This window comes from Micromonospora sp. PLK6-60, assembly GCF_019890675.1.
GTDB lineage: Bacteria > Actinomycetota > Actinomycetes > Mycobacteriales > Micromonosporaceae > Micromonospora.
On record NZ_JAIOAA010000001.1, the window covers coordinates 459761 to 688522 of the forward strand.

Consider the following 228762-nt stretch of genomic DNA (forward strand, 5'->3'; position numbering starts at 1 on the left):
CAGGGGCGGTCGACGTTCCGGGCCTGGCTGTACCGGATCGCCACCAACGCCTGCCTGGACCTGCTCGCCAAGTGCCGACCCGAGCCCGCGACGGGCGGTGAGGCGCGGTGGCTGCAGCCCTACCCGGACCGGCTGCTCGACGAGCTGCCCGCGGCCGACGCGGACGAACCGGAGACCGTCGCCGTCGCGCGAGAGACGATCGAGCTGGCGTACCTGGTCGCGGTGCAGCACCTCGCGCCGCGCCCCCGGGCCGTGCTGATCCTGCGCGACGTGCTCGGCTGGCCGGCGAAGGACGTCGCGGAACTGCTCGGGGACTCCGTCAACTCCGTGAACAGCGCGCTGCAACGGGCCCGCGCCGGCATGCGGGAGCACCTGCCCGCCGAGCGGCAGGACTGGACCGGCGGCGAGGAGGACGCCGAGACCCGCGAGCTGGTGCGCCGCTTCACCGACGCCAGCGTCGCCACGGACATCCCGGCGCTCACCGCGCTGCTGCGCGACGACGTCCGGTGCTCGATGCCGCCCACCCCGGGCCTGTACCTCGGCCGCGACGCGGTGGTGAAGAACTGGGTCGAGGACGGCTTCGCGGGTATGACGGGTCTGCGCGCCGTGCCCACCGCCGTGAACCGGCAGCCCGCCGTCGCCTTCTATCACTGGCGCGCGCGGGAGGGCGCGTACCTGCCGCTGACCATCGACGTCCTGCGGATCACCGGCGGGGCGATCACCGAGATCGTCACGTTCCACGACGACCAGTTCCCGCGGCTGGGGCTGCCGGAGCGCCTGCCGGCCGACGGCACGGAGTAGTCCCGGTGCGGACGCTCACGCTGCGCGCAGGCGCGCGCGTGGCGGTGGTCGCGGCGCAGTGGCGCGACGCGTTCGGCGTCGTCACCCGCGGGCGGGTGCAACTGGAACTGCGCGGCGGCGAGCCGGGGCCGGTCCTCGACCGCGACGCCGGGTTCTGGCTGCGCGGCACCGGCGTCCGCGCCCTGCGCAATCCCGCCCGCCGCACGGCGACGGTACGCATCGTCACGCCCAGGGCCGTCACCTGCCCGGGTCACCGAATCATGGAGGAAGACATGGACAGCATGCACGACACCGCAGTCGTCGCGGGCCCGGCGCCGGGCCAGCCCAGCCGCCGATTCCGCCGGCTCGCCGGCACCGGCCTCCTCGCCACGCTCGCGGCGATGGCGGCCACCACCCTCGCCGCCGCGCTCGCCCGGGCCGTCGGCGTCGACTTCGCGATCCCCGAGGGCGGCGAGACGATCCCGTTGGGCGGATTCGCCGTGGTGACCGGCTTCTTCTCGGTCGTCGGCGTCGTCATCGCCGGCGCTCTGCTGCGGTGGAGCGCCCGCCCCGCCGAGCGTTTCGTGTGGACGGCGGTGGCGCTGACCGCGCTCTCGATGGTCCCGCCCCTGCTCTCCGGGGCGAACACCGCCACCGTCGCCGCCCTCCTCGGGCTGCACCTCGTCCCCGCGGCGGTGCTGATCCCCACCCTGGCACGGAGCCTGCGCACCCGGGCCGGTTGACGGATGTCCGTCGGCCGGGCCGGAGCGGTCAGCCGGCGAGCCGGGTGAGCGCGGCGACCGAGCGGTCCACATCCGCCTCGGTGGTGGTGGCGTTCGACACCGCGATCCGCATCAGCCGCCGGCCGCGCCAGGTCGTGCCGCCCACCCAGCAGGTGCCGTCGGCCTGCGCCGCCGCGATCACCCGGTCGGTGCGCGCGTCGTCGCCGAAGCCGACCAGCACCTGGTTGAGGACCACCTCGTTGGCCACCTCGAAACCGGCCGCGGTCAGGCCGTCGGCGAACCGCCGGGCCAGCGCGCAGCAGCGGTCGACAAGCGCGGCGACCCCGTCGGAGCCCAGCTCGCGCAGCCCGGACCAGACGGCGAAGCCGCGGGCCCGCCGGGACGACTCCGCGGTGAGGTCCGCGCCGGTGGGCACCCCACCGGACCCGACCAGGTACGCCGCGGCGTACGACATGGCCGCGGCGTGCACGTCGGGTCGGGAGCAGAAGGCGAAGGCGGTGTCGTACGGCAGGTTCAGCCACTTGTGGCCGTCACACGCCCAGGAGTCCGCCAACTCCAGCCCGTCGACCAGGTGTCGGGTGGTCGGGCTGGCCCCGGCCCACAGGCCGAACGCGCCGTCCACGTGCACCCAGGCGCCGCGCCGGTGGGCCAGCTCGCAGGCGTCCCGCAGTTCGTCGCAGGCGCCGGTGTTCACGTTGCCGGCCTGCAGACACACGATGGTCGGGCCGGTGGGGGCGGCGCGCAGCGCGTCCCGCAGGGCGGCGGGGTCGACGGCGCCGTTCGGCCCGGCCGGCACCGGCCGCACCGCGTCCTCGCCGAGGCCGAGCAGCCGCAGCGACCGGTCGATGGTGGCGTGCCGTTCCACCCCGGCGATCACCCGGATCGGCGGGGCGCCGAGCAGGCCGCGCCGTTCCACGTCCCAGCCGGCGTCGGCCAGCACCTGGAGCCGGGCGGCGGCGAGACCGGCGGTGTTGGCGGCCTGGCCGCCGGTGACGAAGCCGACCGACGCCGACGCCGGGATGCCCAGCAGGTCCTTGAGCCAGCCACCGGCGGCGGCCTCGGCGGCGAGGGCGGCCGGCGAGGTGACCGGGTTGAACGCGAGCTGGTCCCAACCGGCGGCGAGGATGTCGGCCGCCGTGGCGGCCGGCAGCGCCCCGCCGACGACGAAGCCGAAGTACCGCGGGCCGGCGGTGGCGACCAGGCCCGGTTCCGCGGCGGCGACCAGGTCGGCCAGCACCTGCGCGGGCGGGGTGGGCGCGGCGGGCAGCGGACCGGCGAACGCGGCGGCGATCGCGGCCTGGTCGACGGGTACGCCGACCGGCCGGTCGGGCAGCGACCGCCGGTAGCCGGCGGCGTGGTCGGCGGCGGCGCGGAACAGGCTGCTGAAGTCCTCCACGGAGCGCACCTTAGCGTCCGCCCCCGACCTGGACAGCCGGCCGGGGACGGGGCAGGCGTGCCCCGTCCCCGGCCGCGGTGGTGCCTACGGGAAGAAGTCCACGCCGGCGGAGCTGATCTCCATGGTGTTCTGCTGGTCGGTGGTGCCGGTGAACCGGACGCCGAGGGTCAACCCGACGCCCCAGAGCACCTCGGGCCGGCCCGGCACGGCGAAGCGTTGCATCCCGAAGGTCGACGGGGCCAGGGACAGATTGTCGTGCGCGGCGATCCGCTTCTCGCCGTCGAAGACGTGCACGTTGGTGACCGCGGCCTGGTTGGTCTCGCAGCGGAAGCGGATCAACGCCGAGTCGATCGCGAGCCGGTTGTCGTTGACGATCACCGGGGTGGGGATGCCGAAGTGCAGCCAGTTGGTGGTGCCGGGCCTGCCGACGAGCCGGATGAAGAAGCCCGCCCGCCATTCGCTGCGGATGCGGTCGGGGAACTCCACCGCCAGGCTGTGCCCGTGCGCCCACATCGCTTGTTCCAGAGCCATTGCCGTCCCTCTCGTCGCGTCGTGGGTGGTCAGCGATCGGTCAGCTTGGCGCGGGACAGATCGCGGATGGTCTGTGAGTTGCTGTTGTCGGCCAGCCGGCCCAGGGACTGTTCGAGTTTCGGGGTGAGTGAGGGCCCGAGCGAGCGGATGACGAGCTTCTCCACGGCGACGTCCCCGGCGTCGATGAGCCGCTCGGCGACTCGGTTGCGGGCGTCCTCGGGCAGGTTGGTCAGCGCCGACGCCGACGCGATCCGCAGCAGCGGCTCGTCGCTGGCGGCGGCCTCGTCCACGACGTGCTGCGCGTCGGCCAGCAGGCTGGCCGCGTAGACGGCCTTGCTGGCCAGCATCACGTTGTCGTCGCGGGCCAGGACCCGCAGGTGCTCGGCCGCCTCCGGCCCGGCCGCCGCGGTGATGGCCCGGTAGTCGGGCTCGTCGCTGCTGAGCAGCCGGCGCAGCTCGTCCAGGGAAATCGGCATGTCTGCTCTCCCCCTCACGGATTGACCGTCAGTGCGCTGTTGCGCATGGTCGTGATCTCGGAGTTGATGAGGTCCGGGGGCGGATTGGTGATGTTGTCGGTGCCGTTGCCGGTCATCAGCCGGTTGTTGTCGTTGACGTGGTTGAGGCCGAGGACGTGGCCGATCTCGTGGCCGAGGGTCCAGCGGCTCGCGCCGCTGGCCACCACCGCGCCCGGCCGGCCGTCCGGATGCGCGGCGCAGCCGTTCAACGGCGGGTTGGTCGCCTGTACGAAGTAGGCGACGACGTCGTTGGTGCCGACGTTGTTGCGGTTGCCGAACAGGGTGCGCTGCTCCTCGGTCGTCTGGCCACGGGTGCAGGTGCCCACGTCGACCACGTTGAGCGCGGGCAGGTTCAGGTTCTCGTCGCTGGCGCGGACCACCCGGAAGCCGGCCGGCTCGTAGGATTCGCGCATCCCGGCGATCATCTGGTCGATGGTGAACCGGGTCGGCGCGGTCAGCACCTTCACGTGCAGGCGTACGGTCTCCAGCAGCTTGAAGTCGCAGCCGGCGGCGGCGAACTCGAGGGTGTTCTGCGCGTCGGTGCTGCCGGAGAAGCGCACGCCGATGGAGATGCCGATCCCCCACAGCACGTCGGGCTTGCCCGGCACGTCGAACCGGTTCAGGCCGAACGCGGTGGGCGACAGGTTCAGCCCGTCGTGGTTGACGATGCGGCGCTCACCGTCGTACACGTGCACGGCGGTGACCGCCGCGGCGGTGGAATTCGCGCGGAACCGCAGCATGACCGAATCGGTCATCTGCCTCTTGTCCTTCACGATGACCGAGGTCGGCACCGCGAAGTGGAACCAGTTGGTGGTGTTGGGTCTGCCGACGACGCGGATGAAGAAGCCCGCGCGCCAGACACTGGCCAGACCAGCGGGGTTTTCCACCCGCATGGTGTGCCCGTGGGTCCACATCGCCTGAGTGATCACAACGGCACCACGCCCTCTGTCGTGCGGTTGACGAAACTGGGGTGAGAAGAAGGGGCGCCCCGAAGAATTGAGCCGACCGGTTCGGCACCGCAAATGTTACGCAGCGTGGCGGATGACGCTATCCGGTGGATGACAGATCGGTCGCCGACAGGCGACGGCCCGGCGGGTGACCGCCGGGCCGACGCCGGTACGGGTGCGGAGGTCCCGTGCTCACCGTCCGAGTCGCGTACGCCTCCGTGCTTCAGTCGACCGTCGGGCGCCGGTCCCGGCCGCGCTTCAGCTCGAAGAACCCGTCGGTCCCGGTCACCTGGAGCACCCCGTCCCACAGCCGGCCGGCCGCCTCGCCACGCGGCACGGGGCTGACCACGGGCCCGAAGAACGCGTTGACCCGCCCGTCCGGTCCCGGTACGTGGATGGTGGGCGTCCCGAGGTCCTCCCCCACCGGCTTCAACCCGGCTTCGTGGCTGGCGAGCAGGGCCTTGTCGTAGTCCGTCGAGTCGGCGGCGTCGGCGAGGTCGGTGGGCAGGCCGACGTCGGTGAGGGCGTCGAGGTAGAGCTGGCGGCCGATCGGCGCCGCCTGGTGGTGGATGCGGTTGCCGAGCGCGGTGTAGAGGTGGCGCAGCACGTCGTTGCCGTGGCGCAGCTCGGCGGCGACACACACCCGCACCGGTCCCTGGCCGTGGGTGAGCCATTCCCGGTACCACTCCTCCAGGCCCTCGCGTCCGTCGTTGAGGATGCCCAGGCTCATCACGTGGAACCGCGCGTGTACGTCGCGGACCTGCTCGACCTCCAGCAGCCAGCGGGAGGCGTTCCAGGCCCAGGGGCAGCGGGGGTCGAACCACATGTCCACGGTCGTCATTACCTACCTCTTCCTTCCGGGTGCGGTTCAGCCTAGGAAGAGGATTGGCCCACGATAAGCACCAATCATGCCGGCATCATCTGGGCCAATGTAGGCTCCGGCGGGTGGACATCCAGGTGAACCTGGCCGGGCGGGGCGACCTCGCCGCCCGGATCTACCGGCAGCTGCGCGACGCCGTCGTCGACGGCCGGCTGGCCGCCGGGGAACGACTGCCGCCGACCCGCGAGCTGGCGCTGCGGCTCGCCGTCTCCCGCAACACCGTGGCCGCCGCGTACGACCGGCTGACCGCCGAGGGTTTCCTGGTCGGCCGGGTCGGCGCCGGCACGTTCGTGGCGGCCGCCGCCCTCGCCCCGGCCCACGACCGCCGGCAGGCGCCGGCCGGGCGGGACGTGGCGCCGCGACCGCTGTGGCGTACCGCGCCGCCCACCACCGCCCGGCGGTCACCGCCGGCACCGTACGACTTCGCGGTCGGCGTGCCCGACGGCCGGCTCTTCCCGCTGGACACCTGGCGGCGGCTGGTGGCGCAGCAACTGCGGGCCGCGACGGTACGCGAGGGCGACTACGGCGACCCCGCCGGACATCCCGGGCTGCGCGCGGCGATCGCCCGGTACGTCGGGGTGGCCCGCTCGGTGCGGGCGAGCGCCGACGACGTGCTGGTGACCAGCGGCGCGCAGCAGGCCCTGGACCTGATCGGCCGGGTGCTGATCTCGCCGGGCGACCGGGTGGCGGTGGAGGACCCGGGATACCCGCCGGCGCGGCTGCTGTTCCGGTCCCTGGGCGCGGCGGTGGTCGGCGTGCCCGTCGACGCCGAGGGGCTGGTCGTCGACCGGATCCCGGCGGGCGTGCGGCTGGTCTACGCCACGCCCTCGCACCAGTTCCCCCTCGGCACACCGATGTCGCTGCCCCGCCGCGCGGCGCTGCTGGCCTGGGCGAAACGCCACGGCGCGGTGGTGGTCGAGGACGACTACGACAGCGAGTTCCGGTTCTCCGACCGGCCGCTGGAACCGTTGCAGAGCCTCGACCGCGACGGCCGGGTGGTCTACGTCGGCTCGTTCTCCAAGACGATGCTGCCGATGCTGCGGCTGGGCTTCCTGGTGGCGCCGACGTCGCTGCAACCGGCGTTGCTGGCCGCGAAGCGGCTCACCGACTGGCACGGCGACCCGACCACGCAGGGCGCGATGGCCCAGTTCATGGACGAGGGGCTGCTCGCCCGGCACATCCGCCGCGCCACCCGCGAGTACGCCGCCCGGCACGAGCAGATCACCGCCCGCCTGGACCAGGACTTCGCCGACTGGCTGGTGCGGGTGCCCTCGGCGGCCGGGCTGCACCTGGCCGCCCGCCTCGCGCCCGGTGCGGCGGTGGACACCGCCCGGGTGCTGGCCGCGGCCCGGGCGCGCGGGGTGGCCGCCGACGGCCTCGACCACTACCGGCTCGACGCGGACGTGGCGGGGGTGGTGCTCGGGTTCGGCCGGATCGACCGCGACCGGATCGGCCGGGGCCTCGACCGGCTCGCCGCGGCGTTCCGGGCCACCGGCGCCGGTTGAGGGCCGCTACTCACTCGTCCTACGGGGTCAGCCGCACCCGGCGCAGGGTCTGCGCGTTGAGGGCCACCACGCTCGTGGCGGCGGACATGAGCACGGAGACGCCACGCGGGTCGGAGGAGGCCAGCACCACGCCGGCCGACTCGATGGCGACGTCCGTGCCGGCCCCGATGGCCAGCCCGACGTCGGCGCGGGCCAGGGGCGGGGGCGTCGTTGACCCCGTCGCTGGCGTAGGTTGCCCTTCTCAGCCAGGATCCGTACCACCTCGACGAGTGGGGGCGGTTCACGCCGCGGCGGTCACCGGCTGCTCCTCGGGTGCGGTCGGCCCGGATTGCCGGCGACCGCGCGGGAGGATCAGGTAGGTCAGGGCGAGCCCGATGAGGCTCAGCGCCGCCCCGACGAGGCCGGTCCAGCGCACCGCGCCGGCGGCGAGGATCAGGCCCCCGCCGACGGACCCGGCGGCGGCGCCGAGGTTGAACGCGCCCACGTTGACGGCGACGGCGAACGTGGGCGCCTTGCCGGCGTGGTGCAGGACGACCGCCTGCAGCGGGGCGATGATGGCGGTGCCGAGCAGGCCCAGCAGCAGCACGGCGAGCACGGCGGTCGGCTGCCAGACGACCGCGAACGGGATGAGGGCCAGCACGCCGGTGAGGCCGCCGAGCACGCCGCGTACCGTCGCGCTCATCGACCGGTCGGTGAGCCGTCCGGCGGCGATGTTGCCGATCAGGCTGCCCGCGCCGTAGGCCAGCAGCAGCCCGGAGACGGTCGCCGGCGAGAAGCGGGCGACCCGGGTCAGCAGCGGCGCGATGTAGGTGAAGACGACGGTGACACCGGCGAAGGCGACGGCGGTGGTGACGACCGCGAGCAGCACCGGCTTGCGGGTCACCACGTGCAGCTCGTCGCGGATGCGGGTGGTGGGCGCGTCCCGGCGCGGCAGGAAGACCGCCAGCAGGACGGTGGCGACCAGGGCGAGCACGGTCAACGCGAGGAACGGCGCCCGCCAGCCGGCCGCCTGACCGAGCATCGCACCGAGCGGCACGCCCAGCAGGGTGGCCACGGTGAAACCGGACGCGACGACCGCGATCGCCGTGCCGACCTTCTCGGCCGGGACCAGGGTGGTCGCCATCACCACCGCGATGGCCAGGAAGGCGGCGTGGCTCAGCGCGGAGACGACCCGCCCCACCAGCAGCATCTCGTACGATCCGGCGAACGCGCACAGGGCACTGCCCACGGCGAACACGAGCACCATCGCCAGTGCAAGGCCCTTGCGCGGCATGCGGGACGTGGCCATGGCGACGAGTGGCCCGCCGATCACCACGCCGAGGGCGTACGCGGTCACCGCCTGCCCGGCGGTCGGCTCCGACACCCGCAGGTCCCCTGCCACCTGCGGCAGCAGGCCGGCGATCAGATACTCCGCGGTGCCGATGATGAAGACGCTGGCAGTGAGCGCGGCCAACGACAGCACATTCCTCTTCATGTCGGCGACGCTAAACTTTGACATCGGTGTGAAGGTCCAGCCTTGTCACGGTGAGCCGCCACACACCCGCGCGCGTCCAAGGGGGGAAGATCATGCGGATCGGCGAATTGTCGCGGCGGACCGGCGTCAGCGAGCGGCTGCTGCGCTACTACGAGGAGCAGCACCTGCTGACGCCGGCGCGCCGCCCGAGCGGCTACCGCGAGTACACCGAGGCCGATGTCAGTACGGTGCGCCGCATTCGCAGCCTGCTCGCCGCGGGCCTGAACACCACCACCATCGCCACCGTCCTGCCGTGCGTGCGGGAAGAGGGTGAGCGGCTCGTCCCGACCTGCTCGGTCATGCTCGCCGACCTCATCCAGGAGCGCCGGCGGATCATCCAGGCCATCAACGACCTGCACGCCTCGCGGGACGCGCTCGACAGCGTCATCGCCGCCGCACCCGCCGACATCGACGTCCCCGGGCAAGGAGCGGCGTGAAGTGCTGGACGCGTTGTGGACCATCGCTGCGCCACTGGTCGGCCTCGCCGTGGTGATCGCCTCGGCACTCGGCGCCCGTAAGCGACACCTTGCCCGGGCCGCTGCCGACACCCGACCCTGGCCAACGCTGCCCGACGGTGCAACGGCAGTCGAGATGCCTGCGTTGGGCGAGGGAGTCACAGGCGCGACCGTTGTCCGGCTCATGACGCACGCAGGCGACCAGGTGCAGGTCGGTGACGTGGTGGCGGAGGTGTCAACTGACAAGGTCGACACCGAGATCCCAGCGACCAGCTCGGGAACTGTCTCGGCTGTGTTCGTGCACGAAGGCGACGAGGTTCCGGTGGGATTTCCGCTACTCGCCGTGAGTCCGTCAGCCGCGCTGCCATAACCAGCCGACGACCCACCTTCACCGAACCCGGCGGATCACCGCACGCAGGGGCACCAGCACGAGTCGGAAGCGCTCGCTCGCCCGGCCTGCGCGTTTCCCGGTAGCGGCTGAGCCGTTGTACCGGATGTGCCGGGCACGACGAGAGTCGAAAATCCCTCGGGGACCCACCCGCGCTGGCGCGTCGCCTGGGCGCGGCACGAGACGCTGCGGCGCCGGCAGGCGTACGACGCCGCCACCGCCGACTGGCACCGACGCCAGGAGCAGCTGACCTGGCAGCGGTCCGAGGCCGCCGGCTTCCTCGGGTGCACCCGACCGCGTACCGGCCTGCCGGTGGACCTCGACCACGACGAGGTGGTCTACCGGGTGCTGCCCGTCGCCGAGCTGGTCGAGGCGGCCGGCCGTCACCTCGCCGGACTCCCCCGCCCCGGTCTGACCGTCGCCCCGGCCGGCGACGGCACGACCGGCCGGCCGCTACCCGCCGGGATCCGGGTGGTCGACACCGGCCTGGCCGTGGTGACCGACCGTCGGGTCGCGTTCGCCGGCGCCCACCACCGGCGGGAGTGGACGTACGCGGAGCTGACCGGCCCGGCGCACCACCCCGACGCGCCGCTCACCCTGCTGCCCACCGCCGTCGGGGGTCCCCTCGCCGGTCTGCGGGTACCGGCCGCCGCCGAGGCGAACTTCCGGTTCTACCTGACCCTTGCCTTCGCCGCCGCGACCGGACGGCGCGCCGCCGTCGTCGCGCACCTCGACAGCCTGCTGGCCGGCCACCGGGACGTGCGGCCGGTGCCACCGCCACCGGTGACGCCGGCCGACGCGCCGGTGCCGATGCTGCGCTCGGAGCGGCTCGCGGTCGCCGCCGCGGTCCTCGTCGTGACCGTGCTCGCGGCGCTGCCCGCGGGAAACGCCGGACCGGGTGCGGCGGAGCCGCCGTACCGTCCGGCGCCCGGGGCGAGCGCCGTCGCCACCCCGCAGGTCAGCCCGGTGCCGCAACCGCCGGTCGTGCCGCCGCCGGCCGGCGACCCGGCGACGACGCCGGCAGGTCCGGACGGCGGCGAGGTGGACGCGGTCGAGCGCCGGCCGGCCACGGCACCGCACGACTCGGCGGCCACCGCTGCGCCGGGGCCGACCCGCACCGTCGCGGCCAGCCAGACGCGCCGGACCGCGACGACGCCGGCAACCGGCGGCCCCGCCGAGCCGGCGGCCTCAGCGCCGGAGCCGGTCGCCCCCGCCACACCGGAACCGACCGGTCCCGCGCCCGACCCGACCGCGCCGGAGCCGACCACTCCCGCACCGGAGCCGACCTCCCCGGAGCCGTCGCCGGCCCTGCGCCTCTGCCTGGATCCGTTGCCGTTGCCGCTGCCGGATCCACTGACGGATCCGCTGCCGTGCCCGTCAGGCCCGCCGTCGGTGAGCAGGTAGGCCACCGCACCGAGCCCGCCGCCGCTCACACCTGCCCGGCGTAGAAGCCGTACCGTGCCAGGGGCTCGACGATCTGCTGCTCCTCGTAGGACAGGTGGGACAGCAGGGTGTCGGTGAGCACGTCGACGGCGTGGCGCAGCGCGGTGAAGTCGTCCGGGTTGCCGATCAGCGCGACCAGCGCCCGGTCCACGCCCTCCACCACGTCGTGGATGACGACGTGCTCCTGCTCCAGCCGGTCGAGGACCGGTGCCAGCCCCGCGTCGGCGCGGCGCAGGTATGGGAAGACCGAGTTGTCCTCCAGCCCGTGGTGCTGGGTGACCAGCGTGCAGTACGCGGCGCAGTAGGCGCCCAGCGTCCAGTTGTTCTGCCGCATGGTCATCCGGTTCAGCACACCCCGGGCCTCCCCGGCGGAGACCACCCCCCGCTCGACCTGTTCCAGCAGGTCACGCACCTGGGCGAGTTCCTGGCGCAGGTGGTCGTGCACGTCGACCAGGTGCGCGCCGACGGCCTGCTGGTGCGGGGTGTACGTCTGCCCGGCGGGAGCGGGCGGGGCGACCGGGCGGGTGGACTCGTCCCAGCGGCCGTGGTCGGTGAGGCGTACCCCCGGGTCGGGGGTGGGGCGGACCGCGAGCGCGGGGGCGGCGCCCGCCTCGACCACCTCGCGCTGCTGTTGGACGGCGGCGGCGCGGGTGCCGGGTTCGGCGCGTTCGGCGGCGACCAGCTCGCGCACGGCGGGCGCGACCTCCTGGGCGAAGAGCTGGATGGCGGTCGGGTCGTCGGCGCCGAGGACGAACCCGGAGACGCCGTGGTCCAGGGCCAGCCCGGCGATCTCCTCGACCCACTGCGCGGGCGGGCCGACGAGGAAGTCGCCACCGGTGGCGGTGAACCGGCCGTTGACGTTGAGCAGCCGGCGCACCGCCCGCGGGTCCCGGCCGGCTTCCTCGGCACCCTCGTCGACAAGCGCGTTGAGGGCGGGCAGCTCGGCGGCGCCCTTCGGCAGGTAGGCAAGCGACGGCAGCCAGCCGTCCGCGGCCCGGCCGACCAGGCGCAGCATCCGCGGCTTGTACGCGCCGACCCAGATCCCCACCTGGTGCGCCGGGGCGGGCCCGCGCTTCGCGCCGTGCACCCGGTAGTGCTCGCCGTCGACCCGCACCCCGCCGCGCTGGTCGGCGGCCCAGACCTCGCGGATGATCCGGATCGCCTCGGCCAGGGCGTCCACGGCCTGCCCGGCGGCCAGCCGCCGGCCGCCGTTGGCCTCGATCGCCTCCCAGAACGCGCCCGCGCCGAGGCCCAGCTCGACCCGGCCGCCGCTGAGCCGGTCCAGGCTGGCCACGCTGCGGGCCAGCACCACCGGCTGGCGCAGCGGCAGGTTCAGCACGTTGCCGCTGAGCCGGATCCGGCTGGTCGCCGCCGCCAGGTACGACATCAGCGTCCAGGTGTCGAGGAAGTTCGGCTGGTACGGGTGGTCCTGGAAGGTGGCCAGGTCCAGGCCGACCTGCTCGCAGAGCTTGGTCAGGGCGACCACCTGCTCGGGGTGCCGGGCGTCGGGGGTGAGGAAGCTACCGAAGATCAGTTCGTGTCCGTAGTCGGTCATGCCCCGCCTGCCTTCTCGTCACGTCGACCCCGGTCGCGGGCGACCGGCCCCACGGTAGTCCGGGCCGTGGCGGCGCAGCCGGGAACCGCCGACCGGGCTCAGCGGGCGCAGCCGACGCAGGTACGGGCGGACGGGCGCACCGCCAGGCGTTCCGCCGGGATCGGCGACCCGCACCGCTCACAGGTGCCGTAGGTGCCCGCGTCCAGCCGGTCCAGCGCCGCGTCCAGTTCGGCGAGGCGGCGCCGCGCGTCGGCCAGCAGCGCGGTGACCTGGGCGCGCTCGAAGGCGATGGTCGCGCCCTCCGGATCGTGTTCGTCGTCGGCGTTGGAATCCAGCGAGGCGTCGATCACCCCGTCCAGGTCCCGGCTCAGCGCGGCGATCTGGGACCGCGTCTCGGCGCGGGCCCGCCGCAGCGCGGCGCGCGCGTCCCCCGGCTCGTGCACGGCTCACGCCCCTCGGTGCTGCTCCTGGCTGCCGAGCTCACCGTACCCCGCCCGGCCGGGGTCGCCGGCCGGTGCGGGCAGTTGCCGGTCGTGCGGCCGGCTGAGCAGCACCAGCGCGGTGATCGCGCCGACCAGGGCGAGGAACATGTCCCACTGGGTGTCCCACACGTCGCCCTGGGTGGCCAGGAAGTCGTCGGCGGCGGAGCCGGCGGCCACCGCCGCCCACCACTCGATCATCTCGAAGAACGCGCTGAAGGCCAGGCAGGCGCAGACGGTCAGCGGGGCCAGCCACCGGCTGCCGCGCAGCGGCGAGCGGCGCACCAGGATCTCCCGGACCAGGATGGCCGGGACGAATCCCTGGGCGAAGTGGCCGAGCCGGTCGTACGGGTTGCGGGACAGCTCCAGCAGGTCCCGCAGCCAGTCCCCGGGCGGGGTGCGGGCGTAGGTCCAGTGCCCGCCGACGATCAGGATCAGCGCGTGCACGGTGAGCAGGCAGCACAGCAGCGTGGTCAGCGGGAACCGGCGCCAGGTCAGCAGCACCAGCGACACGCCGATCATCACCCAGACCGTCTCCAGCAGCCAGGTGAGCCGGTCGTACGGGCGGATGCCGGAGACGACAAGCGCCAGCAGGACCACGCCCAGCAGGACCTTCGGGACAACCGCGCGTGCTCGGGTCACCGTGGACCGCCCATCCGTGCGTCGCGTCGCCGGCCCACCGCCGACCGGTCGCGACCATACTCGACCGGACACCGGGCCGAGGGCCCGGACGAGGCGGCCCTATCGGCGCATGGCGGGCCGCGTGCGGTGCGTCCACGCGCGCAACACCCATTCGGCCGGGCCGTACCGGAACCGTCGCAGCCACCACGCGCTGGCCGCCACCTGCACTCCGAAGATCGCCAGGGCGATGAGCAGCGTCTGCGCCGGGGAGGTGCGGCCGGCCAGCCCCAGCCCGACGCCGGTGAACACGAGCAGGCAGCCGAGCGACTGGCCGAGATAGTTGGTCAGCGCCAGCCGTCCGGCGGGGGCCACCGCGTCGGCGACGCGGGGCAGTCGGGTGAACAGGCGCAGCAGGGTCGCGGCGTAGGCCGCGGCGAGCAGCGGCGCGGTCACGATGCTGACCATCAGTCCGGTCAGGTTCGCGGTGCCGCCGCCGACGGCGAACACGGTGGCGCCGGCCAGACCGACCGGGTAGCCGACCTGCTCGCACCGGCGCAGCAGGTGTTCGTGGGCGGGCACCGAGGCGAGCATCCGGTGCTTGCCGGCGGCGAGTCCGACGAGGAACGCGGCGAAGGCCAACGGTCCCTGCACGGCGAGCCCGCCGAGCATCGCCGGCAACGAGCGCAGGTGTTCCAGCACGACGGCACCGATTCCGCCGCGCAGGGCCTGCGTCGACTGCGCGCCGGCGGCGAGCGCGGCGGCCTGGTCCGGGACCAGCGTGGCGCCGAGGACCGCGGCCACCCCGACCGCGAACGCGACCACGCCCACGATGGCCGCCGCCACCACCAGGGCGGTGCGCGGCGCGATCCGCGCGACGGCGAGCAGCACCAGCCCGAGCAGCGCGTACGTGGTGAGGATGTCGCCGTGGAACAGCAGCACCGCGTGCACCGCCCCGATCGCGAACAACCCGGCCATCCGGCGCCGGAACGACCGGCCGAAGGCCGCCCCACGCCGGGCCGCCGAGTCGATCTGCAGGGTGAAGCTGTAGCCGAACAGGAATGCGAACAGCAGGTACGCTTTCATCGCGAACAGCAGCTCCACCGCGCCGGCGACCAGCCGGTCGAGCACACCGTCGGCCGGGTCGTCGACCAGGTGGAACGCGAATCCGGAGCGGAAGAACGCCACGTTCACCAGCAGGATGAGCAGCAGCGCGGTGCCGCGCAACGCGTCCACCACGTTGATCCGGGCATCGTCGCCGGTGGGGTTGTCGCCGGACGACGGTCGCGGACGGCCGTGGTCCCGCCGGTCAGATCGGAGCACATTCATGGCATCGAGCCTGGCGAACCGTGCCGGTGGCGGTGAACCGCTTTCGTCACACGATCCGGCGTGACGAAAAGCGCCCGGGAGGTGTCCACCGTCAGCTGCGCCGAGTGCGGGACCGGCCTGCCGGCGGCGGGCCGGGGACGACCGCGTCGGTACTGCTCACGTCGCTGCCAGGCCCGCGCGTACCGCAGACGCCGGGACCACGGCCCGACGTCACGGCGGGCCGCCGCGCCGCCGGTGCCCGGTGGCCGCGACCCGGTGGCCCTCGCGATCGAACTCGCCGACGAGCTCGGGCTCGACAGCGTCTCCATGCGGCTGCTCGCCGACCGCGCCGGTCTGCCCGCCCACCTGCTGTACCGCCAGGTACGCAACCGAGGTGACCTGCTCGGCATGATGGCCGAGCGGGTCATCGACGCGCGCCGGGCGCGCACCGCCGCGGCGCACGACGGTCCCCGGGCGCGGCTGGCCCACCTGGCCCGCGACGAGTGGGCCATGTACCGCCGGCACCCGTGGCTGCTGACCGTCCTGGCCAGCGACCGGCCGCCGACCGGCCCCGCGGTACTCGCCATGGTCGACCGCGTCGTGTCGGTCCTGACCGACGCCGGCTTCGATCCCGCATCGGCGTACCGGGCATATCTCGTCCTCAGTGGTTACATCCAGGGCATGGCTCTTCTCATCGCCCGCCCGCCGGCCGACCCCGACTACCGCAGCTGGCGTTCGGCGACCCATCTCCGGCTCGAACACACCGGGCGCCTGCGGCAACGGCCGTGGCTGACGGCAGCCAGCCGGACCGATCCCGACGAAGACCTCGACAGCTGGTTCGACTTCGGGCTGGATCGCATGCTCGACGGCCTGCTGATGCCGCACGGGTCGCACTGATGCGGCCGGCTCCGGTCGACCGGAACAGCGTCATCGCGTTCCGGCTGCGGGCCCAGCACCTGCACCACCGGTTGCCCGGGACATCGCTGCACCGGGCGGTGCTCTGCGGGTTGCCGGACGGCGCGCCCCGCTCGGCGCTGCTGTCCCTGCACGCCCGGGCCGCCGGGGTGCACGCCGACACCTGGGCCGACAGCGCGTTCACCCAGGTGTGGGGGCCGCGGGGCGCGGTCTACCTGGTGCCCGTCGCGGACGTCGCCGTCTTCACCCTCGGGCTGCTGCCCCGCGACGAACGCAAGCAGCGCGCCGCGCAGGAGGCGGCCGACGCGGTGCGGGCGGCGGTCGGCCGCCGCCAGGTCCGCAAGCGTGACGTCCTGGCCGCGGTCGGCGACCGGGTGGACCGGCTCATCCTCGCCTGCGCCACCGGGCGGATCCGGATCCGCTGGGACGGCCGCGACACGCTCGTATCGGCGGCCACACCACCCCGGACCGACCCCGAGCGGGCCCGCGTCGAACTGCTGCGGCGCTTCCTCGGCGCACTGGGACCGTCCACCGCCGAGGGCTTCGCCGCCTGGACCGGGCTCTCCGTCACCGACGCCCGCGCCACCGTCGCGGCGCTGTCCGCCGAACTCACCGAGGTCACCGTGGCGCACGGCACCCGCCTGGTGCTCCGCGCCGACCACGACCGGCTGGTCGGGGCGAGGGAGGTCGCCGGGGTACGGCTGCTGCCACCCGGCGACCCCTTTCTGCTCGGCGCCGACCGGGAGCTGCTGGTGCCGGCGGCGGCGCACCGCCGGGCCGTCTGGCCGGCCGGCACCGTCCAGCCCGGGGCGCTGCTCGCCGACGGTGAACTGCTCGGCACCTGGCGTCGGCGCGGGCACCGGGTCGAGATCAGCCCCTGGGCCGAGGTAGACGAGCGGGTCCGTACGGCCGCGGAGCGGGAGGCCGCCGGTTTCCCGCTGGACCTGGCCCGCGACGTCACCGTCAGCTGGGCGCGCGTCTAGTCCTCGGCGCGCCAGCGGTAGAACTCCTTGGCCACGGCGTCCTCCGGGCCGCGCCAGGTGTCCGGGGCGTACGCGTCGATGTACGGGCTCAGATCCTCCATGATCTTGGCGAAGGCCGGGGTGTCGTGGTTCTCCCGGACGGCGGCGAACGAGGCGTCGGTCTGCTCCAGCACGTGCAGGTAGACATCGTCGATCGAGTACAACCAGCGGCCGGTGACCCCGAGGCGGGCCGGCAGCTCACCGGCGTCGGACTCGCCGAAGATGCGCGCCACGTCCGGTTCGGCGCCGGGCTTGATCCGGGCGACGATGATGGTCCGGTTCGGGCCGGTCGACTCCCCGGCCGGCGGTTCGGCCGGCGCCCAGTGATAGAACTGCTTCGCCACCGAGTCCGACGGGTTCTTCCAGTACCTCGGGTACGGCGTCACGTACGGCGCGATGGCCTCGGCGATCTGCTGGAAGGCGGGCAGCCCCCGGGTCTGACCGGTCACCGCGGGGTCGGCGACCCGCTCGATGACGTGGATGTAGAGGTCGTGGAAGGACAGCAGGGTGCGGCCGATGACGCCGAGATCCTGCGGGCGGGTGGTCCGGTCGTAGTAGCCGAAGGTGTCGGCGACGACACGCTCGCTCTCCTCGCCGGGCACCATCCGACAGACGATCACGTTGCGGAAGGTCATGACTGGGACTCCTCGGGTGAGTGGGGTCGGTTGTGGACGCCGGGTCGCCGTCACGCGGCGAAGTGGACGGGTAGTTCCAGCAGGCCCCGGAAGGGCGACGCGGCCGGCAGCCGGCGCAGCTCGCCGACCGGCACGCCGAGCCGCAGCCCGGGGAGGCGGCGCAGCAGCGTCCCGATGCCGATCCGCGCCTCCATCCGGGCCAGCGAGACACCCAGGCAGTAGTGGACGCCGTGGCCGAACCCGAGGTGCGGGCCGCGGACCCGGCGCAGGTCCAGCCGGTCCGGGTCGACGAAGTGCTTCGGGTCGTGGTTGGCCGCGTTGAGCACCACGCCGACGATCGACCCGGCCGGGATGCGGACGCCCTGGTACTCGATGTCCTCGGTGGCGATGCGCGGGCTGGCCACCGGCAGCGGGCCGTCGAAGCGCAGCAGCTCCTCGATGGCCGAGGGCAGCAGCGCCGGCTGCCGCAGCAGCAGGTCGAGCTGGTCGGGGTGGGTCAGCAGCGCCACCACCGCGTTGCCGATGAAGTCGGCGGTGGTCTGGTGGCCGGCGAACAGCAGCAGGAACGTGGTGGTGACCAGCTCCGGCTCGGAGAGCGTCCCCTCCTGGTCGCAGGCGGCGATCAGCGCGCTGATCAGGTCGTCGGCGGGGCGGGCCCGCTTCGCCTGCACCAGCTCGGTGAGGTACTCGTGCAGCCGCGCCTGGGCCTCCTGCACGGCCGCCCGCTCCTGCTCCGGGCTGCGGCGCGACGACCCGGAGGTCCGGATCACCTGGGTCCAGTCGAGCACCCGGTCGTGGTCGGTCGGCGGGATCCCGAGCAGGTCCGAGATCACCAGCATCGGCAGCGGGATGGCGAAGTCGCGCATCAGCTCGGCCTCGCCGTGCGGCACGATCTTGTCGAGCAGGTCGTCCACGAGCTGCGCCACCCGGGGGCGCATCGCCTCGATCCGGCGCGGGGCGAACGCCTGGGACACCAGCCGGCGCAGCCGGGTGTGCTCCGGCGGGTCGGCGTTGAGCATGTTCTTGTTCAGGCCCGCCGAGTTCGGGCCGAAGATGCGCAGGTAGTGCTCCTGTGGGCCGTACAGGTCCTTGGACAGCCGGGGGTCGGTCAGCGCGGTGCGCGCGTCGTCGAAGCGGCTGATCAGGTACGAGTCGAACCGCGGCGAGCTGACCGGGCAGACCGGCTGCTCGGCGCGCAGCCGGGCGAACGCCGGGTACGGGTCGGCGGCGAACTCGTCGGTGTAGAGCTCGGACGCGGGGATCGGGCACTCGGTCATCGGGTCTCCTCCGGCCGGCCGCGCATGCTGTGCAGCACCTGGTAGGTGTGGCGTTGCGCGGACTCGCGCAGGTCGCGGATCACTCGCAGCAGCTCGTCGCGTTGGGCGCTGCGGCCGAAGGCGTCCAGCCGGTCGCGGTCCGCCCAGTCGCTGATGATCAGATAGCTGCGCGGGTCGTCGGCGTCGCGGACCAGGTCCTGGCGCAGGCAGCCGTCCAGCGCGCCGATCTTCTCCGCCGCCGCGAGCCACTCGGCCTCGAACCGTTCCTCGCAGCCGGGCCGGGTCCGCATCGCCAGCACCGTGCGCACCGTGCTCACTTCGCACCGCCGAAGACCAGGTGCAGGTTCTTGCGCAGCCCGTCGGCGTCGATCGGCTGGCTGCGGAAGCCCACGTGCCCGTCCGGGCGGATCAGGTACAGGGCGGTGCCGGTGACGCCGTAGCGGGCGCGGAACTCGCCGGCGGCGTCGCGCAGCACCGGTGGGGCGAGCAGCCGCGGCTGCGGGGCGTCCGGGTCGAGCAGCAGGTACGCGTCGAGCTCCCCCGCCGCCAGGGCGCGCAGGTCGGCGCAGATCTTCTCCACCGCGGCGACCGCCGCCTCGTCGGCCGAGCCGTCCGCGTACAGCAGGAGGGTGTGCCGGGTGCCGCGGGTGAGGTCACGCAGCCGCAGCGGGTGGCCGACGCCGCGGCGGCGCAGGCCGCCCACGTCCGGCGCCCGGTCGCCGGGGCGCGGGCCGGCCCGCAGGGCGTCGGGGTCGGTGACGGTCTCCCCGACCAGCGGGCTGTCGGCGTAGCTGAGCAGCATCGACATCTCCTGGAGGAACTGCCGCTTCAGGTCCTCGCGGTCCAGTTCGTCGGTGAACGCCATCCGCACCGCCCGGCCGACGATCTCCTCACCCTCCGGGCGCCGTTCGGTCTCATAGCTGTCCAGCAGCCCCGGCGCGGCCTTCCCGCGCACCGCCAGGGCCACCTTCCAGGCGAGGTTCCAGGCGTCCTGGATGCCGGTGTTCATGCCCTGCCCGCCGGCCGGCGGGTGCAGGTGGGCGGCGTCGCCGGCGACGAAGACCCGGCCGTCGCGGTAGCGGTCGACGATGCCGTGGCTGATCCGGAACACCGACGACCAGCGCAGGTTCGACGCGCGGGTGCCGGGCGGGGCCAGCCGGTCGATGGCGGCCTGCACGTCGGCGAGGGTCGGCTCGGCCAGTTCCTCGCTGAAGCCGGGCGGGGCGTCCTGGCCGCCGGTCTGGGCGAAGAACCTCGGTGGCGCGAGGGTGGCGATCCGGTAGCGGTTCTCGCCGCGCAGCGGCACGCAGACCAGCATGCCGTCCATCCGGCCGTCGGTTTCGTGCATGAACCGCAGCAGGTGCCCGTCGGGCATGTCCCAGTCCACGTCGACGTCGCCGAGCATGAACAGCTGCGGGAACCGGCCCAGCCCGCCGGTGAAGGTGAGCCCGAGCAGGTCGCGGACGGTGCTGTGCGCGCCGTCGCAGCCGAGCAGGTACTTCGCGCGTACCGTCTCCTGCCCGGCGGGGGTGTCGAGGGTGGCGGTGACGCCGTCGTCGTCCTGGGTGAAGGCGGTCAGCGCGGCGCCCCGGCGCGGACGTACGCCGAGGGTGGCCAGGCGTTCGGTGAGGATCCGCTCGGTCTCGTACTGGGGCAGGCCGAGGTGCGCGTACGGCAGCTCGGGCAGCTCCCAGCTCATCCGGTGCGTCTCGTGGCCGTTGACGAACACCATGTTGCCGGTCAGCCAGATGCCGGCGTCCATCGCCTCGCGGACGACGCCCTGCTCCTCCCAGAGCTCCATGGTGCGGCAGTGCACCCCGATCGCCTTGTCGGCGTGCGCGGGCGGGGTGGCCCGCTGCTCCACCAGCCGGCAGTCGACGCCGCGCCGGGCCAGCTCGATGGCGGCGGTCAGCCCGGTGGGCCCCGCCCCGACGATGAGTACGTCCGTTGTCGTGTGCACGTCGCTCTCCTTGCCCGGTGTGCGGCCACGGTCGGGGAGGCCCACGCCGGCGGGGTCCGCCACGCCGTGGAACAGGCGGCGGCGGATCCGGAGCAGGAACGGGGCGATCGGCCCGGCCTCCTCCCGCGCGTGGGCCGGGTTGGCGATCCAGCGGTGGAACTCGGCGGCGCCGGTCCACTCGGCGAAGATGTGGAAGGTGTCGGAGTCGGGCTCGCGCAGCAGGTCCTCACGCAGATAGCCGGGCACGCCGGCCATCCGGTCCAGCACCTGCGGGTAGCCGTGGTCGAACTCGGCGCGCCGGGCCGCCGGCACGGTCAGCTCGACGTCCACGAAGACGGTCGAGCCGCCACCGGGCACGTCGCGCATCACCCGGCGGTCGCCGTCGGCGGGCGGTTCGCACAGCGGGCGGACGGCCTCGGCGAACCGCGCGGCGACCGGCCCCCGCTCGTAGTCGCGCAGGGCGGCCTCGTCGGTCCACTCGGTGACGACGACCCAGCAGCGCGGTGCGATGGCGTCGACGAGCAGGTCCCGCAGCAGGTTGCCGGGCAGCTCGCCGATCGCCGCGCGGGCCGCGTCCCAGGCGGAGGCCACGGCCGGTTCGCAGCCGGGGCGGGCCCGCAGCCGGACCATCGTCCTGATCATGTGGTTCTCCTTCGACGGCGCGTGCTGCGACCCTGCCGAAGGTCGCGTCATCCCGCCGTCACCGCGGACCGGCGATCAGTCCGCCGCCGGTGACGCCCCGGGGACGCAGCCGGTGTCCCCGCGCGGACGGGCCCGCCCGCCGCGGTCGGCGGCGGACGGGCCCGGGGTGCCGGCGATCCGGCCGGCCGGTCAGCGGCCGGCGCCCCCGCCGGGTGCGACGCCCTCGGTCGGCGCGGCGTCCACGGTGGGCGCGGCGTCGGTCGGCACGGTCTCGGCGCTGGGCGCGGCGTCGGTCGGCACGGTCTCCGCGCCGGGCGCGGCGTCGGTCGGCATGGCGTCCACGGTGGGCGCGGCGGTCCGGCCGGGCCGGGCCTGGTCGGCCCGGCCGGTGGCCCGCAGGTACGCGTGGCGCAGCAGCGGCCGGTAGACCCGGGCCGAGTCGGCCAGCGCGCTGAAGTGCGACGACGAGTTGCCGGCCAGGTACCGGGTGGCCACGGTGGCCTGCTCGACCCGGTCGCCGGCCTGCACCGCCGCCAGCAGCACGGCCATCTCGTAGTCGAACCGGTCACCCGGCACGCCGAGCAGCCAGTCCAGCCGGGCGGCCGGGAAGCCGCGCAGCCCGGTCTGGGTGTCGCGCACGTCGTGGCCGGTGACCGCGCGGAACAGCAGCCGGGTGGCGCCGTTGCCGAGCCGGCTGCGCAGCGGCACCCGCCCGGTGAACCGGCGGACGCCCAGCACGACCGCGCCGGTCGCCCGGACCCGCTCGGCCACCCGCAGGATGTCCTCGGTGCGGTGCTGCCCGTCGGCGTCGGCGCACACCACGTCCTGACCGGGGAGGGTGCGCAGCGCGTACCGGAACCCGGTGCGCAGGGCCACGCCCTTGCCCAGGTTCCGGCGGTGGCGCAGCACGGTGGCGCCCCGGTCGCGGGCCGCGCGCAGCGCGTCGACCGGCGCCGGGCCGGTGCTGCCGTCGTCGACCACCACCACGGTCAGGTCGGGGGCGGCGGCGCGCAGGTCGGCGACCAGCGTGGGCAGCGCATCGCCGGGCTGGCACACGGGCAGCAGGATGATCATCGTGGTCCTCTCCACACCGGAGGGGCCGTGGTGACGGCCCGGCCGGCGCACGGGCGGGGGCGGACGTCGCCCGTCATCGACGGGTGCCGCTGGGCGACGGCGCTCACATACCCAGTTCGGCCCGTCGCCTCGCATCCGGCCCGTGGTCGATCGCGGCGGCGCCGGCCGGGGCGCGCCGGACGACGCCCCACCGCCGCGCCCGGCGCAGGGCGGCCACCATGGCCCGCTCGCGGCGGATCAGGGCCGCGTGGTCGCCGACCCCGAGGTACGCCAGCCGGCAGGCGAGCCGGGCGACCCGCTCCGCCCCGGCCGCACCCGGTGGTTCTCCCCCGGTGGCCGGCACGTCGAGCAGGGCGGGCCCGCGCAGGCCCAGCACCCGGCCGGCGAGCAGCCGGATGCGGGGCAGGTGCCCGGCGTGCGAGACGATGCCCAGCGGTCGCGCCGCGTCGAACTGCCACCCGGCCAGCAGGCCGTCCCCGGCGGTGTGCACCAGGTTCTCCAGTGTGCTGCGCGACCGGTTCTCCACCCGCAGGTCGGCGTAGCGGTGCAGGCCGGCGGCGCGGGCGGCGCGCCACATCAGGTCGGCCTCCCGGCTGCCGGGCGGTGGCGCCGGCGCACCCTCGCCCGCCTCGCTCCACCCGCCGGTGAACACGATGCGCGGCGGCCGGCCGTGCCGGGCCGCGTGCCGGAACGCGGCCTCGTGGGCGGCGATGTGGGCGGCGGCGGCGTCGACCCGGGCCAGGCTGGCGGGGGTGAGCGCGTAGCGGTCGCCGGCGCGGTGCACGCCCCGCCCGAAGACGACGAGGACCAGAGCGGTCGGCGGTGTCATGGGCCTCCCGGGACGGCTGCCCGTCGAGGGTACTCCGGCCGTGCGTCAGGCCGGCGCGGCCAGGCCGGCCAGCCCGACGAGACCGGGCACCGGGGCGCGGCCGAGTTCCCCGCCGCTGGTGGTGTCGTGCCAGCTCACCGCCGCCGCCTGGCCGACGTGCAGGCGGCGGCCGTCGGGGCTGAGCACCAACCCGGTGGCGGGCTGGGGCAGCGGCCAGGCGCCGACCGGGCGCAGGGTGGCGAGGTCCACCACGCGTACGGTCGGGCCGGCGCCGACGAAGAGCCGGTCCCGGCCGGCGACCGCGTACCCGGTCGCGGTGGGGCCGGGGGCGAGCGTGGCGGTCCGGCGTACGGCCAGCTCCTCGGTGGAGATCTCGGCGAGGGCGCCCGACGTGACCTCGGCGACGAGCAGCCGGGTGCCGTCCGGGGTGAGCGCCATCGTGTGGCCGGCCGCGGCGGCCGCCCCGAACGGGTGCGGCAGGTCGACGCAGTACGCCCACCGCTCGGCGAGGTTCAGGGTGTGCACGAAGGCGTGCACGTTGCCCGGTCGGCCGCTGACCAGGTCCCGGGTGTGCCGGTGGTCGGCCTGGTGGGTGTAGAGCGTGTAGAGCACCCGCCGGTCCGGGGCGAGCACGGCGTGCCGGCCGTCGCCGCGCATCTCCTCCTCCGCGCCGGGCGGCACCGGTGTCTTGTTGCGGGTGCTGAGCGGGCCGGGTGTGCCGGTGGCGAGGTCGACGACGCGGACCCGGTAGCGGTCCGGCGCGGCCGCCGGCAGCCATTCCAGCACGAACAGCCCGGTCTGGTCGGCGCTGAACGCCTCGGGCACGTGGTTGCCGGCCAGGCGCAGCCGGTGCCGGATCCCGGTGGCGTCGACGACCAGCACCGGGCTGGCGGTGCGCCCCGCCGGCCGGTCGGTGGCCGCCCGGGCGTCCGGGGTGAGCGCCACCGTCGTGCCGTCGGTGGAGACGGCCTGCGGCAGCCAGCGTCCGGCGAGGGTGATCGGTGCGGAGCGGCGGCCGGTGCCGGTGTCGATCCGGGTGAGGGTGGTGTCGGTGCCGGCGGTGGTGGTCGCCCACAGCGCCGACCCGTCGGCGGTGGCCAGGGCGTTCGGCACGGTCCGCCGGTCCGCGCCGCGCAGCACGGCCACCCCGCCGTCCACCTCGGCCAGCAGCGGGTCGGGCACCGCGACGGCGGGCTGCGCGGTGGCGGTGCGCTCGGGTCCGCAGCCGGCCACCGTGGCGAGGCCGGCGCCGGCGAGCACGGTCAGCAGGGTACGGCGGTGCAGCGGTGTCGTGGCCATCATGTCCGGACGACACCGGCCGGCCCGCCCGGGTTCCACCGGTCGAGGGTGGAACCCGGGCGGCGCGAGCGGTGTCATGAGGGTGCACGACGGAGGTGCCCACTGGACGACGCAGAGTTCGTCAGCCGCGCGCGGACCGGTGACCTGGAGGCGTACGAAGCCCTGGTCGCCCGGCACAGCGCGGCCGCGTACCGGACGGCGGTGCTGCTCGGCGCGGGTTCCGACGCCGAGGACGTCATCCAGGAGGCGTTCGTGAAGGGGTACCGCAGCCTCTCCCGCTACCGGGGGGCGTCGTCGTTCCGCTCCTGGCTGCTGGCGATCGTCGCCAACGAGACCCGCAACCTGCACCGCTCCCGCAGCCGCCGCGACGGCCTCGCCCTGCGGATGGCCGCGGTGAGTTCCGGGTCGGCGCAGGTCGCCGACGGCGGGGTGGACGCCGTCCTCGCCGGGGAGCGCCGGGCCGCGCTGGTCCGGGCGCTGCGCCTGCTGCCGGTACGCGACCGCGAGGTGATCGTCTGCCGGTTCTTCCTCGACCTGTCCGAGGACGAGACGGTGGCGATGCTGGGCTGGCCCCGGGGCACGGTGAAGTCGCGGACCTCCCGGGCGCTGGCCAAGCTGCGCGACCTGCTCGACCGCGAGGAGGTCCGCAGTGGCTGAACTCGAACGGGAGCTGCGGGAGCTGGCCGCCTGGCTGGAGACACCCCCCACGCCGGACGTGACCGCCCGGGTACACGCCCGGCTGGCCGCCCCGCCGCCGCCCCGCCGCCGGTGGCGCTACTGGGTCGCCGCTGGGCTGGCCGCGCTGCTGGTGGCGGTGCTGCCGCCCGGCCGGGCCGCCCTCGCCGACGCCGTGGCGGGCCTGCTGCGCTTCGCCGGGGTCACCATCGTCAGCTCGGCGCCGCCGCCGACGGCCGACCCGTCGCCGTTGCCGTCGCAGCGGACCGCCGGCCGCACCGAGGCGCAGCGGCAGGTCCGGTTCCCGATCCGGTTGCCGGCCCGGCTCGGCCCGCCCGAACGGGTGCTGGTCGCCGACCCGGACGGGACGGGCGCGTACCGGGTGGCCACGCTGCTCTACCGCGGCGGGACGCTGCGGCTCGACGCGTACGACGGGCGCCTGGACCCGGTGTTCCTCAAGGGGGCCGCCGGTCCGGACGTGATCCCGGTCGAGGTCGGTGGCGACTTCGCGGTGTGGGTGGCCGGCCCGCACACCCTCACGTACGTGGACCGGGGCGGCACGACGCGGGTGGAGACCGCCCGGCTGGCCGCCTCGACGCTGATCTGGCAGGACGCCGGGGTGTGCTACCGGCTGGAGGGTGAACTGTCCCGGGACGAGGCGATCGCGATCGCCCAGTCACTAGGTTGAGGAAGGTCGGCATGGACACAGGTGAACCGAGGCGCTCGCGGTGCCGGCGGCTGGCGGCGTTCGCGCTGGTCGGCGCGGCGACGCTGGCCGGCTGCCGGGCCGCCCCCGCCGAACCGGCGTCGTCCGGCACACCGGCGGGCGACCGGCCGGCGGTCGTCGCCGGCGGCGGGGCGGGCTGCCCGGCGACGGCCCGGCTGCCCGAGCCGGGCGGGTCGCTGGAGCGGCAGGGCAGCGGGGACGGCGCGACGCTGTGGGCGCTGTTCTTCCCCCGCACGCCGGTGCTCAGCCCGGGCACCGAGGTCAAGGTGGCCTGGCGGATGACCGGCAGCGGTGACCTCGCCATCAGCGCCACCGGGCCGGACGGGACCACCGTCGCGCCCGCCTGGGGCCCCGAGTCACACGGTGCCAGCAGTTGGCAGCGTCCCGGCCAGGAGTGGGGCACCGGCTGGTCCTTCCCCACCGCCGGCTGCTGGACGATCACCGCGCGACGCGGCGACGTGTCCGGGGCGCTGGTGGTGCGGGTGGCGGACGCCTGAGGGATGGCGGCCGGGCCGTCCGGTGCGGCCGGGGCTGCGCTCCGGGTGCGCCGGCATCGGCCGGACGGCTCAGGAACACGATCCCGGGCCGGCGGACGCTTGACGGATCCGCCTCCGGTGCGGGTGGATGGAGGTCGATCATCCGATCCCCCTCGCTACCAGGCAAAATCCCTCGGAGGATGCACATGACGATCCCCCGCCTGCGCGGCGCCGCGCTGGCCACGGTCGCGCTCATGGCCACCGGCTCGGCGGTCGTGCCGGGCCCGGCCGCCGCCGCACCCGGCGCACCCGGCACCCCCCGCTACACGGCCGGCGCGCCGACCGTCGGCGACCCCTACTTCCCCGACCAGGGCAACGGCGGATACGACGTCCAGCACTACGACCTGGTCTTCTCCTACGACCCGGCGACCCGCTTCATGGACGCCACCGCGACGATCACCGCGGTCGCCACCCAGGATCTCGACCAGTTCAACCTGGACTTCCGCGGCCCCGAGGTCTCCTCGGTCACCGTCAACGGGCACGCCCACGCCTTCACCCGCGACGGCCAGGAACTGATCGTCACGCCGCGGCCGAAGCTGAAGGCCGGGCAGCGGTTCACCGTGGTGGTCCGCTACGCCGGCGTGCCCGGCCCGGTGACCGACCCGGACGGGTCGATCGAGGGGTGGGTGCCCACCGACGACGGCGCGTTCGTCGTCGGCGAACCGCAGGGCACCCCCGCCTGGCTGCCCACCAACGACCACCCGACCGACAAGGCCACCTTCCGGTTCACCGCCACCGTGCCCGAGGGGCTCACCGCCGTCGGCAACGGCCAGCTGCTGTCCCAGCAGACCCGCGACGGCTGGACCACCTTCGTCTGGGACAACACCGAGCCGATGGCCACCTACCTGGCGACCATCACCATCGGCAAGTTCGAGGTCACCCAGACGGTCACCCCCGGCGGGATCCCGTCGTACGTGGCCATCGACCCGCGGCTGGTGGCCGGGTCCGCCGACGCGGTGTCGCAGATCCCCAAGATGCTGGAGTTCTTCACCGGGAAGTTCGGGCCGTACCCGTTCGCCTCCACCGGGGCGATCATCGACTACGCCCCGAACGTCGGCTACGCCCTGGAGACCCAGACCAAGCCGATCTTCTCCAGCCGGGCGAGCGTCGGCACCATGGCCCACGAGCTGGCTCACCAGTGGTACGGCGACAGCGTCTCGCCGGAGCGCTGGTCGGACATCTGGCTCAACGAGGGCTTCGCCACCTACGCCCAGTGGATGTACACCGAGTACAACGGCGGTGCCTCGGTGCAGCAGACCTTCAACAGCTCCAGCAACTACGGGCGGGCCGCGTCGTCGTCGTTCTGGCAGATCGTGCTGGCCGACCCGGGCCCGGAGGACATGTTCAGCAACATCCCGTACAACCGGGGGGCGATGACCCTGCACGCGCTGCGCGGCAAGGTCGGCGACGACGCCTTCTTCCGCATCCTGCGGCAGTGGGCGGCGATCCACCGGCACAGCGACGCCGGCACGGCGGACTTCATCGCCCTGGCCGAGCGGGAGTCGGGGCAGAACCTCGGCGCGTTCTTCGACGTGTGGCTCTACCAGAAGGGCAAGCCGACCACCTGGTGACCCGGCGGCGGGGCCCCGCGATCGCTGGCGGTCGCGGGGCCCGTCACACCGTCGGCGGCGGCATCAGGCATGCTCCGCATCGTCGCCGCGCCCGACGCCCGGCGGGGTGATTCCGACGGCGGCCAGGTTCCGCGCCTCCTGACTGGCCGGATCGAACGACTTCCCGGCGGTGAAGACGATCCGGGCGTTCTCCGGCGTGATCACCTCCACGTCCCGGGTGTTCCAGGAGGTGTCCCGTGGGCCGTCGACGGAATCCGGGTCCACCGCACGGCACGCCTCGGCGATGGCCTCGATCTGGTGCAGCACGCAGGCGAAGTTGACGCTCATCGCCGGCGCCCGCTCCGGAACGCTCTCCGCCGTGACGAGAAGTACGTCCTGGAACGCCCACCGGCGCAGGTGCACCAGCTGGCCGGGGATGCCGAACAGCTCGAAGAACCCGAGCCCCCGGACCCAGTAGTCCACCGACGCCGCCAGATCGCTGGTGGGGATCTTCACGAACGCAGGCATGCCGTAGATGCCTCGGAACGGCTCCGGCGCGACCGCATCCGGACCGGGGACAGGCACGGGACTCATCTCGAAAGCGTCATAGTGGTCACTCATGTGCCCACCCTCCGCCCTGACGCGGCGGGAGAGTCAAGCCGTCCTGGAAGCCGGTCCCACCGCCGCTACCTGACCGAGGTCGTGGCCGGCCACCGCCCACGCGGGGCTCACTCCTCGATCGCGCCGCCCACCGCCCGCAGGTGCTCCCGGAAGGTCAGCGCCGGGTTCCGCGCCCGGCCGGTCAGGTACGCCCCGAACCCGACCTGCGCCCGCAGCGACTCGCCGGCCCGGATCCGGTCGGCCTGCCGCCGCTCGGTGTCCCGGATCGACTCCGCCAGGTCGCACAGCTCCCCCACCCGGCCGGCCGGCACGAACAGCACCCCGTCCTCGTCGGCCAGCACGACGTCGGCGCCGTCGAGGGTCCACGGGCCGACCCGCGCCGAGGTCAACGCCGCGGCCGGCCGGGGGTCGAGCCGCTGCGGGCCGGTGGGCGTCGCCCCGAGGCTGAACACCGGCAGACCGACCGCGCGGATGTCGATGGTGTCCCGGTGCAGGCCCCACACCACCAGGCCGGCCAGACCGGCGGCCTGCGCCTCCAGCACCACCAGGTCACCGACGCACGCCTCGTCGCCGCGCCCGTCGTTGTCGACCACCAGCACGTCACCGGGCTCGGCGCGGTCGATCGCCTCCAGGAAGATGTCGACGCTGCCGACGTGCCGGGCCGGCAGCACCCGCCCGGCCAACCGGCCGCCGGCCACCACGGGCCGCAGCGCGGGCGGGGCGCAGCGCACCGGCACGCCGGCCCGCAGGCAGGCGTCGGCGACGTGGGCGGTGGTCAGGTCGGCGAAGCGTCGCGGCAGCCGCGGATCGATGGTCATGGCCCGACGCTAACCAGCCGGGGACGCGCTGACAGGGACCAGTTCCCGGTCCGTGGCCTGCCCCCGGGTCAGCGGCGGAAGGTGCGGTCGAGCAGGTCGAACAGGGCGGCCCAGTGCCGCTCGGTGGCCTGCTCGTCGTACATCGGGGTGTCCGCCTGGGTGTAGCCGTGCCGGGCACCGGGATACACCTCGGAGCGGTAGCGGACCCCGGCGGCGTCCAGCGCCCGCTCCAGGGTGGCGATCTGCTCCGCCGTCATCGACGGGTCCTGGTCGGCGTGGCCGAAGTACAGCTCGCCGGTGACCGCAGCCACGCCCAGGTGCGGGCTGTCCGGCGCGTCGGTGACCACCCGCCCCGCGTGGAAGGCCGCCGCCGCGGCGAGCCGGTCCGGGTGCGCCTCGATGGCGCGCAGCGCGTTCATGCCGCCCATGCAGTATCCGGTGATCGCCGCCCGGCCGGCCGCGACCTGCGGCTGCGCGGCCAGGAAGTCCAGGTAGGCGGCGGTGTCCCGGGCCACCACGTCCGGGGTCAGCCTGGCCATCATCGGCCCGAGCTGCTGGAACAGCTCCGCACGGCGGCGCTCGTCGGCGAGGCCGGACAGGTCGGTCAGCGGCGCCCGGCCGGAGCGGTGGAACAGGTTGGGCACCAGGACGACGTAGCCGCGTGCCGCGATCGTGGCGGCCATCTCGGCCAGCCGCGGCCGTAGCCCGAACGCGTCCATGAAGACCAGCACGGCCGGGAACGGTCCGTCCCCGTCGGGCCGGACGAGGTACGCGTCGGCCACCCCGTCGCCGGTCGGCACGTCCACGGTCGTCGTCTGCACTGCGACGTCCTCCTCCAGCCGGGTTCCGACTCCGCACGCTACTCCCGGCCGGGCGGGCCGGCAGGTCGGCGTGTCAGGATGCGGCGCATGCGTGCGGTGATCTACGACGAGTTCGGCGTCCGGCCCGAGGTGCGCGACGTGCCCGATCCCGACCCGACGCCCGACGGGGTGGTCGTCCGGGTCGAGGCGACCGGGCTATGCCGCAGCGACTGGCACGGCTGGCGGGGCCACGACCCGGACGTCCGCCCGCCGCACGTGCCCGGGCACGAGTTCGCCGGCGTGGTGGCGGCGGTCGGCGCCGGCGTACGCGACTGGCGGCCCGGCGACCGGGTCACCGCGCCCTTCGTCTGCGCGTGCGGCCGGTGCCCGGCCTGCCTCGCCGGGGACCAGCAGGTCTGCGAGCGGCAGACGCAGCCGGGCTTCACCCACTGGGGTTCGTTCGCACAGTTCGTGGCGGTACGCGACGCGGACGTCAACCTGGTCCGGCTCCCCGACGAGCTGGACCACCCGGTCGCGGCGGCGCTCGGTTGCCGGTTCGCGACCGCGTTCCGGGCGGTGGTGCACCAGGGGCGGGTCGCCGCCGGTGAGTGGGTGGCGGTGCACGGCTGCGGCGGGGTCGGCCTGTCCGCGGTGATGATCGCCGCGGCGTGCGGCGCCCGGGTGGTGGCCGTCGACGTCTCGCCCGGCGCGCTGGCGCTGGCCCGGGCCGCCGGGGCGGAGGTCTGCCTGGACGGGAGCGCGTTGGCCGGGCCCGGCGAGGTGGCGGCGGCGGTGCGGGAGGCGACCGGCGGCGGGGCGCACCTGTCGGTGGACGCGTTGGGCAGCCACCCGACGTGCGTCGCCTCGATCGAGGGGCTGCGCCGGCGCGGGCGTCACGTCCAGGTCGGCCTGCTGCCCGCCGTCCAGGGCCGGCCGGCGCTGCCGATGGAGTTGGTGGTGGCGTACGAGTTGGAGCTGCGGGGCAGCCACGGGATGGCCGCGCACGCGTATCCGCAGCTGTTGCGGCTGGTCACCGCCGGGGTGCTGCGCCCGGGCGAGCTGATCACCCGCACCATCGGCCTCGGCGAGGCGCCCGCCGCGCTGGTCGCGATGGATCGGGCCGCGCCGGGCGGGATGTGCATGATCCGGCCGGGAGCCGAGGGGCCCGCTGTGGCGTAGGTCACGCCACTTCACGGTGGGCCGGGCCCGCGCCGTCTCGTGGTCGTCAGCTCGTACCGACCCGAGGAGCAGGGCACATGTCCACCGCGTACACCGTCGTCACCGTCGCCGCCGCCCTCTGGGTGGGGTTCTCCGCCGCCTGTGTCTTCTTCCGCGCGCCGTGGGTGGTCGGGCCGCTCGCCGAGTACGGCGTTCCCCGCTCGTGGTGGCCGTGGCTCGGCGCGGCCAAGGCCGCCGGGGCGCTCGGCCTGCTGGTGGGGTTGTTCGTGCCGGTTGTCGGGGTGCTGGCCGGCGTCGGCCTCGTGATCTACTTCGTGGGGGCCGTCGTCACCGTCGTCCGGGCCCGCGCCTACTCGCACGTGCCGTTCCCGCTGCTGTACCTGGCGCCGGTCGTCGGCGCGCTGGCCCTCGGGTTCGCGGCCTGACCGCCACCGACGACACAGACCGCGCTGGCCCTCGGGTTCGCGGCCTGACCGCCACCGACGGCCCGACGACGGGAGCACCGGATGCACGCCGACCAGCAGCCGCAGGAGACGTTCCAGGCGCATCGGGACCTGCTGTTCTCGGTGGCGTACCGGATCCTCGGCACCGCCGCCGACGCGGAGGACGTGGTGCAGGACGCCTGGTTGAAGTGGTCGGGGGTCGACCGGTCGCGGGTGGCCGACCACCGGGCGTACCTGGTGCGGATCGTGTCGAATCTGGCGCTGGACCGGCTGCGGTCGGCCCGGGTCCGGCGGGAGACCTATGTCGGGCCGTGGCTGCCCGAGCCGATCCTCACCAGCAGCGACGCGGCCGACGACGTGGCCACGGCGGAATCGGTGTCGATGGCGCTGCTGGTGGTGCTGGAGACGCTGAGTCCGCTGGAGCGCGCGGTGTTCGTGTTGCGGGAGGTCTTCGGGTTCGGCCACGCGGAGGTCGCCGATGCGGTCGGGCGGTCCGAGGAGAGCGTGCGGCAGGCGGCGCACCGGGCCCGCGAGCACGTGCGGGCCCGGCGGCCCCGGTTTCACGCCGACCGGGCCCGCCAGCGGCAGGTGACCGAGCGGTTCCTCGCCGCCGCCTCGGGTGGCGACCTGAACACCCTGCTGGAACTGCTCGCCCCGGACGTGACGGTGTGGACCGACGGCGGTGGCAAGGTGCGCCAGGCGATGCGGCCGGTGACCGGAGCGGCGCCGGTGGCGGCCTGGTTCGCGACCCTCGGCCGGCACCCCTACCAGGGGGTGGAGTTCGAGGCCATGACGATCGAGTTCGTCGAGGTCAACGGCGGGCCGGGCATCGTGTTCACCGGGGCCGGGCGGGTCATCGCCGCGATGGTCCTCGACGTCGACGAGCAGGGCCGGATCGCCGTCATCCGCACCATCGCCAACCCGGACAAGCTCGGCGCCGTGGCCGCCCGCACGGTCCACCCCATCGAGCCGACCTAGCGGGGCCAGTTGCGCAGCAGGGCGTCGAGGGCGTCCATGGTCCGCGCCCAGGTCTGCTCGGTGTCGGGGGCGCTGTGGCTGAACCCGCCGCCCAGTTCCAGGCTGACGTAGCCGTGGAAGACGCTGCCGAGCAGCCGCACCGCGTGCGTCTGGTCCGGCTCGGCCAGGTCGTAGCCGCGCAGGATCGCCCGGGTGAGCTGGGCGTGCCGGCCGCCGGCGCTGGCGGCGGCGGTCGCCGGATCGAGCCGGAGCTGGGTGGCCGCGTACCGCCCGGGATGGTCGCGGGCGTAGTCGCGGTAGACGTTCGCGAGCGCGGTCAGGGCGTCCTTGCCGGCCCGGCCGGCCACCGCGTCGGCGGCGCGGTCGGCGAGTTCGGCCAGGGCGAGCAGGGCGATCCCGGTGCGCAGGTCCTGGGAGCCGCGCAGGTGCGCGTAGAGGCTGGCGACCTTGACGTCGAAGCGGCGGGCGAGCGCGGAGACGGTCACCTGGTCGAAGCCGACCTCGTCGGCCAGCTCCGCTCCCGCCTGGATCAGCCGTTCGGTGCTCAGTCCCGCGCGTGCCATGCCCCTCCCCCGGTCGTCACCTTAGGTGATTATGCATTTGCCTAATACCTTTAGGCAAATTACCGTGGGGTTCATGAAGCCGCTGACCGAGCAGGAGATCCGTGCCGCCTTCGTCAACTGCACCAAGGGCCAGACGAAGCGGCTCTTCGTCCCCCGCGACCTGAGCGACCGCCCCTGGGACGACCTGGACTACCTCGGCTGGCGGGATCCGCAGTCCCCGGACCGCGCCTACCTCGTCGCCGAACTGGACGGCCACCCTCGGGCCATCGCGCTGCGCCGGCCCAGCCCCGCCGCCGGGCAGCTGCAACGCGGCATGTGCTCGATGTGCCTGACCACCCACACCGGCAACGTCAGCCTGATGGTCGCCCCGAAGGCCGGCAAGGCCGGGCAGCAGGGCAACACCGTGGGCACCTACCTCTGCGCCGACCTCGACTGCTCGCTCTACGTGCGGGGCCGCAAGAACGCGGGCGCCGGCGCGCGGTTGCAGGAGTCACTGTCGGTGGAGGAGAAGATCGAGCGGACGGTGGCGAACGTGGCCGCGTTCGTCGCCCGGGTGATGGCCTGACGGTGCGCCGGACCGGCTCAGCGGCGGGGCGCCGATCCCACCGGGGACCGACCGGCCCGCTCACCCGGTGCCGAGCGGTCCTGTCGCGCGCGGCGCACGGCCACCGCGACGGCCGCCGCGATGATCAGCCCGGCCCCGGTCCACAGCAGCGGGTTGCCGCGCAGCCCGTCGGGCAGTTGCTGGCCGAGGACGAACACGCCCATCACCACCACGAACCAGCCGAACGCCTGGCGTAGCAGGTCGGCGGGGATCCTGCCGGCCAGCCGCCCGCCGAGCAGGCTGCCGACGACGGCGGCGGCGGTGACCGCGACCGCGAGGCCCCAGTTGATCTGCACGCTGGACAGGTAACCGGCCAGGCCGGCGAAGGACTTCATCGCGATGACCACCAGTGAGGTGCCGACCGCGACGGGCATCGGCAGGCCGCCGAGCAGGGCCAGCGCGGGCACCACCAGGAACCCGCCGCCGGCGCCGACGAGTCCGGTGACCAGGCCGACGACGACGCCGTCGGTGATCACCCGCAGCACCGGCAGCTCGTGCGGCACCGGGCGACCCTCGGCCGCCCGCCGGCCCCGGATCATGGCGGTCGCGGTGGCCAGCATCATGATCGCGAAGCCGGTGAGCAGGACCGCCGCCGGGACGAACGCGGCCAGCCGGCCGCCGGCGTACGCGCCGGTCATGCCGGCGACGCCGAAGAGCAGGCCGGTGCGCCAGCGCACCCGGTGGGCGCGGGCGTGCGGGAGTACGCCGACGGCGCTGGTGGCGCCGACGACCAGCAGCGAGGTGGCGATCGCCTCCTTGGCGGGCAGGTCGGCGACGTACACCAGCAGCGGTACGGCGAGGATGGAACCGCCGCCGCCGAGCAGGCCGAGGCTGATCCCGATCAGCACGGCCAGCCCGACGGTCAGCAGCAGCGTGCCGGTCATGCCCGCTGCCCGGTCTGGCGCAGTTGGCCGGCCACGCTGTCCAGGTCGCAGCTGGCGCCCCGGTTGTACGGCAGCCTGCTCAGCAGCATGCCCATCGCACAGGTGTTGCTCAGCGCGGCGAAGGTGAGCCCGGCGCCGATGAACCCGGCGACCCACTTCAGCCCGGGTACGACCACCGAGCCCAGGACGGCGAGCAGGACGATCGACCCGGCGACCAGCCGGACCTGGCGTTCCAGGTCCCAGCGCTGCCGGCCCCGCGCGATCGGGGCGTCGGTGGCCTGCCAGGCGAGCATGCCGCCGTCGAGGACGTGCAGGTTCGGCAGGCCGATCTCGGCGAGCGCCTGCCGGGCCTGCCCGGCGCGGGCACCGGAGCGGCAGATCAGCACCACGTCCTCGTCGAGGTGCTGGCGCAGTTCGGCGCGGTGTTCCTTGAGCAGGTCCAGCGGGACGTTGTAGGCGCCGGGGATGTGCAGGGTCTCGAACTCGGCCGGGGTGCGCACGTCGAGCAGTCGGGGGGCGCGGCCGGAGTCGATCAGCTCGCGCAGGGTGGTGGCGTCCACGGTGGCCGGGCGGGTGGTCTCGGTCATGTTTTCCTCGCTCGGGGTGAGTCGGGGGCAGGGCAGGGTGCGGCGCCGGCGGGCGCGCGGTCGCGCCCGCCGGTGGATCGGTACGGGGTCAGTCGGCCATGGCGACGCCGGCCGCCTCGGCCCGGTCGAACCTGTCGTCGATGACGACCACCTCGCGGCCGGCGTTGGCCAGCAGCGACGCCGCGGCGGTGGCCCGGTAGCCGGAGCCGCAGTGCACCCAGACGACGCCGGCCGGTACGTCGCCGAGGCGCTCGGGCAGGTCGGGCAGCGGGACGTGCACGGCCCCCTCGACGTGGCTCGCCCGCCACTCGTTTGTCATCCGCACGTCGAGCACGACGTCCGGGGCGGGCAGGCCGGCCGGGGTGTCGCCGGCGCGGGCCGCCGCGAGGGCGGCGAAGTCCGCCAGTCGCAGTTCGCGCAGCTGCTCCGGTGCGGTGGCCCACTGCTCGGGGCCGCCGGTGGCCTGCGCGGCCGGCCGGTCGATGCCGATGCGGACCAGTTCCCGCTGGGCGTCGGCGACCTGTTCGGGGGTCTCGGCGAGCAGGGTGATCGGGACGCCCCAGTCGATCAGCCAGCCGAGCCAGGTGGACATCGGCCCGTCCAGGCCGAGGCTGACCGTGCCGGCCAGGTGCGCGGCGGCGTACGCCTTGCGGTGGCGCAGGTCGACCACCCACTCGCCGGCGGCGATCCGCTCGCGCAGCCTGGCGGCGTCGGCCCGGGCGGCCGGGGTGAGGTCGACGGCGGCCGGCCCGGCGGCGTTCGCCACGCCCATGTGCGCGTAGTACGCCGGGTAGGCGTCGAGGCCGGCCAGGGTCTCGGTGACGAACGCGTCGGCGGCCAGCCGCAGCACCGGGTTGGCCTGCTTCTCCCGCCCGATGGTGGAGTCGGGGGCGTCGGCCTGGCTGGCCGAGCAGAAGCTGCCGAAGCCGTGCGTGGGCCAGACCTGGGCGCCGTCGGGCAGCAGGTCGGCCAGCCGCTGCGCCGAGGCGTGCTGGTGGTGGGCCAGTTCGTGGGCGTGTTCCTGGCCGAGCAGGTCGGTGCGTCCGGTGGTGCCGAACAGCAGCGACCCGCCGGTGAACACGCCGACCGGCTGCCAGTCGCCGGCGGTGGCCTCGTCGAGGACGTACGACAGGTGGTGGAAGGTGTGGCCGGGGGTGGCGACCACCCGCAGCCGCAGCGAGTCGGAGACGGCGACGACGTCGCCGTCGGTGACCGCCGTACGGTCGAAGCCGACGGTGTCGGCGGCGGCCACCAGGTAGTGGGCGCCGGTCACCCGGGCCAGTTCCAGCCCACCGGAGACGTAGTCGTTGTGCAGGTGCGTCTCCACCACGTGGGTGATGCGCACCCGCTGCTCGCCGGCCAGGTAAAGAACTCGGTCGATGTCGCGCTGGGGGTCGACCACGATCGCCGTCCGGCCGTCGCTGGCCAGGTAGCTGCGGTCGCCGAGCGAGGACGTCGCAATGACGGACACCTCTGCTGCCATGTTGTCGATCTCCCTTCCATACCTTGTCTTCATACCCGGGGGGGTATCCAGGAAACAGACCTCTGCCCGGCCCGACGGCGCGCAGGGGTTACCCCCTCGCGCCGCACCTACGCGGCGCGCGGGGGCGACACTCAGGCCAGGGCGAGGAAGAGCTTCTCCAGCTCCGCCTCGGTCATCTCCGGCTCCTCGCCCCGGTCGCGGGCGGCGCCGCAGTGCCGCATGCCGGAGGCGATGATCTTGAAGCCGGCGCGGTCGATCGCCTTAGAGACCGCCGCGAGCTGGGTCAGCGCCTCCCGGCAGTCCTCGCCGTTCTCCATCATCTCGATCACGGCGTTGAGCTGGCCCCGCGCTCGCTTGAGCCGGTTGAGCGCCTCGCCGGTCATCTCTGGTTGCAGCTTCACCACCCCAACATACCCCCGGGGGTTCCCGATCCGCAAATACCCCGTCGGGTATCAACGCGCCGGCACCGGTAAGGCGGCGTAGGCCGGCCGCAAGCGCACCTGAAGCGGATCGTAAGCAGCCGCCGGCAGTGTGGTGGGTGTCAGCGAGAAACGGACACCAACCCCCAGGGAGCACACGATGCGCAGGATCATCAACTCGACCTACCTCACCCTCGACGGCGTCATCGAGGGCCCGGCGTGGACCAGCCCGTACTTCGACGAGGAGGCGATGGCCTTCGCCGGCGAGCAGACCGACGCCGCCGACGCCCTGCTGATGGGCCGACGCACCTACGAGGGCTTCGCCGCCGCCTGGCCGAAGATGGACGAGAACGACCCGACCACCGGCGCGGCCTACTTCAACAACGTCAAGAAGTACGTCGCCTCCACCACCCTGACCAACCCGCAGTGGAAGAACAGCGAGGTGCTCCAGGGCGACCTGATCGAGGAGGTCACCAAGCTCAAGGCCGCCGAGGGCCGGGACATCCTGATGTACGGCTACGGCACGGTCACCCACGCCCTGGTCCGGGCCGGGCTGGTCGACGAGGTCCGGTTCTGGATCCACCCGGTGCTGCAGGGCGGCGCGTCGGTCAGCGCCCCGCTGGGCGACCTGCCGACCACGCTCTCCCTCGCCGGCAGCCGGGTGATGAAGAGCGGCGTCATCATCGCCACCTACACCCCGGTCACCGGCTGACCAGGAACGGCTGGACCAGGGCCCGGGCCTGTCCCGGGCCCAGGTCGTGCCCGGCCCGGTAGGCCGCCGCGAACCCCGCCCCGCCCAGCCCGGCGACCAGCCGCCCGGTCACCCGCTCGACCTCGGCCCGCTCCGCCGGCGCCGCCGGCACCTCGGCCGCCGCCCGCGCGGCCGCCGCCGCGCCGAGCAGCCGCGCCGCCACCCGCGGATCGGGCGTCGCCCCGGCCAGCCCCTCCAGCGCGCCCATCGCGTCCCGCGGCGCGCCGAGCGCCACCGCGACGTCGAACGCCCGCACGTGCAGGTCCAGGGCCCGACCGGGGTCGGCGTCCACGACGGCGTGACCCAGCTCGGTCAGCACCATCGGCAGGAACAAAGCGTCGTCGCCACCCACCGCCAACAGGTGCTCCAGATGGCCGATCGCCACGTCCACCTTCCCGCCCCGGCGCGCCGCGATGCCCAGGCACAGCTCGGCGAACACCTCGGCGGCCGGCGAAGCCTGCTCGACGGCCAGCCGGTGGGCCCGTTCGGCCAGCTCCCACGCCTGCTGGTGATCCCCGGTCTGGGAGGCGAGCCAGGACAGCCAGGACAGCTTGCTGCCGACCTCGGGCCAGAGCGCCAGCTCCTGTGCCCAGCGCAGGCCCTCCCGGTGCAGGGCGGCGGCCCGCTCGTGGTCGCCGGTCAGCTCGGCCAGGCCACCCACCCAGTCGGTGGCCTGCAACCGGCCCCACGCGTCGCCCAGCTCCGCGAAGAGCGCCGCGGCCCGGCTGCCCTCCCGTTCCAACGCGGCCACGTCGCTGGCGGCGTGCGCGAGCGTCGCCCGGGTCACCGCGACGGCCGCCGCCACCCACCGGTCGTCGGGGTCGGCCGCCCGCGCCCGCTCCAGCAGGTCGACCGCCCGACCCAGCTCGCTGCGCGCGAACAGCGCGGACGCCACGAACCAGCCGGCCCGCCCGTCCGGGTGCCCGGAGAGCGCGGCCTCGATCTCGTCCGGCGGCACGTCCTCCCCCCGCAGCAGCGCGAACCCGACCCGCCAGACGGCGGCCACCGCGCGCTGCCCGGCGTCCCCGTCGAGGGTCAATGCCCGGCGCGCCTCGGTCAGCCGGCCGCGCAGGAACCAGTACCAGGTCAACGCGTTCGCCAGGCGCAGCCCGCCGCCGTGGGCGAGCGCCGCGCGTAGGTTGGCGGTCTCGGCGTCGAGTCGGGCCAGCCACTCCCGCTGGCCGGGGCCGCGCAGCAGCGGATCGGCGTGCTCGGCCAACTCGGTGTAGTACGCCACGTGCCGGGCGCGGACCGTCTCGGCGTCGTCGAGCCGGTCCAGGCAGAAGGCGGCCACCGACTCCAGCAGCCGGTAGCGCGCGGCCGCACCACTCTCGTCGAGCACCACCAGCGACCGGTCGACCAGGCGGGCCAGGGTGTCCACGTCGGCGTCGCAGACCGCCTCGGCCGCCGCCAGCGTGCAGCCGTCGGCGTGCACCGCCAGCCGGGCGAGCACCGCGCGCTCGTCGTCGGCCAGCAGGTCCCAGCTCCAGCCGATCACCGCGGTGAGGGTGCGCTGCCGCGCCGGCAGGTCCCGCTGCGCGGTGCTGAGCAGCCGGAACCGGTCGTCCAACCGCTCCACCACCCCGGGCAGGCCGAGCGCCCGGACCCGGGTCGCGGCCAGCTCCAACGCCAGCGGCAGGCCGTCGAGCCGGCGGCACAGCCGGGCCACCGCCGGGCCGGTGCGCTCGTCGAGCCGGAAGCCGCGCTGCTGGGCGGCGGCCCGGGCCGCGAACAGCCGGGCCGCGGCCGAGCGCCGGACCCCGTCCAGGTCCCGCTCGTCCGCCGGTACGGGCAGCGGCGGCACCTCCCACAGCACCTCACCGGCCAGGCCCAGCGGCTCCCGGCTGGTGGCCAGCACGCTCACCTCGGCGGCCTCGCGCAGCAACCGGGCGACCAACGCGGCGGCCGGCTCGATCACGTGCTCGCAGTTGTCCAGCACCAGCAGCGCCCGCCGGTGCCGCAGCGCGGCGACCAGCCGGTCCTCGGGTGTGGCCGCCGCGCCGGTGCTCTCCCGCACCTCGAGCGCGGTCAGCACCAGCTCGGCGACGGCGCTCTCCCCCGGCCGCAACGCGGCCAGCTCCACCAGGTGCACCCCGTCCGGGTACGACTGCTCGCGGGCGACCTCGGTGGCCAGCCGGGTCTTGCCCACCCCACCCGGCCCGATCAGGGTGACCAGCCGCTGCCGGGGCACCAGTGCGCGCAACTCGGCCAGCGCGGCGGCCCGGCCGACCAGCTCGTCGAGCTGCGCCGGCAGGCTGTTGCGGATCAGCGCCGCCTTCGGCGGGGCGGCCAGCCCGGTGTCCTGCTCCAGGATCCGCCGGTGCAGGGCGACCAGCTCCGGGCCGGGATCCAACCCCAGCTCGTCGGCGAGCCGGCGGCGCAGGTCGGCGTAGCTGTCCAGCGCCTCCGACTGGCGGCCCGCCGCGTACAGGGCGCGCAGCTGCAACGCGCGCAGGCCCTCGCGCAGCGGGTGGCTGGCCACCAGCTCGGCCAGCTCGGCGGCGACCAGCGCGTGCTCACCCCGGTCGAGCCGGGCCGCGGCCAGCTTCTCCAGCACCACCAGCCGGGCCTCGGTCAGTCGGGTCGCCTCGGCGCGGACCCACTCGGCGTCCGCCACGTCCGCGTACGGCTCGCCCCGCCACAGCCGCAGCGCCTCGGTCAGGCTCGCCGCGTCGTCGGCGGCGGCCAGCGCGGTGAACCGGTCGGCGTCGACGTCACCGGCCCGCAGCACGTACCCCGGCGGGCGCGACTCGACCAGGTCACGGCCGCCCGGTTCGGCGTCGTTGAGCGCCTTGCGCAGCTGGGAGACGCGCACCTGCAACGCCCCGGCGGCGTTGGCCGGCGGGTCGTCGCCCCACAGGTCGTCGATCAGCCGGTCCGCGGAGACCACCTGCCGGCGGTGGGCGATCAGGTCGGCGAGCAGCGCCCGCACCTTCACCCCCGGCACGGTGACCGGCTCGCCGCGGTCGGTGCTGACGGCGAGCGGCCCGAGGACCCCGAAGCGCATGCCGGCCACCCTACAAGCGGTAAGCGCACCAGAAGGGAACCGTAAGCGCCGTGCCGCACCGTCACGGCATGACCTACGCCCACGTCAACGGACTGTCCCTCTGGTACGAGTCGCACGGGACCGGCGGCGACCGGCCCCTGGTGCTGGTGCACGGCGCCCTCTCCGGCATCGGCACGTCGTTCGGCACGCTCCTGCCGCTGCTGGCGAAGACCCGCCGGGTGATCGCGGTCGAGTTGCAGGCCCACGGCCACACCGCCGACGTGGACCGCCCGCTCACCGTCGAGCACTGCGCCGAGGACGTCGTCGCCCTCCTCGACCACCTGGGCGTGCCGGCCGCCGACGTGCTCGGCTGGAGCCTGGGCGCCGCGGTGGCGCTGCGGCTCGGCACCGACCACGCCGCGCGGGTCGGCCGGCTGGTGCTGCTCTCGGTCAGCTTCCACCACGGCGGCATCCACCCCGGCCTGCTCGACGGCATCCAGGACCTGCGACCGGAGCACCTGCACGGCTCCGAGTTCCACGAGGAGTACCTGCGCAGCGCGCCCGACCCGGCCGGCTGGCCGGCCCTGGTCGCCCGGGTCACGCGCCTGGACGCGGACCTGCCGCAGTGGCCGGCCGCGGCGATCCGGGGCCTCGCCGCCCCGACGATGATCGTGGTCGCCGACTCCGACATCGTCCGGCCCGAGCACGCGGTGGAGATGTTCCGGCTGCTCGGCGGCGGGGTGCCCGGCGACCTGGCCGGGCTGCCCGCCTGCCGGCTGGCGGTCCTGCCCGGCACCAGTCACGCCTCGGTGCCGCAGCGGGCGGGCTGGCTCGCCCCGATGATCGAGGATTTCCTGGACGCCTGAGCGGGCGGCGCTATCCGGCGATCTCCCGCAGCAGCGTCGGCCCGTCGTCGCTCCAGAGTTCCAGCTCGAAGCGCCACCCCAGGCCGGCGAGGACCGCGCCGAGGTCGTCCAGCCGGGACGGCTCGACGACACCGCTCAGCAGCAGGCCACCCGCCGCCGGCTGGAGCAGGTCGAACTCCGCCCACTCGTGCTCGATCCGGCATTCGGTCCAGGACGTGGCCACGGCCCGCCAGCCGGCGCGGACGAACACCTCGGCCGTGGACCTCGCGTTGGACCTCTCCGGCAGTCGCCCGTAGAGGTTGTTGTCCATCTCCCAGAGGTGCCCGGCCAACCTCGGGCCGGGCGTGCCACCAGAGGTGATTTCCATGAGGGCCATCCTGCGCGGATCTCGGCCCCTTCGACACCCCGGCCCGGGCGGAGCGGGCCCACCTGCGGCGCAGACTGGCCGCGATGCAACGCCCGGACTGAATCCGCATCGGTGCGGTACTCACTCGCGGCCCACGGACCCCCGCAAGGGTCACAGCCAGGTCTCCGTTGTACGTAGGGTGCGGAAATGACAAGAAGCGAGCGGCTCGCGGAGCAGCTGGACTGGTACTGGCAGAAAAGCCTGCGGCCGCGGCTGGACGGTCTCACCGATGAGGAGTATTTCTGGGAGCCGGTGCGCGGCTGCTGGAGCATCCGCCCACGTGGCACGTCGGCCGCACCGATGTCGGTTGGCTCGGGAGAGTGGACGGTGGACTCCGCGTCCCCTGACCCGGTGCCCGCGCCGGTGACCACGATTGCCTGGCGGCTGGCGCACATCATCGTCTCGTGCCTGGGCTATCGGGTCGGATGGCACTTCGGCGGCCAGGACGTCGACTCCCAGACATTCGCCTACGCGGGGACCGCCGACGAGGCGCTGGAACAGCTCGATGACATGTACGGGAGATGGAACGCGGGGGTCCGCGCACTGTCGGACGCCGACCTGGAGAACCCGCCCACGGTGGGTCCCGAGCGACGTCCGATGGAGGGCATCGTCCTGCACGTCAACAGAGAGCTGATCCATCACGGCGCCGAGATTTCCCTACTGCGCGACCTCTACGTCTGGCAGGACGGAGCCGGCCCGCCCTCGGCGGATCGCACCCCACGCGGGCCGGCTTCGTCCTTCGTGCGCGCCGAAGAACCGCTCAGCGACGGCGCTGCGGCAGGACGAGCAGCGTCACCGAGTTAGCCGGGTACGTGGCGCTGACTACCGTCCGTCTATGTCTGGTCACTCGGCCAGCGGTGGGCTCGCCGAGGGAAGGCGAGCCCACCGCCGGCCGGCGGCTTGGGCCGCCGGTCACCCACCCACGCAGTCCCGATGACGGTACGCAGCCGGGGAGAGATCCGTTTCGTCCGTCACCAGGTGCGGAGCCCGCCGCCGTAGTAGCGCTGGATGGTTGAGTACTTCTCGGCGAACTGGGTCCGGCCCCCCGAGAAGGTGCCGCTTCCGATGTGCATCCCGTGGACCTGAGCGTTTCCGGCGTTCAGCGAGTAGACGGCGGCCCCGGAGTCCCCCCCGACGGTCACCCTGACCCCGTCGTCGCGACGGTACTCCATCAGGTTCGCCGTACATCCCGCGGTGTCGCAGAATACCGCGCTGAGCGAAACCACTCGCAGGTCGCAGAATTCTTGTCGCGTCTCTTGACCGCTGACGCACGCCCCATTGTTACCCGGCTTGCCGAGTCCCGGGTCGAAGGCAGTCACCTGCGCCCGGAAGACCCACTGTCCGGTATAGATGTTCTTCCCGTACTGCTGCCCGCAGCAGGTGATCTTTCCCAAATCAAAGGTCGGGTAGGGCGCCCTCTGCAACTCCCCGTAGAAATGCTCTCCCGAATAGAAGTCGTCGAAGGAGTTCCCGCAGTGCCCCGCCGTCACCGAATAGCCACCGGAATTGTTGGGACCGTTCATCGTGAATCCGCTCGAACAGCTCCCACCGTGGCGATAGTTGCGGATCCACGCGTTACCGTAGTGCCACGGGCCGGAGTCGGCGTATCGCTCCCCCTGGTCCCTGGTGAACTCGGCGGACGAATCCACCTCCACCCGAACGTGACCGATTTCCTTGAGGCGCGCAACGAGTGACGGTGAGAGCTTGCCCTTCACGACGACGACGTCCTTGGCGGCGTCGAAGGAATAGCTCATGCCGTCGCCCGGGCTCGCGTACTTCTCATACAGCTCGGCCAGTCGAACCTTCGTGGCGGAAAGTTCCGCCCTGGTCATGCTGCTGCGGACGACCGCGGTGGCGACCCGTCCTCGGGCCGCCGTCACCGACCTCTTGGCCGCCTCGAACGCACTCGGCGACGCCGTACGCGAAATCGCCGCGGTGACCACACCGTCGTACCCCGACATCTCCACCAGGTCGCCCGCGGCCACCAGTGCGGCCTGCCGGGCCTGCGATCCCTCGGGAGCCGCCGCGTCGGGCTGCACGGACGCGAATCGCTCCTTCACGGCGAACAACTCCGCGGTGGTCTCGGCGTTCTCCAACGCCGACGAAAGCTCCGTGTCGGGTTGGACTCCTGCCGGCTGCGGACGCCGCGGGGCTCCCTCGTCCGGCGCACCCGCGGCCGGGGCGCCGGAAACCAGCAGGATGGAGATCAAGCCACCCGCCAGGATTGCTGTTCTGCGAGCAGCCGATCGCTGCCGCGCTCGTGGACCCGATGCTGTCAGCAAGTGTTTGATCGCCTCGCTCCTCACCCGTGGACCGGCAGGACGACAGGTCGGCGCAGTGCCTGAACCGACGCGTCCGCATCCGGCAAGGGCGATCTGTTCGCCCTCTCCTCAAAAGACGGAGAAAGCGGGATCGAGTTCAGCTCACAGTGGACTCTTCCGGGCGCCCGCCCGGATCGGTGCGGCCGGTGCCCCCACCCGCGGCCCCGGCCGCACCGCACCCGCTTCAGGTGACCCGGCGGCGGATCCGCCACAGGCCGAACAGGGTCAGCACCCCGGCGGCGAGCAGGTACAGCCCGGACTCCAGCAGCTGGAACGGCCAGTACCGGTGGTTCGGCTGGTAGGCCAGCTCGACGTGCAGGTCCAGCGCGCCGAGGCAGCGCGCCGCCGCGCCGTACTGCCCGGTGGCGGGGGCGGCCGGGTCGTCGCGGGCGGAGAAGCAGTCGTCGAAGGCGCGGCGGTCGAGGGTACGCCCGTCGCGGGTGCGCAGCTCGCTGACGTCGGTCACCCAGGCACCGGGGACGCCGAGGCCGCGTACGGTGGCGCTGTTGGTGATGCTGCCCAGGCCGCGGGCCTCGTTGATGGCCTGCTCGGTCATCGCCCGGTCGGCCCGCACCGGCGGCATCAGGTGCGGGCGGACCAGGTTCGGCACCGCGAACTGGAGCAGCACCACGGCCAGCCCGGTGAGCGCCATCGCCGGCAGCGTACGCCGGGTGAGCAGGCCGATGACGGTGCCGAGGACGAGCGCGAACCCGGCGGCGGCGACCGGCGCGACGTCGCGGGCGCCGAACACGACGGTGCTGAACCGGTTGCCGGCCACCGCGTCGACCGGGGCCGCCGCCCAGGTGAGCAGCAGGCTCGCCGCGCCGGCCACCAGCACGGCGCCCAGCCCGACCACCAGCAGCTTGACCAGCAGCCAGCGGCGGCGGGTGACGCTCTGGTTCCACACCAGCCGGTGCGTGCCGCTCTCCAGTTCCCGGGCGATCAGCGGCGCGCCCCAGAACATCCCGACCACGGCGGGCAGCAGGGCCAGCAGCGCGGCCAGGTAGAGCAGGGTGTTCTCGTAGTCCCGGGCGAACCGGGCCAGCGCCTCGGCGCAGTCGCCCTGCGGCCGGCACTGCGCCAGGTAGCCGGCGTGGGCGTCGCGGACGTCGAAACCCAACCAGAGCAGGTACCCGGCGAGCACCGCGAGCGCGGCGGCGCCCACCACCGCCTGGGCGCGGAACTGCCGCCAGCTCATCCAGATCATCGCAGCGCCTCCCGGGCGGGGGTCGGGACACCGCCGGCCGGTGCGCCGGCCGCGCGGGTCAGGTAGGCCAGGACGAGTTCCTTCAGGTCGACGGGCTCGACCGTCCAGGACGGCTCGGCCAGCGGCCGGTCGGCCCGCACCACCGCCCGGTCGTACCGGCCGTCCGGCCGCACCCCGACCAGCTCGACCCCGGCGGGCAGCCGGGCCAGGCCGCCGCGCGGGGCGAGCACCCGGCGGTGGGCGGCGAGCAGGTCGGCCACCGCGCCGGTGAGCCGCACCCGCGAGCCGGCCAGCACGATCAGGTGGTCGCAGACCCGCGCCACGTCGCCCAGCAGGTGGGAGGAGAGCACGGCGCTGGCGTCCAGTTCGGCGACGAACTCCATCAGGCTCGCCAGGAACCCGTCGCGGGCCAGCGGGTCCAGCGCGGCGGCCGGCTCGTCGAGGATGAGCAGCTCGGGCCGCTTCGCCGCGGCGACGGTCAGGGCGAGTTGGGCACGCTGGCCGCCGGAGAGACCGCCGGCCCGCTGCCCCGGGTGCAGGCCGACCTGCGCGATCCGCCGCTCGGCGAGACGCTGGTCCCAGCCGGGGTTGAGCCGGGCGCCCATCCGCAGGTGCTCGGCGACGGTGAAGGTGGGATAGACCGGGGTGTCCTGGGCGACGAAGCCGACCCGGGCCAGGTGCGCCGCGTCGGCGGCCGGCGGTGCGCCGAGCACCCGCAGCGTGCCCGAGGTCGGGGCGATCAGCCCGCAGGCCAGCTGCAGCAGGGTCGACTTGCCGGCGCCGTTCGGGCCGACCAGGCCGACCACCCGGCCACGCGGGACGGTGAGGTCGCAGTCGGTCAGCGCGGCACGGCGGCCGTAGCGTTTGGTCAGGCCCTCGGCGAGCAGGACCGGTGGAGTGTCGTCGGATGGCATGCGCCCATCCTGCGAACCGGGCCCGGCCGGATCATCGGCCCACGGCACGGTTCAGCGCCGTCGGCGCCGTACTTTCGGCCGGTTTCGGGGCCGGCCACCGCGCCTCAGCCGAGGCGCTTGGTGAGGGCCTCGAACACCAGGTCCGGGCGCAGCGGCGTGCCGAACCGCTCGTCGCCGTACGGGAACGGGGTCAGCTCGCCGGTGCGGACGTAGCCGCGGCGCTCGTACCAGGCGACCAGGTCGGCCCGCTGCCGGATGACGGTCATCCGCAGCTCACCGGCGGCCCACTCGGCGCGGGCGAACCGCTCGGCCTCGGCCAGCATCGCCCGGCCCAGGCCGCCGCCCTGCCGGCCCGGCGACACCGCGAACATCCCGAAGTACGCGTAACCGTCCCGGCGTTCCAGCTGGCAGCAGGCGGCGATCCCGGTCCCGTCCTCGACGACCAGCACGACCCCGCCCGGGTCGGTCACCGCCGCGGCAACCATCGTCGCGTCGGTGCGCTGGCCGGCGATCAGGTCCGCCTCGGTGGTCCAGCCGGCCCGGCTGCGCTCCCCCCGGTACGCCGACTGGACCAGGTCGACGAGGGCGGGCACATCGGCCGGGCCGGCGGTCCGCACGGTGGGCAGGCGCATGTCGGTCATCGGCGGTCTCCGGAGGTGCGAAGGTTCACCAGGTCAGCCTACGATTCGGCGCGCGGGGACTCGCCGGCCCGGGCGGGCGTTTCCCCCGGCGGGTCCGTCGGCTGCGCCCGCGGGTCGGGCACCGCCCGGCCGCCGCGGCGGGCCCGGCGCAGCACCCCGTGCCAGGACGGTGTCTCGCGGGACTCGTCGAAGGCCCGGGCGACCACCACGTCGGTGGAGGAGTGCGCCAGGATCGACACGACGATCGTCAGCGCGACCAGGTGGAAGACCTCGTCGGCGGCGACGATGCCGGATTCGAGGACGAGCAGCCCGTACACGACGGAGGCGAAGCCCTTCGGCCCGAACCACATGGCCGCGGCCTGCTCGCGCAGGTTCAGCCCGGAGCGGAGGAAGGAGATCCACAACGCGATCGGCCGCGCGACCACGATGGCCAGCACCGCGAAGAGCCAGCCGGTCCACGGGATCTCCGCGAGGAACGCCGGCGAGATCAGCGCGCCGAACACCAGCAACGCGGCGAGCTTCAGCAGCTCGGCGACGTTCTCACCGAAGTGTTCGAAGGCGGCCCGCTCCCGGGCCCCGAACGTGGCCACGGTGATGCCGGCGGCGAAGGCGGCCAGGAACAGGTTGCCGTGCGTCACCTTGCCCAGCGCCAGCACCAGCAGCCCGATCGCCACCCCGTTCAGCGGCGCGTACGCCGCCGAGGCGGCGAAGAACCGGGTGCGTTCCAGCGCGATCGCCGCGAGCGGCACCAGGACGCCGATGGCCAGCCCGACGGCGAGCTCGGTGGTCAGCTCCCCCAGGTGCAGGTCCGAGGAGCCGGCGGCGACGGCGAGCAGCACCACCACGAACGGCAGCGCCAGGCCGTCGTTGACGCCGGACTCCACGTTGAGCAGATGCCGCAGCCGGGCGGGCACCTTGTCGTTGCCGACCAGCGCTGCCGCGAACACCGGGTCGGTCGGGGCCAGCACCGCCCCGATCAGCAGCGCCTGGGGCCAGTCGAGCCCGGCCACGTAGTGCCCGAGCAGGGCGGTCACCACCAGCGTCAGCGGCAGCCCCCAGCCCAGCGCGCGGCCCGGCAGCCGCCACGCGCTGCGCAGGTCCGCCCAGCCCACCCGCATGCCGTCGGTGAACAGCACCGCGAACAGGGCCAACTCGGCCAGTTCCGCCACGATCGGCGACTCGGCGTCCAGGTGCAGCACCCCGGTCGTGCCCTCGCCGAGGGCGAACCCGGCGAGCAGGAACAGCGCCGCCGTGGACAGGATCGTACGGTTCGCCAGGGCCGAGACGAGCACCGCCAGCAGCAGCACGGCGGCGAAGGACAGCAGCAGCACGGTCGGCCCTCCGGGGCGACTAACGGTCAGGTCCGCCACCGGGCCGCCGCCGCCTGGTCGGCGGCGGAGCAGTTCCGGTGCGGTGGTGTCCAGCGGCACCGCCGCGCCGGGCACCAGCCCGAGTTGCGGCGGCGGTCGCGAACCGACCGCGGCGTACAGCCGTTCGGCGGCCGTCCGGGCGGGGTCGGCCGGCAGCGACAGCAGATGGTAGCCGCGGGCCACCACTCGCGCCAGCGGGCCGGACGCGGCACCCACACCCCCGACCTGTCACCTGACCGTCATCAAGTCGTGGGGTGACCGCCACACCGGTTCGCCATGGTGGGCCGAAGCGGTCCGCGAAGGAGGAGGCAGGGGCGAGCCGCAACCCGCCCGCGCCCGAGTGGCGACGCCTCCCGTACCCCGGAAAGGACACCCCGATGACCGCCGTCCCGGACGAGCACGTGCTGACCCTGATCTGCGACAGCTGCGGCGACACCATCACGGACTCCGCCTCGCCGCTCACCGACGCCGAGGTGGTCTGGCCGCTGCTGGCCGAGCAGGGATGGACCGGCTCGCCGCTCGCCGCCGGCCCGCACCACTGCCCGCACTGCAGTCGCCAACCCCGCTCCGGCGGCGGGCACCACGCCCGGTGCGCGGGGCACGGCCCGGGTGGCATCGCCGGCATCGACCACCGGGCCGGCGTGACCGTGGTCGCCGCCACCGGTGACATCGACCTGGACAGCGGCGACACGCTGCGCGGGGCGCTGCGCCACGCCGCCGACATGGGCGGCGACGTGGTGGTCGACCTGAGCGAGGTGCACGTCATCGACTCGACGGGGCTGAGCGTGCTGGTCCGCGCGCACCGCGACGCCCGCGACCGGGAGGCCACGCTGGCCCTGGCGGCGGTGCCGCCGTTCGTGCGTACGGTGCTGCACACCATGCGGTTGGAGGCGGTCTTCCCGCTCTTCGACGGCGCCGACGAGGCCGTCGCGGCGCTGACCCACGACCGCAACCGGCCGGTTCCCGCCGCCGGTCGGTGAGGCCGGTCAGTGCCGCCGCCAGGCGACCGTCCCGGCGGTCGCGGCGGCCAGACCGGCGGCCGTCACGAGCCGGTGCCGGGACAGCCAGGCCTGCGCGCTGTGCGCACGTGACCGGCCGCTGAACTCGCCCCGCGCGCCGTGGTCGTGGCCCTGGGGTCCGTCCGCCGGCTGCCACAGGTTCCCGGGCCGCCGCGGGTCGGCGGGCTGGTCGGTCTGCTGCGAGTCGTAGCCGGTACGGGCCAGGTACCGGTCGAGCAGCCCCGGCACCAGCCGGTTGCCGAGGATGGTCAGCGCGGTGGAGGCGCCGACCCAGTACGCCCGCCGGCCGGGCCGGTCGGCGGCGGCCACGATGGCGCGGGCCGCGACCACCGGCTGGTAGATCGGCGGTACGGGTTGGGCGTGCCGGGGCAGCCGGGACGCCAGCCAGTCGAACTGCGGGGTGTTGAGCGCGGGCAGGTGCACCATGGTCACCTTGACGTTGCTGCGCTCGTGCATCAGCTCGCAGCGCAACGCCTCGGTGAAGCCGACGATGGCGTGCTTGGACGCGCAGTAGGTGGCCTGCAACGGGATGCCCCGGTACGCCAGCGCCGAACCGACCTGGACGATGGCGCCCCGGTCGCGGGGCGCCATGTGGTCGAGCGCCACCCGGGTGCCGTGCACGTAGCCGAGGTAGGTGACCTCCATGGCGCGGCGGAACTCCTCCGGCTGGGTCTGCCGGAACGGGGCGAAGATGGAACTGAAGGCGTTGTTGATCCACAGGTCGATCGGGCCGAGCTCGGACTCGACGCGCCGCCCGGCGGCGGCGACCTGGTCGTGGTCGGCCATGTCCACCTCGATCGGCAGCGCCCGGCTGCCGGCGGCGCGTACCTCCTCGGCGGCCGCGTCGAGCCCCTTGCGGCCCCGCGCCAGCAGGGCGATGGCGATGCCCCGCCGGGCCAGCAGACGGGCGGTGGCCCGGCCCACCCCGGCGCTGGCGCCGGTGATCACCGCCACCTGCGCGTGCTGTCGGTTCCGACCCATCCCGCCCTCCCGGTCACCTCGCTGCCGTCCCGGCGTCTACCCGGTGCCGACCGGGCCATTCCGGGCCGCCGGTCGCGTGTGCGGCGGTACGGAGGGGGTAGGCGGCGCCGGTGGGGCGCGACGACCACCCGCCCGGGGCGCAGCCGGCGACGCACACGCCGAGCGTGCTGCGCGAGTACGCGCTGCTCGCCGACGGCCGGCGCGGCGCGCTCGTCGGCCCGGACGGCAACATCAGCTGGCTGTGCGCGCCCGGCTGGGCCGACCCGCCGGTGTTCAGCCGGCTGCTCGGCGGTCGCGGCGACTATCTGGTGACCCCGGCGAACCCCCGCTTCGTCTGGGGCGGGCACTACGAGCCGGCCTCGTTGGTGTGGCGGAGCCGGTGGGTCACCACCGACGGGATCATCGAGTCCCGGGAGGCCCTGTGCTACCCGGGTGAGCAGCGACGGGTGGTGCTGCTGCGCCAGATCCGCGCGGTGGACCGGGACGCGGTGGTCCGGGTCCGGCTCGATCCGCGGGCCGACTTCGGCCGCGAGCCGGTGCGCGACGCGCGGCGGCAGGGATCGCACTGGCTGGCCCGCTCGGGCACCCTGTACCTGCGGCACAGTGGCGGTGAGCGGCTGCGACCCACCGGCGACGGGGCGCTCTGCGGCGAGCTCACCGTGCCCGCCGGCGGCCGGCACGACCTGGTGCTCGAGATAGCCGACCGGCCGATCGACGACGAACCGCCGCAGCCGTCCGAGCTGTGGCGCACCACCGAGCACACCTGGCGGCAGGCGCTGCCGCCGCTGGCCGGCGGCCCCGCGCAGCGGGACGCGGTGTTCGCCTACGCGGTGCTGCGCGGGCTGACCCGCCCCGGCGGCGGGATGGTCGCGGCGGCCACCACGGCGCTGCCGGAGCGGGCGCTCGCCGGCCGCAACTTCGACTACCGCTACGCCTGGTTGCGGGACCAGTCGTTCGCCGGGCACGCCGCCGCCCGGATCGGGCGCTACGACCTGCTGGACGACGCGGTCTCCTTCCTCTCCGCGCGGGTGCTCGCCGACGGGGACCGGCTGGCCCCGGCGTACACCGTCGACGGGGGCCCGATGCCGGCACCGCACGGGCTGGAGTTCCTGGCGGGCTATCCGGGGGCGCCACCGCGCGCCGGGAACTGGGTGAGCGGGCAGTTCCAGCTGGACAGCCTGGGCGAGGTCCTGCTGCTGCTGGCGACCGCCGGGCGGCTCGACCGGCTGACCGACGACGGGTGGCGGGCGCTGGAGTCGACCGCGCGGATCGTCGCGCAGTGCTGGCGGCAGCCGGACTCGGGGATCTGGGAGCTGCCGGCCCGGCAGTGGACGCACTCGAAGCTCACCTGCGTGGCCGGCCTGCGCTCGGCCGCCCGGATCGCGCCGCGCGGCCTGGCCGGACGGTGGGCGGCGCTGGCCGACGCGATCCTCGCCGACGCGGCGGCACACGGGCTGCACCCGTCCGGTCGCTGGCAGCGGGCGTACGACGACGGGCGGGTCGACGCGGCGCTGCTGTTTCCCGCGATCCGTGGCGCGCTGCCGCCGGACGACCCGCGTACCGAGGCGACCCGGCGGGCGGTCCTGGCCGAGCTGGAGTGCGACGGGTACCTGTACCGGTTCCGCCCGGACCGCCGCCCGCTGGGCGACGCCGAGGGCGCCTTCCTGCTCTGCGGGTTCGCCGCGGCGCTGGCGGCGGGGCAGGCCGGCGACGCGGTCGAGGCGCAACGCTGGTTCGAGCGCAACCGGGCCGCCTGCGGCCCGCCGGGGTTGTTCACCGAGGAGTACGACGTGCAGCAGCGGCAGCTGCGGGCGAACCTGCCGCAGGCGTTCGTGCACGCGTTGATGCTGGAGACGGCGGTGACGCTGGGCCAGGCCACGCCGTGCCGGCCGGCCGGCTGACCGGCGGTCACGACCCGGAGATGAGCGCCAGCCCGGTCTCCGGATCGACCCGCTTGGCCAGTTCCGGCGCCACCTCGGAGACGATCACCTCCAGCGTCGGCCAGACCCGGCCGCGCAGCAGGTGCCCGCCGACCGTGCTGCCGTCGCGGCGGCCGAGGACCGCGTGCACGTGCAGCGCCGGCTCACCGTCGCGGGCCGCGACGTCGCCGAGCAGCGAGAGCACCTCCACCTGCTCGGTCACCGGGATCCGCCGGTAGTCGCCGGCGTCGCGGTCGAACCAGCCGACCTCGGCGTCGGCGAACCCGCCGACGGCGGTCACCCGCGCGGCGCGGATCCCCTGCTCGCGCAGGGCCGCCCCGACGGCGGCGACCGCCTCCTCCCCCTTGTCGCAGACCACCACCAGCACCCGGCCGGTCTGCTGGCGCACCTCACGTGCCCGCATCGTCGCACCTCCCGCGCTCAGGCCACCCGGTACCGGTCCGCCTCGCCGGCCCGCAGCGTCAACCCCACGCCCGGCCGGTCCAGCGGGACGACCGCCGCGCCGCCGGTGGCCGGCACCGCGCCGTCGAAGAGCATCGACTCGATCCGGACGTGGTCGTGGAACCACTCGATATGCCGCAGGTTGGGGGTGGCGGCGGCGACCGCGAGGTGCTGGTGGGGGGCGCAGTGCGCGGAGACCTCCAGCCCGGCCGCGGCGGCCACCGCCGCCGCCCGCAGGAACTCGGTGATCCCGCCGCACCGGGTGACGTCGATCTGGAGGCAGTCGACGTACGGCGCCATCCGGTGGAAGTAGACCAGGTCGAAGCCGTACTCGCCGGCGGCGACGTCCGGCAGCACCTGGTCGCGGACCTGGCCGAGGCCGACCAGGTCGTCGGAGCTGACCGGTTCCTCGTACCAGCGCACGTCGAGGTCGGCGGCGGCCCGCATCACCCGGACGGCCTGTTTGCGCTGGTAGCCGCCGTTGGCGTCGACGTACAGCTCGGTCTGGTCGCCGACGGTGCGCCGGGCGGCGGCCATCCGGGCCAGGTCGCGGGTGACCTCGGTCCCCCCGGACTCGCCGATCTTGATCTTCACCCGGGGGATGCCCTGCTCGTGCGCCCAGGTGGCGAGCTGCCGGTGCTGGCGGGCGGCGTCGTAGGTGGTGAAGCCGCCGCTGCCGTACACCGGGACCTGCCGGCGGGCGGTGCCCAGCAGTCGGGCCAGCGGCAGGCCCAGCCGGCGGGCCTTGAGGTCCCAGACCGCGCAGTCGGCGGCGGACAGGGCGAGCCCGGCGACGCCCGGCCGGCCGGCGTTGCGCAGCCGCCGGCGCATCGCCGCCCAGGCGGCCGGCACGTCGTCCGGGTCCAGCTCGGCGACCACCGGGGCGAGCAGGTCGGCCACCACGGGCAGCACGGCCGGCGGACCGTAGGTCCAGCCCAGCCCGGTGTGCCCGTCGGCGGTCGCGGAGACCAGCACCAGCGTGGTGGCGTCCCAGGCCAGCGTGCCGTCGCCCTCCGGGGCGTCGGTGGGCACCCGGTACGCGGCCGCGCTCAGCCGCACCCCGTCACCGCCCCCGCCGGGCGGCCCGCGCGGCCAGGGCGGCCACCGGCGCCAGCGCGGCCACGGCGAGGGTCGCGGCGGCGGCCCAGCGGGCCGCCCGCGGTGGGGGGCTGGGCCGCTCGGTCCAGCTCCACTCCGGCCGGCCCGGCACCGCGCCGCCGCGCAGGCCGGCGCGCAGCAGCTCGGCGAGGTGGATCGCCCGGCGGCCGGCCGCGGCGCTCTGCGCGACCTGGGTACGGCAGCTGAAGCCGTCGGCGAGGATCACGTCGGTGTCGGCGGCGTCCCGCACGGCGGGCAGCAGCACCCGTTCGGCGCACGCCTCGGAGACCTCGTAGTGCCCCTGCTCGAAGCCGAAGTTGCCGGCCAGGCCGCAGCAGCCGGAGTCGAGGAACTCGGCGCGGACCCCGGCGGCGGTGAGCACCGCCTGGTCGGCGGCGGTGCCGAGGATGGCGTGCTGGTGGCAGTGGGTCTGGATCAGCGCGTGCGCCGGCAGCCGCGGTGGCCGCCACCCGGGGGTGTGCTCGTGCAGCAGCTCCGCCAGGGTCACCGTCTGCTGGCGCAGCCGGGTCACGTCCTCGTCGGCGGGGAACAGCTCGTGGGCGTCGCTGCGGAACACCGCCGTGCAGCTCGGCTCCAGGCCGACCACCCGGGTCCCGGCCCGCAGGTGCGGGCGCAGCACGTCCACGGTCCGTCGCAGCACCCGCTTGGCGACGTCGAGCTGGCCGGTGGAGATCCAGGTCAGACCGCAGCAGACCGGCCGGTCGGGCACCCGGACCCGCCAGCCGGCGGCCTCCAGCACCTCGACCGCCGCCCGGGCGACGCCGGGGTGGAAGTGGTTGGTGAAGGTGTCCGGCCAGAGCAGCACCTCACCGCGCGAGCCGTCCCCGCCCGGGGTGCGGCGGGCGAACCAGCGTTGGAAGGACTCGGTGGCGAACAGCGGGATGTCGCGGCGCTTGTCGATGCCGCCGAGCGTCTTGGCGAGCCGGCCCACCCCGGGGGCCTGGGCCAGTGCGTTGACCACCCGCGGCGCCCGGCCGGCGAGGGCGGCGGCCAGCGGCAGCCAGCCCATCGAGTAGTGCGACCGGGGGCGCACCCGGCCCGCGTAGTGGTGGGACAGGAACTCCGCCTTGTAGGTGGCCATGTCCACGTTGACCGGGCAGTCCGCCTTGCAGCCCTTGCAGGCCAGGCAGAGGTCGAGGGCGTCGCGGACGGCCGCCGAGCGCCAGCCGTCGCCGATCGGCCCGCCCCGGGCGGTGCCGTCGAGCATCTCGAACAGCAGCCGGGCGCGGCCCCGGGTGGAGTGTTCCTCCTCCCGGGTGACCATGTAGGACGGGCACATCACCCCGCCGTGTTCCCGCCGGCACTGGCCGACGCCGACGCAGCGCAGCACGGCGCGGCTGAAGCTGCCGGAGTCGTCGGGATAGCGGAAGGTGGTGGCCACGTCGCCGTGGTTGAAGTCGACGCCGAGGCGCAGGTGGCTGTCCAGCGGGTAGGGCGCGACCGCCTTGCCGGGGTTCATCCGGTCGTCGGCGTCGAAGATCGCCTTGAGCTGGCCGAACGCCCGGATCAGCCGGTCGCCGAACATCTTCACCAGCAGCTCGCCGCGGGACTGCCCGTCGCCGTGCTCGCCGGAGAAGGAGCCGCCGTAGGAGACCACCAGGTCGGCGGCCCGTTCGACGAAGGAGCGGAACTGGCCCACCCCGTCGGCCGTGGTCAGCACGAACGGGATGCGGGTGTGCACGCAGCCCTGCCCGAAGTGCCCGTACAGCGACGCCTGTTCGAAGCCGTACTCGCGGAAGAGGCGGTCCAGGTCCCGCAGGTAGTCCCCCAGCCGCTCCGGCGGGACCGCCGAGTCCTCCCAGCCCTCCCAGGTGTCCCGCTCCCCCGGCACCCGGGCGGTCGCGCCGAGCCCGGACTCGCGGACCCCCCACATCTGTTCCTCGTCGGCCGGGTCGTCGAACCGGTGCACGCCCGGCCCGCCGTCGCCGCTGAGGTCGTCGATCATCCGCTGGGCGGCGGCCTCCGCCTCCTCGACGGTGTCGCCGCCCAACTGCACCATCAGCCAGCCACCGCCGGGCGGGAGCTTGTGCAGGGCGGCCGGGTGCAGGTGCTTGCGCTTCTCGAAGTTGATCAGCTTGTCGTCGAGCCCTTCCAGCGCGATCGGCTGGTGCGGCAGCACCCGCGGTACGGCGTCACCCGCGGCGCCGATGTCCGGGTAGGACAGAAACACCATCGCCTTGGCCGGCACCACCGGCACCAGCTTCAGCCGGGCCCGCAGCACGGTGACCAGGGTGCCCTCGGAGCCGACCAGCGCCTGCGCGACGTGGAAGTTCTGCTCCGGCAGCAGGCTGTCGACGTTGTATCCGGAGACCCGGCGCGGGATGTGCGGGTAGCGGGCGCGGATCTCGGTCTGGTGTTCGTCGCGCAGCTCCCGCAGGGCCCGGTAGATCTCGGCCTGCCGGCCGCCCCGGCGCTGGATCTCGGCGTACCGCTCGTCGCTGGTCTCGCCGACCCACATCCGGGTGCCGTCGTAGAGCAGCACCTCCAGCTCCACGACGTTGTCGACGGTCTTGCCGGCGCGCTGGGCGGTGGCGCCGCAGGAGTTGTTGCCGATCATGCCGCCGATCGTGCAGTGGTTGTGGGTGGACGGGCGGGGGCCGAACTCCAGGCCGTCGGGCGCCAGCAGTTCGTTGAGGGTGTCGAGCACGATGCCCGGCTCGACCAGGCAGGTCCGCGCCTGCCGGTCGACCGCCAGCAGCCGGTTGCAGTACTTCGACCAGTCGATCACCACCGCCACGTTGGTGACCTGGCCGGCCAGGCTGGTGCCGCCGCCCCGGGAGAGCACGGGCACGCCGTGCCGCCGGCACACGGCCACGGCCGCCACCGCCGCCTCGACGGTACGGGGCAGCACCAGGCCCAGCGGCACCTGCCGGTAGTTGGAACCGCCGGTGGCGTAGGCGGCCCGGGACCCGTCGTCGAACCGCACCTCCCCGTCGACCTCGGCGGACAGGTCGGCGGCGAGGGCGGCCAGGTCGACGTCGTGCGCCGGCGCTGGTGGCCGCAGGACGGGGTCGGGCAGCGGCACGCCCGCGGTCGGCGCCGGCCGGGCAACGGTCCGCCGGATCACGACCGCAACTCGTTGATCTTGTCGCGGGCCACCGTGGCGAGGGTGGCGACCTTGTGCGGCTGGCCGCGCAGGAACGCCTCGGTGAAGTGCTTGGCCTGGTCGTACTTGACCTTGCCCGGCATCGGCGGCTCGTCGGGGTTGACGTCGCAGTCGACAAGCGCCGGGCCGGGGTGGGACAGCGCGTCGCGGATCACCCCGGGCAGCGCCCGGGGATCGGTGACCTTGGCGCCGTACCCGCCGCAGGCGCGCGCCCAGGCGGCGAAGTCCGCCTCCGGCTCCCGGTGCCGCACCTCGTACTCCGGGTAGCCGAGGACGATCTGCTCCCAGAGGATCTGCCCGTACGCGTTGTTGTTGTTGATGATCACCTTGATCGGCAGCTCGTGCCGCGCCGCGGTCAGGAACTCGGCCATCAACATCGCGAACCCGCCGTCCCCGACGAACGCGATCACCTGCCGGTCGGGGAACGCGTGCTGCATGGCGATCGCGTACGGCAGGCCGGGCGCCATGGTGGCCAGGTTGCCGGAGAGGTAGAACTCCCGGCCGCCGCGGATGGTCCAGTGCCGGGCCGACCAGGTGGCGATGGTGCCCGAGTCGCAGGTGAGGATCGCGTCGTCGGTGGCCGCCTCGTCCACGCAGGAGATCAGGTACTGCGGCGCGATGGGGTCACGGGTCGGGTCCTGCAGGGCGACCATCTCCGCCCGCCAGGCGTCGTGTTCCCGCTGGTACTTCGTCAGGAAGGACCGGTCGGTACGGGGCCGCAGCAGCGGCAGCAGCTGCCGCAGCGCGACCCCGGCGTCGGCGGTGACCGGGGCGTCCACCGGCAGCCGCATCCCGATCAGGCTGGCGTCGAGGTCGATCTGCGCCACCCGGGCCTGCCCCGGCGCGGGCAGGAACTTCGCGTACGGGAAGGAGGTGCCGACCATCAGCAGGGTGTCGCACTCCTCCATCAGCTCCTCGCTCGGGCGGGTGCCGAGCAGGCCGAGGCCGCCGGTGGTCAGCGGGTGGTCGTCGGGGACGACCATCTTGCCGGAGAGCGTCTTGACGATCGGGCTGCCCAGCGCCTCGGCGACCGCGAGCACCTCGTCGCGGGCGTGCCGGGCGCCGACGCCGACCAGCATGGCGATCTTCGTCCCGGCGTTGAGCAGTTCCGCCGCCCGGGCCAGGTCGGCCGGCTCGGCCGGCACCGTGGGCCGCGACACCACCGGGCTGCTGGCCGGCGGCTCCCCCGGGCTGACGTGCCGGTACGGGTCCTCGTCCACCGCGGCGACCTGCACGTCGTTGGGGAAGCTCAGGTGGGCGACGGTGCGCTTGGCCAGCGCGTTGCGGACGGCGATGTCGACCAGCCCGGGCAGCTGCCGAGGGTTGGTGACCATCATGTTGTAGACGGCCACGTCCTGGTACAGCAGCGGCGTGTGCACCTCCTGCTGGTAGTTCTGCCCGAGCACCGAGGTCTCCTGCATGCCGGTGATCGCCAGCACCGGCACGTGGTCGAGCTTGGCGTCGTACAGCCCGTTGAGCAGGTGGATGGCGCCCGGGCCGGAGGTGGCCACGCAGACCCCGAGCCGCCCGGTGGCCTTGGCGTAGCCGGTGGCCATGAAGGCCGCCGCCTCCTCGTGGTGCACCAGCACGAACCGCAGCTTCTCCCGCTGCCGGCGGAAGCCCTCCATCAGCCCGTTGATGCCGTCGCCGGGCAGGCCGAAGACGGTGTCGACGCCCCACTCCACCAACCGCCGGGCCAGGCTCTCGCCCACGATCTCCTGCACGTCACGCCTCCCGGTATCGCACCGGCCCGGTGGGGCCGCCGGCCGGTTGCCGGGTCACCCGTCCCCGTTCGCGTTGACCGTCCGGTTGCCCGGCCTACCCGCACCGAATACCGGTAAACGCCCGGATCCGGCGGTTTTCCCGCCCGGCCGTTCGGCGCTCCTCGCCGCGCCGGAACGGCCCCGCTCAGCCGCGCCGGAACAGCCCCGCTCAGCCGCGCCGGCGGGCGCGGGCCACCAGGAAGCCGAGCACCAGGCCCGCCCCCAGCGCCACGCCCCGGCGGCCGAGGCCACCGCGCAGCCGGCGCAGCCCCTCGCGGGGATCGACGACCGCGCCCGCGGCATCACCGACCGCGCCGACCGCCACGTCATCCATCCGGCCCCTGCCCATCCCGCACCGCCCTCCACTCGACCGACGGCTGGCCCTACCCGCCCGACGGCCGGACAAACCGGGCGGGCAGGGCGACGCGGCGACCGGTCACTCGCCCTCGGCGACCCCCACCCGGGCCGGACCGCCGCCACTTCCCCGGTCGTCGAGCACCAGCGGCACGCGACCCCCGACGGCGTAGCGGATATGGGTGACCTGCGGGGTGGGCACCACCCGGGTCGGGGTGAGCTCGATCCCCTCCCACCCGTCCAGGCCGAGCCCCTCGTCCAGCAACCGCATCCCGGTGCCCAGCACCACCGGGACGATGTGCAGCTCCAACTCGTCCAGCAGGCCGGCCTTCAGCACCTGCCGGACCAACTCCCCACCGCCGGCCACGGCCACGTTCCGGCCGTTCGTTACCGCCCGGGCCCGCTCGACCGCGGCGGCCACGCCGTCGGTGACGTACGTGAAGCTCGTCCCGCCCTGGCGGACCAGGGTCTCGCGGGGCCGGTGCGTGACGACGAAGACCGGCGCCCGGAACGGCGGCTCGTCGCCCCACGGCACCTCACCGCCGTCGGCCATCCGCCGACCCATCACGTACGCCCCGGCGGCCTCGAACGTCTCCGCCACGATCCGCGAGTTGGTGTCCTGCTCGCCGCCGGCGAAGCCCAACCGCTCCCGCCAGGCCATCGCGTCGATCACCCAGCGGGTCACCCGGAAGAACCCGCGGCTCTCCGCCGACCCCATCCAGTCGCCGGCGCCGTCGTGCCGTGGTCCGGCGTAGCACCCGTCGAGGGAGACCGACAGCTGGGCGGTCACCTTGGTCATGGTCGCGCTCCGTTCTCTCCAGCCCCCGGCCGGGGCCGTCCCGGAGAGGTCGGAGCCGAACGCCGGTTCCCGACAGCCGTCGGCGAGAAAGGTCGCCGCGCCGCGCCGACGGCCGCCGGTGGGCTCAGCCGGCGTCCTCCGGCCGGGCGATCCGCGCGATCTCGTCGCCGAAGCCGTCGGCGATCCGGCGGGCGGTCATCCCGGTCACCGCGGCCGGGTCGTACTCGACCACCCCGTGCAACGGCCCGCCCGGGACGCGGGGAAAGACCTCGACCGTCAGGTCGTACTGGGCCGCCAGCGGGCGCACCCGGATCTCCTCGACCGTCACCCCGGGCACCGACCACCGCGGCTCCGGCCAGTTCGACCAGGCGAACTGCACCCGCAGCAACGCCGCCCGGCGCCGGCGCAGGCTGCGCAGGATGGCCGGCAGCGTGACGTCCTGGTGCCGCATCGCCTCGACCACGGTGCCGTGCAACGCGGTCAGCTCGGCGTCGTCCGGCTCGGCCGGCACGTGGACCGGCACCGGCAGGGCGACCACGAAGAAGCCGACCGTCGCGTCGTACCGGCGGTCCTCCCGGGCCGAGTGCGGCACCGCGACCGCGAAGGACCGGTCCCCGGTCACCCCGGCCACGGCCCGGCCGAACGCGGCCAACCCGAGCACGAACGGGGTCACCCCCAGCCCGCCGGCCCGCCGCCGCAGCCGGTCGACGAGCTCACCCGGCACGGACAGCGGCTCCTCCCCCAGCGCCGGCCCCGGCGCCGCGTCGGGGGTGTCGGGCCAGGTCACCGGCGCGAGGTCACGGAACCGTTCCGCCCAGCGCCGGGTCCGATCGGGCAGGTCCGGGGCCTGGCGGGCGGTCGCCTCCGCCGCGGCGAACGCGGCGTACGGCACCGGCGCCACGGGGTGCGGCCGCCCGGCCAGCTGCGCGGAGATCTCCTCGGCGAGGATCGCCACGCTGTCCCCGTCGACGGCGGCGTGGTGCACCGCCAGCACGAACAGCTGACCGCCGGCGCACGGTTGCAGGCCCGCGACGACGAGCGGCCCGTGCTCCAGGCTGACCTCGGCGGTCAGCTCGTCGGCGAGGTGTTGCGCGGCGACGGCGACCGGCTCCCCGGCCGGCGCGGGCCGGCGGCGCACGGCGAGCGCCTCCTCGACCCGCAGGGGTCGGGCCGTCGGCAGGCCGTCCTCGTCACCGTGCACGGCCGTGCGCAGGGCGTCGTGTCGCGCCACGACCGTGGCCAGCGCACCGGCGACCGCGTCCGGGTCGACCTCGCCGACCAGCCGGAAGGCGACCCGGAGCACGTTGCCCAGCGCCTGCTCCGGGCGGACGTTGTCGTCGAGCCAGAGCCGCACCTGGCCCTCGCTGAGCCGCCCGTCGCCGGCCACGGGCGGCGGGTCCGCCGGCCCGGCCGCCGCCCGCTGCGCCAGCCAGGCCGCCAGCGCGGCCACCGAACGGTGCGCGAAGACGTCCGTGACCCGCACGTTCGCCCCGGTCACCAGGTGCAGCCGGGTGGCCAGGCGGGCGATGTCCAGCGAGTCCAGGCCGACGGTCACCAGGTCGTCGTCGTCGGTCCAGCCCGGCCGGCCCACCAGCGCGGCCACCTCGTCGCGCACGGCGTCGCGCAGCCGGCCGCCGGCCGGGGCACCGGGCCCGGCGCTCATCGGGCCAACCGCCGGGCGGTGTCGGCCAGCAGGCCGACCACCGAGTCGACCAGGGCGCGCACGGTCTCCCGGTCGTAGTGGTCGGTGCTGTACTTCACGCCGACGAGCAACCGGCCGTCCACGATGTCGCCCTCGAACATCAACTGGTACCGCTCGCGCTGCCGGGGCGACCGGTTGAGTCCGGGATCCTCGTCGGCGTCGGCCAGGGCGGACCCGGCGGGCCGACGCTCGATCCGGTCGAGCTGCCCGCGGTAGTTGAGCCGGACCGGGCACGCCGGCAGCGCGGCGAGGGTCGCCCGCTCGGCGTCGTCGGGCGACCGGAACCGCAGCCCGTCGAAGCCGTAGCGGCGCTCGGGGGCGGTCGGCTCGGCCGCCAGCCGCACCACCTCCGCCGCGTCCGCGCCCCGCACCGTGCACACGTGCGGGTAGGTGGCCTGGACGTACCCGATGGTGCGCGACAGGTCCAGCCCGCCGACCGGCACGTCCCGGCTGTGGGTGTAGACGTCGACCGCCTGGGTCGGCCGGCCGCTCCACCCGGCCAGGGCCACGCAGATCGCGGCCAGCAGCAGCTCGTGTGCCCGGGGCACGCCCCGGTCGAGCCGGAACAGCAGCCGGTCGGTGTCCTCCGCGCCGAGCCAGGCGGTCTCGGTGCGCACCGTCGTCAACAGCCCCGGACCGTGCCGGTCGTACGGCAGCGGCCCGACCTCGTCCCACGGCCGGTCCCGCCACACCTTCGCGTCGCGCCGCGCCTCGTCGCCGCCGACGTACCCGGCGAACGCGGCGGCGACCTCCCGGACCCCGGCCGTGCTGGCCGGGAGGGTGACCTCGCCGCGCCGGCCGGAGGTGACGGCCGCGTCCAGGTCGTCGACGAGCAGCGACATCGACCACCCGTCCAGCAGCAGGTGGTGCACCACCAGGAACAGTCGCCCCGGCGCGTCGGGCACCCGCAGGTGCACCAGCCGCCAGACCGGGCCGTCGGTCAACGACAGGCTGCGCTGGATCTCCGCCAGCCGGGCCTCGACCCGGGCGGACACGTCCGCCGCAGGGCCGCCGTCGAGGTCGACCACGTCCACCACGGACTCCGGCCGCACCTCGACCTGCCGGGCGTCGACCCGGTCGTCGTGGAACGCGAACCGGCTGCGCAGCACCGCGTGCCGGTCCAGCAGCACGCGCGCGGTGTCCATCAGCACCTGCCGGTCCAGGTCGGCCGGCACGGTGAACAGCGCACAGAGCACGAAGGCGTCCACGTCCGGGATCGGGCCGTCGTGCAGCCACCGCAGCTGCGCCGGCAGCAGCTCCACCGGGCCGGTGGCGTCCACCGCCGCCGTCGGCGACGAGCCGCGCATCGGCCGGGCCCGCGCCGCGGTGGCGCGTACGGTGGCCGCCGCGAGCAGGTCGGCGGGCGCGACGGTCCAGCCGGCCGCCCGGGCCCGCGCGGTGATCTGCATGGCCAGCAGCGAGTCCCCGCCCGCCTCGAAGAAGTCCTCGTCCGGGTCGAGGTCGTCGACGCCGAGCACCGTGCGCCAGATCGGCAGCAGCGCGGCCAGCGCGTCTCCGCCGGACGGCGCGTCCCCGGCGGCCGGCGCGTCAGCGGCGGGCGGTGGCCCGGTCTGTTCCCGCCGCTCGGCGTAGCGCCGCTCCAGCTCGGCGGCCACGGCCCGCCGGTCCAGCTTGCCGTTGCGGTTGACCGGCACCTCGGCGACGACGGTGCCGAACGCCGGCACCATGTACGGCGGCAGCACCCCCGCCGCGGTGCGCAGCACCTCGGCCGGGTCGGGTCGCCGGTCGCCCCGGGCGGTCAGCAGCGCACCCAGCACCGGCTCGCCCCGACCACGGTCGACCAGGCCCACGGCGGCCGCCAGCACCCCGTCGTGTCGGCGCAGCGCCGCCTCGACCTCCTCGGCCTCGATCCGGTAGCCGCGCAGCTTGAGCTGCCCGTCGGCGCGGCCGACGAACTCCAGGACGCCACCGGCGAGCTCCCGCACCAGGTCGCCGGTGCGGTAGCGCCGGTCCCCGCCGGGTGCGTGGACGAACCGCTCCCGGGTCGCGTCGGGACGGCCGACGTACCCCTCGGCCAGCAGCCCGCCGAGGTACAGCTCGCCGACCTCGCCGGCCGGCACCGGCGCGCCGTCGGCGTCGAGGACGTGCGCGCTGCGCCCCGGGAACGCGGGACCGATCGGCAGGCCGCCGCCGGTCGCGGGCACCGCCGCGCCCGGCGCGATGCGGTAGGCGGTGGCGGTGACCACCGCCTCCGTCGGACCGTACGCGTTGACCAGCTCGGCGTGGGCCAGCGGGGAGGCCCGCCACGGGGCCAGGTCGTCGATCCGGGCCGCCTCACTGCCGATGATCACCAGGCGTACCGACCGGAACGCGGCCGGGTCCAGGCCGTCGACCGAGGCCAGCAGGCTGCGCCAGTATGCCGTCGGCAGTTGCAGCACGGTGATCCCGTGCCCGGCGACGATGCCCGCCAGCTCCGGCGCGGCCGGCAGACCGGCCGGGTTCAGCACCAGCGCCGCGCCCGCCGCCCAGGCGGACCAGATCTCCTCCTGCGCGACGTCGAAGCCCAGCGAGGCGAACTGGAGCAGCCGGTCGGCGGGCCCCAGACCGAAGTAGCCGGCGGCCAGCCGGGCGTGCTCGGCCGCCGCCCCGGCGGCGACGGCCACCCCCTTCGGCTCGCCGGTGGAGCCGGAGGTGTGGATCACGTACGCCAGCCGCGCCGGGTCGTCCGGTTCGGCCACGGCGCCGGTCGCCTCGGCCAGCGTCTCCAGCGGCACGACCCGTGCCGACAGGCCGGCCAGCCGGTCGGCGAGGGCGCGCGGCGCCACCACGGCGATGCAGCCGGCGTCGGCCAGCACGTAGCCGATCCGGGAATCCGGTGCGGCCGGGTCGACCGGCACGAAGCACGCGCCGCGCCGGTACAGCGCGGCCAGGGCGATCAGCTCCGCCGTGCCCCGGCCGAGGACCAGGCCGACCCGGTCGCCGGGGGCCACCCCGGCGTCGCGCAGCCCGGCGGCGGCCCGGGTGACCGCCTGGTCGAGTTCGGCGTACGACAGGGTCCGCTCGCCCTCGACCAGCGCCGGGCGCTGCGGCCAGCGGGCGGCCGAGGAGGCCAGCAGCCCGGCCGGGCCGGTCCGCTGGGTGGTGGTGCCGGAGGTCCGGTCCATGGGGTTCTCCTTTCCTGCCCGCGCTCAGGCCGGCGTGCCGGACTCGACCACGACCGGCCCGCCGGCGACGAGTTGCCGGCTCTTGGCCAGGTGCCGTGGGGACAGGCCCTCGAGGGTGGTCGACCGGACCCGGGCGTAGCACCAGCGGCGGGCCACGGTGGCCGCGCGGGCGTCGCCGTCGGCGAGCCGCCGGGCGGCGTGGGCGACGAGCAGCGCGCCGGTGTGGCAGGCGCTGAGCGGGTCGAGCAGGTAGGCCAGCCCGGCGTCGACACCCTCGTCGTCGAGGCGGTAGTCCTCCTCGACGACGTCACGCAGCACCGGCACCAGCTCCCGGACGGCGGTCGCCGCGGGCGCCAGGTAGTCGGGGGTGCGGGCGGGCGTGCTCGCCTCGATCTCGGCCAGCACCGCGTCGAGGCCCGGCCGGTCCAGCACCTCCCGGCGGGCGTCGCGCGCCAGCCGTACGGTGTCGCCCGGGTGGCGGCGCACCTCGTCGGCCAGCGCCGCCACCGCGCCCCGGTCCTCGGGGCCGAGCAGCGCGAGCACGCCGCCGACCGCGCCGGCCGCGTCGCGGTGCACCCGCCAGGCGGTGAGGGCGCGGACCGCGGGGGTGGTGTCCGGGGCGGCGGCGGTCGCGGCGGCGACGAGCGCGGCCTCGACGACGACCAGCAGGTCGGCGGCGAGTTCGACGCCCAGCGGGTCGGCCGTGATGGCGGCCTCCCGCACCGGGCGCACGGCGGTCAGCATGGCCCGGGCGAGCCGCAGGGCCGGGTCGGTCGGTGCGGTCCCGCCGGCCGGCAGGTGCGCCGCGACGGCCGGGTGTTCCAGAAGGACCTGGGCGAAGGGGTCGGTGGGGTTCATGCCGCCGGCACCGCCGGGGTGCGCAGCACGACGGAGACCAGCGCGGCGGCCGCGCGGGCGCGGTCGAGCGCCTCCTCGGGCGAGGCGCCCACCGCCTGCACCCCGACGGTGCGCACCGGCGGGCCGTCCGGCCGGGCGAGTTCGTCGCCCGGCTCGCAGAGCACCTCGACGTCGACGACGCCGTCCCGGGCCCGGGCCTCGTCGGCCCCGGCCACCTCCACCACCTGGCCGACGGCGCCGGTGACGCCGTACCAGATCGCGGCGTACCGGTCGTCGGGGGCGGCGACGAGCCGCTCCCGCACCTCGTCGAGCACCCGCAGCCCCACGCTCTGCCGGGCGAGCGCGTCGACCAGGTCGACGTCCCGGACCCGCCGCAGCAGGTACGGGATCTCGTCGCCGGCCGGGCGCAGGTGCGTCTCCACCACGCGCACGCCCGCGTCGGTCAGGATGACCTCGGTGTGGGTCACCCCGTCGCGGACCCCGAGGGCGTCCAGCACGGCGTGCACGGTCTTGTCGATCGACGCCTCGTCGGCGGCGTCGAGCCGGGCCGGGAGGGTGTGCCCGAGCTCGCCGAAGTGCCGGGGCTCGGTGACCTTCGCGGTGATGCACGCGCGCAGGTGCACCCCGTTCTCGCTTAGGCACTCGACACTGTATTCGCGCCCTTCGTGCAGGGGCTCCAGCAGCGCCTCGGCGGAGTCGAGCTCGCCGGCCTGCCGGTCGAGGAAGGCCAGCGCGACGGCCAGGTCGCGCGGCCCGTCCACCCGGGACACCCCGCAACTGCCCACCCCGCGAACGGGCTTGCAGACCAGCGGGAAGCCGAGCGTGTCGGCCGCCGCGCTGGCCTCCGCCAGGTCGCGCACGCGGATCGCCCGGGTGTCGTCGACCCCGGTGGCCGCCAGCCGTTCCCGCATGGCGACCTTGTCGTGCACCCACCGGACCGTCTCCGGCCGGTGCGCGGGCAGGCCGAGCGCGGCGCCGATGGCGGCCAACTTGTCCTGGTCCTTCTCGCTGTAGGTGGCGAGGGCGTCGAACGGGTCGCGGGCGTGGATCGCCCGGGCCTCCGCCACCCACTCCTCCTCGGGCCCGTCGTCGGGGAAGACCACCACCCGGGCGTTGCGGCCGACGTCGCGGACCCGGGGCAGCACCTCGGCCCGGCAGAACACCGAGGTCCGTAGGCCGGGCGCGGCCGCCCGGGCCAGGGCCGGGGTCTCCCGCCCGCCACCGACGATGAGCAGGTGCGTAGCGAGGCTGCCCTCTCTCATCCGGTCTCCTCCCACGAGTACGCGACGCGGCGGGCGACCAGGTCGCATTCCGGCGCTGACCACCGCATCGTCCGACGCAATTCCTACTTGTTCGGCATGGTTGCCGGCGAAATGGGTCGACGCGACCGGGCGAGCCTCATACCGGAGCCACCGAAGGATGTCCGCGAAATGACACCGAAACGATCGCAGCCCCCATTTCGCCCCCATTTCGCGTCGCTCGTCGACACCCGGCACACCGTTTGTCGACACGCATCGTCCGCAGCGTCGACGCCCGCGAACCCGCACATGGTAGCCCATGGTCACGACATCCGCCCGGCCGTCCGTCCACAACGAACGGTCGATGACAAACACCATCCAAAGCGGACAATCTGCGGCTTGTTACAGTCGTTGACGTTCATCATCGTCATCTGTATTATCGCTCGGACCACGGCCGGGTAATTCCACCGACCATGGTCAGCTCAAATCCTGCGCGCACCGCTGCGCGCAATTCCGATTCGGGGGGTTCGGACGGTGGATTTGGTCGTCGTCGGCTATGGCCGGGCCGGTCAACAACACATTGCGGCACTGTCCCGTTCGGACACCGCGCGGCTGCATTCCATCCTCGAAACGGATGTGACAGTCACCACAGGAGACACCCCCCGCGCCGCGTCGTGGGAATCGGTGCTGACCGATCCCGCCGTGGACGCGGTGTCGCTGTGCCTCCCGCCGGGCGGCCGCGCCGACCTCGCCTGCGCGGCGCTCGCCGCCGGCAAGGCGGTGCTGCTGGAGAAGCCGCCGGCGACCACGCTCGCCGAGCTGTCCCAGGTCGAAGCGGCGGCGGTCGCCGCCGGCCGGCCGGCGGCGGTGATGCTCCAGCACCGGCACGTCCTGCCCGCGGCGGCCCTGCGGACCTCCTGGGGCCCGACCGCCGCGGCGACCCTGCTGGTCAGCCGCCCGCGGACCGCCGCGCACTTCTCCGGCTGGCGGGCCGACCCCGGCCGCGCGCTCGGCGGAATCGTCGCGCACCTCGGCGTCCACTACCTCGACATCGCCTGCCAACTGCTCGGCATGCCGGTCTCGGTGACGATCACCGACCGCGCCGAGTGCCACCCCGGGATCGACCTCCAGTGCACCGGGGTCATCACCTTCGACTCGCAGGCCACCCTGGCCTTCACCGTCACGGCCCGGGCCGGCGCCCGCGGCGAGCGCCTCAGCGTCGTCGGCGATCCGGGGCACCTGGACATCGCCGACGGCGCCGTGGACGCCCAGATCGACGGCCAGCGGATCCGGACCGAGCCGGTCCCCGGGCCGGAGCTGCGCCGACGGGTCATCGACGAACTCGCCGCCGACACCCCGCCCGATCGCAGCAGCCTGCGCCGCAGCCGGGGGGTCACCCGCCTCCTCGAGCTCACCGCCGCGGTCCCGGCCCGATGAGCGCCGGCTTCGGTCTCTCCTCCGGTTCGGCCCCCGCCCTGGCCGGCGCCGCCCTCGCCGACCTGGTCCGCGAGTGCGGCGGCGACACGGTGGACCTGCGCGCCGGCAAGGGCCACGGCTGGGAGGCGGACGGCCTGACCCCCTTCACCGAGCGGGGCGTCCGCGTCGCGTTCGTCGGCATCTCCGTCGCCCTCGGCGACCCCCGGCACACCCCGGAGGACGTCGCCCGCCTCGCCGGGGCCTGGCCGGGGCGCCCGGTCAAGGTGTTCGCCGACGTCGGGGCGGCCGCCGCCGGCGGGCTGGTCGCGGCGCAGGTGGCCGCACTGGCCACGGGCCGCAACGCGGCCGACGTCCTGGTCGAGACCCACCACGGCCGCGCCCTGCCGGCGGAGCTGCGCGAGCTGCACGACCGGTACGGGCTCCGCGTCGTGCTCGACACCGCCGGCCTGGCCGCCACCACCGACGATCCGGCGGCCGCGCTCGGGCTGCTCCGGCCGGCGGTCGCCGCCGTCCAGGTCAAGGGCTTCCGACTACGGCCCGCAGGCGGCTCCGACCACCATCCACTCGGACCCGACGACCTGGCCGAGCTGACCGCGCTGTTCCGGGCACTACCCCCGGACGGGCTGCCCGTGACGGTCGAGTCCCGGGCCGGGACACCCCGATCCGACCTGCGGCACACCGTCGCCGCCTGGTCCCGCGCGCACCACGGGAGGTGATCGTGCGTCTCGCCATCATCAACGACGAGGTGCACCAGGACCTGGGCACCGTCATCGACAGCATCCGGCGGACCGGCCTCGACGGTGTCGAGCTGCGGTCCTGCGCGGGCGTGCCGCCGCACCACCTGGACGACGCGCAGCTCGACGCCATCCGCCGGGATGTCCGGCAGGCCGGACTGGAGATCGCCGGATTCTGCCCGCCGGCGCTCAAGTGCCCGCTGCCGGAGACGGACGAGGACCTGGCCCGGACCGCCGAGCTGCTGGCCCGCGCCGTCGCGCAGGCCCGCCTGCTCGGCGCCCCGCACATCCGGATCTTCAGCTTCTACCGCACCGGGGACCCGGCGCCGGAACGCGCCGCCCGCGCCGCCGAACGCGTCCTGGCCGCCGTCGACCTCACCGGCGTCGAGCTGCTGCTGGAGACCGGCACCCGCACCAACACCCCGACGATCGCGCACTCGCTGCGGTTCCTCGACGCGTTGGGCCGCGACGAGCTGGGCATCCTGTGGGACCCCGGCAACAGCGTGTTCAGCGGATGGCACGCGGACCCCTACCCGGCCGACTACGAACTCGGCCGGCAGCTGATCCGGCACGTGCACGTCAAGGACCCGGACGGCCGCAACGGATACGTCCGGCTCGGCGACGGTGACCTGCCCTGGCCGGCCATCGTCCGCCGCCTCGCCGACGACGGATACGACGGCTGGCTGTCGCTGGAGACGCACTGGCGGCACGGGCGGGTCCTCACCCAGGCCCAACGCGACGAACCGTGGGGCGAGCCGTTCAGCGCGGACGGCTACCACGCCAGCGTCGAGTGCATGCGGATCCTGCGGCAGATGGTCGAGGCGACGCGTTGACCGACCCGCTGATCCTGCTCGGCTGCCAGCGTTCCGGCACCACGGCCCTGGCCTGGGCACTCAGCGAGGCGTACGGCGCGGCTGGCGGCCACTTCACCGTCAACGGCAAGCTGCCCTACCTGCTGGACCGGTGGTGCCGGCAGGACGACGTGGACGCCCGGCACCTGCGCGCGGACGAGATCCTGCACGCCCTGCGGCGTCGCCCGCCCGGCGGGGCCGGGGTCGAGCGGTGGCTGTGCCAGGTCGAGACGTCGCTGCGCCGGGCCGCCGCCGACACCGCCGCCGGCCGGGCCCGCGACGCCGACGAGCTGGCCCGCCGGATCCTGGCGGAGAGCTACGCCGGCTTCCCCCGGTGGGGCGACAAGTACAACGAATACCTGCTCCACCTGCCGTCGCTGTTGCGCATGCTCCCCCGGGCCCGGCTGCTGCTGCTGGTGCGGCACCCCACCGAGGTCGCCGAGTCCATGCTCGGCTGGTCCGGTGACCGCCCGTGGCGTCCGGAGCGGCCCGCCGACGCGGTCGCGAAGTGGGTCGCCTGGCACCGGCAGTGGCCGCTCGCCTGCCGCACCGTGCCGGCGCACCGGCGGCTCGTCGTCGACTACCACGACCTCTGCGCCGGCGCCGTCGACGACCTGCTCAGCGAGTTCGTCGAGGTGGATCTGGGCGCCGCGCTCCGCACCATCACGCCGCGCCGGCGGGCCACCACCGGCGTGCCGCTGTCCGCGGCGGCGGGACAGCTGTGGGCCGAGCTGAGCGACCAGGCGGCCCTGACGTCCAGGTCCCGGGGCGAGACCACCGGGACGTCGAGAAAGGCAGAGAGATGACCGACACCACCACGTCGACCTTCGGGTACGGCCCGGAGCACGACTCGAACTACGGCTACGGCCTGCACCACGTCCAACTGGCCATCCCGCCGGGCAGCGAGGACCAGTGCCGCGCCTTCTACGTGGGTGTACTGGGGCTCACCGAGGTGCAGAAGCCGCCGGTGCTGGCCGCCCGGGGCGGGCTCTGGGTGCGCGGCGACCGACTGGAGATCCACCTCGGGGTGGAGCAGGACTTCCAGCCGGCCCGCAAGGCGCACCCCGGCATCCTGGTCGGTGACCTCGACGCGCTGGCCGCCCGGCTCACCGCCAACGACGTCGAGGTGACCTGGGACGACAACTTCCCCGGCCACCGGCGCTTCTACGCCTTCGACAACCTGGGCAACCGCCTGGAGTTCCTCCAGCCCGACCCGGAGAACCCGGCACGATGGTGACCGCGGCGTCCGCGCTGTCCGTACACGACCTGGTCGTGGCCACCGGCCCGCGCGGCCGGGAACGGGTGGTCCTGCGCGGCGGGCACCTCGAGGTCGCCGCCGGCGAGGTGCTGCTCGTGCTGGGCGACGCCGGCAGCGGCAAGACCCTCACCGCGTCGGTGCTGGCCGGGCACTACCCGGCCCGCTTCGGGCGGATCGACGGCACGGCGGCCACCCAGCGTCGCGGCCTGCTGCGCCGGGGCGGCCGGCCGGCCGTACCCGGCATGCGGCGCCGGCCGGTGTGGTCCTCGGTGGACGCGGCGGCGGCCGCCCGGCCGGCCCTGCTCGTGATCGACGACGCCGACGAGCTGCCGGCGCCCGACATCGCGGCGCTGCTGCGCCGGCGCCGGGCGGACGGGCTGCCCACCGTGCTGTTCGCCGCGCACGCCGTCGCCGGCGCCGACCGGGTGATCCGCCTCGACCGTGGTGCGCTGCTGCCCGGGCCGGCGGCCCGGGCGGCGGCGCGCACCGTCGTGCTGCCCCCCGACGAGCTGCGCACCCGCACCGCGGCGGCGCTGCACGCGGCCGGCACCCCGCGCGAGGTCGCCGACCGGGTGGCGGACGTGCTGGTCGACGCCGACGTCCGGGGGCACCGCTCACACGGCGTCGGGCTGCTGCCGATGTACCTCGACCGGATCCGGGCCGGCGGGATCGACCCCCGGGCCACCCCGGAGCTGACCGTCCGGGACGGCACGGCCGCCGTGCACGCCGGTGGCGGATTCGGCCAGCCGGCGGCGGACCTGGCGGCGCGGTGGTGCGCGCGGACGGCGGCGAGCCACGGGGTCGCCGCCGTCTCCGTCCACCACAACAACCACATCGGGATGCTGGCCGCCTACCGGCGGCCGTTCCAGGAGCACGGGGCCGTCGGCCTGCTGCTGAACATCTCCGGCCCGTCGGTCGCCGCGCCGGGGGCCCGCCGGCCGACCCTGGGCAGCAACGCGATCTGCCTGGTCACGGCGCGTGCCGACGGCGAACCGTTCGTCATCGACCTCGCCACCGGGGTGGTCGCGGCCGGAAAGATCCGCAACGCCGAGCACCACGGCCGGCCCGTCCCGCCCGGGTGGCTGCTGGACCGGCAGGGCCGGCCCAGCACCGACGCCCGCGAGCTGGACCTCGGCGGCTCGATCCCGGTCTTCGGGGACTACAAGGGACTCTGCATCACCCTGATGGCGGAGATCCTCGCCGGGGTGCTCGGCGGCCAGACGGTCAGCCCGCTGGTCTCCAAGCAGCGCAAATACCCGGACCGGTCGATGGACTGCAGTCAACTGTTCGTCGGCTTCGGCCTGGCCGCGTTCGGGTCGCCGCCGGTGGACGACCTCGTCGACCGGCTGCACGACGCGGTGCTGGCCGGCCACGACACACCGCCACCCCGGCCGTACTTCCCGGACCAGTTGGAGGCCGACGCCACGTCGACCGCGCAGCGCGACGGCATCGAGGTGCCCGCCGCGGTCGCCGCCGCCCTGGAGGTTGCCGCATGACCGACGCCCACCTGCACCCGTGGCTCGGCTCCGCGCCGGGCTGGCCGCTGGTGCTCTACTTCCACCACGTGCACCCCACGCTCGACCACTACACCTCGCTCACCCCGGACTCGTTCGCCCGGGGCGTCGAGACGGTGCTCAAGACGGTCGGCCCGGCCCTGGCGCCGCCGGACGTGAGCACCGATCCGGCCTCCCGACCGGAGCAGCCGACGGTGCTGTTCACCTTCGACGACGGCTACCGCGACACCATCGAGCACGCCCTGCCGGTCCTCGACGCGTTCGGGGTGCGTGCCCTGTTCTTCCTGATCACCGACCGGGTGCCGGAGGTCGGCGGGGCGCGGGCGGTCGACGACCCGTGGCAGGCGTACCTGGGGTGGGACGACGCCCGCCACCTCGAGCGGGCCGGTCACCGGATCGGCGCGCACACCCGTAACCACGTCAAGCTGACCGAGGTCGACGCCGAGACCCGCCGCCGCGAGGTCGACGGGTCGATCGAGGCGGTCAGCGCCGCGCGGCACCGGACCGGCCCGGTGCCGTTCGCCTACCCGTACGGCCTGGTGCCGGCGGACCCCGGCCTGCCCGCGGGCACGGCCGGGTTCGGCACCGTGAAGGCGCCGGCCCGCCCGTGGTCGGCGGATCCGGCGCGGATCCGGCGCACCTACCTGCCGACCAACGCAGACGACGACTGGGCCGCGCTGTGCCGCGGCTGGAGGGATCAGTGGTGGGCCTCGTCACGGTAGTCATCCCGACCCGGAACCGGCCGCGCGACCTGCGGCAGTGCCTGCTCGCCCTGCGCGAGAACGACCTGCGCCACCTGGACGAGGTAATCGTCGTGGACGACGCGTCGCGGCCGGTGGTCAGCGAGGAGGTGGAGCTGGCGAACCTGCCGGTCCGGGTGCTGCGCAACCACACGTCGCTGGGGGCGATGGCGTCCCGCAACCGGGCGGCGGAGGAGGCCGCCGCGCCGATCCTGGGCTTCCTCGACGACGACGCGCTGCCCCGCCAGGACTGGCTGTCCCGGATCGTCGAGGGCCTGGCGGAGGATCGGGGCGCCGTCACCGGCCGGGTGCTCCCCTTCGACCAGGGCGTCGTGTCCCGGGCCCGGCAGGCCCGCTACCTGCAGCGCTACCGCAGCCTCACCGAGGGCCAGCCGGTCACCTTCTTCGCCGGCGGCAACAGCGCCGTCTGGCGGGACCTGTTCGTCAAGGCGGGCGGGTTCTCGGCGCTCGGCGTCGGCGGCGACAACAGCGTGGTGGACGGTCTGCAACGCCTCGACCGTCCGGTCTGCTTCCTGCCCGAACTGGTGGTCGTGCACCGCAACGGCAAGGGCCTGCTGCGGGCCTTCCTGAACGCGTACCACGCGGGGCGTGACCACCCCCGGCCGTTGTCCGCCGGCACCGCGCTGCGGGACGTGCTGCGCGCCCGGCCCGTCCCGGCCGACCCGGCCAGCCAGGCCCTCAACTGGGCGTTGCAGGTCACCCACACGATGGCGCGCGGCCTGGCCGCGCCGCGACCGGCGGACCGCCGGATCGAGGTGTGAGGTGACGACCGCTCCCCCGCCGGGCCGGCTGCGGCGGTTGCTGCCGGACACCCGCGCCGGGCGGATTCTGGCGCTCAACGCACTGGTCAGCTCGGTCGGCAGCGGCCTGTTCCTGGCCGGGTCGATCCTCTACTTCACCACCGTCGTGGGGCTGTCGTCGGTGCAGGTCGGCATCGGGCTGTCGGTCGCCGCCGCCGTGGGGTTCGCCACCACCGTGCCGATCGGGCGGCTGGCCGACCGGTTCGGTCCCCGCCGGGTGCTGGTGGTGCTCACCCTCTGGCGCGCGGTCGGTTACCTGGCCTACCTCTTCGTCACCGACTTCTGGCAGTTCCTGCTGGTCGCCTGCCTGCTGTACGTGGCCGACCACGGCGGCCCGCCGATCAACCAGGCCATGGTGGGCGCCCTGTTCGACGGCCCGCGCCGGTCCCGCACCATGGGGTTCGTCCGCGCGGTACGCAACGCCGGCCTCACCGTCGGCTTCGCGGTCGCCGGCCTCGCGCTCGCCGACGGCTCGCCCACCGCGTTCCGGCTGCTGTTCCTCGGCAACGCCGCGTCGTTCGTCGTGTCGGCCCTGCTGATCCTGCGGCTGCCCGAGGTCTCCGCCCGCGTCCGCGCCGACGAGGAGGACGAACGTCCGCCGCGCCCGCCGGCGCGGGATCCGGCCTACGTCACCGTCACCGCCGCCAACGGCGTCCTCATGCTGCACAGCACCGTGCTGCTCGTGGTGCTACCGGTGTGGATCACCCAGCACACCACCGCCCCGGCCTGGGTGCTTACCGCGTTGCTGACGGCCAACACGGCGTTGACGGTGCTGACCCAGGTGCCGGTCACCCGCTTCGCCGACACGTTGGCCAAGGCCGGGCCCGCCAGCCTGGTCAGCGGCCTGGTGCTCGTGCTCGCCTGCCTGCTGTTCGCGCTGACCGCCGCGCTGGACTCGGCGCTCATGGTGGGCGTCGTCCTGGGGGCCGCGGTGGTGGCGCTGACCGCCGGTGAGGTGCTGCACTCGGCGGCGTCCTGGCAGGTGTCGTTCGACCTGGCGCCGCCCCGGGGGCAGGGGCGCTACATCGCCTTCTTCCACCTCGGCCTGTCGGCGGAGGAGATCGTCGGCCCGGCCGCGGCGCTGTGGCTGCTGGCCGCCGCGGGCACCGGCAGTTGGCTGCTGCTCGCCGTCGTGTTCCTGCTGTCGGGCCTGGTCGTGCACCGCACCGTACGCGCCGCCGGGGCCCGGCTCGCGGTGGAGTCGCCGCCGGCCCCGGTGCCCTGACCCGCCGGCCGGCCCGACACCAGCCGGTGGAGAACGCCCGGATCGTTGCTCCATCAAACCGGCTTGATGTATTTTCCGGTCATGGCGTCGCCGAGCCGGGCCGCCCCGGCGTTCCTGCGGCTGGCCGCCCACCCGCTGCGGTGGCGGCTGCTGACCGTGCTCGCGCAGGGCGACCAGCGGGTGCGGGACCTGACGGCCCTGCTGGGTGAGCCGCAGAACCTGGTCTCCTACCACCTGCGGCTGTTGCGCGACGGCGGCCTGCTCACCGCCACCCGCAGCAGCTTCGACGGCCGGGGCAGCTACTACCACCTCGACCTCGACCGCTGTGCCGCGGCGCTGGCCGACACCGGCGCCGCCCTGCACCCGGCGCTGCGCCCGCCCGCCGCACCGCCCGGAACCCCGGTCGGCCCGCGCCCCGGCGTGCTGTTCGTCTGCACCGGCAACAGCACCCGCTCGCCGATCGCCGAGGCCCTGCTGCGCCGGCACACCGACGGCCGGGTCGAGGTGGCCAGCGCCGGCACCCGGCCCCGGGACCACCTGCACCCCAACGCCGTACGGGTGCTGCGCGAGGAGTTCGGCACGGACGTCGCCGGGCAGCCCACCCGGCACGTCGACACCCTGACCGGGCGCCGCTTCGACTACGTGATCAGCCTGTGCGACCGGGCCCGGGAGACCTGCCCCGACTTCGCGGGCCAGCCCCGCAGGGTGCACTGGAGCATCCCCGACCCGGCCGCGACCGGCGACACCGACCGGGCCAGCTATCCGTCCTTCCGGCGGATCACGGCCGAGATCCAGACGCGGGTCAGCCACCTGACGCCCGTCCTCACCGCCAGTGCCCACCCGAAGGAGGCACCCCAGTGACCACATCCGACCGGTACGCCAGCGTCCGCTACCTCGTCGACGACGTCCGGGCAGCCGTCGACTTCTACACCACGCACCTCGGTTTCACCCTGAACCGCGACGCCGCGCCGGCCTTCGCCGACATGGTGCGGGGCCCGCTGCGGCTGCTGCTGTCCGGCCCGGCCAGCTCGGGCGCCCGGGCCACCCCCGACGACGCCGCCGGCGCCGGGCGCAACCGGATTCACCTGGTCGTCGACGACCTCGACGCCACGGTCGGGCGGCTGCGCGGCACCGGAGTGCCGTTCCGCAGCGACGTGGTGGCCGGCCCGGGCGGGCGGCAGATCCTGCTCGCCGACCCCGCCGGCAACCTCGTCGAACTGTTCCAGCCGGCGGCACGGGAGACGCCGGTCACCGGCTGAGCGGGTCAGGGGGCGCCGGCGTCCCGGCCGGCCAGCTGCGCCCGCGCGCGCCGGTGCTCCTCGGCGTCGATCTGGCCCGCCGCGAACCGGCGGTCGAGGATCTCCTGCGGCGTCTCCCGGTGCTGCCGCCCGCCCTCGCCGTCCGGGCGCCGGACCAGCCGGAGCAGCGCCCAGACCAGTCCGGCGCCGAGCGCGAGCCAGAGCACCGGAACCAGCGTCATCCACAGCCCGCCGGGGCCGTATCCGTACATCATCGCTGTCACCTCCGGGGACGGTCCCCACCCGCTCATCGTCACCCGGCCGGGCGCCGCCGGCCAGGGACCACGGGCCCGGCCGGCCGGGCCGTCCGACCCCCGGACGTACCCGGGCCGCCGCCGTCGCAGGTGGTGTCCCGCCGTCACCAACCGCTCTGGTCACACACCCCGTCGGCGTCCTGGGGTTCGGCCTGCAGGGTGGCGTGCTCGATGCCGAACCGGTCGTGCAGCACCTGACGGGACCCGGCCAGCACGGCGGCCAGGTCGCCGCGGCGGGCGAGGATCAGGTGCGCCGAGGCCACCTCCATGCCCGAGGTGAGGGTCCACACGTGCAGGTCGTGGACGTCGGCGACGCCGTCGACCGCGGCCAGCGCGTCGCGGACCTCGGTGACGTCCAGGTGCGGCGGGGCGGCCTGCACCAGCACGCGCAGGGCCGCCCGGCCCAGCCGGTAGGTGCGGGGCAGGATGAACAGGCCGACCGCCACGGCTATGATCGGGTCGGCGTACCACCAGTCGGTGAGGGCGATGACCGCCGCGGCGACGATCACCCCGACGGAGCTGAACAGGTCGCCCAGCACCTCCAGGTAGGCGCCGCGCACGTTCAGGCTCTCCGTCGCGCCGGCGCGCAGCAGCAGGAACGCCCCGATGTTCGCCAGCAGGCCCGCCACCGCCACGACCAGCATCGGTCCGGCGAGCACCTCGGGCGGCTCGGCGAACCGGCGCACCGCCTCCACGAGCACGTAGATCGCCACGCCGAAGAGCAGCACGGCGTTGGCCAGCGCGGCGAGCACCTCCATCCGGTAGAGGCCGAAGGTGCGCTGCCCGTCGCGGGAGGCCCGGCTCGCCGCGCTGATCGCGGCCAGCGCCATCCCGATGCCGAGCACGTCGGTGAACATGTGCCCGGCGTCGGACAGCAGCGCCAGGGAACCGGTCAGCCCGGCGGCGACCGCCTCGACCAGCATGAACCCGGCGAGGATGCCGAAGGCCGCCCAGAGCCGCCCCCGGTGCTTCTCGCCGGCGCGCAGCACCTGCGCACCGTGGTCGTGCCCCGCTCCCATGACGCCCTTCCTTCCCCGTCCACCCCCGGTCAACATATGCTCACATTGCAATAAGTGCAAGCGACTGCCTCCACCGATGGGCGGGACCGGTGCGGGCGGCTGGACCGGTTCGTCCGCGGCGGCTGCGCCGCACTCGACCAGCACGGGCCCTGGATGTCGGAGGTCGCCGAGTTCGAGCGCGCGCGTCGCCGGCGCGACGCCCGGTAGTCCGGCCCGCCGGCACCACCACAGCGGCCTGCGGCGGCGGGCGCCGCGCCGGACCGGGGCAACCCGCACAGAGCGGCGACCCGTCAAGGTTTGTGCAGGTCAGAGGCGGGTAAGTGGCGGCTCATGATCGCATTGATCGTTGCTCTACTGGTGGTGTGGCTGGTGCTGGCGATCGTCGGCCTGGCGGTCAAGGGCTTGTTCTGGCTGTTCGTGGTCGGGGCGATCCTCTTCATCGCGACCGCGATCATCGGCTGGGTCCGCAGACGCGTGTAGGGCCGCTCGGCCGCGGACCAGCGGCAGGTAGACCTCGTCGACGATCTCCACCAGGACGTCGTCCGGCGCGGTCTGGGCGCCCCGCACGACGTACTCGTTGCGCAGCAGCACCACCGCGACGGTGGCCACCCGGGGATGCAGTGCCGACGCCGGCGCCTCGCCGCGGGTGACCGCGCGTTCGAGTACGCCGAGCCAGAGCCGCGAGCCCGCGTCCGCCGACGCCGCCCGCAGGCCGGCGAGCAGGTCCGCCTCGGCCGCCGCGGCGGCCAGCAGGTCGCGCTGCACCGCGCCCAGCGGTGAGGAGAACTGCCGGTTGACCCGGCGCAGCAGCTCCAGCACGTCCTCGCGGAGGCTGCCGGTGTCGGGCACGTCGGTGGCGGCGTCGGCCAGCCGGCCGTAGGCGGCGATGCCCAGCGCCGCCTTGCCCGGCCAGCGGCGGTACACCGCGTTCTTGTTGGTCCCCGCCCGCCGCGCGACGGCCTCCATGGTCAGCCCGGCGTATCCGGACTCGACCAGCTCGTCGGCGGCGGCCTGCAGGATCGCGTCCGCCAGCACCACGCCGCGCCGTCGCTTCACCGCCCCATCGTAGGGTACGCGCCGTCCCCTTTTTAGGGTACGTGCCGTACCCTATCGGCATGCGTACCCGAGGAATCACCTACGACACCGGCTGGGCCCTCGGCCCCGGCCCCACCACGTACGAGCCGTTCGACCCCGAAGCGGTCCGCCAGGACCTGCGGGTGATCCGCGACGAGCTGCACTGCACCGCCGTACGGATCACCGGCAGCCGACCCGAGCGGCTGGAGGTCGCCGCCCGGCACGCCGCCGACGCGGGCCTGGAGGTCTGGTTCTCGCCCTTCACCAACGACCTGACCACCGAGGAACTGCTGGACGTGCTCGCCGACTGCGCCGAGCGCGCCGAGCGGCTGCGCCGCGACGGCGCCGAGGTCGTGCTGCTCACCGGGGCGGAGCTGACCCTGTTCACCCGCGGTTTCCTGCCCGGCGACACCCTGGACGAACGGCTCGCACTGCTGTCCCGGCCGGACGAGTTGCGCGAGGTCTTCCCCACGATCCCGCCCCGGCTCAACGCGTTCCTCGCCGCGGCCGTGGCCCGGGTCCGCGAGCGCTTCGGCGGCCGGGTCAGCTACGCCGCCCTGCCCTCCGAGCGGGTCGACTGGGCACCCTTCGACGTCATCGGGGTGGACCTGTACCGCTCGAAGGAGAACGCCGACATCTACGAGCACGCCCTGCGGGTGCTCGCCGAACAGGGCAAGCCGGTGGCGGTGACCGAGTTCGGCTGCACCACGTACCGTGGCGCGGCGGACCTCGGCGCCCGGGGCGCGTTCCTGGTCGAGTGGGACGGCACCCAGGGGCGGGAGTTGACCCGGGAGCTGGAGCGCGACGAGCAGGAGCAGGCGCGGTATCTGCGCGAGCTGGTCGAGGTGTACGAGCGCGAGCCGGTGGACGCGGCGTTCTGGTGCACCTTCGCGGCGCGCAACCTGCCGCACCGGCCCGACGGCGGCCGGGCCGACCTCGACCTCGCCTCGTACGGCCTGGTCAAGGTCCTCGACTCGGGGCGGTGGGAGCCCAAGGCCGCGTTCCACGCCATGGCCGAGGTCTACGCGCCCCGCCCTGACTGACGGTTTCCCCGGCGTTTCCGGCGTGGGTCGGCAGGTCTTGCGAGCCGACCCACGCCGCCGCTATGTTAGCGATAACATCGATGTGTTCGCATCGCTCGTTGTGAGGTCGCCGGCCGTGCCCCGGCGACCGTCCGGGACACGGCGCGCCACCTGCGGACCACCCCGTCGTGCCATGCCCGACGCCCGCCCCGGCTCGGGCAGTTCCCCGCTGCGCCCGCCCGTCGCGTCACCACCACCGCCCCTGGCAAGGAGCCCGCGATGCCCTCTCCGTTCCTGAACCGCCGTCTTCTCCTGCGGGCCGCCGGCGCGACCGCCGTCGCCTCCGCGGCGGGGTCCGTCGTCGGACCCCTCGTCCGGTCGGGCGCCGCCGGCGCCGCCCTGCCCCCGGTCCGCGCCGACATCGGCGTCTCGGCGTACGCCTTCGACCCCGGCCAGGTGCGGCTGACCGCCAGCCGCTGGCAGGACAACCAGAACCGCACCCTCAACTACCTGCGCTTCGTCGACGTCAACCGGCTGCTCTACAACTTCCGGGCCAACCATCGCCTCTCCACCGGCGGCGCCGCCACGAACGGCGGCTGGGACGCCCCGACGTTCCCCTTCCGCACCCACGTCCAGGGGCACTTCCTCACCGCCTGGGCGCAGGCGTGGGCGGTGCTCGGCGACACCACCTGCCGGGACAAGGCCAACCAGATGGTCGCCGAGCTGGCCAGGTGCCAGGCCAACAACGGCGCCGCCGGCTTCAACACCGGCTACCTGTCCGGCTTCCCGGAGTCCGACTTCACCGCCCTCGAGGCGCGCACCCTGAACAACGGCAACGTGCCGTACTACTGCATCCACAAGACGCTGGCCGGGCTGCTCGACGTGTGGCGGCTCATCGGCAACAACCAGGCCCGCGACGTCCTGCTGGCGCTCGCCGGCTGGGTCGACTGGCGCACCGGCCGGCTCACCTCGACCCAGCTGCAGGCCATGCTGGGCACCGAGTTCGGCGGCATGAACGCCGTGCTGACCGACGTGTACCAGCAGACCGGCGACGGCCGGTGGCTGACCGCCGCGCAACGGTTCGACCACGCCGCGGTGTTCAACCCGCTCGCGGCCAATTCCGACCAGCTCAACGGGCTGCACGCCAACACCCAGGTGCCGAAGTGGATCGGCGCGGCCCGGGAGTTCAAGGCCACCGGCACCACCCGCTACCGGGACATCGCCACCAACGCCTGGAACATGACCGTCAACGCGCACACCTACGCCATCGGCGGCAACAGCCAGGCCGAGCACTTCCGCGCCCCCAACGCCATCGCCGGCTACCTGCGCAACGACACCTGCGAGGCGTGCAACACGTACAACATGCTCCGGCTGACCCGGGAGCTGTGGCTGCTCGACCCCGGGCGGACCGCCTACTTCGACTTCTACGAGCGGGCACTGATCAACCACCTGATCGGGGCGCAGAACCCGGCCGACAGCCACGGCCACATCACCTACTTCACCCCGTTGCAGCCGGGCGGGCGGCGCGGCGTGGGCCCGGCGTGGGGCGGCGGCACCTGGAGCACCGACTACAACTCCTTCTGGTGCTGCCAGGGCACCGGCCTGGAGAGCAACACCACGCTGATGGACGCCATCTACTTCCACAACGGCAGCACGCTGACCGTGAACCTGTTCATGCCGTCGGTGCTCACCTGGTCGCAGCGGGGCATCACGGTCACCCAGAGCACCAACTACCCGGCCGGCGACACCACCACGCTGACCGTCAGCGGCAGCGTCGGCGGGTCGTGGACGATGCGCATCCGCATCCCGGCCTGGACGACGGGCGCCACGGTCGCCGTCAACGGCGTGGCGCAGGACATCGCCACCACGCCGGGGACGTACGCCGCCCTGACCCGCTCGTGGACCGACGGCGACACGGTCACCGTACGGCTGCCGATGCGGGTGCAGACACTGCCCGCGAACGACAACCCGAACGTGGTGGCGCTCAGCTACGGACCGGTGGTGCTCTCCGGCAACTACGGCAACACGGCGCTTTCCGCGCTGCCCACGCTCGTCACCGCCTCGGTCACCCGGACCAGCAGCACCGCGCTCAGCTTCACCGCCACCGCCAACGGGTCCACGGTCAACCTTGGGCCGTTCCACGACGCGCACGGGCACAACTACACCGTCTACTGGAGCGCCAACGGTCAGACCGGGGGCACCGCCGGCGCCACCTTCCGGCTGGTCAACGCCGCCAGCGGTCTGGTGCTGGGCGTCGAGAACATGTCCACCGCCGACGGCGCCCCGGCCCTGCAGTGGGCGGACAACGGCACCGCCGACCACGACTGGGAACTCCTGGTCGACGGCAGCGCGGTCCGGCTGCGCAACGCCAACAGCGGCAAGGTGCTCGGCGTGCAGAACATGTCGACCGCGGACAACGCCCAGGTGGTGCAGTGGTCGAACACCGGGACGGCCGACCACCGGTGGACCGTCGGCGACGTCGGCGACGGCTCCCACAAGATCCGCAACGGCAACTCCGGCAAGCTGCTGGCCCTGCTCAACGGCAACACCGCGCAGGGCGCCCGGGTGGTGCAGGACCCGGACAACGGCACGCCGGACAACCAGTGGCGGTTCGTGCCCAACGGCGCGCGCCGGATCCAGAACCTCGCCAGCGGCCTGGTCCTCGGCGTGCAGAACATGTCCACCGCCGACGGCGGCCTGGTGATCCAGTGGGGCGACACCGGCACCGCCGACCACCTCTGGACCGCGGTCGTGGACAGCGGCGGCTACCTGCGGCTGCGCAACTCCAACAGCGGCCGGGTGCTCGGCGTGGAGAACGCCGGCACCGCCAACGGCGCCCGGGTGCTGCAGTGGGCCGACAACGGCGCCGCCGACCACCGCTGGCGGCTGCGCTACGGCACCGGTGGTTACTTCCGGATCCAGTGCGCCAACGGCGGGCGGGTCCTCGCGGTGACCGGCGGCTCGACGGCGCAGGGCGCCCAGGTCGTCATCTGGGACGACAACGGCACCAACGACCACCTCTGGCGGTTCGTGTAGCCGCTCCGGTCAGGGGCGTTGACACCGGCCCTGACCGCTCCGGCCCGGGGTGTGGGCGGCAGGTCCGCCCGCGCCCCGGGGCCGGTGGTGCTCCCCGCCGGCCCCGTGTCGGCCGGGCTCAGCGGCGGGGCGGCCCGGCGACGCTGCCGCGGGCGACCAGCCTCGGCGCGATGGTGCGACGCAGCGCGCCGTTGCTGACCGACTCGATCTGGGTCAGCAGCATCTCCAGGCTGGCCCGGGCCACCGCGGCGAAGTCCGGCCGCACGGTGGTCAGCGGCGGGATGAAGTATGCCGCCTCCGGCACGTCGTCGAAGCCCACCACGCTGATGTCGTCGGGCACCCGGCGGCCGTGCTCGTACAGGGCACGCAGCACGCCGAGGGCGAGGTGGTCGTTCGCGGTGAAGACCGCGGTGACCTCGGGCATCCGGGCCAGCATCTGGCCGCACCGGTAGCCGGCCGCCGCCGACCAGTCCGCCGGCACCAGCGGCGGGACCTCCACGCCGGCCGCCGCCAACGCCTCCCGCCAGCCCTGGATCCGGCCGGCGCTGTCGAACCAGTCCGAGGGCCCGGAGACGTGCCAGACCGTACGGTGCCCGGCGTCGAGCAGGTGCTGCGTGGCGGCCCGCGCGCCGGCGACCTGGTCGACCGTCACCAGCGGCACCGGCCCGTCCGGGTCGCCGTCGACGGTGACCAGCGGGACGTCCTTCGGCAGCCGCGCCAGGGCCTCGCCGGCCGACTCGACCGGCGCGATCACCACCACCCCGGCGACCCGGTGCGCCAGGTGCCGCTCGACGGCGGCCGAGATGGACCGGTGGTCGAGATCCCGCACGCTGCCCACGCTGACCGCGAAGCCCGCCTCGGCGGCGGCCTGTTCGAGGGCGGCGAGCAGCGACGCCGGGCCGTAGAGGGTGGTGTTCTGGGCGACCACGCCGATCACCTGGGACCGGCCGGTGACCAGCGCGCGGGCGGCGCGGTTGGGCCGGTAGCCGAGTTCGGTGATGGCGGCCTGCACCCGCAGCCGGGTCTGCTCGCGCACGTTGGGATGCCCGTTCAACACCCGGGACACCGTCTGGTGCGAGACACCGGCGAGCCGGGCCACGTCAGTCATCGCAGGACCGCGCACGGCCACTCCCTTTCCCACGCCAGGCGGGACCGCGGCCCGTCGACGTCGACCGGGGCGGCCCGGATGCCCAATCCCGCTCCCGCTGCCGCCACGGCGGAGCAGCTCCGCCGGTGGCCGACACTGGATCGCGGACAGTCTACGCCAGTTCCGGTACGGGTCGGAGCACCGCGCAGCCCACTGATTGGCAGCTCAATGTCGGGCCCGGCGACGAATTGGCGGACATCATTCCCGCGGTACCGCTCCCCACAACCGGCGGGCTACCGGGAATTACCGAAAGGCCTGTTCCGTGCCCGTGGTGGCGCGCGGAACAGGCCTTTCGGCAGCGGTCAATTGCTATCCCCCGCCGACCCCGGCGGAGGGGCCTACGGTGAGCAACCTCACGGCGTTGACAGTTCGAACCGGCGCACCGTCACCGCCCCGCCGAGCGCCTGGGTGGCGTGATTGAAAATGGCGAACCGGTAGCCCATGAAGAACGTCCAGTTGTTGTTGAGCGTCAGGGCGTTACCCAGCGACACGAAGTTGACGCCGTCCGTGCTGTACGAGAAGCGGGCCTGCCGCCCCGAGCCGGGCCTGATGTCGGCGTTGGCGCGCAACCAGATCCGCCCGCCGGAGACCGGCGCGCTGGCAATCTCACTGCCGGTGCTGGCGGTGTCCCAGCTGCTGTTCATGGTCAGCCCGTTGGTCATCACCACCCGGGTGGTGCCGTTGTCCCGGCGCACCCCGATCCAGGCCGAGACGTCGCGCAGCACGGCGAGCCCGGTCCGGTCGCCGTCCCGCATCGTCGAGTAGTCCAGCTCGATCGTCCCGGTCGAGGTCGGCCCCTGGATGCGGTGGGTGACGGTGTTGCGGGCCCGGTAGAGGTCGTTGGTGACGGTGGCGGTCTGCAGGTTCAGCCCGTTGTTCACCGACCAGCGGCTGTTGTCCGGGTTGTGGTTCCACTCCCACTGCGGGCCGAGCGTGCTGCCGGCGAAGGTGTCCACGCCGGTGAGCGGCTTGACCGGGCGCAGCGGCAGCGGGTTGGGATAGCTGGCACCCCAGGCGCCGTTGACGGTCTGCACCTGCGGCCAGCCGTCCGCGGTCCAGGTGATCGGCGCCAGCGTCGGCATCCGGCCGCCCGGGTAGGCGTCGGTGAACGCCATGTAGTACCAGGAGCCGTTCGGCAACTGCACCAGGCCGCCCTGGTGGGGCACCCCGCCGCCGGAGATCGGGCCCGGCAGGTTGAGCAGCACCTGCCGCTGCTCGTACGGGCCGAACGGGCCGTTGGTGGACTTCAGCACGTACTGGCCGTTGGCCGGGCGGGTGAGCCAGATGTAGTAGGCGCCGTTGCGCTTGTAGAAGCGGGCGCCCTCCAGGGTGCCGATGCTCGACGGGGTCTGGTAGACCTGCTGCGACCGGACCTGGGTGCGCCCGTCGGCGGAGAGCTGCGCCACGCTGATCGTGCCGTTGCCGTACGCGACGTACATGGTGTCGTTGTCGTCGATCAGCATCCCGGCGTCGTAATAGCAGTTCGGGATGGTGGTGTGCTTGGTCCAGGCGCCGTCGACGGCGGACGCGGTGTAGATGTGGGTCTGGGCGAAGTCGATGCAGCCCGCCCAGTAGTACGTCCGGTTGCTCGGCCGGTAGGCCAGCGTGGAGGCCCAGATGCCGTCCACGTACGCCTGCTGCCCGGGGGGCAGGTCGTACTTGGTGCCGAACTCCAACCGGGGCACCGAGTGCCCGGCGAACTCCCAGTTGACCAGGTCGTAGGAGCGCAGGATCGGGGCGCCCGGCGAGTAGTGCATGGTGGAGGCGGTCAGGTAGTAGACGTCCCCGACCCGGATCACCTCGACGTCGGCGAAGTCCTGCCAGACCACCGGGTTGGTGAAGTTCCCGCCCGGCGTGCCCGGGTCGCCCGGGTTGCCGCTGCCGTCCACCCGGACCAGCTGCCACTGCTGGTTGTTGCCACCCCAGTCGTCGTACTGCACCACGTTGCCGCCGTCGGCGGTGGAGGCGTTCTGCACCTCGACCGCCTTGTTGCTGTTGCGGTTGATCAGCCGCACGTACCCGCCGGCCGAGTCCGCCAGCCGGAACTGCTGGTTGGTGCCGTTGCCGTCGCTCCACTGCACGATCGACGCGCCGTTGGCCGTGGAGAAGTTGTAGACGTCGAGCACCTTGCCCGAGTGCCGCGACTTCACCCGGTAGTAGCCGCCACCGGAGTCCACGAACTGCCACTGCTGCCAGGCGCCGTCGTTGCGCGCCCACTGGGTGATCCGCGCCCCGTCGTTCGTGGCCCGGTTGTACACGTCCAACGCCTTGCCACTGTTGCGGTTCACCAACACGTACCACGCGTTGGTGTCCACCGTCGCCGCGGACGCCGGCGACGGTGCGACGCCCACCAGGGCGCCGCCCAGCACCACCGCCGCGACGGCGGCGACGACCCGCGACAGCCGGCCGCGCGGGCGTGCCATGGCCCGCGAGAGCCCACCGATGGCAACCATGATCCTCCTTCGATGACAGGTTCAGGGGGAAGGTCCGCCGGCCGCCATCCCGGCGCTCCCGGATCGACCGGACCCGCGCGCGCACCGCATGTGATCGCTAACAATCGTGCCTCCTGCCCAGGGAGGCGCGCGACGCGTGGGACTGCGGTGGAACGATCGTCGGCCCGGCCAGCCGGACACGGCGGCCGTCCTATCCATCGACTGTGAGCGATAACACGACGTTAGTCAATACGTAACATCGCCCGGCCGCGCGCTCGCCGCCACGCCGGAGCCGGACGCGAGCGGGTGGTGCTCCCCCCGCCGAGAGGGGGGGGAGCACCACCCGGTGCGCGGCGGTCAGAACCCGCGGGCCAGCCGGTAGTACGCCTGGTTCCAGCGCAGCTCGTCGGCGAACCGGTACGGGTCGGTGTCCGCGTCGATGACCACCAGCTCGGTCCGGCTCATCTCGGCCAGGTCGCGCAACTCCTCGACGCCGACGGCCTGGGAGAGCACGGTGTGGTGCGGGGCGCCGGCGGTGATCCACGCCTCCGCGGAGCCGGCCAGGTGCGGCTGGGGCCGCCAGACCGCCCGGGCCACCGGCAGCCGGCGCAGCGGCTGCGGCGGTGGGACGACGTCGACGACGTTGGCCACCAGCCGGAACCGCTCCCCCATGTCCGCCATGCCCAGCACCACGGCCGGGCCCGCCGCCGCGTCGAAGACCAGCCGCACCGGGTCCTCCCGGCCGCCGATGCCCAGCGGGTGGATCTCCACGTTCGGCACGTCCGCGGCGATGCTCGGGCACACCTCCAGCATGTGCGCGCCGAGCACCACCTCCTCGCCCGGCTTCAGGTCGTAGGTGTAGTCCTCCATGAAGGAGGTGCCGCCCGGGACGCCGACGGCCATCGACTTCAACGTGTGCACCAGCACGGAGGTCTTCCAGTCGCCCTCGCCGCCGAAGCCGTACCCGTCGGCCATCAGCCGCTGCACCGCGATGCCGGGCAGCTGACGCAGCCCGCCCAGGTCCTCGAAGTTTGTGGTGAACGCCCGGAAGCCGCCGTCGTCGAGGAAGGTACGCAGGCCGATCTCCAGGCGCGCGGCGTACCGCAGCGAGTCGTGCCGCTCCCCGCCGGTGCGCAGCAGCGGATCCATCCGGTACGTGTCGTCGTACTCCTTGACCAGGTCGTCCACCTGCGCCTCGGCGACCTCGTCGACCACCGCGACCAGGTCGTTGACGCCGTAGGTGTTCACCGACACGCCGAAGCGCAGCTCCGCCTCCACCTTGTCGCCCTCGGTCACGGCGACGTCGCGCATGTTGTCCCCGAACCGGGCCAGCCGCAGCGACCGCACCGCCGACCAGCCGATGGCGGCGCGGGCCCAGGCGCCGACCCGCCCGACCACCCGCGGGTCGCTGACGTGACCGGCGACGGTCTTGCGGGCCACCCCGAGCCGGGTCTGGATGTACCCGAACTCGCGGTCGCCGTGCGCGGCCTGGTTCAGGTTCATGAAGTCCATGTCGATGTCGTCCCACGGCAGCAGGACGTTCGCCTGGGTGTGCAGGTGCAGCAGCGGGGTCTGCAGGGCGTCCAACCCGGCGATCCACATCTTGGCCGGCGAGAAGGTGTGCATCCAGGCGATCACCCCGACCACCCCCTGCCCGGCCGCGTCCCGGCAGGCCGCGAGGATGTCCGTGCTGGAGGTCAGCACGGGCTTCCAGACCACCCGGACGGGGATGTCCGGTGACTCGTCGAGTCGCGCCGCGATCTGCCGGGACTGGTCGGCGACCTGCCGGAGCGTGTCCTCGCCGTACAGGCCCTGACTGCCGGTGAGGAACCAGACCTCGGGCTCGGGGTGTGTTGCCATGTTGTTGCCTTCCGCGAGAGGGGCGGTCACTTGAAGCGGATGCCGATGAGGCGCTGGAGAAGGATGAAGGCGAAGAGCAGCCCCCCGATCACGATCTTGGTCCACCACGAGTTGAGGGTGCCGTCGAAGGTGATCAGTGTCTGGATGACCCCCAGCACCAGCACACCGAGCACGGTGCCGAACACGTAGCCCGACCCGCCGGTGAGCACCGTGCCGCCGATGACGACCGCGGCGATCACGTCCAGCTCCATGCCCACGGCGATCAGCGGAGCGCCGGAGAGCGTGTAGAACGACAGCAGGATGCCGCCGATGGCCGAGCAGAGCCCGCTGACCGTGTAGACCGCGATCCGGGTCCGGCCCACCGGCAGCCCCATCAACAGGGCCGACTGCGGGTTGCCGCCGATGGCGTACACGTTGCGGCCGAACCGGGTGTACGCCAGCACGTACGCGGCGACGAGCACCACCGCGAACGCGATCAGCACGCTTATCGACACGAAGTTGCCCGCCGGGTTGCCGATGCGCTCCTGCGACATCGCCGTCCAGAAGCCGTCGGTGATCGGGATGGAACCGCCACTGATGAACGTGCACATGCCCCGGGCGAAGAACATGCCGGCGAGGGTGACGATGAACGGTTGGATCTCGAAGAAATGGATCGCGCAGCCCATCAGGAAGCCGAGGGTCGGGCCGATCAGCAGCGCGACGACCAGCACCAGCCCGGCCGGAAGGCCGTCGCGCAGCATCGCCGCCGACACCATCGCGGTCATCGCCACCACCGAGCCGACCGACAGGTCGATGCCGCCGGTGAGGATGACGAAGGTCATGCCGACCGCGACCACCAGCAGGAAGCCGTTGTCGATGAAGACGTTGAAGACCACCTGCACGTTGGAGAACGCCCGGTACTGGGACACCCCGATGCCGTACATCACCAGCAGCAGGACGAGGGTGGCCAACACCGGCACGTGCCGGCGGGGCAGGGTGGGCCGCCAGGCCCGGCCGCTGGTCAACGACGTGCTGCTCATGCCGGCACCTGCTCCTTCTCCCGCTGCGGGGCCGCCGGCCCGGGGGTCGGGCCACTGCGACGCCGGGCGAACCTGGCCCGGAACGCCGGCGCCTGGATGAGGCAGACGGCGATGACGACGACCGCCTTGAACAGCAGCGACGTCTGCGGCGAGATGTTCATGGCGTACACCGTGGTGGTGAGGGTCTGGATGATCAGCGCGCCGAGGATGGTCCCGCTGAGGGAGAACCGGCCGCCGGCCAGCGAGGTGCCGCCGATGACCACCGCGAGGATGGCGTCGAGCTCCACCCAGAGACCGGCGGCGTTGCCGTCGGCGCTGGACACGTTGGCGGTCATCATGAAGCCGGCCACCGCCGCGCAGGCGGCGCTGACCACGTACACCAGGAAGATGATCCGGCCCGAGCGGATGCCGGCCAGCCGGCTCGCCTCGGCGTTGCCGCCCACCGACTCCACGATCAGGCCGAGCGCGGTGCGGCGGGTGAACGCGGCGACGAGCAGGGCCGCCGCCAGCGCGATGAGGATGGCCAGCGGCAGGGTCAGGAAATGGCCGAGCCCGATCGCCCGGTACGGACCGGAGTTGATCGTGATGATCTGTCCCTCGGTGACGAGCTGGGCGACCCCCCGGCCGGCCACCATCAGGATCAGCGTGGCGATGATCGGCTGGATGCCGATGACGGCGACCAGGACGCCGTTCCACATGCCGAGCACGAGCGCGACGCCGAGCGCCAGGGCCAGCGCGGTGAAGACCGTGGACAGGCTGTTCTGGTCGGGCGCCTTGCTGATGTAGAGGCAGGCGATGGCGCCGCTGATCGCGCAGAGCGAGCCGACGGACAGGTCGATGCCGCCGGTGGCGATGACCAGGGTCATGCCCAACGCGACCAGGATCAACGGGGCGCTCAGCCGCAGGATGTCGATCGGGGTGCCGTAGAGATGCCCGTCCTTGACCTCGACGGCCAGGAAGCCGGGCCGGTAGACCGTGTTGGCCACCAGCATCAACACGAGCACCAGGGCGGGCCAGAACAGCCGGTGGCCGGTCACGGCGCGGAGCCGGGCTGCGGTGTCGTTCATCGGGTCACCTCCTCCCGGTTGGTGCCGCTGGCGATGGTCTGCATGACGCGGTCGGCGTCGAGGCTGTCGTCGTTGTCGAGCTGGGCGACCATCGTGCGGTCGCGCATGACGGCGACCCGGTGGCTCAGCCGCAGCACCTCCTCCAGCTCGGCGGAGATGAACAGCACGGCCATGCCGCCGTCGGAGAGCTGGACGACCAGCTTCTGGATCTCCGTCTTGGCGCCGATGTCGATGCCGCGGGTGGGCTCGTCGAGGATCAGCAGCCGCGGCTCGGTGATGAGCCACCGGGCCAGCAGGACCTTCTGCTGGTTACCGCCGGAGAGGTTGCGCACCGGCAGGTCGGGGTTCGCCGGCCGGATGCTCAGCGCCTTGACGTACCGGTCGACCAGCTCGTCCTGGCGGCGCCGCGGGATCGGCCGCAGCCAGCCCCGCGCGGCCTGCATCGCGAGGATCATGTTCTCCCGGACCGACAGCTCGGGCACGATGCCCTCCGCCCGCCGGTTCTCCGAGCAGAACCCGACGCCGCGGTCGATGGCCTGCACCGGCGTACGCAGCGACGCCCGGCCGCCGTCGACCGCCACCTGGCCGTGGTCGGCGCGGTCGGCGCCGAACAGCAGCCGCGCCACCTCGGTACGCCCGGACCCGAGCAGGCCGGCCAGGCCGACCACCTCGCCGGCGTGGATGCGCAGGCTGAACGGGGCGACGGCGCCCTTGCGGCCGAGCTCCGCGACCTCCACCAGCGGCGCACCGCCGGACTGGGCGGCGACGGCCCGCTTGGGCTGCTCGTCGAGCCGCTCCAGCGCGTCGAGTTCCTTGCCGATCATCTTCTCGACGAGGCTGAACTGCGGCAGCTCCTCGGTGAGGTACTCCCCCACCAGGGCGCCGTTGCGCAGCACGGTGATCCGGTCGGCGACGGCGTACACCTGGTCGAGGAAGTGGGTGACGAACAGGATGGCGATCCCCTCGTCCCGCAGCTGCCGCATGATCCGGAACAGCTGGGCGACCTCGCCGGCGTCCAGGCTGGACGTCGGCTCGTCGAGGATGAGCACCTGGGCCCGCACGTCGATCGCCCGGGCGATGGCGACCATCTGCTGCACGGCCAGCGAGTATGACCCCAGCGGCGCGGCGACGTCGAGGTCGAGGTCCAGGCGGGCCAGCAGCGCGCGGGCCCGCCGGCGGACCTCGCCCCAGCGGACGGCGCCGAGCCGGCGCGGTTCCCGGCCGATGAAGATGTTCTCCGCCACCGACAGGTTGGTGCAGAGATTGATCTCCTGGTAGACGGTGCTCACGCCGGCCGCGGCGGCCTGCATCGGCCCGCTGAAGGCGACCTGGTCACCGGCGAGGGTGATGGTGCCCTCGTCGATGCCGTAGACGCCGGTCAGCACCTTGATCAGGGTGGACTTGCCGGCGCCGTTCTCGCCCATCAGGGCGTGGACCTCGCCCGGGAAGAGCCGGAAGTCCACGTCGTGCAACGCGCGGACTCCCGGGAACGACTTGCTGATCCCGGTCATCGTCAGGACCGGACGGCTATCCGTCATCCATCGGACCTCTTCTTGCTGGTGGTTTCGGTAACGGAGACGAGCGACGGGTCAGGGCCGCCGTCCGGTGGACGGCGACCCCGGCGCCGGTCAGTACTTGCGGTTGGGCAGGGCCTCCTTGGCCTGCTCCTGGGTGAAGGTGGTCTCCTCGGTCTCGATCCGGGGCTGCACCTCCTCGCCGGCGGTGACCTTCTTCGCCAGGTCCATCAGCTGCGGGCCGAGCAGCGGGCTGCACTCCGCGATGAAGTTGAACTTGCCGTCCGCGAGGGCCTGCATGCCGTCCTTCACCGCGTCGATGGTGATGATGGTGATGTCCTTGCCGGGCACCTTGCCGGCGGCGGTGATCGCCTCCAGGGCGCCGAGGCCCATGTCGTCGTTGTGCGCGAAGAGCACGTCGATCTTGGGGTTCGCCTTGAGGAACTGCTCCATCACCTGCTTGCCGCCGGCCCGGGTGAAGTCGCCCGACTGGGACGCGACGATCTTCAGGTTCGGGTTGGCGGCGATGGCCTCGGCGAAGCCCTTCTTGCGGTCGTTGGCCGGGGCGGAGCCGGTGGTGCCCTGCAGCTCGACGATGTTGACCGGCCCGGTGGCGTCCTTGGTGTTCTCCACCAGCCACTCGCCGGACAGGCGGCCCTCCTTGACGAAGTCCGACCCGAGGAAGGTCTTGTACAGCGACTTGTCGGCGGAGTCGACGGCGCGGTCGGTCAGGATCACCGGGATCTTCGCGTCCTTGGCCTCCTTGAGGACGGTGTCCCAGCCCGACTCCACCACCGGCGAGAAGGCGATCACGTCGACCTTCTGCTGGATGAAGTTGCGGATCGCCTTGATCTGGTTTTCCTGCTTCTGCTGGGCGTCGTCGAACTTCAGCTCGATCCCGGCCTCGGCGGCGGCCTCCTTGATCGAGGTGGTGTTCGCCGTCCGCCAGCCGCTCTCCGCGCCGACCTGGGAGAAGCCCATGACGATCTTCTTGTCGCCGCCCTCCCCGCCGCTGCCGCCGGTGTCGCTGTTGCCGCACGCCGCCACGCTGCCCGCGAGCAACGCGGCGGCGAACACCGCGATGACGTTGCGTGCGGTTCTCCTGGTTCTCATCAATTCTCCTCGGGGTTGGGTGGGGCCGGCCGCACCTCCCGCAGGGCGTCCGACCGGGGTGTGGTGGTGGGATGAGGTGGTGCTGGTCAACGGGTCCGTGCCGGCCGTCACCCGGTACGCGGGCGCTGGCCGTAGACGTTCTGGTATCGGTCGTGCAGCGAGTCGACGTCGGCCGGCGCGATCGGCAGCGGTTGGCCGAGCGCGCGGGCCAGGTGCGCGGTGCGGGCGACGTCCTCGCACATCACCGCGGCCTTGACCGCGGCGCGGGCGTCCTTGCCGATGGTGAAGACCCCGTGGTTGCGCATGAGCACCGCCGGCGAGCGGTGCCCGGACAGGGTGCTGACGATCCCCTTGCCGATGTCGTCCCCGCCGATCAGCGCGAACGGCCCGACCGGGATCTCCCCGCCGAACTCGTCGGCCTGGGCGGTCAGCCAGCAGGGGATCGCCTCGCCCCGGGCCGCCCAAGCGGTGGCGTAGCTGCTGTGCGTGTGCACCACGCCGCCGACCTCGGGCATCGCCCGGTAGACGTAGGCGTGGGCCGCGGTGTCGCTGGACGGCGACCCGCCGCCGTCGACCACGTTCCCGTTGAGGTCGCAGACGACCATGGCCTCGGCCGTCAGGTCGTCGTAGTCGACCCCGCTGGGTTTGATCACCATCAGGTCCTGGCCGGGGACCCGCGCCGAGACGTTGCCGGCGGTCCACGCCACCAGGGCGTAGCGGGTCAACTCGGCGTGCAGGCGGGCCACCGACTCCCGCAGCGCGGTCAGCTCTCCCGTCGCGTCGGTGTTCATCCGACCACCTCCAGCACCTCGTCGGCCCGCGCCTCGCCCGCGTCGACGGCCGCGTTGCGGATCGCGCGCAGGCGGAGCATGACGTCGTTGCCGCCGCGACCGAAGTGGTCGTGCAGCGCGCGGTACTCGGCGTAGAGGGCGTCGTACGCCCGCACGTTCGCCGGGTCCGGCCGGTAGGCGGCCTCGTGCACCCGGCCCATCGCCGCCGACGCCTCGTGGATCGACGGGTACGCCCCGGCGGCCACGGCCGCGTGGATGGCCGACCCGAGGGCCGGCCCCTGGGCGGAGCCGATGATGCTCAGCGGGCGGTTGGTGACGTCGGCGTAGATCTGCATCAGCAGGCGGTTGGAGGTGAGGCCGCCGGCCACCACCAGGTCGGTGATCGGCACCCCGGCCTCGACGAACGCCTCGATGATCATCCGGGTGCCGAACGCGGTCGACTCCAGCAGCGCCCGGTAGACGTCGGCCGGACGGGTGGCCAGCGTCAGCCCGACGACCAGACCGCTGAGGTCGTGGTTGACCAGCAGCGAACGGTTGCCGTTCCACCAGTCCAGCGCGATCAGCCCGTGGGCGCCGACCGGCTGGGCGGCGGCCAGCTCGGTCAGCCGCTCGTGCGAGTCCAGCCCTTCCGGGGCGGCGTGCCGGACGAACCAGCCGAAGATGTCGCCCACGCCGCTCTGCCCGGCCTCGTAGCCCCAGGCGCCGGGGCTGATGCCGCCGTCGACCACACCGCACATCCCGGGCACCTCGGCCAGCTCGCGGCCGTTGACGACGTGGCAGGTCGAGGTGCCCATGATGGCCACCAGCCGGCCCGGGTCCAGCGCCCGGGCCGCGGCGGCGGTGACGTGCGCGTCGACGTTGCCGACGGCCACCGCGATGCCCTCGGGCAGCCCGGTCCAGGCGGCGGCCCGGGCGGTCAGCGAGCCGGCCCGGTCGCCCAGCGGCAGCAGCGGGCCGTCCAGCTTGGTCACGAAGTCGGCGAAGTCCGGGTGCAGCGCGGTGAGGTATTCCCGCGACGGGTACCGGCCGTCCTGCCGGATGCCCTTGTAGCCGGCGGTGCATACGTTGCGGGTCTCGGCGCCGCACAGCTGCCAGACGATCCAGTCGGCCGCCTCGATGAAGCGCTCGGCGCGCCGGTAGACCTCGGGGTCCTCCACCAGGATCTGGAGCCCCTTGGCGAACTGCCACTCGGCGGAGATCTTGCCGCCGTAGCGGCCGATCCACGGCTCGCGCCGCTCGTGGGCCAGCGCGTTGATCCGGTCGGCGTGCGGCTGGGCGGCGTGGTGCTTCCAGAGCTTCACCCACGCGTGCGGGCGGTCGCGCAGCTCCGGGACCTCGCACAACGGGGTGCCGTCGGCGAGCGTCGGCAGCACCGTGCAGGCGGTGAAGTCGGTGGCGATCCCGATGACCCGGGACGGGTCGACGCCGGCGGCGGCCAGCGCGGCCGGCACCGCGTGCCGCAGCACGTCCCGGTAGTCCTCCGGGTCCTGCAGGGCCCAGTCCGGGGGCAGCGCCGGCCCGCCGTCGGGCAGGGCGGACTCGATGACCGCGTGGCGGTATTCGTGCACCGCGGTCCCGACCTCCGCGCCGTCGCGCACCCGCACCACCAGGGCCCGTCCGGACAGGGTGCCGTAGTCGACTCCGACCACGTACCGCTCGTCCGCACCGTCCACACTGCTCATGTCCACCTCCGAACGATGACGGGCCTAGTGTTAACGCTCACATCCAGCGTCGTCAAGACACTCGCCGGCAACAGCTCCGTAACGGAACGACCACCTTCAGCGCCCACCTGGCCACCGGCCCGCACGGCCGGTCACCTCGGCCCCTGAACCCGCCGCCGGGCGAGCGCCACGCCGCCCGTACCGGGCGGCCGAACCAGGGCCGGCGGCCCGCTCGGCGGCCCCGACTCACGATGGCACCGTTGTTAGCGAGAACATCGGGCCGTTCGCGTGATCCACTCGACAATGCGCCGCAGCGGCCACATCCTCGGCCGGCGCGGCGCGCCAGCCGCCATGGCATGCGCTGTGAGCTGCGAATAGTCGTCCAACCTGGCTGGCAGGTCGCGGGTGGATCGCGATCGGCCTCAATTTACATTTGTTGATGTCATCGATAACATGGCCGACACATCGCGTCGGCCACCGGGCAGCCCTCGCGGCTGTCGAACCCCGACCATGTGGACATCGGGGCCCCCGACCGCCACCGGCGAACCGCCGCCGATCGGGTGGCCACCACCGGGACCGGCCGGAAGCCGGGCCGCACGGCCGACGGGGCGACACCGACCGGCACCGCCCCCGCCGTACCGACGGCCGGTGGCAGCCCACCGACGCCCCCACCGCTCCGGCAAGGAGGAACCGTGCGTAGACCGAGAAGATGGCTCACGGCCGTAGTGGCGGCCCTGGCGGTGACGCTCGCGTCGGCCGTCACCGGCGTGGTCGTCGCACCGAGCCCGGCACAGGCGTTGAACAACGGCGTCGCCCGCACCCCGCCGATGGGCTGGAACACCTGGAACACCTTCGGCTGCAACATCAACGAGACACTGATCCGGCAGATGGCCGACAGCATCGTCAACCAGGGCCTGCGCGACCTGGGATACAAGTACGTCGTCGTCGACGACTGCTGGTTCGACCCGAACCGCGACGCGCAGGGCAACCTCCAGGCGCACCCGCAGCGGTTCCCGAGCGGGATGAAGGCGCTCGGCGACTACCTGCACTCCAAGGGACTGCTGTTCGGCATCTACCAGGGACCGCTGGACAAGACCTGCGCGCAGTACTTCAACTCGTTCCCCGGCGCCACCGGTAGCCTCAACCACGAATACCAGGACGCCCGCTCGTTCGCCGCCTGGGGCGTGGACTACCTGAAGTACGACTGGTGCTCCCCCACCGGGACCATCAACGAGCAGGTGGCCAGGTTCGGCATCATGCGCGACGCGCTGGCCGCCACCGGGCGGCCCATCGTCTACAGCATCAACCCGAACAGCGTGCACGAGAAGACCGGGCCGCAGCGCAACTGGGGCGACGTGGCGAACCTGTGGCGGACCACCGAGGACATCACCAACGCGTGGAACACCGGCCAGACAAACGGCTACCCGATGGGCATCCAGAACATCGTCAACGTCAACGTGCCGCTGGCCGGCTACGCCGCGCCGGGCGCGTTCAACGACCCGGACATGCTGGAGGTCGGCCGGGGCGGCATGACCGACACCGAGATGCGCAGCCACTTCGCGCTCTGGGCGATCATGGCGGCGCCGCTGATGATGGGCAACGACGTGCGCTCGGCCAACGCGGAGACGCTGACCATCCTGCGCAACCAGCAGCTCATCGCCATCAACCAGGACACCCTGGGCCGCCAGGCGGTCCAGGTGTCCAACGACGGCACCCGGCGGGTGCTGGCCAAGCCGCTGGCCAACGGCGACGTCGCGGTCGCCCTGTTCAACCAGGGCAGCTCGACCACGACGGTCTCCACCACGGCGGCGGCGATCGGCAAGAGCGGCAGCTCGTTCACGCTGCGGGACGCGTGGACCAACGGCACCAGCACCACCAGCGGGGCGATCAGCGCCAGCGTGCCGGCGCACGGCACGGTGGTGTACCGGGTCAGCGGCGGCGGCACCACCGAGCCCCCGCCGCCGAGCACCTTCCGGCTGCGCAGCGAATCCTCCGGGCGCTGCCTCGACCTGGACAACTCCAACACCGCCAACGGCACCGGCACCCTCATCTGGGACTGCCACAGCAACCCCAACCAGCAGATCAGCCAGAACGGCCAGACGCTGCGGATCCTCGGCAAGTGCCTGGAGGTGCCGACCAACGCCGCCAACGGCAGCCGGGTGCAGATCTGGGACTGCAACGGCGGCACCAACCAGCAGTGGACCTTCAACGGCAACGGCACGATCAGCAACGTCCGCTTCCCCTCGCTCTGCGTCGACGTCAACAACGCGGGCACGGCGAACGGCACCGCGGTGATCGTGTGGTCCTGCCACGGCAACACCAACCAGCGGTGGAGCCGGGCCTGACCGGCAGCCACCCACCGCACCGCAGGCGGGGATGGCCGGCTTCCGGTCATCCCCGCCACCTCCCACCACCGTCCGACCCTCCTGGGGGTAGTCGTGAAGCTGCCAGTCCCCATCCGCTCCCGACCGCGACGCCTCGTCGCCGTGGTCGCGGCCCTGCTCTGCGCCGTCGGCCTGCTGCCGGGCGTGGCGCGCGCCGACAACCCGATCGTCCAGCACATCTACACCGCCGACCCGGCACCGCTGGTGCACAACGGGCGGGTGTACGTCTACACCGGACACGACGAGGACAACTCGACGTACTTCACCATGCGCGAGTGGCGGGTGTTCTCCTCCGCCGACATGGTGAACTGGACCGACCACGGCGTACCGATGAACCTGGCCACGTTCAGCTGGGCCAGCGCCGACGCGTGGGCCGGCCAGGTCGTCTACCGCAACGGCAACTTCTACTGGTACGTGCCGGTGAAGAACCGGGCGACCGGCCGGATGGCCATCGGGGTCGGCGTGTCCAGCAGCCCCACCGGCCCGTTCCGGGACGCCATCGGCCGGCCGCTGGTCGAGAACGGCGAGATCGACCCGCACGCCTTCATCGACGACAACGGGCAGGCGTACCTCTACTGGGGCAACCCCAACCTCTGGTACGTGCGGCTGAACACCGACATGATCTCGTACTCCGGCGGCCCGACCCAGATCCCGCTCACCACCGCCGGGTTCGGCACCCGCACCGGCAACGCGAGCCGCCCGACCCTCTACGAGGAGGGCCCCTGGGTCTACAAGCGCAACGGGCTCTACTACAACGTGTTCGCCGCGGAGTGCTGCTCGGAGTTCATCGGCTACTCCACCGCGCCCGGCCCCACCGGCCCGTGGACCTACCGGGGGACGGTCATGCCCCGGCAGGGCGGCAGCTTCACCAACCACCCCGGGGTCGTCGACTTCAACGGCGGGTCCTACTTCTTCTACCACAACGGGGCACTGCCCGGCGGCGGCGGCTACACCCGCTCGGTGGCGGTGGAGAAGTTCAGCTACAACGCCGACGGCACCATCCCCACGATCAACATGACCACCGCCGGCGCCCCGCAGGTCGGCACGCTCAACCCGTACGTGCGGCAGGAGGCCGAGACGATCGCCTGGGGGTCCGGCATCGAGACCGAGCCGGCCAGCGAGGGCGGCCTGAACGTCGGCTGGATCGACAACGGCGACTACCTCAAGGTCAAGGGGGTCGCCTTCGGCACCGGCGCCACCTCCTTCTCCGCCCGGGTGGCCTCCGCGTCCAGCGGCGGCCGGATCGAGGTACGGCTGGACGGCACGAGCGGCCCGCTGGTGGGCACCTGCACCGTCGGCGGCACCGGCGGCTGGCAGAACTGGACGACCACCACCTGCCCGGTGAGCGGCGCCACCGGCACCCGGGACCTGTACCTGCGCTTCACCGGCGGCAGCGGCAGCCTGTTCAACGTCAACTGGTGGCAGTTCACCGGGGGCGGCGGCACCACCACGCCGGCGTACCGGATCACCAACCGCAACAGCGGTCAGGTGATGGACGTCCAGCAGCCCAACCTGGACAACCTCGCGGTGATCGGCCAGTGGACCAGCAACGGCAACGCCTGGCAGCAGTGGCGCTTCCTGGACGCCGGCAACGGCACCGTGCGGCTGCAGAGCGTGCACAGCGGCAAGTGCGCCGACGTGGTGAACGCCTCCACCGCCGACGGTGCGCAGCTGGTCCAGTACACCTGCCACGACGGGCTCAACCAGGCGTTCCGGTGGCAGTCGGCCGGCGGCGACTACTACCAGCTGGTCAACGTCAACAGCAACAAGTGCCTCAACGTGGTCGGCGGTTCCACCACCGCCGGCGCCGCCCTGGAGCAGCGCACCTGCGGCACCGCGACCAGCATGCAGTGGTCCCGCTCCTGACCGTGCAAGGAAGGGGCCCCTGTTAACGCATTCTGCATAGCAGGGGCCCCTTGTTAACAGCTTGCTCGGCTGAGCCGGTCGGCGCCGGAGGTCTCCGGCGCCGACCCGCGCGATCAGGCCCCGATCGCGATGGCGAAGACGTGCATGGTCGGCACGCCGGACGCCGCCCGGGCGCTGATGTTCGGCAGCTCGACCCGGACCACCTGCTTGCTCTGCAACGCCACGCCCACGTAGTAGACGCAGGCCGCCACGTTCGTGCGCTGGTTGTTCGGCCGGTTCTGGTACGCCGTCACGATGGCGGCGGTCCCGCCGGCGTGCGGTCCGCCGTACCAGTCGGGGGTGGCGAGGGTGAACGTCTGGCGGGTGCCGTCGGCGTAGACCACCGCCGCGGTGCCCGACACGGCGCCGTAGGTGCCGGTCGCCAGGAAGCCGAGCGTACGGCCGGAGCCGGTCACGCTTATCGACTGCCCGGAGGCGATGGCGTTGTCGGCGCCGCCCGCGGCGACGGCGGGCCAGCGGAAGTTCACCCCGTTGCGGCTCACGGTGCTGCCCGGGGTGACGCCGGCCGCCGCCAGGGCCTGCGCGGACAGGGTGGCCCCGCCGCCGTCGAAGTTACCGGCGCCGGTGTTGGTGTCGTTGGTGGTGCTGACGTTGGTGAAGCTCTGCTCCAGGGTCGGCGTGGTGCTGGCCCCGGCGGTGGCCCGGTAGGTGCGCCCGGCCTGCGCCGTGAGCTCGATGAGGTCGCTCTCGATCCGGGTGGTCCGGGCGGTCGTGCCGTCGGTGGTGTCCACCACGGTGGGGGTGCCGGCGAAGATCCGGCCGCGCAGCCGCACGGTGCCGCCACGGTCCGCCCGTACGAGCACCTCGCTGGCCTGACCGTTGCTCCAGGTGATGTCGACGGTGTGCCCGCCGCGGGCGCGCAGGCCGCTCACCCGCCCGCTGGGCCAGGCCGGCGGCAGGGCCGGCAGCACGTGCACCTCGCCGGCGTGGCTCTGCACCAGCATCTCGGCGATGCCGGCGGTGGCGCCGAAGTTGCCGTCGATCTGGAACGGTGGGTGCAGGTCGAACATGTTCGGGGCGAGCCGGGCGGTGGTGGCGAGGTAGCGGATGAGGTCGTGGGCGCGTTTACCCTCCTCCATCCGGGCCCAGAAATTGATCTTCCAGGCCAGGGACCAGCCGGTGCCGTCGTCACCGCGCAGTTCCAGGGTCCGCCGGGCGGCCTCGAACAGCTGCGGGGTGCCGCGCTTGGTGATCTGGTTGCTGGGCGCCAGCCCGTACAGGTGCGAGACGTGCCGGTGGTTGCGCTCGGTCTCCACCCAGTCGTAGAGCCACTCCTGGATGTTGCCGCGCGAGCCGACCTTCATCGGCGCGAGCCGGTCCCGGGTGGCCCGCACCTGGGCCCGGAAGGTGGCGTCGGTGTTGAGGATCTCGCTGGCCCGGGCGCACCCGTCGAACAGGTCGCGCAGGATCTGGTTGTCCATGGTGGGGCCGGCGCACACGCTGGCGTTCGCGTGGTGGCCGAGCTCGGGCGAGTTCGACGGGTTGGTGACCAGGTAGCCGAGGGCGGGCTCGGTGACCAGCGTGTCGAGGAAGAACTGCGCGGCGCCCTTCATCGCCGGGTAGTTGGCGCGCAGGAACTCGATGTCGCCGTTGAACAGGTAGTGGTCCCAGATCATGGTGGCCAGCCAGGCGCCGCCGGTCTGCCACATCCCCCAGAACGCCCCGTCGACCACCGAGGTGGCCCGCCAGGCGTCGGTGTTGTGGTGGGTCACCCAGCCGCCGGCGCCGTACTGCACCTGGGCGGTGCGGGCGCCGGCGACCGAGAGGTCCCTGATCATGTCGAAAACCGGGCCGTGGCACTCGGCCAGGTTTGTGGTGTTGGCCGGCCAGTAGTTCATCGGCAGGTTGGCGTTGATCGTGTACTTCGAATCCCAGGAGGGGGTGAGCGAGTCGTTCCAGATGCCCTGGAGGTTGGCCGGCTGGGTGCCGGGCCGCGAGGAGGAGATGAGCAGGTACCGGCCGAACTGGAAGAGCAGGGCCGAGAACTGCGGGTCGTTGACGCTGTTGTGCTGGGCGATCCGTACGTCGGTCGGCTGGTCCGCGGCGGAGGTGCGCCCGAGGTCGAGGCTGACCCGCCCGAACAGCGCCTGGTAGTCGGCCACGTGCCGGCTGCGCAGCTGGTCGTAGCTGCTGGCCCGCGCCGCGGTGAGGTGCCGCCGGGCGATGCCCTGGTAATCCCCGCCCACGTTGCGGTAGTTGACGTAGCTCGAGCCGATGGAGACCAGCAGGGTCACGCTGGTGGCGTTGGTGACCCGCAACGTACCGCCGGAACTGCTCACCGTGCCGCCGCTGACCGTGGCGTTGGCCAGCACGTGGAAGCGGACGGCCCCGGTGACGCCCTCCTGGTTGCCGGAGACGCCGTCGAGGGCGATCGTGGTGCCGTCCGGGCTGGACACCGTGGTGCGTTGCGGGCTGTCGAAGGTGGCGGTGAAGCTGATCGAGTTGGCCCGGTCGGCGGTCAGCCGCATCGCGATCACCTGGTCCGGCGCGCTGGCGAACACCTCGCGCTGGTAGCGGACGCCGTTCGCCACGTACGTCACGGAGGTGGTGGCGGTGGTCAGGTCGAGCTGCCGGTTGTACTGCGACGTGGTGCCGGGGGCGGGGAAGGCCAACCGGAGGTTGCCCACGGTCTGGTAGGCGAGCTGCCCGACCGGGTTGCCGAGCATGTTCTGGTTGATCAGGTCCTGGGCCTGGGTCCACTGGTTGGCGAAGACCAGCCGGCGGATCTCGGCCAGCGCCCCCAGCCCGCGCGGGTTGCTGGGCTCGTGCGGCCCGCCGGCCCACACGGTGTCCTCGTTGAGCTGGAGGCGCTCGGTGTCCGCGTTGCCGAACACCATGGCACCGAGCCGGCCGTTGCCGATCGGCAGGGCGCGCAGCCAGTCGGTGCCGGCGGCGCCGTTGTACCAGAGCGCCAGATCGTCGGCGGCGAGCACCTGTGGTGGTGCCGCCGATCCCGCACGGGCCACGGCGGTCCACGGCAGTGGCAGCATGGCGCCCCCGGCGCCGGCCGCGCCGATCTTGAGGGCCTGCCGTCGGGTCAGGTCTGACATCGCTCCTCCAGGTGGTGACCGGTCCGGCCGCCGGCGAAGCGGGCGGTGAGCAGCCGACACGCCGGGTCGCTCGGTGCCGGAAAGGGGCGTCGCTCGGCCGGGCCGCCGGCAGCCCATGGACCGCAGACGTCTGATGTGTTTCGCGAACGTTACTCCGACACGACAAGATAGGCAATGGTCGATAGCGATGCCGTCTGTGCGCCCGCCTATCGGTGTTTAGCTGGGAAAACACGCAGCCTGAAGGGCCCGCCAGCGACCGGCGTCCGGCCCGGCGGCGGGCGTCGGTCACGGGCAGGCCACCCGCGATTTGTCTGATGTAGAGGCGGGATCGAGACGGATGTCCGGGGGCGACTTCCCGTGCCGGGTCGCCCCCGGACATCCGCCGTCACGGGCCGGCCGCCGGCGTTTTCCGGCCGCGCGCAGCCGCGTCGGTCGGGCGTCGCGGGACGCCCGGCTCGACCGGCCGCGTCGGACCGGCGGCGGGCCGCCCAACGCCCGCCAGAGAATCACCCGCCACGACCGTGCCGCCGAGGTCGGCCGGCAGCGGTCGACGCCCGTGCGGAGCACGGCGGGTGACGTCGGCTCCTGCCTCGAAAGATATAATGTTATCGATAACATCGCAAGGCGCGGCGGCGACCGGACCGGACCCCGGCAGGTGTCGCCGAACCGGGCCGGGGCAGGGCCACCCGGCATCACCCGCTGCGGTGCGGACCCGCGCCCGCCCGACGCGGGTCGGACCCGCGCGGAAACCGCCAGGGCGGCAAACGTCGGACGTATCTATAGTGGTGACGGCCGTCGGCGGCGCCGCGAGCGGCGGTCCCCCGTCGACGGCGCACGGAGGGCCGGTCCGAAGGGGGCGTGGATGGCACTGACCGACGACGCGATCGCCAAGATCCGCAGCATGATCTCCAGCGGCGAGCTGCCGCCGGGCGCGCGACTGCCACCGGAGCCGCAGTTGGCCGCGCAGATGGGACTGTCGCGCAGCGGGGTCCGGGAGGCCGTCAAGGTGCTCGAGTCGGCGCGGGTGCTCGACGTGCGACGTGGCGACGGCACGTACGTCACCAGCCTGGCGCCGCGGCTGCTGCTGGAGGGGCTGGGCGTCGCGGTCGAGTTGCTGCGCGGCGACACCCTGCTGGAGGTCATGGAGGTGCGCCGGATGCTGGAACCGGTGGCGACCGGCCTGGCGGCGCTGCGGATGACCGACGCCCAGTTGGAGGAGCTCGGCCAGATCCTGGCGGACATGCGGGCGGCGGCCGACGACGCCGAGAAGCTGATCCAGTTCGACACCGCGTTCCACCACACCGTCATCGCCGCCACCGGCAACGAGACGCTGACCTCACTGCTGGACGGGCTGTCCGGCCGTACGCTGCGGGCCCGGGTGTGGCGCGGGCTGATCGAGGGCAACGCGGCGCACAAGACGATCGACGAGCACCACGCCATCTATCTCGCGCTGCGCTCGCGCGACCAGCTGCTCGCCCAGGCCAGCGCCCTGATGCACGTCAACACCTCCGAGGCGTGGCTGCGTACGGTGCTCGCCGCGACGGCGGAGACCTGAGACCGCGCGGCGCCGCGACCCCGGGGGATCACGGCGCCGCGCGCCGACGGCTCACGCTGCGGTGATGGTCCAGAGCAGGTTGGTGCTGCCGTCCCAGCTCCACTGCTTGACCGGGGAGCCGGAGGCGACCTGGCCGCCGCCGTCGAGCACCAGCCCGGTCGTCCGGTTGGCGATCCGGTAGCGCCGGTTGCCCTGGTCGGTGAGCTGCCACTGTTGGTTGTTGCCGCCGTTCCACGGGGCCTGCTGGGCGGCGGCGCCGTTGCCGGTCAGGCCGTAGCCGTCCACGACCATGCCGTTGGTGCGGTTGACGATCCGGTGGTACCCGTTGCCCAGGTCGACGACCTGCCACTGCAGGTTGCTGCTGCTGTCCCAGCTCCACTGCTTGAGCGGCGACCCGGCGGCGACGTTGCCGCCACTGTCCAGGGCGAGTCCGTTCGTCACGTTGGTGATCCGCTGGTACGTCGCCGGGTTGAAGGTCACCCGCAGCGAGGCGATGGCGTCGTTGTTGCCGGTGTTGCGCAGGTCGGCGTTGTCGCTGTTGAAGGTCCAGCTGGTGCCGCTGAAGTTGTCGTTGGCGTAGCCGATGAGCTGGTGACCCGCGGTGACCCGGACCGACGAGATGGTCCGCAGGCCGATGCCGGCCGACTGCAACTGCGCGGCGGTGTAGCTGCCGACCGACAGGTTGGCCCCGCCGTCGTAGCCGGTGTTCTGATAGACGCTGACCGGCGCCGAGACCGTGGCCCCGCCGCCGAGCGTGGGGATCGGCCCGGTGAAGGTCAGCTTCACCACGTACGCGGAGGCGCTGAACGGCGCGCCGGCCGACGGCATGGTGATCCGCAGCCCGCCGGCGTCCTGGGTACGGTTCGGCAGGTTGACGTAGCCGCCGGGAGTGGAGTCGAGCAGTTGCACGCCGGCCAGCGAGCTGAGGTTGATCCGGCTCGACGACAGCGTGGTGATGGTCAACGAGCTGCCCGGCCAGCCGAGGACGGTGGCGTACAGCACCTGGTTGTTCTTGCTGCGGGTGAACCGGATGTCCTGGGCGGTGCCCGCGCGCGGCTGGGTGAAGGATCCGCCGCCCATCTGGGTCGGCCCCTCGCCGTGGGTCGTCCAGGCCCGGGTGGCGTAGACGGACTCGCCGAAGCGCCGCAGGTAGTCGCCCATGCCGAGCAGGACGGTGCGCTGCCCGGCGGGAATGGTGCCGTCCGCCATCGGCGCGATGTTGAGCACCATGTTGCCGTTCTTGCTGACCCGGTCGATGAGCGAGTGCAGCATCTGGTTGACCGAGTAGTAGCCGATCCCGGTGGTGTAGCACCAGCTGGAGCTGCTGATGCTGTCGTCGGTGAGCCAGTAGGGCTCGCGCAGCGCGGCGGGGCCGCCTCGTTCGTAGTCGTAGACCGTGCCGCCGCGCTCCAGGCCGTCCTTGTAGGTGGCGACGACCTCCTTGTCCCAGGCCACCGCGCGGTTGTAGTAGTACGCCAGGAACCGCAGGCGCTGCGCCTCGCTGATCCGGGCCAGGTCGAAGTCCTGCCAGATGACGTCCGGCTGGGCCTGGTCGATGACCTCCCGCAGCTTGTCGAACCAGAGCTGCTCCTGGGCGGCGGTGCCCAGTTGGCCGTAGAGCTTGCGCAGGCTCGGATCGGACTGTTGCGGCGCCCACTGGTAGAAGCCGGTGAAGTTGAAGGCGTGGTGCATGGCGACGAAGACCTTCAGGCCCCGGGCCCGGATCGCGTCGGTGTGCAGCCGCAACAGGTCCAGCCGCGGCCCACGGGCCACCGAGTTCCACTCGTTGACCTGGCTGTTCCACATGGAGAAGCCGTCGTGGTGCTCGGCCACCGGGCCGGCGAACCGGGCGCCGGCGTCGACGAACAACTGCGCCCAGTCGGCCGGGTCGAAGTTGCCGCCGGCCGAGCGCAGCCGGGGCGCGAACTGCACGAACCGGCCCGACCGGTCGTTCGCCCCGTTGATGAAGTTGTGGTACGGCCAGACCGACGGATCGCCGTACGTGTTGCGGTGGTGGTTGTTCTCGTTCGAGCCCGGGTTGTACATGTTGCGCGGGTACCACTCGTTGGCGAACGCCGGGACGCTGAACACGCCCCAGTGGTAGTAGATGCCGAACTTGGCGTCCTGGAACCATTCCGCCGCGGCGGGGTGCTGCCCCACCGACGCCCACGTCTCGGCATAGCTGGACGGTCCGGGGATGGCGGCACGGACGGGCAGGGGACGCAGGAGGCCGCCGACGGCTGCCGCGGCGCCACCGGCGCCGATGGCGGCCAGCAGCGAGCGTCGGGTGAGCGGGGGACGGGACATGGCGATCCCTTCCGGAACACGGTGGTGGGTGGGGTGGTGGGGTAGCTCAGGCGCCCGATACATCAGACGTTAAGCGCTTCCATCGCATAACGTCAATGCCTTGGCTGGGCCAGACCACGCGCCGCTGGGCGGGATTCCGGCGAGGAGCGCCCGCAGCTCGGCGCCACACATCAGACGAATGAGCCGGCCCACCGGCCAGGGCAGGCTGCGCGGGACGAGCGCGCGGGACCATATGGGAACGCTAACATCGACCAGTTTGAAGTTGCCAGCGGCCTGCACGGCACCGCGCCAGCGCCTGACCCGGAGACCGCGGCCGATCCGAATCGGCGGGCTCAGCCGGGAACTTCCCGGCCCAACGACCCGACTACGTCACCTGAGAGCGGTACGAGGGTCCGCACCGACGCGGAGCCGAGAAGGTCGTGCCCACGTCAACGCCCGCGCCACGCGCCGGAACACGGATCGGATCACCATGTCTGTCACTGAGCTGTCCGGCGAACTGCCGCCGGACCCCACCGCGCCCGCCACCGAACCCGCCCGGCCGGCACGGCGTTCGTCGGCGCTGGCGGCCCTGCTGCTGCGCCTGCACTTCTACGCCGGCGTGCTGGTCGCCCCCTTCCTCGTCGTGGCCGCCCTGACCGGCCTGGCATACACCGTCACCCCGCAACTGGACCAGGTCCGCTACGGCGACACGCTCACCACCGCCCGCACCGGCGACCAGCCGCGCCCGCTGGCCGAGCAGATCGCCGCCGCGCGGGCGACGCACCCCGACGGCGCGCTGGCCGCCGTGCAACCGGGCACCGACGAGCGGACCACCCGCGTCGTCTTCGCCCAACCCGAGCTGGGCGACCGGCAGCACACCGTCTACGTCGACCCGTACACCGCGCGGGTCACCGGACAGCTCACCACCTGGTGGGGCTCGACGCCGGCCACCACCTGGCTCGACGACCTGCACCGCAACCTGCACCTGGGCGACCTCGGCCGGCACTACTCCGAGATCGCCGCGAGCTGGCTGTGGGTGGTGGCGCTGGGCGGACTGGTGCTGTGGTGGCGACGGCGCGGACCGGCCCGCCGCCGGTTGGCGCACCTGTTCGTGCCGGACCTCTCCGCCGGCCGGGGCGTACGCCGTACCCGCGGCTGGCACGCGACCACCGGGGTCTGGCTCGCCGTCGGCCTGCTCTTCCTCTCCGCCACCGGCCTGACCTGGTCCCGCTACGCCGGGGCCCACTTCGGCGAGGGCCTCGACGCCCTGCGGGCCGGCACCCCGGAGATCTCCACCGCCCTCGCCGGCCCGCCCGCCGGAGAGGGCGGCCCGCACCAGCACGGCGGCACGCCGACCGGGGCGGCGGCGGACCCGGCGACGTACGACCGGGTGCTGGCGGTGGCCCGCGACGCCGGCCTGTCCGGCCCAGTGGAGATCGCCGCGGCGGAGCAGGCCGGCACCGCCTGGCTGGTGGCCCAGATCGACAACACCTGGCCGGTCGGCTACGACCGGATCGCGGTGGATCCGGCCACCGGCGACGTCACGGCCCGCAGCGACTTCGCCGACTGGCCGATGCTGGCGAAGCTCAGCAAACTCGGCGTCCAGGCCCACATGGGTCAGCTCCTGGGGCCGGTCAACCAGATCCTGCTCGCCGCCCTCGCCCTCGGCCTGCTCTGCGTCGTCGTCTGGGGCTACCGGATGTGGTGGCAGCGCCGTCCCACCCGCGCCGACCGCCGCGCCCCGCTCGGCGCCGCACCGGATCGCGGCGGCCTGCGCGGGCTGCCGCGCTGGGCGTTGCTGCTCGGTGTGCCGCTGACCGCCGCCGTGGGCTGGGCGCTGCCCTGGTTCGGCGGCCCGCTGCTCGGCTTCCTGGTCATCGACCTCGTGGTGGGGGCGGTGCGGCGACGCCGGCCGGCCGTCCCGGTCAGCCCCGCTCCGGCCGGCCGCTGACCCGCCGGGCTCGGCCGATCCCCCGGATCGGTCGAGCCCGGACCCGGGCCCGCTCAGCTCAGGTCGAGCGTGTACGACGCGGTGTGCACCGTCCCGTCGACCTGGAAGTCGAAGAACGCCCGGTACCGGCCGGCGCTCGGCGCGGTCAGCCAGACCTTGACCGCGCCGTCGACCAGTTCCGGCTCCGGGTGCACGTGCACGTAGCCGAGATCCCCTTCCCGCACCACGACCAGATGCCCGTACGCGCCCAGGTAGCGCTCCAGCGGCACCGGGCCGGCCGGGCCGGTGCGGCCCACCCGGAACAGCAGCGGCACGGACACGCCGACGGTGGGCGTGCCGTCCAACGCCACCGTGAACGGCCCGGTGCGCGCCTGCGGCTGCGGCGGCGGCAGTTCCGCCGGGGCGTGCGCGCCCGGCACGTGGTGGTCGACGCCCAGGACCAGCGGCAACGCGCTGCCCTCGGCCGTGGTCACCGAGAAGTCGGCGTAGACACGGTAGGTGCCGGCCCGGGCCAGCCGCAGCGGGACGCTCCACGTCCCGTCGGCGGCCATGGTGGGGTGCAGGTGCTGGTAGCCGCTCAGGTCGCGGCCCACCACGATCAGGTGCAGCGGCTTGTCGTGGACGACGGTGAACCGGGTCGCCGCCTGGCGGTCGGCCCCGACGATCCGGAACCGGTAGTCCACACCCGCCCCGGCCGGCTGGGACCGCCGCTGCGGCTCCAGGGTGTACCCGGCGGCGCTGACCGTCGTCCCGGCCGGCTGCGTCTGGTCCGCGCCGCCGTCACCCGGGTGGGTGTGCGCGCCGGCGCCCGCCGCGTGCTGGTGTCCGGCCCCCACCGCCGCACCGGCGGCCGGCCCGCTGGTGGCTGCCGGCGGGGTCGGTGTGCCGGCGGCGGTGCTCCCGTTGGCGGCGCCGACCCGGCCGAGCCCGAAGCCGGCCACCAGGGCCACCACCACCCCGCCGACGACCAGCGCGAGCCGCACGTCGCTCAGCCGACGCCCGGGCGGTCCGTCGTCCGCACCGGACGGGGGCGAGGAGCCGGCCGCCGGCGGCGGCTCGTCGACCGTCGCGGTGCGGGCCGACGCGTCCGGCTCTCCGGCCGGGGCGGCCGTCCGCGCGGTGACCGGCGCGCCGCGCTTGCGCGCCGCCGCGAGGGTGGTCGAGCGTCCCTTGCCGCCGCTCCGGGCGCCGGCCGCCCCCGTTCCGCCTCCGGCCCGGGTTCCGCCGCCGCGCGGGCGGGCGGTCCCCGCCGGGCCGCGGGGCCGGCCGGTGGTCCGGCCCGCCGGGGCGGTGCGGCGGCGCCAGCCGACGACACCGGCCGCCGCGGCGGCGGCCACCAGCCACCCGGACCAGGCGAGCCAGCCGGGCCCACCGTCGTCGGTCCGGGCCGTCGGCGCGGCGGCCGGCGCGGGCGGGGCCGACGACACCGGGGACGCCACCGGCGGGGGCGCCGCCGCGGACTGCCCACCGGAGCCGTGCCCGGCGTCCGCGTGCTGGTCGGCGGCGGCCACCAGCGCCGGGTCCGGCTGGTTGGTCGGCGGCTGCCAGCCCTGCGGCGCCGCCGTCACCGGCCCGGTGTAGCGGAACTTCATCGTGCCGCGCACCGCCTCGCCGTCCGAGGCCACCGACAGGTACGTCACCGAGTACTCCCCCACCGCCGGCAGGTGCGCCACGGTGACCACCGCCGGGAAGCCCGTCGCGTACTCGCGCGGCTCGAACTTCCCGTCGACCAGGAAGTATTCCCGGACGGGCTGGGCCAGCGGCTTGGGTGACCCGTGCGCCCAGCCGTTGTCGACCCGGCCGCCGCCCGGCGCGGTGACGGTGAAGTAGGCGTTGCCGGCGACCTGCTCGGTGAAGTAGAGCTCCACCGCCGTCAGCGGCCGGTCCACCGTGGCCCCCTCGGCCGGGGTGGACATCGCCAGGGTGCCGTGCGCCGCCGCGGGCGGGGCGAGCCCGAGGACGGCGACCGCGCAGGCGAGCACGACGGCGAACAGGCCCGCGACGGCGCGCCCGGGAGCCGGAGAGAGACGACGCATCAGAGCATCCTCCCGGGCGTCGAGTTTTAATCAAGGCATCGGCATCTTTTTATTCAGATGATAAAAGTTCTGTGACGCGCGGACTTATCATCCGGGCCGGGGCCCGGAAGCCTTTGTGCCATCGGGCGCCAGACGGAGGGAGGGACGGTGACGGCAGCGGCGGACGTGGTGGTCGTCGGCGGTGGCGTCGTCGGGATGACCGCGGCGCTGGCCCTCCAGGCACGCGGGGCGCGGGTGACCGTGCTGGCGGCCGACGACCCGGCGGACACGGTGTCCACGGTGGCCGCCGCCGTCTGGTATCCGAGCCACACCGACGAGGACCCCCGGGTGCTGCGCTGGGCCTGGGAGACCCGCGCCGAGCTGGGCCGCCAGGCCGCCGCCGGGGTGCCGGGGGTGGTCGAACGGCCGACCCGGATGCTGCTGCGCCGGCCGCACGCCGGGCCGCCGTGGTGGGCGCCGGCGTGCCCGGACCTGGTGGCGGAGCCGGCCCCGCCGCCGTACACCGGGCAGCTGCGGTTCACCGCGCCCACCGTGGAGATGACGCCCTACCTGGCCTGGCTGCGGCAGCGGCTGACGGCCGGCGGCGGCCAGCTGCTGCGCCGCCGGGTGCGTCGGCTGGCCGACGCGTTCGACACCGCGCCGACGCTTGTCAACGCCACCGGCCTGGCCGCCGGGCGGCTCGCCGCCGACCCGGCCGTGCACCCGGTGCGCGGACACGTGGTGCTGGTGGCCAACCCGGGCCTGACCGTCTCCGTCCGCGACGAGGACGACCCGGCCGGGATCACCTACGTGCACCCGCGCCGGCACGACGTGGTGCTCGGCGGCACGTACCAGCCGGGGGTGGCGCACACCGCGCCCGACCCGGACACGGCGGCGGCGATCCGGCGCCGCTGTGTCGCGCTGGTGCCGGAGCTGGCGGCGGCCCCGGTGCGCGGCGAGCGGATCGGGCTGCGGCCGGCCCGCCACGGCGGCCCGCGGGTCGAGGTGGACCCGGCGGGCCCGCCCGGCGGCCGGCTGGTGCACGCGTACGGCCACGGCGGGGCCGGGGTGACCCTGTCCTGGGGGTGCGCCGCCGAGGTGGCGGAGCTGGCCCTGGGCGGTTGACCGGGCGCCGGTCAGCGGCCGGTCCCGCCGTGCCAGGAGCGCCACAGGGCGGCGTAGGCGCCCCCGGCGCGCACCAGCTCGTCGTGGCTGCCGAGCTCGGTGATCCGGCCGTCCTCCAGCACCGTCACCCGGTCGGCGTCGTGGGCGGTGTTGAGCCGGTGCGCGATGGCGATGACGGTGCGCCCGGTGACCACGGCGGCGAGCGACCGCTCGGTACGCCGGGCGGTGGTCGGGTCGAGCGCGGCGGTGGCCTCGTCGAGGATCAGCGTGTGCGGGTCGGCCAGCACGACCCGGGCCAGCGCGAGCTGCTGGGCGTCGGCGGCGGCCAGTTCGCGCCCACCGTCGCCGACCGGGGTGTCCAGGCCCTGCGGCAGGCCCTCATACCAGTCCGCGCCCACCGCCGCCAGCGCGGCGCGCATCTGCTCGTCGGTCGCGCCGGGCGCGGCGAAGGCGAGGTTGTCGCGCAGCGAGCCGATGAAGACGTGGTGTTCCTGCGTGACCAGGGCGATCCGGCGGCGCCGCTGCGCCGGGTCCAGGTCGGTGACCGGGCGACCGTCGACGCTGACCACGCCCTCGCGGGGCGCGTCGATGCCGGCGAGCAGCCGGGCGAGGGTGGACTTCCCGGCGCCCGAGGGGCCGACGACGGCGAGCCGCTCGCCGGGGCGTACCTCGAGGTCGATGCCGTGCAGCACGTCGGGACCGTCGCCGTAGGAGTATCGCGCGCCGCGCACCACGAGCCGCTGGGCCTTCCCACCGCGCGGCTCGGGCACCGCCGGCGCGGCCGGGCCGGCGCGGTCCGGCGCCGGCTGGCCCACGCCGACCACCCGGGCGAACGAGGCCAACCCGCGTTGCGCCTGCTCCACCTGCTGGAGCAGCTGGTCCATCGGGTCGACCGCCTGCTGGAGATAGAGCGCGGCGGCCACCACCGCGCCGAGCGTCACCGTGCCGTCGGCCAGCAGGAAACCACCGGTGAGCAGCACCGCGGCGATCGGCAGCGGGTAGCTTGCCTCCACCACCGGGAAGAAGACCGACCGCAGCGCCAGGGTGGCCCGGCGGGCCTCCCACACCCGGCGGATGCGCCGCCGGCCGTACGCGACGCGGTCGCCGTCGAGGCGCAGCGCCTCGACGGTGCGGGCGCCCTCCGCGGTGGTGGTCAGCGCCTCGGTCAGCTCGGCGGTCGCCGCCCCCTCGGCGAGGTACGCCGGCCGGGCGCGGCGCAGGTACCAGCGGGTGACCGCGGCGATCGACGGCAGCCCGGCCAGGGCGACCAGGCCGAGCAGCGGGTGCAGCAGGAAGATCGCGCCGAACAGCAGCAGCAGCTGGGTGGCGGCGATGACGATGACGGGCAGCACGTCCCGGACCGTGGTGCCGACGGTCGTCACGTCGACCGAGCTGCGGGTGGCGAGGTCACCGGTGCCGGCCCGCTCGACGACGGAGACCGGCAGGTCCAGCGCCCGCGACACGAACCGCTCGCGCAGCCGGGCGATGGCCCGCTCACCCAGCCGGTGGCCGGCGTACCGGGCGTACCGGACGAGCAGGCCCTGGGCCAGCACGCAGCAAGCGATGGCGAGGGCCAGCCGGTCCACGGTGGCGGCGCCGGCGCCGGCGGTGACCTCGTCCACGATCCGGCCGAGCAGCCACGGCGGGGCGAGCCCGGCGACCGCGGCGGCGCCGTGCAGCACCAGCATGCCGGCGACCGCGCGGCGGTCCCGGGCGATCAGGTCCCGGGCCGCCCGGCGCACCGCCGTCCGGTCGGCGACGGGCAGGCCGGTCATCCGCGCGCCCCGTCGACGCCGGCGGGCACATCGTCGCGGGACACCAGCGCCCGGTAGCCCCGGTCCCGTGCGAGCAGCTCGACGTGGGTGCCGGTGGCCACGACCCGGCCGTCGGCGAGGTACGCCACGGTGTCCGCGCGGTCGAGCAGCAGCGGCGAGGTGGTCAGCACGACGGTGGTCCGCCCGGCGCGCGCCGCCCGCAGTCGCCGCGCGATACGCCCCTCGGTGTGCGCGTCCACGGCCGAGGTCGGTTCGAGCAGGAGCAGCACCTCCGGTTCGGCGAGCAGGGCCCGGGCGAGGCGCACGCGCTGCCGCTGCCCGCCGGAGAGCGTGCGGGCGCGGGCGCCGATCGGCGTGTCGAGCCCGTCGGGCAGGGCGTCGACGACGTCCTCGGCCGAGGCCGTACGCAGGGCGGCGGCGATCTCGGCGTCCCCGGTGCCGGCGCGGGTGGACAGCATCTCCCGCAGCGTCCCGGCGAACAGGTAGGAGTCGTGGTCGGCGACGAGGATCCGGGACCGCACGTCGTCGAGCGGAACACCGGCCAGCGGGACACCGCCCCAGGTCACGTCGCTGGCGACGAAACGGCCGAGGCGGTCGGCCAGCGCGCCGGCCGCGGCCGGGTCGTCGGCGGCGACGGCGAGCAGCCGCCCCGCCGGCACGGTCAGCCCGGTGGCCGGGTCGTGCAGGTCGGCCGGACGCCGTGGCGGGGCCACCGGGGCGCCGGTGCCGGCCGGCGGCGCGGCGTGGTCGGGGGCCACGTCGAGCACACCGATGATCCGCCGGGCCGCGACCCGGCCGCGGATCAGCTGGTGACCGCCCTCCAGCAGGAACCACACCGGCACGACGAGGACCGCCACGTACCCGTAGACGGCGACCAGCTGCCCGATGGTGATGTCACCGGCCGCGGCCATCCGGGCCGCCAACCACACCACGGCGGCCAGGAAGAGCCCCGGCACGGCGATGGTCAGCGCCTCGATCCAGCTGTTCACCGCGCCGACCCGGTAGCCCTCGGCCAGCAACGTGCGCGAACGGGCCGCGTACCGGTCGGCGAACAGGCCGCGCCCGCCGACCCCGGCGAGCACACGCAGCCCGGCCACGATGTCCCCGGCCCGGGTGGTGAGCAGGCCCTGCTGCTGCCGGTAGACCGACTCGGCCCGTTCCAGCCGGCGCAGCAGCGGCGCGACGACGAGCACCACGGCGGGCACGCCGAGCAGCACGAACAAGGCCAGCAGCGGGGAGACCGACCAGAGGACCACGGCGACGAACCCGTACGCGAGGACCGCCCCCACGCCGGGCCCGGTCACGGTCAGCACCGCCGAGGTGTGGGTGATGTCGACGCCGCCGACGGTGGCGACCTCACCGGCGGCGAGCCGGCGCGGCAGCACCGCACCGACCCGGGACAGGTGGCGCAGCAGCACGGCCGCGGAGCGGACCGACGCGTCCTCCCGGACGAACGTCATCGTACGGTGCCGCATGATGCCCAGGTATGCCAGAGCCACCCCGGCGACGACGATCGCGGCCACCCACCACAGCAGCGCCCGGTGGTCGCCGGGGCGCAGCCCGTCGTCGATGGCGCGGGCGACGAGGTACGGCCGGACGGACAACCCGAGCATCCAGGCGCTGCCGATCAGGCTGCCGCGCAGCACCCGCCACGGCTGGCAGCGGACCAGCCACCAGAGGTACCGCAGCGGCCCGCTGGTGTCCGGCTCGCCGGGCTCGGGAAGGGGGAGCTGCGGGGGCACCGGGCCAGGCTACCGACCGCCCCGCCGGCGCACCGCCCGGTTTCACCCGTCGGTGGGCACCCGCACCTCGGGCAGATCCCCAGCGCGCGGACCACGGTCACGGCGGCGTAGCCGTCGGCCAGCCAGGCCAGGTCGGTGCCCGGAACCGGGCGGGCGGCGGCCGCGCCAATCACCGCGGTCGGCAGCTCGTCGGTCGGGCGTGAGATGGCTGCCGGGAGGGCAAGAACACCTGTGGCTAAGCTAGGAGACCGCACTGGTGGCACATTCAACCGGCCCGGTTATGGCGCCTCAGCGGCTACGTGATCTGGACGAGCGGGATCTGTGGTGATGAGGGAGACTTCGGGCGATGAACGGCGCTGACAGCGACCCGCGGGCCCGCGCCGACGTGTTCGCCGTCGACGGTGAGATCGGTCCCGATCTCGCCCGGGTCGACTGGTCGACGTCGCCCCTGGGCACGCCGGAGACCTGGCCGCAGAGTTTGCAGACCGCGGTGCGCATCCTGCTGTCGTCCCGGTTCCCCATGTGGATGGCGTGGGGCCCCGAGTTGACCTTCTTCTGCAACGCCGCGTACCGGCGCAGCACGCTGGGCCGCAAGTACCCGTGGGCGTTGGGCCGGCCGGCGAACCAGGTCTGGACGGAGATCTGGGACGACATCGGCCCCCGGATCGACACCGTGCTCCGGACCGGCAACGCGACCTGGGACGAGGCGCTGCTGCTCTTCCTGGAGCGGTCCGGTTACCGGGAGGAGACGTACCACACCTTCTCCTACAGTCCGCTGCGCGACGACGACGGCGCGCTGGTCGGGATGCTCTGCGTGGTGAGCGAGGACACCGACCGGGTCATCGGCGAGCGACGGATGGCGACCCTGCGGGACCTGGGCTCGGACCCCAGCGTGGTCCGCACCGAGCAGGAGATGCTCGCCTTCGCCAGCCGGCAGCTGGGCCGCAACCGGTGGGACCTGCCGTTCACGCTGACCTACCTCTTCGGTGACGAGGGCGAGGCCCGGCTGGCGGAGACGACCGGCGTCTCGGACGGGCACCCGGCGGCGCCGACCACGCTGTCCCTGACCGACGCCGGGGCGGTCTGGCCCGTGGCCCGGCTGGCCGACGGCGAGTCGGTGCGGGTGGCGCTCGACGGCCCGGTCTTCGCCGGCCTGCCGGCGGGCGAGTGGCCCGATCCCCCGACGGAGGCGCTGCTGGTGCCGCTGCGGCAGCAGGGTGGCGCGCCGTACGGGTTCCTGGTCGCCGGGCTGAACCGCTACCGGGCGCTGGACGACGGCTACCGCGGCTTCGTGGAGCTGGCCGCCGGGCACGTGGCGACCGGGATCGGCAGCGCCCGCAGCTATCAGGCCCAGCAGCGACGCGCCGAGGAACTGGCCGAGCTGGACCGGGCCAAGACCGCGTTCTTCTCCAACATCAGCCACGAGTTCCGCACCCCGCTGACGCTGATCACCGGGCCGGTGGAGGAGCTGCGCGGGCGGCTGGCGGACGCCGACGAGCAGGTGCGCGAGGAACTCGACGTCATCCGTCGCAACGGGCTGCGGTTGGGCAAACTGGTCAACAGCCTGCTCGACTTCTCGCGGATCGAGGCCGGGCGCATGCAGGCGCGTTACGAGCCGGTGGACCTGGCCGCCGTGACCGTCGACCTGGCCAGCGTCTTCCGCTCGGCGATCGAACGCGCCGGCCTGACCTTCGAGGTGGACTGCCCGCCGCTGCCGGAACCGGTGCACATCGACCGGGGCATGTGGGAGAAGGTGGTGCTCAACCTGCTCAGCAACGCGCTGAAGTTCACCTTCCAGGGCGCCGTCCGGGTGCTGCTGCGCGCCGAGGCCGGGCAGGCCGTGCTGCGGGTCGAGGACACCGGCATCGGCGTTCCCCCCGACGAGATGCCGCGACTGTTCGAGCGCTTCCACCGGATCGAGAACGCCCGCTCCCGGTCGGACGAGGGCAGCGGGATCGGCCTGGCCCTGGTCAAGGAGTTGGTCGGGCTGCACAGCGGCAGCATCACCGCGACCAGCGTGGTGGGCCAGGGCACCGCCTTCACGATCCGTCTGCCGTTCGGCACCGCCCACCTGCCGGCCGACGCGCTGGCAACCGCCGGCCCGGACCGGGTCTCGGTCGCGGCGGAGCCGTTCGTGCAGGAGGCCCTGCGCTGGCTGCCCGCCGACCCGGCGACGCAGACCGGCCCCGACGACGCGCCACCGGCGGAGGGGCCGGTCGCGCCCCTGGTGAGTGGGCCGGCGGCCCGCGTCCTGGTCGCCGACGACAACGCCGACATGCGGGAATACCTGACCCGCCTGCTGCGCTCCGCCGGGCACCTGGTGGAGGCGGTCCCCGACGGGCAGGCGGCGCTGGACGCCGCCCGGACGCAGACCCCCGACCTGGTGATCAGCGACGTGATGATGCCGGGGCTGGACGGCCTGCAACTGGTGGCCGCCCTGCGCACCGACCCGCGGACCGCGAGCACCCCGGTGCTGCTGCTGTCGGCCCGCGCCGGGCAGGAGGCGTCCATCGAGGGGCTGGAGGCCGGCGCCGACGACTACCTGGTGAAACCGTTCGCGGCGGCCGAGCTGCTGGCGCGGGTACGGGCGAACGTCGAGCTGGCGCGGCTGCGCAACCACCACGCCCGCTGGCGTACCGCGCTGATCGACTCGTTGCAGGAGGCGTTCTTCGTCTGCGACGAGGACGGCTCGGTCATCGAGATCAACACCGCGTTCACCGACATCCTCGGCTACGGGCCGGAGGACCTCCCCTACCCGCCGCTCCCGCCGTGGTGGCCGGACCCGGAGACCGAGCCGGAGGCGCACCGGCAGGCGACCGAGGGGTTCTCCGTGCTGCTGGGCCAGACCCAGGGCAGCTACACCGTGCCGGTGACGCACCGCGACGGTCACCGGCTGTGGGTGGCGGCCGCCTTCAGCCAGGTGACCGACCCGGACACCGGTCGACAGGTGATCGTCGGCACCTTCCGGGACGTCACTGCGGAGCACTACGCGGTGCAGCGCGAGAGCGCGCTGGCCGCGATCAACGTACGGCTGTCCCAGGCGGAGGATCTCGACGACGCCCTGCACGGCGTCCTGGCGGAGCTGCGCCGGCTGTGGCGGGCCAGCACCGTGCTCGCCGCCGTCTTCGACGACTCCCCGGCACCCACGGTCACCGCGACGGACCCCCGGCTGCACTGGGAGTCGCTGCCGGAGGACCGCCGCCGCGGCCTGGTCGAGATGCGCGACACGCCGCTGCTCACCCCGGTCGCGGCGCGGACCGACGGCGCCGGCATCGCGGTGGACCACCCGCACGGCACGATGGCGATCTGGATCGACCTGGGCGAGAAGCGCCCGTTCACGGAGCAGGACCAGATGCTGCTGGCCCTGCTCGCCGGCCAGCTCGGCCAGGGCCTGCACCGGGTGCACCAGATCGACCAGCAGCGCGAGACGGCGCTGGCCCTGCAACGGGCCATCCTCGGCCCGGCACAGCTGCCCGCCGGCTTCGCGGTGCGCTACTCCCCCGCCGCCCGCCCACTGAAGGTCGGCGGCGACTGGTACGACACCGTCGAACTGCCCGACGGGCGCATCGGCATCGTCGTCGGCGACTGCGTCGGCCACGGCCTGCGGGCCGCCACGGTGATGGGACAGCTGCGCAGCGCCTGCCGGGCCCTGCTGCTGCAGGACCCCAGCCCGGCCGGGACCCTGATGGCCCTGGACCGGTTCGCCGCCCTGCTGCCCGGCGCGGCCAGCGCCACGGTCTTCTGCGGCGTGCTGGACCCGGCCACCGGGGAGCTGCGCTACGCCAGCGCCGGGCACCCACCGGCCATCGTCGTCCACCCCGACGGCACCACCCAACTACTCGAGGCGGGTCGCTCGCGGCCGCTCGCCGTGCAACCGGGCCGACAGCGACCGGAGGCGACGACCGTCGTGCCGGCCCGGGCGACGCTCATGCTGTACACCGACGGGCTCGTCGAACGCCGCCGCCAACCGCTGACCACCGGCATCGCCTCGGCCACCGCCGCCATCCAGCAGGGCCGGGGCGCCCCCGTCGAGTCCCTCGCCAGCCAGGTGATGGAGCAGCTCACCCCCGATGGCGGGTACGACGACGACGTGGCCCTGCTCCTCTACCGCCACCCGGGGCCACTGGAACTGGACTTCCCGGCCGAGTCCACGCACCTGGCCACCGTCCGCAGCGCGCTGCGTGGCTGGCTCGACCGGTGCGGGCTGGAACCGGCCAACGCCTACAACGTGCTGGTGGCCGCCGGTGAGGCGTGCGCCAACGCCATCGAGCACGGCCATCGGGACAGCCCCGGCGGCCTGATCCGGCTGCGGGCCGCCGCCACCGCCGACGCGCTGCGCCTGAGCGTCACCGACACGGGACACTGGCGGATCCCGGACCCGCCGGCCGGTTCCCATCGCGGTCGAGGGCTCGTCCTCATGCGCGCCCTCATGGACAGCATCACCGTCATTCCCGGCGCCACGGGCACCACCGTGGACATGCAGGCAAGGATCGTCCGATGACCACGGCCCTCACCCTCACCACCAGCAGCCGTCCCGACGGCGTCCGCGTGCTGACCGCGGTCGGTGAGATCGACATGAGCAACGCGGCCTCGTTCGCCACCGCGCTGGGTGACGCCGTGACGGCCGACGGTGCGCCCCTGGTCGTGGACCTGACCGCGGTGGAATACCTCGACAGCGCGGGCCTGTCCGTGCTGTTCCCGCACGCCGACCGGATCGCGCTGGTCGCCAGCCCGTTGCTGGAGCCGCTGCTCACCATCTCCGGCCTGGCCGACCTCACCACGGTGCGCGGCCAGTAGGGCGGCGCACCGGCCGGCCCCGCCGACCGGCGAACCGGTCGCGGCGCCGGTGGGCCCCGGCACCGGCCGGGCGCGCCGGGTGACAGGTGCGGGGCCCGCCCCGGTCGAGCCGGGGCGGGCGGGCCCGCACCCGCGAGGGCCTACTCCCCGGCGGGCACCTGGTCCTTGACGTCGTCGTAGCCGGCCGCGCCCGGCGCGTCGGCCGGCGTGTAGATCACCCGGATCACCCCGGTCGGGTAGGTCTCCGTCGCGGTCACCTTGAGGTGGTACGGCGTGTCGCCGTCGTCGAACAGCCGGCGGCCCTTGCGCGCCGCCACCGGGTGCACCAGCAGCCGCAGCTCGTCGACCAGCCCGGCGGCGAGCAGTTGCTGCACCACGGAGATGGACCCGGGGATGAGGACGCCGCGCACGCCGGGGTCGGCCTTGAGCGCGGCGACCGCCGCCAGCAGGTCGCCGTCGACCAGCTCGGAGTTGCGCCAGGAGAACTCCAGCGGCTGCCGGGAGACGACCACCTTGCGCACGTCGCCGAGCTGCTTGGCGAACGGCGCGTCCTCCCCGCCGGCGGCCTCCCGCTCCGGCCACGCGCCGGCGAAGCTGTCGTAGGTCGCGCGGCCGATGAGCAGCACGTCCGACGTGTCGTAGTCCTCGGTGACGGCACGGCCCATGTTCTCGTCGAAGTACGGGAAGTGCCAATCGGGGTCGATCTCGGCCACCCCGTCGGCCGAGATGAACAGGGTGGAGACGACCTTCGCCATCGCGATGATCCCTTCCGGTCAGGTGTTGTCGAGAAGGTGACTGCCGCAGCATCGCAGACGCCTCCGACACTCGCCGCCCGGTCAGCGCGGCGAGTCGCGCGATCCGCCCCTCGCGGCGGGCGTGATCAGCGGGCCGGCTCGGCGCGGCACGCGTCGTCGCGTACTCCGGCGAGCAGGTCGGCGGTGGTGTGTGCCCGGACGCCGGGCTGGGCGCCGTCGGTGAACCGCGCGACGACCGCCCGGACGTGCCGCTCGGCGGGTTCGGCGAGGCCGTCGTAGACCGCCGCGAACAGGTCCCGGGCCGGCTGCCGGAGCCAGCCCGCCGGGAGCAGTTCCACGGGCAGCTGCGGGTCGAGGGTGGGGAAACGCCGGAAGGTGTCCATCACCTGCGCCCGCGTCCGCACCGCCGCCGCGCCGTCGACCTGGCCGGAGGCCACCCGTGGCAGCAGCGGTGTCCACCGCCGGAGGAACGCCTCGTAGTGCCGGCTGATGGCGTCGATGTCCCAGGCGTCGATGGGCGCCCGGCGGCTGGTCCCGTCGAGCGGAAGATGCGGCCCGCGGAAGACCGTGACGGCGCCGCGGGTGAGCTCGGTGAGCCGCGCCCGCGCCGGCCGGGTCATCTCGTACGGCGAGATCCACAGCCCGTCGTACAGCGGCGCGTAGCCGAGCCAGCGGAGCTGGCCGCGCAGGGCCCGGCGCTGCGCGCTGCGGTCCTGCGGCAGCGAGAAGGCGACGATCGTCCAGCACCCGTCCCATTCCCCCGCCGAGGTGGTCGAGGCGAGGATCCAGCGGCCACCGATGGAGAGGTCGGCGGCGGCGGCGCGGCTGAGCCGGTAGGAGCTGCGTCGGCCCTGCCGGCTGCCTTCCAGGACGCCGCGGCGGGCCAGCCGGCTGATCGCGGTGCGGGCGCCGGCCGTGGTCACGCCGGCCTCGGCGAGCAGCGCGACGATGGCGGCGGACGGCAACGCGGCCCGGGTCCGCAGCGTGTAGTCCGCCAGCAGGGTCACCGCCACCCCCTGCGGCGAGTTGCCGGCCTGTCGTCGGGGCAACCGGAGCGAGCGGTCGTCGGGATACATCTCCTCGATGTCGTACGGGCTTGCCACAGGCGCTCCGGGCTCGGCTCAGGGACGGTGTCTCGACTGTAGACGGATCACCGGCCGGTCGGGATCGCCGCGACCGGCCGAATCTCGATCGAGGTCTGTCGATTGACACTTGTCGGGCCGGAGGGAACACTATCTGCTAAGCGACGCCGCACCGAGCCGGGCAGGGCGTACCACCGCAGCGGGCGATGCGCGATCACCGCGGGGCCGGGCACCCGCGACCGACGCGCGGGCCCGATCCAGCCTCCGTGATCGAAGGAGTCGTCCCCCGTGAGAATCAGAAGGAAACTGCTGCTCGGCCTGGCCGCGTCGCTGGCGGCGCTCGGCCTGGTGATCCCCGCCTTCCAACCCGCGTACGCGGCGTCGCTGACCGAGGTGACCAACTTCGGCGACAACCCGGGCCGGATGCGCATGCACATCTACGTGCCGGACTCCCGCCCCGCCCGGCCGGCCACCGTCGTCGCCATGCACGGCTGCGGCGGGTCGGGCCCCGGCTTCTATTCCGGCAGCGAGTTCGCCGGCCTGGCCGACCGCTACGGGTTCATCGTGATCTACCCGACCGCCACCCAGCAGGCCGGCTTCGGCAACTGCTTCGACACCTGGTCCGACGCCGCCAAGCGGCGCGGCGGCGGCAGCGACCCGGTGTCGATCATCTCCATGATCCGCTACGCCCAGCAGCAGTACGGCGCGGACCCCGACCGGGTCTACGCCACCGGCAGCTCGTCGGGCGGCATGATGACCAACCACATGCTGGCCCTCTATCCCGACGTGTTCAAGGCCGGCGCGGCGTTCATGGGCGTGCCCTACAACTGCTTCGCCAACGCGGCGGACTACCCGCCCGGCAGCAGCCAGTGCACCGGCGGGAACATGAACCGGACCCCGCAGCAGTGGGGCGACGCGGTCCGGGCGGCCTACCCCGGCTACACCGGCCCCCGGCCCCGGGTGCAGTTGTGGCACGGCACCAACGACACGCTCGTGCCGTACTCGCTGCTGCAGGAGACGATCGAGCAGTGGACCAACGTGTTCGGGCTCAGCCAGACCCCCACCTCGACCGACACGCCGCAGACCAACTGGAACCGGCGCCGGTACGCCGACTCCAGCGGCACGGTGCAGGTGGAGGCGTACAGCATCCAGGGCGCCGGGCACAGCCTGCCCGCGGGCGGCATGGCCGCGGCCGCCGTGCAGTTCTTCGGCCTGACCACCACGCCCAGCCCGACCACCTCGCCGACCACCTCGCCGACCACCTCGCCCAGCCCGACCACGTCACCGAGCCCGACGGCGTCGCCGACCCCGCCGCCCGGCTCCGGCGCCTGCCGGGTGACCGTCAACGTCAACGCCTGGAACAACGGGTTGACCGAGGACATCACCGTCACCAACACCGGCGCCGCCATCAACGGGTGGTCGCTGGTCTTCACCCTGCCCGCCGGGCAGACCATCACCTCGGGATGGAACGCCACCTACTCGCCCGCCTCCGGGCAGGTGACGGCCAGGAACGTCGGCTACAACGCGGCGATCCCGGCCAACGGGTCGGTCTCCATCGGCTTCCAGGCCACGCACAGCGGTAACACCGCCCGGCCGAGCTCGTTCACCCTCAACGGCGCGTCCTGCACGATCGCCTGACGACGGCGGACTCCGGGGGTCGCCACCCGCGCGACCCCCGGGGCCCGCGCCGGCTCAGCGCAGGCCGGCGAACAGATCGTCCTCGGGCGTCGGCGCACCGGTGGTGTCCCGGACCCGGACGAAGGTCTCCGTCCCCATCAGCTCGGTGAACCGGTCCTGGCCGAGCTGGAGGAAGAAGATGTTCTCGGCCTGGCTGGCGTGCGCGGCCAGCGACTCGAACTTCTGCCCACCGTAGGCGGTGGTGTCCACCCAGGTGGTGATCTCGTCGTCGGGCAGGCCCAGCTCCGGCATCTCCTCGGCCGGCCCGTCCGGCTCCGGGAACTCGACGCCGATCTCCTTCATGACCCGGCCGAACTCCTCGAACGCGCTGCGCGGCACGGTGGTCCAGTAGACCTTCGCGGGGATGCCCGTCCGCTCGACGGCGGCCATGGTGATCCGGTGGGCCTGGATGTGGTCCGGGTGGCCGTAGAAACCGTTCTCGTCGTAGGTGACGACGACGTCGGGCCGGTAGCGCCGGATCAGCTCGGCCAGCCGGTCGGCCGCCTCCGCCACCGGGGTGTTCCAGAACGCGCCCGGCGCGTCGTTTGTCGCCCAGCCCATCATGCCGGAGTCGGCATAGCCGAGCGTCTCCAGGTGGGTGACCGCCAACGCGGCGCAGCTGGCCGTCAGCTCGGCCTCGCGCAGCGCCACCACGGCCTGCGGGTCGTGGCCGGGGTCGCCCGGCTTGACCCCGCCGGGCCCGTCGCCGCACCGCCCGTCGGTGCAGGTCACGAGCACCGTCGTGACTCCCTCTGCCGCATACCGGGCGAGAATGCCGCCCGTGCTCGTCGCCTCGTCGTCGGGGTGTGCGTGCACCGCCATCAACGTCAGCCCTCGATCCGCCACGCCCCCACCCTACGACGGGGGTCCGACGCGTCGGCGTCGCCTCGGCCGGACGCGCACGAGCCCCGGTCGATCAGCGATCGACCGGGGCTCGTCGTTCCTGCCGGATCAGGCCAGGTCGAACCGGTCGAGTTCCATGACCTTGGTCCAGGCCGCGACGAAGTCGGTGACGAACTTGTCGCGCGCGTCCTGGCTGGCGTAGACCTCGGCGAGGGCCCGCAGCTGGGAGTTGGAGCCGAAGACGAGGTCGACCGCGGTGGCGGTCCACTTCACCTCGTCGGTGGCCACGTCCCGGATCTCGTACACGTGCTCCTCGGACTCCGACGCCTTCCACCGGGTGCCCGGGGAGAGCAGGTTGGCGAAGAAGTCGTTGGTCAGCACGCCGGGCCGGTCGGTGAGCACGCCGTGCGACGTGCCGCCGACGTTGTTCCCCAGGGCACGCAGGCCGCCGACGAGGACGGTCATCTCGGGCGCGGTCAGGTCGAGCATGTAGGCCCGGTCGATCAGCAGCACCTCCGGCTGGGTCTTCTCACCCGGCCGCAGGTAGTTGCGGAACCCGTCGGCGCGCGGCTCCATGACCCGGAACGACTCGACGTCGGTCTGCTCCTGGGTGGCGTCGGTGCGGCCGGGGTGGAACGGCACGGTCACCTCGACCCCGGCGTCCCGCGCCGCCTTCTCGACCGCGGCCGAACCGGCCAGCACGATCAGGTCCGCCAGCGAGATCTGGGCGCCACCGGCGGAGTTGAACTCCCGCTGGATGCCCTCCAGGGTGGCCAGCACCGTGGCGAGCTGCTCGGGCTGGTTGACCTCCCAGTTGCGCTGCGGCTCGAGCCGGATCCGGGCGCCGTTGGCGCCGCCGCGCTTGTCGGTGGAGCGGAAGCTGGCGGCCGACGCCCAGGCGGTGGAGACCAGCTGGGCGGTGCTGAGGCCGGAGTCGAGGACCTTCGCCTTGAGGGCGGCGACGTCGGCGTCACCGACCAGCTCGTGCGCGACGGCCGGCACCGGGTCCTGCCACAGCTGGGCCTCCGGGACCCACGGCCCGAGGAAGCGGCTGACCGGGCCCATGTCGCGGTGCAGCAGCTTGTACCAGGCCTTGGCGAACGCCAGCGCGAACTCGTCCGGGTGCTCCAGGAAGCGGCGGGAGATCTTCTCGTACGCCGGGTCGACGCGCAGCGACAGGTCGGTCGTCAGCATCGTCGGCTTGTGCTTCTTCGCCGGGTCGTGGGCGTCCGGGATGATCGCCTCGGCGTCCTTGGCGACCCACTGCTTGGCGCCGCCGGGGCTGGTGGTGAGCTCCCACTCGTAGCCGAAGAGGATCTCGAAGAAGCGGTTGCTCCACTGGGTCGGCTTGTCGGTCCAGGTGACCTCGAGGCCGCTGGTGATCGTGTCGCCGCCCTTGCCGCTGCCGTACGTGCTCAGCCAGCCCAGACCCTGGTTCTCCAGCGGGGCGCCCTCGGGCTCCGGGCCGACGTGGTCGTCGGCGATCCCGGCGCCGTGGGTCTTGCCGAAGGTGTGGCCGCCGGCGATGAGGGCGACGGTCTCCTCGTCGTTCATCGCCATCCGGCGGAAGGTCTCCCGGATGAAGTGCGCCGCCGCGGCCGGGTCGGCGTTGCCGCGGGGACCCTCCGGGTTGACGTAGATCAGACCCATCTCGGTCGCGCCGACGCCGGCGGCCATCTCCTTCTCGGAGGCGTAGCGCTCGTCACCGAGCCAGGCGTCCTCCGGGCCCCAGAAGATCTCCTCGGGCTCCCAGACGTCCTCCCGGCCGAAGCCGAAGCCGAAGGTCTTGAAGCCCATCGACTCCAGGGCCACGTTGCCGGCGAGCACCAGCAGGTCGGCCCAGGAGATCTGCTGGCCGTACTTCTGCTTGACCGGCCAGAGCAGCCGGCGGGCCTTGTCCAGGTTGGCGTTGTCCGGCCAGCTGTTCAGCGGGGCGAAGCGCTGGCCGCCGTCGCCGGCGCCGCCGCGACCGTCCTCGATGCGGTAGGTGCCCGCGGCGTGCCAGCTCATCCGGATCATCAGGCCGCCGTAGTGGCCGAAGTCGGCCGGCCACCAGTCCTGCGAGGTGGTGAGGACCGCGGTGATGTCCCGCTTGAGGGCCTCGACGTCGAGCTTGGCGAACTCCTTGGCGTAGCTGAAGTCCGGCCCCAGGGGGTTGCCCTTGGGCGACTGGGCGTGCAGCACCGAGAGGTCCAGCTGGTTGGGCCACCAGTCCCGGTTGGTGCGCGGCCGACCGCCGGACTTCGGGGTCGGCGAGTCGATCGCCGGGTTCTCGCTCTCGCTGCCGTGCGCGGTCACCGAGTCGTGCGCGACCGGGCAGCCGGCCGCCGCCTTCTCGTCCACGCCCTGCGCACTCGACGGGCCGTTGTCCTGGGTGTCGCTCATGTGTTTCCTTCCGAGCTGGCGGATCACTGGGTCGTGCGGGCGGTCGCGCAGTCGGGGCAGGTGCCCCAGTAGACGACCTCCGCCTCGTCGACCACGAAACCGTGGTCGTCGGAGGCGGTGAGACAGGGTGCATGGCCGACGGCGCAGTCGACGTCGGCGATCGTGCCGCACGAGCGGCACACGACGTGGTGGTGGTTGTCCCCCACCCGCGACTCGTAGCGCGCGGTCGCCCGGGCCGGCTGGATGCGCCGCACCAGCCCGGCCTCGGTGAGCGCGCGCAGCACGTCGTACACCGCCTGGTTCGAGACCGTCGGATGATCGGCCCGGACCAGCTCGATCACCGTGTCGGTGTCGACGTGCGGGTGGTCGCGCAGGGCTGCGAGCACCGCCACTCGGGGCTTGGTCACCCGCAGGGAGACCGCCCGCAGCTGCGCCGCGAAGTCGGACGCCATGCGACGAACATAGCCCACTCTTCTGGAATTAATCCAGTTAATCCTCGACCCTGACCCCAGCCGACCCACGGATCGGCCACCGGGTGACCGACCGGCCACTCACCGGCTCGTCACCGCAGCCGGCCCAGCGGCACCGCGGCGGCCATCGCCGCCATGCCGGCGTCGTTCGGGTGCAGGTGGTCGCCGCTGTCGTACGCCGGGTCGAGGCGCAGCGGGTCGGCCCGGTCGCGCACGGCCGCGTCGAAGTCGACCACGGCGTCGTACTCCCCCGAGGTGCGGATCCAGTGGTTGAGGGCCGCACGCTTCCGCTCGTTCTCCGGCGACCAGAAGCCGAGCGTGTCGCCCCGGAACGGCAGGATCGTCCCGCCGATCGCGCGAAGCCCGGCCTCGTGCGCCCGGCCGACGAGCTGGCGGTGACCGAAGATCAGGTCGGCCGCCGAGACCACCTCCGAGGCCGGCGCGGTGGTGCCGGGGTGGCCCAGGTCGTTCACGCCGAGCAGCACGATGAGGAAGCGGGCGCCGGGCTGGGCGACCACGTCCCGGTCGAACCGGCGCAGGGCGCTGTGCCCGAAGTACGCCGCGAAGCCCACCGCGGGGGTGCCGGCCGGCGGGTGGGGATCGTGCAGCAGCCGGTTGCCGGAGATGCCGACGTTGGCGATGCCGCGGTCGATCCGGGCGGCGCGCAGCCGTGCGGCCAGCAGGTCCGGCCAGCGGTGGTTGAGGTTGTTCCCGGTGTTCGCCCCGTTGGTGATCGAGTCACCGAGGGTGACCACGGCCTGCCCCCGGCTGCGCACCGCGACACCGGACAGGAACAGGTACTGGGTGGTCCTGGCGACGGGGTCGACCGTGCGGGCGGCCGTCACGTCGCCGTCGGCGATGACGTTCTCCTGGAACGCGAACGCGGCCAGCGTGGTGACCGGCGTGCGGGCCGGCAGATAGAGGCTGACCACCAGGTCGCCACCCGGCGCGAGCCGCAGCGGCACCGGGTCGCTGACCAGCGGGGCGCCGGCCGGGACGGTCACGTCCGGGCGGCCACCGAAGGTGACCCGGCGGTCGGTGCCGGGCAGCGCGTCGGTGCTGGCGCCCTGCCCGGCCCGCACCGCGACGTGCACCGCGCCCACCCGCAGCGGGGTGGCGCCGAACTCGTTGGTCAGCCGGAGGCGCAGCTCGTCGCCACCGGCGCTGCAGTGCACGACGTGCCGGACCGTCTGCCGCTCCAGCACGGCGGGCGGGGTGGGCGGGATCGTGGTGGGCGCGGCGGCCCAGGTGGCGACCCAACCACGGCGGTCGCCGGCGGAGGCCGGTGCGGGCGCGCCGAGGCCGGCGGCGGTGACCGCGGCGCCGGAGGCCGCGGCCAGCAGTTCACGTCTGGTGGACAACGGGTTCCTCCTCCGTGGCGCGGCCGGCGGCGCGGTCGTCGCGGCGGCACCGATGTAGCGGAAGGCACGAATCCGTAACGTATAGTCGTATTTCGATATCGTCAAGGTCGGGGCGGCGCGGGCGCGGGCGCGGCCTTCGCGGCGTCGACAGGCGCCGCCGTATCCTCCTGGCGTGGGATTACGGTTCGCCACCCGCCCGTCCGACTCCGCCTGGGTCGACACCGTCTGGACCTGCACCAGCGAGCAGGTCGCGGAGATGACCTCCGTCGCGACGGCGTGCTGGGGTCTGCTGTTCTGGCGGCGCGAGGATCGGGCGTACGCGGCGGTCTCCGGGCCGGAGACCAGGACCCGGACGGCACCGGTGCCGGAGGGTGCGACCTTCGTCGGCATCGAGTTCGCCGTGGGCACCTCGCCACGGGCGGTACCCACGCCGGCCCTGGTCGACGCCGGCGCCGCACTGCCCGACGTCACGCGCCGGACCTTCCGGCTGGACGGGGTCCGCTGGGAGACGCCCGGCGTCGACGACGTCGAGGCCCTGGTCGACCGGCTCGTCCGGGCCGGGGCGGTGGTCCGTGACCCGCTGGTCGCCGAGCTGCGTCGAGGTCACCGGCCCGGGGTGTCCACGCGGACCGTCGAACGCCGGTTCCGCGCGGCGACCGGGCTCACCCAGGGCGCGGTACGCCAGATCGAACGCGCCCGCCGCGCGTCGGAGCTGCTGGCCGCCGGGGTCCCGGTCGCCGACGTCGTCGCCCGGCTGGGGTACTTCGACGAGCCGCACCTGGCCCGCGCGCTGCACCGGTACGTCGGACGTACGGCGGGGCAACTGCGCGCGGGCGCAGGCGGTGCGCTCGGCCTGGACGTGGGTCAGCCGGCCACGTCGTAGATCAGCTTGACGATGCCGTTCGGGTAGGCCGCGGACTCCCGCAGGCGCAACATCTGCTTGTCCTTGTCCGCCTCGCTGAACAGGCCCTTGCCGGCGCCGAGCAGGACGGGAAAGACGAGCAGGTGGTACCGGCTGATCAGGCCGGCGTCCGCCAGGCGGCGGGCAAGCTCCGCGCTGCCGTGGATGAAGATCGCCCCGCCCTCGCTCTTGCGGAGCGCGACGATGTCGTCGATCGAACGCAGGATCGTCGTCGGCCCCCATCCGTCGAGCAGGGCGTCCTCGGAGAGCGTGCCCGACACCACGTACTTGGGCAGTTCCTTGTAGGCGGCGTGGTCCTCGGAGTCGCGCCAGGTCGGGGCGAACGCCTCGTAGCTGCGGCGGCCGAACATCAGCGCCGTGGTGTCCGCGAGCTCCTCCTCCTTGAGCGAGAATGACTCGGGCAGGAACTCGACGTCCTTGACCACCCAGCCGCCGCTGCGATGGTCCTCGCCCGGCCCACCGCCCGGCGAGTCCACCACGCCGTCGAGCGACATGAACCCGGTGTAGACCAGATCACGCATATCTCTTGTTCTCCCCAATGCCGTGTGCCGACGTTCGACAGGCCCGCCACGATCCCGCCCGGGGGGCGGCGTCCGGACCGCCGCCGATGCTAGGCACCCGCCGGCCCCGCCGTCTTGTACGGAAACGACGGCGCGGCGTCCGGTCCCGCGCTCAGGGCAGCGGCACCACGTAGGAGTCGACCCGGGCGATGCGCCCGTCGCGGAAGGTGAACAGGTCGTTGAAGGCGAAGCGGAACGGGCCGTGTTCGACGCTGACGCCGCGGCCCTCGCCCGTGGTGACGACGACCGGGCCGTCCTCGTGGACGCGCTGGACGTCGAGCTCCGGACTGCCGGTGAAGGCGGGATTCTCGATCTCACCGTCGAACTCGGCCTTGCCGCGGGTCCTCCGGTGGCCGTGGATGACCCACTCGACGTCGTCGGTGAGGGTGGCCAGGATCCGCCGGTGATCGCTGGTGCGGAAGCCGGCGAAGTATTCCGCGACGAGGTCGCGCTGGGCGCTGCGGGTCATGGTGTGCTCCGTTCTGTGCTGGGCCGGTGGTGCCGCAGGTGTGCGGCGAGGCGGTCGAGGATCGAGGCGAGCCCGTCGGCCGCCTGGGCGGTCCGCAGTTCCGGCGGAAGTCGCCGCTGGTGCACGGTGAGGTGGGTGCCGTCGCCCGCGGGCCGCACGGTGACGGTCGTGCGCAGACCGGTGGTGGGCTCGTCGAACACCAGCTCGTGTGGCGGGTCGATGGTCACGTAGACGAACCGGAGCCGGCGGGTGGCGCCGCTCGGCGCGCGCGTGTCGAGCGCGAACTCACCGCCGGGGCGCAGGTCGACGGTGACCGACTCGGTGGGCACGGTGGCGTGCGACCCGCCCCAGAACGCCGCGATGCTCGCCGGCGAGGTGAAGGCGCCCCAGACGCGCGCGGGCTCCGCCGGGAGGTGCCGCTCGGCGATCAGCTCGTCGCCGCGCAGTTCACCGTTGCTCAACGTGCCGCTCCTGGTCGCGGAGGTGCTGTTCGAGGACGCCGAGCCGGTCGTCCCAGACGCGGCGCTGCTCGGCGATCCACCCGCCGAGCAGCGCCAGCTGGTCGATCCTGAGCCGGCAGGGCCGCCGGGCGCCCTCGCGGCGCTGCTCGACCAGGCCACACCGGCGCAGCACGCCGACGTGGTGGGAGATGGCCTGCTGGGTCAGGTCGAACGGCTCGGCCAGCTCGCCCACCGTGGCGTCGCTGTGCGCGAGGCGCGCCACCAGGGCGCGACGGACGGGGTCACCCAGGGCGGCGAAGGCCGCGCCGAGGTCGGCGGGCGGGTCGGTGAGGGCGGTGGCCATACCCCTGACCCTAATACAAACACTTATTTGTGCAAGCGTTCGTTTGTATTAGGTGGCAGCGCCGCCGCGACGTCGGCCGCGCCAGACCCGTTCGGGCGAGGTTGCCGACCGGCCTGCCCCCGCCCGAACGGTCGCGTCAGTTCACGGTTTGCGGGCGAGAACCCCGACGAAGGTGTGGTAGGTGTCGGTCTGCTCCGGAGCGGCCGCGCCCGGCTCCGGGCGCCACTCGGCCAGCGGCACCAGCCCGGGCTCCACCGGCGTCAGGCCGTCGACGAAGGTGAGGATCTCCTCGTCGGTGCGCCAGCGGCCGGTGCCGAGCGACTCGTTGAAGATCCGCTCGACCTCGCGTGCCTTCCGGGAACCCTCCGGGTCCCGCTCGCCCGGGTCCCTGAAGTGGGAGACCGCCACGTAGCTGCCGGACGGCAGGGCGTCGATCAGGGCCGCGGCCACCGCTCGCGGGTCCTCGTCGTCTCCGATGTGGTGCAGGATGGCGAAGAGCAGCAACCCGACGGGCCGGTCGAAGTCGAGGAATCGGCGCACGTCCGGGTGGTCCAGGATCTCCTGTGGAGACCGGATGTCGGCCTGGATCACCGTCGCGACGCCGTCCGCGGCGAGCAGGGCCCGCCCGTGCGCCAGCACGATCGGGTCATTGTCCACATACACCACCCGGGCCTTCGGGTTGTGCTCGGTGGCCACCTCGTGCACGTTGCCCTGGGTGGGCAACCCCGACCCGATGTCGAGGAACTGGTCGATGCCCGCCTCGGTGACGAGGAACCGGACCACCCGACGCAGGAAGGCCCGGTTCGCCTGGCCCGCCGCCGGCCCGTCCGGGGTGATCCGCAGGGCGTGCTCGGCGACCTTGCGGTCGACCTCGAAGTTGTCCTTGCCGCCCAGGAAATAGTCGTAGACCCGCGCGACGCTGGGAACGTTGGGGTCGATTCCGGGCGGTGCCGCCTTGTCACGGCTCACAGGGGTCTCCATTCAGGTCGGTCGGCACCCGCCGGAACCTGCGGACGGCTCCGGCGATGCCGGGAGTCTATCCATCTCCGCCGCTCCGTTGGTATCGCTCCCATCGAGCCTCGGTGACCAGGGCGATTGCCCGGCCGGGTACGCCGATCCGCCGACCCGACGGCGGCGACGACCGGCGGGGGCGGCGCGTTGCCGCCACCCCCGCCGGTGGTGCGTTACCGCGCCGCGCAGGTGAGCGTGGGTGTGGCGTTGGTGCCGCTCCACGCGCCGTTGAAGCCGAAACTGGTGCTGCCGTTGGCGCCCAGGGCGCCGTTGTAGCTGACGTTCGTGGCGGTGACCGACGATCCGCTGGAGGTCACCGTCGCGTTCCAGGCGCTGGTGATGCTCTGGCCGTTGGGCCAGGTCCAGTTCACCGTCCACCCGGAGATGGCGGCGTTACCGGCCCGCACGGTGACCTCGGCGCCGAAGCCACCGGACCACTCGTTGGTCTTGCGGTAGGTGGCGGTGCAGGCCCCGTTGCCGGCCGGCGGCGGCGTGGTCGGCGGCGGGACGGTCGGCGACGGGCTGGTCGGCGGCGGCGTGGTGGTGGGCGGCGGGTTGGTGCCGCCACCGCCGAAGATCACGTCGCTGCACAGGTAGTACGACTGGTCCAGGTGGGATGCCTGCCAGATGGTGTAGACGACGTGCCGCCCGGTGCGGGTGCCCGCGTTCACGTCGGTCTCGTACAGCCCGGTGGTCGGGTAGCTGCCGGTGCGCTTCACCAACTCCAGGCTGTTCCAGGTGAGTGGCTGGGTGGTCGGATCGAAGCCCTGCTTGGTGATGTAGACCAGCAGGTAGTCGGCGCCGTGCTTGGCGCCGTCGGTAAGCGTCAGCTTGAAGTTGTTCGGCATCGGCTTCGCGGTCCACGCACCGACCGCGTCCAGCGAGGCGTAGAAGCCGCCCTGGGTACGACCGCCACTGCACAGCTGACCGTCCGGAATGGCGGCCTGGTGGTTGCCGGCGACACCCTCGCGGTACAGGCCGTTCCAGTTCCACATCGTGTTCGGGTTGGCCTGCCAGGCCTGCCAGCACATCGGGTCGCTCTGGGCCATGGCGGGGTTGAGGTGGTCCGAGCCCCAGCGCTCCCAGCAGCCGTAGTTGCGCGACGGCGGGTTGGTCACGGATCCGTGCGCCGAGGCCGGGCCGGCCTGGTTGACGACGACCATCGTGAACGCGGCGGCGAGCACGGTGACCGCGCCGATTCCCAGACGGCGTGCTGTTCGTGAGAGTTTCATCAATGCTCCAGTTGGTCCGCCGACGCCGGTTTCGCTCGCCGGGATGCCCAACCCGTCGAGGAGCCCACGCCTGGCGGTTTCAGACGAAAATGGCGGGCGACAGCGCTGCGCTGCCCGCGACGACCTGACGGCTCCCAGCCGCGAGCGTACTCGGTTGATCGGGATGTGTCGATATGGGCGGACCGCCGGGTGGCGGCCATGACGGCGGCCTCGGACACCGGGCGGCGGCGGGGTCCGTGACAGGCGGCTAACCTGGCCGCACGAGCGACCGGGGGGAGGATCGGTGGCGGGAGATCTCGACGAGGCGGCGTCGATCTTCGCCGGGGTGCGGCCGCGCCTGTTCGGGATCGCCTACCGGATGCTCGGCAGCGCCAGCGAGGCCGAGGACCTGGTGCAGGAGGTCTGGCTGCGCTGGCAGGCGACGGACCGCGCGGTGGTGGCCAACCCCGGCGCGTTCCTGGCCACGACCACGACCCGGCTGGCGATCAACGAGCTGCGCTCGGCGCGGGCCCGGCGCGAGACGTACCTCGGGCCGTGGCTGCCGGAGCCGGTCGACACGAGCGCGGACCCGTTCCTGGGCGCCGAGCGCGGGGAGGCGCTGGAGCTCGCGGTGCTGCTGCTGATGGAGCGGTTGACGCCGCACGAGCGGGCGGCGTACGTGCTGCGCGAGGCGTTCGACTACCCGTACCCGCAGCTCGCCGAGGTGCTGCGGTCCACGGAGCCGGCGGTCCGCCAGCTGGTCAGCCGGGCGCGCCGGCACATCGCCGCCGAGCGCCGGGCCCCGGTGCCGGAGGCCGCCCAGCGGCAGCTGCTGGTGGCCTTCGTCGACGCCGCCCGCGGCGGTGATCTCGCCGCGCTGGAGCGGCTGTTCGCGGCCGACGCGGCGAGCATCTCCGACGGCAACGGGGCGCGGCGGACCGCCCGCAAGCCGATCGTCGGGGGCGCGCAGGTGGCGCGGTTCGTCGCGACGGTCTCGACCTGGTTCTGGGCCGGTGTGGACGTGCGGCGGGTCACCACGAACGGGCAGACCAGCGTGGTGCTGCGCCGGGACGGCGAGCTGTTCGGCATGATCACGGTCGCCGGTTCCGCGGCCGGCATCGATCGACTGCTGTGGATGATGAACCCCGCCAAGCTCACCGCCTTCGCTGCTGTCACGCCCGAGCCGCCCGCCCGGTCATAGCTGCCGACAGCGAGGGACAAGGGGGACGACCGTGGGCACGATGCCGAACGTCGACGCCGCGGCGGGGGTCCGGGCGCACGATGCCCGCCGGCCCTGACGAGGCCGTACGCCGGCTCGCCGCCGCCTGCCACCCGGGCGACGCCGACGCGATCGAGGCCGCCCTGCACCCGGACGCCGTCGCGGTGTCCGACAGCGGCGCTCCGGCGCCGGCGGCGGCCCAGGCGGCGCGGGGCGCGGCCGGGGTGGCCCGGCTGCTGCGCGCGCTGCTGCCCGGCACCGACGTGACCACCGAGAGCGTCAACGGTCGCGCCGGGCTGGTGCTGCGCCGGGCCGGCGTCGCCGTCGCCGTGATCGCCGTCAGCCACGACGAGGCCCGGGCCACGGCCCTGTGGATCGTGCGGAATCCGGCGAAGCTGCGCGGCTGGCACCGCCGGTGAGCCCGCCGCCGACCTTCCCTCGTCGCGGGCTGACCGGCTCCCTCGCCACCTCGACGAGAGCGGCCGGATCCCCGGTGCGGGCGACCTCCCCGAACGCCGCGAGCAGCCGGAGTTGTTCCACGGGCGACGCCGGCCCGCCGGTGGCGGCGGTCAGCCGGACCCGGGCCCGCCGGAGCAGTTGGCGCGCGTTGGCGTCGGTCAGCCCGAGCGCGGCACCGATCTGCCGGTGCGGGAAGCCGAACGCCTCGCGGAGCAGGTAGGCGGCCCGCTCCCGGGGTGCGAGTCGCTCGACGAGCAGCCGCAGCGCGGCGCGTAGTTCCTCCGCCCGTTCCACCACCACCGTCGGGTCGTCGCCCCGGTCCGGGCGTTCCACCTGCCACGCGGGCGCCGCGCTGCGGTGGCGCACGTGCGCGGTCTGGATCGCGTTGATCGACAACAGGGTGGTGGTCCGGTAGAGGAAGGCCGGCACGTTGCGCACCTCGCCGCGATCCGAACGGTCCCAGCGCAGCCACGCGTCCTGCACGACGTCCTCGGCGTCGGTCTCGTCGCCGACGATGCGGCCGGCGATGCGCAGCAGCCGGTCGCGCACGTCGAGGAAGTCGGCGAGGTGTGGCGGGTGGGCACGGGGCCGGGCCGCCGGCCGGCGGGACCGCGCGGCGGCCTGGCGGGACGTGGCCTGCGCGGGGCCGGTGGATTCGAGCAGGGCTTCGGACATCGACGCCTCCTGGTCGGTGACTCTCGGTGATCTCGACGCTAGGAGCGCGTAGTGCGGATGCAGTGCCGAGGAAGTGCCGGCGTCAGTGACGGTCCAGTGATGTCGGCCGGTCGACGGCGACGACCCCGTCACCCGCGCCACGGTGTGGTCTGGATCACTTCGCGCTGCTGTCACACCCAGGAACGCGACCCTGTCTCGGCTCGTGGAACCGGAGAACGGAGGGCGACGTGCGAACCACTTTCTGGCCGCGCTGGCCGGCTCGGCAAGGCACGCCCGGCGCATGACCGACGTCCGGTTCACCATCCTCGGTCCGGTACGGGTCCAACGCGGCAGCACCGACCTCGACCTCGGCGGTCGCCAGCAGCGGCTCGTCCTCGCCCTGCTGCTGGCCCGGACCGGCTCGGTGGTCAGCGTGACCGAACTGGTCGACGCGGTCTGGGACGACGACCCACCGGCCAGCGCGGTGAACGTCGTGCACCGCTACATCGGCGCGCTCCGCCGGCTGATCGAACCGGAGCTGCCGGTCCGGGCCACCGGCCGGTACCTGATCCGGCAGGCGGCCGGGTACCAGCTCCGGGTCACCGCGGACTCACTCGACCTGCTGCGCTTCCGCGCTCTGCTGGCCCGGGCCCGGGAGGCGACCGACCCGCACCAGGCGGTACGCCTGCACGTCGAGGCGTTGTCGCTGTGGCAGGGCCGGTGCGCCGCGGGACTGGAACCGACCGCGCGTACCCACCCCACCTTCGTCGCGGTGCAGGCCGAGCGCGCCCAGGCCGTGCGGGACGCCGCCGACACGGCGCTGCGGACCGGGCAGGCAAGTGCCGTCATCCCCGTGCTGCGCCAGGCCACCGGCGACGATCCGCTGGACGAGGCGCTGCAGGCCCGGCTCGTGCTGGCCCTCGCCGCCGACGGCCGGCAGGCGGAGGCCGTCGACCTGTTCCGCGACATCCGCCGGCGGCTCCGCGACGAACTGGGCATCAGCCCCGGGCCGGAGCTGCTCGACGCGTACGACCGGATGCTGCACCAACGCACCGGACCCGGCACCGCCGCGCCGGCCCCGCCACCCCCGGCGCCGCCACCGCCCGCGCCGGCCCCCGCCCGACCCGACAACCGGGCCACCGCCGGTGCCGCGCCACCGATGGTCGGCCGGGACGCCGAACTGCGGGCCCTGCGTCGCCGGCTCGCCGACGCCGCCACCGGGCACGGGTCCACGCTGCTGGTGCACGGCATGGCCGGCGTCGGCAAGTCGGCGCTGCTGCGTACGGTCGCGGCCGACGCCGCGCAGCGCGGCTTCGTCGTCCTGTCGACGGCCGGGGTGGAGACCGAGCGGTGGTTCCCCTTCGCCGCCCTGCACCTGCTGCTCCAGCCGGTCACCCGACACATCGAGGACCTGCCGGAGGCGCACCGGCTGGCCCTGCGCGCCGCGTTCGGTGACGCCGGGAGCCAGCCGGACGCGCACCGGGTCGCCTTCGCGGTGCTGGAACTGCTCGTCGACCGGGCCCACCGGCAGCCGATCCTGCTGCTCTGCGACGACCTGCAGTGGTTCGACTCCCCCAGCCGGGAGGTGCTGGGCTTCGTAGCCCGGCGCACCCGGGACCACCCGATCCAGATGTTCGGCGCCGCCCGCACCGACGGTGCCGGCTGGCGCGGCACGCTGAGCCATCCCGACCTGCCCCTCGAACCCCTCGACCGGACGGCCGCCGCCGAACTCCTCGACGCCGGCGCGCCGGACCTGCCGCCGTCGGTACGGACGCTGATCCTGGACCGGTCCGCGGGCAACCCGCTCGCCCTGGTCGAACTGCCCAAGGCGGCCCAACAGGGTCCGCACCAGGGGATGCCCGACCTGCCGCTGACCCAGCGGCTGGAGGCCGCCTTCGCCGCCCGTACCGACGAGACGAGCGCCGCCTGCCGCACGTTCCTGCTCGTCCTGGCCGCCGAGCCGACCGCGCCGGTGAGCCAGCTGCTGGCGGTGTCCAGCCAGGTCGCCGGCGCGGCGGTGACCGAGGACGCGGTTCGCGAGGCCGTCGAGGCGGGGCTGGTCACCTTCGTCGAGCACCGGCCGGAGTTCCGGCACCCGCTGATGCGCTCCGCCAGCTACGAACGCGCCCCGCTCGCCGATCGGCTGGCCGTGCACCGCGCCCTGGCCGCGCTGCTCGACGACGTCCCGGAACGCCAGCTCACCCACCTCGTCGCGGCCACCCTCGGCCCCGACGACAAGCTGGCCGGCCGGCTCGAACGCTTCGCCGACACCGCGCAGGCGGTGGGCAAGGTCGCCGCGGCCGTACCGGCGCTGAGCCGGGCCGCGGGGCTGGTCACCGACCCCCGCCACCGGACCCGGATCCTGGTCCGGGCCGCCGAGCTGTCCAGCGACCTCAACGACCGCCACCAGACCCGGGCGCTGCTGGCCCGCGCGGACCTGCACGGGCTGGGCCCGGTCGAACGCGCCCGCCTGCTGCTCGTCTCCGACAACGCCGCGTTCGAACCGGACCAACCACACCGCCGGATCCGGGAGATGACCCGCGCCGCGGCCGGGGCGTACGACGACGGCGCCCGCGACGTCGCCGAGAACCTGCTGTGGCGGGCCGCGGCACGCTGCTTCTTCCAGGACGGCGACGCGCGGACCCGCGCCGGGACGGCCGCCGAACTGGACCGCTGGGACGCCGACCCGGACAGCGCCAACGTGCTGTCGGTACGGGCGTACACCGAGCCGTACCGGCACGGCGCCGACGTGATCGCCCGCCTCGCCCGCGCCACCCCGGACCCGCGGGGCGGCCGGAACCTGCACTTCCTCGGCACCGCCGGGATGGTCCTCGGTGACTTCACCCACGGCACCCGCTACCTGGAGCAGGCGTCGACGATCTGGCGCTCGCAGGGCCGCCTCGGTCTGCTGGCCCGGTCGCTTGCCGGCTCGTGGCCCCGGGTCTACCTGGGCCAGCTCGACCAGGCCCGGGCCGAGGCCGAGGAGGGCTACCTGCTGGCGAAGGAGACCGGGGAGACGATCGCCCTGCTGGGGCTGACCGTCACGGCGGCCCTGGTGGCGGCGCTGCGCGGGGAGACGGTGGCGGCGCGGCGGCTGGTGACGGAGCTGCGGGCCGCCGAGCTGTTCGGGCACATGCCCTTCGCCACCGTGATGGCGCAGCAGGTCGACGGCCTCCTCGCCCTGTTCGCCGGCCGCGCCGTCGAGGCGTACGACCTGCTCGCGCACGTCTTCGACCCGGCCGGCCCGCACCACCACTCGGTGAGCTGCTGGCTGGTGGCGCCGGACCTGGCCGACGCCGCGGTGGCCGCCGGTGCCGTCGGACCGGCGCGGAAGCTGCTGACCGACCTGCCCGAGCTGGCCCGGCTGCTGCCCTCGGAGATGATGTCGACGGCGCAGGCGTACACCGGTGCGGTGCTCGCTCCGGACGACGAGGCGGAGCGGCGCTACCGGGACGCGTTGGTCGCGCTGCCGGCCGGCTGCCGGCTGGCCCGCGCCCGGCTGCACCTGCACCACGGCCGGTGGCTGGGGGCGCGGCACCGCCGCGTCGAGGCCCGCGACCTGCTGCGCGCCGCCCGCGACGAGTTCGACCGGCTCGGCGCCCTGCCCTGGGCGGAGACGGCCCGGGGCCAGCTGCGGGCGTTCGGCGAGGTGAGCGGCCGGCGCCAGGCGAACATCAGCGAGCGGCTGTCCGCGCCGGAACTGCGGATCGCGACGCTGGCCGCGCAGGGGCTCAGCGATCAGGAGATCGCCGAGCGGCTGTTCATCTCCCACCGCACGGTCGGTGCGCAACTGGCGCAGATCTGCCCGCGGTTGGGGGTGACCGGCCGGGACGAGCTGGCCGCCGCGCTCGCCGTGGACGGCGACGGCCGGCACCCCGCGGGGGGTGCCGGCCGCCGGCCCGGCGGTCAGCGGGCGAGCCACTCCCGATAGCTGGTCTCCGCGAGGACCGCGCCCTCCGGCGCGGTCAGCACGTCGCCCGGCACCACGCCGAAGATGCCGGCGGTGGGGTCGACGACGACGGTCCGGGTGTCGCCGCCGGCGGCCAGGGCGACCCGGCCCCACTCGTCGAGCCGGAGCACCTCCGGGCCGGCCACGTTCCGGACGCCGTTGAGCGGGGCGCCCACGGCGGCCCGGGCCACCGCCTTCGCCACGTCGGCCGAGGCCATCGGCTGCACCGGCGTGGCGGGCAGCCGTACGGTGTCGCTGTCGCTGGTCCAGGACATGATCGCGCCGATGAACTCGTAGAACTGGGTGGCCCGGACGATCGTGTACGGCACCGGGCCGGCCCGCAGGATCTCCTCCTGGAGCACCTTGGCCCGGTAGTAGGGGTCCGGCACCTGGTCGACCCCGACGATGGAAAGGATCACCACGTGGCCGACCTGCTCCCGCTGCGCCGCCGCCAGCAGGTTCTCCATCGACGTGCGGAAGAAGTCGGCCGACTTCTCGTCGAAGGTGGGCGAGTTGGTCAGGTTCAGCGCCACGTCGGCGCCCTTGAGCCCGGCGTCCAGACCCTCGCCCGTGAGCAGGTCCACCCCGTTGGACGGGGACAGCGGCACCGCCTCGTGACCATGCTGCTGAAGCATCGTGACAGCCTGCGACCCGATGAGCCCGGTACCACCCAGCACGGCGATCTTCATTTCCTCACACCCTCGTCTCGGTCGGGTTGCCGGGGGCGTTCGCCCGCGACACCAGCTAGGACCGGGCAGCCGCACCGGTTGTGACGCCACCCGCCCCGATCGCCCGGTGCCGGTCGTCACAGGGTCCGCCGGCAGGCAGCGGGCGGCGATCCGGTAGCCGCTCGCCCGGCGACGTCAGCCAGGACCGGGCAGCAGCACCGGATGTGACGGGCCGTTCCGGTCACCGGCCACCCGGGATGTCCGGGCTCCGGCCGGCTGAGTACGGCGACTCAGGCGGCGACGAGGGGCCGTCCATACGTTGGACCCATGACTTCCACGAGTGACCTCGACGGCCCGAACGGGACCGCGCGGACGTCGCGGCGCCGGCCGTGGCTGGTCGGCCTGGTCGCGGTCGCCGCGGCGGCCGTGACGACGCTGGCCACGGCGACCGCGTACGTCGTGACGCATGCCGGGAATCGGTCGCCCGCCCCGGGCGCGCTCACGGTGGACGTGCACGCGGTGGACGAGTCGATCAGCACGGTGGTGGACCCGGCCGACCGGCCCGGCGTCCTCGGCCGGTTCTTCGGGATGTGCGACGCCGACACCTACTACCTGGAGGTGGACGGCACCGGGTCGTGCCTGGTACTAAGCGGCTCGCTGGGCAGGGTGCGGGTGACCAGCACCGGCCACGGCGTCGAACTCGACGCCGCCCAGGCGGCCACGGTCCGGGACCTGGTGCGGCGTGCGGAGAGCGACGGTTCCACCCGGGCCAGCCGGCTGCTGCTCGAGTACGACGGCGGCTGGGCGGGGCTGGTCGACGTCGCCGAGCTGAGTGCCGGTGGACCGGTGACCGGCCGCGCCGTCGGCTGAACCCGGGCCGTGGCGCGGGACGGGCGCGGACCAGGGCGACATGCCTGATCGGAAACGGTCACGCACGATACGGGTGTCGCCGCCGAACGGGCCGGCGACCCGGCTCCGGAGGCGCCGTTGGACGCCCGCGGCAAGGCGTTCGCATTCCGGTCGCCGGCAGTCGGTTACGGTCGGCGGGTGGGGGCCCCCACGCCGAAGACCCGTCGATTACGGTGGAGGCGGCACCGCTTCCCGCCAATGCCTGCCCGGACGTGCGGTTCTCACAACGTAAGGCTCGGTTGGCAATTTGCAGAACGGCACGCCAGCACCGCTGCCCGGCGCCCCGTTCACCATTCCGGGTAATTGACATGCGTAAATCTTGACTTCCCGGATCCGGTGCCGCACCGTGAAGGTGTCCGGCGGTACGCGGACCGCCCGGATGCGATTGACGATTTCGGTCGTCGATCCGGTGATTCGGGAGGCGGTCATGCGCTTGGATCCGTTTGCCGGGGCCTATCTGGCCGACCCGGCGCACGTGTGGCGGCGGCTCCTCGACGGCCCCGGCGGGGTGCACCACGACGAGGACCTCGGACTCTGGCTGATCACGGGCCACGCCGACGTACGGCGAGCCCTCGGCGACGCCGCGACCTTCGGCAACGCCCTCACCCTCGCGCCGGTCTACGACGTCTGCCCGCAGGCGATGGACATCATCGTGCAGATCGACGCGCCACCCACCACCGCCGCCGCGGACCCGCCGGTGCACCCACGGACCCGCCGGGCGCTGCGGGCCACGTTCGCCAACACCCCCGAGCGGGTGGCCCGGCAGTACGGCCCGATCGTCGCCCGCCGGGTCGACGAGCTGGTCGCCCGGCTCGCCACCCGCGCCGGCCGGCCCGTCGACCTCGTCCCGGAGTTCACCGCCGAGCTGCCGCTGCTGGTGCTGCTGGACATCCTCGGCGTACCCGACGAGGACATCGGGCGGATCCGGGCCTGGGCGGACGGCCAGATCGCGCTGATCTGGGGGCGGCCGGACCCGGCCGAACAGGTCCGACTCGCCCGCGACCTGCTCGCGTTCTGGCACTACTGCCAGGAGCTCGTCCGCGGCCGGCTCGACCGCGGCCGGTACGGCGACGGCTACGTCGACCGCCTGCTGGCCTACCGCGACGGCCACGACGAGGAGCTCACCGTCACCGAGGTGGCGAGCATCGTGTTCAACCTCCTGGTCGCCGGGCACGAGACCACCGCGGGGCTGCTCGCCCACGCGCTGGACCAGGCACTGTCCGAGCCGGACCGCTGGCGGACGCTGGCCGCGGAACCGGACCGGATTCCCGGCTTCCTCACCGAGACGTTGCGGTTCGCGCCCGCCATCGACGGGTGGCTGCGGGTGACCAACCGGCCGGTGACCCTCGGCGGCGCCGACATCCCGGCCGGGGCGCGCTGCCTGCTGCTGATCGGCGCGGCCAACCGGGACGGCGCGGTCTTCGCCCACCCGGACCGGTTCGACCCGGAGCGCCCCGACGTGCAGGACCACCTCTCCTTCGGGCACGGTCCGCACTTCTGCATCGGGGCGGCGCTGGCGCGACTGGAGGCGGAGACCGCGCTCGGGCGGCTCGTCGAGAGCCTGCCCGGGTTGCGCCTGGCACCCGGATACGACCGGTCGTTCCGGCCCAACGTGGCGTTCCGCGCGCACCGTGCCCTGCCCGTGGTCGTCGACGTGCCGGCGGGCGCCGCCGGCTGGTCGGTGCCGGCCGCCGAACTGCCGGCGGCGTGACCGGCGCCCCCGGGCCGCGGGTCGACCGGTGGGCGGGGCCCGCGCGGGCGGCCCGGCGAGCCGCGACGGCGTACGGTCCGGGTCGCCGCCGGCCACCGCGACGACCACTCAGCGCAGTGACGTCTTCACAGCCGGCGCTGAATGGGTTAAGAATTGTCCCCTGCGAATGTCTGGTCATCGTCCGACCGTTGGCCGACGTCCACGCCGTCGCCGGCGCGGCGTCGTGAAGGTGAGCACATGGATCGCCCGCCCCCGTCCAGCGCCGCTCACGCCGGTGCCAGCGATCGGTTCCGGCTGGAACTTCGTCGCTGGCGGACCGGGCAGGGGCTGACCCAGCGGGCGCTGGCGGAGCGGGTGCGGTTCAGCCGGGAGACGGTCGCCGCGGTCGAGGCCGGCCGCCGGTTCGGCAGCCACGAGTTCGCAGTCCGCTGCGACGAGGTGCTCGGTGCCGACGGGCGGCTCCTGGCCCTGTGGCCCAAGGTCGCGGCGGAGCAACTCGCCGCCGACGGCCGGCGCGGGCCCCGGGCCGTGCCGCTCGAGATGCCGGCCCCGGTGCCGCCGCCCCGGCGCGACGCGCGCGATCCCGAGGTGGTGGTGGCGGCGATCGACGAGCTGCGGGAGCTGATCGGGCAGGTGCTCGCCCAGCCGGAGCCCGACGCGCCACCTCCGCCGCCCGGGCCGCGCTGACCTGCGAGCCCACCCGGCACGGTCGGCGATCCGGCCGCGGACACGTTGGGTACAGATGCTGGTACGGGCTGTTTGTACCACGGTCAGGTCTGGCCTACGCCCATGGCTTCCGGCGCAATGAGACGTGCAATCGGCAAGTGCAGATTGATATTTGCGAATGAGCGCGGGAGTCAGTCTTGGCGTCGAGCAGGAAGTCCCACGCGGCCAGACCCTACCCGACCCGCCGCCGTGGCTGGCGGATCGCCACCCGGATGCGCCTCATCGTGGCGGCCCCCCTGGTCGCCGTGATGGGCTTCGCCGGCCTGGCACTGACCGAGAGCGCCCACCAGACCGCCCGGGCCAGCGACCTGGGGCTGCTGGCCCAGGTCGGCGTCGAGGCGGGCGACCTGGCCCACCGGCTGCAACACGAGCGCATCACCGCCGCGTACCTGCTGGCCGAGGGCAGCACGGCGCAGCAGGAGACCTTCGCCGCCGCGGCCGACGCCACCGACGCCGCCGTCGCCCACTACCGGCGGCAGCGTGCGAAGCTCCCCGCCGACCTCGACGCCGGCCGCGCCGTGCTGGCCCACATCGACGCCGCGCTGGCCGGCCTGCCACCGCTGCGCGCCCAGGTACGGACCGCCGCGCACGCCTCCGTGTCGGCGATGACCTTCAGCTATCGGATCGTCATCGCCGAACTGATCACCCTCCGCGAGAGCGTCACCCTGGGCGTGGTCGACGCGCGGATCGCCGACAGCATCCGCGCCTCCGCGGCGCTGTCCAAGGCGGCCGAGGCGGTCGGCCAACAGCAGGTCGCGGTCCTGCGGGCGATCACCGCCGGCCAGCTGACGCCCGCCCTCCAGCAGGACATCACCGCCGCCCGCACCGCCTTCACCGAGTCGGGCCTGTCCTTCCTGGCCCTCGCCCGGCCCGGCTGGCGGGCCTGGTGGGAGCAGGCCGGCAGCGGCGAGGACGCCGTGGCGCTGCAACGCATGCAGGACGAGGTGTCCCGGGCCGTCACCGGCAGCCAGCCGCGGCTGGGCCTCGACGCCTGGGTGACCGCCACCCAGCGGTGGTCCGTCCGGCTGGCCGAGGTGCGCCAGCGGGTCGACGCGGCGGTGCTCGGCGACATCCGCGTCGCGCACGCGGAGCAGCAGCGGCGCACCATCGCCGAGGCGGGCGCCGCGGTGGGCGCGCTGCTGCTCACCGCGCTGGTGACCTGGGCGGTGGCCCGGCGGATCACCCGCCGGCTGCGCCGGCTGCGCGACGCCGCCAACACCGTCGCGTACGACCAGCTGCCGCAGGTGGTGGCCCGGCTCCAGCACCCGGACAGCAGCGCGGTGGACCCGGACGAACTGGCCCGGCGGGAGAGCGCCGAGGCCCTGGAGGCGGCCAGCGGCGACGAGATCGGCGAGCTGGGGCAGGCGTTCAGCGCGGTGCACCGGGCGGCGGTGCGGACCGCCGCCGAGCAGGCGGTGATGCGGGCCAACACGGCGGACATCTTCATCCACCTCAGCCGCCGCGAGCAGCGGCTGGTCGACGCGGTGCTGGCCCAGGTCGACCGGGTCGAGCAGGACGAGACCGACCCGGAGCGGCTGCAACGGCTCTACACGCTTGACAACCTGGCCACCCGGATGGGCCGGATCAACGCCAGCCTGCTGGTGCTCGGCGGCGTGGGCGTCGGACGGGTGCGCCACCACGACGTACCGCTGCAACAGGTGCTCCAGGCGGCGCAGAGCCAGATCGAGCACTACGTCCGGATCCGCCTGGGCGCGGTCGACGGCGACGTCGCGGTCGCCGCGGACCCGGTCGACGAGGTCGTGCACCTGCTGGCCGAGCTGATGGACAACGCCACCGGGTACGCCCCGCCGGAGACCGACGCCTGGGTGACCGGTCGCAGCCTGGGCGACCGGGTGATCATCCAGATCAGCGACGAGGGTGTGGGGTTGACCCCGCAGCGGCGGCAGCAGCTCAACGAACTGCTCAGCCGCCCGCCCGCCATCGACGTCGCCGCCGTGCGGGCGATGGGCCTGGTCGTCGTCGGGCACCTCGCCGCGCGGCTGGGGGTGGCCGTCCAGCTCCGTCCCGGCCCACGCCGCGGCACCATCGCCGAGGTGGCGCTCCCGGCGACGATGATCCGGCCGCTGCCCCCGGAGGAGTACCTGCTCTCCCCCACCCGGCCGTCCCGGCGGGCGGCCCGGACGGCCACGGTGCCGCCGGTGGTCGACCGGGGCGCCCCGCTGCCCGCCGCCGCCGACCGGGCCGCCCCGCTGCCCTCGGCCGGCCGGGCGACGATCGACCGATCGCTGCCCGTGGCGCCGGTCTTCCGGCCCGCCGCGCCGGACGACGCCCCCACCGAAGAGCTCGTCATCTTCCACCAGGTCAACCACTGGTTCCAGGCGCACAGCCCGAACGGCGGGAACGGGACGCCGTGGGCCACCCCGGCCGACGACGCCTGGCGCACGGCCGCCCGGGCCGAGGCGCCCGAGGTCGTCACCACCACCTCGTCCGGGCTGCCCCGACGGCAGCCGCAACAGCAGCTCGTGCCGGGCGGCGTCACGGTCCCGCAGCAGCGCGGCACCGAGCACCGCGACCCGGCCCAGGTGGCCACCGCGATGGCCGCGTACGCGCGGGGCGTCGCCGGTCGGCGGCCGATGTTGACCAACAACTGATCCCCCAGGGAGAGCACGTGACCGACCACCAGGATCTCGGCTGGCTGCTGGACGCGTTCGCGGAACGAGCCAGCGAGGTCAGCCATGCGATCGCCATCTCCAGTGACGGCCTGATGGTGGCCGCCACCCGGGGGCTGCCGGCGGACCGGGCGGACCAGTTGGCGGCCACCGGCAGCGGGCTGGTCAGCCTGCTGCGCGGCGCGGCGGCCTTCTTCGACGCCGGCGCGGTGATCTCCAACGTCACCCAGTTGGAGGGCGGCTTCATGTTCTCCATGGCCTTCAACGACGGCGCGTCCCTGCTGGTGCTCGCCGATCCGCAGTGCGACGTCGGCAAGGTCTCCTACGAGATGACCGAGCTGGCGAACCGCATCGGCGACGCGCTGACCCCGGCGGCCCGGGCGGCGCTGAGCCGCAGCCGCTGACCGTCGCCGCTTACCCGCACATCCCATCCCTCGTAGGAGAACAGCATGTCCCTGAGCAATCCCCGGCGCCGACGCGCCTGCCTCGCGGCCCTGTCGGCGCTGATCCTGCTGCCGGCCGCCGGCTGCGCCGACGGCGAGCCCGCCGCCGGCCCCGGCAAATCGATCAAGATCGGCCTGCTGGCCTCGCTCTCCGGCACGTACCAGGCGGTCGGCAAGGAGATCCGCGACGGCTTCCAGCTCTACCTGTCCAGCCACGACGGCCGGCTCGGCGGCCACGAGGTGCAGCTCGTCGTCGCCGACGAGGGCAACGGCGCGGCCACCGCCGTGCCGGCCGCCACCAAGCTGCTCAAGCAGGACCGGGTGGCCGCGCTGACCGGCATCGTCGGCGGCGGCTCGGTGGCCGCGGTCTATCCGCTGCTCAACGAGACGAAGGTGCCGTTCGTCGGCTCCAACGGCCGTCCCGAGCTCAAGGACGTCTCCCGGGTCTGGCACACGTCCTACCTCTCCGACGAGCCGGGCGAGGCGATCGCCCAGCACGTGCGCGACAACGTCAAGGGCAGCGTGTACGCGATCGGCCCCGACTACCAGGGTGGCTGGGACGAGTTGCGCGGCTTCACCGACGCCTTCGTCAAGGCCGGCGGGAAGCTGGCCAACCCCGACGGCAAGACCACCTTCACCCCGTTCCCGGCCACCACCAACTTCACCCCGTACTTCGCGGGCATCAAGGCCTCCGGCGCGGAGGCCGTCTACACCTTCTACGCCGGCAGCGCGGCCGTCGACTTCGTCAAGCAGTACGCCCAGTCGGAGATCAAGGACATCCCGCTCTACGCCGCGGGCTTCCTGACCGAGGGCGGGGTGCTCGACGCGCAGGGCGACGCCGCCCGGGACATCTACTCGGTGCTCAACTACTCGCCGGACCTGGACAACGCCGAGAACCGCGACTTCGTGGCCGCCTGGAAGGCCAAGAACGACGGCTCCCCCACCACGTACGCGATGGCCTCCTACGACGCCGCCGCCGTGCTGGACCGGGCCATCGCCGCGGCCGGCGACAACCCCACGCCGGAGCGCATCAACGCGGCGATCGGCCAACTCGGCCAGATCTCCAGCCCGCGCGGCACCTGGCAGTTCTCGCCCAGCACCCACGCGCCGGTGCAGAAGTGGTATCTGCGCCAGGTCCGCCAGGACGGGCGGGCGTTGTCCAACACCGTCGTGGGTGACCTCGCCACCGTCGGCGGCTGACCCGGTGGCGGCCGACCTCGGGTTCGACCCGTACCTGGTGCCCGCCGTGGACGGGGTGGCCTACGGGTTGCTGGTGTTCGTCGCCGCGTCGGGGCTGGTGCTCTGCTTCGGCGTCGCCGACATCCTGAACCTGGCCCACGGCACCCTGTACGCCATCGGCGGCTACACCGCCGCCGCGCTGCTGGACGGCGGCTGGTCGAGCCTGGTGCTGGCCCTCGCCGTCGGGGTCGCCGCCGCCACCACCGCCGGCGCGCTGGTCGCCGTCCTGCTCACCCGGGCGGCCCGGCGCAACCACCTCACCCAGGCGCTGCTGACCTTCGGGCTGGCGCTGGTCGGGGGCAGCCTGCTGGTGAGCGCGTTCGGGCCGGACCAGCCACCGGTGCGGGTACCGGCCGCGCTGGACGGGTCGGTCGTCATCGCCGGGCACCGCTATGCGGCGTACCGGCTGGTCTTCATCGGGGTGGCCGCGCTCATCGCCGGCCTGCTGCACCTCGCGGTCCGCCGCACCCGGGCCGGCATGCTGGTCCGGGCGGCGGTCGACGACGCCGAGATGGTCGCCGTCCTCGGGGTGAACCCGGCCCGGGTCCGGGTCGGCGTGCTCGCCGCCGCCGGGGCGCTGGCCGGCGTCGCGGGGGTGCTCGGCGCCCCGATCATCGGCCCCGGACCCGGCACCGCCGACGTCGTGCTGCTGCTGTCCCTGGTGGTCGTGGTGCTCGGCGGGCTCGGGTCGATGGGCGGCACCCTGCTCGCCGCCCTGGCCGTCGGCCAGATCCAGACCCTCGGTGTCGCGCTCGCCCCGTCCGCCGCCCCCTTTCTCCTCTTCGCGGCGATGGCGGCGGTGCTCGCGGTGCGGGCCCGCGGCCTGGCCACCGCCCGGCGGGCGGCGTGATGCCGCGGGCGTTGCGCGCACTGCGGCGCGGCATCACCGCGGTCGTGCTGGTCGGCCTGGTGCTGGCGCCGTCCGCGGTCGACGACTACACCGTGGCGCTGCTCGCCCGGACGCTGGCGCTGGGCCTGGTGGCGGTGAGCGTCGCGCTGCTGACCGGCGTCGCCGGGCTGCCCACCCTCGGGCAGACCGCGCCCTACGCGGCGGGCGCCTACGCCAGCGTGGTGGTCGGCGGCCAGCTCTCCGACGTCGGCCTGGTGCACCTCGGCGTCGCCGCGGCGGCCGGGGCGGCGCTGGCCGCGGCCACCGTGCCGCTGGTGGTGTCGGCGCGCGGAGTGGTGGTCCTGATGATCACCCTGGCGGTGGGCGAGCTGGTGGTGACGATCGTCGGGCGGTGGCGGTCGGTGACCGGCGGCACCGACGGGCTGGCCGGCATCCCGCCGGTGCGTCCACTGTGGGGTCTGCCGGTGCTGGCCACCGACCGGGCGCGCTACCTGTACGCCCTGGTCGTGGTGGCGGTGCTGGTGGGCGTGGTGCTGCTGGTCCTGCGTACCCGGGTCGGGCTGCTGCTGCGCGCCGGCCGGGACGACGAGGCCCGGCTGCGGGCCAGCGGCCACCGGGTGGCGCTGCACGTCGCCGGCGTGCACGTCGCGGCGGGGGCGGTGGCGGGGGCCGCGGGTTCCCTGCTGGTGGTGGCCCAGCAGTACGTCTCGCCGGCCGACTTCGGCTTCGACACCTCGGCGCTGCTGCTGCTCGCGGTGGTCATCGGGGGCACCTGGTCGGTGGGCGGCGCGCTGATCGGCGCCGCGATCGTCATCGCCTCCCGGGACTGGCTCTTCGGCGTGCTGCCCGGGCAGGCGCCGCTGGTGCTGGGGCTGGCCTTCGTCGCCACCGTCTATCTGCTGCCCGGCGCCGGCCACCGGCCGCCGGCCGTGCGCGGCCGGCTGCTGCCGCCGGCCCTGACCCGCCGGCCCGTCCCGGACCGGCCCAGCCCGACGGGAGTACGCGCATGACACCGCTGTTGTCCGCCCACGGGGTCACCGTCCGGTACGGGTCGCTGGCCGCGCTGGACGGCGTCGACCTGCGCCTCGAACTGGGCCAGCGGCACGCCCTGATCGGTCCGAACGGCGCCGGCAAGACGACGCTGCTGGACGTGCTCGGCGGCCGTACCCGGCCGGCCGCCGGCCGGGTGCGGCTGGCCGGCCGGGACGTCACCCGGCTCGGCCCGGCCGCCCGGGCCCGCCGGGGCGTCAACCGGATCCACCAGCGTCCCGCCGGGTGGCCGACCCTCACCGTACGGGAGAACGTGCTGGTGGCCGCGCTGCCCCGGGCCGCGCCGACCCGGCGGTGGTGGCCGGGCGGCGCCCGCCGGGCCGCCGCCCGCACCACCGGCGCGATGCTGGAACGGGTGGGCCTGGCCGGCCTCGGTGGGACCCTGGCCGGGCACCTCGCCCACGGGCAGCGCCGGCAGCTCGAGATCGCCATGGCGCTGGCCGGTCGGCCCCGGGTGCTGCTGCTCGACGAACCGGCCGCCGGGCTGTCCGCCGTCGAGGTCGAGTGGCTGGTGGAGTTCCTGCGGGTGCTGCCCCGCTCGGTCGCGGTGCTGCTGGTCGAGCACCGGCTGGACCTGGTGTACGCGCTCAGCGACACGGTCACCGTGCTGCGCGACGGCCGGACGCTGGCCACCGGCACCCCGGCGGAGATCCGGGCCGCCGAGCCGGTCCGGCAGGCGTACGCCGAGGGGGTGGCGTGATGTTGCGGATCGACCGGGTCTGCGCGGGCTACGCCGGTGGCCTGGTGCTGCACGAGGCGAGCCTCGAGGTGGCCTCCGCCAGCGTGCAGGCGGTGCTGGGCCGCAACGGCGCGGGCAAGAGCACCCTGGTGCACACGGTCGCCGGCCTGTTGCGCCCGTACTCGGGGCGGATCGAGATCGGCGGCCAGCAGGTGGCCGGCTGGCAGCCGCACCTGATCGCCCGGTGCGGGGTCGGCCTGGTCCCGCAGGGCCGGCGGGTCTTCTCCCGGCTGTCGGTGGCCGAGCACCTCGCCCTGGCCGCCGCGCCGTGGCGGGCCGCGCCACCCGGCGGCGAGGGGTGGACGGTCGCCCGGATCCTGGACCTGCTGCCCCGCCTGGCGTTGCGCCTGCGCCACCGCGGCGACCAGCTCTCCGGCGGTGAGCAGCAGATGCTGGCGATCGCCCGGGCGCTGCTCGGCCAGCCGCACGTGCTGCTGCTCGACGAGCCGTGCGAGGGGCTCGCCCCCGAGCTGGCGGCGCGGATCCGAGATCTCGTCGGCACGCTGGCCCGGGGCGGGCTGGCCGTGCTGATCGTCGAGCAGCAGCTGCGGCACGCGCTGGAGATCGCCGACCGGATCGCGGTGCTGGAGTACGGCCGGGTGGTCTACGACCGGCCGTCGGACGAGGCCCGGGCCGATCCGGGCGCACTGGCGGCGATGCTCAGCGTCGCCGCGGCCGGGAAGCCGTCGGCCTCCCGGCCCGTGCCCGGCCCGCGTTCCGGGTCCGGGTCCCTCACCTGGACAGCTACGACAGGGATGAGCAGCGATGCCGACCGACCACGATGGCAGTGAGTACACCTTCGACAACGGCACCCCGGACGCGGTGCCCCAGCTGCGGGCGTTGGAGTCGTTCCTGGACCCGATCACCGCCCGCCGGCTGTCCCCGCCGGTGCTCACCCCCGGCGGCACCTGCTGGGAGGTCGGCGCCGGGGGCGGCTCGATCGCCCGCGGCATGGCGCGGGCGATCGGGCCCACCGGCCGGGTGCTGGCCACCGACATCGACACCGTGCACCTGACGGCCGCCGACAACCTCGACGTACGCCGGCACGACGTGCGCACCGAGCCGCTGCCCGGCGACGCCTTCGACCTGATCCACGCCCGGCTGGTGCTGCTGCACCTGCCGGAACGGCGGCGGGTGCTGGCCGCGCTGGCCGGCGGGCTGGCACCGGGGGGCTGGCTGGTCGTCGAGGAGTTCGACTGCACCGCGCCGCTGCGCGTGCTGACCGCGCCGAGCGACGACGCGGCGAAACTCTTCGCCGCGGTGACCGACGCGATGCTCGACGTCCTGCAGGGCAACGGCGCGGACCTGGCCTGGGCGCAGGACGTGCACGCCGAGCTGGTCGGTGCCGGGCTGGTCGAGGTGGACACGATCACCCACTCGCAGAGCTGGCCCGGCGGCTCCGCCGGGGCGTCGCTGTACGAGACGAACTCCCGCCAGCTGGAACCGCAACTGCTCGACGCGGGCCTGTCGCCGGGGCAGTTGGACGGGTTCCGCCGGCTGCTGCGGGATCCGGCGTTCAGCGTCATGTCCTACCAGTTCGTGTCGACGCGGGGCCGGCGACCGGTGGCGCAACCGCACGAGTGACGACGCGCGCCCGGTGGGTCAATGCCGCTGTGGCGAGTTGGACCGCCTCTGTTGCCCGACCGGCACGGGGGCGGTCCGTCGTCGGATGATCAACCCCGCCGGCTGCACGAAGATCGACCGTCGGGCCACCGCCTCGCCCTTGTCGTTGAGCTGGTACCCGTCGAGCCACACCCACCGGTCGTAGGTCGGCCAGTCGAGTACGCGGATCATCCGGAACATGATCGGGTTGACGAACTGCACGCTGGCCGCTCGGGTCACCCGCACCAGGTCGCCAGCCTGGAGCTGGGTCACCGAAGGTCCCTGACCCGTCGCCAGGCCAGGATCTGGGCACGCGAGAGCGCGACGCGGGGACACCAGCCGTCCGGATGGCACCAGGCACAGCGCTTGAAGGTGTGGTCATCGAGAACGAACCAGGCCACCTGCACCAGGAAGGGCACCTCGGGACGTTCGATCACGACCCATCACCGAGCCAGTGCCCCCGGTTGATCGGGACACGATGCCTGGCCCGGCACGGCAGCTCCGCGCCACACCGGCAGACCTTCCGCCACTTGGCCCAGGACCACACCGGCCGATGCCGCCTGGCCAGGGTTAGAGCCGTTGCCAACAGGTATTCGTCGTAGCGGACCATTGGCACCTCACAACCTACGTTACTAGGTATACCGGGTGTACCGACTATACCCCGTGTCGCCTGTCGTGGTGCCTTACGTGTTCTCTTGCGTGGGGAGGGCTACGGATGGCTGAGCCGCTGTATCAACAGATCGCCGACGACATCACGCGCCAGATCGAGTCCGGCGTGTTGAAGCCAGGCGACCGCCTGCCCAGCACCCGGCAGCTCTGCGACATCTACGAAGTCAGCGAGACGGTCATCCGCTTCGTCATGATCCAGCTCAAGGCGCGGAACCTCGTGTACGGGCAGCCGGGCCGAGGCGTCTACGTCAATCCCCCGGCAGACTAGATCCAAGGGAGGCGACGGGCAGCAGCGTCCGTCGCCCGTCAGCCTGCGTGAAGCTCCAGCCGCCCACCCTCGCTGATCGCGGTGGCCCACTCGGTAAGCGCCGGCTCGCTGAGCGGCCCACCCGCGTGCTCCTCTAAGGCGGGGTCCGACACCCGCTACATCTGCCGGTTCAGCACCCGCCACCGACGATCGTCGCGGGCCGAGTTGGAGGCGGAGCTAGCCGCCGAGCAGATCACCCCGAAGATGGCCGGAGCAGCCGAACGGAAGTGGCTGGGCGAGGCCGAGCAGTTGGAGCAGCAAGAACGGGAACTGTCCGCTCCGCCCGCGCTGGCCGCCTTCCTCGGGGCCGGGGGGACGTTCAGGCCCGCTGGGACGCTGCCCCGATGCCGGCCCGTCGGGCGGTCGCCCGGGAGGTCTTGTCGCCGGCCCTGCTCGGACAGCTCCGGGTCGATCGGGTGAACGACAAGATCATCAGGGTGAAGTGCACAAAGCAGAAGAACGCGGCCGAGTTCGAGCCGCTGTCGCTCGGGCTCGACACAGAAGGCGAGTCGGCCGTGTTGAAGCCGGCCACACCGGTCCGCTGGGAGGAGCAAGAGCGGATCATCGCCTGGATGGACGAACTCGGCCTCCCGCTCAACATCGGTGCCCGACCCGCACAGGAGGCGTTGACCAGGGCCGGACACGAGCTGGCCCGACGAGCAGTCGAGGACGCCAATCGGGAGCGCAAGACCCGGGCGCCCATCCCGAAGCCGACGGGCCCCAAGTAGGGGTATCGCGGCGGCCAGAGTAACCGGAGGGCACCGGTGACAAGACCCATACGACACGTGACGAGGGCTTCCCACGGCTGGCGGGAAGCCCTCGTCTTGTAGGTACCCGCCCGGTCTTCCCACGAGGAGCGGGAAGCGATGGGAAGACAGGCCCCGACGAGTACAGCGTGGCCGGTCAGAGCAATTGGAGGGCTTCCCGGGAAGCGATGGGAAGAGGCAGACAGCATGCACCGCCCCGTCCTCCCACCCGCCCCACACCCCCCGGAGGGGTGTGGGCGGGAAGGAAGGACGGGCATCGATTGAAGAGAAAACCTAGAGGTCAGACATCTCGCCTTGTGAGGAAGTTGGCCGCCGCGAGAACCAGACTGACCATGCCGGCGAACGTCCCAGCACCAGAGGCAAGGGCCTTACCGATACTCGGCTCGGTGGCCCAAGAGATCCAGCTTGCGATGGTTCCCGCGAGGCTGGCCGCCAAAACGACCACTACCAGCCACAGGAGACGGACGGCGAGAGCATTGTCCATTCGTAAAACCTCCACGGGACACACTTGTCCCACTCGCCGGGCTGGTGAGACCCGTAGGAAAGTGATAGCCGTGGTTGGTTCGGTTGACCTCGACTGTGCAGCTGTGCGGCAGACGCTCGCAAGCGATCGTGATGGCAGTCACCCATCGGATCTACGGCATCACTCGTCCCTGCCGCCGAGGAACCTGATAACCGTGAGGATCAGGAGCAGGGCACCAGCGAACGCGCCTGCACCAAACAGCAGCGCACCGCCGAGGTCGTGGTCGCCTAGCCAACGGATCACGCCGGCAGCGGTGCCGATGAAGGCGGCGACCAAGATCGCGATAGCCAGCCACTGGAGACGAGCGGCAATGTCATTCCCCATCGGGGAAAGCTCCCTTCGAGACAGACTCCTCCCTTGTGGAGGAAGTGCTGCCCCGCGCTCCGCCTTGCTTCGCAAGATGTCAGGCCTGGGTGGCCCACGTCAATAGGACTATGTCGCGGGTGAGCTGGGTCACGTTGCGCGTCAGCATGGAGCGAGCGCAGCTCGTTTTTTGGGCGACGCTGCCACGGGCGACCCCGCCACTCGTCCGCTCTTCTCTCTCTCCGGCAATCCGGGGGCCGACCCCTCCGCTGGCTCTTGTCGTCCCGTGGCCGGTCAGGGGGTATGTCGATAGCCCTCGGGCCCTGCTCGTTCGAGGACGAGCACGAGGACGGGAGGGGGCCTCGTCGGTACCGTCCCGCTGGCCGCCGCCCGGGGTCCCGCTGTCAGGCCTGGGGGTGTCCTCGCCGGCTGAGGCTCCCGAAGCCTCCCGATATTGCCCCGCGGCCCATTAGATCGACGTGTTCCCAGGGGGGCAAACGGGACTGCCGAACTGTTCCGTTCGTGGCGTCGGCGACGGTTACCGCTGAGTCACGTGCAGGCCAGCCGCGCGCAGCCGCAGCTCAAGCCGGCGTCCATGTCTGCGGCGAGGCGCCGGACGTGCGCTTACGTCAGGTTCCCGGATGTCCTCCAGCACAACAGGCCCGTCTTCGGACCGACCCGCCTCGGCCCGCCTGCGCTCGTTCGATGCGGGTCGACAACGTGCGGATAGCTCCCCGGAATCAGGTGCATGCCAAACGACACGCGGCGCGCCGCTGGCCGCGAGTCAGCCCGATCCCGGCGTGCGCAACGTCGGAGACGTACGGCGGCGATCCCGCCGCGACAATGCCAGAGATGAGGGTTCCCTTTCTCGACCTGCGGGCGCCGTACGTCGAGCTGCGCGCCGAGATCGACGCGGCCTACGCGCGGGTGATGGAGTCCGGCTGGCACGTGCTCGGGCCCGAGGTGGAAGCCTTCGAGGCCGAGTTCGCGGCCTACTGCGGGGCGGCCCACTGCGTGACGGTCGGCAACGGCTGCGACGCGCTGGAGCTGACGTTGCGGGCCCTCGGGATCGGGCCGGGCGACGAGGTGCTCGTGCCGTCCCACACGTTCATCGCGACGTGGTTCGCGGTGACGGCGGTCGGCGCCCGACCGGTCCCCGTCGAGCCGGACGAGAAGACGTTCACCATCGACCCCGGGCGCGCCGAGGCGGCGGTCACCCCGCGTACCCGGGCGATCCTGCCGGTGCACCTGTACGGCCAGCCGGCCGACCTGAGTTCGCTGCGCGGCGTCGCGGAGCGGTACGGCCTGGCCGTGGTCGAGGACGCCGCGCAGGCGGCCGGCGCGCGTCATCGGGGCGACCGGATCGGCGCCGGGTCGACGGCGGTCGCGTTCAGTTTCTATCCGGCCAAGAACCTGGGGGCGGCCGGGGACAGCGGCGCGGTGGTCACCGACGACGCGGCACTGGCCGACCGGCTCCGGCTGGTACGCGGCTACGGCGCCCGGGCGAAGTACCGGCACGAGGTGATCGGCACGAACTCCCGCACCGACGAGGTGCAGGCGGCGATCCTGCGGGTCAAGCTGCGCCACCTGGACGACTGGAACGCCCGCCGCGCCGCCGTGGCGCAGCGCTACCTGGATGAGCTGGGCGGCGCGGGTGACCTGCTGCTGCCGGCGGTCGCCTCGTGGGCGGAGCACGCCTGGCACCTGTTCGTCGTGCGCACCGACCGGCGCGCGGAACTGCGCGACCGGCTCGCCGCGGACGGCGTCGAGACGATCATCCACTACCCGACCGCCGTGCACCGCTCCCCCGCGTACGCCGATCTGGGCTGGCCGGCCGGGGCCTTCCCGCTCGCCGAGCGGCTGGCCGCCGAGGTGCTGAGCCTGCCGATCGGACCGCACCTGTCCGGCGAGCAGGCCGGCGCCGTGATCTCCGCCGTCCGCCGGGCCCGCTGACACCCGGCGGACGGCGGTCCCGCCACTGTGGCCGCCGTCCCGGCGGCTGTCGCCGGGCTATCGCCAGACGCCCACGAACAGCCCCCGGCCCGACGGCCCCCCGTCGAGGAGTTCCACCGTGCCGCCGGCGCGGCGGAAGGCGTCCTCGTACTGCTCCCGGGTGAACAGCGAGATGAGCAGGTCCTCGGTGAAGTGGCGCAGCCCGGTGTCGGCGTCGGCGACGGTGAAGTGCGCCGAGACGCGGGACGCGGCGCCCTCGCGGCGGGAGTGCGACACCCGCCCGATCACCCGCCCCTCGGTGCGGACCACGTCGCCGGTGACGTAGCCGTCGGCGAAGGTCTCCGGAAACCACCACGGCTCGACGACCACCACGCCGCCGGGGTTCAGGTGCGCGGCGAAACGGGCGAGCGTGGCGTCCAGCTCGGCGGTGCCGTGGGCGTGGCCGATGGAGCTGAACAGGCAGGTGATCGCGTCGAAGCGGCGGCCCAGCGCGAAGGAGCGCATGTCCGCCTGGTGCATGGTGAGCCAGGGTGACCTGCCGCGCCCGGCCTCGATCATGTCCCCGGACAGCTCCAGACCCTCGACGTGGTCGAAGAGGTCGTCGAAGTGGCGCAGGTGTTCGCCGGTGCCGCAGGCGACGTCCAGCAGCGAGCCGGCGTCGGGGTGCCGTTCGCGGATCACCTCCGCCACGCTGCGCGCCTCGGCGGCGTAGTCCCGGCCGCGGCCCCGGTAGATGGTGTCCCAGATCTCGGCCACTTCGCTGTCGTACATGTCGCGACTCCCGCCCGCCGGCATGGTTGCTGAAAAATAGAGGCGATTGCAGGGTATCGATGATGGCGGCACCCGTATTCGGGTGCGGAGCACACCGCATTCTGCGAGAAGGCCGCGCCGCAATCATGGAGATGTGCGGCCACGGCGGTCATGCCAGGCTCGGATGAGCTGACGTGTCAATTGCCGCCTTCGGCGGTCTCTCCGCATTCCGGGAATCCTTGAGGGAGTCGACCGTGACAACCAGCCAGACACCGACGACAGAGGATCTCGTCCGCCGCGCCGCAGAGCTGGTTCCGCTGCTGCGGAAGCGGGCGAACTGGATGGAGGAGAACCGCCGACTGGCGGACGACGTGCTCGACGGGCTCGCGGACGCGGGCGTGTTCAAGATGCGCGTTCCGGCCCGGTACGGCGGCTACGAGTCCGACGTGCGCACGGTGTCCCGGGTGGTCGCCGAGCTCGCCCGCGGCGACGGCTCCACCGCCTGGACGGTGGCCGTGTGGAACATCAGCACCTGGATCGCCGGCCTGTTCCCGGACGCCACCCAGGACGAGATCTTCTCCGGGCCGGACGTGCGGGTGTGCGGCATCCTGAGCCCGACCGCCACCGCGGTACCGGTCGACGGCGGCGTCATCGTCAACGGCAAGTGGGCCTTCAACTCCGGGGTGCAGCAGAGCCACTGGAACACCAACGCGGTGATCCTGCTCAAGCCCGGCGGCGAACCCGAGCCGATCATGACGGCCATCCCGATCAAGGAACTGGAGATCGTCGACGACTGGTACACCTCGGGCCTGCGCGGCTCGGGCAGCGTCAGCACGGTCGCCCGGGACGTGTTCGTGCCGCGCGAGCGGTTCCTGTCGATGGGCCCGGTGCTGCACGAGCAGTACTCCTCCGAGCGCAACGCCGCCACCCCGATCTTCCGGGCGCCGTTGCTGCCCACCGCCTGTTCGACGGTCAGCGGCACCGCCCAGGGCCTGGCGAAGGCGGCCATCGAGGCGTTCCACGAGCGGCTGCCCGGCCGGAAGATCTCCTACACCGGGTACGCCGAGCAGCGCGAGGCGCCGCTGACCCACCTGCAGGTCGCCGAGGCCACCGTGAAGTCCGACGAGGCGGAGTTCCACGCCCAGCGCGCGGCCACGCTGGTGGACGTCAAGAGCCTCAACGGCGAGTCGTGGACGACCGAGGAGCGGGCCCGGGTCCGGTTGGACATGGGCGCGGCCTGCCAGCGGGCCAAGGAGGCGGTGGAGGTGCTCAACACCGCCAGCGGCGGCTCGTCGATCTACAGCCACGTGCCGATCCAGCGCATCCTGCGCGACGTGCAGGCGCTCAACCTGCACGGCGTGATGCACCCGAACACGAACTACGAGCTGTACGGCCGCGTCCTGTGCGGCCTGGAGCCCAACACCCACTACCTGTGATCGGCGCGTGAGCGACGCGTCCTTTCCGGCAGCCGCCGTCCGGACGACTCTGCAGTGGAGCGACAGCATGCGTTTTCTTCCAGACGACGACCTGACCGTCGCGGTCGTCGGCTTCGGGTACGTCGGATCCTGTCTGGCGGCCACGCTGGCCGACCGGGGTGTCGACGTCGTGGGCGTCGACACCAACGCCGCACTGGTCGCCGAGCTGACCGCCGGACGCTGCCGGTTGCGTGAGGACGGCCTCGCCGAGCTGATCGCCAGCGGTCTCGACTCCGGGCGGCTGCGCATCACCACCGACTACGCCGCGATCAGCGCCGCGGACGTCGTGCTCGTGACGGTCGGCACGCCCGTGCTCGAGGACGGTTCACTCGCCGACGGCCAGCTCCGTGCCGCGTGCACGGAGCTGAGCGGGCACATCCGCCCGGGCCAGCTCTTCGTCTTCAAGAGCACGGTGCCGCCGGGCACCACCCGCACCATCGTCCAGCCGATCCTGGAACGCGCCGGGATGACCGGCTCGGTCGACTTCGGGTTGGCCTTCTCACCGGAGCGCCTCTCCGAGGGCGTCGCGCTGCGCGAGCTGAACACCTTCCCCATCGTGGTGGGCGGCCTCGACCCGGACAGCGTGGCCGCCACCGCCGAGTTCTGGCGCCGCACGCTGGGGGTGCGGGCCATCCCGCTCGGGTCGTTGGAGGCCGCGGAGATCGTCAAGCTCGCGGACAACTGGTGGATCGACCTCAACATCGCGCTCGCCAACGAACTCGCCAAGTTCTGCGCGGGGCACGACGTGGACGTGCTGGAGGTGATCGAGGCGGCCAACACCATCCCCAAGGGCTCCAGCACGATCAACATCCTGCTGCCCAGCGTGGGCGTCGGCGGCTCGTGCCTGACCAAGGACCCGTGGATGGTGTGGCGGTCGGCTCAGCAGCGCGGGCTGGACATCCAGACCGTGCCCACCGGCCGCGAGATCAACGCCGGGATGCCCGATTACACCGCCCAACTCGCCCTGTCGACCCTGGCCGAGCTCGGCAAGGATCCCGCCTCGACCACCATCGCCGTGCTCGGACTGGCGTTCAAGAACAACACCGGGGACCTTCGGGCCACCCCGACCCAGGGCGCGGTCGCGGCGTTCACCAAGGCGGGCGCCCGGGTCCGCATCTTCGACCCGCTCGTCGACCCCGCCGAGGCGGAGGAGATGTTCGGCCTGTCGCTGTCGCCGTCACTGGAGGAGGCCACCCGCGACGCCGACTGCCTCGCCGTGTTCGCGCTGCACAAGGAGTTCGAGGGCATCGACTTCGCGGCGCTCCCGGTGGGCGCCGACTGCCTGGTGCTCGACGGCCGGGCCTACTACTCGAAGGAGAAGATCGCGGTGCTGCGCGAGCTGGGTTACGTCTACCGCGGGATCGGGCGACAGGCATGAGCCGCGTCCTGGTCACCGGCGGCTGCGGGTTCCTCGGCAGCCACCTCGTCGAACGCCTCGTCGCCCGCGGCGACGACGTCACCGTCTTCGACACCGTGCCACCGCCGGCGGACCAGGCCACCGCCCGCGAACACGCCCGGTTCGTCGAGGGCGACATCCGCGACGGCGCCCGGGTCGCCGACGCCGCCGCCGGGCAGGACGTCATCTACCACATGGCCGCGGTGGTCGGCGTGGACCGCTACCTGTCCCGGCCGCTGGACGTCATCGACATCAACTTCTCCGGTACGCGCACGGTGCTGGACGCCGCCCTGCGCGCGGGCGCCCGGGTGGTGCACGCCAGCACCAGCGAGGTGTTCGGCAAGAACCCCGCCGTGCCGTGGCGGGAGAACGACGACCGGGTGCTCGGGCCCACCTCCACCGACCGGTGGACGTACTCGTCGAGCAAGGCCCTGATCGAGCACCTGGTGTTCGCCTACGCGCGGCAGCACGGGCTGGCCGCCGCCGTCGTCCGCTACTTCAACGTCTACGGGCCGCGCCAGCGCCCGGCGTTCCTGCTCAGCCGCTCGGTGCACCGGGCGCTCAACAACCGCCCCGTCACCGTCTACGACCAGGGCCGGCAGACCCGCTGCCCCACCTTCGTGGACGACGCCATCGAGGGCACCGTGCTCGCCGGAACCCACCCGGGGGCGGTCGGTGAGGTCTTCAACATCGGCAGCATGACCGAGACCACCGTGCGCGAGGTCGTCGACCTGGTCGCCAAGCTCGTCGGTGACGGGCCGGAGACCGTCGAGGTCGACACGGTGGTGGCGCTCGGCGCGCACTACGAGGACCTGGCCCGCCGCGTGCCGGACAGCACGAAGGCCCGTACGGTGCTCGGCTGGTCCTGCCGCACGGAGCTGGCCGACGGGCTGGCCCGGACGATTGAATGGGCCCGGGCCAATCCCTGGTGGCTCGCGCTGCCGGACAGCGGCGCGAGCTGACCGCCCGGACCGGAATCCGTCACGACGCCTGGAGCATGAGTGAGCGAGCCTGTTGCCGATACGGCTGCCCTGTTCGACGACGACTACCTCTACTTCTTCGAGGAGCGCCTGGAAGAGGTGAGCGACGCCGACACCGACCGGATCTGGAAGGTCCTGGATCTCGCGCCCGGGATGGAGGTGCTCGATCTGGGCTGCGGCCACGGACGCATCACCAACCGGCTCGCCGAGCGGGGCTGCCGGGTCACCGGCCTGGACCTGTCCACCACCTTCCTGAAGCGGGCCCGGGAGACGGCCGCCGCCCGGGGTGTGACGGTGGACTACCTGCACGAGGACATGCGGAACATGACCTGGAGCGGCCGGTTCGACCGGATAGTCAACTTCGGCAACGCCTTCGGCTTCTTCGACGACGCCGACGACCAGCGGGTGCTGGCCCGGGTGGCGCAGGCGTTGCGGCCCGGCGGCCGGTTCCTGCTGGAGACGATCAACTACCCCCGGTACCTGCGCGACTGGCAGCCGTCCTCGGTGGAGGAGCACCACGGGGACCTGGTGGCCGACGTGCACCGGCTGGACCCGCTGACCAACCGCAGCATCGCCACCCGGACCACCATCCGCGACGGCCGGATCCGCCGGGAACCGTCCTCGCACCGGCTGCACACGTACACCGAGCTGCGCGACTGGCTGCGCGGCGCCGGCTTCACCTCGATCGACGGCTTCGGTGAGGACGGCGCGCCGCTGACCGCCGAGCATCGCCGGGCGATGGTGGTGGCCGGGCGCTGAGCGCCGCCGGAACAACGCACGTCATGAGATGTGGCTGACGGAGCTGGTTGGTGACACTACAGCGGGCGGCGGCCGAACAAATCGGAACGGGCAGGAGTTGGACATGAGGATCCTCGTCACCGGTGGCGCTGGGTTCATCGGCTCGGAGTTCGCGCGGGCGACGCTGCGCGACGAACTGCCGGGGTCCGAGGGCGCACAGGTCACCGTGCTGGACAAGCTCACCTACTCCGGCAACCTGGCCAACCTGGCGCCGGTCGCCGACAACCCGAGATACCGGTTCGTGCACGGCGACATCGCCGACCCCGACCTGGTGGACGAGGTCGTCGCCGGGCACGACCTCATCGTGCACCTCGCCGCGGAGACGCACGTGGACCGTTCGATCCAGAGCGCCCGGGAGTTCGCGCACAGCAACGTGCTGGGCACGGTGACCCTGCTCGAGGCGGCGGTCCGGCACGGCGTCGGGCGGTTCCTGTGCGTCTCCTCCGACGAGGTGTACGGCTCCATCCCGGAGGGCTCCTGGGACGAGGACTGCCCGGTGGACCCCAACATGCCGTACGCCGCGGCGAAGGCCGGCTCGGACCTGATGGCGCTCAGCTTCCACCGCACCCACGGGCTGGACGTGGTGGTCACCCGGTGCACCAACAACTACGGGCCCTACCAGTTCCCGGAGAAGATCATTCCGCTCTTCGTGACCAGCCTGATGGAGGGCACGCCGCTGCCGCTGTACGGCGACGGCGAGAACCGGCGGGACTGGCTGCACGTGTCCGACCACTGTCGGGGCATCCAGCTCGCGATCACGGCGGGCAGCCCGGGCGAGATCTACCACATCGGCGGCGGCACCGAGCTCAGCAACATCGAGCTCACCGAGCGGCTGCTGGCCGCCTTCGACGCCGGCTGGGACCGGGTCGAGCGGGTGCCCGACCGTCCGGGGCACGACCGCCGATACTCGCTGGACATCACCAAGGCCCACAAGGAGCTCGGCTACGAGCCGCAGATCCCCTTCGACGAGGGGCTGGCCGAGACGATCCGCTGGTACCGGGAGAACCGCGACTGGTGGGAGCCGCTGCGCGAGCGGGCCGCCGGCTCGACCGCCGCCCGTCTGGCGGTGCCGCAGGGAAAGCGGTGACGCCCGGGAGCGGCGCCGCGCCGTAAGCACAAACCGTTGAGGGAGGCCCTACCATGCGAGTCCTGTTCGTCGTCTGGCCCGGACCGGCGCACCTGTATCCGGTGATCCCGCTCGCCTGGGCGTTGCAGAGCGCGGGACACGAGGTGCGGATCGGGTCCCATCACGCGATGACGGCGGCCATCACCACCCAGGGGCTGTCCGCGGTGGCACTGGGCGACGAGGCGGCGCCGGCCACCGGGCCGGGCAAGGAATACCCGGAGGCCGAGTGGGCGAAGCTGGAGCGCGCCACCGAGACGCTGGCCCTGGACCCGACGCAGAGCGACCCGTGGGAGATCTTCCGCCACTACCTCCTGCCGGGGGTGTGGGACTTCGCGCCGCCCGGCGCGACGCCGCAGGAGTCCCGACCCGGGGTCGACGACCTGGTGGCCTTCACCCGCCAGTGGCAGCCCGACCTGGTGGTCTGGGACCCCTGCTGGCCCGCCGCCGCGGTGGCGGCGGCAGCCTGCGGCGCGGCGCACGCCCGGCTGCTGTACTGCCAGGACTACTTCGCCTGGACCCTCGACCGCTACGCCGAACACCCGAGCCTGACCATCGACGACCACCCGCTGGCCGAGGCGGTCCGGCCGATCGCCGAGCGGTACGGCGTGCCGGTCGACACCGAGCTGCTCGTCGGCCAGTGGTCGCTCGACCTGCTGCCGACCGGCGCCGGCCTGCCCACCACGACCCGCCGGGTGCCGGTGCGGTGCGTGTTCACCCCCACCCAGACCGTCGTGCCGGAGTGGCTGTACGAACCGCCCCAGCGCCCCCGGGTGGCCCTCTCGCTGGGCCTGTCCCAGCGCGAGTTCATCGAGGGCGGCTGGGATTACATGCCCAGCATCATGGAGGCCGTGGCCGACCTGGACATCGAGGTGGTGGCCACCCTCAACGCGGTGCAGCTGGCCGACCTCGACGAGTTGCCCGCCAACGTCCGGGCGGTCGACTACCTGCCGCTCAACCAGCTGTTGCCCAGCTGCGCGGCGCTGATCCACCACGGCGGCACCGGCACCTTCGCCGCCGCGGCGAACTACCAGGTCCCCCAGCTCGTCACCGACCTGGTCGCGCCGGTCCCGATGAAGTACCCGGTGGCCACCGCCACCGCCGCGTACGTCGCCGCCCGCGGCGCCGGGCTCACCCTCGACATCGAGAGCTCGCCGGACACCATGCGCAAGCAGCTCGCCCTCGTCCTGGGCGAGCCGTCCTTCCAGCAGGGCGCGAAACGCATCTACGAGGACCTGCTCGCCATGCCCAGCCCCGCCGACCTGGTCCCGGTGGTCGAGCGCCTCGCCGCGCAGCACCGGACCCGCTGATCCGCTCGACGGAACCGACGGCCCAGCGTCCCGGCTGGGCCGTCGGGCGGTGCCGGATGGGCCACGGGTCGGCCGCCGTCGCGCGTGGCGCGGCGGCGCTGGCGGTCCCTCACGATGCCGGACGCACGGCCCCCGAGCTGCGGCAATCCAAGAGATGCGGCGGCTGTGCCCAGTTCAGAACCATGGTGGTGCCAGCACGGTGGCGCTCCGGCGGCGGACCGCTGATCCGGGGTTCGAGACTCGCTGGCCGACGTCCGCTGTCGCGTCGTCGACGCCGTTCGCGCGGCGCCGGCCAGGTTCCGACCCTACCCACGCCCATCAGGAGGAGCAATGGAGATCACGGAGTGCCGCATCTGCGGCAACAAGGAGCTGCCGTCGGTGCTGGACCTGGGTTCGCAGGCGATCACCTCGACATTCCCGCGCAGCCGCGACGAGGTGGTCCCCGCGGTTCCCCTCGAACTGGTCAAGTGCGCCGAGCCGGCCGGCTGCGGCCTGGTGCAGCTGCGGCACACCACCGACCCGGCGCTGATGTACGGCACCGGCTACGGCTACCGCTCCGGGATCGCCAAGTTCATGATCGACCACCTCGGCGGCAAGGTCGACCTGCTCCGCAAGCTGACCGGCGTGCGCTCGGGCGATCTGGTGGTGGACATCGGCAGCAACGACGCCACCCTGCTCAACGCCTACCCCGCCGACGGCCCGGAGGCCCCCGAGCTGGTCGGCATCGACCCCAGCGGGGAGAAGTTCCTCGAGTTCTACCCGCGGCACGCGCAGCTGATCCCCGAGCTGTTCTCCCGGCAGGCCTTCGCCGACCGGTACGGGACGCGCAAGGCGAAGGTGGTCACCTCGCTGGCGATGTTCTACGACCTGGACAGCCCGACGACCTTCATGCAGGACGTCCACGACATCCTCGCCGACGACGGCATCTGGATGATCGAGCAGAGCTACCTGCCGTCGATGCTGGAGACCACCGGCTACGACATCATCTGCCACGAGCACCTCGAGTACTACAGCCTGCGGCAGATCGAGTGGATGGCCGAGCGGGCCGGCCTGGTCGTGGTCAAGGCCGAGATCCTGCCGGTCTGGGGCGGCAGCCTCAACGTGATCCTGGCCAAGCGGTCCGCGCCGTATGAGGTGGACGAGGCGGGGCTGGCCCGCATCCGGGCGCGCGAGTCCGAGCTCCGGCTCGACACGATGGCCCCGTACCGGGAGTTCGCCGACCGGGTGGAGCGCTACCGCGACCAGCTCCGGGACTTCCTGGCCACCTCGCGCAAGGAGGGCAAGCTGACCCTGGGCTACGGCGCGTCGACCAAGGGGAACGTGATTCTGCAATATTGCGGGCTCACCGAGGAGGACCTGCCCTGCATCGGGGAGATGAACCCGGAGAAGCACGGCACCTTCACCCCCGGCACGGGCATCCCGATCGTCTCGCAGGAAGCGGCGAAGGCCCGCCGCCCCGACCAGCTCCTGGTGCTGCCGTGGATCCACCGGGACGGCTTCGTCGAGCGGGAGCGCGACTTCGTGGCCGGCGGTGGCCGGCTGGTCTTCCCGATGCCGGAGCTCAGCTTCGTGGAGTGACCCGACGTCGCCGGCGACCGTGCACCGCACGGTCGCCGGTCTCGTTGAGCCGTTGACGGAGCTGATCGAGGAGGTACGCCCGATGAACCTGCCGGACATCGTCTCGCGCGACGAATGGCGGGCCGCCCGCGAACGGCTGCTCGCCATGGAGAAGGACTTCACCCGGGCCCGCGACGCGTTGAACGCCGAACGGCGCCGGCTGCCGATGGTCCGCGTCGACAAGACGTACGAGTTCGCGGGGGCGGCCGGCCCGGCGAGCCTGCTCGACCTGTTCGACGGGCGCCGCCAGCTGATCACCTATCACTTCATGTTCGATCCGAGCTGGGACGCCGGCTGCCCGGGCTGCTCCCGGGTGACCGACAACATCGGGCATCTGGCGCACCTGCACGCGCGCGACACCTCCCTGGTGCTGGTGTCGCGCGCGCCGCTGGCCAAGCTGCTGGCCTACCAGGAGCGGATGGGCTGGACGGTGCCCTGGTACTCGTCGCACGGCAGCGACTTCAACCACGACTTCCACGTCACGCTGGACGAGTCGGTGGCCCCGGTGGAATACAACTTCCGGGACAAGGCGGAGCTGCTGCGGCTCGGCTTCGGCGTCTCGGGTGAGGCGCCCGGGGTGAGCGTGTTCCTGCGCGACGGCGAGGACGTCTTCCACACCTACTCGGCGTACGCCCGCGGCACCGACCTGCTCACCGGCACCTCCAACTACCTCGACCTGACCGCGTTGGGCCGGCAGGAGTTCTGGGAGGAGCCGGCCGGCCGCGCCGACTCGCCCGCCGGCGGCTGGTGGCGCCGGCACGACGAATACTGAGGTTCAGCGCTTGTCGAAGACCCAGCGGGTGGAGGTGGGCGACTGCGACGTGCTCAGGGAGAACGCCTTCGCCGGGATCACCTCGTACACGTCGTAGGGCGGATCGCCGGCCGTGGGCGCCCCGCCCGCGGACTGGAAGGCACCGTCCTGCACCTTCACCTCCCAGCCGTACTTGTCGGCGTAGGCCCGGGCGACGCCCTCCAGCCGGCCGGTGTCGCGGACCAGGACGGCCTCGCCCTCCACCACCACGTCCATGCCGTCGCCCTCGGTCGCGATCGACACCTGCGGGCGTTCGGCGATGTTGCGGGCCTTGCGGGTCTGACCTCCCGCGCTGAAGTGCAGCACGCCGTCGACCCAGACGGCGAGCACGGGCACCAGGTGCGGCCGCCCGTCCGGGCGGACCGTCGCGAGCCAGTAGGTGCTGCCGCCGGCCAGCCGCTCACCGCCCTGCTTCCACGACGTGGGTGCGGCATCGTCCTCGCTGATCGTCCGGGCGTCCACCGGCTTCGCGACTGTCATCTCGCTCATTCCCTCCATACGACTGGTTACACCCCGACTCTAGGGCAATACGGTCAGTCATGCCCGGCGTGCGGGCCGCCCAAGTGGCGAGGGTGGACGGACGGCCGGCCCGGTCAGCCCCGGGCCTCGACGAACTCGCGGACCGAGGCGGCCACGTAGTCCATCATCTCCTCGGTGAGTCCGGGGTACACCCCGACGTGGAATGTCTGCTCGACGATGATGTCGCTGTTGGTCAGCTCACCGACCACCCGGTACGGCTGGTCCGCGTACGCCGGATGCCGGGTCAGGTTGCCGGCGAACAGCCGCCGGGTGCCGATCTTCCGGTCCTCCAGGAACTCCACCAGCTCCCCGGAGGTGAACGGCGCGGCCGGGTCGACCGTGAGGATGAAGCCGTACCAGCTCGGCTCGCTGTCCGGCGTGGCCGCCGGCAGGATCAGGTGCGGCACCCCGGCCAGGCCGGCGCGCAGCCGGCGCCAGTTGCGCCGCCGGGCCGCGCAGAAGTCGTCCAGCTTGGCGAGCTGGGTCAGGCCCAGCGCGGCGTGCATGTCGGTCGACTTGAGGTTGTAGCCGAGGTGCGAGTAGACGTACTTGTGGTCGTAGCCCGGCGGCAGCGTGCCCATCGTCCACTCGAAACGCTTGAGGCAGGTGTTGCTCTCCCCGGGCAGGCACCAGCAGTCGCGGCCCCAGTCGCGCAGCGACTCGACGATCCGGCCGAGCGTCAGGTTGGAGGTCAGCACGCAGCCGCCCTCCCCCATGGTGATGTGGTGCGCCGGGTAGAAGCTGATCGTGGCGAGGTCGCCGAAGGTGCCCGTCGGCCGGCCCTGGTACGTCGATCCCAGGGCGTCGCAGTTGTCCTCGATGAGGAACAGTCCCCGCTCCTTGGCCAGCGCCGCGATCTCCGCCACCGGGAACGGGTTGCCCACGGTGTGCGCGAGGATGATCGCCCGGGTACGCGGCCCGATCGCCGCGGCCACCCGCTCGACGGTCGGGTTGTACGTGCCCAGCTCCACGTCCACGAAGACCGGCACCAGGCCGTTCTGCAGGATCGGGTTCACCGTGGTGGGGAACGACGCGGCCACCGTGACCACCTCGTCGCCCCGGCGCAGCCGGCGCTCGCCGAGCTGCGGCGAGGTCAGCGCGGTGACCGCGAGCAGGTTGGCCGAGGAGCCCGAGTTGGTCAGGTGCGCCTTGCGCACCCCGAGCCGCTTGGCGATCTTCGACTCGAAGGACCGGGCGCTGGGCCCCGCGGCGATGCGCATGTCCAGCGCCGCCTCCACCAGCGCCACCCGATCCTCCACGTCGAGGACCGCCCCGGTCGGCCAGATCTCGCTCTCGCCCGGTACGAACGCCGGATCGGTGCCGGTGTTCTCGTGGTACTTGCGGACCTCGTCCAGCAGCAACGCCTTCTGGTCAGTCATCCCCGCACTCCATTCCCTCGTCGCGGCATCGTCGCTCTGCGGCCGCCGCGGCCACGCCGTCCACCACGCGTCCCGCTCCGGGCGGGAGCACGTCGATCAGCCCGCGTCGCCCCGGCGGCGGGCGGTCAACCGTTCCAGGGCGCCGACGATCTCCGCCGGGCTCGGCGTGGCCAGGATGTCCTCGTGCAGCGCGGCGGCGCCGTCGGCGAACGACGGGTCCTCCAACACCCGCACGAGCTGCTTGCGCATCGCCTCGGCCGACGGGTGCCCGATGTCCAGCCGCAGGCCGGCGCCGCGTCGCACCACGTGCTGGGCGGTCGCCGTCGACTCGATGTGCTTGGCCGCCACCGAACCCTCGTTGTCGCCGACCACGGCGAGCCCCTGGTCCACGTCCGAGTCGGTGATGAGCTGCGGCACACCCAGCGCCGCGGCGGTGGCGTAGGTGCCCATCCCGCCGTGGTGCACCAGGGCGACGGAGGTGGGCAGCAGCTGGCTCAGCGGCAGGTAGTCGACCAGGCGGACGTTGTCCGGCACCCGGCCCACGTCTTCGAGCTGCGCGGCGTTGAGCGTGGCGACCACCTCGACGTCCAGGTCGGCGACCGCGTCCAGCAGGCTTGGCACGTGCCCCCAGCCGCCGCGCATGTAGGTGCGCTGGGACAGGCCGAGCGACACCGCGACCCGTGGGCGGCCCGGGTTCTCGTACAGCCAGGCCGGCGCGGGGGCCTGCGCCGCGAACGGCACCCAGCGCACCGCGACGGTGCGGGTGTGCGGGGTGGGCAGCCACACCCCGGCGGGCGTCGGGTTGACGGTCCACTGGCCGCGCAGCAGCTCGTCGTCGAGCGTCACCCGGTGCCGCTGCGCCACCGGGGCGACCGCCTCGACCAGCGGGTGCTCGCCCAGCGCCGCTCCGGCGCCGGCCTGCCGGGCGGCGAACTCGTCCAGGCTCCAGGTGAAGTAGTCCTGGCCCCACAGCAGCCGGGCCTGCGCGGCCCCGGCGGCGCGCGCCGCCACCGCCGCGCCCGGCCAGCACGGGTCCCAGAGGACCAGGTCGGGTTGCCAGTGCCGGGCGAAGTCGACGAGGTCGTCCACGCCGGGCCGCGGCTGCTCGGGCGACGCCCCGGCCGGGTGGAAGTCCCAGATGGCGGGCAGCATGAACTGGTAGAAGATGTCCCACGGGTCCCGCTGCGCCGGATCCAGCGCGAGCTGGCGGGTCAGCTCGTCCAGCCGCGCCCGCTCGGCGGGGTAGGGCTTACCGGGCCCCATCGGCGGCACCGCGGGATCACCCACCGCCACCGGGGCCAGTCCCGCCGCCACGATCGCTTCGGTGAGGACCGGGTGCGACGCGACGCACACCTCGTGTCCGGCGTTCTGCAGCGCCCAGGCGAGCGGCACGACCGGATACAGGTGTGCCGGCGCGGGCCACACGGTGAACACGACGCGCATCTGTTGCCTCCTCGCCGAGAAAGTCCGATTTCGTCTCATGGAAATCGTTGACCGGCCGGCACCGGGGGCGCACCTCACGGATTGCGCACACCGCCGGACGGATTGCGCATACCGCCGGCGGGCGCGCGGCCGTCGGCCTCGGGCACCAGCCCGGAAGCCGGGGCGGGGCGCAGCCGGCGCAGCGCGACGAGGTGCAGCGCGAACATGGTGGGCGCGCCGGCCAGCGCGAGCGTCACCAGCGGCAGGAGTCCCATGGCCACGGTGGTGTCGTCGCCGAACAGCTTGACCGCCGGCGCGGCGAGCGCGCCGAGCGGCACCGTCACCAGGATGTCGGCCAGGCCCAGCCGGTGGAACCACACCGCCGTCGTCCGCCGCCGTGGGTCATGGGCCAGCCGCCAGGCGACCAGCGGCGCGGCCACGCCCACCGCCAGGTCGCCCAGCCCCGCCGGGATCGCGAACACCGGGGGCAGCCGGTCCGCCGCCAGGGCCAGCAGGAACGCCAGCCCGGCCAGCCCGCGGGCCACCTGCACGGCGGTCAGCCACACCGCGGCCCGGGGGTGGGCGAGCGCCGCCACCACCGCCGGCCGCCGGGCGAAGAGCAGACACACCACGATCCAGCCGAGCATGGCCGGGACCACCCACGGCACGGCGCCCGGCCGGGACAGGAACACCTCGCGCCCGCCGAGCACCAGGACCAGCACCCACCAACCGGTGTACGCCGCCCCGGCGACCGCCGCGAGGCGCAGCGCCCCCGCACGGCCGGCGCCGGCGGCGTCCGCTCCCCGATAGAGGTTCGCGCACACGCCGACGACGACCACGCCGATCGCGACGATGCTGACCACCCAGATGTGCACCGGCATCCCGTCCATCGAAACTCCTCGGTGTCGTCGGCGTTTCAGGCTAAGTCCGCCGCGTCCGGCGCCGGAAGGGCGACTGCGCTCATCGGACGACACTGCGCACTCAGGAAGAATCGGGCGACCGACGCCCGTCGATAGACTTCGGCATCAGCCGCGTCCGCGTTCCGCGTGGTGGCGCGGGACGACGACCGGAGGTGAGCGACATGACGACAGAGCGCACCCCGACCATCGCCCGGATGTACGACTACTACCTCGGTGGAACCGAGAACCTCGACGTGGACCGGGAGGCCGCCGACCAGGTCATCGCCGCGGTGCCGGACGTGGTGGCGGGCATCCGCCAGAACCGGGCCTTCCTGGGGAGGGCGGTGCGGTTCCTCGCCGCCGAGGCGGGCATCCGGCAGTTCATCGACATCGGCGCCGGCCTGCCGACCCAGGGCAACGTGCACGAGATCGCGCACGGCGTGGACCCGGCCGCCCGGGTGGTCTATGTGGACTTCGATCCGGAGGTCGTCGCGCACGCGGGCGCGCTGCTCGCCCGCGAACCGAACGCGGTGGCCATCGAGGGCGACGTACGCCGGCCGGAGGAGTTGCTGGCGCACCCGCGGCTGCGGGAACTGGTCGACCTGGACCGTCCACTGGCGATCCTGATGATCGCGGTGGTGCACTTCATCCCGGACGCCGAGGATCCCGCCGGGGTGGTCGGCCGGTACCGGGACGCGCTGCCCGGCGGCAGCTACCTGGCCCTCACCCACGCGACCGCCGACGGCATCCCGGCCGACGCCGCGTCCGACGCGATGGACGTCTACCGCTCGGGCGTGACGCCGCTGTATCTGCGCCGGCGGGAGCGGGTCGCCGCCCAGCTCGCGGGGCTGACGCTGGTCGAGCCGGGGCTGGTGAACGTCGCGGAGTGGCGCCCGGACGCCAGCAAGCCCGACGACCCGAAGCTGATGTTCTACGGCGCTGTCGGTCGCCGCTGATTCCACCCGGTCGTAGGGTTCTCGCTGTGCCAGCTCACCGAATGCCCGCAGCGGAGATTCCGGTCTCTGTCGAACTGGTGCGCCGTCTGCTCGATCAGCAGCACCCCGATCTGGCGGATCTGCCGGTCGAGGTCCTGGCCAACGGCTGGGACAACCTTGTGTGTCGGCTTGGTGAGGAGTTCCTGGTCCGGTTGCCGCGGCGCGGCCAGGCCGCCGAACTCGTCGCGCATGAGCAGCGGTGGTTGCCGGAGTTGGCCGGCCGCCTGCCGTTGCCGGTGCCAGCGCCGGTGCGTGTCGGGCGGCCGACGACCGAGTACCCGTGGTCATGGAGTGTCGTGCCGTTTTTCCCGGGCCGGATCGCGGCGCGGTCGACGCCCCACGATCTCTGTTCGGCCGCGGCGACGCTCGGTGGCTTCTTGGGCGCGCTGCATGCCCCAGCTCCTTCGGAGGCGCCGGTCAACCCGTTCCGGGGGATTCACCTGGCCGGGCGGGCCGAGGGAGTCCTGACCGGGCTGGCACACGTCGATCCGGCTGACCGTGCCGCCGCACTGCGGATCTGGGAGGCGGCCGCCGCCTCACCTGCTTGGGACGGTCCGCCGCTGTGGCTGCACGGGGATCTGCACCCGGCCAACATCCTGGTCGACCGCGGCCGGATCAGCGCCGTGATCGACTTCGGTGACATCACCTCGGGCGATCCCGCCACCGACCTGTCCGTGGCCTGGATGCTGTTCACGGCGGAGCAGCGTGCTGCGCTTCGCCAGACGTATGGTCGCGCGGACGACGCGACCTGGGAGCGGTCGCGTGGGTGGGCGCTTGCCCTGTCCCTGGTCTTCCTGACGCACTCGGCGGACAACCCGCTGATGCGCGGCATCGGCGAGCGCACCTTCCGTGCGGTGCTGGATTAGCCGCTCGGGGTGGTTCACCGTAGGGCTACCTCATTTGTTGGTTAGGTAGGGACCCCGCTATTCGGCGACGAAGACGCCCACGCCTGGCAGAGTCTCGGTCATCCCCTTGATCCGCAACACCTGCATGGCGCGGTCGATCACGGGCTCCGTGACGCCGTAGTGCTCGATCAGCTCCCGTCGACTGGGCAGCTTGGAGCCCGGCGGGAACTCGCCGGTCGCGATGCGTTCGGCGAGGTCGTCGGCGATCTGCTCGTAGCGGTAACGCGGTGGCACGGTGTTCCCCTCGGTTGGCAACACGAGTAGACCACCTACGGTTTGCCGGTGCGGCGCCACCCTGCCGTGCCGAAGCCGTCACCGCATCCCGATCAACCGCGGCCACTGGCCCAGCCAGGACGGCTCACGATGACCACGCACCACCCGGTCACACCGGCCTGGACCTGCGGCGGCTGCGCGGGGCAGTGGCCCTGCCCCACCCGGCGGCGCGAGCTACGAGCCGAGTACCACCACGCCCCCGTGTCACTGGCCCTCTACCTGGCCGCCCAACTCGTCGACGCCACCCGGGACCTCGCCCACGTCCCCGCCGGCCACCTACACCACCGCTTCCTCGGCTGGACCCGATGAGCATCCTGCGACGCGGCGACGAGAAATACCACTACAGCGACGGCTCCCACAAGTGGATCCCACCCGACCCCGACTACGACCAGGAAATCTGGAACGAGCAGGTCCGGCAGCACAAGGAAGGCCACCTCAGGAACGAGCGCCCCAAGGTCCGCATCCAGCGCCTCATCTGATGCCAGCAGTACAGCAGCGAAGTGCAGCAACCGTGCCAGGCCGAGAAGCGCCTCGGCAGGCCGTCTGACCACGCATCACGCCGGAACCGACCGCCTTGCCGAGAGTCCACACAGAAGAGGTCACTCGACGAACGTGCCATCCGGCCTCATGATCTCGACGCGCACCAGCGGCGCGAAAGCAGACCAGCCCCCGTCATCCACGGCCACCACCATGCGGACCCGATCGTCGCCGTCGTCGATGGCGTAGCTGACCACGGTGTGCCGCTTGCCGTCCTCGCCCACGACCAGGCGCATGTCCTTGTCGTCGAGCATCTCGCGCCACTCCTCGTAGCTGTCGCGCCGCCATTCCACCAGGCGTGCCTCGGCGAGTTGCGCTGCGATCTCCTTATCCAGTCCCACGCGTCCACCCTCCCATCCGCTCGGCGTCGACCGTGCGGGACGGTCGGCCGCCAGGATGCGGCATCCGGCCCTATCCGCGCAGACGATGGGGCCGATCTGCCGCATCCTGCGGCATCGCGTCGGGCGGCGGCGCCGCGGCATCGCGTACGGCGCGCCGCGCCGGCGGTCAGCCCCTCGCGGCCTGCGGGGCGCGCTCGTCGGTCTCGGCGGCGGCGTCCGCCGCATCGGCGGCCTCCGCCGCGCCGGTGGGACGTACGTCGCGCAGCAGCAGCGCGGCCACCACGCCCAGCACCGCGACGATCCCGGCGGCCACCCAGGCGGCGGCGCCGAACCCGGCCATGAACGCGTCCCGGGCCGGGGCCAGCACCGAGGCGGCCACGTCGGCGGGCAGTCGCGCGGCCGCGTCCACCGCGCCCAGCAGCGAGTCGCGGGCCGGTTCCGTCGCCTCCGCCGGGAGGTCGACGCCGTCCATCCGGCCGCGGTAGACCGCCGTGCCGACGCTGCCCAGCACCGCGATGCCGAGTGCCACGCTCAGCTCGGTGCTGGTCTCCGACAGCGCCGACGCCGAGCCGGCCCGCTCCGCCGGCGCGGCTCCGACCACCAGGTCGGTGCCGAGCACCATCGCGGGGGCGAAGCCGAACCAGGTGATGACCAGGCCGGTGACCGCGAGCGCGAGGCCGCCGTCGGCGTGGACCTGGGTGAGCAGTACGTAGCCGACGGCGGAGATGCCCAGCCCGGCGCCAACCACCAGGCCGGGCCGGATCTTCTGGGCGAGCACCGGCGCCAGCATCGAGCCGACGATCATCGCGCCGGTGTGCGGCAGCAGCCACAACCCGGCCCGCAGCGGGGAGCGTTCCTCGACGAGTTGCAGGTACTGCGTCGCGAACAGCATGATCCCGCCGACCGTCATGGAGGCGAACAGCAGCACTCCCAGGACGGCGCTGAACTCGCGGGCCCGGAACAGCCGCAGGTCCACCAGCGGGTCGGCGAGCCGCCGCTGGCGACGTACGAACAGCGTGCCGGCGGCGAGGCCGACCAGCGCGGCGAGGAGCACCGGCAGGCCCAAGCCGTGCGCGGTGACGTGCTTGAGGCCGTACACGATCGGCAGGATCGTGGCGAGCGAGAGCAGCACGCTGAGCGGGTCCAGCCGGGCGGCCCGTTCGGCGCGGTACTCCGGCAGCAGCAGCGGCCCGGCGATCAGCAGCACCGCCATCACCGGCACGCCGAGCAGGAACACCGCGCCCCACCAGAACAGCTCCAGCAGCAGTCCGCCGACCACCGGCCCGATCGCCGTACCCACCATGAAGCAGGTCATCCAGACGGCGATCGCCATGCTGCGCTGCCGGGCGTCGGCGAACATGGTGCGGATCAGCGAGAGCGTGGACGGCATCAGGGTGGCCCCGGCGACGCCGAGCAGCGCCCGGGTGGCGATCAGCATCTCCGGGGAGGTGGACCAGGCGGCGGCGACGGAGGCGAGGCCGAACGCGGCGGCGCCGATCAGCAGCAGCCGGCGCCGCCCGATCCGATCGCCCAGGGTGCCCATCGTGATCAGGAACCCGGCGATCATGAAGCCGTAGATGTCCATGATCCAGAGCAGTTGGGTGCTGTCCGGTTCCAGGTCCGCGGCGAGGTGCGGCAGCGCCAGGTACAGCACGCTCAAATCCAGCGCCAGCAGCAGCGTCGGCAGCGCCAGGACGGCCAGCCCGATCCACTCCCGACGTCCGGCGCGGGGTGTGCTTGTCGTGGTCATGGCATCCCTTCCGAGGTTGGCGGGGCGGCACCGCACCCCCGACGGGCCTGTTCTCGACCGGCCAGGTCCCTAACGAGACACTCCCGGGTGGAGCTGCGCACGGCTCAGCGGCCGGCCCGCCCGGGCCAGCCGCTGAGTGCCGGACTTGCGCACCGGAGCTACCGCCCGTTGGCGGGCTCCGCGTCGGCGTCCGCCGGACGCTCCGCCGGTGCCGCGTCCTGGACCGGCGCAGTGTCCGCCGAGGCCGAAGCCGGCGCCGCGTCGTCCTCGGCGGCTGCGGCGGCACCCCGGGACTTGCCCAGCAGCACGGCGGAGAGCACGCCGGTCGCCAGGGCGAAGCAGGCGCCCACGGTGAGGGCCAGGCCCACCCCGTCGGTGAGCGCCGCGGCGGCGTCGCCGCCCCGGTCGGTCGCCCGTGCGCTGGCCGCCGCCGCGAGCGTGCCGACCACGGCCAGCCCCAGCGCGCCACCGATCTGCTGGGTGACGTTGACCAGCCCCGAGGCCAGGCCGGCGCTGTGCAGCGGCGCCTCCGCGGTGGCGGCGATCATCAGCGCGATGACGGCGAAGGTGGCGCCCGCCGCGGCGATGGTCAGCGGCGCGAGCACGTCGGTGAGGTAGGCGCCGTTCACGTCGACCTGGGCCAGCCAGAGCATGCCGGCACCGGAGACGAGACCGCCGACGGCGGCCGGGATGCGGTAGCCGATCCGGCTGACCACCTTGGAGACCTGGGTGCCGAGCAGCGCGAAGCACAGCGCCGCCGGCATCTGGCCCAACCCGGCCTGCATCGGCGAGAAGTCCAGTACGTGTTGCAGGTAGAGGGTGAGGAAGAAGAACATCGGCACCATGGCGCCCTGCATGAGCAGGGTGAGTGCGTTGCCGTTGCGCAGCGAGGCGATCCGGAAGATGCCGAGCGAGATCAGCGGTTCGCTGCTGCGCGTCTCGATCACCACGAAGGCGACGAGCAGCGCCGCGGCCACGGCGAACTGGCCGAGCGTCGCCGCGGAGGTCCAGCCGCTGCGTTCCGCGTTGATCAGGGCGTACACGGCCAGGGTGATGCCGCCGGTGAGGGTGACGGCGCCGGCGAGGTCGAAGGACCCGTGCCCGCCGTCTCGCGCCTCGGGGAGCAGCCGCGGCGCGAACAGCACGACCGCCAGGACGATCGGGACGTTTACCCAGAACACCGCCTGCCACCCGAACGCCTGGGTGAGCACGCCACCGACGATGTAGCCGGCGGCGGCGCCGGCGGCGGCCACCGAGCCCCAGACACCCAGCGCCTTGTTGCGCTCCTCCGGTTTGGTGAACAGGGTCATCACCAGGGCGAGCGCCGCCGGGGAGACCGCGGCGGCGCCGATTCCCTGCACCGCCCGGGCGATGATCAGCCACAGTGGCGCGGTGGCGAGCGCGCCGATCAGCGACCCCAGCGCGAACAGGATCAGGCCGCCGATGAACATGCGGCGGCGGCCGACGATGTCGCCCATGCGGCCACCGAGCAGCAGCAGGCCACCGAAGGCGAGGATGTACGCGTTCGCCACCCAGGGCAGCTGGTCGAGGGTGAACCCGAGGTCCGTCTCCATCGACGGAATGGCGACGATGACGATCGCGGTGTCCAGGATGAGGACGAACTGTGTGGTGGCCAGCAGTGCCAGTGCCAGCCAGCGCCGGTTCGAGTCGAGTGGTGTCACCGTGCCTCCGAGGGTGCTGAGTCGGGCTCGAATTCGTCTGCGTTTATCCCGGGACGCTACCGAGAGACCGATCCGCTTTTGTCTTCCTGATTGCGGAGCACGGTGGCGCAATCGACAAGATGCCTCGGTGCCGGATCGTTGCGAACATATCGCCGTGACCACCTGTCGATGACAGCTCCAGGAGACCGCGTGATGTCGCGACCCAGGACCTTTCCCGAGGCGTTCCAGCGGACCGTTGCGGCGCACCCGGACGACGTCGCGCTGCGCACCCCGGACGACAGCGTCCGGCTCACCTGGCGGCAGTACGGCGACGAGGTGCGCCGGATCGCGGGCGGGCTGGCCGCACTCGGGCTGCGGCGGGGCGACACGTTCGCGGCGATGCTGACCAACCGCCCCGAGTTCAACCTGACCGAGGTCGCGGCCTCCCACCTCGGCGCGGCCACCTACTCCATCTATCCCACCAGCTCCCCCGAGCAGATCCACTACCTGCTCACCCACGCCGACTGCCGGATCGTGGTCTGCGAACGGCAGTTCGTCGACCGGATCACGGCTGCCGGGGCGCCGCTGGCGCACCTGCTGGTCGTCGAGGACGGCGACCTGGCGCGCCTCGCGCCGGCGCCGGGCTTCGACTTCGAGGCCGCGTGGCGGGCGGTGGAACCCGACGACCTGCTGTGCCTGATCTACACCTCGGGCACCACCGGGCCGCCCAAGGGGGTCGAGCACACCCATCGCGGCTGGCTGCGGCTGATCGACTCGGTCGCCACCGTCTGGCCGATGGAGGCCGGTGACACGGCGATCTCCTACCTTCCGTCCAGCCACTCCGGGGACCGCTTCTACCGGCACTACTATCCCATCGTCCGGGGTGGGCAGGTCACCTGCCTGGCCGACCCCGCCCAGCTGGCGGACGTGATCGCCGCGCTGCACCCGACCACCTTCGCGGCCGTGCCTCGCACCTGGGAGAAGCTCAAGGCCGCCGTCGAGCGGCAGGTACGGGCCGACGAACGGACGGCGGCGGCGTTCGACGCCGGCGACCCGGCGGTCCTGGAGTCGATCCGCGCCCGGCTCGGGTTCGACCGCCTGAAGTGGGCGCTCACCGGCACCGCGGCGATCCCCCGGCACGTCTACGCGTTCTGGCAGCGGCTCGGGCTGCCGCTCGTCGTGGGTTGGGGCATGACGGAGTGCGGCCTCGGCACGGCCGCGTCGCCCGCCGAGTCCGAGATCGGCACCATCGGCAGGGTCGCCCCCGGCGCCGAGGCGCGCATCGCCGCCGACGGCGAGCTGCTGGTCCGCATGCCGTGGCTGATGCGGGGCTACCGCAAGGACCCGGCGGGGACCGCGGCGGCGGTCGACCCGGACGGGTGGCTGCGCACCGGCGACCTCGCCACGGTCGACGCCGACGGCACCTTCACCATCATCGGCCGGAAGAAGGAGCTGATCGTCAACTCCGGCGGGAAGAACATGTCGCCGAGCAACATCGAACACGCCATCACCGCCGGCTCGCCGCTGATCGGGCCGGTGCTGGCCTTCGGCGACGACCGGCCGTACAACGTGGCGCTGGTGACCCTCGACCGGGACGCGGCCGCGGCGTACGCCGCTCGGGCCGGCGTCGAGACCGACCCGGCCGCCCTGGCCCGGGACGAAGGGGTGCTGGCCGAGATCGAGGCCAGCGTGGCCGCGGGCAACCGGCGGCTGTCCCGGATCGAACAGATCAAGAAGCTCACCGTGCTGCCGACCTTCTGGGACCCGGGCGGTGACGAGCTGACCTCGACGATGAAGCTCAAGCGCCAGCCCATCGCGGCGAAGTACGCCGCCGAGATCGACGCCCTGTACGCGGACCGCGCACCCGAGCGGGCCACCGCCGCCATTCGAGTGATTCGGAGCCAGCCGTGACGACCACCAGCCCCGTCGCGCCCCCCACCGGCGCCGACGTACCGCCCGGCCTGCTGCGCGACCGCACTCCCGAACAGACCTGGGAACTCATCCGGCCCCGGATGCGTGACCACGGGATCACCCGGGTCGCCGAGCTCACCGGCCTGGACACCATCGGCATGCCGGTCTACATGGCGGTGCGACCGCTCGCCACCACCGTGGGAGTGAGCCAGGGCAAGGGCGCCACCGACCTGCTCGCCCGGATCTCGGCGGTGATGGAGGCCATCGAGCTGGGCATCTGCGAGCGGTACTTCACCACTCCCGACGCCTTCGTCGCGACCGCCGCCGAGCTCGACCTGCCGTACACGACGACGGAGGTGACCCCCACCGAGCGCGCCGTCATCTCCGACCTCTTCCCGCTGCGCTGGGTCCCGGCGACCGCGCTCGGCGACGGGACGCGGACCTTCGTCCCGCTCCGCTCGGTGGCCATGGACGGGGTCTGCGACGGCACCTGGCGCCCGCCCACCCAGTTCTGCTCCTCCAACGGCCTGGCCAGCGGAAACACCCTGCCCGAGGCCACCATCCACGCGCTGCTCGAAGTGATCGAGCGGTTCTCGACGGCGGGCATGGCGCACACCCCCATCCGGCAGCGGAAGGTGGTCGAGCTGGGCACCCTGCCGGACTGCTGGAGCCGGGATCTCATCGAGCGGCTGCTCGCCGCCGGCTTCTGGGTGGAGGTGGTGGACTGCTCGACCGTGCCGGGCGCGCCGGCCTTCGCCGTCTTCCTCTGGCGGTCGGACATGCCGAGCCTGTACGCGGGGGCGGGCAGCCACCTGCTGCCCGAGGTCGCCCTGCAACGGGCCCTGACCGAGGCGATCCAGAGCCGGATGTCGGTGATCAGCGGCACCCGGGAGGACATCGGCAGCGTCTCCTACCGGGGCGTCCGGTACGCCGCCCCGCCGCCGGTCGTCGAGCCGAACCACACCTGGGCCGACGTCGGCGCCCCGCTGCTGGACGTCGGCCTGCCCAGCGAACAGCTCGTCGCCCTGCTGACCCGGCAGGTGAGCGCCCTGACCGGGCGGGCGGTGCTGCGGGTGGACCTGACCCCACCGGGCGAGCCGTTCCATGTCTGCAAGGTGGTCGCGCCCGGCCTGCCCGAGGGGCACCACGAGGCCAACGAGGAGCTGCCGCGACGCCCCGATCCCACCGAGACGGAGCAGTCATGACCATCCACGTCTTCGCCGGACCCTCGCTGTCCCGCTCACCGATGCTCGCCCTCGACGGGGTGTGTGCGCACCCGCCGATCGCCCACGGCGACCTCTACCGCCTCCGCCTCACCGGCGCGGACGCCGTGCTCATCGTCGACGGCGTCTACCAGCACACCGCGCCGATCCGGCACAAGGAGATCCTTGAGCTGTACGCGGCCGGGGTGCCCGTCTACGGCACGGCGAGCCTCGGCGCCCTGCGCGCCTGCGAGCTGCACGGGCACGGCATGGTCGGGCTGGGCACCGTCTACGGCTGGTACCAGGACGGCCGGGTCGTCTCCGACGCCGACGTGGCGCTCACCCACGGCGACGCCGACATCGACTTCCGGGCGTTCACCCACGCGCTGGTGAGCGTGCTCAGCGTCACCGACCGGCTGGTCGCGGCCGGCCGGCTCGACGCGACCGCCGCCGCCGACGTCGTCGACCTCGCCCGCGACGTGCACTTCAGCACCCGCACCAACGCGGCCCTGCTCGCCGCGGCCGACGAACGCGGGTTGGCCGCGCCGGTGCGGCTCGTCGTCGACGAACTGCGCGGCGACCGGCTCGGCGACATCAAGCGGATCGACGCCGAGGCGGCCGTGCGTGACCTGCTCGCCGGCGCCGCGCCGGCACCACCGGCCGGCGAGGTGGCGGTCCCGCTCACCTCCTACCGCCGGGAGTGGCGGTTGCAGCACACCCCGGCCACCGCGGACCCCGCCGGGCCGACCGAGCGCCAGGTGCTGGCGTACGCGCAGCTGTTCCTGCCCGACTTCCCGGACCGGCACACCGCGCACGTGTTCGACAACCTCCGGCCCGAGTATCCGGAGATCGGCTTCGCCGACCTCCCGCCGGCCTGGCTGGACGGCCTCTCCCCCGACGAGCTGGTCCGCCGCCGGATCCTGGCCCCCGGTGAGCGGGACACCCTCGACGAGAAGGAGCGCGCCGTCCGGGTGCTGGTGCGCACGTTCCGGCGCCGCTCGGGCCGGCTCGTCTACGAGGAGCTCCCGCCCGAACTGGCCGCCGACCTGCCGGAGCTGATCCGGCAGAGCACCCGGCTGCTGGGGCTGACCGAGCGGGCCATGTGGGTGAACCCGAAGTTCCACCCCGGCGACGTGCCCACCCAGCAGATCGACGACGTCTTCGCCGCGCTGTGGCGCACCGACCACCTGCCCACCGCCGTGCTCGACCGGGGGTTCCGCTCGCTCGGCGAGTTCCGGGAGCAGGCGCGACCGTACTTCATGGCCGCCCGGGCCGTCGTGGCGCTGAACGCGCCGCGGCCGGCTGACGCGGCCCGATGAGCCCGCGCGGTCTCACCCAGGTGGAGGCGGCCCGGCGGGCCGCCCTGCTGTCGGTGCGGCACTACGACATCGCCGTCGACCTCACCGCCCTGCCCGGCGACGGTCCGCTGCGCTGCGTGTCCACCATGACGTTCCGCTGCGCGGAGCCGGGCGCGGCCAGCTTCGTGGACTGCGCCGCCGTGGTGGTGGCCGCCACCCTGAACGGCGAGCCGCTGCCGCCGGCCGCGCACGGGCGGATCCCGCTGCCCCGGCTCGCCGCGGACAACGAGCTGCGGGTCGAGACGGTCCAGTCGCGGACCACCGACGGCGCCGGGGTGCACCGGGCCGTCGATCCGGTCGACGGCGAGGTCTACGTGTGGACCAGCTTCGAACCGGACGCGGCGCACCAGGTGTGGGCCTGCTTCGACCAGCCCGACCTCAAGGCGACGCACGCGTTCACCGTCACCGCGCCGGTCGCCTGGACGGTCACCAGCAACAGCGGTGGCCCCCGGGTGGAGCCGCTCGGCGACGCGCGGCGCTGGACCTTCCCGGCCACGCCCCGGCTGTCGCCGTACAACACGGTGGTGAACGCCGGGCCGCTGCACCAGATCCGCCGCGCGGCCGGCGGTTACGACCTCGGCATCTTCGCCCGCCGCTCGCTGGCCGGGGTGCTGGAGCGCGACGCCGACGAGATCTTCACGGTGACCGCGCAGGGCCTGGCCCACTTCGGTGCGGCCTTCGGCATGCCGTTCCCGCAGGCCAGTTACGACCAGGTGTTCATGCCCGAGTTCGGCGGCGCGATGGAGAACTACGGCTGCGTCACCTGGTCGGACGCGTGGCTGCGCCGCTCCCCACCGACCCCGGCCGAGCGCGAGCGGCTGGCCACCGTGCTGCTGCACGAGATGGCGCACATGTGGTTCGGCAACATCGTGACCATGCGCTGGTGGGACGACCTCTGGCTGAACGAGGCGTTCGCCGAGTTCGCCTGCTACTGGGCGGCGACCGCGGCCACCCGCTACACCGAGGCCTGGGCCGGCCTGCTGGCCGGGGACAAGCTGCGCGCGTACCTCGCCGACCAGAGCCCCGTCTCGCACCCGATCCGGCAGCCGGTGCCCGACGTCGCCGAGGCGGCGGCCATCTTCGACGCCATCACCTACCCCAAGGGCGCCGCGGTGCTGCGGCAGCTCGTCACCTATGTCGGGGAGGAGAACTTCGTCGCCGGGATGCGGCGCTACTTCGCCCGGCACGCCTGGGGCAACACCACGCTGCAGGACCTGATCGACGCGCTGGCCGAGACGTCCGGACGGGACCTGGACGGGTGGCGGGCCGGCTGGCTCGACACGGCCGGCACCGACCGGCTGACCCTGGAGTCCGGCGACCAGGGCCTGGTGCTCGCCGGGCGCGGTCCGCACGGCCCGCCGCGCCCGCAGGTGCTCGCCGTCGGCGCGTACGCCCGGACGGCCGGTGGGCTGACCCGCACCGGGCTGGCCGAGGTGGACGTGCGGGGCCCGTACACCCCGGTCGACCTGCCGGCCGGCGCCGACCTGTACCTGGTCAACGACGAGGACCTGACCTTCGCGGTCACCCGCCCGGCCGGCGGCGTCGAGGAGCTGGTCGCCTCGGCCGCCGCCCTGCCCACCGCGGTGTCGCGCGGTGTCGTGGTGGCCACCGTCTGGGACATGCTGACCACCGGGGAGGCCACGGCGGACGACGCGGTGCGCTGCCTGACGTCGGTGCTCGCCGTCGAGACGTCGGACGCGGTGATCGAGCCCTACCTGCGGCTGGCCGGCAACGCCGCCGAGCTGTGGGCCGGTGACGACCGGCGCGACCGGCTGCTGGCGGCGGTCGCCGCGACCTGCGCCCGGCTGGCCGAGGACCCCGGCCGCCGGGTGGTGGCGCTGCGCGCCCTGGCCCGCGCCGCGGGCGACCTGGCCGCGGTCGACCGGCTGCGCGACGTCGCCGGCGACGACGTCGACCTGCACTGGCGGGCCCTGCAACGGCGGGCCGAGCTGGGCGGCGACACCGCGACCGAGGTGCGGGACCTGCTCGCCCGCGACCCCGACCCGGACGCCCGGTTCCGGGCCCTCGCGGTGCGCGCGGCGGCCCCCGACCCGGAGGACAAGGCGGCCGTCTGGCGGACGCTGGCGGTCGACCGGGCGGTGCCGGTCGGCTCGCTCACCGCGGTCACCACGGCGTTCTGGCGCCCCGGCCAGGACGCGCTGCTGGCCGGGCACGCCGAGGCGTACCTGCGGCTGCTGCCCGAGTTGGGCCGGGCCGGGATGATCCCGGCGATGGCCTACTCCCAGCGGTTGTTCCCGGTCTTCGCCGGGGGCGCCGACTTCCCGGCGCGGGCCGAGACGGCCGCCGCCGGGGCCGCCCCGGTGGTGCGCCGGTCGGTGCGGGAACGCGCCGACGAACTGCGCCGGATGCTGCGCTCGCGGCAATCCACGAGATGCGCCGACACCGCCGCTTGAGAACCATGGTGCTGCGAGCACGGTAGGCCCGAAGGGGGGCGACGTGAAGCGTGACCTCACTGATCTCGCGTTGTTCGGTGGACGCCCGGCACTGTTGCATCCGCTGCACACCAACCAGCCCAACACCGTCGACCGGACCCGGTTGTTCGACCGGCTGACCTGGGCGTTGGACAACCAGTGGCTGTCCAACGGCGGGCCGCTGGTCCGGGAGTTCGAGGACCGGGTCGCCGAGCTGGCCGGCGTGCGCAACTGCGTCGCCACCTGCAACGCCACCACGGCCCTGCAACTGCTGATGCGCGCCGCGGACCTGTCGGGCGAGGTGATCGTGCCGTCGTTGACCTTCGCGGCGACCGCGCACGCCGCCCGCTGGCTCGGCCTGGAACCGGTGTTCTGCGACATCGATCCGGTCACCGGGTGCCTGGACCCCGAGCGGGTCGCCGAGGCGATCACCCCACGGACGTCCGCCGTCGTCGGCGTGCACCTGTGGGGGCGGCCGTGTGCGGTGAACCAGTTGGGCAAGGTGGCCGCGAACCATGGCATCCCGGCCTTCTACGACGCCGCGCACGCCATCGGCTGCACGTCCGACGGCCGGCCGGTCGGCGGCTTCGGCGTCGCCGAGGTGTTCAGCTTCCACGCCACGAAGGTGGTCAACGCCTTCGAGGGCGGGGCGATCGTCACCGACGACGACGAGTTCGCCGACCGGGTACGCGCGCTGCACAACTTCGGCAAGGGGCTCGCCTCGGTCAGCGAGGCGGGCGGCACGAACGGCAAGATGAGCGAGGCGTCGGCCGCCATGGGCCTGACCTCCCTCGACACCTTCGACGACACGGTCCGGCACAACCGGGCCAACTACGACACCTACCGGGCCGAGCTGGCCGACCTCGACGGCATCACCTTCTTCGCGCACGACCCGGAGGAGCGGCACAACTTCCAGTACGTGATCGTGGAGGTCGACGAGGAGACCACCGGGCTGAGCCGGGACCTGCTGCTCGACGTCCTGCACGCCGAGCAGGTCATGGCGCTGCGCCCGATCGGCTCCCCCGCGTGCCACCAGCTCGAGCCGTACCGGTCCGGACGGCCGGTGAGCCTGCCGCACACCGAGCGGCTGGTCGCGCGCGTCATCTCCCTGCCCAGCGGCACCACGGTGAACCGGGAGCAGATCCGCCGGGTCTGCGCGATCATCCGGTTCGCGGTGGCCCACGGCACCGCCGTGACCGCCCGCCGCCGACAGGGCTAGCCGTACCCGACGAAAGGCCGGCAATGACCGAGGTAGCGCAGGGCCGGACGGCGACGTACCCGGACCCGCCGACGGCGGGCGCGGCGGACCCCTCCGCCGCCCACCTGGCCCGGCTGGTCCACCGGTACGGCCGCAGTCCCTTCACACCACTGGAGACCGTCCGCCACGAGCTGGGGGTCGACCGGGACACCTTCGCCCGGCTGCTGGCCACCGTGCGGCGGCGGCCGGACCTGCGGGCGGCGGTGACCGCCGGCCCGTCCGGCAAGTACTGGGCGAAGACGATCCTGCCGTTGGAGCGCGACGGCGTCCTCGACGCCGTGCTGGACCGGAAGGTCGTCTATCCGCACATCATCGCGCTGTATCCGGGCCCCACGTGCATGTTCCGCTGCCACTTCTGCGTCCGGGTGACCGGCGCCCGCTACCAGCAGTCGGCGCTCGCGGACGGCAACGCCATGTTCGCGTCGGTGATCGACGAGGTGCCGCCGGACAACCCGTTCGCCATGTACATCTCCGGCGGGCTGGAACCGCTCACCAATCCGGGCCTGGGTGAACTGGTCAGCCGCGCCGCCGGGCGCGGGTTCAAGCTCGTCCTCTATTCCAACTCCTTCGCCCTCACCGAGCAGACCCTGTCCCGCCAGCCGGGCCTGTGGGACCTGCACGGCCTGCGCACCTCGCTCTACGGGCTCACCGACGCCGAGTACGAGGAGACCACCGGCAAGCGGGCCGCCTTCGGCCGGGTGAAGACCAACCTGCTGCGCTTCCAGCGGCTGCGCGCCGAACGGGACCGTCCGGTGCGGCTCGGGTTCAGCTATCTGGTGCTACCCGGTCGGGCCGGGCGGCTGCGGCACCTGGTCGACTTCATCGCCGAGCTCAACGACGCGGCGCCGCACCAGCCGGTCGACTTCCTGGACCTGCGGGAGGACTACAGCGGCCGCCCGGACGGCAAGCTGTCCGCGGCGGAACGCGCCGAGCTCCAGGACGCGCTGGGCGACTTCGCCGAGCGGGTGGCCGAGCGGGCGCCCACGCTGCGGGTCGACTACGGATACGCGTTGCAGAGCCTGAAGGACGGCGCCGAGTCCGAGCTGATCCGGGTCGACCCGGCCGGCATGCGACCGACGGCCCACATCCAGGCCGGCGTGCAGATCGACGTGCTCGGCGACGTCTACCTCTATCGCGAGGCGGGATTCCCCGGCCTGCCCGGCGCCCAGCGCTACATCGCCGGCCGGGTCGGCCCCGACAAGAGCCTGCTGGAGGTGGTCGGTGAGTACGTGCGCGGCGGCGCCGGCGTCGCCGCGGTCCCCGGCGACGAATACTTCATGGACGGCTTCGACCAGGTGCTGACCGCCCGGTTGCGCCAGCTCGAGGCCGACATCGCGGCGGGCTGGGGAGACTTCCGGGGCTTCCTGCGCTGACCCGGCCGGCGGCGGGCACGGTGGCCGCCGCCGGCCCGTCCGGGCGAGGCGACCGCGGTCAACCTTCCCGGACGCGACGGGGTGGCTACAGCGGGCCGCGACCGGCCCGCAGCAGCAGCAGCGCCAGCTGCACGCCCTCGCTGCCGATGCCCTCGCGGAAGCGCCGGAGCACCTGCTGCTCCCGGCTCAGCACGAGCCGGGTACCGCCGGCGGCGAGCCGGGCGGCGCCGATGCGCCCGGACAGCCGGGCCCGCTCCCGCCACAACGACATCATCGCCTGGTCGATCTCGTCGATCCGCTGCCGCATGCCGCCGATGTCGCCGTCTCCGGTCGCGTCGGCCGTGGCGCGCGGCACCTTCGTCTGGGTCATGTCAATCATCGGGTGCCCCTTCGCGAAAACCGCCCGAAGGAAGGCCGCACAAGCCCCCGCAGAAGGCAGTTGTGGCTTAGTCAGAGAAACGCACGTCGCCAGATTCGTCCCACCGGACGGGTACCGGCATCTTCCGTAGTGCGGCGCTTTCCCACGCAATTCTTCAGCCGTGCTGCCCTTGTCTCCGACGCCGTTTTCTCGGCAATGAAAGGCCGATACTGGCAATTCCAGGGGAAGGGAGCTCCCATGATCGCCGGTCGGGTCGCGGCCTCCGCGGTACAACGTCAGGTCCGTCATGTCGTCCCCGTTCCGACGGCGACCGCCACCGGACTGGTCGGCCGGGCGTACGCCCAGGTCGCCGAGGAGATGCGGCTGGTCATCCCACCGGCGATGATGCACTCGCCGTCGCCGCGCTCGCTCGCCGCCTACTGGATGCTGGTCCGCGAGTCGCTGCTGGTCAGCGGGGCCGCCGACCGGGCCAGCAAGGAGGCCGCGGCGGCGGCGGTCTCGGTCGCGACGATCTGCCAGTACTGCGTGGACATGCACTCGGTGAGCATGTACGAGCTCACCGGCGAGCACGACGCCGAGCGGCTGGCCGCCGACCGGGTCGACGACATGCGCTCCCCCGGCATCCGGGAGATCAGCGCCTGGGCCCGTACCGCGCACGAGGCGCCGAACGGCCGGCCCGTCCCCGCCTGGCTCACCCCGGCGCAGCGGGCCGAACTGGTGGGCACCGTGGTGAGCATGCACTACCTGACCCGGGCGGTGAACGTCTTCCTCGCCAACTTCCTGCTGCCGCCGGGCGTCACCGGTCGGGCCCGGCGCCGGATGAAGCAGGGCATCGGCCGGCTGCTGCGCGCGACGCTGCACGCCCGCCGGGAGCCGGGCCTCTCCCTCGACATGCTGCCGGCCGCCCCGCTGCCCGCCGACGCCGGCTGGGCCGCGGCCAACCCGGGGATCGCCGGCGCGATGGCCCGGGCGCACGCCACGTTCGACGCGGCCGGCCGGCAGTGGCTCTCCCCGGCGGTCCGCGCCGTCGTCGGCGACCACCTGGACCGCTGGCGCGGCGAGGAGACCGGCCTCTCCACCGCGTGGTGCGACGACGCGCTGGCCGACCTCGACCCCCGGGACGTGGCGACCGGCCGGATAGCACTGCTCACCGCCGTGGCGTCCCACCAGGTCGGCGACGACGCCATCGCCGAGTTCCGCCGGCACCTGCCCGCCGACGAGGCACTCGTCGAGGTGGTCGGCTGGGCCGCCTTCGAGGCCGCCCGGCGGATCGGCGCCCGGCAACGGGTCGGCGCGGACGGCGCACGACAGGAGACGCGTACGTGAGGTGTCTCGGCACACGATGGGAGTGGCCCTCGGGAATGTCAGGAGCGTCGATATGTCCACACTGCTCGGATCCCTGCGCCGACTCGCGCTGAGCCCGTCGCTGACCGACGTGAGCTTCGCCGCCCGCGGGTTCCCGGTCACCCCGACCGACGCCACCCGGGCGCTGGAGGCCATCCCCCAGGCGGTGGTCTGCGGCTTCGAGTGGGGCATCGACTTCCGCCGGCAGGCGGACCTCACCCGGCGACTGGACATGGTGGACGCCGAGCTGCGCGGTTTCGCCTACGAGGGCGCGACGATGGCGCTGACCGTGCGCGACGCGATGGCCGCCGGGCGCGGGCAACGGACCCGCCGGCTGCTCACCGGCCCCGGCCGGCCACACACCTTCCTCACCTACATCGGCATCGGCTTCGCCATGGCCCGGCTGCCCCGACCGCTGTGGCGCGGCGTGCTGCCCGACCTGACCGGCGAGCCGTACTACCCGACGATGAGCTGGCTGGCCGTCGACGGGTACGGCTTCGACCGGGCGTACTTCGACACCGACGTTGTGGTGAACCGGCAGCGCCGGCTCGACCCGTACCCCTGGCGGGGCCGCGCCGACTACTTCCCGCGCGCCGTCGACCAGGGCGTGGGCCGCGCCCTGTGGTTCATCCACGGCGGCGTCCCGGACGCGGTCGGGGCCGCGGTCCGCCGCTTCGCCACCGACCGGCACGCCGACCTGTGGAGCGGGGTGGGCCTGGCGGCCACCTTCGCCGGCGGCTGCGACGAGACCGGGCTCAAGGCGCTGCGCGAGGACTCCGGCACGCACTGGCCGCACCTGGCCCAGGGCGCCGTGTTCGCGGCCAAGGCGCGGGACTTCTCCGGCTTCGTCGCCGAGCACACCCGCAGCGCGCTGCACGTCCTCGCCGAGCTGACGGTGCCCGCCGCGTCCGCGCTGGCCGACGACGTCAGCCTGAGCACGACCAGCTCCGACGAACCCGACTACGAGTCCTGGCGGCGACAGGTCCGCGCACACCTCGACCGGAAATGAGAACCGACCCGACCACTGGTGGGAGGCCCGCATGCAGAAGTGGCACGCGCTGCGACGACGAATCCTGACCCCCGACGTCGCCGAGACGAGCGTCGCCGTGCGGGGATTCCACGTGAAGTCCCCGGCGGCGGTGGAGCGGCTGGAGACCGTCGGCCGGTCCTTCCTCGCCGGCTACGCGGCCGCCGCGGCCACCGGCCGGCCGGCCGACGTCGAGGCCGAACTGGCCGGCCTCTCCGACACCTACCGCGGTTTCGCGTTCGAGGGCGCCGGCATGGCGATGGGCGTGCTGGACGGCCTGCCGGTCGGGCACGGCCACCACGTGCGGGACTTCCTGGCCGGCCCGGGCGACCCGCACATCTACATGGTGTACGTCGGGGTCGGCTGGGCGATGGCCCGGCTGCCCCGGTTCCGCTGGTCGAAGCTGTACGCGCCGGATCCGCTGCTGCGCTGGCTGGTGCTCGACGGGTACGGCTTCCACCAGGCGTACTTCCACACCCGCCGGTACGTCCACGAGCACTTCCGCGAGAAGCGCTTCCCCTGGCCCGCCGGCGGCCCGCCCGGGCACGCCGGCCGGGTGATCGACCAGGGCATCGGCCGGGCCACCTGGTTCGTCGGCGGCGCCGACCCGGAACGGGTGGCCGCGCTGCTGGACGGCTTCCCGCCGCAGCGGCGACCCGACCTCTACAGCGGCGCGGGGCTGGCCGCCACCTACGCCGGCGGGGTGACCCGCGAGGAGCTGGCACGGTTCGCCGAGCTGGCCGGGCCGTACCGGGGCGAGGTCGCCCAGGGCGCCGCGTTCGCCGCGGCGGCCCGGCTGCGGGCGAACCTGGTCGTCCCGCACAACGAGCTGGCCACCCAGGTGCTCTGCGGCACCGACGTCGCCACCGCCGCGGCGGTCACCGACCGGGCCCGCGAGGGCCTCACCGACACCGACGTTCCCGCTTACGCCACCTGGCGCGAGCGCATCACCGCGGCCCTGGCCGCGCACATCAGCTGACCGCCATCGGCACGAAGTCGCTCGCTCCCGGGGGAGTCGGACACCGACGTCGTAGGGCAGCTCGCCATGGAAGGAGACACCGATCCGCATGACCAGAATCGCCCTGGTGGGTATGGCGTGCCGCTACCCGGACGCCACCAACCCGAAGGAACTGTTCGACAACGCGATCGCGGGTCGGCGGGCGTTCCGGCGCCTCCCGGACGTACGGATGCGACTGGCCGACTACTGGGATCCCGACCCGAGTACGCCGGACCGCTTCTACGCCCGCGAGGCCGCGGTCATCGACTCGTACGAGTTCGATCGGGTCGCGTACCGGGTGGCGGGCAGCACCTACCGGTCGACGGACCTGACCCACTGGCTGGCGCTGGACATCGCCGCCGGCGCGCTGGCCGACGCCGGCTTCCCGATGGCCGAGGGGCTGCCCCGGGACCGCACCGGCGTGATCGTCGGCAACACGTTGACCGGCGAGTTCTCCCGCGCCAACCAGCTCCGCCTGCGCTGGCCGTACGTGCAGCGGACGATCAGCGCGGTGCTGCGCGAACGCGGCTTCGGCGACGACGAGCTCGGCGCCCTGCTCGACGACCTCGAGCAGGCGTACAAGAGCCCGTTCCCGTCGATCGACGAGGACACCCTCGCCGGTGGCCTGTCCAACACCATCGCCGGGCGGATCTGCAACCACTTCGACCTCAAGGGCGGTGGCTACACCGTCGACGGCGCCTGCTCGTCCTCCCTGCTGTCGGTGGCCACCGCCTGCAAGGCCCTGTCCGCCGGGGAGCTCGACGTCGCGGTGGCCGGTGGGGTGGACCTGTCGATCGACCCGTTCGAGATCATCGGGTTCGCCAAGACGGGCGCGCTGGCCACCGGCGAGATGCGCGTCTACGACCGCGGCTCCAACGGCTTCTGGCCGGGCGAGGGCTGCGGGATGGTGGTGCTGATGCGCGAGGACGACGCCCGTCGCGGCGGGCACCGCATCTACGCCTCGGTGGCCGGGTGGGGCATCTCGTCCGACGGCAAGGGTGGCATCACCCGGCCGGAGACCCGCGGCTACCACCTCGCCCTCGACCGGGCGTACGCGCACGCGGGGTTCGGCATCGACACCGTCTCGCTGTTCGAGGGCCACGGCACCGGCACCAAGGTCGGTGACGCCAACGAGTTGACGGCGTTGAACGAGCACCGGCTGGCCGCCGACCCGGCGGCCGCCCCGGCGGCGATCAGCTCGATCAAGGCGATGATCGGCCACACCAAGGCGGCGGCCGGCATCGCCGGCCTGATCAAGGCGTCGATGGCGCTGCGCAACGAGGTCCTCCCGCCGGCCGTCGGCTGCGTCGACCCGCACGAGATCTTCAGCGCCGAGCAGACCGCGCTGCGGGTCCTGCGCAAGGCGGAGCCGTGGCCGGACGGGCAGCCGCTGCGGGCCGGCGTGACCGCGATGGGCTTCGGCGGCATCAACACCCACCTCGTGCTCGACAACGGGGAGCCGGACCGCCGGGTGCGCTACGGCGCCCGGATCAACGCCATCGCGGCCGGCTCGCAGGACGCCGAGCTGCTGGTGTTCGACGCGCTGACCCCGCAGGAGCTGCGGCAACGCGTCGACCGGACGGCCCGGTTCGTGCCGGGCGTCAGTTACGCCCAGCTCAGCGACCTCGCCGCGACGTTGCACGGCGAGCTGCGCGACCTGGCCTGGCGGGCCGCGGTGGTGGTCCGCTCGCCGAGCGAGGCCGGCGAACGCCTGGCCGCGGTCATCGCCGCGATCGACGCCGGCGAGACCTGGCTGCACGCCGACGAGGGCCGGACGTCCTTCGGGCAGGTCCGCGAGGGCCGCGTCGGCTTCCTGTTCCCGGGCCAGGGATCCGGCCGGGGGGTCAGCGGCGGAGCCCTGCGCCGCCGCTTCGCCGAGGCCGACGAGGTCTACCGGCGGGCCGCCCTGCCGGCCGGCGGCGACACCGTGGCCACCGAGGTCGCCCAGCCGCGCATCGTCACCGGCTCGATCGCCGGGCAACGGGTGCTCAGCACGCTCGGCATCGAGGCGCAGGTCGCGGTCGGGCACAGCCTGGGCGAGCTGTCCGCGCTGCACTGGGCCGACGCGCTGGACGCCGAGGCGCTGCTGCGGCTGGCCGAGCGGCGGGGCCGCGCGATGGCCGAGCACAGCTCGTCGGGCACCATGGCGAGCCTCGCCACCGGCGTGGCGGAGGCGGAGCGGCTGATCGCCGGGTTGCCGCTGGTCGTCGCCGGCCACAACGGCCCGGCGCAGACCGTCGTCGCCGGCAGCGCGGAGGCGATCGAGGAGGCCTGCCGGCGCGCCGAGGAGGCGTCCGTCGGCGCCGCCCGGCTGGCCGTGTCCCACGCCTTCCACTCGCCGCTGGTCGCCGACGCCGCCGCCGCGTTCGGCGAGGTGCTCCGCGAGGAGCGGTTCCACCCGGTGCGCGGGAAGGTCGTCTCGACCGTCACCGGCCAGCCGCTCGACCCGGAGACCGACCTGGCCGGGCTGCTGGAGCGGCAGATCACCGACCCGGTGCTGTTCGCCGACGCCGTCGCGCTGGCCGCCAAGGACGTCGACCTGTTCGTCGAGGTCGGCCCCGGCCGGGTGCTGAGCGGGCTGGCCCGGGCCGTGGCCGACGTGCCCGCGGTCGCGCTGGACACCGACGACGAATCCTCCGTCGGTCTGCTCCGGGTGCTCGCCACCGCGTTCGTGGTCGGCGCCACCACCATCGAGCCCCAGCTCTTCCACGGCCGCCTGCTGCGCCCCCTCGCGGTGGGCGCCACCTTCGGCTTCTTCGAGAGCCCGTGCGAACAGGCGCCCGAGGTGCCGGCGCACCGGCCGGGCGCCCCGAACGGCGCGGAGCCGGCGCCGTCCGGCCCGGCGGAGCAGCCGCGGACCGTCGACGGTGGCGAGGCGGTGCCCGAGCTGCTGCGCCGGATCGCCGCCGAACGGGCCGAGTTGCCGGTCGACCTGGTCACCATGGACAGCCGCCTGCTCGACGACCTGCACCTGAGCTCGATCACCGTGGGCCAGGTGGTCAACACGGTCGCCCAGCGGATCGGCATCGAGCCGAGCGTGACCCCGACCAACTTCGCCACCGCGACCCTGGGCGAGCTGGCCGAGACCCTCGAAGGGCTGCGCGGCTCGGCGGCGGGGGACGCCACGACCACCACGACGGCGGCGGCGCCGGTGGTGACCGGCGCGGCCGACTGGGTCCGGGCCTGGCGGATCGACCTCGACGAGCGCGCCGCGCCGGAGGCCGCCGGGTCCGAGGACCGCGGCGCCTGGAAGGTGTACGCGCCCAGCGGGGAGGGCTTCGCCGGGGCGCTGCGCACAGCGCTCGAAGGGGCCGGGGTCGGCACCGGCATCCTCGTCGTGCTGCCGGCCGACTGCGGCGAGGCCGACCTGGGCATGGCGCTGACCGGCGCCCGGACCGCGGCCACCGAGGCGGACGGCCGGTTCGTGCTCGTCCAGCACGGCCGCGGCGCCGCCGGCCTGGCCAAGACCCTGCGCCTGGAGGCGCCCGGGGTGCGCACCACCGTGGTGCACACCGCCCCGGAGCCCGGCGCGGTGAACCGGATCGTCGCGGACGTCGCGGCCACCACCGGATTCTCCGAGGTCTGGTACGCCGACGACGGCACCCGGCGGGTGCCGGTGCTGCGGCCACTGCCGATCCGGGCCGGACGGACCGAGGCGGTGCTGGGCTCCGACGACGTCCTGCTGGTCACCGGCGGCGGCAAGGGCATCACCGCCGAGTGCGCGCTCGCCGTCGCCACGGACAGCGGCGCCCGGCTGGCCCTGCTCGGCCGCTCCGACCCGGCGGCCGACGCCGAGCTGACCGCCAACCTGTCCCGGTTCGCCGAGCACGACGTCACCGTCGCCTACGAGCGGGCCGACGTCACCGACCCCGACCAGGTCAAGGCGGCGGTCGAGAAGCTCACCGAACGGCTGGGCGGCCCGGTCACCGCCGTGCTGCACGGCTCCGGACGCAACGAGCCCGCCGCCCTCACCGCGGTACACGCCGACACGCTGCGGGACACGCTCGCGCCCAAGGTCGACGGCCTGCGGCACGTGCTGGCCGCCGTCGACACCGACCGGCTGCGCCTGCTGGTGGCGCTGGGCAGCATCATCGGCCGGGCCGGCCTGCGCGGCGAGGCGCACTACTCGGTCGCCAACGAGTGGCTGGAGGACCTGGTCACCCGCTTCGGCGCCGAGCACCCCGAGTGCCGCACCCTGGTCCTCGAATGGTCCGTCTGGTCCGGCGTCGGCATGGGCGAGCGGCTGTCGGTGGTCGAGGGGCTGAACCGCCAGGGCATCACCCCGATCACACCGGACCAGGGCCTGACAATGCTGCGGCGGCTGCTGGCCGACCCCGAGACGCCGTCCACGGTGGTCATCAGCGGGCGTACCGGCGAGATCGACACCGTCGAGCGCGACGGCGGGCCGTTGCCGCTGCTGCGCTTCGTGGACCGGCCGCTGGTCCGCTACCACGACGTCGAACTGGTCGTCGAGACCGACCTGAACGCCGGCACCGATCCGTACCTCAGCGACCACCTGCTCGACGGCAACCTGCTCTTCCCCGCCGTGCTGGGCATGGAGGCGATGACGCAGGTCACCGCCGCGCTGACCGGGTGGACCGCACCGCCGACGATCACCGACGCGGTGTTCGACCGGCCGATCGTCGTGCCGCCGGACGGGTCCGTCACCATCCGCGTCGCCGCGGTTCGCACCGACGACGACGCGGTGGACGTGGTCATCCGCAGCGCCGAGACCGGCTTCACGGCCGACCACTTCCGCGCCCGGCTGCGCCAGACCGGGGACGGCGCGTCCGACGGGCCGCCCGAGCAGGTCGCCGAGGACCTGCCGCCGGTGCCGCTGGACCCGGCCGCCGAGCTCTACGGCGACCTGCTGTTCCAGGGCGACCGGTTCCAGCGGCTACGCGGCTACCGGCGGGCCGCGGCCCGCGACGTGGACGCCGTGGTCGAGGCACTCCCCCGCACCGGCTGGTTCGCCGGTTTCCTCCCCGGTGAGCTGCTGCTCGGCGATCCCGGCGTACGGGACGCGCTGATGCACGGCAACCAGGTCTGCGTGCCGGACGCCACCCTGCTGCCGGTCCGCATCGACCGGATCGAGCCGGCCGGCGACCGGCTGTCGCAGGAGGGCGAACTGCGCTACTGCGCGACCGAGCGCAGCCGCGACGGCGACACCTACGTCTACGACATCGCGCTGCGCGACGCCACCGGCGCGGTCGTCGAGCGCTGGTCCGGCCTGCACCTGCGCGCGGTGCGCAAGCGGGACGGCCAGGGACCGTGGCCGCCGGCGCTGCTCGGCTCCTACCTGGAGCGCGGGCTCGGCGAGGTGGCGGGGATCCGCGCGGCGGTGGTGGTGGAGCCGGACGAGCCGGGCGACGAGACCGGCGACGAGGTCAGCACGCGCCGCCGGCGTACCAGCCGGGCCGCCGGCCGGGCGCTCGGCCAGCCGGTCGAGATGCGGCACCGCGCCGACGGGCGACCCGAGATCGCCGGCCGGTCGATCAGCGCGGCCCACGGCGCCGGGCTCACCCTCGCGGTGGTCGCCAGCGGCGCGCTCGGCTGCGACCTCGAACCGGTCGCGCCCCGGGCCGCGCAGGAGTGGCAGCAGCTGCTCGGCCGGCACCAGCCGCTGGCCGACCAGATCGCCTCGGCGCACGCCGAGCCGCCCGACCTCGCCGGCACCCGGGTCTGGGCGGCCACCGAGTGCCTGCGCAAGGCCGGATTCTCGGCCGACGCGCCGCTCACGCTCGGCTCGGCCGACCGGCCCGGCTGGGTTGTCCTGACCTCCGGCGAGACCCGCATCGGCGTGCTGGCCACGACCGTACGCGGCTCCGACGCGCCGGTGGTGTTCGCAGTACTCGCGGAATGAGTGGGTGACATGAACGACTACTTCGAGTACCGACACGTCGTGGGCTTCGAGGAGACCAACCTCGTCGGCAACGTCTACTACGTCAACTACCTGCGCTGGCAGGGCCGGGCCCGGGAGTTGTTCCTCAAGGAGCGGGCCCCCGAGGTGCTGGTCGACATGCGCGACGACCTCAAGCTCTTCACGCTCAAGGTGGACTGCGAGTTCTACGCCGAGATCACCGCCTTCGACGAGGTCTCCATCCGGATGCGGCTGCTCGAGCTGGGCCAGACCCAGCTCCAGTTCGGCTTCGACTACGTACGGCTGGACGCCGGCGGCGGTGAGACGCTGGTGGCGCGGGGGATGCAGCGGGTGGCGTGCATGCGCGGCCCGAACACCCGGACCGTGCCGGCGCGGGTACCGGACCCGCTCGTGCGGGCGCTCGAGCCGTACACCCTCGTGCCGGTGCGGGCGCGGTCATGACCAGCGTGCGGGCCGACCTCGCGGTGACCGACGTGCAGGACACCACCCTGCTGCGGCGGACGTTCGGCGCCTTCTGCACCGGCGTCACCGTCCTCACCGTCGGCGGGGAGCAGCCGCGGGGCATGACGGCGAACAGCTTCACCGCGGTGTCGCTGGACCCGCCCCTCGTGCTGGTCTGCGTCGCGCGTGACGCCGTCATGCACGACGCGCTGCTGCGGGCCGGCGCGTTCGGCGTCTCGGTGCTGAGCGCCGGCCAGGAGCGGGTGGCCCGGCACTTCGCCGGCCGGCGGCCCCTCGGCGCCGAGCAGTTCGCCCTCGTCGACACCGAGACCGGCGAGCACTCCGGCGCTCCGCTGATCGCCGGCGCGGCGGCACAGCTGGAGTGCGCGCTGTGGAAGACCTACGACGGGGGCGACCACACCATCTTCGTCGGCCGGCTGCTGGCCATCTCCGGCACCGCCGACGACGACGTGCTGATCTTCCTGCGCGGCTGCTTCGGGAGGGCATGATGGCCATCACCACCACGAGGTCCACCGCCCGCACCCCACCGGGCCCCTCCCGCGCCGCCGCCGTCAGCATGCTGATGCTGATGAACCGGGACCGGCTGGCCATGATGACCGGCGCGGCGCGGCGCTACGGTGACGCGTCCCGCCTGCCGGTGGGACACAAGACGCTCTACTTCTTCAACCACCCCGGCCACGCCAAGCACGTGCTGGCCGACAACGCGGCGAACTACCGCAAGGGGATCGGTCTCGTGCACGCCCGCCGTGCGCTCGGCGACGGCCTGCTGACCAGCGAGGGCGAGCTGTGGCGGGAACAGCGCAAGATCATCCAACCGGCGTTCCAAAGCCGGCGGGTCGCCCAGCAGGCCGACGCGATCGCGGCCGAGGGCGCCCGGCTGGTGGACCGGCTGCACGGCCGGGTCGGCGCCGGGCCGGTGAACCTGGTCGACGAGCTCACCTCGCTGACGCTGGGCGTGCTCGGGCGTACGCTGCTCGACGCCGACCTGCACGCGTTCGCCGGCATCGGCAGCGACTTCAGCGCCGTGCAGGACCAGGCGATGTTCGAGCTGGCCACACTCAGCATGGTGCCGATGTGGATTCCGCTGCCGCACCAGGTGCGGTTCCGGCGGGCCCGGCGGCGGCTGGGGCGGGTGGTGGACCGGCTGGTGGCCGAGTCACGCGGCCGGGCCGACGGCACCGACGACCTGCTGTCGCGGCTGGTGGAGTCGACCGGCCGCGAGGCCGATCCGCGGGTCGGGCAGGCCCGGCTGCGCGACGAGCTGGTCACCCTGCTGCTGGCCGGGCACGAGACGACGGCCAGCACGTTGAGCTGGACCCTGCACCTGCTCGACCGGCACCCGGCGGTGTGGGAACGGGTGCACGCCGAGGCGGTCGAGACGCTCGGCGACCGGCTGCCCGGCTATGCGGACCTGTCCCGGCTCACCTACACCAACGCGGTGATCCAGGAGGCCATGCGCCTGTACCCGCCGGTGTGGCTGCTGCCCCGGCTGGCGGTGCACTCCGACGTGGTCGGCGGCTACCGGGTGCCGGCCGGGGCGGACGTGCTGATCTCGCCGTACACGCTGCACCGCGACCGGCGGTTCTGGGACCGGCCGGACCAGTTCGAGCCGGACCGGTTCGCCCCCGGCGCGAGCACCGACCGGCCGCGCTACGCCTACATCCCGTTCGGCGCCGGCCCCCGGTTCTGCGTCGGCAACAACCTGGGCATGCTGGAGGCCGTGCTCGTGCTGGCCATGCTCTGCCGTGACCTCCGCCTGACCGGCGTGCCCGGCCGGCCGGTCGTCGCCGAGCCGATGCTCTCCCTGCGCATCCGCGGCGGCCTGCCGGTGACCGTGCACCGCGCCTGAAACGCCCGCCGGGTCGGCGGATCCGCGACCGAGAGCGCATGGCACGAGAAGCAAACCGGGCACCGGCGGCCGACGATGAGAGAGACCGCCGCCGGTGTCCGCTCCCGGGCCGGTCAGCTCTCCGAAATCGCGCCGTGACGGTCATGCGCGTCCACGTGAAGGGGGAACCTTGCCAACGCGACCCGCCGGACTCGTACGCCGGCTACTGCCCTCCATCTTCGTTCTCGTGCTGGTCGGCGCGCTGTACGTGGTGGCGCGCGCCCCCTCGGCCTCGGCCGAGGATCGCGCGGCGATCGCCTCCCGCTACCAGTTCACCGAGCTGCCCATCGCGCTGCCACCCGGCCTCACCCACCGCACCGTGCGGCCGGTGAACTCAGACTACGAGCACATCCGCTCGTGGGTCTCCTCGGTCGGCGCGGCCATCGCGGTCAACGACCTCACCGGCGCGGGCGTCGCGCAGGACCTGTGCCTGGTCGACACCCGCAGCGACTCGGTCGTCGTCACCCCGGTCCCCGGCACCGGCGACCGTTACCAGCCGTTCGTGCTCGACCCGGCGCCGCTACCCACCGGCCCCGGCGTCGCGCCGATGGGCTGCAACCCGGGCGACTTCAACCAGGACGGCCGGATGGACCTGCTCACCTACTACTGGGGACGGACCCCGATCCTGTTCCTCAACAAGCAGAGCACTCCGGGCGGGCTGAGCACCGCCAGCTACCGGCCGACCGAACTGGTCCCCCAGGCGCCGTCACCGGACGGCACCTACCACGGTCCGTTGTGGAACACCAACGCCGTGGCGGTGGCCGACTTCGACGGCGACGGCGGCCCGGACATCGGCGTCTTCAACTACTTCCCGGACAGCGGCGTGCTCGACCCCGACTCGCCGGCCAACGTCGAGATGAACCACTCGATGTCCCGGGCCGAGAACGGCGGCGGCGCGCACATCCTGCGCTGGACCGCCGCCACCGGCGGTGACCAGCCCACGGCGAGCTACCAGGAACAGCCGGCGGCGATCGACCCGAAGCTGGCCACCGGGTGGACGCTGGGCTCCGCCTCGGCCGACCTCGACGGTGACCTGCTGCCCGAGCTGTACCTGGCCAACGACTTCGGCCACGACCACCTGCTGCACAACGTGTCCACCAACGGGCGGATCAAGTTCGCCGGCACCACCGGCCGCCGGGGCGTGGCGACGCCCAAGTCGATGGTGCTGGGCCAGGACTCCTTCAAGGGCATGTCGGTCGACTTCGGCGACCTGACCGGCACCGGACGCTTCGACATGTTCGTCAGCAACATCACCACCTCCTGGGGCATCGAGGAGAGCAACTTCCTGTGGAAGAACACCTCGACCTCGGCGGGGGACGCCGCGGCGAAGCTGCGCGCCGGGGTGGCCCCGTTCGATCAGAAGGCCGCCGACTACCACATGGCGTTCACCGGCTGGGGCTGGGACACCAAGATGGCCGACTTCGACAACAGCGGCCACCCCGCGGTCGTGCAGGCCGCCGGCTTCGTCAAGGGCGACATCAACCGCTGGCCCTGGCTCCAGGAGCTGGCGATGAGCAACGACCTGATGCTGCAGAACCCCGGCATGTGGCCGCACGCCGAACCCGGCGACGACATCTCCGGCCACGAGGCGCTGGCGTTCTGGGCCCGCGACCGCGACGGCAAGTACGTCAACGTCAGCAGCGAACTCGGCCTGGCCGTCCCGGTGCCCACCCGCGGCGTGGCGGTCGGTGACACCAACGGCGACGGCGGCCAGGACTTCGCGGTGGCCCGCCAGTGGGACTCCCCCGCCTACTACCGCAACGACAACCCGGGCCAGGGCGCCTTCGTCGGCCTGCGGCTGCACCGGCCCGCGCGCGGCGACGCCACCGGCGCCGCCACCACCCCGGCGTACGGCGCCCAGGTGCGGCTGACCACGGCGGACGGGCGTACCCAACTGGCCCAGCTCGACGGCGGCGGCGGCCACAGCGGCCGGCGCAGCTTCGACGTGTTCTTCGGGCTCGGCTCCCACGGCGACCAGCCGGTCAAGGCCGAGATCAGCTGGCGCGACCTCGACGGCGGCCGGCATGTCCAGACGCTCGACGTGACCCCGGGGTGGCACGACCTGATGCTCACCGGGCAGGCAACGGAGGTACCGGCACGATGACCGACGTGATCCAGGAAAAGACGATCCGGGACCAGCGGGCCGCCGAGCGGGTGGCCCCGCAGTCCCCGGCGGTGCCGCCGGCCCGACCGCTCCCGCCTCGGGTCGACCGGACCGACCCCCGGTACAAGGCGCTGCGCAACTTCGCCATCTCGATGAGCGTGTTCAACATCCTCGGGTACACCGTGCTCGGCTTCGAGCAGCCCTGGTCGTGGCCGCTGCTCGCGCTGGCCGTCGGCTACGCCGCGGAGATCACCATCGAGCTGGTCACCGCCTGGTCGCAGGGCCGCCGGCCGGCCTTCGCCGGCCACGGCGCCTGGGGCATGTACACCTTCCTGCTGCCCACCCACATCACCGCGCTCGCCTGCAACATGCTGCTGTACGCCAACGTCCACTTCTGGCCGATCGCGTTCGCCGTGGTGGTGGCCATCGGGCAGAAGGCCGTCTTCCGCGCGCCGATCAACGGCCGGATGCGGCACTTCCTCAACCCGTCGAACTTCGGCATCACGGTGACCCTGCTGGCGTTCTCCTGGGTGAACATCGCCCCGCCGTACCACTTCACCGAGAACGTCCCGGACATGATCCGGGTGCTGGTCCCGTTCGTCATCCTGACCGCCGGCACGGTGCTCAACGCGATGCTCACCAAGAAGGTGCTGCTCATCATGGGCTGGGTCGGTGGCTTCGTGATCCAGGCGCTGGTCCGGCACTGGATCTGGGACGTGTCGCTGTGGGGCGCGCTGGTGCCCATGACCGGGGTGGCGTTCGTGCTGTTCACCAACTACATGATCACCGACCCGGGCACCACCCCGTCGAAGGGCCGGGCGATGTTCATGTTCGGCGCCTCGGTGGCCACGGTGTACGGCGTGCTGATGGTGTTCAACGTCGTCTACACGCTGTTCTTCGCGGTGACCATCGTCTGCGTCGCCCGGGGCGCCTACTGGTGGGTCCGGCACCTGCTCGCGCAGCGGCGGCCGGCGGCGGTCGCGGCCGGCGTGCCGGCGCTCGCCCCGGCCGGGCGGTGACCGCCGTGCAGCCGAGGACCGTCGAACTGGACGAGTGGGAGACGATGACCATCGAGGCGTTCGCCGACACGGTCATCCCGGGTGAGCGCCGATTCCCGGAGGACCGCGCGATCGCCGGCGTGGCCGAGGGCGGTGGCGCGGTGACCTCGGGTGCGCTCGCCCTGCTGACGTCCGAGGAGGGCGGCTTCGCCGCCCTGCTGCCGACCCTGGTGGTCGGGCTCAACGACCACGCGCAGGCGTGGGCCGACAAGCGGGGCGTCGCGCTCGACGGCGACGTCCCGCCCTTCGTCGCGCTGGGCTTCGCCGACCGCACCCGCCTCGCCGCCGAGCTGATGGCGCCCGGGCACCCGGAGCAGGAGCTCTGGGTGCCGCTGGCCATGTTCAGCTTCATGGCCTGGGACACCGGGGCCGACCGGCACACCGTGGAGGCCCTCGCCGCCGGTCATCCGGGGCTGACCGCGATGGGGTTCGCCCCACCCGGGCCGGACGGCCTGTGGCGGTTCCCCGAGTTCTCCTACCGCCGGGAACTGGCGTCGGTGCACCCGCTCACCACGGCCAAGGGGGACCCGGCATGAACGCGGACAGCACCGACGTCGTGGTCATCGGCAGCGGCTTCGGCGGCGCCATCCCGGCGTACCGGCTGGCGGCCGGCGGCGCGCGGGTGACGGTGCTCGAACGGGGCCCCTGGCTGACCGGCGCGGACTTCGAGCACGACTTCGCGTTCGGCAGCGCGGCCACCCGGGCGTTCGAGTTCACCCTGGGCGACGGCATGAACGTCCTCGGCGGCAACTGCGTCGGCGGCGGCAGCGTGGTCTATTTCGCGGCCACCCCCCGCGCGCCACGGCACACGTTCGAGCGGCAGGGCAGCATCGGCCGCCGGATGTGGCCCCGCTCCATCGACCGGACCGCGCTGGACCCGTTCTACGACATGGTGTCCGAGTCGCTGCCGGTCACCCCGCAGGGGTGGAACGACGTCACCTACTCGGGCGGGCTGTTCGCCGCGGCCTGCGCGCACGCCGGGCGGACCGCCAACCCGGTGCCGGCCGCCATCGACGGCGAGCAGTGCACCAACTGCAACTGGATGATGTCCGGCTGCCGGTTCGACGCCAAACGCTCGCTGCTGCTGAACTACCTACCGGCCGCGGTGGCCCACGGCGCGCGGATCCGCCCGTTGCACGAGGTGCAGCGGATCACCCGGACCGACGACGGCTACCGCGTGCACTACAACACGGTGGACGAGGTGGACTACCGGGTGGTCACCGGGGGCGGCACGATCGACTGCCGGTTGGTGGTGGTGGCCGCCGGCGCGGTCGCCACCCCGGTCATCCTCCAGCGGTCCGAGGAGGACCTGGGCGAGCTGCCGGCCGCCGTCGGCCGGTACTTCTCCGGCAACGGCGAGCGGCTGAACACCGCGGTCATCGACGAGGCCAAGGCGCGCGACCTGCTCGGGCTGAGCCGTCCGGACGGGCGGGCGTACGAGGCGTACCAGATCGGCAAGGGCCCGGTCTGCGCCAGCTGGGACCGGCTGGACGGCGCCCTGCCGGAGTTCAGCCGGCACTCCCTGGAGCAGCTCTACTTCCCGCCCGGCTTCGGCACGATCCTGGCCCAGGTGGCGAACGCGGACGGGCCGAGCTGGTTCGGCGTGGACAAGAAGGAGATGCTGCGCCGCTGGCAGTCCTGGCTGACGATCTTCATCATGTCCGAGGACGACAACGAGGGCGTCTTCGGCCCGCCGCCGGAGACCGGCCACGCCGACCGGATCGCGCAGCAGATGCTCAGCCGGGGGGCACTGCGCTACCGCCCCACCGAGAACACCCGGGCCGGGTGGGCGCGGGCCGACGCCGACGTGCGCGACATCCTCGAACGTGACGGCCTGTCCACCGTGATGCCGTGGACCGACGACGTGATCGGCGCGTACACCGTGCACCCGCTGGCGTCCTGCCGGATCGGCGACGACCCCGACACCTCGGCCCTGGACGACCGGCACGAGCTGCGCGGGCACCCCGGCATCTTCGTCACCGACGGCTCCGCGGTGCCGGGCGCGCTGACCGTCAACCCGGCCCTCACCATCGCCGCGCTGGCCGAGCGGGCGGTACCCGGGATCGTCGAGGCGGCCCGCGCGCGCGGCGTGCCGGTCCGCTACGTCGCCGAACCGCCGGAGCACCGCAAGAGCAGCAGCGGGTTCCGCCAGCCCGCCCATGCCTGAGCCCCCGGTGGCCCGCCCCAGTGGCGGGCCACCGGGGGGTTCACGGCTTGGGCACGTCGAACAGCGAGGGGAACCGGTTGACCAGGCCGAGGTCGCCGCGGGCGCGCAGCCGGCCCCGCAGGAACAACATCCGGGCGTTGGCGTTGCCGGTGGTCATCTTGACGAAGTTGACCGGGTCGAGCGTCAGGACCAGCTGGGGCGCCGGCGTCTCGGGCGGCACCACGACGCACCTGCCCTCGGCGATGCGCAGTTCGAACACGTCCGCGTCGCCGTCGGGCCGTCCCGTGACCCGCCAGTGCACCACGACGTCCAACGTGCCCGCCCGGTCGGCGCGGAACACGTCGGGCATTCCCTCGACCAGCGCGGTGAGCACGTCGGCTCGGGACTGCGCCAGGAGTTCCTTCAGTTCGTCGTCCGACGCCTGCTGCACCCATCGCGCGAATGCGGCGCGATCCTCGGACGGCATGACCTTGACAACCATTTCGCCGCTCCCGTGAAGAACGAATGAATGAGCCGGACCGACAGTCCGCAAATCCATCATTTCGGCGCCGCGCGGGCCGGCCAACTCCGAGAATGCCCGCCGTCGAAGGCACCAGGGAGGCAGCAGTGACCATTCTGATCACCGGCGGCGCCGGGTTCGTGGGCTCGCACACCGTGGCCGAGCTGCACCGCCGGGGCGGCGCCGTACACCTGCTCGTGCGGGACCGGCGGCGCGCGGCCCGGGCGCTGCGACCGCACGGCGTCGACCTGGCCGAGCTGCGGGTGACGACGGGGGACGTCACCGACCCGGCGACGGTCGCGGCCGCGGTCCGGGACTGCTCGGCGGTGCTGCACGCCGCCGCGGTCTACAGCTTCGATCCGCGTCGCCGCGCCGAGATACGCGCGGTCACCCGCCGCGGCACCGAGGTGGTGCTGGACGCCGCCCGCGCGGCCGGCGTGCCGCGCATCGTGCACGTCTCGACGTTCGGGACGCTGGTCCCGGCGCCCGGACCGGTGACCGCCGACTCGCCGGTGCGCCGGCCCCGCGAGCCGTACCTGGCCGCCAAGGCGGCGGCCGAGCGGGTGGCCCGCCGGCACCAGGACGAGGGGGCCCCGGTCACCATCGTGCATCCCCCCGCGCTGCTGGGCCCGCGCGACCCGAAGCTGGGCGACCAGAGCGCCCGGATCCGCGACGTGCTGCGCGGGCTGATGCCGATCTGGCCCGACGGCGGCTTCCCGATCGGCGACGTCCGCGACCTCGCCGGCCTGCACGCGAGCCTGCTGGACGGTGGGCCGGTCCCGGCCCGCGTCGCCGGGCCGGGCCGGTTCGTGCCGACCCGGGAGCTGCTGGCCGGCCTGCGCCGCGTCACCGGGCGCCGGCTGCCGGCGGTGCACCTGCCGGCGGTCGCGCTGCTGCCGGTCGGTCGGCTCGCCGGGCTGGCCCAGCGGGTCCTGCCGGTGCACGTGCCGGTCGAGTACGGGGCCATCTACGCCTGCCGGGTGGCCCGGCCACTCGACACCGCCGCCACCGACGACCTGCGGGGCACCGCGGCCCGGCCGCTCGTCGAGACGCTGGCCGACACCGTCCGGTGGCTGCACGAGGCCGGCCACGTCAGCGCCGCGCAGGCGGGCCGGGCGGCGTAGCCGCGCAGCGGGCCAGGCTGCTTAGCCGCGCAGCGGACCAGGCGGCGTAGCCGCGCTCGGACGGCGGCGGTCGCCGGGTCCGTCGCGCCGCCGCCCGTCAGCACCCGCCGGCACGGCCGTGGCCCGCCGGAGACGACGTCACGGCGGGCCATGGTGGTACGGCTGCTGTCCTACTCCGAGGTGCGGACGTGCAGGGACTGCTCCTGCGCGTTGCGGCGCACCGCGGCGCCGGTCCGGCTCAGCTCCGCCTCGGGGCTGAACATGATGACCTCGGTGCCGGCCTCGTGCTTCAACGGGGTGTGCCCGGGCGGGGTGTAGAACGCCTCACCGGCGTGGTAGACCTCGTCGGTGTCGCCGACCCGGACGGTCATGGTGCCCTTGAAGACGTAGCCCCAGTGCGGGCACTGGCAGCGGTCCCCCGGCAGGCCCTTGAGCAGCGGGGTCGCGTCGATGTCCTCCTCGAACGCCGTGAAGTTCACCGAGTAGCCGTCGATGATCTCGAATCGATCCTTGACGGGGCCGACCTCCTCGGACTTGGTGGCGCTCTCCCGAGAAACCTTCGGCATGTCCATCAGCTCCTTCGTCAGGGTCTGGCCGCTCCGGATCAGATAGGGGAAACGTTAGGCGCGTGCCGGGCCGGGCTCATCTTCCAGGCTGCGCACCCGGGCGGGCGGATCGTCCGCCGGCCAGCGACGCGTGCTCGGCGACCAGGTCCATCACGGCGCCGGGAATCTCCCCCACCCCCGAGCCCCGCACCGGGCTGGAGCGGGAGGTCATCGGGCCGGGCTCCAGCACGTGGTACCCGTCCGCGCGCAGCGTGGCGACCGCCCGCCGGATCGCCGGGTTGGCCCACATGCGCGCGTTCATGCAGGGCTGGAAGTAGACGCCCGGGCCGTGCACCGAGATGAGGGCCGTCACCAACGTGTCGGCGATGCCGACGGCGGCCTTGGCCAGGGTGGTCGCGGTGGCCGGCGCCACCACGAAGGTGTCGGCCCGCTCCAGCAGGGTCACGTGCAGCGGGTCGTCGAGCCAGTCCTCGTCGGTGTAGACGGGCACCGACAGCTCGGGGAGGAAGCGGGCGGCCGCCGTACGGGTGGCCACCACGGTGACGTCGTCGGCGTAGCGCAGGGCCTCCTCGACCAGGCGACCGGTCGAGACGGCGGCGCTGGAGCCGCAGACTCCGATCAGCACGGAGCCCAGGGGCGGGCGGGTCGTCATCGGTTCGTCCTTCCGGCCTCACACGAGACGACGATGGTGCCGCGGGGACACCGCGGCACCATCATCATCACGCTACTGCTGAGACGACGTCTCAGACGTCGCAGGGCTCCCCGAGCACGATCGACGGGGCGACGGTGGCGTCGCTGAAGTCGGCCGAGGTCACCTCGGCGGCGGTCAGCAGCTCGTCGTCGGTCGCGGTCAGAACGGTGTTGATGTTCTCCATGACGCTCCTCCAATGTTCGCTGTTGTTTGCTGTTTCCCCGGCCAAGGTGGTTCCAGAATGAAACCACTCCGGGCTTCCCGCCACTTCGGAATTGCGGCGCTCACAGCGCAATTCCGGAGTGGCATTCCGGCGACGCCGGATTCATTCTGAGGCCGCACGCGTGCGATGAGCATGGTGCGCATCGGGCTGGCGGGACCACCGTTTCCGGGCCGCCGAGAAAGGTCTTCCGACATGTCGCACAGCACGGCGCTCCGCGAGCGGGCCGGCGCCGGCCGCATCTTCACCGAATCAGCGACTGCGGCCGAGGACCGCTCGGTCGGACGGTTCGGGCCCTGGTGGTCCGACCGGACGCGATCGAACCGCTTCCACGTCACGCCGATCTGCTTCGCCGACCTCGAGCACTGGGGCTTCGACCCGGAGACCGGGAACCTCGGCCACCGCAGCGGGAAGTTCTTCACGATCGAGGGGTTGGCGGTCCGCAGCGACTACGGGCCCGTGCCCCGCTGGTCCCAGCCGATCATCAACCAGCCGGAGATCGGGCTCTGCGGCATCCTCGTCAAGTACTTCGACGGCGTGCCGTACTGCCTGATGCAGGCCAAGATGGAGCCGGGCAACGTCAACACGTTGCAGCTGTCGCCGACGGTCCAGGCGACCCGCAGCAACTCCAGCCGGGTGCACCGCGGCGGCGGCATCCGCTACCTGGAACACTTCGTCGGCGCCGACCGGGGCCGGGTGCTCGTCGACGTCCTGCAGTCCGAGCAGGGCTCGTGGTTCTATCGCAAGCAGAACCGGAACATGGTCGTCGAGGTGACCGGCGAGGTCGCGCCGCACGACGACTTCTGCTGGCTCTCCCTGCGCCAGGTGCTGGACCTGCTGCACGTCGACAACCTGGTCAACATGGACGCCCGTACGGTGCTGTCCTGCATGCCGTTCGCTCCCCCGCAGCGGGACAGCGGCTCCCGGCACGCCCCCCAGGGGTTCCGGCAGGCGCTGGCCCGGTCACTCGACCGCGGCGCCGCCGCCCGGCACGACCTCGGCGAGATCCTCAGCTGGCTCACCGAGGAGAAGACCCGGCGCGAGGTCAACACCCGGCTCATCCCGGCGCGGGAGGTCACCGGCTGGCGCCGGTCGGACCGCGAGATCGCGCACGAGGCGGGCCGGCACTTCCGGGTGATCGCGGTGCACGTCGAGGCCAGCAACCGCGAGGTGCCGTCCTGGCGGCAGCCGCTGCTCGTGCCGAGCGCGCGCGGGGTCATCGCCTTCCTCACCAAGCGGATCGAGGGGGTCCTGCACGTGCTCGTGCACGCCCGGGTCGAACCGGGCTTCATCGACAAGGTGGAGCTGGGGCCCACCGTGCAGTGCACACCGGAGAACCACACCGACCTGCCCGCCGACCGGCAGCCGCGCTACCTCGACTACGTGCTGGCCGCGGACCCGGCCCGCATCCGGTTCGACGCCCTCCTCTCCGAGGAGGGCGGCCGGTTCCTGGACGCGCAGAACCGGTACCTGGTCATCGAGGTCGAGGAGGACTTCCCGCTGCGGGCCCCGGACGGCTACCGCTGGCTCACCATCGGTCAGTTGGGCGAGTTGCTGCGGCACGGCCACTACGTGAACGTCCAGGCGCGCAGCCTCGTCGCCTGCCTGCACAGTCTCTGGTGAGGGGGACGACGGCGATGCGGTCCGTGGTGCGCGTCGGGGTCCTGGGATGCGCGAGCATCGCGCTGCGCCGGACCCTCCCGGCGCTGGGCGTGGCCGAGGGCGTCGCGCTCACGGCCGTGGCGAGCCGGGATCCGGCCAGGGCACGCGAGGTCGCCCAGCGGTTCGGCTGCGCCGCCGCCGACGGGTACGACAGCCTGCTGGAGCGCCCCGACGTCGACGCGGTGTACGTCCCGCTGCCCACCGGCCTGCACGCCGAGTGGGTGGGCCGCGCGCTCGCCGCCGGCAAGCACGTGCTGTCGGAGAAGCCGCTGACGGTCGACGCCGCCACCGCCCAGGATCTGGTGGACCAGGCGGGCAGGGCCGGCCTGTGGCTGACCGAGAACTTCACCTTCCTCCACCACTCGCAGCACGCGACGGTCCGCCGGCTGGTCGCGGACGGCCGGATCGGCACGCCCCGGGTGTTCAGCGCGCGCTTCGGCATCCCCCCGCTCGACCCGGCGGACGTGCGGTACCGCCCGGACCTGGGCGGTGGCGCGCTGCTGGACGTGGGGGTGTACCCGATCCGGGCCGCCCAGCTGCTGCTCGGGCCGGAGCTGGAGGTGGTCGGCGCGGCCCGGCGGCTGGACCCGGCCCGGGGCGTCGACGTGGCCGGCCACGCCCTGCTGCGCACGCCCTCGGGGGTCACCGCCGAGCTGTCCTTCGGCTTCGAGCACGGGTACCGGTCCGGCTACGCGGTGTGGGGCGACCGGGGACGCCTGACGCTGGACCGGGCGTTCACCCCGCCGCCGACGTGGCAGCCGGTGGTCCGGCTCGACAGCCAGGACCGGGTGGAGGAGCTGACGCTGCCGGCGGACCACCAGTTCCGCAACACCCTCGCGGCCTTCTCCCGGTCGATCCTGCGGCAGGCGGACTTCGGCCCGCAGGGCGAGGCCATCGTGCGCCAGGCCCGGCTGGTGGACCAGGTGCGGGCGGCCGCCGAACGGTTCACCGCCTGATGCCCGCCAGACGACTCCAGGAGGTCGACGTGAACAGCACGCGCAAGGCGCAGATCCTGGCGGAGGTGCGCCAACTGCACCGGGAGAACGCCACCGACGAGTTCGTCCCCGGCGTGACACCGATCCTGTCGTCCGGCGCCGTGCTCGACGAGGACGACCGGGCGGCGCTCGCCGAGTCGGCCATCGACCTGCGGATCGCCGCGGGGGTCGCCGCGCGCAAGTTCGAGTCGGCGTTCGCCCGCACGCTGGGGCTGCGCAAGGCCCACCTCACCAACTCCGGGTCGTCGGCGAACCTGCTCGCGCTCTCGGCGTTCACCTCGCCCCAGCTGGACGACGTGCGGCTGCGTCCCGGCGACGAGGTGATCACGGTCGCCGCGGGCTTTCCCACCACGGTGAACCCGATCATCCAGAACGGGCTCGTCCCGGTCTTCGTCGACGTGGAGCTCGGCACGTACAACACGACCGCCGAGCGGATCGAGGCCGCGATCGGGCCGCGTACCCGGGCGATCATGATCGCGCACGCGCTCGGCAACCCGTACCCCGCCGAGGAGGTCGCCCAGCTCGCCGAGGCCCGTGGCCTCTTCGTCGTCGAGGACAACTGCGACGCCGTCGGCTCACTGCACCGGGGCCGGCTCACCGGGACGTTCGGCGACGTCTCCACGGTCAGCTTCTATCCCGCGCACCACATCACCATGGGCGAGGGTGGCTGCGTGCTGACGGCGAACCTGGCGCTGGCCCGCGTCGTCGAGTCCATGCGGGACTGGGGGCGGGACTGCTGGTGCGAGCCGGGCGAGGACAACACCTGCTTGAAGCGGTTCTCGTACCAGCTCGGTGACCTGCCCGAGGGCTACGACCACAAGTACATCTTCTCGCACGTCGGATACAACCTGAAGTCCACCGACCTGCAGGCGTCGCTCGGGCTGTCCCAGCTGCGCAAGCTGCCGGAGTTCGGCGCGGCGCGGCGGCGCAACTGGCGGCGGCTGCGGGCGGCCCTGGCGGACGTGCCGGGGCTGCTGCTCCCGGAGCCCACCGCCGGCAGCGACCCGAGCTGGTTCGGCTTCGCCATCACCGTCGACTCCGACGCCCCGTACACCCGCCAGGAGCTGGTGGATTTCCTGGAGTCCCGGCGGATCGGCACCCGGCGGCTCTTCGGCGGCAACCTCACCCGGCACCCGGCCTACCGGGACCGCGAGCACCGGGTCGCCGGCCCGCTCACCAACAGCGACATCATCACCGACCGTACGTTCTGGATCGGGGTTTACCCGGGCATCACAGTGGAAATGATCGATTTCATGGCACAGTCCATCAAGGACTTCGTCGGGCGACGCCGCGCGACGACGCCCGCGCGGGCCGCCACCCCGGTCCCCGCTCCGCAATCCTGAAGAGGTACGTCCCCCGCACGACCGTGATCCTGGCATGAGGGCCCTGACGACCAGATGACGTTGCCCGCACGTCAGGGCCAAACCCCTCAAGGAGGTTCCCGTGTTCGACGTGATCGTCATCGGAGGTGGACCGGCCGGTCTGTCCGCTGCACTCACCCTCGGCCGGGCACTCCGCACAACGCTTCTGATCGACTCCGGCGAGTACCGCAACGCACCCGCCGCCGAGATGCACAACTTCCTCACCCGGGACGGGACGCCCCCGGCCGAGCTGCGCGCTCTCGCCCGCGAGGAGCTCGCCCGCTACCCCACCGTGCAGATCCGGAACGTGGCGGTCGACCAGGCCCGGCAGCTGGAGGCGGGCGGGTTCGAGCTGGCGTTGGCCGACGGCGACTCCGTCCAGGCGCGACGGCTGGTGCTCGCCACCGGCCTGGCCGACGACCTGCCGCCGATCGAGGGGATCGAGGACCTGTGGGGGCGCGGGGTCTACCACTGCCCGTACTGCCACGGCTACGAGGTCAAGGACACCACGATCGCCGTGCTGGGCTCCGACCCGGTCATGGTGGACCTGTCGCTGCACCTGCGCCGGTTCAGCGACGACGTGGTGCTCTGCGTCAACGGCCGCGGCGACGACCTCGACGAGGCGACCCGCACCCGGCTGGCGACGTACGGGGTGCCGGTCCGCGCCGAGAAGGTCGTCCGGCTGGAGTCGAGCGGTGACGAGCTGGAGCGGATCGTCTTCGAGTCGGGCGATCCCCTCCCCCGGCGCGCGCTGTTCGCCATCGGGCAGTTCGGTCAGCGCTCGCCGATCCCCGACCAGCTGGGCTGCCGGCTGCTGCCGGACGGCTGCGTGGAGGTCACCGACTTCCACCAGACCAGCGTCGCGGGCGTGTACGCCGCCGGCGACATGGCGCACCGGCCGACCATGCCCGGGCCCACCCCGTTCGTCATCGTGGCCACGGCGGGCGGCACGATCGCCGCGATCGCGGCCGACAAGGACCTGGTCGCCACCGACACCCCCGTCCCGACGGCGTGACCCCCGGCCCCGGCCCCCGCACCAGCGGGGCCGGGGCCGGCGGCGTGCCGGGCGCGCGGACCGCGAAGGCCGGGCAGCGGGAGACGTACTCCCCGCTGCCCGGCCTTCGTCGGCGGCGCGTCCTCAGTGGTGGTCGTGGTCGTCGTCGACCTCGACCGGAAGCTCGGTCAGGTACTGCACCTGGCGCGGGCGCTGGCAGTACTTGGCGGTGAAGTCCACGAGCATCGGGTCCTCGACGTCGCACAACTGCTGGTGCATCTCGCGGTCACGCCACGGGTAAATCATGATCACCCGGGTCGGCTCCGCGTCGTACTGGTAGAACCCGGCGTGGCCGGACCAGCCCGGATCGGCGTGAGCGTTGGGGCCGACGATGTCGTCGAGCTCCTGCATGATCGGGACGACCTTGTCGGTGAGTTCCTCCTTGAGGAACCACGTCTCAATGACAGTGACCATTCTGCCGCGCTCCATTCCTTCGAGACTTCCGTTGTCATGCGCGCTCGACGCGATTTTTCCCGGTGCAGATACATATTCTGGTGCCCGCCGCGACGGCCGACCACTTCGTCGGTGCGCTGCTCACCGCAGGGCTCGGGCGATTTCCCGCAACAGTGTCCGGACCATTCCCGCGGAGGCGGCCCGTCCGACGAGCCCGATGCGGAACGCCCCGTCCGCGAACGGGCTCAGCCCGCCGGCCACCATGATCCCGGCGTCGGCCAGCCGCGCCCGGATGGCGTCGGCGCGCGGGTCCGCCACCACGACCACCAGGTTCGCCGCGTGTTCCTCGGGCGCCGGCACGCGCAGGCCGAGCTCGCGCACCCCGTGGCGGCAGTCGGCGGCGAGCCGGCCCTGCCGCTCGGTCCAGGTCCGGATCCCGGTCGCCCGGATGCGCCGTACGCTGCTGCCCAGGACCTGGATCAGGCTGGTCGGCATGGTCACCGGGGTCGGTTCCCAGTCCGGCGAATCCACCGCCGCCTCGTCCCAGGTGGCCAGGTCGAGATACCAGGTGGGTGGCCGCCGGGAACGGCTCTCGACCCGTTGCCGGCCGGCTTCGGTAAGCGCCACCACGGCGAGCCCCGCCGCCCCGCCGAGCCCCTTCTGGGACGCGGTGACCAGGGCGTCGATGCCCATCCGGGTCATGTCGACGTGCTCGCCGCCGGCGGAGGCGATGGCGTCCACCAGGGTCACCGCCCCGGCCGCCCGCGCGGTCGCGGCCAGTTCCGCCACCGGATGGCGTACGCCGGTGGCCGTCTCCACGTGGGTGACAAGCAGTCCGTCGCAGCCGGGCAGCAGCTCGGCGACCCGGTGCGGGTCGGCGGGACGGCCCGGGACGCAGGGCGCGACCCGCACCTGGAGACCGTGTGCGCCCGCCATCGCCTTGAGCCGGTCCCCGAAGTAGCCGGAATCCACCACCAGCACGCGCTGCCCGGGTTCGAAGAGGTTGAACAGCGCGGCGTCCAGGCCCGCCGAGCCGGAGCCGGGCAGGACGTAGGTGCGGGCCGCCCCGAGCAGCGCGGCCAGGTCGTCCAGGACCTGCCGCAGGTAGGCGGACCACGACGGGCCGTAGTGCGGTTGGATCGGCGCGCCGAGGAGTTCCGCGTCGTCCGGGTCGAGCCGGCACGGTCCGGGGATCATGAGGTGCTCCACGTGGCCGGCGACCGCCGTACCGTCCCGGTTGCCGTGGACTTCGACCAGGTCAGACATCCGCGGTCTGCTCCTCGTAGACCTCGAACACGCCCTCGTCGTGGTCGGTGGGGCGGTCCTCCCAGTCCCAGGCGCCGGCGACCGCGAGGGTCGCGCCGGAGATGTAGGCGGCCCGGTCGGAAACGAGGAACGCGACCGCCTCCGCGATCTCCTCCCCGGTGCCGAGTCGCCCGGCGGGGACCCGCTTGGCCATCCACTCCCGCTGCGCGGGGTGCAGGTGACCGTTGTCGATCAGACCGGGGGCGACGCAGTTCACGGTGATGCCGTGCGGCGCCTCCTCCACGGCGAGCGACCTGGTCAGCACCGCGATGCCGGTCTTGGCCACCGAGTACGCCGCGATGTTGGGCGCGCCGCGGACGACCAGGGACGCGGAGAGGCCCAGCGTCACGACCCGCCCGTACCGCTGCTCGCGCATGGCCGGCAGCGCGGCCCGGGTGGTGTAGAACGCGGAGCTGAGGTTGCTGGTGATGACCTCGTCCCAGCGCTGCGCGGAGGTGGCGGACACCGGGCTGAGGCTGAACTCGCCGACGTTGTTGACGAGGACCGACACGCCCGTGCCGAAGTGTTGCGCGGCCGCGTCGATCAGGTGAGCCGCCTGCTCGGAGTCGCAGACGTCTGCCTGGATCTCGACCGCCTGGGCGCCGGCCGACCGGAGCCGCTCCACCAGGGACCGGGCGGCGGTGGCGTCGGACCGGTAGTTGACCACGACGCGGAAGCCGTCGCGAGCGAGCCGCTCGCACATCGCCCGACCGATGCCGCGGGCGCCGCCGGTGACGAGGGCGACAGGTCCGGAACCGTTCACATGAGTCATCGCTGCGCTACCTCTGTCGGTGTCGGCGATCTTTCTGTCTCCGCCACATCGTCTCGACGCTTCCCGCGCCCCCGCATCTCCGAGATTGCCGCTGGGCGGAAAGGGCGGGAAAATGACGCCGCACCGGGGCACGAAGCACGATCTGAGTAGTCCCGCCTTTCGGGCGGATGGGACCGTACCAGACGACGAACCACAACGGTTTCGAAAGGGAAGCTCCGTCAACCCCGATGAATCGCGGAAGGCGCTGAGACCAACAATGAATGACACCGCACTCCTCCATCGGCTGATCGAGCGGCAGGCGGCGGAACGGCCCGACGCCGTGGCGGTGACCGGCGACGACGCCGAACTGTCCTACGGCCAACTGGACGACCAGGCCACCCGCCTCGCCCACCGGCTCATCCGGTCCGGCGCCGGCCCCGAGACGCCGGTGGCGGTCCTGGCAGCGCGCGGCGCCGACACGGTCGTCGCGCTGCTCGCCGTGCTCAAGGCCGGGGCGGCGTACGTGCCCGTCGACCCGGCGAATCCGCCCGAGCGGGTCGGTTACCTCATGCGGGACTCCGGCGCCAGCCTCCTGGTGGCGCCGCGGCGGCTGGCCGCGACCGCGCCGAGCGGCCCCTGGACGACCGTCACCTTCGACGTCGGGTCGGCGGACGGCGCACCGGCGGCTCCGCTGCCGGAGCGGGTCGGGCCGGACAACGCGGCCTACATCATCTACACGTCCGGCTCGACCGGGCAGCCGAAGGGCGTCGTGGTGCCGCACCGGCAGATCGTCCGGTCCACGCTCGCCAACCGGGAGTTCGGCCGCCCGGACCCGGACTGCTTCCTGCTGTTGATCTCGTTCGCGTTCGACGCGTGCGCGGTCGGGCTCTACTGGACGTTGAGCACCGGCGGCCGGGTCGTCGTCCCCTCCGTCGACGACCTGCGCGACCCGCTGGCGCTGCGCGCCCTGGCCGCCCGGCACCAGGTCACCCACCTGGACTGCACGCCGACCCTGTACTCGCTGATGCTCGCCGACGCGCCCGAGCCGCTGGCGACGCTGCGGTGCGCGATCGTCGGCGGCGAGGCGTGCCCGGCCGACCTGGTGGAACGCCACCACCGGCTGCTCCCCGGCTGCCTGCTCGTCAACAACTACGGCCCGACCGAGACCACGGTGTGGGTGACCTCGGCGACGGTCACGCCCACGAGCGACGGCCCGGTCTCCATCGGCACCGCGATCCGCGGCGCCCGCACCTACGTCCTCGACGAGGACCTCCGGTCGGTGCCGGACGGCGTCGAGGGCGAGCTCTTCATCGGCGGCGAGACGGTGGCGCGCGGCTACCACGGGCGGCCCGGCCTCACCGCGGAACGATTCCTGCCCGACCCGTTCTCCACCCGCGGCGAGCGGATGTACCGCACCGGGGACCGGGTCCGCCGGCTGCCCACGGGCGAGCTGGAGTTCCGCGGCCGGTTCGACCACCAGGTGAAAGTCCGCGGCTTCCGGATCGAACTCGGCGAGGTGGAGGCGGCGCTGGCCGCCCACCCCGACGTGGTGGAGGCGGTCGCGGACGTCCGCGACCTCGGTGGCACGGCGACCCTGGTGGCCTGGGCGCGGAGCACCGCGGCCGGCACCGACGAGATCCTTCACCAGCTCCGGGAACGACTGCCCGCGCACATGGTGCCCAGCCGGCTGCTGCTCCTCGACGCGCTGCCCCGCAACGTCGCGGGCAAGGTCGACCGGGCCCGGCTGCCCGACCCGGCCGGGCCCGCGGTCCCCGCCGGCGACGAACCGGCGACCCCGCTGGAGGCCGAGGTGGCGGAGCTGGCGGCCGAGGTGCTCGGCCTGCCGGTCGGCCGCAGCGACAACTTCTTCGACCTCGGCGCCACCTCCCTGCACCTGTCCCGGCTGCTGCTCGGCGTGATGAGTCGCTTCCACGTGTCGGTGCCGACCCACCAGCTGTTCCGGGTGCCGAGTGTGCTCGGCGTGGCCCAGCTCGTCGAGGCCGCCCGCCGGCTGGAGGACCCGGACGCGACCGGGACCTGGACGCTTGACGAACTCGCCGCCGCCGGTGAGCTGGACGCGGACATCCACCCCGGCGGCCTGGCCCCGTCGACCTGGTTCGGCCCGCGGCACGTGTTCGTCACCGGGGCGACCGGCTATCTCGGCGCGTTCCTGGTCAAGGAGTTGGCCGAGCGGACCGACGCCACCCTGTGGTGCCTGGTCCGGGCGGGCTCCGAGGACGAGGGGATCGCCCGGATCCGGGCCGCCATGAGCGGCTACCGCACCTGGGACCAGGCCTACCTCAGCCGCATCCGGCCGGTCGTCGGGGACCTGTCCGAACCCCGGTTCGGGCTGAGCGGGTCCGCCTACGAACGCCTCGGCCGGGACATCGACGTGATCTATCACAGCGGGGCCGTGGCCAACTTCATGTACCCGTACAGCGCGATCAAGCGGACAAACGTCGACGGCACCGCCGAGGTGCTGCGCCTGGCCACCACCGGCACCCTCAAGGCCGTGCACCACGTCTCCACCATCGACGTCCTGGTGGGCAGCGGCATCGAGCGCCCCTACCGGGAGGACGTCGAGATGGTCGCCCGAACGGTGCCCGAGGGGTACGCGCGCAGCAAGTGGGTCGCCGAGGCGTTCGCCCGCCAGGCCCGGGACCGCGGCGTGCCGTGCTCCATCTACCGGCCGGGGCTGGTCTTCAGCCACACCCGGACCGGGGCGACCCAACTCAACGACTATCTCCTGGTGGAGATCAAGGGCCTGCTCGACTTCGGTATCGGGCCCGACCTCGAGTACCGGTTGCCGGTGAGCACTGTGGACTGCGTCTCGCAGGCCATCGCCCACCTCTCGACGCAGGAGCACTGCCTCGGTGGGACGTACCACCTCTGGGACCCCGAGCCGGTCCCGGTGCAGTCGATCTTCTCCTGGATCAGGTCGTTCGGCTACACCTTCGACCCGGTTCCCTTCGAGACGGTGCTCAAGCGCCTGGCCGAGCTCGACCCGGACAGCCCGGTCCTGCCGTTGCTGCCGCTCTTCCTCGACGAGGAGCGGCGCCTGCGGACCGAGTCGTTCGCGGCGGGTGACCTGACCGCCGCCGACCGGGAGGTCGAGTGCGCCGGCACCCTGGCGGGCCTCGACGGCACCGGCATCGGCTCCGCGCCGCTGTCGGAGGAGTTGGCCCACAAGTGTTTCCAGTACCTGGTCGACGTCGGCTTCTTCCCCGAGCCCGCGGCGCAGCGGGCAAGGGTCGCCGCCCACGACCAGGTCGTCGAGTGGAGGGAGCCGGAACATGTCGGCTGAGGCCGGGGAACGGCGGTACCGGGTCGTCGTCAACGACGAGGAGCAGTACGCGATCTGGCCGGTGGAGCTGGACCGCCCCGGTGGCTGGCACGACGTGGGCGTCACCGGAGACCGGCGGACCTGCCTCGACCACATCGAGCGCACCTGGACCGACCTGCGTCCGCGCAGCCTGCGCGAGCGTATGGCGAACGCTGGCTGACCAGCGACGGGCCCCCGGGTTGATCCCGGGGGCCCGTCAGCTCGCGCTCGACTCAGCAGCGGAGGTAGGACGCGCCGTTGAGGTGGAGCACCGCCCCGCTGGCCCACTCGGCCCCGGGCGACGCGAGGTAGAGCACGGCGCCGGCCACCTCGTCGGGTTGAGCCACCCGCCCGAACGGGCTCTGCGCCATGATCGCGTCGGCGCCGGGACCCGTGACGTAGTCGGTGGTCATCTCCGTCTCGACCCAACCCGGCGCGACCGAGGCCACCGCGATGCCGCGCGGCGCGAGTTCGAGGGCGATGGTCTGCCCGAACGCGGTGAGGCCGGCCTTGCTGGCCGCGTCGCCGGAGCAGTCCAGCTCGCCCCGGTAGGCGCCCCGCGACGACATGTTGACCACCCGTCCGCCGGCGCTCATGTGCCGCACGGCGCACCAGGTGACGTTGGCGGCGCCGACGAGGTTGATGTCGAGTTCCGCCCGCCACGCCGCCTGCCAGTCCTGGTAGGACGAGGACAGGATGGGATGGTCGACGAAGACGCCGGCGTTGTTGACCAGGACGTCGATGCGACCGAACGCCTTCGCCACGGTGTCCACCAACCGCTGGACCGCGTCGGGGTCCGCGATGTCGGCCTGCACGGCGAGGTGCCCCTCGCCGGGCAGCTCGTCGACCAGGGCCTCGGCGAGCTTGTCGTTTGTGCGGTAGTTGACCGCCACCCGGTCTCCGTTGGCGGCGAACGCCTTGGCGATCGCCCGCCCGATTCCTCGTGACGCGCCGGTGACAAGAACGGCCCGTCCACTGGTCCCGGTCATTGCCCGCCTTCCCTCGGTTCATGTCGCGCAGTCCGCTGCGCGGGATCGGCCGCGTCCTCCTGCGCCTGGAAGTACTCCTTGAGCAGCGACCTGCCCTCCGGGACGAACTTCTCGCAGACGAGCACGTGGTTCTTGCGGTTGCGGGACTGCGCGGACCACAGCCGGGCGCCCGCCTCCCCCACCGCCGCCGGCAGGTCGCCCGCGCGTTGCAGCTGCTTCAACTGCCGGCGCAGGGCGCGGAAGCGTTCCAACATCTGCTCGTGTTCGCTGTTGAGCACCCCGGAGAACCCGGGGCTCAGGTACGGCGGCGCCATCGACGGGCGGATCAGCCCCTCGTACGTCGCCGGGCTGAAGTCGGCGGCGTACCGCATCGTCGCGGTCGCCGCGTCGTACAGGACGCGGAGCTGATCGAGGCAGTCGGTGAGCGCCCCCCAGCGCCGGGCGTCGAGCGCGGCGCGCGCGTCGACAAGCAGCGTGTTCATCGCGGCCAGGTGCAGGTGGAACAGCTGATGGCCGACCTTCCAGCGGAGCACCGCCTGGCCCCCGCCGGCCGGCATCCGCCCGGACGTCGGCCGGCCGAGCCGGGGTCGACCGCTGAGGTGACGGTCGGTCACTAGGCCACCTCCCGGCGCCGTTGCCCGCCCGTGGCCACCCACCGGTCGAGGGTCGCGTGCAGCACCACGAGGCAGCCCGCCAGGATGTCGCAGCGGTCCTCGGCGGACAGTTCGGTCAGGTCGAGGTCGGCGAGAACCTGGCGCTGCACGTCCAGGCAGGACCGCGACCACGCCGCCAGGTCCGGGCGCTCGCGGATCAGGCGGAAGTAGTCGTCGTACTCCGCCTTGCTGGAGCCGCCCGTCGCCGGGTCGGGCATCCGGCCGTCGACCGGCAGGGTGATGGGGGTGATGGGCCCGTACTCCGCGAGCGGGGTTTCGGCCGTCGGCCGGTCAGCGGGCATGTCCGTCCTCCAAGTCGCGCAGCACCACGTCGCTCGCGTTGCGGCCGGGTACCCCGAAGACGCCCCCGCCTGGACGGGTACCGGAGCCGCAGAGGTACAGGCGTGGGACGGGTGTGCGATAGTCGGGGTACCCGGCGACGGGTCGGCCCGCGAACAGGTCGCGGGGCGACATCGCGCCGTGGTAAAGGTTTCCGCCCGGCAGCCCGAAGTCGCGCTCCAGGTCCACCGGGGTGTGCATCCTGCGGTCGACGACGGACGCCGTCAGGCCCGGCAGGTACGACTCCATGTACGCCAGCACCTGGTCGGCGAAGGCCTCCCGCGCCTCGTCCCAGGTGGTGTCGGCGAGCGTGTACGGGACGTACTGGAGGTAGACGCTCATGACGTGCCGGCCGGGCGGGGCGAGGCCGGGGTCCAGGACGGTGGGGACCGTGCACTCCACCTGCGGCTCGCTGGGCAGCAGGCCCTGGGCGGCCTCGGCGTGGATCCGGTCCAGGTGGTCGAGGCTGGGAATGAGCATCAGCGTGCCGCGCAGGTGCGGACCCGCGGGGTCGAGGCCGCGGACCTCCGGGAGCCGGTCGAGGGCCAGGTGCATCTTGGCGACCACCCCCGGGTAGTCGGCGCCGGCGACCACGCTGCGGTAGGCGACGGGCACGGCGTCGGCGTCCAGCAGGCGCAGGAACGTCGTCCGCGGGTCGGCCGCCGAGACGATCGCCCGCGCGGTGAGCCGGGCGCCGTCGTCCAGCTCGACCGCCTCGGCGCCGTCCGGTCCGGTCCGGATTCGGTCCACCGACCGGCCGGTGAGGATGTCCACCCCGTACTCCCGGCAGGCGGCGGCGAGCGCCTGGGTGATCCCGCCCATGCCGCCCTTGACGTGACCCCACGCCGGCCGGCCCCACTCACCGGTGGTGAGCTGGTGGTAGAGCATGAGGTACGCGGTGCCGGGAGTGGACGGTCCGCCGTCGACGCCGGTGGTGCCCTCGGTGCAGAGCGGCACCTTGACCTCGTCGGACTCGAACCAGTCGTCGAGCAGCTCCCGCGCGCTGCCGAACAGCGCCGTCACGAGCAGCCGCAGATCCGCGTCGGGCAGGTCGGTGGCCGTGCGCAGCACGGCCTTCAACGCCGGTATGTCGTCGAACAGCGGGGTCCGCGACGGGCCGACCAGGTACGGCTCCACCACCTTGGCGAGCCGCCGCATCGTCCGCCCGTACTCGGCGTACGCCTTGGCGTCCCGCGCCGAGTACCTGCTGATCTCGGTGGCGTTGGCGACCTCGTCGGCGCCCAGGGTCAGACTCCGGCCGCCGGGGAAGAGTGCCGTCACGGACGGGTCCCGGGCGATGACCTCCAGGCCGTGCCGGGCCAGGCCCAGGTCGTCGATGATCTGCTGCGGAAACAGCGCCGTCACCAGACTCGCCGTGGAGAAACGGTAACCGGGAATCAATTCCTCGGTGACGCAGGCGCCGCCCACGACATCGCGTCGCTCGACGACGGCGACCCGCCGACCGCTGCGCGCGAGGTAAGCCGCGCACACGAGTCCGTTGTGACCACCGCCGACAATGACGGCATCGTACGGTGTGGTATGCAGCTTTGTTGAATTCACCCTGCCATGGTCATGGCGGTGCGTATCTGGTCGCATCTTTGAAACTGCCGCCCTTCGTGAATGGCGCCGGTATTCGAAAGGAATTCAACTCGTCAATCGATCGGTCGGCCGCGCACCCGTAGCAGGGTGCCGAGCTCGTCCAGCGCGTGCTGGCAGGCCGCCTCGTCGGCGCCGACGGCGAAGCCGGCGGCCAGCCGGCCGTCCACGAACGACCGCGGTGGGAGCAGCAGCCGCTGGCCCGGCCCGGCGAGGATGGTGCATTCCCAGATGCCGGCCGGCAGGCCGGCCGGATCGAGCCGCAGCTCCTCCACAACGAGGTCGTGCGGCGGGTAGTAGAACCGCACGGCGGCGGTGGACCGGCGGCGCGGGGTGAGGTCCGGCAGCTCGTCCACGGCCAGCCGGCCGGCGGCCACGGCCAGGTCGATCCCGGTGGCCAGCAGCCCGACGTACGTGATCATGTCGCCGCCCAGCCGCCCGTTCACCTCGATGATGCGGGGGCCCTTCGCGGTCAGCCGCACCTCGGTGTGGGTGACGCCGTGCGTGAAACCCAACGCGGTGTGGGCCGACTGCACCACCGCCCGCAGCCGCTCGTCGCGCAGCAGCGGGTCGTCGGCGGTGACGACGTGCCCCGTCTCCTCGAACGTCGGGGCGAGGCGCTGCTCCTTGTGCGAGATGAAGGCGGGCCGGACCTCACCGCGCCACACCACCGAGTCGACGGTGATCTCCGGGCCGTCCAGGTACTCCTCGACGAGCACCCCTTCGGCGAATCGGGGCGCGTCGGTCACGTGCGCGCCGTCGGCGAAGGCGAACTCGGCCTCCAGCTGCTCGGGTCGGTCGATCCGGGTGACCCCCTCGCTGCCGGCGAGCGCCCGGGGCTTGAGCACCACCGGGTAGCCGATCTGCGCGGCGGCTCGGCCCGCGCCCGCCGCGTCGGCCACCGCGACGGAGCGGACCGCGCCCGCCCCGGCGGCGGCCATCCGCTCCCGGGTCAGCCGCTTGTCCCGGCAGGCGAGGACGGCGTCGGGGGTGCTGGTGGGCAGCCCCAGCGCGGCCGCGATCCGCGCCGCGGCCCAGATCCGCATCTCGTCGTAACACAGCACGCCCGCGATCGGCAGCCGGCTGGCGAGCTCCTTGGCCGCCGCGATGGCCTCGTCGGTGTCCAGCGCGTCGACGCAGGTCTGCCCGACGAGGTACGGCCGGTCCCAGCTGGCCTCCCGCGCGTCCAGCAGCCACAACCGGAACTCCCGGTGCAGGCCACGCAGCGCCCACTCGCGATAGTCGGCACACAAGCTGTTGACCAGAAGCAGCAGGGGGCGGGGATCGGCCGAGGCGAAGGCGCCGTACTCGTCGGCGTCGCGTCGCCGCACGTCCGCCATTGGGTCAGGTCCGAGATCTGCCGGGTGCTCCCTCATATCAGAAATGATCGACGCACCGTGATCGGCGCGCCCACTCCGACGTTGCGGGAGCGTCCGGCCGTCGTCGACAGCGCCCGCCGCAGCGGAAAGATCGCGCGATGGAAGAAGACACGGGCCGGGTACGCGCCCCAGGCTGGGTTGTTGAACGCGGTCGGGCAGCAGGCGGTCGCGTGTGTCCACCCAGCGGGCAACCGTTCGCGCGCCCACGAGGAGAAGCCTCTGATGAGCACCGTTGCCGCATACGCCGTGCCCGCCGCCAAGGAGCCGCTGCGGCGCACCACGATCGACCGCCGCCCCGTCGGCGACCACGACGTGTCGATCGACATCGCGTACACCGGCATCTGCCACTCCGACATCCACCAGGCGCGCGCCGGCTGGGGAGAGGCGATCTTCCCGATGGTGCCGGGACACGAGATCACCGGCGTGGTGGCCGAGGTCGGCGCCGCGGTCACCGGCTTCGCGGTCGGCGACCGGGTGGGCGTCGGCTGCCTCGTCGAATCCTGCCGCACCTGCGCGCACTGCCGGGGTGGCCAGGAGCAGTTCTGCCCGAGCATGGTCTTCACGTACAACGCGCGGGACCGCCACGGCGAGCCCACCTACGGTGGGTACTCCCGGTCCATCGTCGTCGACGAGAACTACGTCCTGCGCATCCCGGACACGCTGTCGCTCGAGGCGGCAGCCCCGCTGCTGTGCGCGGGTCTCACCACCTACTCGCCGCTGCGCTACTGGCAGGCCGGGCCCGGCAGCAAGGTCGCCGTGGTCGGCCTGGGCGGGCTCGGCCACCTGGCCGTGAAGATCGCCCACGCGCTGGGCGCCGAGGTGAGCGTGCTGTCCCGGTCGCCGGGCAAGCGGGAGGACGCGGTCAAGCTCGGCGCCGACCACTTCCACCTGAGCAGCGATCCGGCGACCTTCGCCCGGCTGACCGGCGCCTTCGACCTCATGCTGTCCACGGTGTCGGAGCCGCTCGACCTCGGCGCGTACCTTTCGCTGGTGCGCAACGACGGCACGCTGGTGAACGTCGGCGCGCCGGAGGCCCCGGTGCCGCTCAACCTGTTCGCACTGATCGACGGCCGCAAACGGCTCGCCGGATCCATGTTCGGCGGCATAGCGGAAACGCAGGAAACTCTCGACTTCTGCGCGGAGCACGGAATCGGCGCGGATATTGAAATGATCTCCGCCGATCGGATAAACGAGGCGTATGGCAGGGTACTGGCGGGTGACGTGCGCTATCGGTTCGTCATCGACGCCTCGACCATCTGAGAAGGAGGGTGGCAAGTGACTGACACCGTACGGGCCCGTTGGGTGGACTCCGCCGCCGCCGTCGCGGCCGGTCCGCTCGACGGACGCTTCTTCTGTACGACGGTCGCCTGGACCCGGGCGTGGGAGGGCGTCCGCGCCGAACGCGTCCGCGCGTCCCGTCACCTGGTGCTCGAGGGCGGGCCGGCGCCGGAGCTGGTGCCCTACTACCTGGTCGACCACTCGCCGATCTGGCGCGACTACGAGAAGACGGCGGGGATCGAGCCGGTCTGGTCCGGCCCGGTGGTCTTCTCGTCCACCGTCTACGGCGTGCACGGCGGCGCGGGCGGCAGCTCGGCCGGCTACCGGGAACACGCCGTCGACCTCGGCCTGGAGCAGGCGCGGCGGTGGGGCGCGGAGGCGCTGGTCTTCGCCAACCTCGACGGTGCCGAGGTCGACGCGTGGTCCGCGGTCCGGCCCGACGGTTACCCGGTGCTGCTGGACCGGGCCTACGAGGCGCCGGTGGGTGGTTCCGAGTCCGCGTTCCTCGGCCGGATGACCTCCAAGCCCCGCCGTGAGCTCGGCCGCCAGTGGCGCCGGGCCCAGGAGAGCGGGGTGCGGCTGCGGGTGCTGACGGGCGCCGAGATGGTGCCGCGACTTGACGAGTTCGCCCGCTTGGCGATCGGCTCCTCGGAGAAGCACACCGACAACATCTACGGTCCCGAGATGTTCCGCGCCGTGACCGGCGTGCCGGGCGCCGTCCTGCTGGTCGCCGAGCACGACGACCGGATGGTCGGAGCGTTCTACTGCTTCCTCTACCGGGGACGACTCAGCCTGGTCTTCGCCGGGCTCGACAACGAGAAGATGAGCGAGCTGAACACGTACGCCTTCCTCATGTACGAGTCGCTGCGCTACGCGGTGGCCAACGGCGCCGAGGTCATCAACGCCGGCCGGTGCAACTACGCCTACAAGGAAAAGCACGCCTTCGACGGCGCCGACGTGTGGGCGTTGGTCTACCAGACCGGCTCGCGGCCGGAGGTCACCGACGCGCTCGAACGGATGAACAAGGGCCTGCACGAGTACCTCGCGCAGAACACGGGTCGCGAATGATCGCCCTGGGCCGGCGGCTGGGCTATTCGGGGAACCTCGCCGTCCTGCTCACCACCATCGTGGGCACCAACATCGGGTACACGGCGCTGTTGCCGTACCTGCCCCGGATCTCCGAGCGCCTCGGGCTGAGCGCGACCGAGCTGGCCATCTTCCTCACCGGCTTCGCGGTGACGAAGATCCTCGGCCAGCCGGTGGGCGGCTATCTCGCCGACTCCTGGGGGCTGCGGGCGACGGCGTTGGTGGGGCTCGTCGCGGCCGCGATCGGCATGTCCTTCATCATCTTCGCCGACACCGCCGAGCCGGCGATCCTGGGCCGGCTGATCTGGGGTGCCGCCGACGGGGTGCTCACCCCGGTCCTGTACCGGTCGTTGACGGTGATTTCCGCCGAGCACGGCCGGGACCCGACGAGCGGCTACGCGCATCTGGGCAGCGTCGCGGTGCTGAGCTTCGCCGGCGGCCCGCTGGTCGTCGGGCTCGTCTATCCGTTCGCCGACTATCCGGCGGTGCTGGCCGCCACCGCGCTGCTGACGCTGGTGAACGCCCTGGTGGCGTGGGTCGTGCTGCCCGACCGGGCCCGCAGCGTGCCGCCCGCCGAGGACGTGCCGGCCGCCCGGTCCGAACGCCTCCGGCCGCTGCTGCGCGCCATCGCCTTCTTCGCCATCGTCGACCTGTTCGCCAACCTGCTCTGGGCGGCGGCGGAACCACTGGTCCCGCTGTATCTGGCCCGGGCCTACGAGGACCCGACCGGCCGCGCCGCCTGGGTGCTCGGCCTCGGCATGCTGGTGTTCGCCGCCGCGAACCAGCTGCTCGCCCGGGTCTCCGACTGGTGGCGGCTGCCCCGGATGGCCAGCGTCGGCATCGCCGTGCTCGGCGTGTCCTGCATCGCGCTGAACGCGGTGGCCGTCCTCGCGTGGGGGCTGATCGGGATCGCCGTGTTCATGGTGGCGCAGGCGTACATCTATCTCATCGCCCGGCGCGGGATCCAGCAGCACGGCGGCGGCACCGGCCGGGCCTGGGGGATCTTCGGGATGTTCGGCGACACCGGTCTGGTCCTCGGCTCGGTGATCGCGGTGTGGCTCTTCGAGGCGTTCGGCACCCGGGCTTTCTCGCTGCTCGGCGTGGGCGCGCTGCTGGTCGCCGCCGTGCTGGCCGCGACGGTCCGCGGCCTACGCCCCGGCCCGGTCCCGGCCGCCGCCCCGGACCGGCGCGTCGAGACCCAGGTCTCCTGAGTCGCCTGCGGTGCAAGGAAGGGCCCCTTATTAACAGACGTCTGTTAATAAGGGGCCCTTCCTTGCACCGCTCCCCCGAGCTGGCGGGTCAGGAGCCGGACTTGCGGATCAGGTCGGCGGCCTTCTCCGCGATCATGATCGTCGGGGCGTTGGTGTTGCCGCGCACGATGGTCGGCATCACCGAGGCGTCGACGACGCGCAGTTGGGAGACGCCGAGCACCCGCAGCTCCGCGTCGACCACCGAGCCCATCGCGCAGGTGCCGACGGGGTGGAAGATGGAGTGGGTGTAGCGGCGGATGTAGTCGGCCAGGGCGGCGTCGGACTCCGAGGCCGGCGGCCGGAACGGCGACACCGTGTAGGCGCCGAGCGCCTTCTGCCGGGAGATCTCCAGGGCCATCCGCAGACCCACCACGGCGGACGCCAGGTCCTCCGGGTCGGCGAAGTAGTTGTGCACGATCCGCGGCTTGGTGGTCGGGTCCTCGGAGGCCAGGGTCACGTGCCCGCGGCTGCGTGGGGTGATCATCGACGGGCCGAAGGACAGCGCGTGTCCGGTCGGGATGCCGAGTCCGGTGTCGACGAACATCACCGGCGCGGCGAGGAACTCCACGTC

General features: G+C 73.5%; 200 protein-coding genes and 2 pseudogenes (2 of these 202 only partly in view). 100 read left to right on the forward strand and 102 right to left on the reverse strand.

Annotated elements, in window-relative coordinates:
* On the forward strand, positions 1 to 801 hold the 3' portion of the coding sequence (locus K7640_RS01860) for an RNA polymerase subunit sigma-70 (RefSeq protein ID WP_222952880.1). Its footprint begins 198 nt before the window's first position; 801 of the gene's 999 nt are visible here — the last part of the coding sequence; the start codon falls outside the window, past its left edge; its stop codon occupies positions 799 to 801.
* A gap of 5 nt (positions 802 to 806) precedes the next feature.
* A complete protein-coding gene (locus K7640_RS29895; RefSeq protein ID WP_308042408.1) occupies positions 807 to 1523 on the forward strand; it encodes a DUF6069 family protein in 717 nt (238 codons plus the stop codon).
* Positions 1524 to 1551: 28 nt separating this feature from the next.
* Here the strand turns inward: K7640_RS29895 and K7640_RS01870 are convergent, their stop codons facing one another.
* The 5 genes from K7640_RS01870 to K7640_RS01895 form a co-directional block, all read right to left on the reverse strand.
* Positions 1552 to 2919 carry an aminotransferase class V-fold PLP-dependent enzyme gene (locus K7640_RS01870; RefSeq protein ID WP_222952881.1) on the reverse strand — a complete coding sequence of 456 codons (1368 nt, stop codon included), beginning with the start codon at positions 2917 to 2919 and terminating at the stop codon, positions 1552 to 1554.
* An 84-nt stretch (positions 2920 to 3003) separates the two neighbouring features.
* Complete coding sequence (locus K7640_RS01875) at positions 3004 to 3450, reverse strand: DUF6623 family protein (RefSeq protein WP_222952882.1); 447 nt, start codon at positions 3448 to 3450, stop codon at positions 3004 to 3006.
* Positions 3451 to 3479: 29 nt separating this feature from the next.
* Complete coding sequence (locus tag K7640_RS01880; protein WP_222952883.1) at positions 3480 to 3926, reverse strand: hypothetical protein; 447 nt, start codon at positions 3924 to 3926, stop codon at positions 3480 to 3482.
* A 14-nt stretch (positions 3927 to 3940) separates the two neighbouring features.
* Positions 3941 to 4879 (reverse strand): DUF6623 family protein, encoded by a 939-nt coding sequence (locus K7640_RS01885; protein ID WP_308042429.1) that lies wholly within the window; start codon positions 4877 to 4879, stop codon positions 3941 to 3943.
* Positions 4880 to 5135: 256 nt separating this feature from the next.
* Positions 5136 to 5753: a DsbA family protein gene (locus K7640_RS01895; RefSeq protein ID WP_222952886.1), complete on the reverse strand. Its 618-nt coding sequence runs from the start codon at positions 5751 to 5753 to the stop codon at positions 5136 to 5138.
* Between the two features lie 104 nt (positions 5754 to 5857).
* Here K7640_RS01895 and K7640_RS01900 point away from each other — a divergent pair, with 104 nt between their 5' ends.
* Entirely contained in the window at positions 5858 to 7297 is a 1440-nt protein-coding gene (locus tag K7640_RS01900) for a PLP-dependent aminotransferase family protein (protein ID WP_222952887.1), read from the forward strand.
* 19 nt (positions 7298 to 7316) lie between these two features.
* Here the strand turns inward: K7640_RS01900 and K7640_RS01905 are convergent.
* Both K7640_RS01905 and K7640_RS01910 read right to left on the reverse strand, forming a co-directional pair.
* Positions 7317 to 7518 (reverse strand): annotated as a pseudogene (locus tag K7640_RS01905) (hypothetical protein); the annotation flags it as partial.
* A 59-nt stretch (positions 7519 to 7577) separates the two neighbouring features.
* Positions 7578 to 8771 carry an MFS transporter gene (locus tag K7640_RS01910; protein WP_222952888.1) on the reverse strand — a complete coding sequence of 398 codons (1194 nt, stop codon included), beginning with the start codon at positions 8769 to 8771 and terminating at the stop codon, positions 7578 to 7580.
* Between the two features lie 92 nt (positions 8772 to 8863).
* On the opposite strand from K7640_RS01910, the gene K7640_RS01915 reads away from it, so the two are divergent.
* The 3 genes from K7640_RS01915 (at position 8864) to K7640_RS01925 (ending at position 11057) form a co-directional block, all read left to right on the forward strand.
* Entirely contained in the window at positions 8864 to 9247 is a 384-nt protein-coding gene (locus tag K7640_RS01915; protein ID WP_222952889.1) for a MerR family transcriptional regulator, read from the forward strand.
* Position 9248: 1 nt separating this feature from the next.
* Positions 9249 to 9635, forward strand: a complete 387-nt coding sequence (locus K7640_RS01920) for a biotin/lipoyl-containing protein (protein ID WP_222952890.1) — start codon at positions 9249 to 9251, stop codon at positions 9633 to 9635.
* A 126-nt stretch (positions 9636 to 9761) separates the two neighbouring features.
* Positions 9762 to 11057, forward strand: coding sequence for a hypothetical protein (locus K7640_RS01925; RefSeq protein WP_222952891.1), 1296 nt, complete (start codon positions 9762 to 9764; stop codon positions 11055 to 11057).
* A 25-nt stretch (positions 11058 to 11082) separates the two neighbouring features.
* On the opposite strand, the gene K7640_RS01930 is transcribed toward K7640_RS01925, so the two are convergent.
* The 4 genes from K7640_RS01930 to K7640_RS01945 all read right to left on the reverse strand — a co-directional run bounded on the left by K7640_RS01930 (position 11083) and on the right by K7640_RS01945 (position 15077).
* A complete protein-coding gene (locus K7640_RS01930; protein WP_222952892.1) occupies positions 11083 to 12651 on the reverse strand; it encodes an LLM class flavin-dependent oxidoreductase in 1569 nt (522 codons plus the stop codon).
* 98 nt (positions 12652 to 12749) lie between these two features.
* A complete protein-coding gene (locus tag K7640_RS01935; protein WP_308042409.1) occupies positions 12750 to 13094 on the reverse strand; it encodes a TraR/DksA C4-type zinc finger protein in 345 nt (114 codons plus the stop codon).
* Positions 13095 to 13097: 3 nt separating this feature from the next.
* Positions 13098 to 13772 carry a DUF2238 domain-containing protein gene (locus K7640_RS01940; protein WP_222952893.1) on the reverse strand — a complete coding sequence of 225 codons (675 nt, stop codon included), beginning with the start codon at positions 13770 to 13772 and terminating at the stop codon, positions 13098 to 13100.
* 99 nt (positions 13773 to 13871) lie between these two features.
* Positions 13872 to 15077 carry a DUF418 domain-containing protein gene (locus K7640_RS01945; RefSeq protein WP_222952894.1) on the reverse strand — a complete coding sequence of 402 codons (1206 nt, stop codon included), beginning with the start codon at positions 15075 to 15077 and terminating at the stop codon, positions 13872 to 13874.
* A 255-nt stretch (positions 15078 to 15332) separates the two neighbouring features.
* Here K7640_RS01945 and K7640_RS01950 point away from each other — a divergent pair, with 255 nt between their 5' ends.
* On the forward strand, positions 15333 to 15953 hold the full coding sequence (locus tag K7640_RS01950) for a TetR/AcrR family transcriptional regulator C-terminal domain-containing protein (protein WP_222952895.1): 621 nt from the start codon (positions 15333 to 15335) through the stop codon (positions 15951 to 15953).
* Complete coding sequence (locus K7640_RS01955) at positions 15953 to 16954, forward strand: DNA glycosylase AlkZ-like family protein (RefSeq protein ID WP_222952896.1); 1002 nt, start codon at positions 15953 to 15955, stop codon at positions 16952 to 16954. The genes K7640_RS01950 and K7640_RS01955 overlap by 1 nt, the downstream gene beginning before the upstream one ends.
* Here K7640_RS01955 and K7640_RS01960 read toward each other — a convergent pair.
* The 7 genes from K7640_RS01960 to K7640_RS01990 form a co-directional block, all read right to left on the reverse strand.
* Positions 16951 to 17628, reverse strand: coding sequence for a TcmI family type II polyketide cyclase (locus K7640_RS01960; protein ID WP_222952897.1), 678 nt, complete (start codon positions 17626 to 17628; stop codon positions 16951 to 16953). The two genes, K7640_RS01955 and K7640_RS01960, sit on opposite strands and share 4 nt — an antisense overlap.
* Positions 17629 to 17678: 50 nt before the next feature.
* Complete coding sequence (locus tag K7640_RS01965; RefSeq protein ID WP_222952898.1) at positions 17679 to 18905, reverse strand: cytochrome P450; 1227 nt, start codon at positions 18903 to 18905, stop codon at positions 17679 to 17681.
* Positions 18902 to 19222 (reverse strand): putative quinol monooxygenase, encoded by a 321-nt coding sequence (locus K7640_RS01970; protein WP_222952899.1) that lies wholly within the window; start codon positions 19220 to 19222, stop codon positions 18902 to 18904. Before K7640_RS01970 ends, K7640_RS01965 begins: the two co-directional genes overlap by 4 nt.
* Positions 19219 to 21507: an FAD-dependent oxidoreductase gene (locus tag K7640_RS01975; RefSeq protein ID WP_222952900.1), complete on the reverse strand. Its 2289-nt coding sequence runs from the start codon at positions 21505 to 21507 to the stop codon at positions 19219 to 19221. Before K7640_RS01975 ends, K7640_RS01970 begins: the two co-directional genes overlap by 4 nt.
* 189 nt (positions 21508 to 21696) lie before the next feature.
* The gene (locus tag K7640_RS01980) at positions 21697 to 22581 is read right to left on the reverse strand and encodes a glycosyltransferase family 2 protein (protein ID WP_222952901.1); all 885 of its coding nucleotides are present in this window, start codon (positions 22579 to 22581) and stop codon (positions 21697 to 21699) included.
* 103 nt (positions 22582 to 22684) lie between these two features.
* Positions 22685 to 23410 carry an ElyC/SanA/YdcF family protein gene (locus K7640_RS01985; RefSeq protein WP_222952902.1) on the reverse strand — a complete coding sequence of 242 codons (726 nt, stop codon included), beginning with the start codon at positions 23408 to 23410 and terminating at the stop codon, positions 22685 to 22687.
* Positions 23411 to 23455: 45 nt separating this feature from the next.
* Positions 23456 to 24712 carry a YncE family protein gene (locus K7640_RS01990; RefSeq protein WP_255607751.1) on the reverse strand — a complete coding sequence of 419 codons (1257 nt, stop codon included), beginning with the start codon at positions 24710 to 24712 and terminating at the stop codon, positions 23456 to 23458.
* A 45-nt stretch (positions 24713 to 24757) separates the two neighbouring features.
* Between K7640_RS01990 and K7640_RS01995 the strand changes: the two genes are divergently transcribed.
* The 4 genes from K7640_RS01995 (at position 24758) to K7640_RS02010 (ending at position 28218) form a co-directional block, all read left to right on the forward strand.
* Positions 24758 to 25366, forward strand: a complete 609-nt coding sequence (locus K7640_RS01995; protein ID WP_222952904.1) for an RNA polymerase sigma factor — start codon at positions 24758 to 24760, stop codon at positions 25364 to 25366.
* Complete coding sequence (locus K7640_RS02000; protein ID WP_222952905.1) at positions 25359 to 26072, forward strand: DUF4367 domain-containing protein; 714 nt, start codon at positions 25359 to 25361, stop codon at positions 26070 to 26072. The genes K7640_RS01995 and K7640_RS02000 overlap by 8 nt, the downstream gene beginning before the upstream one ends.
* 11 nt (positions 26073 to 26083) lie before the next feature.
* Positions 26084 to 26608 carry a hypothetical protein gene (locus K7640_RS02005; RefSeq protein WP_222952906.1) on the forward strand — a complete coding sequence of 175 codons (525 nt, stop codon included), beginning with the start codon at positions 26084 to 26086 and terminating at the stop codon, positions 26606 to 26608.
* Between the two features lie 185 nt (positions 26609 to 26793).
* On the forward strand, positions 26794 to 28218 hold the full coding sequence (locus tag K7640_RS02010) for a M1 family metallopeptidase (RefSeq protein WP_222952907.1): 1425 nt from the start codon (positions 26794 to 26796) through the stop codon (positions 28216 to 28218).
* Positions 28219 to 28281: 63 nt separating this feature from the next.
* Here K7640_RS02010 and K7640_RS02015 read toward each other — a convergent pair whose 3' ends face one another.
* The 3 genes from K7640_RS02015 to K7640_RS02025 all read right to left on the reverse strand — a co-directional run bounded on the left by K7640_RS02015 (position 28282) and on the right by K7640_RS02025 (position 30457).
* On the reverse strand, positions 28282 to 28725 hold the full coding sequence (locus K7640_RS02015; RefSeq protein ID WP_222952908.1) for a hypothetical protein: 444 nt from the start codon (positions 28723 to 28725) through the stop codon (positions 28282 to 28284).
* Positions 28726 to 28925: 200 nt separating this feature from the next.
* Positions 28926 to 29636: an RraA family protein gene (locus K7640_RS02020; RefSeq protein ID WP_222952909.1), complete on the reverse strand. Its 711-nt coding sequence runs from the start codon at positions 29634 to 29636 to the stop codon at positions 28926 to 28928.
* 68 nt (positions 29637 to 29704) lie between these two features.
* Positions 29705 to 30457 (reverse strand): dienelactone hydrolase family protein, encoded by a 753-nt coding sequence (locus K7640_RS02025; RefSeq protein ID WP_222952910.1) that lies wholly within the window; start codon positions 30455 to 30457, stop codon positions 29705 to 29707.
* 87 nt (positions 30458 to 30544) lie between these two features.
* Here K7640_RS02025 and K7640_RS02030 point away from each other — a divergent pair, with 87 nt between their 5' ends.
* From K7640_RS02030 to K7640_RS02040, 3 genes are all read left to right on the forward strand, one after another.
* The gene (locus K7640_RS02030; RefSeq protein ID WP_222952911.1) at positions 30545 to 31615 is read left to right on the forward strand and encodes an alcohol dehydrogenase catalytic domain-containing protein; all 1071 of its coding nucleotides are present in this window, start codon (positions 30545 to 30547) and stop codon (positions 31613 to 31615) included.
* 77 nt (positions 31616 to 31692) lie between these two features.
* Entirely contained in the window at positions 31693 to 32040 is a 348-nt protein-coding gene (locus tag K7640_RS02035; RefSeq protein WP_222952912.1) for a DoxX family protein, read from the forward strand.
* An 81-nt stretch (positions 32041 to 32121) separates the two neighbouring features.
* On the forward strand, positions 32122 to 33036 hold the full coding sequence (locus K7640_RS02040) for an RNA polymerase sigma-70 factor (RefSeq protein WP_222952913.1): 915 nt from the start codon (positions 32122 to 32124) through the stop codon (positions 33034 to 33036).
* Here the strand turns inward: K7640_RS02040 and K7640_RS02045 are convergent.
* A complete protein-coding gene (locus tag K7640_RS02045; protein WP_222952914.1) occupies positions 33033 to 33599 on the reverse strand; it encodes a TetR/AcrR family transcriptional regulator in 567 nt (188 codons plus the stop codon). The two genes, K7640_RS02040 and K7640_RS02045, sit on opposite strands and share 4 nt — an antisense overlap.
* A 73-nt stretch (positions 33600 to 33672) precedes the next feature.
* On the opposite strand from K7640_RS02045, the gene K7640_RS02050 reads away from it, so the two are divergent.
* On the forward strand, positions 33673 to 34164 hold the full coding sequence (locus K7640_RS02050; protein ID WP_222952915.1) for an FBP domain-containing protein: 492 nt from the start codon (positions 33673 to 33675) through the stop codon (positions 34162 to 34164).
* A 17-nt stretch (positions 34165 to 34181) separates the two neighbouring features.
* On the opposite strand, the gene K7640_RS02055 is transcribed toward K7640_RS02050, so the two are convergent.
* The 4 genes from K7640_RS02055 to K7640_RS02070 all read right to left on the reverse strand — a co-directional run bounded on the left by K7640_RS02055 (position 34182) and on the right by K7640_RS02070 (position 37558).
* Complete coding sequence (locus K7640_RS02055; RefSeq protein ID WP_222952916.1) at positions 34182 to 35087, reverse strand: sulfite exporter TauE/SafE family protein; 906 nt, start codon at positions 35085 to 35087, stop codon at positions 34182 to 34184.
* Positions 35084 to 35674 (reverse strand): rhodanese-like domain-containing protein, encoded by a 591-nt coding sequence (locus K7640_RS02060; RefSeq protein WP_222952917.1) that lies wholly within the window; start codon positions 35672 to 35674, stop codon positions 35084 to 35086. The genes K7640_RS02055 and K7640_RS02060 overlap by 4 nt, the downstream gene beginning before the upstream one ends.
* 88 nt (positions 35675 to 35762) lie before the next feature.
* Positions 35763 to 37157 (reverse strand): rhodanese-like domain-containing protein, encoded by a 1395-nt coding sequence (locus K7640_RS02065; protein ID WP_222952918.1) that lies wholly within the window; start codon positions 37155 to 37157, stop codon positions 35763 to 35765.
* Between the two features lie 131 nt (positions 37158 to 37288).
* On the reverse strand, positions 37289 to 37558 hold the full coding sequence (locus K7640_RS02070) for a metal-sensitive transcriptional regulator (protein ID WP_222952919.1): 270 nt from the start codon (positions 37556 to 37558) through the stop codon (positions 37289 to 37291).
* Between the two features lie 178 nt (positions 37559 to 37736).
* Here K7640_RS02070 and K7640_RS02075 point away from each other — a divergent pair, with 178 nt between their 5' ends.
* Positions 37737 to 38288, forward strand: coding sequence for a dihydrofolate reductase family protein (locus K7640_RS02075; protein ID WP_222952920.1), 552 nt, complete (start codon positions 37737 to 37739; stop codon positions 38286 to 38288).
* Here K7640_RS02075 and K7640_RS02080 read toward each other — a convergent pair.
* Positions 38278 to 41334: a BTAD domain-containing putative transcriptional regulator gene (locus tag K7640_RS02080; RefSeq protein ID WP_222952921.1), complete on the reverse strand. Its 3057-nt coding sequence runs from the start codon at positions 41332 to 41334 to the stop codon at positions 38278 to 38280. The genes K7640_RS02075 and K7640_RS02080 overlap by 11 nt on opposite strands.
* Positions 41335 to 41402: 68 nt before the next feature.
* Between K7640_RS02080 and K7640_RS02085 the strand changes: the two genes are divergently transcribed.
* A complete protein-coding gene (locus tag K7640_RS02085) occupies positions 41403 to 42179 on the forward strand; it encodes an alpha/beta fold hydrolase (protein WP_255607753.1) in 777 nt (258 codons plus the stop codon).
* A gap of 10 nt (positions 42180 to 42189) precedes the next feature.
* Here K7640_RS02085 and K7640_RS02090 read toward each other — a convergent pair whose 3' ends face one another.
* Positions 42190 to 42546 (reverse strand): hypothetical protein, encoded by a 357-nt coding sequence (locus tag K7640_RS02090; protein ID WP_222952922.1) that lies wholly within the window; start codon positions 42544 to 42546, stop codon positions 42190 to 42192.
* Positions 42547 to 42732: 186 nt separating this feature from the next.
* On the opposite strand from K7640_RS02090, the pseudogene K7640_RS02095 reads away from it, so the two are divergent.
* A pseudogene (locus K7640_RS02095) lies at positions 42733 to 43284 on the forward strand (DinB family protein); the annotation flags it as partial.
* Positions 43285 to 43556: 272 nt separating this feature from the next.
* On the opposite strand, the gene K7640_RS02100 reads toward K7640_RS02095, so the two are convergent.
* The 5 genes from K7640_RS02100 to K7640_RS02120 form a co-directional block, all read right to left on the reverse strand.
* Positions 43557 to 44795 (reverse strand): S1 family peptidase, encoded by a 1239-nt coding sequence (locus K7640_RS02100; RefSeq protein ID WP_222952924.1) that lies wholly within the window; start codon positions 44793 to 44795, stop codon positions 43557 to 43559.
* A gap of 295 nt (positions 44796 to 45090) precedes the next feature.
* The gene (locus K7640_RS02105; RefSeq protein ID WP_222952925.1) at positions 45091 to 46113 is read right to left on the reverse strand and encodes an ABC transporter permease subunit; all 1023 of its coding nucleotides are present in this window, start codon (positions 46111 to 46113) and stop codon (positions 45091 to 45093) included.
* On the reverse strand, positions 46110 to 47027 hold the full coding sequence (locus K7640_RS02110; protein ID WP_222952926.1) for an ABC transporter ATP-binding protein: 918 nt from the start codon (positions 47025 to 47027) through the stop codon (positions 46110 to 46112). The genes K7640_RS02105 and K7640_RS02110 overlap by 4 nt, the downstream gene beginning before the upstream one ends.
* A 104-nt stretch (positions 47028 to 47131) precedes the next feature.
* Positions 47132 to 47668 (reverse strand): GNAT family N-acetyltransferase, encoded by a 537-nt coding sequence (locus K7640_RS02115; RefSeq protein WP_222952927.1) that lies wholly within the window; start codon positions 47666 to 47668, stop codon positions 47132 to 47134.
* 38 nt (positions 47669 to 47706) lie between these two features.
* Complete coding sequence (locus K7640_RS02120; protein WP_222953128.1) at positions 47707 to 48999, reverse strand: sodium:proton antiporter; 1293 nt, start codon at positions 48997 to 48999, stop codon at positions 47707 to 47709.
* A gap of 416 nt (positions 49000 to 49415) precedes the next feature.
* On the opposite strand from K7640_RS02120, the gene K7640_RS02125 reads away from it, so the two are divergent.
* The gene (locus tag K7640_RS02125) at positions 49416 to 50018 is read left to right on the forward strand and encodes an STAS domain-containing protein (protein WP_222952928.1); all 603 of its coding nucleotides are present in this window, start codon (positions 49416 to 49418) and stop codon (positions 50016 to 50018) included.
* Between the two features lie 6 nt (positions 50019 to 50024).
* Here K7640_RS02125 and K7640_RS02130 read toward each other — a convergent pair whose 3' ends face one another.
* The gene (locus K7640_RS02130; protein ID WP_222952929.1) at positions 50025 to 51038 is read right to left on the reverse strand and encodes an SDR family oxidoreductase; all 1014 of its coding nucleotides are present in this window, start codon (positions 51036 to 51038) and stop codon (positions 50025 to 50027) included.
* A 110-nt stretch (positions 51039 to 51148) separates the two neighbouring features.
* On the opposite strand from K7640_RS02130, the gene K7640_RS02135 reads away from it, so the two are divergent.
* Complete coding sequence (locus tag K7640_RS02135) at positions 51149 to 52939, forward strand: glycoside hydrolase family 15 protein (RefSeq protein WP_308042411.1); 1791 nt, start codon at positions 51149 to 51151, stop codon at positions 52937 to 52939.
* 7 nt (positions 52940 to 52946) lie between these two features.
* Here K7640_RS02135 and K7640_RS02140 read toward each other — a convergent pair whose 3' ends face one another.
* The 10 genes from K7640_RS02140 to K7640_RS02185 form a co-directional block, all read right to left on the reverse strand.
* Positions 52947 to 53381: a PPC domain-containing DNA-binding protein gene (locus K7640_RS02140; RefSeq protein ID WP_222952930.1), complete on the reverse strand. Its 435-nt coding sequence runs from the start codon at positions 53379 to 53381 to the stop codon at positions 52947 to 52949.
* Positions 53382 to 53398: 17 nt separating this feature from the next.
* Positions 53399 to 54478 carry an enolase C-terminal domain-like protein gene (locus K7640_RS02145; protein ID WP_222952931.1) on the reverse strand — a complete coding sequence of 360 codons (1080 nt, stop codon included), beginning with the start codon at positions 54476 to 54478 and terminating at the stop codon, positions 53399 to 53401.
* Positions 54479 to 54482: 4 nt separating this feature from the next.
* The gene (locus tag K7640_RS02150; protein ID WP_374198047.1) at positions 54483 to 57563 is read right to left on the reverse strand and encodes an FAD-binding and (Fe-S)-binding domain-containing protein; all 3081 of its coding nucleotides are present in this window, start codon (positions 57561 to 57563) and stop codon (positions 54483 to 54485) included.
* Between the two features lie 38 nt (positions 57564 to 57601).
* The gene (locus tag K7640_RS02155; protein WP_308042413.1) at positions 57602 to 59368 is read right to left on the reverse strand and encodes a thiamine pyrophosphate-dependent enzyme; all 1767 of its coding nucleotides are present in this window, start codon (positions 59366 to 59368) and stop codon (positions 57602 to 57604) included.
* Positions 59369 to 59576: 208 nt separating this feature from the next.
* A complete protein-coding gene (locus K7640_RS02160; protein ID WP_222952932.1) occupies positions 59577 to 59741 on the reverse strand; it encodes a hypothetical protein in 165 nt (54 codons plus the stop codon).
* A 102-nt stretch (positions 59742 to 59843) separates the two neighbouring features.
* A complete protein-coding gene (locus tag K7640_RS02165; protein ID WP_222952933.1) occupies positions 59844 to 60560 on the reverse strand; it encodes a dihydrofolate reductase family protein in 717 nt (238 codons plus the stop codon).
* 124 nt (positions 60561 to 60684) lie between these two features.
* Entirely contained in the window at positions 60685 to 62223 is a 1539-nt protein-coding gene (locus tag K7640_RS02170) for a condensation domain-containing protein (protein ID WP_222952934.1), read from the reverse strand.
* A complete protein-coding gene (locus K7640_RS02175) occupies positions 62220 to 65387 on the reverse strand; it encodes a non-ribosomal peptide synthetase (RefSeq protein WP_222952935.1) in 3168 nt (1055 codons plus the stop codon). Before K7640_RS02175 ends, K7640_RS02170 begins: the two co-directional genes overlap by 4 nt.
* A gap of 24 nt (positions 65388 to 65411) precedes the next feature.
* A complete protein-coding gene (locus K7640_RS02180) occupies positions 65412 to 66245 on the reverse strand; it encodes a hypothetical protein (protein WP_222952936.1) in 834 nt (277 codons plus the stop codon).
* Positions 66242 to 67507 (reverse strand): ATP-grasp domain-containing protein, encoded by a 1266-nt coding sequence (locus K7640_RS02185; RefSeq protein ID WP_222952937.1) that lies wholly within the window; start codon positions 67505 to 67507, stop codon positions 66242 to 66244. Before K7640_RS02185 ends, K7640_RS02180 begins: the two co-directional genes overlap by 4 nt.
* A gap of 510 nt (positions 67508 to 68017) precedes the next feature.
* On the opposite strand from K7640_RS02185, the gene K7640_RS02190 reads away from it, so the two are divergent.
* The 11 genes from K7640_RS02190 (at position 68018) to K7640_RS02240 (ending at position 77322) form a co-directional block, all read left to right on the forward strand.
* Positions 68018 to 68920, forward strand: coding sequence for a Gfo/Idh/MocA family protein (locus K7640_RS02190; RefSeq protein ID WP_222952938.1), 903 nt, complete (start codon positions 68018 to 68020; stop codon positions 68918 to 68920).
* Positions 68917 to 69636, forward strand: coding sequence for a hypothetical protein (locus tag K7640_RS02195; RefSeq protein WP_222952939.1), 720 nt, complete (start codon positions 68917 to 68919; stop codon positions 69634 to 69636). The genes K7640_RS02190 and K7640_RS02195 overlap by 4 nt, the downstream gene beginning before the upstream one ends.
* A 2-nt stretch (positions 69637 to 69638) precedes the next feature.
* Positions 69639 to 70487 carry a sugar phosphate isomerase/epimerase gene (locus K7640_RS02200; protein WP_222952940.1) on the forward strand — a complete coding sequence of 283 codons (849 nt, stop codon included), beginning with the start codon at positions 69639 to 69641 and terminating at the stop codon, positions 70485 to 70487.
* Positions 70484 to 71311, forward strand: coding sequence for a sulfotransferase (locus tag K7640_RS02205; RefSeq protein ID WP_222952941.1), 828 nt, complete (start codon positions 70484 to 70486; stop codon positions 71309 to 71311). The genes K7640_RS02200 and K7640_RS02205 overlap by 4 nt, the downstream gene beginning before the upstream one ends.
* The gene (locus K7640_RS02210; protein WP_255607754.1) at positions 71308 to 71742 is read left to right on the forward strand and encodes a VOC family protein; all 435 of its coding nucleotides are present in this window, start codon (positions 71308 to 71310) and stop codon (positions 71740 to 71742) included. Before K7640_RS02205 ends, K7640_RS02210 begins: the two co-directional genes overlap by 4 nt.
* Entirely contained in the window at positions 71736 to 73259 is a 1524-nt protein-coding gene (locus K7640_RS02215) for an Ldh family oxidoreductase (RefSeq protein ID WP_222952942.1), read from the forward strand. Before K7640_RS02210 ends, K7640_RS02215 begins: the two co-directional genes overlap by 7 nt.
* Positions 73256 to 73999 (forward strand): polysaccharide deacetylase family protein, encoded by a 744-nt coding sequence (locus tag K7640_RS02220; RefSeq protein WP_222952943.1) that lies wholly within the window; start codon positions 73256 to 73258, stop codon positions 73997 to 73999. Before K7640_RS02215 ends, K7640_RS02220 begins: the two co-directional genes overlap by 4 nt.
* The gene (locus K7640_RS02225) at positions 73981 to 74799 is read left to right on the forward strand and encodes a glycosyltransferase family 2 protein (protein WP_222952944.1); all 819 of its coding nucleotides are present in this window, start codon (positions 73981 to 73983) and stop codon (positions 74797 to 74799) included. The genes K7640_RS02220 and K7640_RS02225 overlap by 19 nt, the downstream gene beginning before the upstream one ends.
* Before the next feature lies 1 nt (position 74800).
* The gene (locus K7640_RS02230; protein ID WP_222952945.1) at positions 74801 to 76063 is read left to right on the forward strand and encodes an MFS transporter; all 1263 of its coding nucleotides are present in this window, start codon (positions 74801 to 74803) and stop codon (positions 76061 to 76063) included.
* An 81-nt stretch (positions 76064 to 76144) separates the two neighbouring features.
* Complete coding sequence (locus tag K7640_RS02235; protein ID WP_222952946.1) at positions 76145 to 76924, forward strand: ArsR family transcriptional regulator; 780 nt, start codon at positions 76145 to 76147, stop codon at positions 76922 to 76924.
* Positions 76921 to 77322: a VOC family protein gene (locus K7640_RS02240; protein WP_222952947.1), complete on the forward strand. Its 402-nt coding sequence runs from the start codon at positions 76921 to 76923 to the stop codon at positions 77320 to 77322. The genes K7640_RS02235 and K7640_RS02240 overlap by 4 nt, the downstream gene beginning before the upstream one ends.
* A 5-nt stretch (positions 77323 to 77327) precedes the next feature.
* Here K7640_RS02240 and K7640_RS02245 read toward each other — a convergent pair whose 3' ends face one another.
* Together K7640_RS02245 and K7640_RS02250 are read right to left on the reverse strand one after the other, a co-directional pair.
* Entirely contained in the window at positions 77328 to 77576 is a 249-nt protein-coding gene (locus K7640_RS02245; protein ID WP_222952948.1) for an SHOCT domain-containing protein, read from the reverse strand.
* 143 nt (positions 77577 to 77719) lie between these two features.
* The gene (locus K7640_RS02250) at positions 77720 to 78634 is read right to left on the reverse strand and encodes a cation diffusion facilitator family transporter (protein WP_222952949.1); all 915 of its coding nucleotides are present in this window, start codon (positions 78632 to 78634) and stop codon (positions 77720 to 77722) included.
* A gap of 54 nt (positions 78635 to 78688) precedes the next feature.
* Between K7640_RS02250 and K7640_RS30930 the strand changes: the two genes are divergently transcribed.
* A complete protein-coding gene (locus tag K7640_RS30930) occupies positions 78689 to 78841 on the forward strand; it encodes a DUF6357 family protein (protein WP_222952950.1) in 153 nt (50 codons plus the stop codon).
* A 144-nt stretch (positions 78842 to 78985) separates the two neighbouring features.
* On the opposite strand, the gene K7640_RS02260 is transcribed toward K7640_RS30930, so the two are convergent.
* Positions 78986 to 79690 carry a TetR/AcrR family transcriptional regulator gene (locus K7640_RS02260; protein ID WP_308042416.1) on the reverse strand — a complete coding sequence of 235 codons (705 nt, stop codon included), beginning with the start codon at positions 79688 to 79690 and terminating at the stop codon, positions 78986 to 78988.
* A 59-nt stretch (positions 79691 to 79749) separates the two neighbouring features.
* Between K7640_RS02260 and K7640_RS02265 the strand changes: the two genes are divergently transcribed.
* Both K7640_RS02265 and K7640_RS02270 read left to right on the forward strand, forming a co-directional pair.
* Positions 79750 to 80751 carry a hypothetical protein gene (locus K7640_RS02265; protein WP_222952951.1) on the forward strand — a complete coding sequence of 334 codons (1002 nt, stop codon included), beginning with the start codon at positions 79750 to 79752 and terminating at the stop codon, positions 80749 to 80751.
* A gap of 258 nt (positions 80752 to 81009) precedes the next feature.
* The gene (locus K7640_RS02270) at positions 81010 to 83766 is read left to right on the forward strand and encodes a beta-L-arabinofuranosidase domain-containing protein (RefSeq protein ID WP_222952952.1); all 2757 of its coding nucleotides are present in this window, start codon (positions 81010 to 81012) and stop codon (positions 83764 to 83766) included.
* Between the two features lie 118 nt (positions 83767 to 83884).
* Here K7640_RS02270 and K7640_RS02275 read toward each other — a convergent pair whose 3' ends face one another.
* The 9 genes from K7640_RS02275 to araB form a co-directional block, all read right to left on the reverse strand.
* The gene (locus K7640_RS02275) at positions 83885 to 84874 is read right to left on the reverse strand and encodes a LacI family DNA-binding transcriptional regulator (RefSeq protein ID WP_222952953.1); all 990 of its coding nucleotides are present in this window, start codon (positions 84872 to 84874) and stop codon (positions 83885 to 83887) included.
* Positions 84875 to 85266: 392 nt separating this feature from the next.
* Entirely contained in the window at positions 85267 to 87366 is a 2100-nt protein-coding gene (locus K7640_RS02280; protein ID WP_222952954.1) for a family 43 glycosylhydrolase, read from the reverse strand.
* A 336-nt stretch (positions 87367 to 87702) separates the two neighbouring features.
* Complete coding sequence (gene araA / locus K7640_RS02285) at positions 87703 to 89205, reverse strand: L-arabinose isomerase (RefSeq protein ID WP_222952955.1); 1503 nt, start codon at positions 89203 to 89205, stop codon at positions 87703 to 87705.
* Between the two features lie 26 nt (positions 89206 to 89231).
* Positions 89232 to 90224, reverse strand: coding sequence for a galactofuranose ABC transporter, permease protein YjfF (gene yjfF, locus K7640_RS02290; RefSeq protein WP_222952956.1), 993 nt, complete (start codon positions 90222 to 90224; stop codon positions 89232 to 89234).
* Positions 90221 to 91291: an ABC transporter permease gene (locus tag K7640_RS02295; RefSeq protein WP_222952957.1), complete on the reverse strand. Its 1071-nt coding sequence runs from the start codon at positions 91289 to 91291 to the stop codon at positions 90221 to 90223. The genes yjfF and K7640_RS02295 overlap by 4 nt, the downstream gene beginning before the upstream one ends.
* A complete protein-coding gene (locus tag K7640_RS02300; protein WP_222952958.1) occupies positions 91288 to 92829 on the reverse strand; it encodes a sugar ABC transporter ATP-binding protein in 1542 nt (513 codons plus the stop codon). The genes K7640_RS02295 and K7640_RS02300 overlap by 4 nt, the downstream gene beginning before the upstream one ends.
* 90 nt (positions 92830 to 92919) lie before the next feature.
* The gene (locus tag K7640_RS02305) at positions 92920 to 93918 is read right to left on the reverse strand and encodes an ABC transporter substrate-binding protein (protein ID WP_222952959.1); all 999 of its coding nucleotides are present in this window, start codon (positions 93916 to 93918) and stop codon (positions 92920 to 92922) included.
* Positions 93919 to 94025: 107 nt separating this feature from the next.
* Complete coding sequence (locus K7640_RS02310; protein ID WP_222952960.1) at positions 94026 to 94709, reverse strand: L-ribulose-5-phosphate 4-epimerase; 684 nt, start codon at positions 94707 to 94709, stop codon at positions 94026 to 94028.
* On the reverse strand, positions 94706 to 96391 hold the full coding sequence (gene araB, locus K7640_RS02315; protein ID WP_222952961.1) for a ribulokinase: 1686 nt from the start codon (positions 96389 to 96391) through the stop codon (positions 94706 to 94708). The genes K7640_RS02310 and araB overlap by 4 nt, the downstream gene beginning before the upstream one ends.
* Positions 96392 to 97062: 671 nt before the next feature.
* Here araB and K7640_RS02320 point away from each other — a divergent pair.
* Together K7640_RS02320 and K7640_RS02325 are read left to right on the forward strand one after the other, a co-directional pair.
* Positions 97063 to 98715, forward strand: coding sequence for a glycoside hydrolase family 27 protein (locus K7640_RS02320; protein ID WP_222952962.1), 1653 nt, complete (start codon positions 97063 to 97065; stop codon positions 98713 to 98715).
* A 93-nt stretch (positions 98716 to 98808) separates the two neighbouring features.
* Positions 98809 to 100620, forward strand: coding sequence for a family 43 glycosylhydrolase (locus K7640_RS02325; protein ID WP_222952963.1), 1812 nt, complete (start codon positions 98809 to 98811; stop codon positions 100618 to 100620).
* 113 nt (positions 100621 to 100733) lie between these two features.
* Here the strand turns inward: K7640_RS02325 and K7640_RS02330 are convergent, their stop codons facing one another.
* Entirely contained in the window at positions 100734 to 103730 is a 2997-nt protein-coding gene (locus tag K7640_RS02330; protein WP_222952964.1) for a glycoside hydrolase N-terminal domain-containing protein, read from the reverse strand.
* An 862-nt stretch (positions 103731 to 104592) separates the two neighbouring features.
* Here K7640_RS02330 and K7640_RS02335 point away from each other — a divergent pair.
* The gene (locus K7640_RS02335) at positions 104593 to 105285 is read left to right on the forward strand and encodes a FadR/GntR family transcriptional regulator (RefSeq protein ID WP_222952965.1); all 693 of its coding nucleotides are present in this window, start codon (positions 104593 to 104595) and stop codon (positions 105283 to 105285) included.
* A gap of 51 nt (positions 105286 to 105336) precedes the next feature.
* Here K7640_RS02335 and K7640_RS02340 read toward each other — a convergent pair whose 3' ends face one another.
* Positions 105337 to 107592: an alpha-L-fucosidase gene (locus K7640_RS02340; RefSeq protein ID WP_222952966.1), complete on the reverse strand. Its 2256-nt coding sequence runs from the start codon at positions 107590 to 107592 to the stop codon at positions 105337 to 105339.
* A 469-nt stretch (positions 107593 to 108061) separates the two neighbouring features.
* Here K7640_RS02340 and K7640_RS02345 point away from each other — a divergent pair, with 469 nt between their 5' ends.
* Entirely contained in the window at positions 108062 to 109522 is a 1461-nt protein-coding gene (locus K7640_RS02345) for a PepSY domain-containing protein (protein ID WP_222952967.1), read from the forward strand.
* 53 nt (positions 109523 to 109575) lie between these two features.
* Here K7640_RS02345 and K7640_RS02350 read toward each other — a convergent pair whose 3' ends face one another.
* Entirely contained in the window at positions 109576 to 111558 is a 1983-nt protein-coding gene (locus K7640_RS02350; RefSeq protein ID WP_222952968.1) for a copper resistance protein CopC, read from the reverse strand.
* 147 nt (positions 111559 to 111705) lie between these two features.
* Here K7640_RS02350 and K7640_RS02355 point away from each other — a divergent pair, with 147 nt between their 5' ends.
* Positions 111706 to 112662 carry an FAD-dependent oxidoreductase gene (locus K7640_RS02355; protein ID WP_222952969.1) on the forward strand — a complete coding sequence of 319 codons (957 nt, stop codon included), beginning with the start codon at positions 111706 to 111708 and terminating at the stop codon, positions 112660 to 112662.
* Between the two features lie 11 nt (positions 112663 to 112673).
* Here K7640_RS02355 and K7640_RS02360 read toward each other — a convergent pair whose 3' ends face one another.
* Together K7640_RS02360 and K7640_RS02365 are read right to left on the reverse strand one after the other, a co-directional pair.
* Positions 112674 to 114437: an ABC transporter ATP-binding protein gene (locus K7640_RS02360; RefSeq protein WP_222952970.1), complete on the reverse strand. Its 1764-nt coding sequence runs from the start codon at positions 114435 to 114437 to the stop codon at positions 112674 to 112676.
* Complete coding sequence (locus K7640_RS02365) at positions 114434 to 116083, reverse strand: ABC transporter ATP-binding protein (RefSeq protein WP_222953133.1); 1650 nt, start codon at positions 116081 to 116083, stop codon at positions 114434 to 114436. Before K7640_RS02365 ends, K7640_RS02360 begins: the two co-directional genes overlap by 4 nt.
* Positions 116084 to 116525: 442 nt before the next feature.
* Here K7640_RS02365 and K7640_RS02370 point away from each other — a divergent pair, with 442 nt between their 5' ends.
* Both K7640_RS02370 and K7640_RS02375 read left to right on the forward strand, forming a co-directional pair.
* On the forward strand, positions 116526 to 120680 hold the full coding sequence (locus tag K7640_RS02370; protein ID WP_222952971.1) for a SpoIIE family protein phosphatase: 4155 nt from the start codon (positions 116526 to 116528) through the stop codon (positions 120678 to 120680).
* Positions 120677 to 120976, forward strand: a complete 300-nt coding sequence (locus K7640_RS02375; RefSeq protein ID WP_222952972.1) for an STAS domain-containing protein — start codon at positions 120677 to 120679, stop codon at positions 120974 to 120976. The genes K7640_RS02370 and K7640_RS02375 overlap by 4 nt, the downstream gene beginning before the upstream one ends.
* A 140-nt stretch (positions 120977 to 121116) precedes the next feature.
* Here the strand turns inward: K7640_RS02375 and K7640_RS02380 are convergent, their stop codons facing one another.
* Together K7640_RS02380 and K7640_RS02385 are read right to left on the reverse strand one after the other, a co-directional pair.
* The gene (locus tag K7640_RS02380; protein WP_222952973.1) at positions 121117 to 121731 is read right to left on the reverse strand and encodes a dihydrofolate reductase family protein; all 615 of its coding nucleotides are present in this window, start codon (positions 121729 to 121731) and stop codon (positions 121117 to 121119) included.
* Positions 121732 to 121856: 125 nt separating this feature from the next.
* On the reverse strand, positions 121857 to 122834 hold the full coding sequence (locus K7640_RS02385) for a PaaX family transcriptional regulator C-terminal domain-containing protein (RefSeq protein ID WP_222952974.1): 978 nt from the start codon (positions 122832 to 122834) through the stop codon (positions 121857 to 121859).
* A 267-nt stretch (positions 122835 to 123101) separates the two neighbouring features.
* Here K7640_RS02385 and K7640_RS02390 point away from each other — a divergent pair, with 267 nt between their 5' ends.
* On the forward strand, positions 123102 to 124451 hold the full coding sequence (locus K7640_RS02390; protein ID WP_222952975.1) for a PHB depolymerase family esterase: 1350 nt from the start codon (positions 123102 to 123104) through the stop codon (positions 124449 to 124451).
* A gap of 54 nt (positions 124452 to 124505) precedes the next feature.
* Here K7640_RS02390 and K7640_RS02395 read toward each other — a convergent pair whose 3' ends face one another.
* The 4 genes from K7640_RS02395 to K7640_RS02410 all read right to left on the reverse strand — a co-directional run bounded on the left by K7640_RS02395 (position 124506) and on the right by K7640_RS02410 (position 129549).
* Positions 124506 to 125336 (reverse strand): PIG-L family deacetylase, encoded by an 831-nt coding sequence (locus tag K7640_RS02395; protein WP_222952976.1) that lies wholly within the window; start codon positions 125334 to 125336, stop codon positions 124506 to 124508.
* 105 nt (positions 125337 to 125441) lie between these two features.
* Positions 125442 to 127718 carry a catalase/peroxidase HPI gene (katG, locus tag K7640_RS02400; RefSeq protein WP_222952977.1) on the reverse strand — a complete coding sequence of 759 codons (2277 nt, stop codon included), beginning with the start codon at positions 127716 to 127718 and terminating at the stop codon, positions 125442 to 125444.
* A 23-nt stretch (positions 127719 to 127741) separates the two neighbouring features.
* A complete protein-coding gene (locus tag K7640_RS02405; RefSeq protein ID WP_222952978.1) occupies positions 127742 to 128170 on the reverse strand; it encodes a Fur family transcriptional regulator in 429 nt (142 codons plus the stop codon).
* A gap of 110 nt (positions 128171 to 128280) precedes the next feature.
* A complete protein-coding gene (locus K7640_RS02410) occupies positions 128281 to 129549 on the reverse strand; it encodes an SGNH/GDSL hydrolase family protein (RefSeq protein ID WP_222952979.1) in 1269 nt (422 codons plus the stop codon).
* Positions 129550 to 129721: 172 nt separating this feature from the next.
* Between K7640_RS02410 and K7640_RS02415 the strand changes: the two genes are divergently transcribed.
* Entirely contained in the window at positions 129722 to 130432 is a 711-nt protein-coding gene (locus K7640_RS02415) for a helix-turn-helix domain-containing protein (protein ID WP_222952980.1), read from the forward strand.
* On the opposite strand, the gene K7640_RS02420 is transcribed toward K7640_RS02415, so the two are convergent.
* The 6 genes from K7640_RS02420 to K7640_RS02445 form a co-directional block, all read right to left on the reverse strand.
* Positions 130414 to 130992, reverse strand: coding sequence for a dihydrofolate reductase family protein (locus K7640_RS02420; RefSeq protein ID WP_222952981.1), 579 nt, complete (start codon positions 130990 to 130992; stop codon positions 130414 to 130416). The genes K7640_RS02415 and K7640_RS02420 overlap by 19 nt on opposite strands.
* A gap of 151 nt (positions 130993 to 131143) precedes the next feature.
* Positions 131144 to 131500, reverse strand: coding sequence for a nuclear transport factor 2 family protein (locus K7640_RS02425; RefSeq protein WP_222952982.1), 357 nt, complete (start codon positions 131498 to 131500; stop codon positions 131144 to 131146).
* Positions 131497 to 131961 carry an SRPBCC domain-containing protein gene (locus tag K7640_RS02430; RefSeq protein ID WP_222952983.1) on the reverse strand — a complete coding sequence of 155 codons (465 nt, stop codon included), beginning with the start codon at positions 131959 to 131961 and terminating at the stop codon, positions 131497 to 131499. The genes K7640_RS02425 and K7640_RS02430 overlap by 4 nt, the downstream gene beginning before the upstream one ends.
* Positions 131948 to 132304: a helix-turn-helix transcriptional regulator gene (locus K7640_RS02435; protein WP_222952984.1), complete on the reverse strand. Its 357-nt coding sequence runs from the start codon at positions 132302 to 132304 to the stop codon at positions 131948 to 131950. Before K7640_RS02435 ends, K7640_RS02430 begins: the two co-directional genes overlap by 14 nt.
* A 141-nt stretch (positions 132305 to 132445) precedes the next feature.
* Positions 132446 to 133273, reverse strand: a complete 828-nt coding sequence (locus tag K7640_RS02440; RefSeq protein WP_222952985.1) for an SAM-dependent methyltransferase — start codon at positions 133271 to 133273, stop codon at positions 132446 to 132448.
* Positions 133274 to 133488: 215 nt separating this feature from the next.
* Positions 133489 to 134547: a lytic polysaccharide monooxygenase gene (locus K7640_RS02445; protein ID WP_222952986.1), complete on the reverse strand. Its 1059-nt coding sequence runs from the start codon at positions 134545 to 134547 to the stop codon at positions 133489 to 133491.
* Positions 134548 to 134830: 283 nt separating this feature from the next.
* Here K7640_RS02445 and K7640_RS02450 point away from each other — a divergent pair, with 283 nt between their 5' ends.
* Positions 134831 to 135727, forward strand: coding sequence for an RNA polymerase sigma-70 factor (locus K7640_RS02450; RefSeq protein ID WP_222952987.1), 897 nt, complete (start codon positions 134831 to 134833; stop codon positions 135725 to 135727).
* Between the two features lie 80 nt (positions 135728 to 135807).
* On the forward strand, positions 135808 to 136164 hold the full coding sequence (locus tag K7640_RS02455) for a nuclear transport factor 2 family protein (protein ID WP_222952988.1): 357 nt from the start codon (positions 135808 to 135810) through the stop codon (positions 136162 to 136164).
* On the opposite strand, the gene K7640_RS02460 is transcribed toward K7640_RS02455, so the two are convergent.
* Positions 136085 to 136879: a sigma-70 family RNA polymerase sigma factor gene (locus K7640_RS02460; RefSeq protein ID WP_222952989.1), complete on the reverse strand. Its 795-nt coding sequence runs from the start codon at positions 136877 to 136879 to the stop codon at positions 136085 to 136087. The genes K7640_RS02455 and K7640_RS02460 overlap by 80 nt on opposite strands.
* A 280-nt stretch (positions 136880 to 137159) precedes the next feature.
* Between K7640_RS02460 and K7640_RS02465 the strand changes: the two genes are divergently transcribed.
* Positions 137160 to 140789, forward strand: a complete 3630-nt coding sequence (locus K7640_RS02465) for a BREX system ATP-binding domain-containing protein (RefSeq protein WP_222952990.1) — start codon at positions 137160 to 137162, stop codon at positions 140787 to 140789.
* Here K7640_RS02465 and K7640_RS02470 read toward each other — a convergent pair.
* Positions 140765 to 141442: an NAD(P)H-binding protein gene (locus K7640_RS02470; protein WP_308042419.1), complete on the reverse strand. Its 678-nt coding sequence runs from the start codon at positions 141440 to 141442 to the stop codon at positions 140765 to 140767. The genes K7640_RS02465 and K7640_RS02470 overlap by 25 nt on opposite strands.
* Before the next feature lie 360 nt (positions 141443 to 141802).
* Between K7640_RS02470 and K7640_RS02475 the strand changes: the two genes are divergently transcribed.
* The 11 genes from K7640_RS02475 (at position 141803) to K7640_RS02525 (ending at position 153356) form a co-directional block, all read left to right on the forward strand.
* The gene (locus tag K7640_RS02475; protein ID WP_222952992.1) at positions 141803 to 142345 is read left to right on the forward strand and encodes a hypothetical protein; all 543 of its coding nucleotides are present in this window, start codon (positions 141803 to 141805) and stop codon (positions 142343 to 142345) included.
* 466 nt (positions 142346 to 142811) lie between these two features.
* Positions 142812 to 144095 (forward strand): cytochrome P450, encoded by a 1284-nt coding sequence (locus K7640_RS02480; protein WP_222952993.1) that lies wholly within the window; start codon positions 142812 to 142814, stop codon positions 144093 to 144095.
* Positions 144096 to 144332: 237 nt separating this feature from the next.
* Positions 144333 to 144782 (forward strand): helix-turn-helix transcriptional regulator, encoded by a 450-nt coding sequence (locus K7640_RS02485; protein ID WP_222952994.1) that lies wholly within the window; start codon positions 144333 to 144335, stop codon positions 144780 to 144782.
* A gap of 176 nt (positions 144783 to 144958) precedes the next feature.
* A complete protein-coding gene (locus K7640_RS02490; protein ID WP_222952995.1) occupies positions 144959 to 147433 on the forward strand; it encodes a nitrate- and nitrite sensing domain-containing protein in 2475 nt (824 codons plus the stop codon).
* Positions 147434 to 147450: 17 nt separating this feature from the next.
* A complete protein-coding gene (locus K7640_RS02495; RefSeq protein WP_222952996.1) occupies positions 147451 to 147855 on the forward strand; it encodes a roadblock/LC7 domain-containing protein in 405 nt (134 codons plus the stop codon).
* Positions 147856 to 147900: 45 nt separating this feature from the next.
* Positions 147901 to 149094 (forward strand): ABC transporter substrate-binding protein, encoded by a 1194-nt coding sequence (locus tag K7640_RS02500; RefSeq protein ID WP_222952997.1) that lies wholly within the window; start codon positions 147901 to 147903, stop codon positions 149092 to 149094.
* A complete protein-coding gene (locus K7640_RS02505; protein WP_308042421.1) occupies positions 149069 to 149983 on the forward strand; it encodes a branched-chain amino acid ABC transporter permease in 915 nt (304 codons plus the stop codon). Before K7640_RS02500 ends, K7640_RS02505 begins: the two co-directional genes overlap by 26 nt.
* An 11-nt stretch (positions 149984 to 149994) precedes the next feature.
* Positions 149995 to 150993 (forward strand): branched-chain amino acid ABC transporter permease, encoded by a 999-nt coding sequence (locus K7640_RS02510; protein ID WP_222952998.1) that lies wholly within the window; start codon positions 149995 to 149997, stop codon positions 150991 to 150993.
* Positions 150990 to 151733, forward strand: a complete 744-nt coding sequence (locus K7640_RS02515; protein WP_222952999.1) for an ABC transporter ATP-binding protein — start codon at positions 150990 to 150992, stop codon at positions 151731 to 151733. Before K7640_RS02510 ends, K7640_RS02515 begins: the two co-directional genes overlap by 4 nt.
* Entirely contained in the window at positions 151733 to 152563 is an 831-nt protein-coding gene (locus tag K7640_RS02520) for an ABC transporter ATP-binding protein (protein WP_222953000.1), read from the forward strand. The genes K7640_RS02515 and K7640_RS02520 overlap by 1 nt, the downstream gene beginning before the upstream one ends.
* Positions 152538 to 153356, forward strand: a complete 819-nt coding sequence (locus tag K7640_RS02525) for a methyltransferase domain-containing protein (RefSeq protein ID WP_222953001.1) — start codon at positions 152538 to 152540, stop codon at positions 153354 to 153356. The genes K7640_RS02520 and K7640_RS02525 overlap by 26 nt, the downstream gene beginning before the upstream one ends.
* A gap of 18 nt (positions 153357 to 153374) precedes the next feature.
* On the opposite strand, the gene K7640_RS02530 is transcribed toward K7640_RS02525, so the two are convergent.
* Entirely contained in the window at positions 153375 to 153647 is a 273-nt protein-coding gene (locus K7640_RS02530) for a hypothetical protein (RefSeq protein WP_222953002.1), read from the reverse strand.
* A complete protein-coding gene (locus K7640_RS02535) occupies positions 153644 to 153811 on the reverse strand; it encodes a hypothetical protein (protein WP_222953003.1) in 168 nt (55 codons plus the stop codon). Before K7640_RS02535 ends, K7640_RS02530 begins: the two co-directional genes overlap by 4 nt.
* A gap of 278 nt (positions 153812 to 154089) precedes the next feature.
* Between K7640_RS02535 and K7640_RS02540 the strand changes: the two genes are divergently transcribed.
* Both K7640_RS02540 and K7640_RS02545 read left to right on the forward strand, forming a co-directional pair.
* Complete coding sequence (locus K7640_RS02540; RefSeq protein WP_222953004.1) at positions 154090 to 154311, forward strand: winged helix-turn-helix domain-containing protein; 222 nt, start codon at positions 154090 to 154092, stop codon at positions 154309 to 154311.
* Positions 154312 to 154766: 455 nt separating this feature from the next.
* Entirely contained in the window at positions 154767 to 155078 is a 312-nt protein-coding gene (locus tag K7640_RS02545; protein WP_222953005.1) for a hypothetical protein, read from the forward strand.
* A 319-nt stretch (positions 155079 to 155397) separates the two neighbouring features.
* Here the strand turns inward: K7640_RS02545 and K7640_RS02550 are convergent, their stop codons facing one another.
* Both K7640_RS02550 and K7640_RS02555 read right to left on the reverse strand, forming a co-directional pair.
* A complete protein-coding gene (locus tag K7640_RS02550) occupies positions 155398 to 155601 on the reverse strand; it encodes a hypothetical protein (RefSeq protein WP_222953006.1) in 204 nt (67 codons plus the stop codon).
* A 159-nt stretch (positions 155602 to 155760) separates the two neighbouring features.
* Positions 155761 to 155964 carry a hypothetical protein gene (locus K7640_RS02555; protein ID WP_222953007.1) on the reverse strand — a complete coding sequence of 68 codons (204 nt, stop codon included), beginning with the start codon at positions 155962 to 155964 and terminating at the stop codon, positions 155761 to 155763.
* Between the two features lie 831 nt (positions 155965 to 156795).
* Here K7640_RS02555 and K7640_RS02560 point away from each other — a divergent pair.
* Complete coding sequence (locus K7640_RS02560) at positions 156796 to 157896, forward strand: DegT/DnrJ/EryC1/StrS aminotransferase family protein (protein ID WP_305072180.1); 1101 nt, start codon at positions 156796 to 156798, stop codon at positions 157894 to 157896.
* 57 nt (positions 157897 to 157953) lie between these two features.
* On the opposite strand, the gene K7640_RS02565 is transcribed toward K7640_RS02560, so the two are convergent.
* Positions 157954 to 158667, reverse strand: a complete 714-nt coding sequence (locus K7640_RS02565) for a class I SAM-dependent methyltransferase (protein WP_222953009.1) — start codon at positions 158665 to 158667, stop codon at positions 157954 to 157956.
* A 233-nt stretch (positions 158668 to 158900) separates the two neighbouring features.
* Here K7640_RS02565 and K7640_RS02570 point away from each other — a divergent pair, with 233 nt between their 5' ends.
* From K7640_RS02570 to K7640_RS02605, 8 genes are all read left to right on the forward strand, one after another.
* On the forward strand, positions 158901 to 160082 hold the full coding sequence (locus K7640_RS02570; protein ID WP_222953010.1) for an acyl-CoA dehydrogenase family protein: 1182 nt from the start codon (positions 158901 to 158903) through the stop codon (positions 160080 to 160082).
* Positions 160083 to 160149: 67 nt separating this feature from the next.
* The gene (locus tag K7640_RS02575; protein ID WP_222953011.1) at positions 160150 to 161499 is read left to right on the forward strand and encodes a nucleotide sugar dehydrogenase; all 1350 of its coding nucleotides are present in this window, start codon (positions 160150 to 160152) and stop codon (positions 161497 to 161499) included.
* A complete protein-coding gene (locus K7640_RS02580; protein ID WP_222953012.1) occupies positions 161496 to 162479 on the forward strand; it encodes an NAD(P)-dependent oxidoreductase in 984 nt (327 codons plus the stop codon). The genes K7640_RS02575 and K7640_RS02580 overlap by 4 nt, the downstream gene beginning before the upstream one ends.
* A gap of 39 nt (positions 162480 to 162518) precedes the next feature.
* Positions 162519 to 163256, forward strand: coding sequence for a cyclopropane-fatty-acyl-phospholipid synthase family protein (locus K7640_RS02585; protein ID WP_222953013.1), 738 nt, complete (start codon positions 162519 to 162521; stop codon positions 163254 to 163256).
* Positions 163257 to 163359: 103 nt separating this feature from the next.
* Positions 163360 to 164382, forward strand: coding sequence for a dTDP-glucose 4,6-dehydratase (gene rfbB, locus K7640_RS02590; RefSeq protein WP_222953014.1), 1023 nt, complete (start codon positions 163360 to 163362; stop codon positions 164380 to 164382).
* Positions 164383 to 164435: 53 nt separating this feature from the next.
* The gene (locus tag K7640_RS02595; protein ID WP_222953015.1) at positions 164436 to 165728 is read left to right on the forward strand and encodes a nucleotide disphospho-sugar-binding domain-containing protein; all 1293 of its coding nucleotides are present in this window, start codon (positions 164436 to 164438) and stop codon (positions 165726 to 165728) included.
* Positions 165729 to 166058: 330 nt separating this feature from the next.
* The gene (locus tag K7640_RS02600; RefSeq protein ID WP_222953016.1) at positions 166059 to 167306 is read left to right on the forward strand and encodes a class I SAM-dependent methyltransferase; all 1248 of its coding nucleotides are present in this window, start codon (positions 166059 to 166061) and stop codon (positions 167304 to 167306) included.
* Positions 167307 to 167388: 82 nt separating this feature from the next.
* Positions 167389 to 168117: a DUF899 domain-containing protein gene (locus K7640_RS02605; RefSeq protein ID WP_222953135.1), complete on the forward strand. Its 729-nt coding sequence runs from the start codon at positions 167389 to 167391 to the stop codon at positions 168115 to 168117.
* A gap of 3 nt (positions 168118 to 168120) precedes the next feature.
* Here K7640_RS02605 and K7640_RS02610 read toward each other — a convergent pair whose 3' ends face one another.
* From K7640_RS02610 to K7640_RS02625, 4 genes are all read right to left on the reverse strand, one after another.
* Entirely contained in the window at positions 168121 to 168645 is a 525-nt protein-coding gene (locus tag K7640_RS02610; RefSeq protein WP_222953017.1) for a pyridoxamine 5'-phosphate oxidase family protein, read from the reverse strand.
* A 104-nt stretch (positions 168646 to 168749) separates the two neighbouring features.
* On the reverse strand, positions 168750 to 170054 hold the full coding sequence (rfbH, locus tag K7640_RS02615; protein WP_222953018.1) for a lipopolysaccharide biosynthesis protein RfbH: 1305 nt from the start codon (positions 170052 to 170054) through the stop codon (positions 168750 to 168752).
* A 96-nt stretch (positions 170055 to 170150) separates the two neighbouring features.
* On the reverse strand, positions 170151 to 171497 hold the full coding sequence (locus K7640_RS02620) for a nucleotide disphospho-sugar-binding domain-containing protein (RefSeq protein WP_222953019.1): 1347 nt from the start codon (positions 171495 to 171497) through the stop codon (positions 170151 to 170153).
* Positions 171498 to 171571: 74 nt separating this feature from the next.
* On the reverse strand, positions 171572 to 172366 hold the full coding sequence (locus K7640_RS02625; protein ID WP_222953020.1) for a hypothetical protein: 795 nt from the start codon (positions 172364 to 172366) through the stop codon (positions 171572 to 171574).
* A gap of 191 nt (positions 172367 to 172557) precedes the next feature.
* Here K7640_RS02625 and K7640_RS02630 point away from each other — a divergent pair, with 191 nt between their 5' ends.
* Complete coding sequence (locus tag K7640_RS02630) at positions 172558 to 173331, forward strand: SAM-dependent methyltransferase (protein ID WP_222953021.1); 774 nt, start codon at positions 172558 to 172560, stop codon at positions 173329 to 173331.
* A gap of 41 nt (positions 173332 to 173372) precedes the next feature.
* Positions 173373 to 174236, forward strand: coding sequence for an aminoglycoside phosphotransferase family protein (locus K7640_RS02635; RefSeq protein ID WP_255607760.1), 864 nt, complete (start codon positions 173373 to 173375; stop codon positions 174234 to 174236).
* A gap of 57 nt (positions 174237 to 174293) precedes the next feature.
* Here K7640_RS02635 and K7640_RS02640 read toward each other — a convergent pair whose 3' ends face one another.
* Positions 174294 to 174533 (reverse strand): GntR family transcriptional regulator, encoded by a 240-nt coding sequence (locus tag K7640_RS02640; protein WP_067313483.1) that lies wholly within the window; start codon positions 174531 to 174533, stop codon positions 174294 to 174296.
* Positions 174534 to 174638: 105 nt separating this feature from the next.
* Here K7640_RS02640 and K7640_RS02645 point away from each other — a divergent pair, with 105 nt between their 5' ends.
* Both K7640_RS02645 and K7640_RS02650 read left to right on the forward strand, forming a co-directional pair.
* Entirely contained in the window at positions 174639 to 174857 is a 219-nt protein-coding gene (locus tag K7640_RS02645; RefSeq protein WP_222953023.1) for a flavin reductase, read from the forward strand.
* Positions 174854 to 175027 (forward strand): hypothetical protein, encoded by a 174-nt coding sequence (locus tag K7640_RS02650; RefSeq protein WP_222953024.1) that lies wholly within the window; start codon positions 174854 to 174856, stop codon positions 175025 to 175027. Before K7640_RS02645 ends, K7640_RS02650 begins: the two co-directional genes overlap by 4 nt.
* Before the next feature lie 120 nt (positions 175028 to 175147).
* Here the strand turns inward: K7640_RS02650 and K7640_RS02655 are convergent, their stop codons facing one another.
* The 3 genes from K7640_RS02655 to K7640_RS02665 form a co-directional block, all read right to left on the reverse strand.
* On the reverse strand, positions 175148 to 175426 hold the full coding sequence (locus K7640_RS02655; protein WP_308042423.1) for a hypothetical protein: 279 nt from the start codon (positions 175424 to 175426) through the stop codon (positions 175148 to 175150).
* A gap of 166 nt (positions 175427 to 175592) precedes the next feature.
* Positions 175593 to 177176, reverse strand: a complete 1584-nt coding sequence (locus K7640_RS02660; RefSeq protein WP_222953025.1) for an MFS transporter — start codon at positions 177174 to 177176, stop codon at positions 175593 to 175595.
* A gap of 158 nt (positions 177177 to 177334) precedes the next feature.
* Positions 177335 to 178858 carry an MFS transporter gene (locus K7640_RS02665; protein WP_222953026.1) on the reverse strand — a complete coding sequence of 508 codons (1524 nt, stop codon included), beginning with the start codon at positions 178856 to 178858 and terminating at the stop codon, positions 177335 to 177337.
* 192 nt (positions 178859 to 179050) lie between these two features.
* On the opposite strand from K7640_RS02665, the gene K7640_RS02670 reads away from it, so the two are divergent.
* From K7640_RS02670 to desII, 6 genes are read left to right on the forward strand one after another with little or no spacing between them, the layout of a single operon-like run.
* A complete protein-coding gene (locus K7640_RS02670; protein WP_222953027.1) occupies positions 179051 to 180748 on the forward strand; it encodes a long-chain fatty acid--CoA ligase in 1698 nt (565 codons plus the stop codon).
* Positions 180745 to 181953 carry a YcaO-like family protein gene (locus tag K7640_RS02675; RefSeq protein ID WP_222953028.1) on the forward strand — a complete coding sequence of 403 codons (1209 nt, stop codon included), beginning with the start codon at positions 180745 to 180747 and terminating at the stop codon, positions 181951 to 181953. Before K7640_RS02670 ends, K7640_RS02675 begins: the two co-directional genes overlap by 4 nt.
* Positions 181950 to 183269: a TfuA-like protein gene (locus K7640_RS02680; protein WP_222953029.1), complete on the forward strand. Its 1320-nt coding sequence runs from the start codon at positions 181950 to 181952 to the stop codon at positions 183267 to 183269. Before K7640_RS02675 ends, K7640_RS02680 begins: the two co-directional genes overlap by 4 nt.
* Entirely contained in the window at positions 183266 to 185722 is a 2457-nt protein-coding gene (gene pepN, locus K7640_RS02685) for an aminopeptidase N (protein ID WP_222953030.1), read from the forward strand. Before K7640_RS02680 ends, pepN begins: the two co-directional genes overlap by 4 nt.
* Positions 185723 to 185765: 43 nt before the next feature.
* Positions 185766 to 186959, forward strand: coding sequence for a dTDP-4-dehydro-6-deoxyglucose aminotransferase (locus K7640_RS02690; RefSeq protein WP_222953031.1), 1194 nt, complete (start codon positions 185766 to 185768; stop codon positions 186957 to 186959).
* A 23-nt stretch (positions 186960 to 186982) separates the two neighbouring features.
* Entirely contained in the window at positions 186983 to 188371 is a 1389-nt protein-coding gene (gene desII, locus K7640_RS02695) for a dTDP-4-amino-4,6-dideoxy-D-glucose ammonia-lyase (RefSeq protein ID WP_222953032.1), read from the forward strand.
* Between the two features lie 85 nt (positions 188372 to 188456).
* Here the strand turns inward: desII and K7640_RS02700 are convergent, their stop codons facing one another.
* Positions 188457 to 188750: a chorismate mutase gene (locus K7640_RS02700; protein ID WP_222953033.1), complete on the reverse strand. Its 294-nt coding sequence runs from the start codon at positions 188748 to 188750 to the stop codon at positions 188457 to 188459.
* A 237-nt stretch (positions 188751 to 188987) separates the two neighbouring features.
* On the opposite strand from K7640_RS02700, the gene K7640_RS02705 reads away from it, so the two are divergent.
* The 11 genes from K7640_RS02705 (at position 188988) to K7640_RS02755 (ending at position 205678) form a co-directional block, all read left to right on the forward strand.
* Positions 188988 to 190076, forward strand: coding sequence for a carboxymuconolactone decarboxylase family protein (locus K7640_RS02705; protein WP_222953034.1), 1089 nt, complete (start codon positions 188988 to 188990; stop codon positions 190074 to 190076).
* 52 nt (positions 190077 to 190128) lie between these two features.
* Positions 190129 to 191103, forward strand: coding sequence for a DUF1702 family protein (locus K7640_RS02710; RefSeq protein WP_222953035.1), 975 nt, complete (start codon positions 190129 to 190131; stop codon positions 191101 to 191103).
* Positions 191104 to 191134: 31 nt separating this feature from the next.
* On the forward strand, positions 191135 to 192100 hold the full coding sequence (locus tag K7640_RS02715; protein WP_222953036.1) for a DUF1702 family protein: 966 nt from the start codon (positions 191135 to 191137) through the stop codon (positions 192098 to 192100).
* An 88-nt stretch (positions 192101 to 192188) separates the two neighbouring features.
* Positions 192189 to 197981, forward strand: coding sequence for a type I polyketide synthase (locus K7640_RS02720; protein WP_222953037.1), 5793 nt, complete (start codon positions 192189 to 192191; stop codon positions 197979 to 197981).
* Between the two features lie 9 nt (positions 197982 to 197990).
* A complete protein-coding gene (locus K7640_RS02725; RefSeq protein WP_222953038.1) occupies positions 197991 to 198440 on the forward strand; it encodes a thioesterase family protein in 450 nt (149 codons plus the stop codon).
* Positions 198437 to 198949: a flavin reductase family protein gene (locus K7640_RS02730; protein WP_222953039.1), complete on the forward strand. Its 513-nt coding sequence runs from the start codon at positions 198437 to 198439 to the stop codon at positions 198947 to 198949. The genes K7640_RS02725 and K7640_RS02730 overlap by 4 nt, the downstream gene beginning before the upstream one ends.
* Positions 198949 to 200310, forward strand: coding sequence for a cytochrome P450 (locus tag K7640_RS02735; RefSeq protein ID WP_222953040.1), 1362 nt, complete (start codon positions 198949 to 198951; stop codon positions 200308 to 200310). The genes K7640_RS02730 and K7640_RS02735 overlap by 1 nt, the downstream gene beginning before the upstream one ends.
* A 94-nt stretch (positions 200311 to 200404) precedes the next feature.
* Positions 200405 to 202453: an FG-GAP repeat domain-containing protein gene (locus K7640_RS02740; protein WP_374198044.1), complete on the forward strand. Its 2049-nt coding sequence runs from the start codon at positions 200405 to 200407 to the stop codon at positions 202451 to 202453.
* A complete protein-coding gene (locus K7640_RS02745; protein WP_222953041.1) occupies positions 202450 to 203472 on the forward strand; it encodes an enediyne biosynthesis protein in 1023 nt (340 codons plus the stop codon). The genes K7640_RS02740 and K7640_RS02745 overlap by 4 nt, the downstream gene beginning before the upstream one ends.
* Positions 203473 to 203516: 44 nt before the next feature.
* Positions 203517 to 204047, forward strand: a complete 531-nt coding sequence (locus K7640_RS02750; protein WP_222953138.1) for a DUF5987 family protein — start codon at positions 203517 to 203519, stop codon at positions 204045 to 204047.
* Positions 204044 to 205678, forward strand: a complete 1635-nt coding sequence (locus tag K7640_RS02755; protein WP_222953042.1) for a GMC family oxidoreductase N-terminal domain-containing protein — start codon at positions 204044 to 204046, stop codon at positions 205676 to 205678. Before K7640_RS02750 ends, K7640_RS02755 begins: the two co-directional genes overlap by 4 nt.
* Positions 205679 to 205718: 40 nt before the next feature.
* Here the strand turns inward: K7640_RS02755 and K7640_RS02760 are convergent, their stop codons facing one another.
* Entirely contained in the window at positions 205719 to 206219 is a 501-nt protein-coding gene (locus K7640_RS02760; RefSeq protein ID WP_374198045.1) for an SCP2 sterol-binding domain-containing protein, read from the reverse strand.
* Between the two features lie 65 nt (positions 206220 to 206284).
* On the opposite strand from K7640_RS02760, the gene K7640_RS02765 reads away from it, so the two are divergent.
* Complete coding sequence (locus K7640_RS02765; RefSeq protein ID WP_222953044.1) at positions 206285 to 207301, forward strand: NAD-dependent epimerase/dehydratase family protein; 1017 nt, start codon at positions 206285 to 206287, stop codon at positions 207299 to 207301.
* Between the two features lie 170 nt (positions 207302 to 207471).
* Here the strand turns inward: K7640_RS02765 and K7640_RS02770 are convergent, their stop codons facing one another.
* The 3 genes from K7640_RS02770 to K7640_RS29900 form a co-directional block, all read right to left on the reverse strand.
* Complete coding sequence (locus K7640_RS02770) at positions 207472 to 207867, reverse strand: cupin domain-containing protein (RefSeq protein WP_222953045.1); 396 nt, start codon at positions 207865 to 207867, stop codon at positions 207472 to 207474.
* A gap of 76 nt (positions 207868 to 207943) precedes the next feature.
* On the reverse strand, positions 207944 to 208519 hold the full coding sequence (locus K7640_RS02775) for a flavoprotein (protein ID WP_222953046.1): 576 nt from the start codon (positions 208517 to 208519) through the stop codon (positions 207944 to 207946).
* A gap of 91 nt (positions 208520 to 208610) precedes the next feature.
* On the reverse strand, positions 208611 to 208742 hold the full coding sequence (locus tag K7640_RS29900) for a hypothetical protein (RefSeq protein ID WP_255607763.1): 132 nt from the start codon (positions 208740 to 208742) through the stop codon (positions 208611 to 208613).
* Between the two features lie 231 nt (positions 208743 to 208973).
* Here K7640_RS29900 and K7640_RS02780 point away from each other — a divergent pair, with 231 nt between their 5' ends.
* The 4 genes from K7640_RS02780 to K7640_RS02795 all read left to right on the forward strand — a co-directional run bounded on the left by K7640_RS02780 (position 208974) and on the right by K7640_RS02795 (position 213811).
* Positions 208974 to 210401, forward strand: coding sequence for an NDP-hexose 2,3-dehydratase family protein (locus tag K7640_RS02780; protein ID WP_222953047.1), 1428 nt, complete (start codon positions 208974 to 208976; stop codon positions 210399 to 210401).
* A 14-nt stretch (positions 210402 to 210415) separates the two neighbouring features.
* On the forward strand, positions 210416 to 211396 hold the full coding sequence (locus K7640_RS02785) for a Gfo/Idh/MocA family protein (protein ID WP_222953048.1): 981 nt from the start codon (positions 210416 to 210418) through the stop codon (positions 211394 to 211396).
* Complete coding sequence (gene rfbH / locus K7640_RS02790) at positions 211396 to 212778, forward strand: lipopolysaccharide biosynthesis protein RfbH (RefSeq protein ID WP_222953049.1); 1383 nt, start codon at positions 211396 to 211398, stop codon at positions 212776 to 212778. Before K7640_RS02785 ends, rfbH (K7640_RS02790) begins: the two co-directional genes overlap by 1 nt.
* A gap of 100 nt (positions 212779 to 212878) precedes the next feature.
* Positions 212879 to 213811, forward strand: coding sequence for an NAD(P)/FAD-dependent oxidoreductase (locus K7640_RS02795; protein ID WP_222953050.1), 933 nt, complete (start codon positions 212879 to 212881; stop codon positions 213809 to 213811).
* Positions 213812 to 213934: 123 nt separating this feature from the next.
* On the opposite strand, the gene K7640_RS02800 is transcribed toward K7640_RS02795, so the two are convergent.
* From K7640_RS02800 to K7640_RS02810, 3 genes are all read right to left on the reverse strand, one after another.
* Positions 213935 to 214264 carry a hypothetical protein gene (locus tag K7640_RS02800; protein WP_222953051.1) on the reverse strand — a complete coding sequence of 110 codons (330 nt, stop codon included), beginning with the start codon at positions 214262 to 214264 and terminating at the stop codon, positions 213935 to 213937.
* 120 nt (positions 214265 to 214384) lie between these two features.
* Positions 214385 to 215509 carry an alanine--glyoxylate aminotransferase family protein gene (locus K7640_RS02805; RefSeq protein ID WP_222953052.1) on the reverse strand — a complete coding sequence of 375 codons (1125 nt, stop codon included), beginning with the start codon at positions 215507 to 215509 and terminating at the stop codon, positions 214385 to 214387.
* A complete protein-coding gene (locus K7640_RS02810; RefSeq protein ID WP_222953053.1) occupies positions 215502 to 216320 on the reverse strand; it encodes an SDR family NAD(P)-dependent oxidoreductase in 819 nt (272 codons plus the stop codon). The genes K7640_RS02805 and K7640_RS02810 overlap by 8 nt, the downstream gene beginning before the upstream one ends.
* A 256-nt stretch (positions 216321 to 216576) precedes the next feature.
* Between K7640_RS02810 and K7640_RS02815 the strand changes: the two genes are divergently transcribed.
* Together K7640_RS02815 and K7640_RS02820 are read left to right on the forward strand one after the other, a co-directional pair.
* The gene (locus K7640_RS02815) at positions 216577 to 219603 is read left to right on the forward strand and encodes an amino acid adenylation domain-containing protein (protein WP_222953054.1); all 3027 of its coding nucleotides are present in this window, start codon (positions 216577 to 216579) and stop codon (positions 219601 to 219603) included.
* The gene (locus K7640_RS02820; protein ID WP_222953055.1) at positions 219593 to 219802 is read left to right on the forward strand and encodes an MbtH family NRPS accessory protein; all 210 of its coding nucleotides are present in this window, start codon (positions 219593 to 219595) and stop codon (positions 219800 to 219802) included. Before K7640_RS02815 ends, K7640_RS02820 begins: the two co-directional genes overlap by 11 nt.
* 52 nt (positions 219803 to 219854) lie before the next feature.
* On the opposite strand, the gene K7640_RS02825 is transcribed toward K7640_RS02820, so the two are convergent.
* The 5 genes from K7640_RS02825 to K7640_RS02845 are packed head-to-tail and all read right to left on the reverse strand — an operon-like array spanning position 219855 to position 224529.
* Entirely contained in the window at positions 219855 to 220610 is a 756-nt protein-coding gene (locus K7640_RS02825; RefSeq protein ID WP_222953056.1) for an SDR family NAD(P)-dependent oxidoreductase, read from the reverse strand.
* Positions 220607 to 221224, reverse strand: a complete 618-nt coding sequence (locus tag K7640_RS02830) for a hypothetical protein (RefSeq protein WP_222953057.1) — start codon at positions 221222 to 221224, stop codon at positions 220607 to 220609. The genes K7640_RS02825 and K7640_RS02830 overlap by 4 nt, the downstream gene beginning before the upstream one ends.
* Complete coding sequence (locus tag K7640_RS02835) at positions 221224 to 221565, reverse strand: hypothetical protein (RefSeq protein WP_222953058.1); 342 nt, start codon at positions 221563 to 221565, stop codon at positions 221224 to 221226. The genes K7640_RS02830 and K7640_RS02835 overlap by 1 nt, the downstream gene beginning before the upstream one ends.
* Positions 221555 to 223198, reverse strand: a complete 1644-nt coding sequence (locus K7640_RS02840; protein ID WP_255607764.1) for an NAD(P)/FAD-dependent oxidoreductase — start codon at positions 223196 to 223198, stop codon at positions 221555 to 221557. Before K7640_RS02840 ends, K7640_RS02835 begins: the two co-directional genes overlap by 11 nt.
* 56 nt (positions 223199 to 223254) lie before the next feature.
* Entirely contained in the window at positions 223255 to 224529 is a 1275-nt protein-coding gene (locus tag K7640_RS02845; protein WP_222953060.1) for an ATP-grasp domain-containing protein, read from the reverse strand.
* A 270-nt stretch (positions 224530 to 224799) separates the two neighbouring features.
* Between K7640_RS02845 and K7640_RS02850 the strand changes: the two genes are divergently transcribed.
* The 3 genes from K7640_RS02850 to K7640_RS02860 are packed head-to-tail and all read left to right on the forward strand — an operon-like array spanning position 224800 to position 228152.
* Positions 224800 to 225837, forward strand: a complete 1038-nt coding sequence (locus K7640_RS02850) for an NAD(P)-dependent alcohol dehydrogenase (protein WP_222953139.1) — start codon at positions 224800 to 224802, stop codon at positions 225835 to 225837.
* A gap of 15 nt (positions 225838 to 225852) precedes the next feature.
* The gene (locus K7640_RS30700) at positions 225853 to 226923 is read left to right on the forward strand and encodes a GNAT family N-acetyltransferase (RefSeq protein ID WP_222953061.1); all 1071 of its coding nucleotides are present in this window, start codon (positions 225853 to 225855) and stop codon (positions 226921 to 226923) included.
* Positions 226920 to 228152 (forward strand): MFS transporter, encoded by a 1233-nt coding sequence (locus K7640_RS02860; protein WP_222953062.1) that lies wholly within the window; start codon positions 226920 to 226922, stop codon positions 228150 to 228152. Before K7640_RS30700 ends, K7640_RS02860 begins: the two co-directional genes overlap by 4 nt.
* Positions 228153 to 228240: 88 nt before the next feature.
* On the opposite strand, the gene K7640_RS02865 is transcribed toward K7640_RS02860, so the two are convergent.
* Positions 228241 to 228762, reverse strand: partial view of a GMC family oxidoreductase gene (locus tag K7640_RS02865; RefSeq protein WP_222953063.1) — the end only. It continues 1035 nt past the right edge of the window; only the last 522 of its 1557 coding nucleotides appear in the window; its start codon lies off the right edge, out of view; the stop codon is at positions 228241 to 228243.

What these genes read in the sequence shown, in the direction of transcription:
- K7640_RS02710 (WP_222953035.1), top strand. Translation starts at nt 190,129, where the DNA reads ATGTCCACACTGCTCGGATCCCTGCGCCGACTCGCGCTGAGCCCGTCG.
- K7640_RS02445 (WP_222952986.1), bottom strand. Translation starts at nt 134,547, where the DNA reads ATGAAACTCTCACGAACAGCACGCCGTCTGGGAATCGGCGCGGTCACC.
- K7640_RS02480 (WP_222952993.1), top strand. Translation starts at nt 142,812, where the DNA reads ATGCGCTTGGATCCGTTTGCCGGGGCCTATCTGGCCGACCCGGCGCAC.
- K7640_RS02175 (WP_222952935.1), bottom strand. Translation starts at nt 65,387, where the DNA reads ATGGACCGGACCTCCGGCACCACCACCCAGCGGACCGGCCCGGCCGGG.
- K7640_RS01960 (WP_222952897.1), bottom strand. Translation starts at nt 17,628, where the DNA reads ATGACCTTCCGCAACGTGATCGTCTGTCGGATGGTGCCCGGCGAGGAG.
- K7640_RS02800 (WP_222953051.1), bottom strand. Translation starts at nt 214,264, where the DNA reads ATGGTCACTGTCATTGAGACGTGGTTCCTCAAGGAGGAACTCACCGAC.
- K7640_RS02785 (WP_222953048.1), top strand. Translation starts at nt 210,416, where the DNA reads ATGCGGTCCGTGGTGCGCGTCGGGGTCCTGGGATGCGCGAGCATCGCG.
- K7640_RS02705 (WP_222953034.1), top strand. Translation starts at nt 188,988, where the DNA reads ATGATCGCCGGTCGGGTCGCGGCCTCCGCGGTACAACGTCAGGTCCGT.
- K7640_RS02115 (WP_222952927.1), bottom strand. Translation starts at nt 47,668, where the DNA reads ATGACCGACATGCGCCTGCCCACCGTGCGGACCGCCGGCCCGGCCGAT.
- K7640_RS02275 (WP_222952953.1), bottom strand. Translation starts at nt 84,874, where the DNA reads ATGACTGACGTGGCCCGGCTCGCCGGTGTCTCGCACCAGACGGTGTCC.
- rfbH (WP_222953018.1), bottom strand. Translation starts at nt 170,054, where the DNA reads ATGACTGACCAGAAGGCGTTGCTGCTGGACGAGGTCCGCAAGTACCAC.
- K7640_RS01885 (WP_308042429.1), bottom strand. Translation starts at nt 4,879, where the DNA reads ATGTGGACCCACGGGCACACCATGCGGGTGGAAAACCCCGCTGGTCTG.
- K7640_RS02140 (WP_222952930.1), bottom strand. Translation starts at nt 53,381, where the DNA reads ATGCGGGCACGTGAGGTGCGCCAGCAGACCGGCCGGGTGCTGGTGGTG.
- K7640_RS02660 (WP_222953025.1), bottom strand. Translation starts at nt 177,176, where the DNA reads ATGACCACGACAAGCACACCCCGCGCCGGACGTCGGGAGTGGATCGGG.
- K7640_RS02580 (WP_222953012.1), top strand. Translation starts at nt 161,496, where the DNA reads ATGAGCCGCGTCCTGGTCACCGGCGGCTGCGGGTTCCTCGGCAGCCAC.
- K7640_RS02265 (WP_222952951.1), top strand. Translation starts at nt 79,750, where the DNA reads ATGCGTACCCGAGGAATCACCTACGACACCGGCTGGGCCCTCGGCCCC.
- K7640_RS02525 (WP_222953001.1), top strand. Translation starts at nt 152,538, where the DNA reads ATGCCGACCGACCACGATGGCAGTGAGTACACCTTCGACAACGGCACC.
- K7640_RS02610 (WP_222953017.1), bottom strand. Translation starts at nt 168,645, where the DNA reads ATGAGCGAGATGACAGTCGCGAAGCCGGTGGACGCCCGGACGATCAGC.
- K7640_RS02055 (WP_222952916.1), bottom strand. Translation starts at nt 35,087, where the DNA reads ATGACCGGCACGCTGCTGCTGACCGTCGGGCTGGCCGTGCTGATCGGG.
- K7640_RS02565 (WP_222953009.1), bottom strand. Translation starts at nt 158,667, where the DNA reads ATGTACGACAGCGAAGTGGCCGAGATCTGGGACACCATCTACCGGGGC.
- araA (WP_222952955.1), bottom strand. Translation starts at nt 89,205, where the DNA reads ATGGCAACACACCCCGAGCCCGAGGTCTGGTTCCTCACCGGCAGTCAG.
- K7640_RS02820 (WP_222953055.1), top strand. Translation starts at nt 219,593, where the DNA reads ATGTCGGCTGAGGCCGGGGAACGGCGGTACCGGGTCGTCGTCAACGAC.
- K7640_RS02245 (WP_222952948.1), bottom strand. Translation starts at nt 77,576, where the DNA reads ATGATGTACGGATACGGCCCCGGCGGGCTGTGGATGACGCTGGTTCCG.
- K7640_RS02380 (WP_222952973.1), bottom strand. Translation starts at nt 121,731, where the DNA reads ATGGCGAAGGTCGTCTCCACCCTGTTCATCTCGGCCGACGGGGTGGCC.
- K7640_RS01915 (WP_222952889.1), top strand. Translation starts at nt 8,864, where the DNA reads ATGCGGATCGGCGAATTGTCGCGGCGGACCGGCGTCAGCGAGCGGCTG.
- K7640_RS01990 (WP_255607751.1), bottom strand. Translation starts at nt 24,712, where the DNA reads ATGATGGCCACGACACCGCTGCACCGCCGTACCCTGCTGACCGTGCTC.
- K7640_RS01965 (WP_222952898.1), bottom strand. Translation starts at nt 18,905, where the DNA reads ATGACCGAGTGCCCGATCCCCGCGTCCGAGCTCTACACCGACGAGTTC.
- K7640_RS01975 (WP_222952900.1), bottom strand. Translation starts at nt 21,507, where the DNA reads ATGATCAGGACGATGGTCCGGCTGCGGGCCCGCCCCGGCTGCGAACCG.
- K7640_RS02165 (WP_222952933.1), bottom strand. Translation starts at nt 60,560, where the DNA reads ATGACCAAGGTGACCGCCCAGCTGTCGGTCTCCCTCGACGGGTGCTAC.
- K7640_RS02075 (WP_222952920.1), top strand. Translation starts at nt 37,737, where the DNA reads ATGCGCAGGATCATCAACTCGACCTACCTCACCCTCGACGGCGTCATC.
- K7640_RS01875 (WP_222952882.1), bottom strand. Translation starts at nt 3,450, where the DNA reads ATGGCTCTGGAACAAGCGATGTGGGCGCACGGGCACAGCCTGGCGGTG.
- K7640_RS02015 (WP_222952908.1), bottom strand. Translation starts at nt 28,725, where the DNA reads ATGCCTGCGTTCGTGAAGATCCCCACCAGCGATCTGGCGGCGTCGGTG.
- K7640_RS29900 (WP_255607763.1), bottom strand. Translation starts at nt 208,742, where the DNA reads ATGGAGAACATCAACACCGTTCTGACCGCGACCGACGACGAGCTGCTG.
- K7640_RS02185 (WP_222952937.1), bottom strand. Translation starts at nt 67,507, where the DNA reads ATGAGAGAGGGCAGCCTCGCTACGCACCTGCTCATCGTCGGTGGCGGG.
- K7640_RS02350 (WP_222952968.1), bottom strand. Translation starts at nt 111,558, where the DNA reads ATGCGTCGTCTCTCTCCGGCTCCCGGGCGCGCCGTCGCGGGCCTGTTC.
- K7640_RS02035 (WP_222952912.1), top strand. Translation starts at nt 31,693, where the DNA reads ATGTCCACCGCGTACACCGTCGTCACCGTCGCCGCCGCCCTCTGGGTG.
- K7640_RS02815 (WP_222953054.1), top strand. Translation starts at nt 216,577, where the DNA reads ATGAATGACACCGCACTCCTCCATCGGCTGATCGAGCGGCAGGCGGCG.
- K7640_RS02045 (WP_222952914.1), bottom strand. Translation starts at nt 33,599, where the DNA reads ATGGCACGCGCGGGACTGAGCACCGAACGGCTGATCCAGGCGGGAGCG.
- K7640_RS02110 (WP_222952926.1), bottom strand. Translation starts at nt 47,027, where the DNA reads ATGCCATCCGACGACACTCCACCGGTCCTGCTCGCCGAGGGCCTGACC.
- K7640_RS02310 (WP_222952960.1), bottom strand. Translation starts at nt 94,709, where the DNA reads ATGAACACCGACGCGACGGGAGAGCTGACCGCGCTGCGGGAGTCGGTG.
- K7640_RS02755 (WP_222953042.1), top strand. Translation starts at nt 204,044, where the DNA reads ATGAACGCGGACAGCACCGACGTCGTGGTCATCGGCAGCGGCTTCGGC.
- K7640_RS02465 (WP_222952990.1), top strand. Translation starts at nt 137,160, where the DNA reads ATGACCGACGTCCGGTTCACCATCCTCGGTCCGGTACGGGTCCAACGC.
- K7640_RS02600 (WP_222953016.1), top strand. Translation starts at nt 166,059, where the DNA reads ATGGAGATCACGGAGTGCCGCATCTGCGGCAACAAGGAGCTGCCGTCG.
- K7640_RS02105 (WP_222952925.1), bottom strand. Translation starts at nt 46,113, where the DNA reads ATGATCTGGATGAGCTGGCGGCAGTTCCGCGCCCAGGCGGTGGTGGGC.
- K7640_RS02295 (WP_222952957.1), bottom strand. Translation starts at nt 91,291, where the DNA reads ATGAACGACACCGCAGCCCGGCTCCGCGCCGTGACCGGCCACCGGCTG.
- K7640_RS02550 (WP_222953006.1), bottom strand. Translation starts at nt 155,601, where the DNA reads ATGGACAATGCTCTCGCCGTCCGTCTCCTGTGGCTGGTAGTGGTCGTT.
- K7640_RS02220 (WP_222952943.1), top strand. Translation starts at nt 73,256, where the DNA reads ATGACCGACGCCCACCTGCACCCGTGGCTCGGCTCCGCGCCGGGCTGG.
- K7640_RS02020 (WP_222952909.1), bottom strand. Translation starts at nt 29,636, where the DNA reads ATGACCATCGATCCGCGGCTGCCGCGACGCTTCGCCGACCTGACCACC.
- K7640_RS02040 (WP_222952913.1), top strand. Translation starts at nt 32,122, where the DNA reads ATGCACGCCGACCAGCAGCCGCAGGAGACGTTCCAGGCGCATCGGGAC.
- K7640_RS01910 (WP_222952888.1), bottom strand. Translation starts at nt 8,771, where the DNA reads ATGAAGAGGAATGTGCTGTCGTTGGCCGCGCTCACTGCCAGCGTCTTC.
- K7640_RS02670 (WP_222953027.1), top strand. Translation starts at nt 179,051, where the DNA reads ATGTCGCGACCCAGGACCTTTCCCGAGGCGTTCCAGCGGACCGTTGCG.
- K7640_RS02425 (WP_222952982.1), bottom strand. Translation starts at nt 131,500, where the DNA reads ATGACCCGCAGCGCCCAGCGCGACCTCGTCGCGGAATACTTCGCCGGC.
- K7640_RS02650 (WP_222953024.1), top strand. Translation starts at nt 174,854, where the DNA reads ATGAGCATCCTGCGACGCGGCGACGAGAAATACCACTACAGCGACGGC.
- K7640_RS02345 (WP_222952967.1), top strand. Translation starts at nt 108,062, where the DNA reads ATGTCTGTCACTGAGCTGTCCGGCGAACTGCCGCCGGACCCCACCGCG.
- K7640_RS02195 (WP_222952939.1), top strand. Translation starts at nt 68,917, where the DNA reads ATGAGCGCCGGCTTCGGTCTCTCCTCCGGTTCGGCCCCCGCCCTGGCC.
- K7640_RS02455 (WP_222952988.1), top strand. Translation starts at nt 135,808, where the DNA reads ATGCCCGCCGGCCCTGACGAGGCCGTACGCCGGCTCGCCGCCGCCTGC.
- K7640_RS02375 (WP_222952972.1), top strand. Translation starts at nt 120,677, where the DNA reads ATGACCACGGCCCTCACCCTCACCACCAGCAGCCGTCCCGACGGCGTC.
- K7640_RS02520 (WP_222953000.1), top strand. Translation starts at nt 151,733, where the DNA reads ATGTTGCGGATCGACCGGGTCTGCGCGGGCTACGCCGGTGGCCTGGTG.
- K7640_RS01955 (WP_222952896.1), top strand. Translation starts at nt 15,953, where the DNA reads ATGCGGCCGGCTCCGGTCGACCGGAACAGCGTCATCGCGTTCCGGCTG.
- K7640_RS02770 (WP_222953045.1), bottom strand. Translation starts at nt 207,867, where the DNA reads ATGCCGAAGGTTTCTCGGGAGAGCGCCACCAAGTCCGAGGAGGTCGGC.
- K7640_RS02305 (WP_222952959.1), bottom strand. Translation starts at nt 93,918, where the DNA reads ATGAGAACCAGGAGAACCGCACGCAACGTCATCGCGGTGTTCGCCGCC.
- K7640_RS02625 (WP_222953020.1), bottom strand. Translation starts at nt 172,366, where the DNA reads ATGGACGGGATGCCGGTGCACATCTGGGTGGTCAGCATCGTCGCGATC.
- K7640_RS02170 (WP_222952934.1), bottom strand. Translation starts at nt 62,223, where the DNA reads ATGAGCGCCGGGCCCGGTGCCCCGGCCGGCGGCCGGCTGCGCGACGCC.
- K7640_RS01930 (WP_222952892.1), bottom strand. Translation starts at nt 12,651, where the DNA reads ATGACCGACTACGGACACGAACTGATCTTCGGTAGCTTCCTCACCCCC.
- K7640_RS02835 (WP_222953058.1), bottom strand. Translation starts at nt 221,565, where the DNA reads ATGCCCGCTGACCGGCCGACGGCCGAAACCCCGCTCGCGGAGTACGGG.
- K7640_RS02300 (WP_222952958.1), bottom strand. Translation starts at nt 92,829, where the DNA reads ATGACGGATAGCCGTCCGGTCCTGACGATGACCGGGATCAGCAAGTCG.
- K7640_RS02735 (WP_222953040.1), top strand. Translation starts at nt 198,949, where the DNA reads ATGGCCATCACCACCACGAGGTCCACCGCCCGCACCCCACCGGGCCCC.
- K7640_RS01880 (WP_222952883.1), bottom strand. Translation starts at nt 3,926, where the DNA reads ATGCCGATTTCCCTGGACGAGCTGCGCCGGCTGCTCAGCAGCGACGAG.
- rfbH (WP_222953049.1), top strand. Translation starts at nt 211,396, where the DNA reads ATGCCCGCCAGACGACTCCAGGAGGTCGACGTGAACAGCACGCGCAAG.
- K7640_RS02270 (WP_222952952.1), top strand. Translation starts at nt 81,010, where the DNA reads ATGCCCTCTCCGTTCCTGAACCGCCGTCTTCTCCTGCGGGCCGCCGGC.
- K7640_RS02250 (WP_222952949.1), bottom strand. Translation starts at nt 78,634, where the DNA reads ATGGGAGCGGGGCACGACCACGGTGCGCAGGTGCTGCGCGCCGGCGAG.
- K7640_RS02470 (WP_308042419.1), bottom strand. Translation starts at nt 141,442, where the DNA reads ATGCTTCAGCAGCATGGTCACGAGGCGGTGCCGCTGTCCCCGTCCAAC.
- K7640_RS02215 (WP_222952942.1), top strand. Translation starts at nt 71,736, where the DNA reads ATGGTGACCGCGGCGTCCGCGCTGTCCGTACACGACCTGGTCGTGGCC.
- desII (WP_222953032.1), top strand. Translation starts at nt 186,983, where the DNA reads ATGACCGAGGTAGCGCAGGGCCGGACGGCGACGTACCCGGACCCGCCG.
- rfbB (WP_222953014.1), top strand. Translation starts at nt 163,360, where the DNA reads ATGAGGATCCTCGTCACCGGTGGCGCTGGGTTCATCGGCTCGGAGTTC.
- K7640_RS02780 (WP_222953047.1), top strand. Translation starts at nt 208,974, where the DNA reads ATGTCGCACAGCACGGCGCTCCGCGAGCGGGCCGGCGCCGGCCGCATC.
- K7640_RS01980 (WP_222952901.1), bottom strand. Translation starts at nt 22,581, where the DNA reads ATGATCATCCTGCTGCCCGTGTGCCAGCCCGGCGATGCGCTGCCCACG.
- K7640_RS02405 (WP_222952978.1), bottom strand. Translation starts at nt 128,170, where the DNA reads ATGGCGTCCGACTTCGCGGCGCAGCTGCGGGCGGTCTCCCTGCGGGTG.
- K7640_RS02805 (WP_222953052.1), bottom strand. Translation starts at nt 215,509, where the DNA reads ATGTCTGACCTGGTCGAAGTCCACGGCAACCGGGACGGTACGGCGGTC.
- K7640_RS02460 (WP_222952989.1), bottom strand. Translation starts at nt 136,879, where the DNA reads ATGTCCGAAGCCCTGCTCGAATCCACCGGCCCCGCGCAGGCCACGTCC.
- K7640_RS02130 (WP_222952929.1), bottom strand. Translation starts at nt 51,038, where the DNA reads ATGGGTCGGAACCGACAGCACGCGCAGGTGGCGGTGATCACCGGCGCC.
- K7640_RS02680 (WP_222953029.1), top strand. Translation starts at nt 181,950, where the DNA reads ATGACCATCCACGTCTTCGCCGGACCCTCGCTGTCCCGCTCACCGATG.
- K7640_RS02280 (WP_222952954.1), bottom strand. Translation starts at nt 87,366, where the DNA reads ATGGTTGCCATCGGTGGGCTCTCGCGGGCCATGGCACGCCCGCGCGGC.
- K7640_RS02775 (WP_222953046.1), bottom strand. Translation starts at nt 208,519, where the DNA reads ATGACGACCCGCCCGCCCCTGGGCTCCGTGCTGATCGGAGTCTGCGGC.
- K7640_RS02080 (WP_222952921.1), bottom strand. Translation starts at nt 41,334, where the DNA reads ATGCGCTTCGGGGTCCTCGGGCCGCTCGCCGTCAGCACCGACCGCGGC.
- K7640_RS02810 (WP_222953053.1), bottom strand. Translation starts at nt 216,320, where the DNA reads ATGACTCATGTGAACGGTTCCGGACCTGTCGCCCTCGTCACCGGCGGC.
- K7640_RS02700 (WP_222953033.1), bottom strand. Translation starts at nt 188,750, where the DNA reads ATGATTGACATGACCCAGACGAAGGTGCCGCGCGCCACGGCCGACGCG.
- K7640_RS02050 (WP_222952915.1), top strand. Translation starts at nt 33,673, where the DNA reads ATGAAGCCGCTGACCGAGCAGGAGATCCGTGCCGCCTTCGTCAACTGC.
- K7640_RS02485 (WP_222952994.1), top strand. Translation starts at nt 144,333, where the DNA reads ATGGATCGCCCGCCCCCGTCCAGCGCCGCTCACGCCGGTGCCAGCGAT.
- K7640_RS02180 (WP_222952936.1), bottom strand. Translation starts at nt 66,245, where the DNA reads ATGAACCCCACCGACCCCTTCGCCCAGGTCCTTCTGGAACACCCGGCC.
- K7640_RS02500 (WP_222952997.1), top strand. Translation starts at nt 147,901, where the DNA reads ATGTCCCTGAGCAATCCCCGGCGCCGACGCGCCTGCCTCGCGGCCCTG.
- K7640_RS02065 (WP_222952918.1), bottom strand. Translation starts at nt 37,157, where the DNA reads ATGGCAGCAGAGGTGTCCGTCATTGCGACGTCCTCGCTCGGCGACCGC.
- K7640_RS02335 (WP_222952965.1), top strand. Translation starts at nt 104,593, where the DNA reads ATGGCACTGACCGACGACGCGATCGCCAAGATCCGCAGCATGATCTCC.
- K7640_RS02750 (WP_222953138.1), top strand. Translation starts at nt 203,517, where the DNA reads ATGACCATCGAGGCGTTCGCCGACACGGTCATCCCGGGTGAGCGCCGA.
- K7640_RS02730 (WP_222953039.1), top strand. Translation starts at nt 198,437, where the DNA reads ATGACCAGCGTGCGGGCCGACCTCGCGGTGACCGACGTGCAGGACACC.
- K7640_RS02515 (WP_222952999.1), top strand. Translation starts at nt 150,990, where the DNA reads ATGACACCGCTGTTGTCCGCCCACGGGGTCACCGTCCGGTACGGGTCG.
- K7640_RS02340 (WP_222952966.1), bottom strand. Translation starts at nt 107,592, where the DNA reads ATGTCCCGTCCCCCGCTCACCCGACGCTCGCTGCTGGCCGCCATCGGC.
- K7640_RS02060 (WP_222952917.1), bottom strand. Translation starts at nt 35,674, where the DNA reads ATGACCGAGACCACCCGCCCGGCCACCGTGGACGCCACCACCCTGCGC.
- K7640_RS02475 (WP_222952992.1), top strand. Translation starts at nt 141,803, where the DNA reads ATGACTTCCACGAGTGACCTCGACGGCCCGAACGGGACCGCGCGGACG.
- K7640_RS02010 (WP_222952907.1), top strand. Translation starts at nt 26,794, where the DNA reads ATGACGATCCCCCGCCTGCGCGGCGCCGCGCTGGCCACGGTCGCGCTC.
- K7640_RS02435 (WP_222952984.1), bottom strand. Translation starts at nt 132,304, where the DNA reads ATGGCCACCGCCCTCACCGACCCGCCCGCCGACCTCGGCGCGGCCTTC.
- K7640_RS02575 (WP_222953011.1), top strand. Translation starts at nt 160,150, where the DNA reads ATGCGTTTTCTTCCAGACGACGACCTGACCGTCGCGGTCGTCGGCTTC.
- K7640_RS02825 (WP_222953056.1), bottom strand. Translation starts at nt 220,610, where the DNA reads ATGACCGGGACCAGTGGACGGGCCGTTCTTGTCACCGGCGCGTCACGA.
- K7640_RS02715 (WP_222953036.1), top strand. Translation starts at nt 191,135, where the DNA reads ATGCAGAAGTGGCACGCGCTGCGACGACGAATCCTGACCCCCGACGTC.
- K7640_RS02860 (WP_222953062.1), top strand. Translation starts at nt 226,920, where the DNA reads ATGATCGCCCTGGGCCGGCGGCTGGGCTATTCGGGGAACCTCGCCGTC.
- K7640_RS02085 (WP_255607753.1), top strand. Translation starts at nt 41,403, where the DNA reads ATGACCTACGCCCACGTCAACGGACTGTCCCTCTGGTACGAGTCGCAC.
- K7640_RS02720 (WP_222953037.1), top strand. Translation starts at nt 192,189, where the DNA reads ATGACCAGAATCGCCCTGGTGGGTATGGCGTGCCGCTACCCGGACGCC.
- K7640_RS02630 (WP_222953021.1), top strand. Translation starts at nt 172,558, where the DNA reads ATGACGACAGAGCGCACCCCGACCATCGCCCGGATGTACGACTACTAC.
- K7640_RS02235 (WP_222952946.1), top strand. Translation starts at nt 76,145, where the DNA reads ATGGCGTCGCCGAGCCGGGCCGCCCCGGCGTTCCTGCGGCTGGCCGCC.
- K7640_RS02125 (WP_222952928.1), top strand. Translation starts at nt 49,416, where the DNA reads ATGACCGCCGTCCCGGACGAGCACGTGCTGACCCTGATCTGCGACAGC.
- K7640_RS02840 (WP_255607764.1), bottom strand. Translation starts at nt 223,198, where the DNA reads ATGCGACCAGATACGCACCGCCATGACCATGGCAGGGTGAATTCAACA.
- K7640_RS02210 (WP_255607754.1), top strand. Translation starts at nt 71,308, where the DNA reads ATGACCGACACCACCACGTCGACCTTCGGGTACGGCCCGGAGCACGAC.
- K7640_RS02370 (WP_222952971.1), top strand. Translation starts at nt 116,526, where the DNA reads ATGAACGGCGCTGACAGCGACCCGCGGGCCCGCGCCGACGTGTTCGCC.
- K7640_RS02745 (WP_222953041.1), top strand. Translation starts at nt 202,450, where the DNA reads ATGACCGACGTGATCCAGGAAAAGACGATCCGGGACCAGCGGGCCGCC.
- K7640_RS02360 (WP_222952970.1), bottom strand. Translation starts at nt 114,437, where the DNA reads ATGACCGGCCTGCCCGTCGCCGACCGGACGGCGGTGCGCCGGGCGGCC.
- K7640_RS02090 (WP_222952922.1), bottom strand. Translation starts at nt 42,546, where the DNA reads ATGGAAATCACCTCTGGTGGCACGCCCGGCCCGAGGTTGGCCGGGCAC.
- K7640_RS02760 (WP_374198045.1), bottom strand. Translation starts at nt 206,219, where the DNA reads ATGATGGATTTGCGGACTGTCGGTCCGGCTCATTCATTCGTTCTTCAC.
- K7640_RS02725 (WP_222953038.1), top strand. Translation starts at nt 197,991, where the DNA reads ATGAACGACTACTTCGAGTACCGACACGTCGTGGGCTTCGAGGAGACC.
- K7640_RS02030 (WP_222952911.1), top strand. Translation starts at nt 30,545, where the DNA reads ATGCGTGCGGTGATCTACGACGAGTTCGGCGTCCGGCCCGAGGTGCGC.
- araB (WP_222952961.1), bottom strand. Translation starts at nt 96,391, where the DNA reads ATGAGCAGTGTGGACGGTGCGGACGAGCGGTACGTGGTCGGAGTCGAC.
- K7640_RS02645 (WP_222953023.1), top strand. Translation starts at nt 174,639, where the DNA reads ATGACCACGCACCACCCGGTCACACCGGCCTGGACCTGCGGCGGCTGC.
- K7640_RS01985 (WP_222952902.1), bottom strand. Translation starts at nt 23,410, where the DNA reads ATGACACCGCCGACCGCTCTGGTCCTCGTCGTCTTCGGGCGGGGCGTG.
- K7640_RS02330 (WP_222952964.1), bottom strand. Translation starts at nt 103,730, where the DNA reads ATGTCAGACCTGACCCGACGGCAGGCCCTCAAGATCGGCGCGGCCGGC.
- yjfF (WP_222952956.1), bottom strand. Translation starts at nt 90,224, where the DNA reads ATGAGCAGCACGTCGTTGACCAGCGGCCGGGCCTGGCGGCCCACCCTG.
- K7640_RS02540 (WP_222953004.1), top strand. Translation starts at nt 154,090, where the DNA reads ATGGCTGAGCCGCTGTATCAACAGATCGCCGACGACATCACGCGCCAG.
- K7640_RS02595 (WP_222953015.1), top strand. Translation starts at nt 164,436, where the DNA reads ATGCGAGTCCTGTTCGTCGTCTGGCCCGGACCGGCGCACCTGTATCCG.
- K7640_RS02560 (WP_305072180.1), top strand. Translation starts at nt 156,796, where the DNA reads ATGAGGGTTCCCTTTCTCGACCTGCGGGCGCCGTACGTCGAGCTGCGC.
- K7640_RS02005 (WP_222952906.1), top strand. Translation starts at nt 26,084, where the DNA reads ATGGACACAGGTGAACCGAGGCGCTCGCGGTGCCGGCGGCTGGCGGCG.
- K7640_RS02420 (WP_222952981.1), bottom strand. Translation starts at nt 130,992, where the DNA reads ATGCGTGATCTGGTCTACACCGGGTTCATGTCGCTCGACGGCGTGGTG.
- pepN (WP_222953030.1), top strand. Translation starts at nt 183,266, where the DNA reads ATGAGCCCGCGCGGTCTCACCCAGGTGGAGGCGGCCCGGCGGGCCGCC.
- K7640_RS02555 (WP_222953007.1), bottom strand. Translation starts at nt 155,964, where the DNA reads ATGGGGAATGACATTGCCGCTCGTCTCCAGTGGCTGGCTATCGCGATC.
- K7640_RS01895 (WP_222952886.1), bottom strand. Translation starts at nt 5,753, where the DNA reads ATGACGACCGTGGACATGTGGTTCGACCCCCGCTGCCCCTGGGCCTGG.
- K7640_RS02160 (WP_222952932.1), bottom strand. Translation starts at nt 59,741, where the DNA reads ATGGATGACGTGGCGGTCGGCGCGGTCGGTGATGCCGCGGGCGCGGTC.
- K7640_RS02850 (WP_222953139.1), top strand. Translation starts at nt 224,800, where the DNA reads ATGAGCACCGTTGCCGCATACGCCGTGCCCGCCGCCAAGGAGCCGCTG.
- K7640_RS02620 (WP_222953019.1), bottom strand. Translation starts at nt 171,497, where the DNA reads ATGCGCGTCGTGTTCACCGTGTGGCCCGCGCCGGCACACCTGTATCCG.
- katG (WP_222952977.1), bottom strand. Translation starts at nt 127,718, where the DNA reads ATGAGCGACACCCAGGACAACGGCCCGTCGAGTGCGCAGGGCGTGGAC.
- K7640_RS02635 (WP_255607760.1), top strand. Translation starts at nt 173,373, where the DNA reads ATGCCCGCAGCGGAGATTCCGGTCTCTGTCGAACTGGTGCGCCGTCTG.
- K7640_RS01945 (WP_222952894.1), bottom strand. Translation starts at nt 15,077, where the DNA reads ATGAATGTGCTCCGATCTGACCGGCGGGACCACGGCCGTCCGCGACCG.
- K7640_RS02605 (WP_222953135.1), top strand. Translation starts at nt 167,389, where the DNA reads ATGAACCTGCCGGACATCGTCTCGCGCGACGAATGGCGGGCCGCCCGC.